This is a genomic window from Bradyrhizobium sp. Pa8, from assembly GCF_052588265.1.
Genome location: NZ_CP176767.1, coordinates 8379967 through 8603606 on the forward strand (window position 1 = coordinate 8379967; position 223640 = coordinate 8603606).

Consider the following 223640-nt stretch of genomic DNA (forward strand, 5'->3'; position numbering starts at 1 on the left):
CGATGTTCCTGGACATCCTCAAGGTCGGCGCGGTCGCCTGCCTGTCGCCGCTCCAGACCGTGCTCACGATTCTGATCTTCACAAAAATCCTCGCGACCTTCGGCACCGAGATGCTGGCCGGCTACGGCATCGGCTCGCGGCTCGAATCCTGCTGATCCCCATCACCTTCGCCTTCGGCATCGCCTCGGTGCCGATGGTCGGCATGGCGATGGGCGCCGGACATTTGAAACGCGCCCGACGTGTCGCCTGGACCGCGGCCGCGGCTTCGGGATTGACCGTCGGCCTGATCGGCCTCGTCATCGCGCTTGATCCGGCGTTGTGGGTATCGCTCTTCACCGGGGATCCCGGCGTCAGCGCGGCAGCGCACAGCTATTTCCACTGGGCGGGGCCGGCCTTCGCGTTCTTCGGCATGGGCGTGTCGCTGTACTTCTCCTCGCAGGGCGCGGCGCGCGTCGGCGGTCCGGTGCTGGCCTCCACGGCGCGACTGCTGATCGTCGCGATCGGCGGCGTCGGCCTGATGACGGCGCAGGCGCCGGCCTGGACGTTGTTCGCACTGGTCGGCGGCGCCATGGTCGTGTTCGGGCTTTCGACCGCAGCCTCGGTCGCCTTCGCCCGCTGGGGCAAATGAGCGCAGACAAATGAACGCGGGCGGATAAACGCAGGAATGTGATTCCATCCAGCGTTGCACTATCCTGCCGGACTGCTATGGAGGCGCCTCCATTTTCGGGGGCACTTTCCATGTTCGGCAGATTCGCCATCCTTTCCGTCATCCTGACCGCAGTGTTTGGTGCGACTGCCGCCCACGCGCAGAGCGCCGATGGGACCTGGCTGACGCAGGCCGGCGATGCGCGCGTCAAGATCAGCAAATGCGGCGGCGGCATCTGCGGCCATATCGTCTGGCTGCGCGAGCCCTATGACACCGCGACCGGCCAGCCTGCGACCGACAGCAAGAATCCCAATCCCGCGCTCGCCAAACGCGCGATGATCGGCCTGCCGCTGTTCAGCGGCATGGAGCCCTCAGGGCCGAACAAATGGTCGGGCCAGATCTACAATGCCGATGACGGCAGCACCTATGCGAGCAACGTCTCCGTGACTGGTGCGGATTCGCTGCGGGTCGAAGGTTGCGTCGGCGCGCTCTGCGGCGGCGAGACCTGGATGCGCGCGGGACGGTAACCCTCTCTCGTGTCCCGGACGCGCTGCAGCGCAAAGCGCTGCTTCGCAGAGCCAGGACCCACACTTTCCTGGGTCCCGGCTCTGCAGCGCATCACACCGGACGATGCTTCGCATCGCCGGGAGTGCTGCGCTGCGTCCGGGGCACGAGAGCGGCGTTAGGCCATCATCGCCTTCAATGCCGTTGCCGCCGACGCGTAGCCGCCGCGCGCGCCGTCGATGAAATGGACGTGGTCGCTGCGCAGGGCCGACGGCGTGAAACAGGTCATCATCGCGGCGTCCTGCTGGTAGAGGCCGTAGCGCACGATGCCGTCGCGCGCCGCAGCCGCGAGACGGTCGCTCAGCGCGCGCTCGAGCTGCGGGGTGCAGTCGAGGATCATACGCAGGCCGTCGTCATATTTGCGGAAGTCTGAATTCTCAACCACCTGGCGCTTATAGATGTTTGGCACGAAGCCGCCGACGTTGAGGTCGAAACGCATGATCAGATAGACGAACAGCGTGTAGGCCAGCACGCGGGCGCGGCGCGCGACCAGCGGACCGCCGCGTTTGGTGCGGGCTTCGAATTCCAGCCCCTGCGGCGGCCATTTCAGCGGCGGCCCCTGCGGCGGCACCGGGCGGCCGCCATCAGGGCTGCGCTCCACGAGATGGATGATGTCCTCGATCACCTTGCGGAAGGCATGCGGATCGGCACCGCGCGCCGGCATCACCAGCACCGACAGGATCAGGCCGCGCGCGGTCGGCATCACCTCGAAGCGGCAGGACAGGCCGGAAAGATCGGGCTGCGTGCCCGCCGGCGCCTCGGCGACCGCGAACTCGCCGCGCTTCATGGCGGCGTCGGCCCAGGCGAGCCCGCCGCCGGAAAACATCGCATAGGACAAATTGGCCGACGGACCGAAGCGCGCGACGCGTACGTCGAGCCCTTGCGCGCGGATCGCACTCGCCGGCACCAGCGCGACACGCATCTTCAGATCGAGATCTTCCCGCACCCAGGTCGCCGTCGCAGCCAGCGCCTCGCGGGCGGCCTCCAGATCGGACGGCGCGACCGCAAAGCTCGCGCCGTCGCCGCCGAACACGAAGGGGAATTCGCGCCCCTCCAATGCGTTCGTCACCGCCGCGATCACGGCGGCGCCGGCCATGTTGACCGCCTTGTAGCGCTGTGCCGCGATCGCCTTGGTGGAATCGACGATATCGGCGACGCCGATGCTCCAATCATCCGGCAGCGGCGCATAGAGCGCGGGCTCCATCAGGCTGGTGAAGCCGCGGAAGACGGGAATGCCGCCGTAGAAGGATTCGCCTGATGTCATCGGGTGATGCCGGATGGTTGGGAAGCGCGTCCGAGGAAGATACGAAGCGGGATCGATCCGGGTTCGCCGGCCGGCGCCCCTCTTTCGATTCCCGATCATTGGCCGAAATGCACCCGGACAACAAGATCGCGCCGCACTGCAAATGCCGCAGTCCGTCATTGATCGACGTCAAACAGCCGGCCGGAAGAGCGGCTATGGTCGGGCATCTCCAGAGATTACATGGGATGATCGAAGTGCCCGACTTCGGCAACAAGGACTCGACCGTTCCGGTGCACCGGCGCATGGGGGTCGATCCGCTCAGCGCGGAGAGGATGCCGGAAGCACTGACCGCGGCCGTCGACGCCTGGGCTGAAGCTCATCACCTGTCGCGTTCGGCTGCGATCTGCAGGCTGTGCGAACTGGGCCTGAAGGTCGCGCCCCGGCATTCACGTCGGCCCAGCTGGTCGCATCCGACGCCACCAGGATCGAGGCGCTGGCCGTGCACGAGATCGAGCGGCTGCTCGACCCCACATTGCCCACGGACGAGCGCGAACGCCGCATCCGCCGCCTGACCGAAGGGCCGCCGGAATTTTCACACGAACGGATTGACCTGCCGAAGCAACGGACGTGAACGCCTAATGCAGCTTTTCGTCCTCGCGCTTGCGCAGGGCATCGAGAGACACATCGTGGCAGCCGACCAGGCGCACGAATTGCTGCGGATGCATTTCATGGCCGTGTCCGCCGGAATTCTGATGCGTCATCGGGGGGCAATGGACATCGTCCGGCGTCGCGTGAGGCTCCTCGGTCCGGGCGTGATTTGAAGCGGTCGCGCTTGACGTGGCCATGGGCTGCTCCCTGTCGATTGGGGCAGATCGATTGACGTAACCCAATCGATTGCGGGGCATCTTACGACCAAATCCGGCTCGATGTCATTGCGCCGGATCAACTCAATTGTGGCGGCGGAGTTCCGCTTACGCCGTATTCCCCGCATCGATCGTGAACACGGTGCCGGTGACGTTGCGGCCGCCCTCGTCCAGCAGGTACTCCACCATTCGCGCGACATCGTCGGTCTCCGGCAGGCGACGCAGCGCGCTGCGGCCGGCGATGCGCTTGCGTCCTTCGTCGGAGAGATTGTGGGTCAGCTCGGTGTCGATGAAACCCGGCGCGATCGCGTTCACGGTGATGCCGAGCTTGCCGACTTCGCGCGCGAGCGAGCGGGTGAAGCCGGTTGCGGCGGCCTTGGTCGCGCCGTAGACGGAGAGGCCGTTATAGCCCGTGGTCGCGATGATCGAGGAGATGTTGATGATGCGGCCGGCGCCGTCCGCCATCATCTGGCGCGCGACATATTTGGTGAGGATGATTGGCGACAGCACGTTGAGCTGCACCAGCGCCTCGATCTCGGAATTGTGCATGGTGGCGAGCAGGCCTTCGGTGCCGAGGCCGGCATTGTTGACGAGGCCGTAGATCGGGCCGAACTCGTCGCGGATAAGCTTCGCGAACGCCGGGATCGCGTCGATCACGGCGAGGTCGCAGGCGCGGAAATGCAGGCGCCCTTCGGAGAGGCCGATCGCCGCCCTGAGCTCGTCGCTCTCGCGCCGTGCCGCCGCAATCACGTTATAGCCGGCATCAGCCAGCCGCTTGCCGATCGCAAGGCCGATGCCGCGGCTGCCGCCGGTGACGAGGACGTTATGCATCGGTGCGCGCCAGTTTGCCGGCCGGGGTGACGTCGAGTGCCTCGACGAAACGGATCACCGCCGGCACCTTGTGAGAAGCGAGCTGCGCGCGGCACTGATCCAGGATCTGGTCGCGGATCTCCTTCACCCGCGCCTGGTCGGTGCCGTCGGCGAGGATCACGTCGGCGACGACGATGCCGCCGGTGATCGGGCTGCGGCGCGATTTCGCCCGCGACATCCGCACGTCGGCATGGCGATTGATGACCGCCTCGATCTCCTCGGGATGAACCTTCAGCCCGCCGATATTGATGATGCCGCCGCGGCGGCCGACGAAATAATAGCGGTCGCCGCGCAACTCGACGATGTCGCCGCTGTCGACGAACCCGTCGTCATCGGTCAGCGCCGCCGCATTGCGGCCGATGTAGGCATGCGCCGTGCGCGTCGAGCGGATGCGCAGCGAGCCATCCACGACCTTCATCTCGACGCCGTTGCGGTTGCCGAGATAATCGGCCGGGAAGCCCTCCAGCCCGTCATTGACGGCGAAGCCGACACCTGCCTCGGTCGAGGCATAGGCGTGACCGACGGAGGAATTGGGGAACGCGGCCTTCAGGCCGTCGAGCACCGCCTGGTCGGCGATCTCGCCGGACAGACGGACGTATCCCGGCGCGAACTGTGCAGCCGAGCCGCTCATCAAGAGCTTGCGCCAGTGCGATGGCGTGCCGGAGATATGGGAGACGCCCCGCGCGTTCAGCCGCGCGACGTGGTCGCCGAGTGCTTCATGCGGATCGGACAGCACCATCGAGCCGCCGGAGAGAACCGCGCGCAGGAAGATCTGCAGGCCGCCATAGCGGCGAATGTCGTAGAATGTCGCCCAGACCGGCGCAGGCCCGCGCGCAGGGCCGTCGGCGACGATGGCGCCCGTCAGTGCTTCCAGCGTATGGCCGGCGATTTTTGGTACGCCCGACGTGCCGGACGTGAGCATCAGCCATTCCGTGGCGCGTTCGGTCTTGGCGGGCGCCGTTGCGGCGAGTGGAAACTGTGCTGTGACAACCAGCGCGATGGCCTTGTCCGCCCACAGCGCAGGCTCGTCAGTGACAACAGCATCGATCTGGGCATCCGCGATCAGCGCGTCGAGATGGTCAGGGTTGAGATCAGGCGGGCACAGCAGCATGCGCCGGGCGACACCGTCGAGCTCGATCATGGCGAGGCCCGATCTGAGTTGGTCCGATAGCTTCAGCAGGACAGAGCGGCCCGCCAGCTCACGCAGGCGGCCGCCCAGAACCGTATGCCCCAGCACGTCCGTCAGCGACACCACATGACGAGCATCGGAGATCGTGCGGCCCTTGAGCTCCGGGCTCAGATAGTCGCGAAGCGCGAAGATCTCACGCGGGGACATTTTCGTAGGCCCGCACGAAATCGCCCACGGTGGCGGGGAACGCTGCGTCCTCGGAAATGGTGAAGGGATCGACGCCGGTCTCGTCCTCGAGGCGCGCCACCAGAATCGCGAAGGCGAGGGAATCGAAACCCGTCTCGTGCAGGGACAGATCGTCCGAGAGTGCGGGAAGCGTGACGTGCTGCTCCTTGGCGATCTGCTGGATCGCTTCGATGACCTTAGACCTTACCGACATGGCTGGCTCGCTCTTGTTATTGATGGTTCGTGTTGCGGCGGCTCTTGATGACCGCCTCCCCAAGGCCCGTGTTGTTTACCCGACAGAAGTAAATGGCTTCTTGGACAATTCAGATAAAACTGGACCTATCTGGCGGATTTTCGTGCGGCTAGAGCCTGATCGCGCCATCGATGATCCCTGCGTACACGTCCGCGTCCAAGGCGATGTAGCCGCCGGATTTCGGGTCGAGCATGAACAGCGGATCGTTGATCGCGGCCGGGTCAAATCCCTCCCGGGCCAGTTCGCCCTTCTTCTGCTTGAACGTCTCGGTCGCATCGAGCTCGCGCGAGATACGGATGAAGACTGGGCGGGCGTAAACCGGCAAGCGCTGCGCCAGATGGACGGGCAGCGCTTCGATATCAAACCCCTCGTTGACGACGATGGCGCTCATGCCGGCGCGGCCATCGGTGCCGGGGATGCTGACGCCATAGGTGGTGGCATCGATCACGCCGGTGAAATCGCGCACGGCGTCGTTGACCTCCGATGTCGCGACGTTCTCACCCTTCCAGCGAAAGGTGTCGCCGATGCGGTCGACGAAATGGAAGAAGCCCTTGTCGTCGAGCCGCATCAGATCGCCGGTGCGGAACCAGGCATCGCCCTTGGCGAAGACGTCGCGCAGGATTTTCTTCTCGGTCTCGCCGGCCTCGGTATAGCCCTCGAAGCGGCCGCCGCCTTCGTCTGCGGTGCCGATGCGGCCGATGGCTTCGCCGGCCTCGCCCCTGGCGCAGGCAATGCAAAAGCCCTCTTCGTTGCGAAAGGGTGCACCGCTGTCAGGATCGAGCTTGACGAGCCCCGCCGGAAAGCGATGCGCGAGCAGCGGCGGAACGCGGCCAATCGCCCCCGGCTGCCCCTCGACGTTGAACAGTGAGAAATTGCCTTCCGTCGCCGCATAGAATTCGAGGATGCGCGGAATGGCGAAGCGGTTCTGGAAATCCTCCCAGATGTCGCCGCGCAGGCCGTTGCCGCAGACGAGCCGCAGGCGGTGACGGTTCTCGTATTCGGACGGTGGTGCCTTGAGCAGATAGCGGCAGAGCTCGCCGATGTACTGGAACAGCGTGCAATCGTGTCGCACGATGTCGGGCCAGAAGTTCGAGGCCGAGAATTTGTCCGCGATCACCACCGAACCACCGGCGGCGAGCATGCTGCACGGGGCGACAATGCCGCCGACCGAGTGGAACAGCGGCAGGCAATCATAGAGCCGGTCCTGCGGGGTGGCGCCGGTGAGGCCGGCGAACCAGAAGCCCCAGTTGAGGATGCGGCGGTGGCTGATGCTCGCCGCCTTCGGCAGGCCGGTGGTCCCGGAAGTGTAGATCAGCAGGGCGCGGTCGTTGATCGTGACGTCGCCATGCTCGTCCGGGGAAAGCGGCCCGTCCTCGTGCGCGGCAAGTGCGACGTCGATCGCGCGCTCGCTGCGAGCATCGCCATGGGTCCAGACTTTTGCTTCTGTCTTCAGGTGCGGCGACGCGCCGTCCAACGCTTCCATGACCTCGTGCGCGACGATGACATGCGACGGCCTGGCGACATCGACGCAATGCGCGAGCGACTGGCCGACGAGCCTGGTGTTGATCAGCGCGACCACGCCGCCGACCCGGCTGATGCCGAGCCACGCGGCAACATAGTCGATGCCGTTCGGCATGATCAGCGCAACGGTGTCCCCCCTGGCCACGCCGACCGAGCGCGCCCAGCGCGCATAGCGGTTGATGCGCGTCGAGAGGCCTGCGTAGTCGATGGTTGTCTCATCCGCGACCAGCGCGGTGCGAGCGGGCTGACGCTGCGCCCAATCGTCGACGACGTCGGCGAACAGCCGGCCCGGCAGCGTCTCGATGCGCGCGGTGAGCTCGATCGCCTTCAGCCAGATCTTTGAAGCCGAAGGTGCGCGCGCGACTTTTGGTTGCTCGATGACGCCGGTGGTCATGCCGTTCATTCTTTCCGAACGTATCTGCTGTTTCCCCAAGCTTAGCTCGCACGCCCTGCCCAGGTGTTAAGAGACAAGGTAAAGCCAGGTTAGTACGTGATTAACTCTGGCCATCCGACGCGGGCGAGTTCGGCAGCATGTTGACGGCGGAGACCGACCGCTGGCGCAAGGTGATCGAGTTGTCGGGGACCAGGAAAGGGTAGCGATCCGGCGAGGCTAGGCGCTCCCTGGTAAACGGGCTATGCTTTTCTACCCTGCGTTGTCAGGGCTACGAAAGGGAGGCGTCCCGTGGCTCTAGATCCGTCAGAGTTTCCGGTCCAGGCCACGCCGTTCGAGCAGCGCCTGGAGAATTTCGCCAAACGCGTGAAGGGTGGGCAGGCCAGGGTGGTTGCGATCGGCTCGTCCACCACGGCGGGCGAAGGAGGCATCGCGCCATATCCGCAGCGGCTGCTGGCGGATCTTCGGATCAAATTTCCAAATGTCGGAATCGAGGTGATCAACCGGGGCGTCGGCGGCGAAGACGCTCCTTTGGAGCTGAAGCGGTTCGAGCACGACGTCTTCGATCTCAATCCCGATCTCGTCATCTGGCAGGTCGGCACCAATTCGGTGTGGCAAGCCGACGGTCCCTCGTTCGCGGACACCACGAAGGCCATCCGTGAGGGTGTCGACCAACTGCTCGGCGCGAAGCGGATCGACGTGATCCTGATGGACCTTCAATATGTGCCTGCGGTGCTGACACCGGCCAAGCGCAACAAAGCGGACGCCATGGTCGAGGCGATCAGCCAGATCGCGCACGAGAAACAGGTCAACGTCTTCCGCCGCTTCGCGCTGATGAAGGGCTGGCACGAGGTCGCAAGGATCTCGTTCGACCGTCTGGTCGACCCGGGCGATGACACGAGGCTGCACGCCAGCGACTGGACCACGGACAAGATGACCTGGCAATTGACCGACGCGATCTTCGCCGCGGCGGCGCCCCACGGCACCTAGTCCTGCATGCTCCGTCGGACCGGACTCCGAACGAGCGATAGGCGCTAGCCGCCTCGCCTGTAACGTGGGCGCGGCGGCGCAACGTTGACAGGATAATACGGATTGACGTCACAGCTCGCCGAGCGGCCTGACGCCGTGGCGCGGCACTGCGGCAGCGACGTGAAGGAGCAATCGTACCACTCCCCGCCGCCACCGTTCGCGCCTGAGTAGACGTGCATGCAGACGGGAAAGCTGGGATCGAAGGTCTGCGCATGCGAGGGCGCGGCCGTGAGCAATGCACCGGCGAATGCGATCAGAGCGAATGAGCGGTGCATCAAAAAACGTTCCATCCACATCGCGAACAACTACTGCACCTTCTTGTGACGCTTGCGCGGGGGCGGCGGCGGTTCGTCAAAGGCGTAATAGGGGTTGACGTCGCAGCTTGCGGCGCGGCCCGACGCCGTGGCCCGGCACTGCGGGATCGAGGTGAACGAGCAATCGTAATAGTCGCCACCGCCCCGGCCGCCGGGCGTGTAGACGTGCATGCACACCGGATAGCGCGGATCATAGGTCTGGGCGTCGGCATCTGCCGCCACGAACAGCGTGGCAATCGCGGTGAGGGTCAGGAGAGGCAGGCGCATCGGACATTTCCTCGAATCGGTGGCAACGGCACGCGTTATGCCATTTCGATATGGCACAACGGCGCGGAAGAAGCGATTGTTCCTGTTCATACCTCTCCCGCTTGTGAAACACGGCGAAACGGATGAGACACAGCGCCGCAACGATGCGAACGCGGGAAAGCACTCCGTATTCAGCCTGCGCAGAACGCATAACTCGCTGCAGCTCTCCTTCGACAAAGGTCGCAAGCATCCGGCGCAGGAATCCGTTCGCAGGCCGGAGCGAACGGACTAGTCTTTCGATCACAACGCCGGCCCCGGACCGACGACGTTCCAGGGCAATCAACAAGCAAATGGGCTGAAGGAAACGCACATTCGCGCTCGGGCTCTCGGGCGCGGCTCCGCCGTGAGCGGGGAGAAGATGCGCTGGCCAGTCTGTGGTCTCAGGGCATGCAAGAGAGCTTCTCGTCTCCGTTCATCCGCTATCCGATCGGCACCTCCCTGCTGATGGCGGGCATCCTGTTCGTAGGCCTCGTGGCCTATCCGCTGCTGCCGGTTGCACCGCTGCCCCAGGTCGACTTTCCGACCATCCAGGTCTCCGCATCGCTTCCGGGCGGCAGTCCCGAGACCATGGCCTCTTCCGTGGCGCAGCCGCTCGAGCGCCAGCTCGCGCAGATCCCCGGCATCACGCAGATGACCTCGACGAGTTCACTGGGCTCGGCGTCGATCACCATCCAGTTCGATCTCAACCGCCTGATCGATGCCGCCGCCAACGACGTGCAGGCCGCGATCAACGCGGCGAGCGGACAGTTGCCGAAGAACCTGCCCTCGCCGCCGACTTATCGCAAGGTCAACCCGGCGGACTCGCCGATCATGATCCTGTCGGCGACCTCCGATACGCTGCCGTTGACCACCGTCAGCGACCGCACGGATGCCCAGCTCGCCCAGCAGATCAGCCAGATCCCAGGCGTTGCGCAGGTGTTCGTCGGCGGGCAGCAGAAACCTTCGGTGCGCATTCAGATCGATCCGGCCAAGCTCGTCGCCAAGGGATTGTCGCTGGAGGACGTGCGCAGCCAGATCGCGATCGCGACCGCGGACAGCCCGAAGGGCAACATCGACGGCCCGCGCCGCTCCTACACCATCTACGCCAACGACCAGCTGCTCGAGGCCCCGTACTGGAGGGACGTCATCGTCGCCTATCGCAACGGCGCCCCTTTACGTATCCGCGACATCGGCGAGGCCGTGTCCGGACCGGAGGACATGAAGACCGCGGCCTGGGCCGACGGCAAGCGCGGCGTGTTCCTGGTCATCTTCAAGCAACCCGGCGCCAACGTCATCGAGACAGTCGACCGCATCAAGGCGAAGCTGCCCCGGCTGATCGCGGCAATCCCGCCCGCGATCAAGATCAAGATCATCAGCGACCGCACCATCACCATCCGCGCCGCGGTCGACGACGTGCAGATCACGCTCATGATCACCATCGCGCTCGTGGTGATGGTGATCTTCATCTTCCTGCGCAGCTTCTGGGCCACGATCATCCCGAGCATCACGGTTCCGCTGGCGCTGTTGGGGGCCTGCTCGCTGATGTGGGTGTTTGGCTATTCGCTGGACAATCTCTCGCTGATGGCTCTGACCATCGCGGTTGGCTTCGTGGTCGACGACGCCATCGTGATGCTGGAGAACATCACGCGCTATGTCGAGCAGGGCGAAGACCCGGTCACCGCCGCGTACAAGGGGGCGGCCGAGATCGGCTTCACCATCGTCTCGATCAGCATCTCGCTGGTCGCCGTGCTGATCCCGCTGCTGCTGATGGGCGGCATCATCGGCCGACTGTTCCGCGAGTTCGCGGTGACGCTGTCGATGGCGATCTTCGTCTCGCTCGTGGTGTCGCTGACCCTGACGCCGATGATGGCCTCGCGCTTCCTGCGCGCCGACCACGAGGCGCGGCACGGCCGCTTCTACCAGTGGAGCGAGCGGATGTTCGAGCGCCTGCTCGGCGCCTACGAGCGCGGGCTGGACCTCGCGCTGAAACACAGCTTCGTCACGCTGTGCGTCTTCTTCGGCACCGTCGCGCTGTCGGCGTTGCTGTTCATCCTGATCCCGAAGGGCTTCTTCCCGCAGCAGGACAACGGCTTCCTCAGCGCGGTGTCCGAGATGCCCCAGGACATCTCCTTCACCGAGATGAAGCGCCGGCAGGAGGAACTCAACGCCATCGTGCAGGCCGATCCCGCCGTCGATTCCATCGCGATGTTCATCGGCGGCGGCGGCACCGCGCTGAATTCGGGACGCATGTATATCACGCTGAAGCCGATCGGAGAGCGCGACGCCAGCGCGCAAGCGATCATCGCGCGGCTACGGCCAAAACTCGCCGAGGTCGAGGGCGCACGCCTCTATATGCAGGCCTCGCAGGACGTGCGCCTCGGCGGGCGCGCCACCCGCACACAGTTCGAGTTCACGCTGCAGGACGCCAATCTCACCGAGCTGAACGAGTGGGCCCCGAAGATCCTGGCGGGCATGAAAGCCCTGCCGCAACTGCGCGACGTCGCCACCGACCAGCAGACCGAGGGCACGACGCTGCAGCTCACGATCAACCGCGACACTGCCGCACGCTACGGCATCCAGCCTCAGTTGATCGACGACACGCTCTACGACGCCTTCGGCCAGCGTCAGGTCGCGCAGTATTTCACCCAGACCAACAGCTACCACGTGGTGCTCGAGATCACGCCGGCGCTGCAGGGCCAACTCGAGACGCTCGAGAAGCTCCATATCAAATCGCCGCTGACCGGAGACCAGGTGCCGCTCTCGGTGATCTGCAACTGGACCAACGTGCCGGTTCGGCCACTCGCGATCGCACATCAGGGTCAGTTTCCGGCGGTGACGATCAGCTTCAACCTTGCCGAGGGTGTGGCGCTGGGACAGGCCACCGATGCCGTGCTGCGCGCGGTCGGCACAATGGGCGCGCCGCCGACGCTATCGACGAGCTTCCAGGGCACCGCGCAGGCGTTCCAGCAATCGCTCGGCACCGTGCCGATGCTGATCCTTGCCGCGCTCGTCGTCGTGTACCTCGTGCTGGGTGTGCTCTACGAGAGCTATATCCACCCGCTGACCATCCTGTCCACGCTGCCGTCGGCAGGCGTCGGCGCGATCGCGATCCTGATGATCTTCGGCTTCGACTTCAGCCTCATCGCCCTGATCGGGGTCATTCTGCTGATCGGCATCGTCAAGAAGAACGGCATCATGATGGTGGACTTCGCCATCGCCGCCGAGCGCGAGCAGCATCTGACGCCGGAGCAGTCGATCCGCCAGGCTGCGCTGCTGCGCTTCCGTCCGATCATGATGACGACGATGGCGGCGCTGCTGGGCGGCGTTCCGCTGATGCTCGGAACCGGCACCGGCGCCGAGATCCGCCAGCCGCTCGGCTATGCCATGGTCGGCGGCCTCCTGGTGAGCCAGGCGCTGACGCTGTTCACGACCCCCATCGTCTATCTCTACCTCGACCGCTTCTCCAACCGGCTTTCGCACTGGATGGAGGAGAAGCCGGAGCCGGAGGCGGCCAGCGACAAGCAGAAGGATGCGGCGGAGTGAGCCGGGACGATTCTGCGGCCTCCGTCATTGCGAGCGACTTGTCCGCCATAGCTCGAAGAGCGACGGCGGAAGCGAAGCAATCCAGGACTGCCGCCGCGGGAACAGTCTGGATTGCTTCGTCGTTTGGCTCCTCGCAATGACGAGCAAGCGTTCCGCCTACCCGCCCAGCCCCTGCAGGACCAGTCGGTTCAGCCTTGCCGCAAACGCGGCGGGGTCTTCGGGCAATTCGCCGTCCAGGATCTGCGCCTGTTCGAGCAGCAGCAGGCTGAGATCGTCCACCGCCTCGGAGCCGGCCTGCGCCGTGGTGATCGCCGTCACCAGCGGATGGCGCAGATTGATCTCGAGGATCGGCTTGGTGCGCATGCCGCGGTTCTGCTGCGACAGGATGCGCTCGAGCTCGCGGCTCGGGCCCTGGCTGTCGGCGACGAGGCAGGAGGCGGAGCTGGTGAGGCGCGTCGAGACCTTGACGTCGCTGACGCGCTCGCCGAGCGCGGCCTTGATCACCGCGATGGTAGCGGCCTCGTCGGCTTGCGGCTCCTCCTTCTTCGCCTCGTCGGCCTCGTCGGTGCGCGGGATCAGGTCGAGATCGAGATCGCCCTGGCTCAGCGATTTCAGCGGCTTGCCGTCGAACTCCGATGGCATCGAGGTCCAGAAGGCGTCGACCGGATCTGACAGCAGGAGCACCTCGATGCCGCGCGCGGTCGCAGCTTCCAGCCTCGGATTGGACTTCAGCCGCTCGATGCTGTCGCCGACGAGATAGTAGATCTCGGTCTGGTTCGGCTTGAAATCGGCGATGACGTCCTTCAGCGAACGCTTCTCGCCCGAGGTGGTGGTGAAGCGGGACAGGGACAGCAGCTTTTCGCGCCGCTCGAAATCCTCGTAGATGCCTTCCTTCAGCACGGCGCCGAAGGCGTCCCAGATCCTGGTAAAATTCTCCGGGTCCTTGTCGGCAAGGCTTTCGAGCTCGGACACGACCCGGGTCGCCACGGCTTTCCGGATCTGCGCGAGCTGCGGATTGTTCTGGAGCATCTCGCGCGAGATGTTGAGCGGGAGATCTTCGCTGTCGACCACGCCGCGGATGAAGCGGAGATAGCCCGGCAACAGATCGGCATCGTCGGTAATGAAGACGCGGCGGACGTAAAGCTTCACGCGGCCCTTGCGGTTCGGCTCGAACAGGTCGAACGGCTTCGTCGACGGCGCGAACAGCAGCACGGCGTAGGAATAGCGGCCCTCGGCGCGGTAGTGCAGCGTCATCGCGGGATCGTCGAAGGCCGATGCAATCTGCTGATAGGCCTTCTTGTAGTCCTCGGCCGTCAGCTCGGACTTGGAGCGCTGCCACAGCGCGCTCGCCGAGTTGATCTGGCGCGGCTCGCCCTCTTCCGGCACCAGCTCGATGGGGAACAGGATGTTGTCGGAATAGGCACTGACGACGCGCTCGATCTCGTAGGTCTCGAGATATTTCTTCGCGTCATCCTTCAGGTGCAGGACGATCTCGGTGCCGCGTGCCACGCGCGCCGCTTCCTCATCGCTTGCGCGCGCAATCTCGAAGCCGGAGCCGCCGGAGGACGCCCAGGTCCACACGTCGCTCTCGCCGGCACGGCGGCTGACGACGACGATCTTCTCGGCGACCATGAAGGCGGAATAGAAGCCGACGCCGAACTGGCCGATCAGGCCGAGGCCGTCCTTGGCCTCCTTCAGCTTCGAGACGAATGCCTTGGTGCCGGAACGGGCAATGGTGCCGAGATGGTCGATCAGCTCCTGGCGCTCCATGCCGATGCCGTTGTCGGCGATCGTGAGCGTTCCGGCCGTCTTGTTCGGGATGATCCGGATCTTGAGCGCGTCGCCCTCGCCCAGCAGCGCCGGGCTCGCGATGGCTTCATAGCGCAGCTTGTCGCAGGCGTCCGATGCGTTGGAGACGAGCTCGCGCAGGAAGATGTCGGTCTCGGAATAGACGGAGTGCACCATCAGGTGCAGAAGCTCGGAAACCTCGGCCTGGAAAGGCTGCGTGTGCGCGGCCGTATCTGACGTCGTCATGCGTTTACCTGGTCAATCAAAAGGGGAAGAAACCCGGCATATAACGCGAGGGGATAGGGGATCAAGTGGACGTGAAATATCGCCCTCCCGGCGGGAAGGCGATCTGTCCATGGTGGCCAGGGGCGCGGCGAAGAAGGATCAGGTCACACAGCGGCCGGGCTGGAGCAGTTTTGCGACCTCGGTCAGGGAGCTGACCATCGGCTCGCAGGCAATCGTCGGCCGCTTGGGGCCCTGCTTCCGGTTCTGGAGCAGCACCGGCGGCTTGGCGGTGCCGGTCTCGATGACCGCGGGGACCCGCAGCAGCACCGAGGTCTCGGCCAGATCGTTCAGCCGCATTGACACGGTGCGGGTGGGAACCGGGGCCTGCCTGATGTCGGCGAACCGGTCGGCCTTGCCGGAACGGTTGACGTTGTGACCCACATCTTGCGTGGGCCTGTCGGCGACCGTCTGCCAGCGGGCGGCCAGATCGTGGCCGGAAGCCAGCTGGACGGCACCGACCTGTACGGCACCAAGCGTCGCGGCAATCGCGACGGCACCCAAAAATACCTTTTGAATCTGTAACATGGCTGACAATCCCTCGCCCCATGGCGATCACGGGAACAACGCGATGGGAGGACTGGCAGTTCTCAGCCGTTAAGATCACTTAACCGTGTGCGAAATTCACCGCAGGGCGCATAAAAAGGCCGCACAAAAAAATTTTCGACCGCCTGGAACGACTCTCAAGCCCGAGAGTCGTCTCAACAGCCGGCTATTCCCCCCTGCCCCATAAGCCGGCGACGTAGGGCGCGACTGTGGTGATGCCAGTCGCGCCTTACTTTTTTTCGCGGGAGTTCTTCCATATTCCTCCTCCGCCCCACCATCCGCCCCACCTTTATGCGTCCTGGCGGCTGCTCGTGTTAGGTTTGGAACTGTAGCAAGCCCGCCGCTCGGGCTGGAATGGCCTCACAAAGCTGTTCCGAATCACAGGTCAAAACGGAAGAAAGCACAGCCAACAACGTCGCGCGATGCACCACATTTGTCGCAGTCAACGTGAGCCACGGGGAACGGGCAGACCGCCAAGTCGGCAACAGCCCCGATGGACCGAAAGGCTACTACCGAAGCTTCTCGATGTCGCTAGCCATTGAACAACTCACATCGAGCAGTGTTCGGATTGAAGATACAAGCACCAACCGCCTTCGTCCGACAGTCCTTGTGTCCAGTTGTCCCGCGCCTATCAGCTCGTAGAGCTTGGTACGACCTAAACCGGTGGCTTCGCACGCTTCGTCAATCGTACAGGTCAACCGCTCGGCGAATGGTATTTTTCTTTGGTCTGAAGACTTCGAAGCGGGACGATCTTGCTCGACTTGCTCTCCCGAATTTCGATGCATAGGCTCCGCCTCTGGAACTCGACTGACGAGAGTTGCTTGAGCAGCCAGAAAACGTCAATGCGAACATATGAGCGTCGCCGCGAACTATGGCGAAAAGCAGCGATGGTTAGAATAGATTCGGCTTTCGGTTTCGGCACAAACTTTTTTCGATCTTCGACGGCAAGTCCCTGCCTCGGCACTCCCAAGTATCCAACGAGGGACGCGGCCTAGGATTCTGAGGACCAATTCAGCCGCCGATCCCGATCAACGGACATGGGAACAACGTGAAGGACCGCATCGCCTTCAGGCGCTATTTCGGTGGAGGTGGGGCGCAGCTGCCCCAATGCGTCACCGATGACGTAGAACAGAAGTGGGAAATGCCAGTTATGTCGCGCGGCCCTGACTTAGAAACATCGAGGAAGCGGCTGTGTCGGGCCGCCTTCGAATCGCATTGGCATCGCCGAGACGAGTAGAATAGATCACAATGCCGAGAGAGGGTGCGTGGTTTCGCGGGCCGGCCGCCAAAACGCCGTTTGAAAAACCGTTTAAGTTCGGCGCTCTCGAACGGTTCGCTCGCTAAGATCTTGATTTATAGGTTGGGCACACCACGGCTCGGACCTGGGATCCTCCAAAGTTAGCAGGTCTAACGCTGCACCGGAGACGATCTGTGTGGAGGTCCCCGCAAGCGACGGAGCAATATCTTCTTGGCCCGATCACCGGCGAAGAATTTTTCGCTCCGTGAGTCACCCTCTGAGTCTCTTTCCTTTGCTTCTCCCATCGTATCCAATTTTACGATCGGCGTGTAGACGGCCTGCCATTTCTCAGCATCACGCAGCATCCTGACAGGATGAACCGCGCGAGGACAGGAGAAATGCCCAATCGCGGACCTCCGTCCGCAGTCTCAGCGCAAATCGATCCTGCTCTAATTAAGTTTGTTGAAGCACTTGCAATTGCCGACGCTAGACGCGATCATCTTTTTGATAGCGAGCGTCTGATGAAGAATCATCTTGATGCCGCTGGCGACAAACGCATCAGCAGTGGCATTCGAGATGAAACCCGCAGCGATCTATGCTCGGTTCTCGACCGAGCTTCAAAACGAAAAATCGACTGAAGATCAGATTGCCCTATGCCGCGCTCATGCGGCTCGTCATCAACTCGATGTCGTTGCTACCTTTGCAGACAAGGCGCGTTCTGGAGCCTCGGTATTCGGCCGCGATGGTTTGATGCAGCTTATGGATGCTGCGCGTCAGCACCGTTTTACGGTTGTGATCGTAGAGGCATTGGACCGGCTCTCACGCGACATGGAGGATCTGGCCGGCATCCACAAAAGGTTGTCTTTCCAAGGGATCGAGATCCAGGCCGTTCACGATGGCACTGCGGACTCAATCTTGATTGGGATCCGCGGCCTCGTCGGACAGATGCAGCGTGAGGACGGCGCGAAGAAGGTCCGCCGCGGCATGGCCGGCGTAATACGCGATGGCCGACATGCGGGAGGGCGTGCTTACGGATATAGAGCGATACTCGGTAAACCCGGCGAACTCGAAATCGTCGAAGATGAAGCCACGGTCGTCCGACGGATTTTTGCTGCGTACACAGCGGGACGGGCACCCCGAGAGATCGCACAGGAACTCAATCGGGAAAATATCAGTCCGCCGCGAGGTCGGCGGTGGAATGCGTCGACGATCAACGGCAACGCCAAGCGCGGGACGGGGCTCATCTTTAACGAGCTCTATGCTGGCCATATTGTCTGGAACAAGGTCCGGATGGTGAAGGATCCCGATACAGGCAAACGATTGTCTCGCCCAAACCCTCGTGAGGAGTGGCAGAGCATTGATGTGCCCCAACTGCGGATCGTCGAACAGTCCGTTTGGGAGCAGGCGCACGCTTTGAAGACTGAGAAGGGTCATTTGGCCAGCCATATGAAGCGACGGGCGCCGCATCTCCTGTCTGGTCTCCTTCGGTGCGGTTGTTGCGGATCTGGCATGTCAGTTCACGACCGCGACAAGACTGGAAAGACCAGGATTCGTTGCTCAGCTGTGCGCGAGAGTGGCAGTTGTTCGAATCGCAGGATCATCTACCTGCGTGACGTCGAAAGACTTGTGCTCAGCGGGATGGTCGAGGAGTTGAAGGATACAGGACTGATCGAGACTTACGTCCGCAACTACAACAGTGAGCGAGAGCGGCTTGCGGGGAACGCTTCCGCGGAGCGCCTGCGGCTAGAGGCCAAACGTGACCGGATCGAAGGCGAGCGTCAGCGCAATATTGATCTCGTGATCAAGTACGTGATTTCCGAGGAGGATGCCAAGCAAAGGATCGCCGAGTTGAAGCAGGAGCGGTTGCTCGTGGAGGCGGAACTGGCTGCACTTGAGGAGTCCCCTACCCCTATCTCACTGCATCCGGCAACGCTGGACCGCTACGTCGAGACCGTCAATGCGCTTGCCGACACGATAGCAAACCACGCAAGCGCGGAGGACGACCGCGGTCCGTTGGTCGCTGACTTCAGGTCACTTGTGCATAGCGTCATTGTCCACCCGAAAGGCCCTTGGGAAGGCTTCGAGGTCGAGGTGAAGGGAAAGCTGGCCGCACTGGTAGGCGGAGGGGTCTTTCCGGAGGCCCACCATAATAGTGGGTCATACGTGGTAGCGGGAGAGGGACTCGAACCCCCGACCCCAGGATTATGATTCCCGTGCTCTAACCAGCTGAGCTACCCCGCCACAGGGATCGCGAAGGCCGAAACAGCCGATCTCGCGAACGCGCGGCATATAAGGAAGGGGGCGGCGGGAAGTCAAGCAAAGTGGTTCGCCTTTTCCGCCTTCGCTGAAGCCCGTGCGGGACAACCCGCCGCGTGAATAGAGCCTGTTTTGTAGCTGAATCCGTCATGGCCGGGCTCGTCCCGGCCATCCACGCCTTCATTCGCCTGCCCAAGAACGTGGATGCCCGGGGACGAGCCTGGGCATGACGACGAGATTGGGGATGCGGATCGGGCCTATTTCGGCCGCATGGTCGGGTCGCCGCCGGGGCTGCCGGGGGGTGGGATGACCGGCATGGCGCCGTCCGTAGAGGGCGCGGGGGCGTGCATGTCGGGGTCGACGCCGGAGGGCGGGCAGAGCACGCCGTCGGACTTGGCCAGCTTGTCGCCGAGCGGTTCCCGGGACTGGCCGGTGGTAGTGCCGTCGGGCGCGGTGGCGCGGTTCGGGCGGTCCTGCGGCATGCAGTTGGCGGCGTGTTGCGAGGATGGCGGCGCGGTCGCTTGCGGCGGCGTCGCCGGGGCGGGCGGGGCCTGCGCGACCGCGGCGCCTGAGGCGGCGATCAGGAGGCTGGCCAAAATGATGTTTGATGTCGTGCGCATGGGAGGGAAACGTCTGCGGCCATGCGGAGGTTCCGGCCGACGCACGGCGAATTGAAGCGCTGGAATGTCGCGGGTTTCGTCGCGGCGCATCCTTCGAGACGCCCGCTGACGCGGGCTCCTCAGGAAGAGGTCTCGATTCGCGGCGACAGGCGCCGACTTGCGGCGCACCGCCCGTGCTGCTCGCAACTACGCTTTGACGTAGCGGATCAGCGAAAAGTGACCCATCGGCGGCATCGGACGACGCTCGGCGAGCGTGACGCCGCCGTGCCTGGCGGCCCAGTTGACGAGGCGGTCCCACGGGAATTCCGGGCGCCAGCCGAGGCGGCGGGCAATGGGGGCGAAGGCGAGCTCGAACAGCTTTCGCGGGCCGCTTTCCGCGCCAATGTGGTTGACGAGGATCAGTTCGCCGCCGGGCTTGAGCACGCGCACGAACTCGTCGAGCGTGCCTTCGGGATCGGGCACGGCGGTGATGACATATTGCGCGACCACCGCGTCGAAGAAGTTTTCGGGGAAGGCGAGATTCTTCGCATCCATCACCGAGAGCACCTCGACATTGGACAGCCGCAGTGCGCGCACGCGCGCCTGCGCCTTGCGCAGCATCGGCTCGGAGATGTCGACGCCGCAGATCCTTGTCGTGCGCGAATAGTCCGAGAGCGACAGCCCGGTGCCGACGCCGACGTCGAGGATGCGGCCGCCGATGCGGTCGGCCTCCGCGATGGTCGACTGCCGTCCGGCGTCGAAGACCTTGCCGAACACGAGATCATAGACTGGCGCCCAGCGGCCATAGGCCTTCTCGACCCCGGCCCGCGAGATGTCTGCTGCCATGCCCCCTGCCCCAGCTTAGCTTTTTATCTTGCGCATGATCTGGTCGGAAAACCGCTTCACACTTTTCCGGATCATGCGCTAGCCGCGCACCGCTTCCACCAGCGGCCTCGCAGTGCTCGTTGCGACCTTCGCCGCGGCGCTCTGGATGAAGCCGCCGCCGAGCACGCGCGCCTGGCCCGAAGGCGCGTCGTAGAACACGCAGGCCTGGCCGGGCGAGACGCCCTCCTCGCCGGCGACGAGCTCGACTTCGTAATGGCCGTTGCCGCCGCGCAGCCAGGCCGGCTGAGGACTGCGGGTCGAGCGGACGCGCACGAACATCTCGAGGCCGGCGCCGATGGCGCGGTCGATGTCGCCGTCGCCGATCCAGTTGACGTCGCGCAGCACGATGCGGTGCATCTTCAGCGCATCGCGCGGGCCGACGACGACGCGGCGGCCCGGGGCATCCAGCCTCACCACGAACAGCGGCGCGTGAGCGGCGATGCCGAGGCCGCGGCGCTGGCCGACGGTGAAATTGGCGATGCCGTTGTGCCGGCCGAGCACGCGGCCGTCGAGATCGACGATGTCGCCGGGGTCCATCGCGTTCGGACGCAGACGGGTGATGATGTCGGTGTAGCGGCCGGTCGGCACGAAGCAGATGTCCTGGCTGTCGTGCTTGTCGGCGACCGCGAGACCAAAACGGCGCGCGAGCTCGCGCGTCTCGGGCTTGGTCATGTCGCCGAGCGGAAAGCGCAGGAAGTCGAGCTGCTCCTGCGTGGTCGCGAACAGGAAGTAGCTCTGGTCGCGATCGCTGTCGGCGGCACAGACCAGCGCGCGCGAGCCGTCGTCGCGGCGGCGCGAGGCGACGTAATGACCGGTGGCGAGCGCCTGGGCGCCGAGCTCGCGCGCGGTCTTCAGGAGGTCGCGGAACTTGACGGAGCGATTGCACTCGATGCACGGCACCGGCGTCTCGCCGAGCGCGTAAGAGTCGGCGAAATTGTCGATGACGGACGCGCGAAAGCGATCCTCGTAATCGAGCACGTAATGGGGAATGCCGAGCTTGGCGGCGACGTCGCGGGCGTCGTGGATGTCCTGGCCGGCGCAGCAGGCGCCCTTGCGGTGGGTCGCCGCGCCATGGTCGTAAAGCTGCAGCGTGATGCCGACGACGTCATAGCCCTCGGCCTTGAGCAGCGCAGCCGTCGTCGAGGAATCGACGCCGCCCGACATGGCAACGACGACCCTGGTTTCCTCAGGACGGCCTTCGAGATCCAGACTGTTCAGCATGGGCCTTAAAGCGTTGTGACGGCGGCGTTCGCGATCCGCGATGACTTGGACATGTCGGCTTCCGGCGGGACATCGACGCTCCCCGGGAACTTTGGTTCCCCCGGAGGCACGACTGCCCGGTCGAAAGCGGCTGAGAGCAGCTCTTTAATATAGGCGCCATTCCGGTGAAGCAATCACGCGGGCGGCCGCTTAGGGCAATTCTTGCCGGGGAGGCAGAAATGGCGGGGCTTTCGCGCCCTTCGCGGCGAGGACACAAATCAATCAACTAATTGATTTTACTTGGTAAAAAAGATCGGAAAGGAGCTGGCCCGCTCCTTGCTACCCCCTATGCCGAAGATGTTGCCAAGAGGTTTTCCGTGGTCGGTCGGACGTCAGACGTAGCAGCCAGCGTGCAAGTCCAGAGCACGCCGCAAAAGCCTGCCCGGTCGCAGAGCGCCAAAGACACGTCCACCAACGACTCCTTTGGCTCGCTGGTCGACAGCAACACCCAGGCGATCAGCAACAACGCGCCGTCGCAGGACACCGCGCCGCGCCGGACCGAGCCGTCATCCGCCCCGGACAAGGGCCCGCGCGATACCGCCGCGACCGACCAGCCCTCGCAGAGCAAGGCGAACGACGACACCGACACATCGGCCCCCACCGCGAGCGACGCGACGGCCGATCCGGCCAAGCCGACCAAGGACAAGTCCGAGACCTCCGACGCCAAATCGGCGGATAAAGCCGACGACACCAAGGGCGACAAGACCGACGGCACCGCTGCCGCCACCGTCGATGCCGCCGTGCAGCCCGACGCGGCGCAGGTCGCCGTGCCGGATCCGAACGCGATCGTGGTGGCCCCGCCCGTGGTGCCGGTCGATCCGAACGCAGCCGCGAGCCAGGTCAGCGATGCCGCCGCCTCGCCGCTGACGATTGCGGCCGCCGGCATCGCCGCCAGCGCTTCCACCGCGGCGCAGATCGCAGGCGGCAAGACCGACACCGCCACGGCGAGCGACAAGAGCGCCAAGACCGCGGGTGCCAAGGTCGATACCGACACGACGACAACGCTGGGCGATGCCGCCACCGGCACGACGACCGACGGCACCGCGACCGATGCCAAGACCAATGGCGGCTTGGTCGCCGCAGTGGACCAGGGCACGCCGAAGCCTTCGTTCAAGGCCGTCGCGACAGTGCAAGGCGAGAGCGACGTCTCCAATATCGGCCAGGACGCGGGCAAGGCGAACGCCACGCAAACCCCGGCGACCGCGCATGCGCAAGCCGCCAAGCCGCAGGCCGAGACGAACCCGACCGACGCGAAGACCGGCGCCTCCGACCGCTCCGACGCGACGCCGGCAACGGCAACCACGCACGCGCATGGGGCCACACAGGCCGCAGTGCCCACGACCGACACCAGCGCGCAGGCCGCCTCCACCATCCAGGCGCCGCTGACCAATACGACGTCGGCCGCCACCGCATCGACCGCGACGCTCACCGCGACCGCTGCAAATTCCACGCCCGTGCCTATCAGCAGCGTGCCGGTCGAGATCGCCGCGGCTGCGCGCGCCGGCAAGACGCGGTTCGACATCAGCCTCGATCCGATCGACCTCGGCCGCATCGACGTCCGCATCAATGTCGATCGCAACGGCCAGGTCACCTCGCATCTCACCGTCGAGAAGCCGGAGACGCTGCAGATGCTGCGGCAGGACGCGCCGCAATTGCAGCGCGCGCTCGACGATGCCGGCCTCAAGACCGGCAGCAACGGGCTGTCCTTCAGCCTGCGCGACCAAAATTCATCGGGCCAGAATTCCGGCCAGAACAACGACAATGGCGGCAATGCCCGCCGGCTGATCATCAGCGAAGACGACACCGTTGCTGCCGCGCCCGTCGGGCGCGGTTACGGCCGCATGCTCGGATCGAGCAGCGGCGTCGACATCAGAGTGTGAGGAGTATTCGAACATGACCACCACGAATGCCGCCACCGCGCCCGCCGTCGTCTCCGGGACGACGCAGACCTCATCGTCATCGTCCTCGTCGAACTCGCTGAGCTCGAGCACGGGATCGACGCTGGCCGGCAACTTCCAGACCTTCCTGACGCTGCTGACGACGCAGCTGCAGAACCAGAACCCGCTCGATCCGCTCGACACCAACCAGTTCACCCAGCAGCTGGTGCAGTTCGCCGGCGTCGAGCAGCAGCTCAAGACCAACGATTCACTGTCCCAGCTCGTTACCCTGCAACAGACCACGCAGGCGACCCAAGCGCTGGGCTTCGTCGGCAAGACCGCTCTGGTCGACGGCTCGACCGCGACCATGACGAACTCGTCGGCGACCTGGCATCTCAACGTGCCCAGCGACTCGACCGTCGACATCACGGTTGCCAATTCCACCGGCCAGACCGTGTTCACCGGCAAATATACCGCCTCGGCCGGCACCGACATTCCCTTCACCTGGAGCGGAATGGGCAATGACGGCACGCAATGGCCCGACGGCAAGTACACGATCTCGGCCACCGGCAAGGATGTCGCGAACAACACTGTCGGCATCGCCGCGCAGGTGCAGGGCGTGGTGTCGTCCGTCGACCTGACCCAGTCGCCGCCGCTGCTCACCATCGACGGTGCCAGCTACACCCTGAGCCAGGTGAAGAGCATCATCGCCACCAGCAGCAACTAAAGGCGCGCGCCTCGCCACACACGAGATGTGATCCCCGCGAACGCGGGGATCCATAACCACAGGACGTCGTTTTCGCGTGAGACCGTAACCCCGAGTCGTCGTCAAACTACTCCATGGGGTTAGGGGTCCCGGGCTCGCGCTACGCGCGCCCCGGGACGACAGTTGGGGCTTCGCCGGCTCCATTCGTTAGTAAAGTATTAACGAAGACCCCGCTCGGACGGCTCGGATCATGGTGTCCAGCCCTCCGGGCCGGCTGTGTTCCAGCCATTTTCAACGAGAATTGTATTGAAGCCTTAGGCTTAGCGGATTTTTAAGCCCGCACGCGTAGGGTTACGGCGTGAGTTCAGTGGTTGAGAGTTTGTGAGTACGCCATGACAGAACCCCATCGCCCGAGGGTAAAATACGTCATCGGGCCGGACGGCAGTCCGCTGACGATCGCAGATCTGCCCGCCCCCGGCACCAAACGCTGGGTCATCCGCCGCAAGGCCGAAGTCGTCGCCGCTGTGCGTGGCGGACTTCTCTCCCTCGAGGAGGCCTGCAGCCGTTATACCCTGACGGTCGACGAATTCCTCTCCTGGCAGTTTTCCATCGACCAGCACGGTCTGGCGGGTCTTCGCACCACCCGCATCCAGCAATATCGCCAGTAAGCGATCCGGAAATCTGCAGCTTTTGACGAAAATCGGCCTCGCTCCGCGAGGCCGATTTTTTTCATGTTTCCTTTTGGCGCGACTTTTGTCCCAGCTCTTAACCTTCGTTAACCATATCGAAACCATCACCTAGGCAATAATTGCCCAGTCGGCCTTTCCAGTGAAAGCAGCCGAAGCTGTCGGGGCGGTTGCTTGCAAGGTCTTGCGGACTTTTTGAAGGGTATCGGCGCCGCCCGGTTCGGGGCGATGATCGCGGTCACCGCCGCGCTCATCGGCTTTTTCGCGTTCGTCATCATGCGCGTGACCACGCCGCAGATGACGACGCTGTTCACCGACCTCTCGGTCGAGGATTCTTCCGGCATTATCAAGGATTTGGAACGACAGGGCATCCAGTTCGAGCTGCGCAATGAAGGCAGCATCATCATGGTGCCCAAGGACAAGGTCACGCGCCTGCGGATGAAGCTCGCCGAGGGCGGCCTGCCCAAGGGCGGCGGCGTCGGCTACGAAGTGTTCGACAAGTCGGATGCGCTCGGCACCACCTCTTTCGTCCAGAACATCAATCATCTCCGCGCGCTCGAAGGCGAGCTCGCCCGCACCATCCGCGCCATCGACCGCATCCAGGCCGCCCGCGTCCATCTCGTGCTGCCCGAGCGCCCGCTGTTCTCGCGCGAGGCGCCGGAGCCGTCGGCCTCGATCGTGGTTCGGGTCCGCGGCTCGCTCGAGGCCCAGCAGATCCGCGCCATCCGCCACCTCGTCGCCTCCGCCGTCAACGGGCTGAAGCCGCAGCGGGTCTCGATCGTCGACGAGGCCGGCCAGTTGCTCGCCGACGGCGCCGCGACCGATCCGGAGCAGGCGGTCGGCGACGAGCGCCGCACCGCCTTCGAGAAGCGGATGCGCAAGCAGGTCGAGGACATCGTCTCCTCCGTGGTCGGCTCCGGCCGCGCCCGCGTCCAGCTCTCCGCCGATTTCGACTTCAACAAGGTCACCCAGACCTCGGACAAGTTCGATCCCGAGGGCCGCGTGCTGCGCTCGAGCCAGACCCGGGAAGAGAGCAGCCTCACCGCCGACAACAATGGCCAGGTCACCGTCAACAACGAGCTGCCCGGCAACCAGCAGAACAGCGGTCCGACGGCGAAGGACCAGAGCAAGAAGACCGAAGAGACCAACAATTACGAGATCTCCCGCACCACCAAGACCGAGGTGACCGAGGCCGGCCGGGTCAACCGCATCTCGGTTGCGGTGCTGGTCGACGGCATCTATTCCAAGAACGACAAGGGCGAGCTCGCCTACACGGACCGCACCAAGGAACAGCTCGACCGCATCGCCACCCTGGTGCGCTCGGCGATCGGCTTCGACCAGAAGCGCGGCGACCAGGTCGAGGTCGTCAACCTGCGCTTTGCCGACGCCCCCTCCACCGCCCCGATCGCCGAGCCCTCCGGTTTCCTTGGCATGCTCCAGTTCACCAAGGACGACGTCATGTACTTCGTCGAGCTCGGCGTGATGATGCTGCTCGGCCTGGTCGTGCTGTTCCTGGTGATCCGCCCGCTGGTCAAGCGCATCCTCGCCTCCGAGGAGGTCGCCGCCGCCATCTCGGGCGCCCTCGCCGGCCCCGCCGCTTCGGAGGAGGCCGCGCCTGCCGGGCAGGCGCTGCTGCCGGGCGGCGCCGCGAGCGCGATCGACGTCGCCACCATTCAGGGCCAGGTCCATGCCCAGTCCGTTCATCGCGTCGGCGAGCTCGCCGAGCGCAACCCCAACGAAACCGTCGCCATCATCCGCCAATGGCTGACCGAACCCGCGAAATAATCGAGAAGTGAACTGACATGGCCGGCAACCTGCAAAACGCCAACTCCAACGACATCACCAGCGTGATCTCGACGCTCGGTGCCCGCCAGGGCAGCCGCGCGGGCAGCAAGATCGAGGCGGTGACGGGACCCAAGCGCGCCGCGATCCTGATGCTGGCGTTGGGCGAGCAATATGGCGGCAAGATCTGGTCGATGCTCGACGACGACGAGGTGCGCCAGCTCTCGCTGGAAATGTCGACGCTCGGCACCGTCGAGGTCGACACGGTCGAGGACATGCTGCTCGAATTCGTCTCCCGCATGTCGGCTTCCGGCGCACTGATGGGCAATTTCGACGCCACCGAGCGGTTGCTGCAGCAGTACCTGCCGCCGGAGCGTGTCAACGGCATCATGGACGAGATCCGCGGCCCCGCCGGCCGCAACATGTGGGAAAAGCTTTCCAACGTGCAGGAAGAGGTCCTCGCAAACTACCTCAAGAACGAATATCCGCAGACCATCGCGGTCGTGCTGTCGAAGCTGAAGCCGGAACACGCCGCGCGCGTGCTCGGCATCTTCCCGGAAGAACTCGCGCTCGACGTCGTCAACCGCATGCTGAAGATGGAAGCGGTGCAGAAGGAGGTGATCGAGAGCGTGGAGAAGACGCTGCGCACCGAATTCATGTCCAATTTGTCGCAGACCCGCCGCCGCGACGCCCACGAGGTGATGGCGGAAATCTTCAACAATTTCGACCGCCAGACCGAAACCCGCTTCATCACCTCGCTGGAAGAGGACAACCGCGAATCGGCAGAGCGCATCAAGGCGCTGATGTTCACCTTCGACGACCTCGTGAAGCTGGATTCCGGCTCGGCCCAGACCCTGATGCGCAATGTCGACAAGGACAAGCTCGGCGTCGCGCTCAAGAGCGCCAACGAGGACGTCCGCAACTTCTTCTTCGGCAACATGTCCTCGCGCGCGGCCAAGATGCTCCAGGACGACATGGCGGCAATGGGCCCGGTCCGCCTGCGCGACGTCGACGAGGCCCAGGCGCTGCTGGTCAACCTCGCCAAGGACCTCGCCGCCAAGGGTGAGATCATGCTGACCAAGAACCGCGCCGACGACGAACTGGTGTACTGATGGGTGCCCCCGCAAAATTCCTGTTCGACACCGACTTCGCAGCGCCCGAGCGGTCGCCGCGCGAGAAGGCTGCGACCGCCGCCGAGATCGCCCAGAAGGTCGCGGAAGCCGAGGCGCGCGCCTATCAGGACGGCTTTACAGCCGGCCAGCGCGAAGCCAAGGCCGAGAGCGACCGCCGCGTCGCGCTCGCCATGGAGGAGATCAACATCGGTATCCGCGGCGTCGCCGCCGGCATCGGCAACATCGAGACCAAGATGGAGACCGAGGCGGTCGACGTCGCGGTGGCGGTGGCGCGCAAGCTGTGCGCCGATCTGGTCGCCGCCGAACCGCTCGGCGAGATCATGGCGCTGGTCAAGGACTGCTTCTCGCACCTGGTCGCGACGCCGCATCTCGTCGTCCGTATCAACGACGCGCTCTACGACAGCGCGCGCGAGAAGATCGAGCGGCTCGCCAAGCAGAGCGGCTTCGAGGGCCGGCTGGTGATCCTGGCAGAGCCCGATATCGTCACCGGCGACTGCCGGATCGAATGGGCGGACGGCGGCGTCGTGCTGGAACGCGGCGCCATCGCGGCCAAGATCGACGAAATGGTCGGACGCTATATCGCGTCCCGCAGGGGGAGCTAAGCCATGAGCGACACCGACGGACAGGTCCCGCTGCCCGATCTCAACGGCCCGATGCCGCCTGCCGGCACCGACATCGGCTACAACGAGGACGAATATGCGGCGCGCGCCGCCGCCGACCTCGAGGCCGTGTTCGACGTGCCGGTGCAGGTCTCGGCCGTGCTCGGCCGCTCCAAGATGGACGTCAGCGAGCTGTTGAAGCTCGGGCCCGGCACCGTGCTCGAGCTCGACCGCCGCGTCGGCGAGGCCATCGACATCTACGTCAACAACAAGCTGGTCGCCCGCGGCGAAGTCGTCCTGGTCGAGGACAAGCTCGGCGTGACCATGACCGAAATCATCAAGACCGAACGCAGCTAGTAGCGCAAGGAATGACGCGCGACAGCGCGACCAGACGGACAGGAGACTGACATGCGGCTTCTCATCGTTGGCACATTGAAGGGCCAGCTCACCACCGCCACCAAGATCGCGATGGAGAACGGCGCCACCGTGACCCACGCCGAGGATCACGAGCAGGCGATGCGCGTGCTGCGCGGCGGCAAGGGCGCCGACCTCCTGCTGGTCGACGTCGCCCTCGACATCCGCGACCTCGTGATGCGGCTCGAGGCCGAGCACATCCACGCTCCGATCGTCGCCTGTGGCATCACCAACGACGCCCGCGCCGCGGTCGCGGCGATTCACGCCGGCGCCAAGGAATACATCCCGCTGCCGCCGGATCCGGAGCTGATCGCCGCGGTGCTGGCCGCCGTCGCCAACGATTCCCGCGAGCTGGTCTATCGCGACGAGGCCATGGCCAAGGTGATCAAGCTCGCCCAGCAGATCGCGGGCTCCGACGCCTCGGTGATGGTCACCGGCGAATCCGGCACCGGCAAGGAAGTGCTGGCCCGCTACGTCCACACCCGCTCGGCCCGCGCCAAGAGGCCGTTCATCTCGATCAACTGCGCCGCGATCCCCGAGCATCTGCTGGAATCCGAACTGTTCGGCCACGAGAAGGGCGCCTTCACCGGCGCGATCGCCCGCCGCATCGGCAAGTTCGAGGAAGCGACCGGCGGCACGCTGCTGCTCGACGAAATCTCGGAGATGGACGTCCGCCTGCAATCAAAACTGCTGCGCGCGATCCAGGAGCGCGTGATCGACCGCGTCGGCGGCACCAAGCCGGTGCCGGTGGACATCCGCATCATCGCGACCTCGAACCGCAACCTGGCGGAAGCCGTGCGCGAAGGCACGTTCCGCGAGGACCTGCTGTTCCGCCTCAACGTCGTGAACCTGAAGATCCCGCCGCTGCGCGAGCGTCCCCTCGACATCCTCGAGCTCGCCCAGCATTTCGTGAAGAAATATGCCGAAGCCAACGGCGTACCCGTGCGCCCAATCTCGGCGGAAGCACGCCGCGTGCTCTCCACCAACCGCTGGCAGGGCAACGTCCGCGAGCTCGAGAACACCATGCACCGCTCGGTGCTGATGGCCCAGGGCGACGAGATCGGCCCCGACGCGATCCTCACACCCGACGGCGACCGCCTCGACCTCGCCAAGACCGCCCCGGCCGTGGCGCATGCGACCATGGCCGCCGAGCAGGTAACGCGGGCGCTGGTGGGCCGAACCGTCGCCGACGTCGAACGCGACCTGATCCTGGAGACGCTGAAGCACTGCCTCGGCAACCGGACCCATGCCGCGAATATCCTGGGCATCTCGATCCGCACGCTGCGCAACAAGCTCAACGAATATTCCGACGGCGGCATCCCGATTACACCGGCGGGAACGCCGGGCGAATATCCGCGGATGCCGGCCATGGGGTGAGCAAATAGCTCTTCGATCTCATCATGCCCACCCGGGACATTCACACGAAGCGTGCGAATGGCCGGGAAGAGGCCGGCTACGGCGACTGAGTGTCTTGCCTCATGGCGGCGCCAAGCTCACACCAGGCTACTTGCCAGGCGGAACGTAGACGCTTGCAAGCTTCGCGGCCTTTTCCGCGATGCTCTTGAAGTCACCCATCTTCCAAGCGCGCACGGTTTCGATCTTGGCGATGGCGCCGCTCGCCGCGGCCGCCATTCCGATGGCGACAGCATCGGCTCCGTCGGGGTACTCCGCAACGATGAGCGCATCATGTGCGCCTGTTGTCATGAACGCTCCCTGGAGCTTCCCGCCGGCCTTCTCGATCATCGCTCCGATGACCGCGGTGCGATCGGACGGCTTGTCGACCAATCCCTTGATGCCGGAATTTGAGTACGAGACGTACGAGATGAACAGCGGCATGTTTTCTCTCCGTCGAAGTTAGAGCGGCAACAATTGAGTTTTGGAAAGGGCTCTCTGAGCGAGAGCAAGGCACGGCCTGCCGACGGCACGCGAGCTGCCTTGAAAATTGAGTTAGGGACTTCGGCACGTCCAACTGGCAGCTTGTCCCGACTATAACGGACTCCGCAATGCTGCGCGAACGGTAAGCCAAGCCTACCCATTTGTAGCGCTACCATTGTGCAGGAAGGATAAGTTCGATTTTCGGGATCAAGGCGCGCTACGAGTGAAGCAGTTCACCATCGATACGCACCGGGATCGGTAGAATTTTCGAGTGAGGTGACATCGGAGATAGTCCGCATCCCCTTCGCACACGTCCTTCAACTCGAAAGGGCAAGCCATGAAATACTCCTCGTGGACGATCTCCCGCTTATCGATGATCGTTCTGCTTCTCGCAGCCTCGGCGACGCTTGCACGCGCTGACGTGATCATGGATTGGAACGCAAAGGCCGACGCGATCGCTGCCGAGAAGCAAATTCTTCCAGCAGCCCACAGCCGCACTCTATCCATGATGCACGTGGCAATGTTCGAGGCGGTCAACGCGATTGATCGCCGGTACGCGCCGTACAAATTCTCCCTGCCCGCAGACCGTTCGACGTCGCGGGAAGCTGCGGCGGCAGTTGCGGCTCACGACGTGCTGCTGGCGATCTATCCAGACCTCAAGGCGGACCTGGATTCGACGCTGACGAACTCTCTGGCGCCGATTGCCGACGGTGTGTCCAAGGTTGCCGGTATCAACCTTGGGAAAGAGGCCGCGACAAAGATCATCGAGTTTCGTGCGAATGACGGCAGCACTGCCGCGGAAAGTTACCGGCCCCTGACGACAGCGGGCGCCTACGTTCCGACAACCGTCCCGCTTTTCTCGACCACAGGCGCGACAACGCCCTGGGTCATGGCCTCCGGATCGCAGTTTCGCCCCGGGCCGCCGCCGGCGCTCAATTCAGAAGTCTGGACCCGGGACGTCAACGAGATCCGCGAGGTCGGCAGCCGAAGCAGCCCGACCCGGACGCCCGAGCAAACGACGATCGGTCGATTCTGGTTCTTTGTCGGCGCCCGCACCTACAATCCTATTGTGAAGCAGGCTGCAACGGCGAAGGGAATGGATCTCGTCGACTGTGCCCGGCTGTTCGCCTTGACGTCAATTGCCGGCAACGACGCCATCGTCGCCGTGTTTGACGCGAAGTACCATTACAATTTCTGGCGACCTATCACGGCCATACGCAACGCCGATCTGGCGTCGAATGCCGCGACGCCTCGCGATCCGTCCTGGCTGCCGCTCGGGGAAACGCCGATGCATCCGGAGTACCCTTGCGCGCACTGCATCACGTCGGCAGCGATTTCTACCGTGCTCCAAACTGTCGTTGGAGATTTCGGCGAGTTCTCGCTGACCAGCCCTACTGCACCTGGTGTCACACGCAAATGGTCGCGGCTCCAGGACTATAGCGACGAAGTCTCCAACGCCCGCATCTGGGCCGGCTTTCACTACCGGTTCTCGACCGAAGTCGGCAAGGACATGGGTCGAAAGATCGGCGCATTGACGGTCGCGACGCAGCTTCGCGGTGTGGAGGCGACGGCGGAACCAAGCCGTTAACCCACACAACTTCACCTCTGTATCACCCGACGTGCGATTCTGCGCACGGTACCCGCGTTCGCGCGCCTACCTCATCGTCGACACCGGCTCTATAAGCGTGCTGGGATCAACACGAGGATACACATGTCTGAAGCTCAAATCACGGACTGGCTGGCGTCGCAGCGGCAGGCGATGATCGATCTGCTGCGCGATGTCGTGAACATCGATTCCGGATCCTATGACAAGGAAGGCGTCGATGCGGTCGGTGCGCGGTTCGAGCGGCATTTTGCCGAGCACGGCATTCCATTCCGGCGCGAAAGCAACGCCACCTTCGGCGATGCGATCCATGCCGAGGTCGCCAAACCCGGCAGCAACGAGAAGCCGGTGCTGTTGATGGGCCATCGCGACACCGTGTTCGGCAAGGGCGAGGCCGGACGGCGTCCGTTCACGATCGAGGGCAAGCGCGCCTATGGACCCGGTGTTGCCGACATGAAGTCCGGCGTCGTGATGAACATCTTCGTGGCGACCGCCTTCCACAAGTTCGGCGGCAGCCCGCATCCGATCAAGGTGCTGATCACCTCGGACGAGGAGATCGGCTCGCCCTCCTCCCGCCCGGTGATCGAGCGCGAGGGACGCGCCGCACGCGCCGTGTTCAATTCCGAGCCGGGTCGGCCGACCGGCAACATCGTCACCGGCCGCAAGGGCGGCATCTTCATGCACTTTGCCATCACCGGCAAAGCCGCGCATTCCGGCGCCAATTTCGCCGCGGGCGTCAGCGCGATCGGCGAGCTCGCGCACAAGATCGTCCAGATCCACGCGCTGACCGATCTCGACAAGGGCATCACGCTGAATGTCGGTCTCGTCTCGGGCGGGCAGTCCGTGAACACCACGGCGCCCTCAGCCGAGGGCCAGATCGACCTGCGTTACGTCGATCCGGCGGATCGCGCGAGGATCATGGCGGCGATCGAGACCATCATCGCGACGTCTTACGTGCCGGGCACGAGTGCGACGCTGACGGTCAAGGGCGAGTTCGTGCCGGTGGTGCAGAGCGCGGAGTCGAAGGCGCTGTTCGAAGGCTATCAGGCCGCCGCAAAGCAGGTCGGCCTCACTACGCTCCAGGGCGAGTTTTCCGGCGGCTGCGCCGATTCCGGCTTCACCGCCGCGGTCGGCACGCCGACCATCTGCGGCCTCGGGCCGGTCGGCGGGCTCGCGCACACGCCGGAGGAATATCTCGAGCTCGACAGCATCGTGCCGCGCGCCCAGGCGTTGGCGCTGGCGATTTTGAAGGGATGAACACAGGCGCTGTAGGGTGGGCAATGCGAAGCGTGCCCACCAATTCGGTCGTCGCGGATAGATGGTGGGCACGGCGCAAGAGCGCCTTTGCCCACCCTACGAGACTCGTCAATCGCGGCTAGACGTGGATGGCCGGGTCAAGCCCGGCCATGACGATTTGATAGAGCCGTTACGAATAACTCGGTGCATCCGGCTTGCGGAAAATATGGATGGGGTCGCCCGGCACGATCGGTTGGCCTGAGAACATCGCATAGGCGTAGAGCGCGAGATAGACCATCGCCAACGCGCCGATGGCGTAGAAGGCCCAGGTCGCGACGCGCTTCATCGTTCCGCTCCATTGCCGTCCCGGACGGGGCGGCCCAAAGCGCTTCTAGAGCGATGATGGAGAAAAGGCCAGCCTGCGGGCCGCCCAAGGGCGGCGATCAAACGCCGCGGAGGCCGCGGGCGGGAACGCTGACGTCTGCGAGCCTCGCCGCGTCTTCGTCCTGATCGACCGCCACATACTGGCCGTGCCAATAGGCCAATGCGGCATTGCGGATCGAATTCCTGACGCTCCTGACGCGCCCGATGACGATGCCGTGCGAATGCCGCTCGACGATCTCCTCGACCTCGCAATCGACCGCGGACAATGCACCGACGAGCAGCGGAACGCCTGAGACCGCCGTCACCCACTGGCTGCCTGCGAAGCGATCGGCGCCCTTCAGGCCGCCCTTGCCGGCAAAGCGCTCGGCGACATCGAGCTGATCGGCCGCGAGCATATTCACCCCGAAGGCACCGTAACGCTTGACCAGCGGGAAGGACGAGGCATCGCGGTTGATGCTGACCAGCAGCGTCGGCGGTTCGACCGACAGCGAGGTCACCGAGGTCACCGTCATGCCAGTGATGTCCTTGCCCCGCCCGGCGGTGATGACGCTGACGCCCCCCGTGAGATGGCGCATGGCGCCGCGGAAATCGGCAGACGAGACGGCAGTTTCAGTCATGAGATCGCGAGGCACTACATTCATGGCATGGTCCCCGAAGCGGGGTTCCCCTGTATTTAGGTACGATCGTCCGCCGACAAAAGATGGCTCAGGATCGAGCCTTCGAGGCCCGCGAGCTCGGCGGAGCTGCGTTCGCGCGGCCGGGCGGCGTTAACCGTAACGTCGTGGGCAATCCGGCCCTCGTCGATCACCAGCACCCGGTCGGCCAAGGCAACGGCCTCGGAGACGTCGTGGGTCACCAGGATCGCGGTAAAGCCCTGGTCGCGCCAGACCCGCTCCAGCAGCCGCTGCATCGAGATGCGGGTCAGGGCGTCCAGCGCACCGAGCGGCTCGTCGAAAGCGAGCACGCGGGGACGGGAGACCAGCGCGCGGCCGAGCGCGACGCGCTGCTTCTGGCCGCCCGACAGCACCGAGGGCCACTGGTCGCGCTTGTCGGTCAGTCCAACCTCGGCAAGCGCCTTCTCGGCGCGCACATGCGCATCTTTTGAAGCACGATCGCGGCCGAGGCCGACCTCGACATTGGAGAGCACCCGCGCCCAGGGCAGCAGCCGCGGCTCCTGGAACATCACGCGGATATCCTCGGGCTGGACCGCCGCATCGCCGAAGCTGATGCTGCCGGCGTCGATCTTTTCCAGACCCGCGATCAGACGCAAGAGCGTGCTCTTGCCGCAGCCGCTCTTGCCGACGATGGCGACGAACTGGCCGGCGGGGATGTGCAGGTCGATGCCGCGCAGCACCTCGTTGTCGCCGAAGGACTTGCGCAAGCCGCGAATGCTGAGTGGCAGGCCTGTGGCCTGCGTCGGACGCTCCTCGCGCACGACGCGTGCCTGCGGTACGAAGTTGGCGCGGCTGGCGAGCTCGGTTTCGGGAAGGGTCGTACGAAGAGCTGTCTGCATGTGATTCCCAGTATTTCTGCTCAGCGTTTCTGGAAGGCGGGGTGCCAGGAGAGCGTCAGGCGCTCCAGCACGCGGGAGGCGCTGTCGGCGAGCTTGCCGAGCAGGGCGTAGATCAGGATCGAGAGCACGACGACGTCGATCAGCATGAACTCGCGCGCCTGCATCGCCATGTAACCGAGACCCGAGGAGGCCGCGATGGTCTCGGCGACGATCAGGGTGAGCCACATGATGCCGAGCGCGAAGCGGATGCCGACGAAGATCGAAGGCAGCGCGCCGGGGAAGATCACCCGGCGGAACAGCTCGCTGTCGGTCATGCCGTAGATGCGGCCCATCTCGATCAGCTGCGGATCGACGGTGCGGATGCCGTGCAGCGTGTTGAGGTAGATCGGGAAGAACACGCCGAGCGCCACCAGGAACAGCTTTGCGCTCTCGTCGATGCCGAACCACAGAATGACCAGCGGGATCAGCGCCAGATGCGGCACGTTGCGCACCATCTGCAGCGTGGTGTCGGTGAGCTTGGCCGAGAGCTGCGACAGGCCGTTGGCGAGACCGAACGCGAAGCCGATGCCGCCGCCGATCAGGAAGCCGATCGAGGCACGCCAGAACGACACCCAGATGTTGCGGACGAGCTCGCCGGAGAGCAGCAGCTTCCAGCCCGCGAGCACGACGTCACTCGGCGCCGGCAGCACCCGCGTCGGCACGAAGCCGGTGACGCTCGCGACCTGCCAGATTGCGATGATCGCGAGCGGCACGATCCACTGGATCAGGCCGTCAACCCGCGGCAGGCGGAAGCTGCGCGGAAGTGAAACGCTGTCAATCAGGCTCATGACTCGGACACCCGCTGCTGCGGACGGAAATCGCTGCCGACCGTTTCACCAAAAGGACCGCCGTTGAAGTGCAACTTGGTCACGTTGCTCGGCTGCTCCAGCGAGAGAAGCGGGAAGACCAGCTCAGCAAAGCGATACGCCTCCTCCAGATGCGGGTAGCCCGACATGATGAAGGTATCGATGCCGATGTCCTGATACTCCCTGATGCGGGCCGCTACCGTCTGGGCGTCGCCGACCAGCGCCGTGCCGGCGCCGCCGCGCACGAGGCCGACACCGGCCCACAGGTTCGGGGCGATCTCGAGCTTGTCGCGCTTGCCGCCATGGAGCTGCGCCATGCGCTGCTGGCCGACGGAGTCCATGCGGGCAAAGTTCTTCTGCGCCAGCGCAATGGTGTCGTCGCTGACATGCTTGATCAACTCGTTCGCGGCGCCCCAGGCCTCTTCATTGGTCTCGCGGACGATCACATGAAGACGAATGCCGAAGGAAAGCCTGCGGCCGCGCGCAGCTGCGACCTCCCTCACCTTCGCGATCTTCTCGGCAACCAGAGCCGGCGGCTCACCCCAGGTGAGATATTTGTCGACGGCGTCGACGGCGACGTCGATGCCGGCATCGGACGAACCGCCGAAGTAGAGCGGCGGCCGTGGCGACTGCACCGGCGGAAACAGCAGCTTGCCACCCTCGACATGGATGTGCTTGCCCTCGACATTGACGGTCCTGCCGGCGAGCAGGTCGCTATAGACGCTGAGGAACTCTCGGGTGACCTCGTAGCGCTCGTCATGGCCGAGGAAAATGCCGTCGCCCTTGTTCTCGACGGGATCGCCGCCGGTCACGACATTGACGAGGAGCCGGCCGTTGGTGACGCGGTCGAGGGTCGCGGTCATCCGCGCAGCCACGCTAGGCGATTGCAGGCCGGGGCGGACAGCCACGAGATAGCGCAGCCGCTCGGTGAACGGCGCGACCGAGGAGGCAACGATCCAGGAATCCTCGCAAGATCGCCCGGTCGGCAACAGCACGCCGTAATAACCGAGCTGGTCGGCGGCCTGCGCGATCTGGCGCAGATAGTTGAAGTTGACCTCACGGCCGCCGATGCCGGTGCCGAGATAGCGGCCGTCGCCGTGGGTCGGCAGGAACCAGAGGATATTGGCGTTGGACTGCTTACTCATGTGCTTGCTCATGATCTTGGCTTGCGCGCCACGTCGGAAATCTTGATGGATTTGGGGATCAGGTTGAGCGCGAAGAACGCGTCGGCAACCTGCTGCTGGTCGGCGATGACGGCATCCGTGATCGGCTTGATGCCGTAGGACTGCCGCTTCAGCGCCACCTCGACAACGGGGACAGACAGGCCGATCGCCGGCGCAAGCTGCTCGGCAACGGCATGGATGTCGCCCTTGGCCCAATCGTCGACCGAGCTCAGCTCAGTCAGCACGGCGTCGACGATCTCTGGGTTGGCTTCGAGGAATTTCTTCGAGGAGAAATAGAACTGGTAGTTGGCGACGATGCCGGTGCCGTCGGTGAGCGTGCGCGCGCCGGTGGCCGCTTCCGCCGCGGCCTGAAACGGATCCCAGATCACCCAGGCATCGACCGCGCCGCGCTCGAAGGCGGCGCGCGCATCGGCGGGCGCGAGGAACACCGGCTCGATCTCGGAATATTTGACGCCGGCCTTCTCCAGCGCCTTGAGCAGGAGGTAGTGGACGTTGGAGCCCTTGTTGAGCGCGACCTTCTTGCCCTTGAGATCGGCGACCGATTTCAGCGGGCTATCCTTCGGCACCAGGATCGCCTCGCCCTTCGGCGCCGGCGGCTCGTAAGCGACATATTGAATGGGCGCGCCGGCGGCCTGCGCGAAGATCGGCGGGGCTTCACCGGTGTTGCCGAAATCGATCGCGCCGACATTGAGCGCCTCGAGCAGCGGCGGGCCGGAGGGGAATTCGGTCCACACCACCTTGTAGCCGTCGGCGGCGAGCTTCGGCTCCAGCGTGCCCTTGCTCTTGAGCAGCACCAGCTTGCCGTATTTCTGGTAGCCGATGCGGACAACCTTGTCCTGGCCGTAGGACGTGCCGACCGCGGCGGCGACGATGCCGATCGACAGCACGATGGCCGCGATCAGACGCTGAATGATACGCCTCATGTTCAAACCCTTGTGCGTGGGAAGAGTGGTCGGCACGATCAGGCTGCCGGGTTGCGCCAGACGATGTCGCGAACGACGATCGGCTTCGGGATCAGGCCGAGCTTGTAGAAGCGGTCGGCGACGCCCTGCTGGGTCACGACGATGTCGTCGGTGACGGGTCCGACCACGAAGTTCGCGCGCTCGGCCGCGACGGCCTGGATGTCGAGCGGCACGCCGGTGACAGCGGCGAGCCATTTGGCGACCTCGCCGCGGTTCTGTTCGGCCCATTTGCCGGTCGCGGTCGTCACGTCGACGATCTGCTGCAGGATGGAGCCGTGGGTCTTCGCGAAGTCGCGGTTGGCGATATAGAAGGAATTGGTCTTGGTGACTTCGCGCGAATTGATCAGGATGCGGCCGCCCTGCTTGGTCTCGCCGATCGCGAAATACGGATCCCAGATCGCCCAGGCCTCGATGCTGCCATTGGCGAAGGCGGGACCGGCATCGGGCGGCGTCAGATAGACCGGGGTGATGTCGGCATATGTGAGCCCGGCCTTTTCCAGCGTCTGCACCACGACATTGTGGGCGCTGGACCCCTTGGTGAAACCGATACGCTTGCCCTTCAGATCGGCGATGGAACGGATCGGCGAATCCTTCGGCACCAGGATGCCCTGGCCGTTGGTGATGGGCTGGCCGGCGGCATAGACGATCGCCGCTCCGGCCGCCTGGGCGAACACCGGCGGGGAATCGCCGACCGAACCGAAGTCGACGCTGCCGACGTTCATCGCCTCCATCATCGGCGGGCCCGAGGAGAACTCGACCCATTTCACGTCGATGCCTTGCAGATTGAAATGCTTTTCCAAGGAAGCCTGCTGGCGCGTGATAACCAGCACGCCTGTCTTCTGGTAACCGATACGAATTTCCTTCACCGCGCCCTGCGCGTTCGCGCGCGAGGGGAATGCAGCGGCGGCTGCGGTTCCAACGGACAATTTCAGGAAGTCACGACGCTGCATTCCAAGCTCCCGGCCGCGCACGGCCGTCATTCATGTCCGGGAATGATGGTGCGGAGCGGGAAGAGTGTCGAGACGCCAAGGAAAATAGCGATGCGAGCACTGCGGGTGTGGCGAAGCGCATGATTAATCTTTCAAGCGGCCGCGCTCATGCAGAGGGATTTTTTTCCGCACGCGAATGTGAGAACCGCCCGGATCTGGTCGACGCTCCCAGCGCCGGAACTTAAATTGTCGAAAACAACCCCATGCACAGTAGCCGACAATAGTTCGATCAATGACTTACGTATTATCCGAAGTTCGTTTGACACGTCGGGCAAAACAGGAGCATGATGGCATCATGGCGAACGGGATCTGTGGTGAATGTGAGCGCCATCCACCACCTCGCTGTCATTCCCCGCGACCCGGCTACGCCAAGGCTTCGCCGGGGCTTCAGTCCAGGGGCGCCGAAGCTTCAGCGTAGGCGCCAAGCTGGGAATCCAGCATCCCGGAGACGTCAATGCTTCACACGACTGCCGCGGCGTACTGGATCGCCCGCTCCAGTGCGCAATTGCGCACAAGGCGGGCGATGACAAGGCCTTTGTGGCGACGGCGCGCCCTGTAAGCTAATGCAACCATCTCACCGGCAGGTTCTGAAGGCCGCGGAACGCCCAACCGCCGATCCGCACCGGCTCGTCATCGGCGATCTCGAGCTGTTTGGCACGGGCGAACACCGTCGGCAGCGCGACGTCCGCGATCATCGCGCGCGAGGCCCAGGCGCCGGCGCAGAAATGCGGGCCGGCGCCGAAGGCGACGCTCTTGGTGGTATCACGCCGCACGTCGAACTGGTCGGCGCGCTCAAAATGCTTCTCGTCGCGATTGGCGGAGCCGAACATCAGGAACACGCGCTCATCTAGCTCGAACGAGACGTCGCGGATGCTCCACGGTTTTGCGATGCGCCGTGGCGACATGCCGATCGGCGAGATCCAGCGGGCGTATTCCTCGAACGCCTCGAGCCAGGTCACCTCGCCCTTGCGCACGAGATCGAGCTGATCGGGATGGGAGAGCAACGCCCACACCGTGCCCGCGATCGCCTTGCGCGGCTCGTTCTGGCCGCCTGATATCGCGAGTTTTACATTTGCGCGCACGCTCTCCATCGGCATGCCCGCAGCGAGGAGCACGCCGAGGATACTTTGATCGGGATGCTTGCGCATCACCGGCAGGATGTCGTCGATCGCGGCATCGATGCCTGATGTCGCGGCATGACAGCGCGCCTCGACAGCGGGATCGCCGGTGTAGTTCGCGATGCCCTCGATCATGCCTTGCGACCACGCATCCATGTCCTGGTAGCCGATGTTGGTGAGGCCCGTAATCGATTTCAGGCATTCGCCGGAAAACGGCAGCGCGAAGTCGCGCATGAAATCGATCCGCCCCGGCTCGATTGCGTCAATGATGCGGTCGGCATGGGCTTGGAACAGCGCGGTCCAATGCGCCTTCACCGTCTTCGGCGACACCGTCGGAAACATCGCGCGCCGCTCGATCTGATGCGCCTCGCCGTCCTTGCGCATCATGTTGTGGCCCATCAGCCGGTTCATCAGTCCTGAGGGCTGATGCGAGGAGAACACGTCGATCTGCTTCTCCGAGATCGAGATGTCGTCGCGGCTCGTCAGCAGCGTCGAGCCGAGCTGCGGCACGAAGGCGATCGGCGCTTCCTCGCGCATCTTCGCGAGCATCGGATAGGGATCGGCCCAGAACGAAGCAGGGTCGATGTCGATGCGCGGCGCGGTGCTCAAGGCGGTCTCCCCTGGATTCTCGTGTTTTCCAGGCCAGACTAGCGAAATCCGGGGCCGGCGTCTGTCCCTAGCGATAGGGACGGACGGTATTGAGGCGCGCATTTGCAGGTTTGATGCGAGCGAACTAAGCGTCCGCGAGCGAGCGACCATGCGTCAGCCAATAGTCGATCTGCCAGCTCTCGTAACCAAACAGTTCGCCAAAGCGCCGTTCGCGATCATCGGACCAAGCTCCGGGTTCGTTCAGCAGCGCAAGCATGGCGTCAACCCGCCACTCGCTGCCGGGCAATGTGTAAAACAGCATCCGATATTCTAGCTGCGGCGCGCCAGGACAGGCTTCGATCAACTCGCGTCTTATGAAGCGGCCTTCAGAAACATGCCTGTCGAACATGCGCCAATACCGAATGCAGATGTCCGGCTCGCGGCCAATGATATCCATGAAATATGCGAGGGGCTTGGTCCCCCTCAGCATTAAGCCAAGTTCTCTATTGGTATGAACCAAATAGGGTAGTTGACGGAGCCGTTCGGAATGCATGTTGAGCATGTTGGTCGCACAACGTTAATTTCTGCTAAGGGGTCACGCGCGAACGTTCCAGAGCGAAGTCAGGTCGGCTTCGACGCAAATCCAGACAATTGCAGCGAGCTATACGGCGCTGTCACTTTCATCATGACGGCGAGCTCTTTCATGGTGGCTGAGGCATCTCGCAAGGAACAGCTAACCACGTTGCGACGGCTGCAGAGGGGCGGGCATGGAAAGGTCAAACAACCAATGATAGCATGTTCTTCCTGAGACCAACCAAGGGGACTATCGTGCCTGGAATGACCAAGCTTCGCTCTTGGTTTCTGCCCGTTGCTGTGTGGATCGCTCTTGTCGGAGCTCTCGTCGCTTTGTTTGCGTTCACGTCAGGCAGTAGTTTGCCGTACTGGTTGGTAAGTCTTGTCGTCTCCTGGCTGCCGTTCATTGTGCTGATGAGCGTCTGGCTGTGGTATTCGCGCAAGCATGGACGCGCAACATCCGGGACGAGTTGGGTTGATCTCTACGAGCAGCAGGTCGCCGAATCCCAACGCACGAATGCATTGTTGGAGAGGATCGCGGCGGCTCTTGAAAAGCCGTCTGCCGGTTAGCTCGAACACTGGTGCACCGCGGGGAGGAAGGATATGCGCTCAGGGATTTTCGCGCATGTCTGGCTGGTGGCTTTGGCATTCACGGCGGCCACAGCCGTCAGCCAGCCGGCGGCAGCCGACGATCGACAGGACTGTTTGAATGGGTCGAAGCAAACCGCTGCCGCGACCATCGCCGCCTGTACACGCGCGATCGAAAGCGGAGACTACGATGACGGCGTTCTGTCCAACCTGTATCACCATCGCGGGTACGCCTGGTCATGGACAAGCTTCGCCGATCGCCTCGACCGCGCCCTCAAGGACTACAACGAGGCGATCCGGCTTGAGCCGAAAGCTGTTGGCTCACTGCTGAACAGGTCGCGTCTCTACAACCAACGGCGTGACTACGACCGGGCGATAGCGGACGCGAGCCGGGCGCTCGAAGGCGATCTGTCGGACTATGGAAAGAAGGTCGGATACGGCGAGCGCGGCTACGCCTATCAAGCCAAGGGCAACAACGACCGTGCCATCGCGGACTATACCGACAGCATCCAGCTCGGTGCGGACGACAATGTCACCCTCACCGCCCGGGGCAACGCCTACTTCGCCAAAGGCGATCTTGATCGCGCCATTGCCGATTACGACCACGTGATCGCACTTTATCCGAAATATGCGCTCGCCTACTACAACCGCTGCCTCGCATACAGGGAAAAGGGCGACCTCGATCGCGTCATCGCCGACTGCAGTCAGGCGATCGCGCTCTATCCGCAATACAGGGACGCCTACTATTACCGCGGGTACGCCTATCGAGCCAAGGGCGATCTTGATCGTGCTATCGCCGACTACAATCAGATGATCGCGCTCGATCCGAACGATAGCGACGCCCGTAGCAGTCGCGCCAATGCGTACCTCTCCAAGGGCGATTTCCGCCGCTCCATTTCGGGCTTCGGTCAGGGGCAGGCGCTATCATGGCTCGCCGCCATTGTCTTTGGCGTGGCGGCCTGGCTTTGTTGCCGAGCAGGCATGCATGCGCGCGGGCGATGGTCCGGGCAGAAGATGATCGAGATGTGCGAACAAGAGCTCGTCGACATTCAGCAAAAGAACGCTGCCCTGGAGAAGATCGCGCTGGCTCTGGAGAAGCATTCGTCGGGTTAGCTCGGGTTCGCCAGACGTTGGCTGCGTGAAGTGGATTAGCTTCCAGAGTGGCCATTGATGGCGAGCTTGCCGTAACGGTCCGCAAAAGCCTCGGTGTCGATCTATTCCAGCGGGTCCGCATGGCCCACGACAGTGGATATCGACAAACGCATGAGCGAACGTTCGCTAGGGCCGGAAGCTGACTTAGAAGCGACGACTTGAATTGCCTCCTTGTCCTCGGTTGCAGACCGAGGACCGAGGACTGAGTTACCGAGCTTCGGCGATCTTCGGTCCGGATGACAACATCTGCGCGTTGGCCGCCAGGGGCCGCTTCGACGGCGATGCCGAATCCGGCAACCGGAAAGCGGCGTCGGCCGGCGCTCCCTGGGACGGTCGACGCGCGGCGTTTGCCGGAAGCACGATCACTTTCGCTCCGACTTTCACCCGCTCATAGAGGTCCGTGACGTCGTCATTGGTCAGCCGGATACAGCCGGACGAAACCTTCTTCCCGATCGTATCGGGGTTGTTGGTGCCGTGAATTCGATATTCGGTCTCGCCGAGATACATCGCCCGGGCGCCGAGCGGGTTGCCGGGACCGCCCGCCATGAACCGCGGCAGATAGGGCTGACGAGAGACCATCTCCACAGGCGGATGCCAATCCGGCCATTCCGCCTTACGGGCCACAGTCTGTTCACCGGACCATGTGAAACCTTCGCGGCCGACACCGATGCCGTAGCGCATCGCCTGCCTGTCGTTCAGAACGAAATACAGGAATGTGTTTCCGGTATCGATGATCACGGTGCCCGGCGTCTGGCGGCTGGCGTAGTCGACCACCTGCCGGACAAGCGCTCCGGGAACGCCAGCGTCGGCTTTTGGTGGTTCGATCAGAGCCGCCGGGGCCGGGATCGGAGCCGAGACCGGAATCGCAGCCGGAGCTGACGCTGATACACGAGCTGGAGTTGCCACGTAAACCGGAGTTGACGATGCCTGGGCTTCGTGTGCGGACGGCTTCCGTGTCGGTTGCACGCTCGCCGGGCGAGACAGCAAACCGTACCCCACGACGGCGACTGCCACGGCGCCAATCGCAACTCTCGCGGCCATGGGTATTGCGAGCGTCTCTGCCTTTCCACGTTTTGCCCGCTTACCCATACTCTTCCCCCAGGTCACCATGCCCGGAAGACGTACCCGGCAAAATTTAAGAAACTTCGAAGCGACGTCACACGGACTGGAACCGTTAGTCGTGGTTAACGCCGAACTCTTGTTCGGCAACATAAAAATTGGGCGTACCGCTCGACATTCAGGTCGCGACGATGACGACGCGCTTCTCATCGCGAAACGGGTCGAGGTCTGAATCGCCCGGCGGAGCGGACACGCTCCGCTCCTTCATTGACGGCGGCTTCGGGCCACGAGCGGAAGTCGTTCAGACTGACTTCCCGCATCTATCCGCCGCCATTCGGCCGTCGTCGCAGACCTATAGGCTGTGCGACTCCGCGCGGTCAGTTTTCCGCTTTCTTGGCCTCGTTCAACGCACTAATGATTGCCTTGATGGTGCCTTCCGCAGCCGCGGCATTGTATCCGACATGGTAGCCATGGAAAACGTGGATTGGCTCGCGGTCTTCGAAGCTGTGGTTCGCCTCCTTCCACAGCACCGTCTTCACGGGAATCGACCGCTTGCTCTCGGCCATCTGGCCGCAGAGGATGGGGCTGGTCGCCTCGTCCTTCTCTGCTAGGAAGAGATGGACCGGGGCGTAGAACTCGACGTTCTTCATCAAATAACAGGACGGCTGCATCGCGAAGCCGCCCGCGAACATGTGCTCGTGCAGGTCGCCGATCGCCCGGTTCATGATGATCAAGGTCGTGGTCGCACCGTTGCTGCGGCCAAGGACGTAGACCCGCTTGGGATCGGCGATCTTCTGTCCGATGAGCCAGTCCAGCGCCGCATACGCATCGTCAGCCCGGCGCCGCGCCCAAGTCAACTGGCTGGGATCCGAGCAGACGCCGTCGGGTCCCAATCCCCGGCTGCCGAAGCTGTCGAGCAGGAGAACACCATAGCCTGCTGCGACCAATCTGCCGCCGTAGTCACGCCCCCATTTCCTCTCGACCCGGCCGAACCCGTCGCAGCCGTGCAGCATGATCACGAAGGGGATTGGTCCCTTGGCGCCCTGCGGCCGCATAATGTCCGCCGACAGTTCGCCCTCGGCCTTTACCTTGCCCTTTTCCTCGACGGTGCCGTCCATGAAGTTTTTCGACCTGCCGTCGATGTATTCGTTGCCGGGAATCCAAGGCAAGGACTGCGCTGAAGTATGCCAAGGTATCTTGACCATCTCAGCACGCGCAGATGAGAACGACAAAACAGCGACTATTGAGAGTATGATTTGCCTCATTGGAAATTGCACCTTTGCCCCCTTGATTCTGGTCAACACCATATCCGACTTGGGAAAGCGTAAGTATCCTTGAAGAGGATTCGCGCCGCGGATGTCGGCCTTGGGTCAAAAGGCGACGATCCCGGAGGGCCGGCTGCGTGTCGGCTTTGCTCTCGGAAGCAGATATCGCGGATCTAGAGTCCCCTTTAGTTCAGGTGGCCCGGCCCCGAGAGCAGGCCCAGCACGATCGAAAACAATTCGTTCTGCGAGGAGATGCCGAGCCGCTCATAGGCGCGCTTGCGGTAGGTCAGGGTCGAATGCAGGCTGATGCCGAGCATCTGCGAGATTGCTTCGGAGCTGAAGCCGAGCAGGATGCGGCGGCAGACCTCCTGCTCACGCGGCGTCAGCGCGGAGAGTGGCGCGCGCGTTGCGAACAGCGCGGCAAGGTTCTGGTCGGGCGTTGCGGTCGCGGCCTGCTGGAAATGACGTGCGACGCTGGCGCCGATCGCGGGCGCAATGGCCTGAAGCCGCGCACGCTCGGCGTCGCCAAAGCGGCCCTGGGCCGTGATGCGGTAGAAATTGACATAGAAGCAGGTGTCGCCGACCCAGATCGCTGTCGCATATTTGTCGACGATATCAGAGTCGTTGAAGAAGATTTTCCGGTAGCGCGCGCCATACATGCGCGGCGCGAACGACGGCAGCATGATCGGCGTGCTGGTCTCGGCCTCGAACAGCGCATCGCGATTGGGATCGGATTCGTGGAACTGGCCAGCATAGGCGGCGCCAAGATCGCTGCCGATCGGGATGTTGCCGGCATCGAGCAGGCAGCTCGCCGCGCCCGCACGCGTCAACGCAAATACCATGCAATGGCCGACGCCGGCTTGCCGGCGCAGCGTGTCGATGAGGATGTTCGGGAAGTCAGGTCGGCCGATGGCCAGCACAGCGGATGTCACATCGCCGGCCGCCCGCTTAGGAGCCATCTCGTGGAACCGCATCGTTTTCTCCCGATCCCTTTTGCTGAAAGTTATCAGCAATGGCGGCGGGGCGGAAGACGGAGGCCGTCGGCATGGGCCGCGCAACGCCGCCGAGCCGAGTGGGCAGAGGGCTTCGCTCAGGAATCCGTTTTTCGCAAGATCTTGTCCATTGTCCTTCCCTTGGCCAACTCATCGATGAGCTTGTCCAGATAGCGGATTTCTCGCATCGTTGGTTCTTCGATTTCCTCGACCCGCACGCCGCAAACGACGCCTTTGATCATGGCCCGCAGGGGATTGATTCGAGGGGCGTTCGCAAAGAAGGTTTCAAAGTCCGTCTGCCTTTTCAGTTGAGCTTCCAGCTCCCTCTGACCATAGCCTGTCAGCCAGGAGATGATCTGATCGACTTCTGCTTTCGTCCGTCCCTTCTTCTCCGCCTTCGCAAGGTAAAGCGGGTACACGCTTGCGAAGCTCATCGTATAGATCCGGTGTTTTGCCACGAGCGCTCCCCTACTCCGCCGCGGCCCTGGCCGGCGCGACGTTGATCGCGAGCTTGCCGTAGCGATCCGTAAACGCCTCGGTGTCGATCTCCTCCAGCTTGATCTCGCCGCTCATGACGCCCTGCTTCCACGCCGCCTGGGCGGGATCGTTCTGGAACTCCGGCATCACCTCGCGGCCGAACAGCTCCAGCGATTCGCAGATGTGCTCGTGGCTGTTCTTGCCGGCCTGGTTGAGCAGGATGACCTGGTCGATATGCGACGACTGGAAGCGCTTCAGCTTCTTGCGGATCGTCTCGGGCGAGCCGATCAGGCCACCGCGCAGCGCCGCTTCCTGCGCCTCGGGATTGTCGCGCTTCCACTTGTTGTACTCGTCCCACATATTGACGGTGTAGGGCGCGGGACGCTGGCGGTTCTGCGAGGCGCCGTAGAAGCGCAGCGCGAACTGGAAGAAGGTGGCGCCGTCGGCGCGCGCACGCGCCTCCTCGTCGGTCTTGGCGCACATGAAGAACGAGACCAGCGCCATGTTCGGGTTGATCTCGTAGTCGGCGAGCTTGTGCAATCGCTTGGTCATCGTATTGTAATAGGCGTGCACCCAGGCATGCGCGGCATCCGCGCTGACGAACTGGAAGCCCAGCGCGCCAAAGCCGTGACGGCCGGCGCGTTCGATGGTCGGCAGCTGCGAGCACGCCATCCACAGCGGCGGATGCGGCTTCTGCAACGGCTTCGGCACGACATTGCGCAAGGGAATGTCGAAATACTTGCCGTGGTGCTCGCTCCCTGCATCCCTAAACATCGGGAAGATCGCGGCTACGGCCTCCTCAAAGACCTCCTTCTTGGTCTCCATGTCGCGGCCGAACGGCGTGAGCTCGGTGATGGAAGCGCTCTCCCCCATGCCGAATTCGCAGCGGCCGTTGGAGAGCAGATCGAGCACCGCGACGCGCTCGGCGACGCGGGCCGGATGATTGGTGGTGAGCTGGAGGATGCCGTGGCCGAGCCGGATGTTTTTCGTGCGCTGGCTCGCGGCGGCGAGGAACGATTCCGGCGAGGGCGAGTGCGAGTACTCTTCGAGGAAGTGATGCTCGACGACCCAGGCGTGGTCGTAACCGAGCCTATCGGCAAGTTCCATCTGCGAGAGCGCGTTCTGGTAGAGCTTCAGCTCGTCGCCGGCCACCCAGGGCCGTGGCAGCTGCAGCTCATAGAAGATGCCGAACTTCATGATGCCTCTCCCGCTCATTTTTGTTGCGCTCATCTTAGTGAGCGGGGAGGCGCTGTCTATGGAGCCGCAATTCCGCCGTGCGGGAGAATGACCCGACACTTCGCGTTATGGCACGGCGGGGCCTGTGACCGCGGCGCCAGGCGCCGCTTCGCGCCGTGCGCGTCGGCCATTCAGGACCGCGCCGATAAAAGTGAAGCGTACCAACAGATGATAGCTCGCCAGCATCGGCGGAATCGCAATGACGAGAATGATCGCGAACTTGACCGGCCCGGGCCAGTCGAGTTGCGACAGCGCGACCTGTAGCGCCATCACGATCGGCATGTGGATCAGATAGAGCCAGTAGGACGCATCGGCGAGGTAACGCCGGGTCGGGCTGAAGCCCGACATGAAGCGGAGCGCAAGGCCGATGGCCGCGAAGGTCGCAATCCATATCGCGGGTGCGTAGAGGATGGCGGAGACAAGCCTGAGCGTCGCGAAACTGACCGGCAATTTCGGCGCGCCCGGCGCAGACAACATCACACCCGCGAGCACGAAGCTGATCAGGATCAGGACGACCGCGAGCAGGAGGTGCGGCAACCAGCGTCGCTCGATGAGGCGCAGCAGATCGAGCTGCCGATGCAGCAGCCAGCCGACGGCGAATGCGGAGCCAAAGCCGATCCAGGCCTGCGCGTTGGTGATGAGCGACTGATCCGGCGTCCTCACACCCATCACGTTGATCCAGCGTTGGTCGAGACAGAATGCGATGCCGATCGGGATCGCCAGAACAAGGGGAGCCAGCGGACTTCTCATGATCCCTGCGAAGACGCGGTCAATCACCGCTCGCCACGTGCCTGATGCATCGAGCCAAACAAATGCGCCGCGCAGCAGCAGCGTGGCGACATAGAGTTCCAGCAGCACATAGAGAAACCAGAGATGGGTCAGGGGGAAATTCGGCAGCACCGGCGGCCAGCTGCGGGACCAGCCGCCATTTGGGAAATGCGACGCCCAGATCGCGATGAGGCTCATCGGCGTGAACAGGATCGGCCAACCGATCACGAGCGGCAGCCCAATCCTCTGAAGCCTGTCCCGGACGAAGCCCTGGGTGCCCCGGCGGTGAAAGCTCATGCGAGCGAAGAAGCCCGCCATCAGGAAGAAGGTCGTCATCCGGAAGACGTGGATAGTGAAGGTCAGCAGGCCCAGGAGCAGGCTTGGATGGGTGTCCTGGATGAACCAGAACCGGGGCGTGGCAGGCACGAACGACATTGCGGCGTGCAGGACGATGCCAAGCAACAGGGCGCCGCCCCTGAGCGCATCGAGAGCGTGGAGCCGTTCCGATGCGGGGGCGGTGGTCGAAGGAGACATGGATGCGCTCATTCCGGTTGGCGAATGGTTTGCGCCGGACAATCTGCCCAATCGGGGCGCGGCCCTCTCGCCCGATCCAAAAATCGGCTAGCCGATTTCTCGACGCGGTTCGCTGATGTCAGCCCTATCCGGCCGGCTCAGCGCCTCGCGCCGGAATTCGGTCGGGGTTACGCCGGTCTCGGCCTTGAAGGCGCGGTTGAAAGGTCCGATCGACTGGAAACCCGCATCCATGGCGATGGTCAGCACCGGGACCTCCCGCTGCGTCGCGTCTGAGAGCGCCAGCCTGGCATCCTCGATGCGATGGTGGTTCAGGAACGCATTGAAGTTCCGATAGCCCAGCCCTTCGTTGATGGCCTGGCGCAGCCGGTGCTCGGGAACGTCAAGCCGCGCGGCGAGCGCCCCGATCGCAAGGCCTTCCTGCCGGTAGCTTCGTTCCACGGTCATCAGATGGTCGAGACGCCGCAGCAGGATCGGGTCAACGACGACCCGGCCCGTCGAAGCACGATCGGCCCCGCGCCCGCCGCCGGATGCAATCGCCGCGGTGGCGTCGTTGACAGGCACGACCGGCTGCGTGGCGAAAGTCCCCAGTCCGGCGATCATGGCCACCACGAACAGAGCGAGCGCGGTCGGCAGACTGCCGGGCGCGCCAGGGACCGCGACGGGAATTGCGGCGAAGCCGGCACCGGCCACGACCGCGATGAGCCCGACATTGATTGCCAGCATCGCCAGCCGCAGCCGACGGCGGCGCGCGACCAGATCGGCACGCCAGGTCTTGACCGTCTGGACCGCGGCCGCGAGAGCCAGCGCCAGATTGACCAACGCCAGACCTCGCCCGCCGGCCCCGGCCAAAGCGGGCGAGTAGGCCCAGCCCAGCGTGAGCGCAAAGCCGAAGGCCACGATGCCAAGCCAGAGGCTGCCGTGCCATCGCCGGAGCACGAAATCGTCGTCGAACGCCGCGCGCGCCCACAGCCAGAACACGACGGGTTGCGCGGACAGGATCGGCAACACCCACCACCATGACGATTTGGGAAAGAACGGGGCGGTCGCGATGGCGTAAAACACGCCACCGGCGCACATGGCCATGCCCAGCAAAGCCTGCTGACTGCCAGTTCGACGCAGCAGCGCCACGAGAATGATCAACAGGAACACGCCGCCCGTTGCGCCGCGAAGACCGAGATCGATGGCCGTGAGCCCCATCACACCCTGCCGTCTCCATTGGGGAGCTCAACTCTCGCATCGCCTTCGCGCGTGCACAATCTAAACTTGCGCGTTTGGCCGCGGCGGCAGCCAGCATCTCAACTTGAGCAGTTGATCCAGATCAACGCGTTAGCGGCCCTGCTGCATTTAAATTGCAGCAAGGCAACGGCCCGGATGCCGTCCCGATTCCTAGACCATTCAGAGAGACCGAATATGTCGGCCCCTGACGACACGACTTCGCGCGTGCGCCGTAAGCGCATGGAGATTTTCGCTTTCCTGTTCCTGACCGCGGTCGTGATGCCCGTCCTCGCGGTCGGAACGGTCGGTTCATACGGGCTCGGCGTCTGGATCTACCAGATGTTCGCCGGCCCTCCCGGCCCGCCACCCTCCCCGCATTGATCCCCGAACAGCGAAAGACAGGCATCATGGCCCGAGCCTCACTGAACAAAGGCTTACTCAACAAAGCCACACTGAACCGCCGCGCATTGATCACCGGCCGGGTGCTCACCGCCGACCGCGTCGTCGCGCCGCCAGGTTGCGAGATCGCCAGCATCATCGTGCAGGCGCGCCCCGAGCGCCTGGATCAGCTGGAAGCGGAGATCGCAGCACTTCCCGGCTGCGAAATTCACGGACGAGACCCGCGCGGCAAGCTCGTCGTGGTGACCGAAGCGCCGGATGCCGGCAGCCTCGGCACCCTGCTCAACACCATCCAGTCGCTGCCCAACGTCTATTCCGCGGCGCTGGTCTTCCACGCCATCGAAACCGCCTAACGGCCGGGAGAGCCATCATGACATCGCCAAAGCTCGACCGCCGCCAGATGCTGAAGCTCGAGGCCGCCGCGATTGCGGCTGCCGCAGCGGGCATGCCGGCACCGGCGCTCGCCGCCAATCTCGTCGCCGAGCGCGACAACAGCGAATTGAAATGGGACAAGGCCGCCTGCCGCTTCTGCGGCACCGGCTGCTCCGTGATGGTCGCGACCAAGGACAACCGCGTCGTCGCCACCCACGGCGACATCAAGGCCGAGGTCAATCGCGGCCTCAATTGCGTCAAGGGCTACTTCCTTTCCAAGATCATGTACGGCCACGACCGCCTGACGCAGCCGATGCTGCGCAAGACAGGCGGCAAATACGACAAGAACGGCGAGTTCACGCCGGTGTCCTGGACCGAAGCCTTCGACATCATGGAGCTGAAGTGGAAGGAAGCCTTCAAGAAGCGTGGGCCGAACGGCGTTGCCATGTTCGGCTCCGGCCAGTGGACGATCTGGGAAGGCTATGCGGCTTCGAAACTGTTCAAGGCCGGCTTCCGCACCAACAACATCGACCCCAATGCGCGGCACTGCATGGCCTCCGCCGTCGCCGGCATGATGCGCACCTTCGGCATCGACGAGCCGGCCGGCTGCTATGACGACATCGAGGCCACCGACGCCTTCGTGCTGTGGGGTTCCAACATGGCGGAGATGCATCCGATTTTGTGGACGCGCCTCGCCGACCGCCGGCTGTCCGCGCCGCATGTCCGCGTCGCCGTGCTCTCCACCTTCGAGCACCGCTCGTTCGACCTCGCCGACATCGGCATGGTGTTCGTGCCGCAGACCGACCTCTACATCCTCAACGCCATCGCCAACCACATCATCACGACCGGGCGGGTCAACAAGGACTTCGTCGCCGCGCATACCATCTTCAGGCGCGGGGAGACCGACATCGGCTATGGGCTGCGGCCAGAGCATCCACTCCAGAAGAAGGCGACGGGCGCGGCGAAAGCCAACGACTCCACCGATATGAGCTACGACGAATACGTAAAATTCGTCTCGGACTACACGCTGGAGAAGGCGGCAAAAATGTCCGGCGTGCCGCTGAACCGGCTGGAAGCGCTTGCCGAACTCTATGCGGATCCGAAGACAAAAGTGGTCTCGTTCTGGACCATGGGCTTCAACCAGCACACCCGCGGTGTCTGGTGCAACAACCTCGTCTACAACATCCATCTGCTGACCGGAAAGATCTCCTCGCCCGGCAATAGCCCGTTCTCGCTGACCGGCCAGCCCTCGGCCTGCGGCACCGCGCGCGAGGTCGGCACCTTCTCGCACCGCCTGCCGGCCGACATGGTCGTGACCAACAAGGCGCACCGCGATCACGCCGAGCATCTCTGGCTGCTGCCCGAAGGCACCATTCCCGACAAGAACGGCGCCCACGCCGTGCTGCAAAGCCGGATGCTGAAGGACGGCCTGATCAACGCCTATTGGGTGCAGGTCAACAACAACCTTCAGGCCGGTCCCAACGTCAACGAGGAGACCTATCCCGGCTTCCGCAATCCCGACAATTTCATCGTAGTCTCGGACGCCTATCCGTCGGTGACGGCGCTGGCCGCCGACCTGATCCTGCCGACCGCGATGTGGGTGGAGAAGGAAGGCGCCTACGGCAATGCCGAGCGACGCACGCAGTTCTGGCACCAGCTCGTCAACGCGCCCGGCGAGGCCAAGTCCGATCTCTGGCAGCTCATGGAGTTCTCGAAGCGCTTCAAGATCGAGGAAGTCTGGCCGGAGGAGCTGATCGCCAAGAAGCCGGAGGTTCGCGGCAAGACGCTGTTCGACGTGCTCTACAAGAACGGCCAGGTCGACAAGTTTCCGACCTCGGAGATCGAGGAAGGTTACGCCAACGCGGAATCCAGGGCGTTCGGCTTCTACGTGCAGAAGGGACTTTTTGAAGAGTACGCCTCGTTCGGCCGCGGCCACGGTCACGACCTCGCGCCGTTCGAGGCCTATCACCGCGAGCGCGGGCTGCGCTGGCCCGTCGTCAACGGCCAGGAAACCAAATGGCGTTTCCGCGAGGGCAGCGACCCCTATGTCAAGCAGGGCACCGACGTGCAGTTCTACGGCTATCCCGACGGCAGAGCGCGCATCTTCGCCCTGCCCTACGAGCCGCCGGCGGAATCACCCGACAGCGACTATCCGCTCTGGCTCTCGACCGGCCGCGTGCTGGAGCACTGGCATTCCGGCACCATGACGCGCCGCGTGCCCGAGCTCTACAAGGCGTTTCCCGAAGCCGTCTGCTTCATGCATCCAGACGATGCGTCGGAAGCCAAGCTCCGGCGCGGCGACGAGGTGAAAGTGGTCTCGCGTCGCGGTTTCATTCGCGCCCGCGTCGAGACGCGCGGCCGCGACCGGCCACCGCGTGGCCTCGTGTTCGTGCCGTGGTTCGACGAATCCAAGCTGATCAACAAGGTGACGCTGGACGCCACCGATCCGATCTCGCTGCAGACCGATTACAAGAAATGCGCCGTGCGCGTCGAGCGGGTGAACCTGTCATGATGAAACGATTTGGCATAGCCCTGCTCGCGGTCGCGATCGCCGCGGGCGCGAGCTCGCTGACCGCGCAGACGGTGACGTCAGGCCTGCGCGGCCCGGCCCCGCTCAATGACGAGGGCCCGGCGCCACCGATGCTGCCGAACCGCAACACGTCCGAGAGAGAGGTGCGCAACTACCCGGAGCAGCCGCCGGTGATCCCGCACATGATCGACGGTTATCAGATCGACCTCAACGGCAACAAATGCCTGTCCTGTCATGCGCGGGCACGCATCGCGGAATCGCAGGCGCCGATGGTCTCGATCACGCATTTCATGGACCGCGACGGCCAGTTCCTGGCCTCGATCTCGCCGCGGCGCTTCTTCTGCACGGAATGCCACGTGCCGCAGAACACCGCCACGCCGCCGGTGAGCAACGATTTCATCGACATCGACACGCTGCTGTCGCGCGCCAGCCCCGGTGGCCGGCGATGACGACGGCTGCTGACGAGCCCAAGGGAAAGGTGGAAGCCAAGCGCAGCTTTATGCTGCGCTGCTGGGACTTCGCGCGCGAGCTCTGGCAGGTGTTGATCCGGCCGAGCTCGGTGTTCGGGCTCGGCGTGCTGGTGCTCGCGGGCTTTGCGGCCGGCGTGATCTTCTGGGGCGGCTTCAACACCGCGCTGGAACTGACCAACACCGAAAAATTCTGCACCAGCTGCCACGAGATGAAGGACAACGTCTACGCCGAGCTGAAGTCGACCATCCACTTCACCAATCGCTCCGGCGTGCGCGCGACCTGCCCGGACTGCCACGTCCCGCACAACTGGACCGACAAGATCGCGCGCAAGATGCAGGCGTCCAAGGAGGTCTGGGGCAAGATCTTCGGCACCATCGACACCCGCGAGAAATTCCTCGACCACCGGCTCGAGCTCGCCGCACATGAATGGGCGCGGTTCAAAGCCAACGATTCCCTGGAATGCCGCAACTGCCACAGCGCCGATTCCATGGACATCACCAAACAGTCGCCGCGGGCCTCGGTGGCGCACCAGCGCTTCCTGTTCACCAAGGAAAAGACCTGCATCGACTGCCACAAGGGCATCGCCCACCACCTGCCCGACATGCGCGGCGTTCCGGGGTGGCAGTAGCCAACGCTCCCACGGCGTCATGGCCGGGCTTGACCCGGCCATCCACGCCTAGCCATACGGCAGAAGAACGTGGATGCCCGGGACAAGCCCGGGCATGACGACCTCTTGCGAGGCTCACACGCGTGCCCCGCCGGCAATAGCGGGCGAGCGCGCTTGAACCGGCGGGGCGAATGGTTAGTTTTGGGGAATCGCGAATCGGTCGATTTCGCACCTCTCAAGACAGACATGGCCACTTTCACCCCGCATCAGGACGCCGCGCTAAAAGCCGTTGGCGACTGGCTCAAGGCAAAACCCGGCCGCAACGGCACGCCGCCGGTGTTCCGCCTGTTCGGCTTTGCCGGCACCGGCAAGACCACGCTGGCGCGGCACATTGCCGAAGGCGTCGACGGCGAGGTGAAGTTCGCCGCCTTCACCGGCAAGGCCGCGCTGGTCATGCGCAACAAGGGTTGCGACGAGGCCTCCACCATCCACTCGCTGATCTACCGCGCCCGCGAATCCGGCGAGGAGCAGCCGAGCTTTGAGCTGTGGGACGACGCGCCGGCCTCCAAGGCCAAGCTGATCGTGATCGACGAGTGCTCGATGGTCGATGCCGAATTGGGCCGCGATCTGATGTCGTTCGATTGCCCGCTGCTGGTGCTCGGCGACCCCGCGCAGCTGCCGCCGATCCAGGGCGGCGGCTTCTTCACCAACACCGAGCCCGACGCGATGCTGACCGAAGTGCATCGCCAGGCCCAGGACGATCCGATCGTGCGGATGTCGATGGACGTCCGCGAGGGCCGCGAGCTCGACATCGGCCGTTACGGCGAGAGCGAAGTCGTATCCCGCAAGGAGCTCGACCCGGACCGCGTCATGGGCGCCGACCAGGTGCTGGTCGGCCGTAACAACACGCGACGCGCGTACAATATGCGGGTGCGCCAGCGCCAGAACATCGAGGATGTCTTCCCGGTCGCCGGCGACAAGCTGGTGTGCCTGCGCAACAACCGCAAGAAGGGCCTGTTCAACGGCGGCCTGTGGCGCGTGAAGTCGCGCAACACCTCGCGCTCGAAATCGCGTATCCTCAGCATGCGGCTGTCGCCGGATGAAGACTTCGGTCACAAGGTGACAAAAGTCTCGGTGCGCGCCGATTGCTTCGAGGGCGGCGTCGAGCAGATCGCCTGGGAGCAGCGCAAGCCGTATGACGAGTTCGACTACGGCTATGTGCTGACCGTGCACAAATCGCAGGGCTCGCAATGGGACGACGTCGTGCTGTTCGACGAGAGCTTTGCGTTCCAGGATAGCCGGGCGCGGTGGCTGTACACGGGGATTACGCGGGCGGCGAAGCGGTTGAGTATCGTTGTGTGACGACGCCGTAGGGTGGGCAAAGGCGCAACGCGCCGTGCCCACCATCTCTCCACACATTCAATAAAAATGGTGGGCACGCTTCGCTTTGCCCACCCTACGGCACCGCGAGCGAGGCGCGGATATCGCGCCCCATACGCAACCCTCACTTCCCCGCCACGAAATAAAAATCCTCGCGTCCCGGCGGCGAGCCGTATGAAAACGGCTGCTGCTCGTGCTTGGTGGCGGACCAGACGTCGTCGCGGACTATGTCGAACAGTTTCCGGATCTCGACCTTCGGCACCTTGATCTCGCGGGCGAGCGCGGTGGCGAAGGGGCTGTCGGCGCCGCCATCGCCGTCCAGCGCGGTCTCGCCGTGCTTGGCGGCGTAGACCACCATGAAGCCGGCGCCGGGCTCGATGTTGGAAAAGCCCTTGTCCACCAGCTTGAGCGACAGCGTGCGCTGCATGGCCGGCGCAAAGGGATTGTCGCGGCAGGCATCCAGCATCACCAGACGCACTTTTCTCGCAGCGCCCACCGCGGCGATCACCTGCTCCAGCGCGACCGCCTGGGTCTCGGCGTCCCTGTCGGCGGCGAGCTTGGCGTCGACAGGGACGAGATAGTTGACGCCGCCGATCTCGAAACCGTGGCCGGCGTAATAGACCACCGCCCAATCCGCATTCTCCGCTTCGGCGGCAAACGTCTGCAGCGCCTCGAAGAACTTGTCGCGGGAGAGGTCGCTGACGGAGATCACGGTCTGGAAGCCGACATCGCGCAACACGTTTGCAATCATTTTCGCGTCGCGCGGCGGATTGGGCAAAGCGTGGACGTTCTTGTAGGCGCCGTTGCCGATCACGAGCGCCACGCGGCGCCCGGTGGACCCGGCCGGCGCCTGCGGCGTCAGTGCGGCCAAGCGCTCCTGCGCGATGGCGCGGGCGCGCGCAACGTCGGGCTCGTCGAACCTCGTCAGCGAATAGGCCGCCGCGCGGTAGTCGGCGCGGGCCTGGGCGAGATCTTTCCTGCGCTCGTAGATCTGGCCGCGGCCGGAATGGGCGCGCACACTGTTCGGATTGAGCTGGATGACCGTGTTGTAGTCCTTCAGCGCGGCGTCGAGGTCGCCCTTCATCACGTTGACCTCGGCGCGATTGTTGATCGCGAAGGTATTCCTGGGCTGCTTCTGGATCAGGCCGTCGCAGTCGGCGAAAGCCTGGTCGTACTTGCCCATCATGCCGTAGGTGATGCAGCGGTTGCCGGCGATCTGCGGCGCGGCCGGGTCGATCTTCTCGGCTGCCGCGAAGTCGGCAATCGCGCCGTCGAATTCCTTGTTCAGCGTGCGCATGCGGGCACGATTGGTCCAGCCGAGCAGGAACGTCGGCGTGTATTTGATCGACAGGTTGAAGTCGTCGAGCGCGCTTTGCAGCGCGCCCCGGCGCAGATGGATGGTGCCGCGATTGTTGTAGGCATAGCCGAAATTCGCGCGCTTCTGGATGGCGAGATTGTAGTCGGCCATGGCGAGATCGTCCTCGCCCTTGCGCTCATGGGAGAGCCCGCGCAGGTTGATGGCGCCGACATTGTCCGGATCGAGATCGATGGCGGACGACAGCGCCTCGATGGCGCGGTCATAGTCGCGCTTGTTGATCAGCGCATTGCCACGCACGACGAGCGCGAGCGACTTGTCCTTGCCGCCGAGCTTATCGGCCTTCAACAGATTGTCGCAGGCCGTCGCGCGGGCCTGGGCCTCCGCCTGGCGGTCGCGACAGGCGGCGAGGTCGTCGCCGGCTTGCGGCTCGGCCCCGGCGATCGCGGCATTTGAGATCAGGATGGCGAGGGCCAGGGGAATGACACGCAGCATGTTGTCAGGTCAGCTCCAGCCACCACATATTTGAATCGAGCGCCGATCGCGCGCGTTCATCTAGCCCGGAGTTCCCGGCCTCGCCAAGCCGCACTATCTGAGGCTATTTTTCACAGACTCGTGTCCGTTTCCCCGTAACAATCGCCGTCTGCGCCCGTATCTCAGATGTCCGAAAACGCGGCCAAACAGGCTGTTCGCCCGTCCCCGGCCGCCCTACACTGTCAGACCTTCCGAAGAGGATCGCCATGCGCCGCACCGCCCTCGCCTCGCTGCTCGCCGCCACCACCGCACTGACGCTGGCCTTCGCCGTGCCGTCCAGGGCCGCGGAGGATGCGGTCGTGATCCCCGCACCCACCGTGGATGCGGCGCCCGGAACCGGGATCCAGACCGCCGTCATCGCCGGCGGCTGCTTCTGGGGCGTCCAGGGCGTCTTCCAGCACACCGCCGGCGTCGTCAACGCAGTCTCCGGCTATGCCGGCGGCACCAAGGCGACGGCCGATTACCAGACGGTCTCGAGCGGCCGGACCGGCCATGCCGAGTCGGTCGAGATCAAGTTCGACCCGAAGAAGATCTCCTACGGCAAGATTCTCCAGATCTACTTCTCGGTGGCGCACGACCCGACCCAGCTCAACCGGCAGGGCCCCGACACCGGCACGCAATATCGCTCGGCGATCTTCACCACCTCCGACGAGCAGAAGAAGGTGGCGGATGCCTATATCGCCCAGCTCAACTCCGCCAAGGTGTTCAGCAAGCCGATCGTGACCAAGGTCGGCGCGCTGGAAGCCTTCTACCCGGCGGAGGCCTATCATCAGGACTATCTGACGCTGCACCCGAACCAGCCCTACATCGCCTACAACGACATTCCGAAGGTCGAGAACCTGAAAAAGCTGTTCGCGGATAACTACCTTGAAAAGCCGACGCTGGTGAGCGCCAGCAAGGCCACCAACTGATCGCGAGATCACCGAAAACAAGTTCACCAAACAAACGGGAGACCCATGCCCGACACCAAGACGAAAACCACCGACGACAAGGTCACCAAGAGCGAAGAGCAGTGGCGGCGCGAATTGTCGCCGATGCAGTACGCGGTGCTGCGCGAGAAGGCGACCGAGCGTCCCTTCTCCGGCGAATATGAGCACGACCACCGCGCCGGCACCTATGTCTGCGCCGGCTGCGGCAATGTGCTGTTCGAGTCCGATGCCAAGTTCGATTCCGGCTGCGGCTGGCCGAGCTTCACCCAGCCCGCGGTCGAGAGCCATATCGACGAGGAGCACGATGCCAGCCACGGCATGGTCCGCACCGAGGTGCTGTGCTCCAAGTGCAGCGGCCATCTCGGCCACGTCTTCCCCGACGGCCCCGGCCCGACCGGCCTGCGCTACTGCATCAACTCGGCCGCGCTGAAGCTCGAGCCCAAATAACATTGCGCGCCGCCCGGTTCCATCATGGAACCCGGCGGCGCGATGTGCTTTTCTCTTCTGGCGGTGCGGCCGATGCGCGCGATCCGGCAGCCGCCAGGGAGGATGCCATGACGCTTGGGACCATCCTGATCATCCTGGTGATCATCTATCTGCTGGGCGGCATGTCCGGCCGGTTCGGTGGTTACGGCTATGGCATGGGCCATTCCGGCATGGGGATCGGCGGCGTCGTGCTGGTGGTCCTGGTCGTGCTGCTGCTGCTTGGCAAACTGTAAACCATCTAACATATTGAAATTACTTGGTTTACGGCGCTCGCGGAGCTGCCATGCGCGGATTCATCATCTCCCATCGCGGGGGTCGCATTTCTGTCAAAACAGCCTATATTAGAGGGCGAAAATGACATGTGCGGCGGGCCCACTCGATGGTGGCCCCTGCCTTTCAAAACCCCACGCGCTTAAAGCCCCAGACAAGATCACGAGGTCTTTGACCATGCGTCCACTGCGTCCGTTCAACTTCAACACCTCCGCCGAGCTCTTCCCCGCCGCGATCCGCAAGAAGAAGCGTGCGGGCTTTACCTATCGCCGGTTCGGCACCGCGGCTGAAGCCGTGCAGTTCGCGATGGAGCAGTTGCCGACGGATTCACTGAACGGCGCCTATCTCCAGGTCGAGGAAGCGCGCTTCGACCAGAACGGCATCCGCTCGCTCTATGAGAGCGAAGCCTTCCCGCTGCCCCGCCGCCCCAGGCCGGCGCCGGCCGCCGAGACCGACGCCGACGCGGCGTAAGTTTTCGCTAAGCCCCGATTTGCGCTGAAAGCGCGATGGCCGAGAGGCCGTCGCGCTTTTTGCTTTTGGAAGCTCTGTCTTCTCCCTCTCCCCGCTTGCGGGGAAAGGCGAAGGAAGAAACGCCCCGCTAAATGCGCGGCTGCTTGTCGAGCCAGCGGCGGAGCAGGCGGACGTTGCGCATGTTGGCGCGGAACATGACGTCGAAGGCATCGCCCGCGAACGGCACCATGCCGACCACGCCGTCGACCGCGACATTGCCGAGCATGCGCGCGGTGAGATACCACGGCGCGCCCAGCGCGCGGGCCTCGCGCACCAGCCACAGCGAGATCGCGGTGGTGATGATGTCGCCGACGACCGGGATCAGCCCGATCAGCCCGTCGATGCCATAGCGGATCTTCGTGCCGGGCAGGATGAAGGCGACATCGAGCAGCTTTGCGATGGCCTCGATCCGCGCCACCCGCTGCTCCCGCGTCAGATTGCCGAACGGGTTTCCCTCGCCGAACTCGAAGCGGAACTCGCGAAACCCCTGCTCCAGTGTTTCGGGACGGATCTCGTGGCCGTCCTGGTCGATAATCGGCCCGCGCGCTTCGGTGTCCGAAAAACTCCCGCGCGAGCGGGTCCCGGAACGGGGTCGGCGCGGAGCAAGAATGTCGTCATCGGGCATGGCCATGGCCTTTGGAGAACGCGCCGGTGTGGCGGAAGTTGCCGCGCCGCGCCCGAACGTCGTGCGTTCAGGTCTGTGCCGAAGCCGGCTGCGGCTCCTCGACATATCTATGCACGAGCCAGGATGAAAGCACCGCCGGCACGAATCCGACGAGGCCGTACAGGATGAATTGCAACGCGCCCGAATCCGGCCCGCGCGAGCTGTAGGTCAGCGACGCCAGCACGAAGGCGAACAGGCCGACCAGGAGCATCCGCAGCGCCGGGCCGATCCGACGGACATGGATCAGGATGTCGTCGACCGCACCGATCATCAGCGAGGGCAGGAAGCCGAACAAATAGCTGTACTGCAGCGATTTGAAGAACACCGCGAACAGCTTGCCGACCTCGCCGAGACTGGTCTGGGCCCAATAACCGGACTGATAGGTCGTCGTCAGCAGCAGCAGGAACCCGCCGACGAACGGACCGACCAGCGCAAACACCAGATAGCGTTTCATCAAGCATCCTCATCCTTCGCCGCTGTTATAGCAGCGACGCGGGAACCTTGAATAGCGGGGCGCCGGCCCGTCCTGACGGGAACAAGCGGCAAGGCGACGAGTTCAGACAGGACTGAAATTCATACCTGCAGTCAGATTGGAGTTTGTCGATGTCCCGGAAATCCGTCCTTATGGCGACGCTCGCCCTGACAGCCCTGAGCGGCATGTCGCTCACGCCTGCTCTCGCGCAAGGCCACATGGGTACGCCGCAGGAGCAGAACGCCTGCTCGCGTGACGCCTCGCGGTTCTGCCGCAAGGACCTCGGCAATGACGGCGCTGTGCAGGCGTGCCTGCAGGCCAACCGGGCCAGGCTGTCGAAGTCCTGCAGCAAGGTGTTTCAGAGCCACGGCATGTAAGGCCGGGAACGATCCCCGGCGCACGGAGAATGAAGCCATGTTGCGCGACGAACAGCTCTCGATCCTGCGGGACATCAGCCAGTCGGTCGCCTTTGCCGACGACCGGCACGGCAAGATCGGCGAACTGATCGCCGACGGCTACGTGATGAAGGACGGCGATCTGTTCGAGCTCACTGCGAAAGGCGTCAGTGCCGTCGAGGAACACCCCGCAGCATCAGGCGCGAGCGATGCGGAAGAAGCGAGCGCGTCGTCCGATCGGTTGATCTGATCTCGCGCCGCGTGCTGCGTGACGGACACGCAACAACTGCGAATTCATTCGAGCGGACCATTGCAGCCGCGTGACAATCGCGCATACTCGAATCGGGCGGCGCAGCACTTTTCGATTCGAACACCACGAGAGATCGAGCGACCACATGCGGGACCAAAGTTCCCGGCGTGAAGGCTGTGACATGCGGCAGATCAAGCCGCGTGCGGCGCCCCAAAACCAAGTGGTTCAAACCACGGAACTCGGGGACGCATTCGTCATGACACGTTACACGACCATCGTTTCGCTGTTTAAGACCACCGCTTCGCTGCTGGCCTTCGCCGCCACCGCCATCGTACTCCAGACATCGCCCGGCCTCGCCTTCTCGTCCGAAGCACAGCAGATGTGCACGGGCGATGCGATGCGGCTGTGCTCCAGCGAGATTCCCGACATCTCCAGGATCAGGGCCTGCATGGTGCGGAACAAGGCGCAGGTCAGCCCCGCCTGCCGCGCCGTGATGGACCGCGAGCACGCGGCCGCGCGCAAGCGGGAGGCCGCGGCGCAGTAGCGCCGGCCACCCTTAGCGTCATGGCCGGGCTTGTCCCGGCCATGACGCCTTAGATCGCGGCACGAAGACCGTGGATGCCCGGGACAAGCCCGGGCATGATGATCTCTTTCGACAGGAAGAGAGGAGCCCTAGTCGCCCCACTGCGCGAACGCATCGTTGAAGGCGCGTTCGCCGGGGGCGCCCTTCTCGATGGCGATGATGGCGCGGCGCTGGTTGGCGTAGACCAGCGGCACGTCGAACCATGAGCGCTCCTTCAGGAGCTGGATGTTGCGGGCGCGGTCGGCGTCGACATTGGAGAGGCCGACCAGGAAGAAGCCGTCGGTGACCTTGACCGCGAGACCCGCGAGCGGCGTGCCGCGCGCCTGCTCGTTCGACTTCATCAGGATGCCCGGCACGTTGGCGACGCCGCCGCCCGGAAAATCCGGCGGCAGGATGAAGGTCAATTCCGCGGTGTGGCTCGCCGGCAGCGACGAGTCGGTGTTGCGGCGGAACGACATCGTCATCTTGAACTTGCGGTCGGGGATCTCGATGTCGGCGCGCACGGCGACGTCGGCCTTCTGGTTGCCCGAGGCCTTGATCGGCTCGAGCCGCCACACGACCGAGCCGACATATTGCTTGCCCTTCGGGTCGGACGGATCCTCGTCATAGAGCACGACCTTCTGCGCCACCGGCGCGACCGGCTGGTCGCTGGCCGAAGGCTGGCCGACGCGATCCGGAATCTTGGGCTTGCTCTGCGGCTGGGCCGGATCCTTCGGCGCCTCCACCACCTGGGTCGGCGAGGACTTGAACAGGCCGCTCACCGTCTGGATCAGCGGCTTGCCCCAGAGGATGCCGGCGCCGACCAGGATCAGCACGATGCCGACGGCGATCGCGCTCTTGAACGGGAAGGCGGAGCCGGTGCGGGCGCGCTTCTTGGCGTCGGGCGCGACGCGCGGACGCGACGACGATGGCGGCTGCGGCGTGTAGCGCTCGGCCTCCTCGATCGACTCATCGTAGGAATAGGGCGCGTCCTGCTCGCCGGCGCGATTTTCCAGGCTCGGCTCCAGCCGGTCGAACTCCGGCGAGGGCGAGGGCACATTGGCGTAGGTGCGACGCGCGGCGCGGTTGGCCTGCGCGGCAGCGCCGCCGAGATCGTTCACGTCGGCGGTGATGTCGCGAAAACCGCGTACGCCCGGAGCCGGCGGCTGAGGCGGTGGCGGCCCGATGTCGGGCGGACGGCGTCCGGGCGGGCGATCACGTCCGGCCGGCGGAGCCGCCGGCGGCTCCGGCATCGGCGGCGCTGCCGGGGGACCCGGCTGGCGCGGCGCGTCGAAACGCGGGGCCCGCGGCGCACGCGGGGCGTCGTCCTGGTCATCGACATTGAAGGACGGGCGGTCGGCACGCGGCGGCGGTGGAGCCGGACGGGTGCGCGGAGCGGTCGGCTGAGACGGCGGCGGGTTGCCCTCGGCGGCGCGGGTGCTGGCCCGGCGGAAGGCGTCACCGCTGCCGCTGCCGCCGCTGCGGGCGCCGCCACCGGGGCGCGAGGCCTCCCGGGCGCGCTGGGCGGCCTCCGACTCGACCTTGCGGACGGCCTCTTCGAGCGACAGCCGTTCGCGGGTGATCTCGGATTCGGAGAGGGGCGGTTGTACGCTGCGGAGCTGCGCGATCAGGGCCGTGCGCGCGCGCTCATAGAGCGCGCGACGGCTTTCGCCGGGAGCGTTGGGGTCCAGGGCGGCAATAGCGCGGGCGATCAGCGGATAGTAATCAGCCATTTCAACTCAACTATACGCACGTCCCGGTAAGAGATCGTTAAGCCTCAAACGGATTTTGTACCAGGATAGTATCCTCGCGTTCCGGGCTGGTGGAAAGCAGGGCGACCGGGCACCCCACCAATTCCTCGATCCGGCGGACATATTTGATGGCCTGGGCCGGCAGGTCCGCCCAGGAGCGGGCATTGGCGGTCGGCTCCTTCCAGCCCTCGATGGTCTCGTAGATCGGTTCGACCCGGGCCTGGGCGCCCTCGCCGGCCGGGAAGTGGTCGATCTCCTTGCCGTCCAGCCTGTAGCCGGTGCAGACCTCGATCGTGTCGAAGCCGTCGAGGATGTCGAGCTTGGTCAGTGCCAGGCCGTTGATGCCGCAGGTCCGCACGGTCTGGCGGACCAGCACGGCGTCGAACCAGCCACAGCGGCGCTTGCGTCCGGTATTGACCCCGAACTCGCGGCCCCGGCGGCCGATCTCCTCGCCGATCTCGTTCAGAAGCTCAGTCGGAAACGGGCCCTGGCCGACCCGGGTCGTATAGGCCTTGCAGATACCGAGCACATAGCCGACCCCACCCGGACCGATGCCCGTGCCGGTCGCGGCCTGCGCCGCCACCGTGTTCGACGAGGTGACGTAAGGGTAGGTGCCGTGGTCGACATCGAGCAGCGCACCCTGCGCGCCCTCGAACAGGATCCGCTTGCCCGCGCGCCGCTCGGTGTCGAGCAACCGCCACACGGTCTCGGCATAGGGCAGCAGCTGCGGCGCCAGCGCGCTCAGCTCCTTCAGGATGTCCTTGCCGTCGAACTCGGGCAGGTTCAGGCCGCGGCGCAATGCATTGTGGTGAGCAAGCAGCCGGTCGATCTTGTGCGGCAGGGTGTCGAGGTCGGCGAGGTCCATCAGGCGGATGGCACGACGGCCGACCTTGTCCTCATAAGCCGGCCCGATGCCGCGACGTGTGGTGCCGATCGCAGTCGCCGAGTCGGAGGACTCGCGCAGAGCGTCGAGCTCGCGGTGCAACGGCAGGATCAGCGTGACATTCTCTGCGACGCGCAGGTTCTCCGGGCCGACCGCCACGCCCTGTCCGCGCAGCTTGGCGACCTCGTCGAGGAAGGCCTGCGCATCGAACACGACGCCATTGCCGATCACCGCCAGTTTCGACGGGCGCAGCACGCCTGAGGGCAACAGCGCGAGCTTGTAGGTCTCGCCATTGATGACCAGCGTATGGCCGGCGTTGTGGCCGCCCTGGAAGCGCGCGACGATGTCGGCCTGCTCCGACAACCAGTCGACGATCTTGCCCTTTCCTTCGTCGCCCCACTGGGCTCCGACGACGACAACGTTGGCCATTCGCGGGTAATCCTCTGAAGATTTTAGATGCGCCAGCCCAGCTGACGGCCGGAGCCGTTCGCACGCGAGGCAGCCAACCGGATAAAGGAAGCAGCCTCTCTAGGCAAGCAAGAACGGGGCTTTTTCGGGGCTCAAGAGGCACTTTAAGCCTTTGATATCCCCGGAAAATCCAGAAACGTTCCGGGCGGCTCGGCAGCCTTCCACCAAAGACTGAGGCGCTTGCCTGTCGCTGCATGGTCGCGATGCGTCCGCCCCCCGTTGATGCAGGCTCGATTTCCGTGTCTTTGGGGAGCCACCGGGCTATCCGCCGGCCCGACCTCGCCGGGCCGCGACCCCGGCGCATGACGGGGCCATAACAATCACAATGTCCGCCACCGGCCAGACCACGGGCTCAGAATCATCCAGTCACAGTTGGATCGCCAACCAGCCTTATTTGCTCCTCAGCATCACCGCGCTGTGCTGGGCCGGCAACGCCATTGTCGGGCGGCTGGCCGCCGGCCACATCCCGCCGGTGACGCTGTCGTTCCTGCGCTGGACCTTCGCCTTCCTGCTGGTGCTGCCGTTCGCCTGGAAACATCTCGCCCAGGACTGGCCCGCGATCCGCAGCAGGCTCGGCCTGATGATCGTGCTGTCGATCACCGGCATCGGCGCCTTCAACACGCTGCAATATTGGGCGCTGGAACATACCCAGGCGCTCAACACGCTGCTGCTCCAGTCGGCCGCGCCGCTGGTCGTGGCGCTGTGGTCGCTGGCCATCCTCGGCGTCCGCCTCACCGCGGCGCAGGCGTTCGGCGTGCTCCTGTCGATGTGCGGCGTGCTGACGATCCTGCTGCATGGCGATTTCACAACGCTGTCGAACATCGCGTTCAACAAGGGCGACCTCATCTTCATCGTCGCGCTGATCATCTTCGCGCTGTATTCGGTGCTGACCCTGAAGCGGCCGCCGATGCACGGCCTGTCGTTCCTCGCCTTCACCTTCGGCGCCGGCGCCGCCTGCCTCATTCCGCTCGAGATCTGGGAGCTGTCCGCGCGTCCCGTGATGAAGCTCGACGGGCCGAACCTGCTGACGCTGTTCTATGTGGCGGTGTTCCCGTCGACGCTCGCCTATCTCTGCTTCAATCGCGGCGTGCGCCTGATCGGCGCCAACCGCGCCGCGCCGTTCTTTCATGTCGTGCCGGTGTTCGGCTCGATCATGGCGATGGCGTTCCTCGGCGAACACCCGCAGGCCTTCCACTTCATCGGATTTGCGCTGGTGCTGGCCGGCGTGTTCGTAGCGTCAAGGAAGCAGGCGACGTAGTCACCGCTTCGACCCCGGTACACCGCTGCCTGTTCACCCTCCCCTGGAGGGGGAGGGTCGATCGCACGAAGTGCGAGCGGAGCGGGGTGACGGTCTCTCCGCGATGAACAGTGCCCGTGTGGAGAGATCACCCCACCCCGCTACGCATTTCGCTTCGCTGCATGCGCAGCGACCCTCCCCCTCCAGGGGAGGGTAAGAGCCGTGCGCTCGACAGACGGCAACTACTTCGTCCTGAACTTGCTGTACGCTTCGTTGGTCGCGATGATCACGTGCTCGGCGCAGCCGTTGACGCGATGCGGGTCGGCCTGCGTCTCGTAGGCCTCCGACGTCATCATGTCGATGAAAGCCGCAACCCTTGGGTAATAAACCAGCGCGACGAAATCCCAGTCGTTGCCGTCGTGCGGGCCGAGCGCAACCGCCTTCGCTTCGCCGGTCCAGAGCAGCGTGCCGCCGCGCGCCTTGATCATGGGCACCGTGATCGCGCTGTAGCGCAAGTACGCGTCCCAGCCCGAACCGTCGCCGTCGCGCGAGCGCTGGTGAAAACGCATCAGGTTCAGCATCACCACCGGCGCATTTGCATCGAGCCGCTCCAGGCCCTCGATGTTCAACATATTAACCGCCAATGACACCTCCTCAAGCCATGCCTGCATTGTAGCCTTGCGGCCGCTAGACTTGTGTCACAACAAGAATCCGGCGCAAGGTCGCATCCAACGCCAATGACGATTGCTTCGCCCGCGCCAAAGGCCTCGAATCCGGCCAGTTGGCTCAACAACCAGCCTTACCTGCTGCTCAGCCTGAGCTCGCTGTTCTGGGCCGGCAACATCGTGCTCGCACGCCATGTCGGCGCGCATGTGCCGCCCTTGACGGTGACCACGATCCGCTGGTTCGGCGTGTTCCTGATCCTGTTGCCGTTCGCCTGGCCGCATCTGAAGCGCGACTGGCCGAATTTGCGCAAGAGCCTGCCGCTGATGCTGTTCCTGTCGCTGGTCGGCTTCGCCTTCAACAACGCGATCTCGTACTGGGCGATGCAATACACGGAGGCGCTGAACGCGCTGCTGATCCAGTCGGCCGGACCGCTGTTCGTGGCGCTGTGGTCGCTGGTGCTGTTCGGCGTGCGGCTGACGGGTGCGCAGCTCGCCGGCATCGCGATCTCGCTTCTCGGCGTGCTGATCATCATCCTGCGCGGCGATCTCGCCGCGCTCGCGAGTATCAGCTTCAACAGGGGCGACATCATGTTCGCCTCCTCGCTGGTCGCGTTCGGGCTCTACTCCGCCTTCATCCCGCGACGGCCGAAGATCCACCAGATCTCCTTTCTCTCCTTCACCACCTGCTGCGGCGCGACCATGCTGCTGCCCGCCGCGATCTGGGAAGCCTGGAGCGGCCGCGTCCTGCAACTCGACGGGGTGACGCTGGCGACGCTGGGTTACATCCTGATCTTTCCCTCGACGCTGGCCTATCTCTTCTTCAACCGCGGCGTGGCGCTGATCGGCCCGAACCGCGCCGCGCCGTTCTTCCATCTGGTCCCGGTATTCGGCTCCGCGATGGCGATCCTGCTGCTCGGCGAAAAGCTCCAGCCGTTTCATTTGATCGGCTATGCGCTCGTGCTCGCCGGCGTTGTGTTCGCGTCGCGCCAGGGTTCTGCGGTGAAATAATTCCGCAAGGTGGGCGGCAAACTCCCGTCTTCCGATTTTTGCGAAGAGAAGCTAGGTTCCCCGCCAACGAAAAAAGAGGGAACGTCCAGACATGCTGTCATCACTGATCCGCGCACTGCGCACCGCCGGCGCAGCCGCACTTTGTCTCGCCGCCGCATCCGCCGCGCAGGCCGACAATTATCCGAGCCGCAACATCACGCTGGTGCTGCCGTTCGCGGCCGGCAGCGGCACCGACACCACGACGCGGCTGATCTCGCAGCATTTGTCGCAGGCGCTCGGCGTCGGCATCGTGATCGAGAACAAGGCCGGCGCCAACGGGATGATCGCCGCAACCTATGTCGCGCGCGCCGCCCCCGACGGCTACACGCTGCTGGTGACGACCAACACCACGCATTCGGCCAATCCCTACCTGCTCAAGAGCCTGACCTACGACCCCGTCAAGGACTTCACCCCGATCGCGCGCACCGGCGACCTGCCCTTCATGCTGGTGATTCATCCGGAGGTGCCGGCCAAGACCGTCGGCGAGCTCGTCGCCTACGGCAAGGCCAATCCGGGCAAGCTGAGCTACGCGTCGGGCTCGTCCTCGGCGATCGTGTCGGGTGCGACCTTTGCGCACAATGCCGGGCTCGATCTCCTGCACGTGCCCTACAAGAGCTCGCCGCCGGCGCTCAACGACGTCATGGGCGGTCGCGTCTCGATGATGTTCGTGGACATCCTGACCGGCCTGCCCCACGTCAACGGCAACGCGCTGCGCGCGCTCGCCGTCACCACCAAGGACCGCTCGCCGCTGGTGCCGAACCTGCCCTCGATGCAGGAGGCCGGCGTACCGGATTTCGACATCTCGTCGTGGCAGGGCTATTTCGGCCCCGCCGGCATGCCCAGGGAGATCGTGACCAGACTTAACGCCGAGATCAGGAAGATCGTCGAGAAGCCGGAGATCAAGGCCCAGCTCGCCACGCTCGGCATGGACGCCTTCTCCGGCACGCCGGAACAGCTCGGCACGTTCGTGAACGAGCAGCTGGTGCTGTGGGAGAAGCTGATCACGAACGCGAAGATCGAGAAGCAGTAGGACGGTCTCGTAGGGTGGGCAAAGCGAAGCGTGCCCACCATCAGTCATCACATAATCAGAAAGAAAAAGGTGGGCACGACGCTTTCGCGCCTTTGCCCACCCTACGAATTCAGCGCGAAGCTTACGCCGCGCGGACCTTGGCGAGGAAGCCGTCGACCGCGCTGCGCAGCGCGCCGGACTGGCTGTCCAGCTCGCGGGCGTTGGTGAGCACGTCGGTGGCAGCAGTGCCGGTCGCTTCCGCGGCCGAGGTGACGCTGCCGATATTGGCGTTGATCTCGTTCGAGCCGGCCGCGACCGACTGGATGTTGCGGGCGATCTCGCGGGTCGCTTCGCCCTGCTGCTCGATCGAGGCGGAAATGCCGGCGGTGATCTCGCTCATCTCGGCGATGGTCTGGGTGATGCCGGAGATCGCCGTGACCGCGTCGCTGGTCGAGGTCTGCATCGCCGCCACTTGCGCGGAGATTTCCTCCGTCGCCTTCGCGGTCTGGTTCGCCAGCGCCTTGACCTCGGAGGCCACGACCGCGAAGCCGCGGCCGGACTCGCCGGCGCGCGCCGCTTCGATGGTGGCGTTGAGCGCGAGCAGGTTGGTCTGCGCCGCAATCGAGTGGATCAGCTTGACGACCTCGCCGATCTTCTCGGCGCCGGTCGAGAGCACCTGCACGGTGGCGTTGGTGCGCTCGGCATCGCTGACGGCCCGGCTCGCGACTTCGGTCGAACGCGTGACCTGGCGGGAGATTTCCGCAACCGAGCTCGACAATTCTTCGGCGGCTGCGGCAACCGTGCCGACATTGCCGGAGGCTTTTTGCGAGGCGGCGCCGACCGTCGCCGCACGCGACGAGGCGTCGCTGGCCGTCGCGGTCATCGACTGCGCCGTGCTCTGCATGCCGGCGGCGGCCGAGGAGACCGAGCGGACGATGCCGTTGACGCTGCGTTCGAAATCGCTGGCGATGCCCTCCATCGCGCTGCGACGTTCCGCCGCGGCACGCTCCTTGGCATCGGCCTCGGTCTTCTCGAGGTCGCGGATGCGGACCGCGTTGTCCTTGAAGATCTGGACGGTCGAGGCCATCGCGCCGACCTCGTCGCCGCGGCCGACGCCGGGGATGTCGCCCTCGAGCTTGCCGTCGGCGAGATCCTTCATGCGGGTGCCGAGCAGCGCCAGCGGGCGGCTGATGCTGCGGCCGAGCAGCCAAGCGACGCTGCCGGCGACAATGACGATGCCGAGCATGGCGAGGCCGAGCAGCCAGTAGACCGGGCCCATCTTGGCGTCGATGTCGTCGAGATAGGCGCCGGTGCCGAGATACATGTCGAAGCCGGGGACCGCGACCGCATAGCCGATCTTGCGGATCGGCGTTTCCTGGCCGGGCTTCACATATTCATAATAGAGCAGGATCGAGCCGTTGGCCTTGACACCGCTCATCAGCTCGATGGACAGCTTGCGGCCGTTGGTCACGACGTCCATGCGGTTGGTGCCGATCTGCTTCGGATCTGGCGCGAGCTGGGTGATGCCGTCATAGGACGTGCCGAACAGATAACCCGAGCCGTTGTCGTAGGTCATCGCGTTGCCGTAGCGGCGAAGGTCGGCCATCGCCGCATCCTTCGTCAGCTCGCCGGCATCGACGCGCTTCTTCAGCGCCGCGGCGTAGTTGCGACCGAGGTCGACGATCGATTTGGCCTGGTCGATGCGCGCATTCACCATCTCACGCTTCATCAGATAGCCGGCGAGAACACCGGAGACGCAAAGGCCGAACAGGGTGACGCCGACGAGGATACCGAGCTTCGGGGCGATCTTCAGATTGCTCAACTTCACGGGACAGCTCCGGCAATAATGGGATACGGGCACGCAAGGGAATCGATAAATTTGATTCAACTTTTAGTGCGTGACCTCTTATCAACCTGTTACGGGCGGCTCCGTAGAAGCCCGGACGGAAGGCCGAAACAGTCGAATAAATCGCCGCAACGGCAACCGACGATTGTACGCGACCGCTCCGATTTCGCGTAAAAGACGCAAAGGCCCACCACGAAGGCCGGGCCACAACAAGAACCGACAGACCAAATCGGGAGCAGGAAATGCCGAAATACAGGGTGGTGACGCCGAAGGGCGCGAGCTTCACGGTCGCAGGCAGCGACTATTCCTTCGAGCGCGAGGCGCTTGATCCGATCGATGCCGAGATCGTCGAAGCCCCCGCCAACGAGGCCGAGTTCATCGCCGCCGCGAAAAACGCCGATGCCATCTACGCCAAGGGCATCCCCATCACCAAGTCGATCATCGACGCGCTCGAGAGCTGCAAGGTGATCACGCTCGGCTCGGTCGGCGTCGACAGCGTCGACGTGAAGGCCGCGACCGCCCGCAGCATTCCCGTCACCAACATTCCCGACACCTTCATCGAAGAGGTCGCCGACCACGCCATGATGCTGCTCCTCGCCGGCTTCCGCCGCCTGGTCGAGCAGGACAGGATGGCGCGCGACGGGCGCTGGGCCGAAGGCCGGCCTGCGCTGTTGAAGATCCCGCGGCTGATGGGCCAGACGCTCGGCTTCATCTCGTTCGGCCGCGTCGCGCGTGCCGTTGCGAAGCGCGCCGCCCCGTTCGGGCTGCGCATGATGGCCTACGATCCCTTCATCCAGGAAACGCTGATGTACGACCATGGCGTGATCCCGGCGACGCTGAACGAGGTGCTGTCGCAATCCGACTTCGTCTCGATGCACGCCCCGGCCAGGCCCGAGGTGCATCACATGCTCACCGAGAAGCACTTCCGGCAGATGAAGAAAGGATCGGTCTTCATCAATACCGGCCGCGGCGCCACCGTGGACGAGGAAAGCCTGATCAAGGCGCTCCAGGAGGGCTGGATTGCGCACGCCGCCCTCGACGTGCTGGAGAAGGAGCCGCCCTCGCACAACAATCCCATCCTCAGCATGGAGAACGTGACGCTGACCGCCCATGTCGCCTCGGCCTCGGCACGGTTCGACGAGGCACGCAAGCGCCGCGTAGGCTACGAATTGTCACTGGTGCTTCAGGGCATGTGGCCGGTAAGCTGCGTCAATCCGTCGGTGCTGCAAGACACCGCGCTCCGCCGCTGGCAGCCCGTCAGCATGGATCGCGGCCCGAACAGCTAGGCGGCCGGCCGCAAGACGCGCCGGAAACCGGAACGGCCCTTCACCGGCGATCAACGCCGGGAAGGGAGACATCATAGGGAGGAACTGATGAGGAACGACATCACGCGTCGTGATGCCTTGGTGCTGGGCCTATCCGCTACGGCGCTCGCGGCAACCGGTATTGCAGCGCACGCTCAATCCGCAATCAAGGCCGCGGACGTCCCCGCACCGAAACTGCCGATCGAAAAAGGCGCAACCCTGCGCATGCTGCGGCCGGTGCGCTTCGTCCAGGCCGACGAAGACGTATTCCGCGCCAACGCAGCCAAATTCACCAAGGAGACCGGGGTCGAGGTCAAGGTCGACTTCGTCGGCTGGGAAGACATCAACCAGCAGACCGCGGTGACCTCGAATTCCGGCGCCGGCCCCGACATCATCATCGGCTTCTCCGACGCGCCTCACATCTATGTCGACAAGCTGGTCGAGTTGACCGACGTCGCCGACTACCTGGGCAAGAAGTATGGCGGCTGGCAGAACCTTGCGAAGGCCTACGGCAAGAAGGCCAAGAGCGATACCTGGATCGGCCTCCCGTTCGGGGCCACGGCCGGTCCCCTGATCTATCGCAAGTCCATTCTCAAATCTGTCGGGTTCGACAAGGCGCCGGAAGACCACGCCGGGCTCCTCGACCTCTGCAAGAAGCTGCAGAAAGCCGGCAAGCCCGCGGGCTTTGCGCTGGGCAATGCCGTCGGCGACGGCAATGGCTTTGCGGACTGGATGATGTGGTCGCACAACGCCTCGCTGCTGGATGAGGAAGGCAATGTCACCATCAACAGCAAGGAGACCATCGCGGCGCTGAACTACGTGAAGGAGATTTATCCGACCTTCATCGCCGGTACGCCGTCCTGGAACGACGTCAGCAACAATCGCGCCTATTCCTCGCAGGAAATCGGGCTGACGGCGAACGGCGTCTCACTCTACTTCTCGCTCAAGAACGATCCGGCAACCGCGGCCATCGCCGAAGACTCCGAACATCAGTTGCTGCCGAAGGGTCTTGCGCCGGCCTCGCCGATGTCTGGACTGACGCTGAACGCCATGCTGTTCAAGCACAGCCAGTATCCCAACGCCGCGAAGGCCTTCCTGCAATACATGCTGGAAAAGGACCAGTACGAGCCGTGGCTCAACGCCAACAGCGGCTACTGGTCGCAACCGCTTGCCGCCTATGCCGATGCGGCGGTGTGGAAGGGCGATCCCAAAGTGGCGATCTTCAAGGACACCATGAACAGCAAGTACTACGCCGGCTACAAGGGTCCGATTTCGACCGCCACCGGTGCTGTTCGTGCGGACTATGTGACGGTGCAGATGTTCGCCTCGGTCGCGACCGGTGCGGCGACGCCAGAAGCGGCGGCTGCGGAAGCGGAACAGCGCTGCAAGCGGTACTTCCGGCGTCAGAACCGGTAAGGACCGCCAGAAGAAATCGTCATTGCGAGCGAAGCGAAGCAATCCAGTCTGACTTTGCGGCTACAGCCTCGATTGCTTCGTCGCTTCGCTCCTCGCAATGACGGCGTCGTGACTTTCACAGACGGGACAACAAACTGATGTCCGTGACCACCCTCTCCTCCCCCGTACTGGCGCACCGGCAGCAATCCTGGTTGGTGCGGCTGTTCGACTACAAGCCGTTCCTGATCGTGATGTGCCTCGCGCCCGCGATCGGGCTGCTCGCCGTCTTCCTCACCTACCCGCTCGGTCTCGGCATCTGGCTCGCCTTCACCGACACCACGATCGGCCGACGTGGCGTCTTCGTGGGCCTTGAGAATTTCCAGTATCTGCTCACCGATCCCCTCTGGTGGGGCGCGGTGTTCTACAGCGTGTTCTATACGGCGGTCGCGACCTTCGGGAAGTTCGCGCTCGGCTTCTGGCTCGCGCTGCTGCTCAACAACCATTTTCCGTTCAAGAGCCTGCTCCGCGCCATCGTGCTGCTGCCCTGGATCGTGCCGACCGTGCTCTCGGCGCTCGCGTTCTGGTGGATCTACGATCCGCAATTCTCGATCATCTCCTATTTGCTGGTCGACGTGCTGCATTGGCGCACCACCAATATCGACTTCCTCGGCTCGCCCTGGCCGGCACGTTTTTCGCTGATCGCCGCCAACATCTGGCGCGGCATTCCCTTCGTCGCGATCTCGCTGCTGGCGGGTCTGCAGACCATCTCGCCCTCGCTCTACGAGGCCGCGATGCTCGACGGTGCCAGCGCCTGGCAGCGCTTCCGCTACATCACCTTCCCGATGATGATGCCGATCCTCGCCATCGTCATGACCTTCTCGATCATCTTCACCTTCACCGACTTCCAGCTCGTCTATGCCATCACCCGCGGCGGTCCGGTAAACTCGACCCACCTGCTGGCGACGCTCGCCTTCCAGCGCGGCATTGCCGGCGGCGAGCTCGGCGAAGGTGCCGCGATCGCGGTGTCGATGATTCCGTTCCTGGTGTTCGCGACGCTGTTCTCATATTTCGGCCTGGCGCGCCGCAAATGGCAGCAGGGAGAGAGCAATGACTGATACCGTCGCGCAACCTGCCGTGGCCGACGCGAAGGCGGCGCCCGATACCATGGCCTGGGATTCCGGGCTGCGGCGGCTGATGATGATCTATCTACCACTCGGCTGCTTCGTGCTGATCCTGCTGTTTCCGTTCTACTGGATGGCGATCACGTCGTTCAAGCCGAATGCGGAGCTGTTGAATTTCAAGGATCACAACCCGTTCTGGATCACCTCGCCGACGCTGGCGCATATCAAGCACCTCCTGTTCGACACCGCCTATCCGCGCTGGCTATGGACGACGATGCTGGTGGCGATCGGGTCGACCACGCTGTCGCTGATCGCAAGCACGCTCGCCGCCTACGCCATCGAGCGGCTGCGCTTCCGCGGCAGTCCTTATGTCGGCCTCGGCATCTATCTCGCCTATCTCGTGCCGCCGTCGATTCTGTTCATCCCGCTCGCCACCGTGGTGGTTCAGTTCGGCCTGTTCGACTCACCGATGGCGCTGATCCTGGTCTATCCGACCTTCCTGGTGCCGTTCTGCACCTGGCTCCTGATCGGCTATTTCAAGTCGATCCCCTATGAGCTCGAGGAATGCGCGCTGGTCGACGGCGCCACGCGCCTGCAGATCCTGCGGCGGATCACGCTGCCGCTGGCGGTGCCCGGGCTGATCTCGGCCGGTATCTTCTCCTTCACGCTGTCCTGGAACGAGTTCATCTACGCGCTCGCCTTCATCCAGAGCGGCGCCAACAAGACCGTGCCGGTTGCAATCCTGACCGAGCTCGTCACCGGCGACGTCTACCAGTGGGGCGCGCTGATGGCGGGATCGCTGCTCGGCTCGCTGCCGGTTGCGATCTTCTATTCGCTGTTCGTCGATTACTACGTGTCCTCGCTGACCGGCGCGGTGAAGGAGTAACGAGCTACGGCGCGCAATCGTCGCGGATCGTGCAATCCTGATAGACTGCTTTCGTCCTTGGTCGCATCCTGCCGCGCGAGCGGCGGGGCGACCGCGGGCGCAGTCGAGAGTCGCTCCAGAAAGCGAGCATCGCATGGGATCGCCAAAGCTCCATTCAATGTCTCGACGCGGCTTTTGCCTGTGCTGCGTCGGCGCTACGTTCGCCGCCACGGCGGGATGGCTCAGCCCTCGACAGGCCTACGCAGAAGCCCGCGGCCTCGTCAGTCTGATCAAGGACAGCGCGGCAACGTCTCCCATCACGACCTACAAGCTGCGCAACAATGTCAGCGTGCTCGAAGGATCCGGCGGCAACATCGCGGTCCTCACGGGACCTGACGGCAAGCTTCTGGTCGATGCCGGCATCGGCGTCTCACGCCCTCAGCTCAGCAAGGCGCTGACCGAACTCGGCAGCGAACCAATCGCGCATCTGATCAATACGCACTGGCACTTCGATCACGCCGACGGTAACGAATGGCTGCATTCGGCAGGCGCGAAGATTCTCGCGCACGAAAATACCCGCAAGCACCTTTCCGTCGTTCAGCGGGTCGAGGATTGGGATTACAATTTCCTCCCCCTTTCCGCCGGCGCCTTGCCTGCGGAAGTGTTCGCCAGGGACCACAACTTGAAGCTCAACGGCGCATCGATCACCCTGAAATATTACGGGCCCGCGCATACCGACAGCGATATTTCGGTGATGTTCGCCGAAGCCAACGTTCTGCATGTCGGAGATACGTTCTGGAACGGCATCTATCCATTCATCGACTATTCGACCGGCGGCAGCATCGACGGCATGATTGCGGCGTCCGACGCCAATCTCGCCGCGGCCAAAAGCGACACCATCATCATTCCCGGTCATGGCAAGCCCGTCAGCAACAAGGCGGAGCTCCAGGAATTCCGCGACATGCTGGTCGCAATCCGGGATAATGTCGGCAATCTCAAGAAGCAGGGAAAGACGCGCGACGAGGCCGTTGCCGCCAAGCCGACGGCCGCGTTCGATGCGAAATTTGGTCAGTTCGTCATCGACCCCGGCTTTTTCACCAGGCTGGTCTATGAAGGCGTGTGACACGCAGCGATGCGGCGACCGAGGTAAAGGAGTAACCGGCGGCTGCGGCCTTTCGCCCGGTTTCACAAAACTGCAACATGCGATCCGCATAAGGCGTCGTCCACTAACAGGAGACGCACATGCGCGCGACTTTTCTTGCCTCCGTCGCAACGATCATTCTCACCGCGAGCACCGCGCTTGCACAGAACGAGGGTGAATTCCCGGCCAAGCTCGCCGGCCACGTGGTGATGCCGGCCGCGACCTTCATCGACGCGCCGGCCGACGCGCCTGCCGATCTCAAGACCTCGGGCAAATACACCACCGGCAAGCGCGTCGACGCGCTCGGCACCGTGATGGGCAAGTCCTATGAGCGTGCGACCGGCGTGTCGCTGCCGTTCAAGGGCCAGCCGCTGCAGGGCCATTCCGGCATCAAGCACATGCCCGACGGCAGCTACTGGGTCATCACCGACAACGGCATGGGCGCGCGCGCCAACTCGCCGGACTCGATGCTGTATCTGAACCGCTACAAGATGGATTGGGCCAGCGGCAAGATCGAGCGCCAGGAAACCATCTTCCTGCACGATCCCGACAAGAAGGTGCCGTTCCGCATCGTGCATGAGGACACCCAGAAGCGTTATCTCACCGGCTCCGACTTCGACACCGAGGGCTTCCAGATCATCGGCGACACCTTCTGGATCGGCGACGAGTTCGGCCCCTATATCCTGAAGGCCGACAAGACCGGCAAGATCCTCGGCGTGTTCGAGACGGTTGCCGACGGCAAGCCGGTGCGCTCGCCGGACAACTGGGCCGTGGCGACGCCGGGCGCGCCGGGCGCGACCTACACCAACGTCAACCTCCGCCGCTCCAAGGGCTATGAGGGCTTTGCGTCGTCCAAGGACGGCAAGTTCCTCTACGGCCTGCTCGAGGGCCCGCTGTGGGACGCCGACAAGAAGGACTGGGAAAAGGTCGACGGCAAGGAAGCCTCCCGCATCCTCGAGTTCGACGTCGCCGCCGAAAAATTCACCGGCCGCTACTGGCAGTATGTGTTCGAGCAGAACGGCAACGCCATCGGCGACTTCAACATGATCGACCCGACCGGCGGCCTCATCATCGAGCGCGACAACGGCGAAGGCACCGCCGACAAGGCCTGCCCGCAAGGCACCCGCGGCGAGAACTGCTTCCCTGACATCGCCAAGTTCAAGCGCGTCTACAAGATCGAGCTGACCGACGCCAATGTCGGCAAGCCGGTGCGCAAGATCGGCTATATCGACCTGATGAAGATCCAGGACCCCGACAAGAAGGCCCGCAAAGCCCTCAATGACGGCGTCTATACCTTCCCGTTCTTCACCATCGAGAACGTCGATCGCGTCGACGAGACCCACATCATCGTCGGCAACGACAACAATCTGCCGTTCTCGTCCAGCCGCGATCCCAACAAGGCCGACGACGACGAGTTCATGCTGCTCGAAGTCGCCGACTTCCTGAAAGCAAAGTAACGTCACGCTTGCTCCTCCTCTCCCGTCTTGTGCGGGAGAGGAGTTCGTCGCCGCCTCACCGGTTCCCGAAGATCACCGGGACGTTGATGGGGACTGTTGCATAGCTGATTTCGGGTGGCACCGGTGGAAATGGCTGGGCCTGCCGTATCATCGCCATGGCCTGGGCGTCGAGGGCCGCCACGCCCGAAGATCCACCGATGCGGCTGGACAAGACCTGGCCGCCGCGGCCGAGCGTAAAGCTTAGCCGAACCACGCCCTTCTGGCCATTGGCGGCGGTCGGGTACTGGTGGAAGCGCATGAGATGCGCGCGGACACGCTGATAATAGGTCGCCATCGCCGAAGCCACCGAGCCCGCATTCACCGCGGATGCCAGCGGAGCTTCGCGCTCTGCACGCGGAGGCGCGCTGGTGCGTGGTGCGGGCAGCGCATCCGACGGCTTCCGGGCATCGGGGCGAACCACTTTGGGTTTGGCCGGGACGGGCTTTTCCACCGGAACGACTTTGGCAGGCTCCGGCTTCGGAGGGCTTGGCTCGAGCTTCTGCTCCGGCGGGGCGACGACATCCGGCTTTTCCTGCGGCGGTGTCGGCGGAAGCATCTCCTCGACGGCCTGCTGCTGTACGGGTTCAGGCGGCGACGCGTCCGCCTGCTGCATCACAGGTCCTGGCGCAATATCGAGCGGCGTCGCTTGCGGCGCCGATGTCTCGGGCGTCATGTCGACGAGGATGGCCGGCATGTTGACGCCCTCGTCCGGCACCTGTTTCAGCCAATTCATCGCAAACAGTGCGGCGGTGATATGCAGCGCCACGATCACCGCCGCCGATACCCCCCAGCGCGCGGCCTCGCGTTCGCCAAGCGGCTCATGCAGGGCAAAGGCGTTCGCGGTCATCAGCTGCGCCCGTCGAGGCCGACCAGAGCGACCTTGAGGTAGCCGGCATTGCGCAAGGTGTTCATGACCTCCATCAGGTCGCCGTAGCTCACGGCCTTGTCGGCGCGCAGATAAATGCGCTCGTCCTTGCGGCCATTGGTGGCCGCAGCGAGCGCAGCGGCGAGGCCGTCGCGTGCCATCGTGTCCTCGCCGACGGCGACGGTGAGATCCGGCTTCACCGTCACGAAGGTGGGCTTGTCCGGCCGCGGCGCCGGCTCGGCCGCGGTGGCCGGCAGCTCGACGCCGATGTCGACGGTAGCAAGCGGGGCTGCCACCATGAAGATGATCAGCAGCACCAGCATCACGTCGATGAACGGCGTGACGTTGATCTCATGGGTGACGTCGAGGTCGCCAGGGTCGCCGCGCGACCTGAGCGGCGATGACGAGCGGGCGCCGAGCTTCGCGGCCACGGCCTACTCCGCCGCCCGCGCCAGGCGGAAATCGCGATGGTCGCGCTGGCGGCTGACCAGAAGCATGAGCTGCGCCGAGGCGTCGCCGAGCAGTGCGCGGTAACCGGTGATACCGCGGACCAGATGATTGTAGATCACGACCGCCGGAATAGCAGCGACGAGACCAAGCGCGGTGGCGAGCAGCGCCTCCGCGATGCCCGGCGCGACCACCGCGAGGCTCGTGGTGTGGCTCTCGGAGATACCGATGAAGGAATTCATGATGCCCCAGACCGTGCCGAACAGGCCGACGAACGGCGCGGTGGCGCCGATGGTGGCGAGCACCCCGGTGCCGCGCGCGATCTGGCGCGACATCGCAGCCTCGACCCGCTCCAGCCGCAGCGCCACGCGTTCCTGGAGTCCGTCGTCGACGACGCCGCCAGAGAGCTCCGCCTCCCTGGCGCAGGACTGGATGAGCTGGGCCACCGCATCATGCGCATCGCCGGCCCGCTCCGCCGCCTCGGCCAGCTTCACGTTGCCCTCGAGCGCGCGCGTTCGCTGCACGGCGAGCGCGCTCTTGCGGCGCAGCTCGATGGTCTTGGCAAGCCAGACCGTCCACGTCACCAGCGAGGCGATGGCAAGCCCGATCATCACCACCTTCACGACGATGTCGGCGCTGACGAACATGCCCCAGGGCGACAAATTGCGCGGCAGCAACGCCTCGTCAATCGCGAAGGCCGGTGTTGGCGCGAGCGCCACCACCAGGATGGATCCGATCATGTGCCGAAGCCCAAAATTGCTCTGCATCCTGATCTCCCGACCGATGGAAAGAAGCTACGCCGCCGGCTGTGCCGCGATCCGGTCGGCAAGCTGCCGGAATCGCGCGAGCTGATCCGCACGCAACGCCCGGGTCTCGTCGCGACCGACGAAGACCTTGAACATGATGCCGCCGTCTGTGTTGACGAATGCGACGAAGGCCGAGGTCTTGCCCATGAAGGGCCGCTCGACGAAAGCCGTGGCCGCGCAGCGCTCGTGCCGGAGATGGCCGTGCAGGCCCTTCGGCTGCATCAGGTTGAAATAGCCGCGGCCGACCTCGCCCGCGGGAATCGTGCCCGTGAACTCGAAAATCGCATCATCGGTGTGCACGATCAGCGTGACCTCGCCCCACTCTGCGATATCCTGCATGGCGGCGGCGAAATGCTCGCCGGTGCCGATGCGCACCATGGACGGCGGCAGCGCCTCGATCACGGCGCGTGGCGAGACCTTGCGCTCGCGCGCAACGTCCTCGATCACCGCGCCGGGATTATCGGCCATATACGCCCTGAGATCGGCGAGATCGGTGCTCAGCATGTTCGACTCCTTTCGCGCTCCGGCGCGACCTTAAGCAGCCGCAGCCTTGCGCTCGCTCTGGATCACCTCAAAGCCCTCGAACTTGGGATGGCCGAGATAGAGGCTCTCGCCGGTCGGATTGTCGGCGCGGGCATGGGCGCGGCGAAATTGGTCCGAGCGCGTCCAGGCCTCGAACGCCGCCTTGTCGACCCAGGTGGTATGCGAGGAATAGAGCGTGTGGTCCTCGGCCTCCGGGCCCTTCAACAGATGAAACTCGACGAAGCCCGCCATGGAGCCGAGATAGGATTCGCGGGTGGCCCAGACGGTTTCGAACGCGGTCTCCGCGCCCTTCTTCACCTGGAAGCGATTCATAGCGATAAACATTCGACTTTTCTCCTGTCAGTCGTGTGGATCGGCGAATGCCAATCGGATGATTCAGAACGCACCGAAGCCACGCTGGGACATCAGCGTGGCTCTGGAGGTCAATTCGGCGTCACTGCGCGGGACCGCCGGTCTACTCCTTACGTGCCGCCAAAGTGGTACTTGAGGCCTCCCTTGATCACGAGCCCCGGGCCGGCGCTCGCCCACTTCACGTCATTTTGCGTATCGCCCGTGCTGCCGACCGGAATGGCGTAGGGCCGATAGTACTGGTTGAGAAGATTTTCGACCGAGAGGTTGAGCGTGAGATCCTTCGTCGGCTGATACTGAGCGTAGAGGTTCACGAGATCGAACGACGTCGCCGGCGTATAGGTCGGCGGGATGTCGTAGTTCGCAATCGCCGACGTCCACATCACCGAAAGGATCAGCGTCCTGTCGAGCAGGCGCACACCAGCCGTCGTGGTGATCTTCTGCGGCGGCACGCTGTACAGGCCAAATCCGGTCTGCAGGTTCTTGCCGTTCTGGTAGGTCCCGGACAGGCCGAAGAACCAGAGGTTCGCATCGTACATTGCCTCGGCCTCGACGCCCTGGATGCGAGCTGCCGCGACGTTCTGATATTGCAGGAACGGCAGCACCGTGATGCTGGGCGCCGGCGGCGGACCGGTGGGAACCACCAGCGGGTTTCCATAGGCGACCTGGTCGATGAAGTCGGTAATGTCGTTGCGGAATACGTTGATCTTGCCGCGCAGCGTATCGCCTGCCGTGAACAAATCGTTCTTCTTGATGTTGAAGCCGATTTCCTTGTTCTTGCCGACCTCGGGCCGCAAATTGGGATTAGGAACGAAGCAGAAGGTCGAATCCGCGCCCGGTCCAGGCGTGCCCGACGGGCAACGGAAAAACGAGTCGTTCACCGTAGCGCCGGAATGCGGCCCGCTGACCAGCGTCTCCGTTATCGACGGAGCCCGATAGCCTTCGGCGTAGCTGGCATAGGGGGTCACCACCGCCGTGGGAACGAGGCCAACCGTGATCTTGGGCGACAGACGATCGCCGCCCGTCGACGAAGAGACTGAGGAAAGCTGATAGTTGTCGTAGCGGAGCGCGCCGATCACCTCGAGCATCGACGTGTAGTTCGCCTTCCACTGCACGAAGCCACCAGACACCGTGCGCTGGCCGCCGGGCGTCGTCACTTCCGACGTGCCGGTCCTGTCCCCCGACGACACCTTGTCCTGGAAGGCGTCCAGTCCGTAAGTCACGGCGTGACGCCAGCTTCCGGTCTCGAACCGCGTCGTATTGTACACGTCGACACCGATCGTATCGAGCAGGTATCCGCGATTGCTGCCGATACAGCCGGATACGGCATTGCCGGGCACGCCGCCGCAATAGACCGACGGTGTCGTGCTGGTATGCGCAGTCTTGATCTGATCGTTCTCGGTGCGGTTCCAGTAGACCTTCGCGTCCCAATCGAACCACTGGTCATCCGGCTGCGAGTATTTCCAGCCGAGCGTCGTGGTGTAGTTCTTGACGTTGGACGCGTAGATCGATGTGCCGCCCAGATTGTTGGTGCCGTTCGCGTTGGTCGAGTTGGGGTCACCGGCGCGCCGCGGCGGCTGGCCGACGCTGTAGATGTCTTCCTGGAAGATGGTGCCGAGCTTGACCTCATGACCGTCCGCCGGCCGCACGGTCAACTTGGCGATGCCGCTGGTGAGCCGGTTGCCGGTATTGGCGACCTCGAAGCCGGTCCCGTCCTTGTAGTTTTCCTGCGTCGAGTAGGTGCCACCCGCGAACACATCCACATTCGGGTTGACGCGAACACCACCGAAGGCCGAGCCGAGCGCACGTCCATAGTTGCTGCCAAGGATGGTCTTGACGTCAACACCCCAGCGCTCGCCCGCGCGGACGACGTCCTCGATATCCTTGGTGCGGAACGACGCCACGCCGCCGATCGCACCGGAGCCATAGATATTCGCGGTCGGACCACGGACGATTTCGATACCGCTGATCAGTTCAGGATTGAGAAAGAACGAGCCATTGGCGAAGTGACCCGTGCGCTGATAGTTCTGCCGCGCTCCGTCGACAATGACGGCTACGCGGCCGAAATCCTGCAGACCGCGGATGTTGATCGAAGTTGAGGGCTCGTCGCCGCGGTTCTGAACCCACACGCCCGGTACATCATAGATGAGACCGCCGACTGTGCTCGCTTGGCGCGCCTGGATCTGCGCCGACGTCACGACACTGACCGGCGCAAGTGCATCGACGGCACGCTCCTCGGTCTTTGAGGCCGCAACCGTAATCGCGTCGAGCGTCTGAACGGGCGCTGCACCGCCAGCCTGTGCGCGGGCGTTCATCACTTCGGGCGTCGCCTGCTGGGCGACTTGCGGCTTCGCTTGCTTGCGCTTGGCCTGCTTCGGCCGCTCCGGCGACGTACGCTCGGCCTGCGGCTGAGAGGTCTGCGCGAGACCGCTCTCCGTCGCCAACGCCGCGATTGAAACCACAGACGCGCCCAAAATCAGGGCGCGCGAATACCTAGCCCCGTCAGCCATATCACCCCAGCCTGCACTTCATACTCGTTGGTTGGCTGGCGTGCGTTCGCAAAACGAACGACTGGCTGGCTAATTTTCTCAAAACGCGGGCAAGTTGCCCGCTGACACAATTGGTTACGTGGCAACACTTCGACGGTCAATGACAACAGGTTGCAGTTTATATCGATTGTAAATTGCTGCCGTTGGAATGCGCATCGCGCGGCTTATACAAGCAGGCGACATCTGAAATTTCGAAAGCGCATCACAGCAACAATGTCAGCAGAGTCCGGAGACAAATTCGGCGGCACGGCAGGGCCGGCAGAAAGCCCTTCTGCAACAACGAGAATTTTGACCATGCGCGGGAGCCGGATCGACAGCCGCGAGCTGTTTGCGGCGGAGCGCGAGATCATCATCGCGCATGGCGAGGACGCCTATCGCCTTCGCCTGACCTCGCAGAACAAGCTGATCCTGACGAAGTAACCTGCAATGACATTTTGTCGCACCCTCACAAACCTCCTGCTCACCGGCACGATTGCGCTCGCCTCGACCGCGCACGCGGCCGGTATCACGGTGCATGATGCGCGCAATCGCGATGTCGCCGTTGCCGACTTCGCCCGCACGGTCTCGATTGGCGGCGCCATCACCGAGATCCTCTATGCGCTTGGGCTGGAGAGCCGCCTGGTCGGCGTCGACACCACGAGCCTGTATCCGGCGGCGGCGCTGCACGACAAACCCAATGTCGGCTACATGCGCCAGATTTCGGCCGAGGGCGTGCTGGGCCTCAACCCGACCCTGATCCTGGCGATCCAGGGATCGGGCCCGCGCGAGGCCATGGACCTCCTGGAGACGGCGAAGGTGCCGCTGGTGCTGGTGCCCGAGACCTATTCCGAGGAGGGCCTGATCGAGAAGATCAAGCTGGTCGGCCATGCCATGGGCGTCGATGCCCGCGCCGAATGCCTGGCGACCGCGGTCAGCGCCGATCTCAAGCAGCTCCGTGCCCTGCGTGCCAGGGTGACAAAGCCCGTGCGCGTGATGTTCGTGATGTCCCTCCAGAACGGGCGCGCCATGGTCGCCGGCCACAAGACTGCGGCCGACGAGATCATCCAGCTCGCGGGCGCTGCCAACGCCGTCGAGGATTACGACGGCTACAAGATCATCGGCGACGAGGCGATCGTGGCGGCCAAGCCTGATGTCGTGCTCTCGATCGACCGCGACAAGGATTCGCTCCGGGCCGACGCGGTCTATTCCCATCCCGGCTTTGCCCTGACACCGGTCGCGACCAACAAGAGCTTCATCGCGATGGACGGGCTTTATCTGCTCGGCTTCGGGCCGCGTACGGCCGCGGCGGCGCGCGATCTGTCGGTCAGGCTCTATCCGGCACTGGCCGATGGCGGCGCATTCACGTCGGCGCTGTCGGCGACGAATTGCCGGCAATGAGCGTGGCGGTCGGGACGGAGGCACGGAGCCCGCGACGATATTCCGGCGCGGGACGCAGGTTCGCGCCGATTGCGATTCCCCTGCTGCTCGCGGCGCTCGTAGTCACGACGATTATCGCGCTGACCGTCGGCGCAGCCGGCATTCCCTTCTCTCGCCTGCCTGCGGCGCTGGGATTTGCCGGCAACACGCCCGCCGATGCCATGACGGCCCGCGACCAGCTCGTGCTGTGGTCGATCCGTATCCCGCGTATCGCAGCGGCCGCGATGGTGGGCGGCCTGCTCGCGGCCACCGGCGCCATCATGCAGGGGCTATTCCGTAATCCGCTCGCCGATCCCGCGCTGGTCGGCGTCTCCAGCGGCGGCGCGCTCGCCGCCGTGTCCGCCATCGTCTTTACCGATTCGGTTCTCGGCGATTCCTTGCGGTTTCTCCAGACCGAGCTGCTGCCGCTGGCGGCGTTCGCCGGCTCGCTGGCGACCACCATGATCCTCTACAGCATCTCCAGCCGTTCCGGCCGCACCTCGATCACGATCTTCCTGCTTGCCGGTATTGCCTTCACCGCAATCGCCAATGCCGGCATCGGCCTGCTCATCTTCATCGCCGACGACCGCCAGCTCCGCGACATCACCTTCTGGATGCTGGGATCGATGAGCGGGGCGAGCTGGGCCAAGGATGTCGTGCTCGCACCAGTCCTCCTCGCCGGTCTCGCGGCTTGCCCCTTCATCGCACGCGGCCTCGACCTGCTCGTGCTTGGCGAGGCCGACGCGTTCCACGGCGGGGTCGATGTCGAGCGGCTGAAACGGATATCGATCGTGCTGGTCGCCGCCATGACCGGCGTTGCCGTCTCGGTCTGTGGCGTGATCGGTTTCGTCGGCATCGTCGTGCCGCATCTGCTGCGGCTCGTGATCGGGCCCGCGCACCGGATGCTGTTGCCGGCCTCTGTCCTGCTCGGCGCGATCCTCATGGTCGGCGCCGACACCCTCGCCCGTACCATCGTGGCGCCGGCGGAAATGCCGATCGGCATTCTGACCGCAGCGATCGGCGCACCGTTCTTTCTTGGCATCCTGCTGCGGCAGCGCGGGCTCGCTTCGCTATGACCGCAGTGATCGAAGCGCGAGCCTTGAGCAAGCGCGCCGGCCGCGCGAGGCTGCTCGACGGCGTCGGCCTGACGGTCGACGCCGGCGAGATGGTCGCCATCATCGGCCCGAACGGCGCCGGCAAGTCGACGCTGCTGCGGATGCTCTCCGGCGATCTCCGCCCGAGCGAGGGCGAGGTGCGGCTGAAGCAGCGCGACATAAGCAGCTATGCGCCGCGCGAGCTTGCCGCGCGCCGCGCGATGCTGTCCCAGCACATCAACGTGACCTTCCCCTTCACGGTCGAGGAGATCGTGCTGATGGGCGCGGGCGAGCGCAGCCTGCGCGATGCCGTGCCACTCGTCGACGCCGCGCTCAACGAGGTCGGCCTCGCGCATTTCCGCGAACGGCAATTGCCGACGCTATCGGGCGGCGAGCAGCAGCGCGCCCATTTCGCCCGCGTGCTGGTGCAGCTTGCCTGTGGCGAGGCCGAGCATGGGCCAGGGCTCCTGCTGCTGGACGAGCCGACATCGAGCCTCGATCTGCGTCACCAGATCGACCTCGTCGAAGCCGCGCGCCGCCGCGCCGCCGGCGGCACGGCTGTCATCGCGATCCTGCACGATCTCAACCTCGCGATCCGCTTCGCCGACCGGCTGATCGTCCTGAACGGCGGCAGGCTCGCCGCCGACGGCCCGCGCAGCAAAATCGTCACGCGCGAGACCATCCGCGACATCTTCGAGATCGACGCCGTCGTCCATCAGGCCGACGACGGCGTGCCCTACGTGCTGCCGCAATCGATGCGGGCGGCGACGCCCGCGGCGATGCGAGCAGAGCAGCCGCCGCGGTGAAGATGTACTCCCTCGCCCCGTTCTTACGGGGCCGCAGCGAGCTTCGCTCGCGCTGGGTGGGTCGGGGTGAGGGGCCTCTCTCCACACACGAGATCGTCGAGAGACCTGTACCCATTCACCCGGATTGCATCTTCGATGCAATCCGACCTCTCCCCGCAGGCGGGGCGAGGTAAGAAAGACGGCGCCGCGCCTCGGTTCAAACCGCGCACATCAACCCGCCGGCACGATCACCATGCCCTTGTCCTTCGGCCAGCGGACGCGCCAGGCGAACTTGATCTCCTTGATCTCGCCGGGTTTTGCGTCGAACGCCCATTCCAGCACGCCGCGCTTGTCGCGCAGATTGGTGGTCGTGGGCGGCGTGGTCGAGGACAGCATCTCGACGCCAATATCCTCGTTCTCGCTGACCGGAAGTTGATCCTCGATCGCGATGCGGATCGGGAAGTCGTGCCCGTTGCGAACGACGGTGCGGAACGAACGCGTGTCGGTCTTGGAGGACGCGATCACGCCGGCCGTGCCTTCGTTCTGCCTGATGACGGTGCGCTCGATCTTGATCTTGTCGTCGGCGCCGAAGCCGAGCCGGATCGCGTCGTTCCGCGCGGCGGTCGAGAATTTGCTGCGACCGACGAACGTGCCGTCGCGGAAGATCGCGACCTTGCCGGGCAGCAGATTGGTATCCTCGGCAAGCTTGAATGACGCCTCGAGGTAAGCGGTGGGATCCACGACCGGGGCGGCGCGGATGGCGAGGTCGGGCGTCACCGTCATGGAGGAGATGAGCAGGCTCTTGGCGCCCTCATTGGCGCCGAGACTGACGCGGCCGCTGATCTGATACACGGCCTGGAAATCGCCGATCTCGGCGCTGGCCTGCTGCTCGTCCGCGCGCTCACGCAGCTCGGGCTCCGCCGCTTTCGCCATCGCCGGAGATTGCGCCTGCCGCGTCATCGGCTGCGCGGGCATCGCCATGTCCGACGCCGTGCCCATTGCCAGCGGCTTCGGCAGTTGCGGATACCTCACAACCAGCGAATTCAGCTCCGGCGCGCTGCCGCCGCGGCTGACGCGAACGGTGGAAACACCGAGGCTGACATTCGACCAGTCTTCGCCGGTCGACTGCGTCACCTCGGCGCGGCGAACCAGCTCGAGCTGCGGCTTGCGGTCCCTGGCACCGGTGTCGAGCCGGGCGTCATACAGCGGCAACCAGCGCGCATTGCGGACTGCATAAGTCACCCGCAACGTCGCCTTCGTCGCGGCGGCGGCGGCAACATCGATGCGAACCTCGAGCTTGCTCGGCGGCTTGGCCGAACGCTCCGCTTCAAGTTGCGCGAGCTGCCGATCGATCTCGCGCTGCTTTCGCGTCGCGTCGCGGATCGCGGTGTCGGCGGTCGCGATCTCCTCGGCGACCGCCGTAAAGGCCGCGCGCCATTCGGTGATCGGCCGAGCCTCGCCCTTCTCGCCAAGGCCGGCGGGAGAAGCCTCCGCAAAGTGCTGCGCGAATTTGCGCCGGGCGTTGGCCGCGTCGATATCGCCTTGCAGATCGGCCCGCTGATCCTTCAACGCTTCGATGCGCTTGTCGAGCTCGGGCAGATTCGCGGGTTGTGCCGCGCGCGGAGGCCGGGCGTCGATGGTCCCGATGGTGAGTTTTGCGCCGGCCTCGCCCTCGACCCGGAGGGAGGATGGATCGAGCGAGAGCGGAAAGTCCTTGGCAACCAGTGTGCTGTCGCCGGAGGCAAGGTCCAGCGCGATGACACGGGTGACGGTGGCGCCGTCGGGATAGACGGTGACGGTGTCGATGGCCGATGCGGCGTCCACATCGGCGGCCCATGACGGCGACGCGGCCGCCATGGTCACCAGAACCAGGCTCGTCGTTGCCAAACATCTTGCGGTGATGCGCATAAAGTCCCTCCTGCCGTTTCGCCGCGCCGCCAGCCGGACGCGTGCGATCAAATGCCTCGCCAACATGGTTGGACGCGGCGGCGAAGGAACTGGTTCGATTGGGGTTTCCGTGGGGCGCCGCCAAGGCGACGCCAAGGCCGCGGAACGTGTCGTGGTCCCGCGGCGCAGGCCGTTAAGCTTAAGTGGGCGACCCCTGGCCGAAGATGCGGCGGAGCAGATCGGTCACATTCCGCGCGCCGGCCTTCTTCAAAATGCCGGCACGATAGCCTTCGACCGTCCGCGCGCTCAGATGCATGCGACGGGCGATCTCCTTGTTGGTCAGGCCGGCTGCGAGATGCTCGAGCACGTCGCCTTCGCGTTCCGTCAAGGGCTCACAACCGGGCAACCAGCGTTGCCGGTTCGAACCGGGCTGCGCGAACTCGTCGATGGCGGCATCGATCCGGCCGACGACGTCGTGGGTGCGGAACGGCTTCTCGATGAAGTCGGCCGCGCCGCTCTTGATCGCGTCGACCGCCATGGCGATGCTGCCGTTCGCCGACGTCACCAGGACCGGCGCCATGCAGTTCTCCTCGCGCAGGCGCTTGAGCACATCGAGGGCGGAACGATCCGGCGGCATCTCCAGCAACACGCAGGCCGGCATCCGCGCCTTGGCTTCCGAGAGCAGCGACGCGCCGTCGGCAAAGCAGATCACGTCATAGGCGCTCTGTTGAAGCGCCATTGAAAGTTGTTCGCGGGAGGCCGCGTCAGTTTCAATGACGAATACCTCACCCTTGGAAAGCATGTTCCCCGGCATCATCCCGATCCAGCAATGTCTTGGTCAAATGGCCCGAGACGGCGGCGGGGCGTCGTCGCGCCGCGTCGTCATACGCACGGCATTTACGCCCGTGCTCCGGTTTCCCTTATGTATGTTCCATCCTGTTCCCGGATTTGACGGATCGGGACAGAAACTTTACATTTCGGGACATCTGCGGGAATGGCTGGCAGGAACGGGTCGCATGACCGACCTCATTCGCAGCGCAGGCTTGAGCTACTATCCGGATGTTGCCCGGTCGGTGGGACTCGACCCAAAGCAAATGATGCGCAAGGTCAGGCTGCCGCTGGCCGTACTCGACAAGCCCGATACGCCCATTGCCGTGACCAGCCTGCGCCGCCTGCTCGAATTGTCGGCAGAAGCGTCAGGTGCCGAAGATTTCGGCTTGCGGCTCGCCGAGCGCGGCGGTCTCACCAATTTCGGCGCGGTCGGCCTGATCGTACGTGAACAGGCAACCGTCGGCGAAGCGATCGAGGCGTTCTCGCGCTTCATCCATGTCCATCACGACGGCATGAAGCTGGACGTCACCCGCAACAAGCAGACCGTGACCGTCACGCTGCATCTGCGCGGCCGGCAGCCGACCGCGCCGCGCCAGTCGATCGACATGGCGCTCGGCAGCATCCACCGCATCATCCAGTCGCTGTTCAGCAGCGACTGGCGGCCGCTCGAGGTGCATCTGCACTATCCGCCGCCACCCGACCGCAAGCGCTACCGCGACTTCTTCGGTTGTCGCGTCACCTTCAATGCCGATGACGATGCGATCCTGTTGTCGGCGCATGACATGGAGCGGCGGATCCCGAGCGCGCATCCGCTGATCGCGAGCTATCTGCGCAAGCGGATCGAGGCGATCGAGACGCGGCCGGCAAGCTGGGAGGGGAAGGTCGACGAGGTGGTACGCATCCTGCTCGCAAGCGGCGACTGCACGGTCGAGCGCGTGGCCGAGCACCTCGCCTGCACCCGCCGCACCATCCATCGGCACCTTGCCGCATCAGGCACCAGCTTCTCGGCGATCCTCGACGCGCAGCGCGCCGATCTCGTGATCCAGCTGATCGACGACCCCGGCCGGCCGCTGGCCGATATCGCCACCCAGCTCGGCTTCTCCGCACAGAGCGCGATGGCGCGCTGGTTCCGCGGCCGCTTCGGCTGCACCATCACCGCATGGCGCAAGGGCGTCCGGCCGCTGGCCAAGCCCGTCGGCGTACCGTCGACCACCGCGGCCTAGCTCGCACTCAAATCAGGCGTGCTCGAAGGAGCCAACTTCGCGGATGACCTTGCAGATCTGCAAAAGGCCGCTGGCATAGAATTCGGCATGCCCGCGCTTCATGGCCTCGACATGTTCCGGATGAGTACGCCAAGCCTCGAGTGCCTCCTCCGAAGCAAAGCGAAACACGTTCAGCTCCTCGCCGTCGTCCGCCTTGAACGACTTGACCGACAGAAAACCTGGAAGGCCGCTGACAATGTTGTACATGCGCTCGCCCAGTCGATCATACTCCTCGAGTGCGACACCATCTCGTAGATTCAGGCCGCCAATTACAACGACTTCGCCGATCATTTTCGATCCAATTCTCAATCGCGTTTCCACGCCAAGCTAACAGCAGGCGCGCCTCGAATGATAGTTTCGGATCGATGACGGCGTTTGTTACGCCGAAAAAGATTTAGCGTGCCGGAGCGGGCACGCCCATGATGGCAAGCGCGCGCCGGGGGCTGCCGGCGAGCAGCGGGCCGAAGGCAATCGCAAAGCCGAGGAACGCGACGACCCAGCCGCAGGCGGCGATGTGCAGCAGGACATCGCCATGCGCAGGCAACACCACGGCAGCGACCCGCGCCAGCGCAGCGACGATGATCGCGACGTAGATGCCTTGCGTCGCGGGCGAGGCCGTCAACGCCTGTCCGGTATGGCCGAGGCTCGCACGCGTCATCACCGCGAGCGTCATGGTTCCGGCCGCACCAGCCATCCAGGCATGAATGCCCGCGCTCGGCGGCAGCGCGCCGAAGACAGCCAGGGCATGCAGCAGGAAGCCAAGCGGCACGAAGACGTACCCGACATGCAGGATCAGCAGCAGCTGCTCGCGCGTGGTGCGATCGCCGGCCCAGCGTGCAAGCCGAACCAGGTGCAGCATGCCGACCAGCGCCATCACCGCGCCGGTGACCGTGTTCAGAGGCGCCACGATCCATGCAACGAGCGCGAGCGCGCTCAATCCGATGATCGCGCCGTCGAAGCGTCCGAACGGCACCGGCAGGCGGCCGGGATTGAACTTGACCAGCCAGTTGCGGGTGAAGCTCGGGATGATGCGGCCGCCGATCAGCGAGATCAGCAGCACGACCACGCCGATGCCGACGCGGATGCTGACATCGGCCGCGCCCTCGAAGTGCGCTTCGAGATGGAAGGCGACGTTGCCGGCGAGCAGCACCAGCACGAGCACCACCACCGGCAGATTGCGCCAATTGCCGCCCGCGATGATTTCGCGCGTGGCCGCAGCAACGACCAATGCCAGGAAGGCGGCATCGACAACGAGTGCGAACGCCCAACCGATATCGGCGGACAGGGTCACGGCAAAACGTCCGGCCAGCCAGACGACCAGCAGCGCGCCCAGCGACGTCCCCTGGATCGGCAGCCGTCCGGTCCAGTTCGGGATCGCCGTGAACAGGAATCCCGTGATCACCGCCGGCAGGAAGCCATAGAGCATTTCGTGGACGTGCCAGTCGCGCGGCGCGAAGGCCGAACTGACCGACAATTCGCCGTAGAACATCGGCAGCCACGCCAGGATCGACAGCCCCGCCTGGATCGCGGCGAGCAGGAAAAACGGCCGGAAGCTGTTCGCAAACAGCGGCCAGCCCTCAAAGTTACGGGATCGGGCGCCAGCCATGGGGGCAACTCCTGTGAATTCGGACGGTCACTTGGATCGTCATTTGGAAAAATACTGCCGTCCGGCCGGCCCGTTTTGCGCTATCGCAAACTGCCTGACGAATACAGGTGCCATCACACTCCCTGATGCCAAGGAGGCAGAATGGCCAAGGTCGACACATCGCTGGTTGCGCATTTGCCGCTGTTTTCCGGCGTCAGGCCGGAGGACCTCGAGGAAATCCTGCGCGAGGCCCGCTCGGCGCGGTACCCCAGGAACACCGCCATTTTCGAACAGGGCGCCGACGCGCAATCGTTCTTCCTGCTGCTGCACGGCCACGTCCGCGCGGCCAAGACCACCCCGACCGGCGAGCAGATCGTGGTGCGCTACGTCGCCCCCGGCGAGACATTCGGGCTCGCGATGGCGATTGGAGCCGCGCACTATCCGGCGACTGCGATGGCGGTCGACGACAGCGTGGTGCTGATCTGGCCGAATTCGGCCTGGCCGCGGCTGATCGAGCGGTTTCCGGCGATTGCCGCCAACACGCTGCAAACCGTCGGCGCGCGGCTGCAGGAGAGCCACACCCGCATCCTGGAAATGTCGACCCAGCAGGTCGAGCAGCGCGTCGCGCATGCGCTGCTGCGGCTCGCAAAACAATCCGGCAAGAAGCTCGACCACGGCATCGAGATCGACTTCCCGATCAGCCGCCAGGACATCGCGCAGATGACCGGCACCACGCTGCATACCGTCAGCCGCATCCTCAGCGGCTGGGAGAGCCAGGGCCTCGTCGAGAGCGGCCGCCAGCGCATCATCCTGCGCGATCCGCACAAGATCGTCGTGCTGGCGGAACGTACGGCGGACGGCAATTCTGCGTAAGATAGGGGTAAGGGCGCTTCCGCTTACGGCGCAAGCCCGCCCTCACCCGGGAATCCGCACGCGACCCGCGCGAACCCCAACCCGCCTCACGCTGGCACGCATTCGCACAGCGCAGCGAGGAATTTGTCGCGATCGATGCCATGCTCGCGGCAGGCGTCTTCCACGGTATGGAAGGTCGCGATCGGACAGCCGACGCAAGCCATCCTGAAGGCGAGGAACACGCGGATCGTGTGCGGTGCCGCACGCATGATGTCATCGACCAGATCGTCGGATCGGAAGGGCATGGACAACTCCGTTCCGAAGTGACGATAGCGGGGTGGGTCCGAGCTTCTTTGTTGAAGCGCAAGCTGGGCTGTCATTCCGAGGCGCGCCTCTTGGCGCGAGCCCGGAATGACGGGCTACACCGCCCTGCTGTGCAACTGCTTCGCCGGATCCAGATGCGCGTCGAACGCCGCGGCGACGCTGCGGACCAGGAAGCGCGAGTCGCTTGCGACCGCGAGACGGTCGCCGTCGAGCCGGACGATGCCGTCCGAGATCAACGGCTTCAGGCGCGCGGCCGATTGCAGCATCGCTTCGGGTTCCGCGCCATGGCGCGCACAGATGTCGCCGAGATCGGCGCTGAACTCGCACATGATGCGCTCGATGATGTCGGCGCGGAGCCGGTCGTCGTCGGTGAGCCCGTAGCCCTTCGCGGTGGCGAGGCGGCCGGCGGCGATGCTCTGCGCGTAGGCGCCGATCTGCACCTGGTTCTGCACATAGCCCTGCGGCAGATGCCCGATCGCGCTCGCGCCGAAACCGAGCAGGACCTCGCCCTGGTCGGTGGTGTAGCCCTGAAAATTGCGCCGCAGCGTCCGTTCCTCGAAGGCCACGGCCATCGCATCGTCGGGGCGCGCGAAATGATCGAGCCCGATCTGCACGTAGCCGGCCTCCTTCAGCGCATTGGCGATCGCGCAGGCCTGGTCATGACGCGCAAGGCCGTCGGGCAGCACGGCCTCGTTGATCAAGCGCTGGTGCTTCTTGAAATCAGGCACGTGCGCATAGCCGAATACCGAGAAACGATCGGGCCCGAGCTCGAGGCTGCGCCGAACGGTGTCCAGGCAGGAGGCGACGGTCTGGTGCGGCAGCCCATAGATGAGGTCGAAGTTGATCCCGTTGATGCCGGCGCGATGCAGCCTATCGACGACGGAAGCCGTCTGCTCATAGCTCTGCACGCGATTGATCGCGCGCTGCACGACCGGATCGAAGCTCTGCACGCCCAGGCTGGCTCGGTTGACGCCCGAGAGCCGCATCGCCTCTACCATCTCTGATGTCAGCGTGCGCGGGTCGATCTCGACCGCGATCTCGGCCGAGGGCAGCACGAAGAACGAATGGCGCATCGCCGCCATCAACTCGGCAAAAGCCTCCGGCGCCATGATGGTCGGCGTGCCGCCGCCGAAATGGATGTGCTCGACCTTGATCCGGCGGCCGATGGTTTCAGACACCTGCGCGATCTCGCTGCGCAGGGTCCGCTGATAGGATGCGATGAGCCCGTCGCGGCGGACGATCTGGGTATGGCAGCCGCAATACCAGCACATCTCGCGACAGAACGGCACGTGCAGATAGAGTGACGCGCTGGCGCCTGCCGGGAGTCTGGCGAGCCATTCGGCATAAATATCCGGGCCGACCGCCGGCGAGAAATGCGGCGCGGTGGGATAGCTCGTGTAACGCGGCAATCTCTCTTCGCCGTAGCTCGCTGCGAGATCGGTCCTCATATCTTACCCATTCGTAAATCGATGCCGCGCGGTGGCGCGGCAAAATCCCGGATGGCATTGGATGACCCGTTTTCGGGCGGACCACCTTGCGCTCGCTCAAAGTCCGAGCGCCGGATCGAAGCCATGATGACGTTCAATCATGACTCACTGGAGATAGGCCATGGCGTCGCTCGCGCTCGATCTCGTTCTCTGGCTCACCGGCGTTCGCGGTCATATCCCGCGCTTCGACGATTTTCGTCCCGTTCCCGCGGTACCTTCTGCCGGCGCAGGTCATCTCGTGCGGGTGCTGGCGATCACCGCCGCCATCTTTGCCGCGCTGTCGCTCGCGATCTGGGGCACCGTCTGGATTGCAATCCAGCTTCTCTGATCGACCACCAAATATTTGCAATCGAGCGCATCTGAACATGCGAACGACTTGCCGCTGGCGCAACCGACGCGGCGCGACGTCGCGCCATTCGCATCGTCGATGCGAGCTTCGGCAAACCTCCTAAGGATTTTACCGGAGGCGAATTCGGCAAAAGCTTGTCGCAGCGCAAACACTCTTGCCGTAACAGGCGCAGACTGCATCCGCCATCAAAACCCTTTCAGATGAAGGATGCTTCCGATGTTCACCCGCAGAGCCGCATTGATCAGCGCCGCCGCGACCGCCCTGATGCTCGCGACACCCACGTTCGCCGCCGGCGATCTCAAGCTGCCGCGGCAGAAGGTCGACCTGGTCGCCCCGCCCTTCGTGCACGCGCACGAGCAGGCCACGACGCAGTCGCCCAAGATCGTCGAGTTCAAGCTCAACATCGAGGAGAAGAAAGTCGTCATCGACGACAAGGGCACCACGTTCCAGGCCATGACCTTCAACGGCTCGATGCCGGGCCCGCTGATGGTCGTGCATGAAGGCGACTATGTCGAGGTGACGCTGGTCAATCCCGCGACCAACACCATGCCGCACAACATCGACTTCCACTCCGCGACCGGCGCGCTCGGCGGCGCCGAACTCACGCTGGTCAATCCCGGCGAGCAGGTCGTGCTGCGCTGGAAGGCAACGCGGACCGGCGTGTTTGTTTATCACTGCGCCCCGGGCGGCCCGATGATCCCCTGGCATGTCGTCTCCGGCATGAACGGCGCGGTGATGGTGCTGCCGCGCGACGGACTGAACGACGGCAAGGGCCACGCGCTGAAATACGACAAGGTCTACTATGTCGGCGAACAGGACATGTATGTGCCGCGCGACGAGAAGGGCAACTTCAAGTCCTATGATTCGCCGGGCGAAGCCTTCACCGAGACCGAGGAGGTGATGAAGAAGCTGATCCCCACGCACGTAGTGTTCAACGGCAAGGTTGGTGCGCTCACCGGCAAGAACGCGCTGACGGCCAAGGTCGGCGAGAACGTGCTGATCGTGCATTCGCAGGCCAATCGCGACAGCCGTCCGCATCTGATCGGCGGCCATGGCGATTATGTCTGGGAGACCGGCAAATTCTCCAACGCGCCGGAGACGGGGCTCGAGACCTGGTTCATCCGCGGCGGCTCCGCGGGAGCTGCGCTCTACAAATTCCTGCAGCCCGGCATCTACGCCTATGTCACGCATAATCTGATCGAGGCTGCCGACCTCGGCGCCACCGCGCACTTCAAGGTCGAAGGCAAGTGGAACGACGATCTGATGACTCAAGTGAAGGCGCCCGCGGAGATACCGGCTCCCAACACCAACTAGACGCGACAGGGGGCCGGTCATCACCGGCCCCTTCTTCCTTTCGGGGGACGACCATGCTGATCGCATTCAAGCTGAAACTGCTGCTCGCCTGCGCCGCCGGGCTCGCAGGGCCGATCGCGGTGGCACCGCTGGTCTCGGACATGGCGGTCCATGGCACGGCGACGGAGCCTGCCATCGTCAGGGTCGCGCCGGGCGGTCTCTCCTATCGCGAGGCTGGCGATTTCACCCGCGCGGGGCTGCAGGCCGAAGTGCCGCTGCGCGCGATGCGCTTCAACCGGCCGCTGCACATCATGCGGCACCAGGTCTCGTCATCCGACTATCAGCTTTGCGTGCAGGATAGCGCGTGCCGCGCACTCGATCGCGGCGTCGCGATTGCGTCTGATCGTCCCGCGGTCCAGGTGAGCTGGCACGATGCGCAGGCCTATGCGGGCTGGCTGTCGCGCAAGACCGGCCGCACCTATCGCCTGCCGAGCGACGCGGAATGGGCTTTTGCGGCCGGCTCCCGGTTCAGGGACGACGGCGCGCCTGTAGACGCAGACGATCCTTCAAAGCGCTGGATCAGCCGTTACGAGCGTGAATCCGAGCGCGACCTCTCCGACACGATGGCCTATCCGTTCGGCAAGTTCGGCCGCAACGAGCATGGAATCGAAGATCTCGCCGGCAATGTCTGGGAATGGACCTCGACCTGCTTCGTGCGCTCGCGGATCGACACAGCCGGCAATGCCGGCCGCCCCACCGTGAATTGCGGCGTGCGCGTCGCCGAGGGTGCGCACCGCGCCTACGTCACCGACTTCATCCGCGACGCCCGCGCCGGTGGCTGCGCACAAGGCGTGCCGCCCGCCAATCTCGGCTTCCGCCTGGTGCGCGAGGAGCCGTCATGGGTCGCAAGCGTGTCGGCGCGGTGGGGCAAGGTGTGGGCGGCGAGGTCGTGATCGCGTGGCCCGCACGCACTTGCCACACCCTCAGTGTCATCGCCCGACTTGATCGGGCGATCCAGTATTCCGAGACGGCAGCGATAGAACCAAGAAGCCGCAGCTGGATGCCCCGCCATCGCGGGGCATGACAGTGTCAAATGCGGAGACCAAGTGTGCTCACATCGTTCGCGCAAACATGCGAAATCCGGGCGCGCCGATGATCGCCTCGAACGCGGGATCGCGCTTCTCTTCGGCGAAGACAAATCCTGCCTTGGCGTAGGCGCGTTCGGCCGGCTGATTGCCGATCAGGAACGATATCGTCGCGCGGGTAAATCCGGCCGCTCGTCCCTTATCCAGTGCGTGCGCAAGCAACGCCTGCACGAGGCCGCGACCGCCATAGGCGGGATCGGTCGCGACGTGCTCGATCATCCAGTCGCCCTCGCCGCCCTGAACCCAGCAGGCGCGCGTGTAGGTGCCGCGGCGCCGGATGGCTTCCAGCTCCGACGCGGCGAGCCCGGTCGCGGCACCGACCTCCTCGATGGCACGCCAGGCCGCAGGTCCCGTGCCGGCCGCCGGCAGTGCGCACAACGCGGCAGCAGGCTTGCCATCGATCTCGGCGATCAGGAATTGCGAGACGTGCCACATCGACACCGCGTGTGCGGTCGTGATGCGCGCGATGAAATCGCGGCATTGTGCCTGGGGCCAGCCGAGCGCGACGTCGAACCAGCCGCGCGGCCGGTAGCCGCGCTGCGACGACAGGATGGTTTGTGCGATGAAATCAGCGTCTTCGGGACGCGCAGACCGTATCGTCATGCGCGCCCCCTTTAGCGACGACCTTACGTGTTCGTCAGCGCGACGCGGAATTCGGCTTCGGTCTTGGCCTTGACCTCGTCGAGCGAGACGCCGTCGGCGAGCTCGATCAGGGCCATGCCGCCGTCGCCATGCTTGTCGATGGTGAAGACGGCGAGATCGGTGACGACCATGTCGACCACGCGCTCGCCGGTCAGCGGAAGATTGCACTTCTTCAGCAGCTTCGAGCCGTCCTTGGCCGAATGCTCCATCACGACGACGACGCGCTTGACGCCGGCGACGAGATCCATCGCGCCGCCCATGCCCTTGACCATCTTGCCGGGGATCATCCAGTTGGCGAGATCGCCGTTCTGGGCCACTTGCATGGCGCCGAGGATCGACAGGTCCATGTGGCCGCCGCGGATCATTCCGAAGGAATCCGCGCTCGAGAAATACGAGGTCGAGGGCAGCTCGCTCACGGTCTGCTTGCCGGCGTTGATGAGGTCGGCATCCACCTCGTCCTCATAGGGGAACGGGCCCATGCCGAGCATGCCGTTCTCGCTCTGGAGGCTGACATCGACGCCATCGGGGATGAAGTTCGAGACCAGCGTCGGGATGCCGATGCCGAGATTGACGTAGTAGCCGTCACGCAGTTCCTTCGCGGCGCGCGCAGCCATCTGTTCACGGGTCCAGGCCATCTTAGTCTCCTGATCTCAAGCTGCCGTGCGCGGGCGGGTGTTACGGAATTCGATGCGCTTCTTGGCCGTACCGACCTCGACGATGCGCTTCACGAAGATGCCGGGCGTGTGGATGTGGTCGGGATTGAGTTCACCGGCCGGAACCAGATGCTCGACCTCGGCGACCGTGATCTTGGCGGCGGTCGCCATCATCGGATTAAAGTTGCGCGCGGTCTTGCGGTAGATGAGGTTGCCGGCGGTGTCGCCCTTCCAGGCGTGGACGATGGCGAGGTCGGCGAACAGGCCGCGCTCCATCAGGTACTTCTCGCCGTCGAACTCCTTCACTTCCTTGCCTTCGGCGATCAGCGTGCCGACGCCGGTCTTGGTGTAGAAGGCCGGGATACCGGCGCCGCCGGCGCGGATACGCTCGGCCAGCGTGCCCTGCGGATTGAATTCGAGTTCCAGCTCGCCGGCCAGGAATTGCTGGGCGAACAGCTTGTTCTCGCCGACATAGGACGAGATCATCTTCTTGATCTGGCGGGTTTCGAGCAGGCGGCTGAGGCCGATGCCGTCGACGCCGGCATTGTTGGAGACGACCGTCAGGCCCTTGACGCCGGATTCGCGGATCGCGTCCGACAGCTCCTCGGCGATGCCGCAGAGGCCGAAGCCGCCCGACATGATCATCATGTTGTCTTTCAGAACGCCTTCGAGAGCCGACTTGGCGTCGGGATAGACCTTGTTCATGCAAATAACCTTCGGGTGAACCTTCGGCTGGCAGGCGTCGCGCCTCATTGGCGGCGATTATTAGGCGAAATCCTCCAAAGCCGTCAATGATACGGGGTTCTCCGTTCCGCCCTCCGGTGATAGAAGCTGCCCGCGCCGTGGGCAGAACCGTCCGCGGCCTTGAAAGCGACAAGAAAACCCATCAAGTTGCGGGGGTTGGGCGTGGGCACGGAGGTTTCCCGGTCCGCCCTTCTGGCTCCAGCGACCAACCCGATCAGGACACGCCATTGACCATGGCCCAAGGAATGAAGCGCCTCGGGACGCCGATCGCGGCGCTGCTCGGCCTCGCGCTGATCGCCCTGATCGCGACCTCCTGGCTCATCAACCGCGACGAGCTGCGCAAGGCGGTGGAAACGCAGATCCGCGACGTCACCGGGCTCGAGCTCAGCGTGGCAGGCAGCATCGACATTTCGGTGCTGCCGGCGAGCTACATTTCCTTCCATGACGTCGGCCTGAAGGGCGGCGGCACCAGCGATCCCGCGCTCCATGTCGACGTGCTCACCGCCAATCTCCGGCTGCTGCCGCTGCTGCTGCAGCGGTTCGAGATCGCCGACCTGACCCTGCTGCGGCCGCGCATCCATGTCAGCCTGAAGCAGGACGGCGAAAGCAACTGGACGCCCTTCATCCAGACCATTGCGCGCACCATGAAGCCGGGCGCCGAGAACCAGGTGTCGTTCTCCGAGATCAGGATCCAGGACGGTTTGCTCAATTACGAGGACGCCACCACCCACGCCGCCGAGAAGTTCGAGGACATCGACCTGTCGCTGGCCTGGCCCTCGATCTCGCGGTCCTTCGCCGCGACCGGACAATTCGACTGGCGCGGCGAGCGCGTCGACGGCTCGATCAGCTTCGCCGATTTCGTCGCCGCCCTCTCCGGCGACCGCTCCGGGCTGAAAGCGCGGATCGCCAGCGCCCCGCTCAAGCTCGCCTTCGACGGCAGCGTCGCCAACCGCACCAGCCCGATGATGGAAGGCACGCTCACCATCGACAGCCCGTCCTTGCGCAACGCGCTGCGCTGGACCGGTCAGCCGCAGCCCGGCAGCGGCGGCTTCGGCCGCTTCGCGCTGAAGGCGCGCGCCAATGTCGTCGGCGCCTCGATCGCGCTCACCAACGTCAATGTCGAGCTCGACGGCAACACCGCCGAGGGCGTGATGACCTACGCCAATAACGGCCGGCAGACGCTGCAAGCGACGCTTGCCGCCGACGCGCTGGACTTCACACCTTATATTTCGACGTTCCGCCTGCTCGCCAGCGGTGCCCGCGACTGGAACAGGCAGCTGTTCGATCTCAACGGGCTTTCGACCACCGACCTCGACATGCGCCTGTCGGCAGCCAGGCTGACAGTCGGGTCGTCGAAGCTCGGCCGCACCGCGATCGGCGCCAACTTGCGCAACGGCACGCTGGCGCTCTCGGTCGGCGAAGCTCAGGTCTATGGCGGCATCGCCAAGGGTTCGTTCGGGATCGCGCGCTCCGACACCGTCGCCGACGTCAAGGCGCAATTCCAGTTCACCGATGTCGATCTTCAGGCCTGCGCCTCCGAATTGTTCGGCCTCAACAAGCTGTCCGGCCGCGGCAACATCAACGTCTCGCTGCTGGCCTCCGGCTCCAGCCCGTTCGGCCTCGTGCAGTCGCTCGACGGCACTGCCACCGTGACCGGGCACGACGGTGCGATCTCGGGCTTCAACGCCGAGCAGCTCCTGAAGCGGCTGGAGCGGCGGCCGCTGTCGGGTGGCGGCAATTTCCGCAACGGCTCGACCCCTTATGACAATCTCACCATCGCGGTGAAATTCTCCGATGGGATCGCCACCGCCGAGGACATCCGCATCGAAGGGCCGGCTGCGAAGATCACGCTGACGGGCACCGCCTCGGTGCCGACGCGCGAATACGACATGAAGGGCGTGGCGAGCCTCAATACGACGTCCGGCTTTCAATTGCCCTTCATGGTGCAGGGTCCCTGGGACGATCCCCTGATCTTCCCCGACCCCGAAAGCCTGATCCGCCAGTCGCCTGCGGCGTCCCCCTTCCTGGACCTCCTGAAGCGGCGGATCACCGGCGAGAAGCACCCTGCGCCGGCAGATTCGCCGACGGCCGAGAACACCAAGGAAAACGCGAAGTCCAATTGAGGACGGCGATCGTCCGGCGCTGCCGGACCATCGCGAATTGATCCGGCCGAATTGATGCGGCGATTGGATCGATGCGCGGATTAAGCATCTCCGCTGGCCCGACACCCCACGACCTATGTCTGACAAGATGCCGCTAGATCGGCTGACGGCCATGCGCTAGTGTTTTATACGACCGGTTAAAAACACCGGCCGTTTGAGGGAGAAAAACGTGAGATCCAAGGTTATTGGCGCAGTTTCATTGGCGGTCGCTGCGGTTGGGCTTTTTGCGGCCACTGCACCCGCCTTTGCGCAACAGAAAACGATCACGGTCTGGTGGGGCAAGGGCTTCTATCGGTCCGAAGACGACGCGCTGATCGAGACGATCAAGAAGTTCGAAGCCAAGACCGGCATCAAGGTCGAATTGTCGCAGTACGCGATCCAGGACATGATTCCGAAGACGGTGGCCGCGCTCGATGCCGGCACCGTGCCCGATGTCGCCTATTCCGATTCCTACGACGTGCAGGCGCAGGGCAAGTGGGCCTATGAGGGCAAGCTCGAGGACCTCACGGACGTCATGGAGCCGATCAAGGGCCGGTTCGTGCAGAACACGCTGGACGCGTCGATCCTCTATAACGACGTCACCAAGAAGAAGGCCTATTACGGCTTCCCGCTGAAGCAGCAGAGCATGCATGTCGAGATCTGGAACGACATGCTGGAGAAGGCCGGCTTCAAGCTGAGCGACATCCCGACCGACTGGGCGGGCTACTGGACGTTCTGGTGCGACAAGGTTCAGCCGGGTATCCGTAAGGCCACCGGCCAGCGCATCTACGGCGTCGGCCAGCCGATGGGCGTGGAATCCACCGACGCCTTCCAGTCGTTCTACACCTTCATGGACGCCTACCACGTCAAGCTGGTCGACGACGATGGCAAGCTCCTGGTCGACGATCCCAAGGTGCGCGAGAACCTGATCAGCGCGCTGAAGGATTACACCGACACCTATATCAAGGGCTGCACGCCGCCCTCCTCCACAACCTGGAAGGACCCCGACAACAACGTCGCCTTCCACAACAAGACCATCGTGATGACCCACAACTTCACGATCTCGATCGCGGCGAAGTGGTTCGAGGACTCGCAGAACCAGGCTCTGACCCAGGAGCAGCGCGACGCCGGCAAGAAGGCCTATGAGCAGGACATCGTCACGGCGTCCTTCCCGAAGGCGCCCGACGGTTCGACCATCCGCTACCGCTCCGATGTCAAGACCGGGCTGGTGTTCACCGCGGCCAAGAACAAGGCCGAGGCCAAGCAGTTCATCAGCTTCCTGCTCCAGGAAGAGAACGTTCGTCCCTATATCGAGGGCGCTCTCGGCCGCTGGTTCCCGGTGACGAAGGAAAGCCAGGCCAGCCCGTTCTGGCAGGCCGACAAGCACCGCAAGGCGGTCTACGCCCAGTTCACCGGCGGCACCGCCGCGTTCGACTTCACCAAGAACTGGAAGTTCACGATCCTCAACAACGAGAACGTCTGGGCCAAGGCGATGAACCGGGTCGTCAGCGAAAAGGTCCCGGTCGACAAGGCCGTCGACGAGCTGATCGCCCGCATCAAGCAGGTTGCAGGCTAAGTTTTCTTTCTTCCTCTCCTCGCTGGCGCGGGGAGAGGCGAAACGCTAATACCGGCCGCCTCGTGCGGCCGGAAGTCCTTTCAAAGAGTCCTGAAGAATGGCGATTACGCTCTCTGGCGATCAGTCGATGCCCGCCCCACCCTTGTCGTCGCGGCTGACGCCGGCGCAGGTCTGGGGCATCGTGCTGCTCGCGCCCTATCTGCTCGTCTTCCTCGCCTTCGTCGTCTATCCCGTCTGCTACGGGCTGTGGCTGGCGCGGGCCCCGTCGAATTATGTCGCGCTGTATCACGATCCGATCTTCGCGCGCGCCGCGGTCAACACGTTGATCTTCCTGGTCATCGGCATCAACATCAAGATGCTGATCGCGCTGTTCCTGTCCGGCTTCTTCGCGCAACAACGCACCTGGATCAAATGGCTCTCGGTGATCTTCATCCTGCCCTGGGCGGTGCCGTCGATCCCGACCATCCTGTCGGTGCGCTTCATGCTCAATCCCGAATGGGGCGTGATCAACCACCTCATCTTCTCCTTCACCGGCGATGACGGCCCGAACTGGCTGAACGACCCGACGGTGGCGCTGAGCATGGCGATCGGCGTGCACATCTGGAAGTCACTGCCGTTCTGGACGCTGATCCTGATCACGGGACGCCTTGCGATCGCGCACGATCTGTTCGAGGCCGCCGAGGTCGATGGCGCGAGCTGGTGGCAGAAATTCCGCTACATCACCTGGCCGTCGATGCAGACGCTCTACGTCACTTGCACGCTGCTCTCGATGATCTGGACGCTCGGCGATTTCAACAGCGTCTATCTGCTCACCGGCGGTGGCCCGGCTGACCTCACGCACGTGCTGGCGACGCTGGGTATCCGCTATCTCCGGCTCGACCAGCTCTCGCTCGCGATGGCCTCCATCGTCTGCGCGATGCCGTTCGTCCTGCCGCTCGTGTACTTTATGATGAAACGGTTGTCGCGATGAAGCTTCCCGGCGTAAGCGAATTTTCCTGGCGCGACGTCGCGACCGAAGCGCGGCTGCTGCTGATCGGAATTCCCGTCTTCCTGTGGACGATGATTCCGATCTACCACATGTTCCTGTTCGCGATCTCCCCCAAGGAGGACGCGTTCTCGGGCAAGCTGTGGCCGGATCATCCGACGCTCCACAACTTCGAGATCGTGTTCAAGCAGCAGCACTACTTCCTGCGCGACTTCTATGTGCAGTTCTGGAATTCGCTGGTGATCGCGGCCGCCGTCGGCGCGCTGACGCTGTTCATCGCCACCGCCGCGGCATTCTCTATCTCGCGGCTGAAGGTGCCGGGCGGCCGCACCGTGTTGAACCTCGCGCTCTTCACCTATTTCATCCCCGCCGCGTTCCTGGCCGTGCCGATGTACCGCACCATGGGCAATTACGGCCTGCTCAACAATCACTGGTCGCTGATCCTGGCCATGGTGACGATCGCGAGCCCCTACGCGATCTGGGTGCTCAAGCAGGCCTCCGACAAGCTGCCGGTCGAGCTGGATGAAGCCGCGGTGATGGACGGCGCCACGACGCTCCAGATCTTCCGCCTGGTCTACCTGCCGCTGATGATGCCCTCGCTGGTCGCGATCGGCACCTATGCGGTGCTGCTCGCCTGGAACGAATATCTCTACGCGTTCCTGCTTCTGTCCAACGACCGCGAGATCACCCTCCCCGTCGCGCTCGGCAACTTCCTCGCTGCCGACGATTCGCCCTGGGAGCTGTTGATGACCACCGGCTTCATTTACGCGCTGCCGCCGGCCGCGGTCTATTACGCCTTCCGCCGCTACATGGTGGGCGGGCTCACGGCAGGCGCGGTGAAGTCCTAAGCGTCCTTCGCGCGCTTCCTGCGGTAGGCCAGCAACAGTGCGATCGTCGAGCCGATGAAGTAGCCGGCGATCGCCCCCGAGATGGCGCGGCCGACGACGATCGCCAGCGCGCGGTCGCCCGCATCGATCGCCGAGATCACGCCGACCGCATATTGCGAGGCGAAGACAATCAGGTTGCGGACAAGACCAAATGGACTGCCCGGGCGGATGATCTGCCCGGTCATGTGATCGACGTCGAACGGGCGAGGCGTCAGCACGCCAAGAGGCAGCAGCACCAGCGCGGCTGCGATCCATGCGACCAGCGGCCAGACGCTGTCTTGGTGGCCGAAGCCGATCCGCGACACCCCCCAGACGATGAATACGACCGGCACGATCAGCGCGCGCCAGATCGGCGTCCTGCGCGGACGCATCGCTTGAACGCCCTGCCACAACAGAAAGGCGAGCAGCATCCAGACCCAGACCGGCGTGTGGATCAGGATCTGGTAGGCGAATGTCATGATTGCTCCGAGCCTACAGCGGCGCCGCGCTCTCGCCCTGCGAGCTCGAGAGTTTCGAGGCAAGCGAGGCGATGATGATGACCACTGCAATCAGGGCGATCACCAGCGTGCAGATCGCGTTGATCTCGGGCTTCACGCCGAGCCGCACCTCCGAGTAGATCCGGATCGGCAGCGTCGCCGAGCCGGGGCCGGTGGTGAAACTCGCGATCACGAGATCGTCGAGCGACAGCGTGAAGGCCAGCATCCAGCCCGCCACGATCGCGGGCGCGATCAGCGGCAGCGTCACGGCGACGAACGCGCGAACCGGGTTGCAGCCGAGGTCCATCGCTGCCTCCTCCAGCGAACGGTCGAGCGAGCCGAGGCGGGACTGCACGACCACCGCGACGAAGCACATCGTCAGCGTGGTATGCGCGATCGTCACCGTCCAGAAGCCGCGCTCGGCGTTGAGCGCGACGAACAGCAGCAGCAGCGACAGACCGGTGATCACCTCGGGCATGACCAGCGGCGCATAGAGCATGCCGGAGAACAGCGTGCGGCCGCGGAACCGCTCACCACGCGACAGCGCCACGGCGGCAAGTGTGCCGAGCAGCGTAGCAATGGTCGCGGAGGAGACCGCGACCCGCAGGCTCATCCAGGCCGCCTCGATCATGGCGCGGTCGTTGAAGAACTCATGGTACCAGCGCAGCGACCAGCCGCCCCACACCGTCACCAGCCGCGATGCATTGAAGGAATAGATGACGAGAATGAGGATCGGCAGATAAAGGAATGCCAGCCCCAGCGCGAGCGAGGCGATGTTGAAGCGGGACAGGCGGGAGAGCTTGCGCATCGCCTCAGCGCCCCTGTTCCAGTTGCCGCTTCTGGAGCCGCTCGTAGAGCAGCAGCGGCACCAGCAGCACCGCCAGCAGCACGATGGCCGCGGCGGAGGCGACCGGCCAGTCCTTGTTGGTGAAGAATTCGAGCCACAGGGTCTGGCCGATCATCAGCGAATTGGAGCCGGCTAGGAGGTCAGGGATCACGAACTCGCCGACGATGGGGATGAAGCACAGCAGGACGCCGGCGGCGACACCGGGCAGCGACAGCGGGAAGGTGACGAGCCAGAACACCTGCCAGGGCGGTGCGCCGAGATCAGAAGCCGCCTCCTCCAGCACCGGCTCCATCTTGGCGAGCGTGGCGTAGAGCGGCAGGATCATGAACGGCAGATAGGAATAGACGATGCCGATATACATCGCAGTGTCGGTCGAGAGCCACACCACCGGCTGGCTGACCAGATGCAGCGCCAGCAGGATCTGGTTCAGCAGGCCGTCATGCTGGAGGATGTTGATCCAGGCATAGATGCGGATCAGGAACGAGGTCCAGAACGGCACGATCACCAACACCATCGCCACCGCCTGCCAGCGCTTCGGCAACCGCGCCATGCCATAGGCGATGGGATAGCCGATCACGAGCAACAGCGCAGTCGCGGTGACGGCGACGGTGAGGCTGCGCACATAGGCGAATACGTAGATGTCGTCGGAGGCGATCAGCTTGAAATTGTCGATCGACAGCGCCGCGAAGGCCGCCTTGAGCGCCTCCCGTCCCGCCATCAGGTCGAACAATGGCTCGTAAGGCGGCTGCGCGATCGCCGTCTGCGACAGGCTGATCTTGAGCACGAAGCCGAACGGCACCAGGAAGAACAGCAGCATCCAGACATAGGGCGCGATCGCGGCAAAGCGCGCGGGCCGCGCGAAGATGCGGCGCGAGCTCATGATTGCAGCACCATGCAGTCGTCGGGCGTGAACCAGGCGACGACATGCTGGTTGAGGCTGTAGGCGTCGACGTCGAGGCGCGCGCTGTTGGGGACCGACGCCTGCACGATTCCGCCGGCATCGAGCTTCACCTTGTAGGTGGTGGTGCCGCCGAGATAGCAGATGTCGGCGACCACGCCGTCCAGGCTGTTGATCGCCGTCTCACGACCGGCCTCGCTCACCGGGCCGCGACGCGACAGCTTGACCTTTTCGGGACGGATCGCGACCGACAGTTTTCCCGCGCCGACGCCTTCGCGCGGCTCGGCCACCAACAGCGCACCCGCATCACGCGTGCCGATGATCAGACGATGGCCGTCGCGCAATTTGGACTCGCCGTCGAACAGATTGATGTCGCCGACGAACTCCGCGATCCAGCGCGAGCGCGGCGCTTCATAGAGTTCGCGGGGGCTCGCGACCTGGGCGAGCTTGCCGGCCTTCATCACGCCGATCCGGCTCGCCATGGTCATGGCTTCCTCCTGGTCGTGGGTGACGATGATGAAGGTCATGCCGAGCCGGCGCTGCAGCTCCATCAGCTCGCCCTGCGTGCTCTCACGCAGCTTCTTGTCGAGCGCCGCGAGCGGCTCGTCGAGCAGGAGAAGCTGCGGCCGGCGCGCCAATGCACGCGCCAGCGCCACACGCTGACGCTGACCGCCGGAGAGCTGGTCGGGCTTACGCTTCTCCAGCCCCTGGAGCTTCACCAGCCCAACCATTTCCGCCACGCGCGTGGCGATGTCGCCGCGCGCCATGCCGGCCCGCTTCAGGCCGAACGCGATGTTGTCGCGCGCGGAGAGATGCGGAAACAGCGCATAGTTCTGGAACATCATGTTGATCGGGCGTTCATGCGGCAGCGCCTGCGCGATGTCCCGGCCGCCGAGCAGGATGCGCCCCTCGTCCGGCGCCTCGAACCCGGCGAGCATGCGCAGGAGCGTGGTCTTGCCGCAGCCGCTGGGCCCGAGCAGCGCGAAGAACTCGCCGGCCTTGATGTCGAGCGACACGCCGTCGACGGCCCGGAACGTCCCGAACGTCTTGGCGACGCCCTCGATGCGCAGCAACGGCTGCCCCGCCGCAGGAAGCGCACCTCCGCCGGCGTCTATCTTAGGCAATTCGTCCGTCATCGTCCCTGCCAACCCCGATTCCGTCGCACGCTAGCGGCCGATCGTCGCCAGCTCAACCTCTTCGGGGCGCGTCGTTCACATCGCATTCGCCATGAACGCGGCCAGCGCGTCACGGTCCGCCGCGGGCATCGCCAGACCCAGCTTCGAGCGCCGCCACAGAATATCCTCGGGAAAACGGGCCCATTCCCGGCTCATCAGATAGCGCACTTCGGCGCCGGTCAGTTCGGGGCCGAAGGCGGGGCCGAGCTCGTCGCGGGTCTTCGCCTCGCCGAGCACGGCCGGCAAGCGCGAGCCATAGGCCGCAACCAGGCGGTGGGCCTGCGGCTCCGACAGAAAGCGCCAGCGGTCGCGGGCGAGGTCGACTTCGGTGTCGAAACGATCCCAGGCAAAATCTCCGCCGGGCAACGCTGCGCCAGCCGTCCAGGGCGGCGACATCGGATAGAACGGCGTCAGCTTCGTCACGGCCCGCTCGGCGCGCAGGCGCGCGGTGGTGACGTCGCCGCCGAACATCGTGATCAGCGGCGCCTTGCGCCGGCGCGCGTGGAACAGCGTCGTCCCGTCGCGCCGCCGCACGGACGCCAGCGTCAGGTTGACGCCGGAGACCGCGCGCACCACGTCGGTGGGCGCGACGCGCTCGCGGAAATAGCGGCTGGCCGCCTCGCAGAGATAGCTGACGTCGGCCCCAGGCATCGCCACGATCGCGGGATCACCGGTGAAATCACGAGTGACCGTGCCGATCAGCGTGAAATCGCGCTCAAGGGGGGTCGCGAAGATCAGCCGCCCATCGCTGTTCTGGAAGACGTAGACGTTATCGGACTCGAACAGCTGCGGCACGATGATCTGGCTCATCTGCATGGCCGCCATGGTGGGCTGCGGTTGGCGCAGCACGGTCTCTGCGACGATCGACGTCCAGCCGCCGGTGGCATTGGCCAGTGCCCGGGCCGTGATCACGCGGCGATGGCCACGATCGACCACCGCGAGGCGCCATGTATCGGTTCGATCGGCGCGGACGCAGCGCGCCCCGGTCCGGATCGCAGCGCCGCGTTCGGCGGCATCCAGCGCCGTCAGCACCACCAGGCGGGAATCATCGACGACGCAGTCCGAATATTCGAAAGCCGTGCCGAACGGGCGCTTCAGCGCGTTGCCGACCGGATGATGCGTGATGTCGAGGGTCGTCGCGGCAGGCAGGTCGCTCCGACCGGTAAGGCTGTCATAGAGGTACAAGCCGGCGCGCAGCAGCCAGGGTGGACGCTCCTCGGAATGGGCCGGGATCACGAAACGCATCGGCCGGACCAAATGCGGCGCGATCGCAAGCCAGGTCCGGCGCTCGGCCAAAGCCCGGCGCACCCGCCAGAAACCGCGGCGTTCCAGCACCGACAGATCGCCATGGATCAGCCGCGGCGTCGCGGATGACGCCGCGCCGCCGAGATCGCCCTGCTCCAGCAGAATGACCCGCAGGCCGCGGCCGGCCGCATCGCGGGCGAGGCTGACACCGTTCAGGCCGCCGCCGATGATCGCAAGGTCGTAATCCGCCATGAAGCCGTCGAATGGGAGCTAGCGCCCGCCATCACTAGAGCCATTTCCATTCCGATGAAATCGGAACGGGGCCTTGGATTCTTGTTTTGACGGGTTTTCTTTGCGCGAACCGGTATCCACTTGGCTCGATAACGCTCTAGCCGGTCTTGAGCGCAAGCTCCATGGTCTCGGCGCGGCCGACGAGGCCGGCATATTTGCCGATCGGCAGCGGCTTGCCGAGCAGGTAGCCCTGCACGCCGTCGCAGCCCTCCTTGGCAAGGAAAGCGAGCTGATCGAGGGTCTCGACGCCCTCGGCAATGATCGACATTTCGAGGCCGTGGCCGAGATCGATCACGGCGCGCACGATGGCCGCCGATTGCGGATTGCGGCCGAGATTGATGATGAAGGCGCGGTCGATCTTGATCTTGTCGAACGGGAACGCCTGGAGATAGCTCAGCGAGGAATAGCCGCTGCCGAAATCGTCCATGGAGATGCGCACGCCGAGCGCCTTCAACCGGCGCAGCAGGGCAAGACCCCGATCAAAGTCCTCGATCAGCACGCCCTCGGTGATTTCCAGCTCGAGCCGGCCGGGTGCCAGGCCCGTCTCGATCAGGATCGAATGGACCAGCCCGACCACGTCGCCGTGCATGAATTGCGCCGGCGACAGGTTGACCGCGACCTGGAGCGGCTTCGGCCAGGACGCCGCCTCGCGGCAGGCCTCGCGCAGGATCCACTCGCCCATCTCGACGATCAGGCCGCTCTCTTCGGCGATCGGGATGAATTCGGCCGGGGAGACCTGGCCGCGCACCGGATGCTGCCAGCGCGCCAAGGCCTCGAAACCGATGATGTCGCTCTCGGCGACGCTGTGGCCCGCGACGCCCTGCGGCTGGAAGGCGAGCGCGAGCTCGCCGTTCTTGATCGCGTTCGACAGGTCCTGATGCAACACGCGGCGGTCGCGGATCTGCTGGTCCATCTCCGGCTGGTAAAGGCTGATCGTGCCGCGCGACTTCTGCTTGGCGCGGAACAGCGCCGCGCCGGCATTGGCCAGCAACGACGCGCCGTCGGCACCATTATGCGGGAAGATCGACATGCCGGTGGTGACGCCGGCGCGGACCGCCCGGCCGTCGATCTGAAATTCCCGGGCAACGGCCTCGCCAAGCTGCTGCGCCAGCGCAAGGCCCGCCTCCGGCTGCTTGCCGTCGATGATGAGGCCGAACTCGTCGCCGGACAGGCGCGCGACCACGCCGCCGCGCGCGGAATCCTGAAGCCGGTGGGCCACCTCGATCAAGAGCTTGTCGCCGAGCGCATGACCGAAGACGTCGTTGACCTCCTTGAGGCCGTCGAGGTCGAGGCAGAGCACGGCGAACTCCTCGCTGGTGCCTTCGCAGGCCTCGATCATCTGGGTCAGCGCCTGAAGGAAGGCGGCGCGGTTCGGCAGATCGGTGAGGCCGTCGTGATAGGCCATGTGCGCCATGCGCGACTCGGTCTGCCGGCGATCGGTGACGTCTTCGTGGGTCTTGATCAGATATTGCGGCTCGCCGGCATCGCTGAGCACGGTCGCCCGCCGGGTCAGGAACAGCCGCAGGCCGTCCTTGGTGGAGATCGGGTGCTCCTCGGTGATCATCCCGCGCTTCTTGATCGCGGCCTCGTCGCGCGCGATGATCAGCTTGGCTTCCTTGGGATTGAAGATGTCGGAGGCGGTCAGGCCCGTGGCCTCCTCACGCCGGCGGTTGAGGATCGTCTCCGCGCTGCGGTTGGCGAGCAGATAGCGGCCGTCCTTGACCTGCTCCACGATCAGCGCCACCGGAATGTTGTCGACCACGAGCTCCAGGAACTTCTTCGTGCTCTCCAGCTCCTGCGACAGCGAGCGGCGGTCGGTGATATCCTCGAACACGAGCATCAGGAATTCGGGCTTGTTGCTCTCGTTGCGGACCACGATCCGGATCGAGGCAACCATGCGCCGTTCACCAGCGCGGTCGACCTCGAATTCATTGCGGAACTGGCCGTCCGGCGAATTCAGTGCCGCCTTGTCGGCCGCCTCGATGCCGGCCGCCGAGATGGGCGCGAACAGCTCCCGCGCATTCTTGCCGACGGCGTGGTCGCGCGAGAACCCCCAGAACCGTTCATAGGCGCTGTTGGCGAAGATGTAACGACCGTCCTCGATGTTCTTCGCGGCGACGCAGGCCGGCACGTGGTCCAGCACGGTTTCCAGGAATTGCTTGGTGGAGGCGAGCTGCCGTGACAGCTTGCGCTGATCGCTGACGTCCAGATGCGTCGCGACCGAGCCGCCGTTCGGCAACACGAAATATTTCACCAGGATGGCGCGGCTATCGGGCAGTTCGGTGATCAGGCCGTTGGGGCTCGCCGCCTTCTCGTAGAACTCATCGTCGGAGACACCGCCGAGGACGTCGCGCTTGCGCCTGAGTTCGAGGATGTCGTAGCCGGTCATGCCGGTCCACAGATCCGAGCGCGCCAGGCCGTAGATCTCGAGATAGCGGTCGTTGCAGAACATGATGCGTCGTTGCGCATCAGTCATCACCACGCCCTGGTTGAGATTGTTCATGGCGGAGGAGACGAAGGCGTTGCGCCGCAGCTGCAAGCGCTTGGTGCGGCGCAGCGAGGAATGGATCCACAGCGCGATGGCGGCCAGGAACGCACAGACGACGATGCCGCCGATCAGCGCTTCCCAGACCAAATTAGGATCGAGCTTGCCGAGATAGCTCGGCGGCGCGAAGCTGTCCGAGAGCGCGAAGGCGCGCGCGGGCGCGACCGCGCTGCCCAGGCACACAACGGCCTGCACAGCAATCGGAAGCGTGCTGCCCACGTGCCAGTTCTTCTCAGCCATCAGCCACCCGCGATTTCAACGTCGGATTGTCTGGCTTCACGGGTTTGGATCGGGTAAACGCCTGTACGCGCAACAGAAAAATGTGACGCCAAATACGGCAATTGCCCTGACATGATAAATGCTTCCTTAATGGAAAACGGCCCGGCGCCGTGGTTCTCGGGCCTGATGCCACCGATGCTTTCAACGGACACACTGCACAACCATGGATAGGGTCGACTGCGTCGTCATCGGAGCCGGCGTGGTCGGGCTCGCGGTGGCTCGAAAGCTTGCCCAGGCCGGGCGCGAGGTGATCGTGCTCGAGGAAGCCGAGGCCATCGGCACCATCACCTCCTCGCGCAACAGCGAGGTGATCCATGCCGGCATCTATTACCGCGCCGGGAGCTGGATGGCGCGCATGTGCGTCAGCGGCAAGCATGCGCTGTATCGCTACTGCGACGAGCGCGGCATCCCGCACAAGAATTGCGGCAAGCTAATCGTCGCGACCAGCGCCAAGGAGACCGAGAAGCTTCAATCGATCAAGGCGCATGCCGAGGCCAATGGCGTGCTCGACATGCAGCTGCTCACGGGCGAGGCCGCGCGCGCGCTCGAGCCGGCGCTCGCCTGCGATGCCGCGCTGCTCTCGCCATCGACCGGCATCATCGACAGCCACGCCTACATGCTCTCGCTGCGCGGCGAGGCCGAGGCAGCCGGCGCGGCCTTTGCGTTTCACACCCCGCTGATCCGCGCCAAGGCAGCCGGCGATGTGATCGAGATCGAGGCCGGCGGCGAAGCGCCGATGACGCTGCAATGCGGCCTGCTCGTCAACGCCGCCGGGCTCTCGGCGACAACGGTCGCACGCCACATCGACGGCATGCCGATCGACCGGATTCCGCCGGCCTATCTCGCCAAGGGAAATTATTTCAGCTGCAACGCCAGGGCACCGTTCTCGCACCTGATCTATCCGGTGCCCGAGCCAGGCGGGCTCGGCGTGCATCTGACACTGGACATGGCCGGACAGGCGCGCTTCGGCCCCGACGTCGAGTGGATCGAGACCATCAATTACGAGGTCGATCCATCACGCGCCGAACGCTTCTATCCGGCGATCCGGAAATACTGGCCGACGCTGCCCGACGGCGCGCTGATGCCGAGCTATTCAGGCATTCGCCCGAAGATCGTGCCGCCGGCGGTGGCCACGCAGGATTTTCTGATGCAGGGCCCGCGCGATCACGGCGTCGAAGGCCTGATCAACCTGTTCGGCATCGAATCGCCGGGACTGACGTCATCGCTCGCGATCGCGGATCACGTCGCCGAGCTCGCAAGCATCTAGAGCGTTTTCGCGCGAAGTGGATACCGGTTCGCGCAAAGAAAACGCGTCCAAAGAATCCAGAGCCCCATTCCGATGCCGTCGGAACGGAAACGACTCCAGGCGCCGCGCAAATAGCTTTGCACAGAGCTAACCTTCACGCAGGGATGAGCAATAGCTCTCACCCCTGCGTGAAGGGTAGGTTCAATTCTACGCTGTTACGGGGGTTACTAGTGGAGCGTGTCGCCGGTGTGCTTCAAGCGCTCGATCTGGTCCTTGACCATCAACTTCCGTCGCTTCAACTCAACAATTTGCAGGTCGTCTGTTGAAAGGTGCACGAGAGCTTCGTGCAATTCGTTTTCGAGCGTTTTGTGCTTCCGTTCCAATTCAACCAGATGTGCCTGAATTGTCATTCGAAACCTCCTCGGTAGGGGGAAACCTTGGATTCGATCCGGACGAGCAAGTGTACATCACCGATTCGTTCTGTCGATGGATATCCGTCGTCGCAGCGTCATTTTTGAAAATTCATATGTAACGAAGCGTGAGTAAGGAACCACGCTGGAAAAATCCATGATATCAACGTGCTTGCGCAACGCTGAAACGAATCGTCTAAATATCTTGCAAGAGTTCGGTGAGCGGCGGCCCGAGATCGCTTGCGATCACGGCGCGCAAGGACGATAATTTCCACAGGGCATCCACAGCCTTGAATCTCACGCCCATCGGGTTTCGGCCACCGCGAACATGACCAATGAAGACGAGCGTGAGCTCGAAGCCGAGCTCACCCGGTTGCAGCAAGAACACCGAGATCTCGATGCCGCGATCGATGCGATGCATCAATCGCCTGCCCCCGACCTGTTGCGGTTACAACGGTTGAAGAAGCGCAAGCTGTTGTTGCGCGACCGTATCGCGTTCATCGAAGACCAGATCACGCCGGACATCATCGCCTGATCCGCGAAGACCTTTTTGTGGCAGCTCGCCGCATCCGAATCCGCTTGACTCGAAAAGAACAAAATAGGAACATTTGGGTATCCCACCGCCCCAGGAAACGCCCAGGAAACCCCCGAGGACAACGCAGATGTCGGCAACCGCCCTTCTCGACAACAGCCATTATGAACAGGCCTGCGACCAGGCGATCGCGATGTGCGACGGCAATCTGCGCAGCACCATCAAGGCGCTGATCATGGCCAACGAATATCTGGAAGCAGAGCTGGAAGAATTACAGGCGGCGATTACAGCCGGCTGCATTCCCGAGACCGCGCGCAGCAAAGTGCGGAGCAACAGCAGCGCCGCCTGAGTTCAACATCGGAGCAACGCCATGTCGGATGTGACCTACTACGTTGCAATGCCCTTCCTGATCGATGCCGACGGATCGCCTGTCGCGGGCGCCGCGGAGGAATGCCAGAGCTCGGCGGCCGCGTTGCGGCGCGCCGAGATCCTGGCGCACGGTGCCGGCCATATCGGCGCGGTTGCGTTCAGCCGCAGCGGCGATCCCATGACCGGCGAATTCGGCGACGCCACGCTGCTGCGCAAATTCGGCAACGTGCCGGAAGATCTGGCCACGCTGTAAGGGTTGTTGCTCTAGCATGACCTCCGCGCAACGCGGTCCGCGTTTGTCGCGAGGATCGTGCTCTAGTTGCTGACCAGCCTGATGCGCGGCTCGTGCCGCCGGTGCGCCTTGCGCACATACATGGCCGCATCAGCCTCCTCCAGCGCGCGACCTGCATCGGACTGCGCCCCCAGCAGCGCGACACCTGCGGAGGCGCCCGCGGTCACGAGCTGACCGCGAAAGGCAAACGACAATTCGTCGATCGCCTGCTCGAAGGTCGCGGCCTTCGCCTTGGCGTCGGTCTCGCTGAGATTCCAGAGCAGCAGCGCAAACTCGTCGCCGCCAAGCCGGCCGACCACGTCCGAGGCGCGGACCTGCCGCGTCAGGGTGGCCGCAATCGCCTTGAGCACCTCGTCTCCGGCGGCATGGCCGAAGGAATCGTTGATGGGCTTCAGGCGATCGACGTCGAGGACGATCAGCGCGCCGCTGGCGCGGTAACGCTTCATGTAGGCGATGGCGCGCGCGAGCTCGCGCTCGAAGCCGCGCCGGTTCGGAATCTCGAGCAGGAAATCGGTGTCGGCTGCAGCTTCCAGTTCCGCGACCCGCCGTTCCGCCTCCTTGAGCTTGCTCCGCAAGCCGCGGATGGTCGCCCTGGTGTCGTCGGCGGCCGGCGCTCCGCCCCGCGCCGGCTTGGCCGGGCGCTTCGCCAGCCGCCTGGGGGCGGCTTTGGAGCGGCTGGCGCTGGTCTTCCGGCCCTTTTTGGCCTTCGCAGCGCTTGCCCTTTTTGGTTTCTTCATGGGCATCCTGCTCAATGAAGGCTTGCGGGGATTCACCAAGACAGGATAGTGCATTCCCTTCTCCTTGCCACCGCCTTGCGAGCCACCGGCCGGAACCGTTAATCTGGCCTATCTTTCTGTTTTCCGAGCACAATTGACGTCATGACCGCGCCGATCGCCATCATCATGGGAAGCCAGTCGGACTGGGAGACGATGCGGCATGCCGCCGACACGCTCGCAGCGCTCGGCGTTGCCGCCGAGACCCGCATCGTTTCGGCACACCGCACCCCCGACCGGCTGTTTGCATTCGCCAAGGGCGCCAAGGCGGCAGGCTACAAGGTCATCATCGCCGGCGCGGGTGGCGCTGCGCATCTGCCCGGCATGGCGGCGGCGCTGACGGAACTGCCCGTGTTCGGCGTTCCCGTCGAATCCAGGACGCTCAAGGGCATCGATTCGCTCTATTCGATCGTGCAGATGCCCGCGGGCATCCCGGTCGGCACCCTCGCCATCGGCAAGGCCGGCGCGATCAACGCGGCGCTGCTTGCAGCCTCGGTGCTCGCATTGTCCGACCCGGCCCTGTCCGACCGCCTCGCCACCTGGCGCAAGGCACAGACCGAGGCGGTTGCGGAGCGCCCGGAGGACAAGGCGTGACTGACGCAAAGCAGGTGAAGCTGAAGCCCGGCGACACCATCGGAATCCTCGGCGGCGGACAATTGGGGCGGATGCTGGCCATGGCTGCGGCGCGGCTCGGCCTGCGCTGCCAGGTATTCTCGCCCGATCCGGACTCGCCCGCCTTCGACGTCGTGCTGAACGCGACCTGCGCCGAATATGCCGACGTCGAAGCGCTCGAGCTGTTCGCCAACGACGTCGACGTCATCACCTACGAATTCGAGAACGTGCCGTCTGCCGCCGCGATGGTGCTGGACGCGCGCCGCCCGGTGCTGCCCAACCGCAAGATCCTCGAGACCACCCAGGACCGGCTCGCCGAGAAGGATTTCGTGACGCGGCTCGGCATCGGCACCGCAGCCTATGCCGACGTCACTTCGGTCTCCTCGCTGCGCGAGGCGATCGCAAGGATCGGCCTTCCGGCCGTGCTGAAGACCCGCCGCTTCGGCTATGACGGCAAGGGCCAGGCCATCATCCGCGAGGCCGACGACATCGCCAAGGTCTGGACCAGCCTCGCCACCAAATCGGCGATCCTGGAAGCCTTCATCCCGTATGAGCGCGAGATTTCCGTGATTGCGGCCCGCTCGGCGACCGGCCAGGTCGAGTGCTTCGACGTCACCGAGAACGAGCACCGCGACCACATTCTGAAGATGTCCCGCGCCCCCGCACAGATTCCGGATGCGCTCGCGGAAGAAGCGCGCAGCATCGCAGGCAAGATCGCCGGCGCGCTCGATTATGTCGGCGTGCTCGCGGTCGAGATGTTCGTGCTCGCCAACGGCACCGGGCCGAAGGTGCTGGTCAACGAGATCGCCCCGCGCGTGCACAATTCCGGACACTGGACGCTCGACGGCGCCTCGGTCTCGCAGTTCGAGCAGCACATCCGCGCCATTGCCGGCTGGCCGCTCGGCAAGGCCGTGCGCCACGGCGAAATCGTCACGATGACCAATCTGATCGGCGACGAGATCAACGATTACGAGAAGTGGCTGAGCGTCCCGGGCGCGACCGTGCATGTCTACGGCAAGGGCGCGCCGCGCCCCGGCCGCAAGATGGGCCACGTCACCGAAGTCAGGCCGACGAAGGGCAAGTAGCGGGACCGCGGCGCATGCCGCGATCCCGCCTTTCGATCAGGCCGTCTTCACGCCCGCGACGACGCCAGAGGGCTCCTCGCTGAGCCAGCGATAGAGCACCCCGCCCAGCGCGCCGCCGATCAGCGGTGCGACCCAGAACAGCCAGAGCTGCGACAGCGCCCAGCCGCCGACGAACAGTGCGGGCCCCGTGCTGCGCGCCGGGTTCACCGACGTGTTGGTGACGGGGATGCTGACGAGATGGATCATCACCAGCGCGAGCCCGATCGCGAGCGGAGCGAAGCCCGCGGGCGCGCGGCCATGGGTGGCGCCCATGATGACGAACAGGAACATCATGGTCATCACCACCTCGGTGACGAAGCAGGCGATCAAGCTATACTGGCCGGGCGAATGCGCGTCATAGCCGTTCGACGCAAAACCCTTGCTGACGTCGAATCCGGGGGCGCCGCTGGCGATGATGTAGAGCAGCTGGGCGGCCACGATCGCACCGCAGACCTGCGCGATCACGTAAGGCAGGATCTGTCCCGCCGGGAAGCGTCCGCCGGCGGCAAGCCCGACGGTGACAGCCGGGTTGAGGTGGCAGCCCGAGATGTGCCCGATCGCATAGGCCATGGTGACGACGCTCAACCCGAAGGCCAGGGACACGCCGACGAGGCCGATCCCGACCTGCGGAAAGCCGGCGGCGATCACCGCGCTGCCGCAGCCTGCGAATGTGAGCCAGAATGTGCCGATCGCCTCGGCAGCGTATTTCTTCATATCCATGTGACGTCTCCCCTAATTCCAGGAATTTCCGGAGCAAAGCTCCGGGAACTGCCCCATCCTTGGCGCCGAATCACCCAAATCGGGGCCGTACGGAGGTATTTTCGCCTTATTTAATGGCTGAACTTGGCCCGAAAACCTGCTTGGCAGGTGGACATCGCGGGTTTTGTCTGATACATCCGCGCCCTCAAGGTTAAGGGCTTGTGCGTTTCGCCATCCCCTTTGACTTACCAGAATTCAAATCCGATCCACTGAAGAGGATGCCGCGTGCAGGTTCTCGTTCGCGATAACAATGTCGATCAAGCCCTCAAGGCGCTGAAGAAGAAGATGCAGCGCGAGGGAATTTTCCGCGAGATGAAGCTCCGCGGTCATTATGAGAAGCCCTCCGAGAAGAAGGCCCGCGAAAAGGCCGAGGCCGTGCGCCGCGCGCGCAAGCTGGCCCGCAAGAAGCTCCAGCGTGAAGGCCTGTTGCCGATGAAGCCGAAGCCGGTGTTCGGCGCCGGTCCCGGCGGTGATCGTGGCGGCCGCAGCGGCCCTGGTGCAGGTCCGCGCGGACCGCGCTGATTCTGCCTGACTTGCAGGACTTCAGTTTTCCAAGACTTCAGTTTTCGATGACGCGGGCCCTTGGCCCGCGTTATTGTTTTGTGAGCGGTGCCTTCTCTGGGACGGGGGCACTACCGATGCGGCACCAGCGCGAGCGAACCGTAGATGGCCTCCCCTTTCCCCGAACGCCGCTTGGCGCGGCTACGCCAGATCTGGCGACAGCCGTTCGCGCTCGGCTTGATGGGGATCGTGCTGTGCGGCTGCTCCTTCGACCTCGGCTCCATGATGCCCGAGAAGGAGAAACCGCAGGAGGTGCCCAAGGCGGCTGGGACTGCCGCCGACAGCGCGGTCAGCGCCGGCAATGTCAGCGAGGCCCAGGCTCACACCGCAAAAGGCCAGACCCTGGCAAAGGCGGGGGAGACGGCTGGCGCGCTGGACGAGTTCAACCGGGCTGTCGCGCTCGATCCCTACAACGCACAGGCGCTTTATGGTCGCGCCCTGATCTATCAGGGCAACAACGAGCATAATTTGGCCATCGCCGATTTCAGCGCCGCCAACGGGCTCAATCCGCAAAAGGTCGAGCCGTTGCTCGGCCGCGCCATCAGCTACCTCGCCATCGGCAAGGTCAAGGAAGCGGCGGCCGATCTTGATGAGGCCTCCGAGGTCGATCCGCACAACGCGCAGGTGTGGACCGCGCGCGGACAGGCCTATGAGCGGCTGGGTGACAAGGCCAAGGCGGCCACATCCTACAACAAGGCGGTCGCGCTACGTCCACGCGACGATACCGCCCGCAGCGGCCTCGCCCGCGTCGGCGGCTGACACTGACAGGGCAGCTAGGCCGCCGTCTAATCGGGGGTGGAGCTCTTCGGCAGGACCGAGTGGAACATCGACTTCATGCCGGACAGCATCTCGTCGGCCACATTGGTCTTCTTCGGCCGCGGCATGGCCCCGCCAGCATCGGCACGCAGATCAAGCGGGGGCGCGATCATCGGGACCGGGATATCGGCCGGCGGCGTCATCCGGTTCGGATCGTCATTGCCGACCGAGGAAGTGTAAGACGGCGACGAACCGCTATTGCCATAGGCCTCGGGCGAAGGCGTCGACACCGTGATCGGCGGCGGCAGCGGACGCACTGAGGACGGCTCCGTGGAGATGATACGCGGGGCCTCCGGGGTGCGGGCGGCTTCCCGCACCGCAGGCTCCGGAGTCCGCTCGACCGGCTTGGTCTCAACCGACTTGGTTTCGGGAGATCTGGCCTCAGCGGCCTTCTCAGCAGCCTTGCCCTCAGGCGACTTGCGCAGGCGCTCGATGGCCGCCCGCGCGAGATCGTTGGCGTCGGGGGTCGCGGCCGGCGCCGAATTGGCCTCCACCACCGGAGCGGCGGCGGGAGCCGTGACAGCCGGATTGGACTTGGCGGCCGCCTTCTCACGCGCGGAATTACGGCCGCGCGGGCCAGTCTCGGCGGGAGCGACGTCTGCGGCCTTGGTCTCGGCGGCTGGCTGATGATCGGCCGGCTTTTCGGCCGCCACCTTGTCCACGCCCTTTTCGGAAACGTTCTTCTCAGCAACGCCCTTGGCCTTCACGCCGGGCGCGGGAAGGTTGGCGGTGTCGGTCGGCTTGCCGTCACTGCCAGCCTGGGCAGGCGCTACCACGGCCGCGGGGGTGTCAGTCGCCGGCTTGGCGTTGATGTAGTGATTAACGATGTACGCCCCGATGATCGTCGCGAGCACCGAGGGTAAAATATCCATCGAGATTTTAGCGAGGTATTTCAACATTTCTCGGCCACTCCCCGCGCGATCAGATGCGGGAACTTTGGGGCATTGTAAGGGATCAACTGCGACGGATCGATGGCAAAGGTAACGGCAGACTTACGGCTTCAGCTCGATCTCAAGGAACACGATCTCGGTTGAGGTTTCGTTAAGTACGTCATGTTGGACCCCGGCCTTGCGAAAGTAGGATTTTCCGGCCGCGAGCTGCGCCTTGGAACGCTCGCCGCCGGGCGCCACGATGGTCATCTCGCCGGCGACGACGGGAACAATGACATAGTCCATGCCGTGGGTGTGATGCCCGGTCGCGCTGCCCGGGGCGAGCCGCCATTCGGTCACCCGGACCTGCTCATTGTCGACCTGAACCTCGGATTTGGCGGCAAGCATCGGGAATTTCCTTCTACGGCACGAAAACCATGAACACGTAGACGGCAAATACCACCATATGGACCAGCCCGAACAGGACATTGGTCCTGCCGGTGCCGAAAGTCAGCATGCTCAACAAGAATGTCAGGAACAGCAAGGCCGTGTTCTGGGGATTGAGGCCCAGCACGAGCGGCTGGTCGAGCAAATAGGTGGCGACCCCGACCGCCGGAATGGTCAGGCCAATGGTTGCGAGCGAGGACCCGAGCGCCAGGTTGATGCTCTTCTGGAGGTCGTTCTTGCGCGCCGCCGCAATCGCCGAGACGCCCTCCGGCATCAGGATCAGGAGGGCGACGAGGAGGCCCGCGAACGCCGGCGGGGCGCCGATCTGAACGGCGACAGCGTCCACCACCAGCGAGAACTTCTTGGCGAGGAGGACGACCGCCAGCAGCGAGATCAGCAGCAGCACGATGCTGAGGACCAGCATCCTGCTCGACAAATGAGCCTCTCGACCCTCGCCGTCCGCCCTCTCGTGGACGAAGTAGTCCTTGTGCAGGACGGTCTGGGTGTAGAGGAACACGCCATAGAGCACGATCGTTGCGAGATCGACGAAGCCGAGCTGGAGCGTCGAATAGATCGGGCCCGGCGCCGTCAGCGTGTAGTTGGGCATGATCAGGGTGATGGTTGCCATCGCAATCAGCACGCTGAGATAGACGTTGGCGCCCGAGACCTGAAAGCCCTGCTCGCGATAGCGCATGCCGCCGATGAAGACGCAGAGGCCGACGAGGCCATTGCAGACGATCATCACGACGGCGAACACGGTATCGCGGGCGAGCTCCGGGGCCGGCTTGTCGCCCAGCATGATCGTGGTGATCAGCGCTACCTCGATGATGGTCACCGCCAGCGTGAGCAGCAGCGTGCCGTAGGGCTCGCCGATGCGCTCCGCGATCACCTCGGAATGATGAACGGCCGCGAACACGGTGCCGAACAGGATCACCAGGAGCACGATCGCGAACATTGCTCCGCCCGCCGTTAGCGTAAAGCTGTAGCCGGTCGCGGTCACGATCAGGAACAGCAGCACTGCCAGAGCGGGGAAGATCCAGGACGACCGCGGCATCGGTCCGTGTGCGCTCATGCTGGCGATTCCTTCAAATGGGAGACCGATTATGCGCGAGAAGATCGCGTCCGTCAGCCCTCAGGACCCATTGATGAAGTTTCGTGCGATCTCGATGGCGCCAAAGCTGCCGAGATCGTCGTGCCCGCCGCCGGGAATGCGGACGAACTGCTTCGGCTCGCGGGCCAGCGCAAACAACCTCTCGCCGAATGCGATCGGGATGGTCTGGTCCTGCGCGCCATGCATGAACAGAAGCGGAGCCGTGACGCGTGCGATGCGCTCGTCCGAGTGGAAGGGGTCGCGGATCAGGAGCCGAACCGGAGCGAACCAGAAATGCGCGGCGGCGACGGCGGCGATCGACGTATAGGGCGCCTCGAGGATCAGCTTCCCGACCGGATGTTCGGAGGCGACGGCGACCGCAACGCCGGTCCCGAGCGAGAAGCCCCAGGCGACGAGGCGCCGGGCGTCATAGCGCGCCGTCGCGAACGCGTACGCCGCCGCGCCATCGCGCAGCAGGCCATCTTCGCCCGGTGCGCCGCTGGAGCCTGCGTAGCCGCGATAGGACAGCGCGACGAGACCGGTGCCGTCAGCCGTGATCGCCTTGAAGCGCCCGGCAAGGCCGGCGAGAGAATCGCCGTTGCCGTGGAAGAACAGCACCACGGCACGGCCAGGCCTTGGCGGCACGTGCCAGACGATGACCTTCTCGCCGTCAGACGTCGTCAGGACATGCTCTTCGGCGTCTGGAAGTCCTGCGGCAGCGGGCGCCGTGCGCTCGGCCGTCGGTATCGGAAACAGCATGGCGCGCTGTTTGGCAAACAACAGGACGAGACCGGCGAGGTAGCCGGCCGCGAGGATGGTGGCGGTCCATTTCAGGAATGTCATCGCAGCCCCCACCATTTCCGGAGTTCAGGGCTTGCGACGGCTCTTGAGCAATTTGAGGACGTCGGTGCGGATGCTCAAGGGAATCTCGCGGCAGCCGCACGCCGCCGCATGGGCGGCGTGCCACGCGAGACGCTGCTCGCGTGTCGCCTTCGGTGGCATGCGATGGGACCGGTGCCACTCCTTGTTCAGGGCCACGGTCCGCTCGCCTTCCCGCCCTACATCGCCTTGACGATGTTCTCGGTGACCTTCTTGGCGTCACCGAGCAGCATCATGGTGTTGTCGCGATAGAACAGCGGATTGTCGATACCGGCATAGCCCGAGGCGAGCGAGCGCTTGATGAACATCACGGTGCCGGCCTTCCAGACCTGCAGGACGGGCATGCCGTAGATCGGCGAGGTCTTGTCCTCCTCGGCCGCCGGATTGGTGACGTCGTTGGCGCCGATCACGAAGGCGATGTCGGCCTGCGCGAATTCGGAGTTGATGTCCTCGAGCTCGAACACCTCGTCGTAGGGGACGTTGGCTTCGGCGAGCAGCACGTTCATGTGGCCGGGCATGCGGCCCGCGACCGGATGAATGGCGTACTTCACCTCGACGCCTTCCTTCTTCAGGATGTCGCCCATTTCGCGCAGCGCGTGCTGGGCCTGCGCCACCGCCATGCCGTAGCCGGGCACGATGATGACCTTCTGCGCGTTCTTCATGATGAAGGCGGCGTCGTCGGCCGAGCCGAGCTTGGCGGGCTTCTGCTCACCGCCGCCACCACCGGCCGCGGCGGTCTCGCCGCCGAAGCCGCCGAGGATGACCGAGATGAAGGACCGGTTCATCGCGTGGCACATGATGTAGGACAGGATCGCACCCGACGAGCCGACCAGCGCGCCGGTGATGATCAGCGCGGAATTGCCGAGCGTGAAGCCGATGCCGGCCGCGGCCCAGCCGGAATAGGAGTTCAGCATCGAGATCACGACCGGCATGTCGGCGCCGCCGATCGGGATGATCATGAGCACGCCGAGCGCCAGCGCGATGATGACGATCAGCCAGAAGTCGAGCGCGCCGCCGGTGAGCACGAGGCGGACGATGAAGAACACCAGTGCGAGCGCCAGAGCGATGTTGATGCCGTGGCGGAACGGCAGGATGATTGGCGCGCCGCTCATGCGCGCGGACAGCTTCAGGAACGCGATCACCGAGCCGGTGAAGGTCAGCGCGCCGATGGCGACGCCGAGCGACATCTCGACCAGGCTCTGCGGATGGATGTTGCCGGGGGTGCCGATGTCGAAGGCTTCCGGCGCGTAGAACGCGCCGGCGGCGACCAGCACCGCGGCCATGCCGACCAGCGAGTGGAAAGCGGCGACCAGTTCCGGCATCGACGTCATCGGAACGCGCCGCGCGATCACCGCGCCGATGCCGCCACCGATGGCGATGCCGACGATGACGAGCACCCAGGCGAGACCGTCTGCCGGCGGGTGGTTGGCGAGCGTGGTGGCGACCGCGATCGCCATGCCGATCATGCCGAACAGATTGCCCTGGCGCGACGAAGCCGGGCTCGACAATCCGCGCAGCGACAGGATGAACAGCACTCCCGCCACGAGATACAAAAATGCAGAGAGGTTGGCGCTCATCTCAGGTCCCCATTATCCCATCAGCCCGAGGTGGCCGCTTACTTCGACTTCTTCTTGTACATCGCCAGCATGCGCTGGGTGACAAGGAAGCCGCCAAAGATGTTCACGCAGGCGAAGATCAGCGCGACGAAGCCGAAGGCGCGTGCCCAGCCAGAGCCGCTCGAGACATTCGCGACGCCGCCGGCAAGCAGCGCGCCGACCACGATCACCGAGGAGATCGCGTTGGTCACGCTCATCAGCGGCGTATGCAGCGCGGGCGTCACCGACCACACCACGAAATAGCCGACGAAGACGGCGAGGACGAAGATCGACAGCCGGAAGATGAAGGGGTCGACGACCTGTGCAGCATGCTCCATGGCGGCTCTCCTTAAACCTTCGGCTGGAAGTTCGGGTGGATCACGGCGCCGTCCTTGGTCAGGGCGGTGGCCTTGACGAGCTCGTCGTCCCAGTTCACGGCCAGCGATTTGTTGGCCTTGTCGACCATCGTTTCAATGAAGTTGAACAGGTTGCGCGCGTAGAGGCTGGAGGCCGAGGCCGCGACACGACCGGCGACGTTGGTGTAGCCGACGATCTTGATGCCATCGACGTCGGCGACCTCGCCCGGCCTTGCACCCTCGACATTGCCGCCGCGCTCGACCGCGAGATCGACCAGCACCGACCCCGGCTTCATCGACTTGACCATGTCGGCCGAGATGAGCTTCGGCGCCGGCCGGCCCGGAATCAGCGCGGTCGTGATCACGATGTCCTGCTTCTTGATGTGCTCGGCGGTGAGCGCGGCCTGCTTGGCCTGGTATTCCTTGGACATTTCCTTGGCGTAGCCGCCGGCGGTCTGCGCGTTCTTGAACTCCTCGTCTTCGACGGCGAGGAACTTCGCACCGAGCGATTCCACCTGCTCCTTCGTCGCGGGCCGCACGTCGGTAGCAGTCACGACGGCGCCGAGACGGCGCGCGGTCGCGATCGCCTGGAGGCCGGCAACGCCGACGCCCATCACGAACACCTTTGCGGCGGGCACGGTGCCGGCCGCGGTCATCATCATCGGGAAGGCGCGGCCGAAGGCCTCGGCGCCCTCGATCACCGCGCGGTAGCCGGCAAGGTTCGCCTGCGACGACAGCACGTCCATCACCTGCGCACGGGTGATGCGCGGCATCAGTTCCATCGCGAAGGCGGAGACGCCGGCGTCGGCGATCGTCTTCAGTGCGGCCTCGTTGCCGTAGGGGTCCATGATGGCGATAACGAGCGCACCGCGCTTGTACTGTGCGAGCTCGGAGGCTTCAGGGCGCTTCACCTTGATGATGATGTCGGCGTCCTTCAGCGCATCGGCGCTGACGGTGGCGCCCACGGCGGTGAATTCGGAATCCGGCAGGCCCGATTTGAGGCCGGCGCCCGGCTCGACGGCGATCTCGGCGCCCAACGCCTTGAACTTCTTCACCGTATCAGGCGAAGCGGCAACACGCGGCTCCGACGGATCGATTTCCTTGGCAACGGCGATCTTCATAGGCCCTCCGGCGACGCGGGACAGCGCGCGCGCAAACTTAAGCGTTACTCCCGCAGCGTTCGATACCGGTTTTGGGACCGGCTTGGATGCAAATTTTGTAGGCGGCAGCTGCTGCTGGCGTGTGCAGCTGCCGATAGGTCAGGTCAGGAAGATCGCCATCAGGATCACGATGAGCGCGACCGAGGCCGTGCCGTACTTCACCAGCTTGATGAAGCCCTCATAGGTCTGCTCGTGGGCAACGTAGTCGTTGCCGTCGGCGGTGGTGTACGCCACTTCGCTATGGTCAGCCATGTATTGTCCCCAGTCGAAAGTCGAATTCTTGGGCTGGGATACCGCAAACCTTCGGGCAGGGCAACGGCACCGATGGCCGGTTTTCGGGCAAATCAGGTGATTTGGAATTCCGATTGCCGGGAATCCGGCTGTCGCGCTGCTCAGCCTTGATCGATCATCGTGGCGGTGACGCTCGCGGTTTGCCGCCGGGGCACCGGAAGACCGAGCGCCTCGCGGACCGCGTCGATCGCCGGCTCGCCCGCTTCAGTGAATCGGGCCATGTGCGGATCGACGCCGCACCCGACCGCGACCGGATTGTCACCGGACAGGAAACCGTGCGCCATGTGGAAGCCCAGCGCGCGGTAGACCTCGAACTGCTCTTCCGAGAAGAACTGGTCACCCGTGGTCTCGTGAGGGAAGCGGTCATTTCGCCGCGCGTAGTCCCGGATATAGTCGTTCTCGTCGCCATTGAGCGACGATTTGACATAAACGAGATAGCCCCGCTCGTCGCCGCCATAGTCGATGGTGCCGATCGCCACGTGGACGTGGTCTCGCGCAATGTCGTCGCGCTCGTCGGCTGCGCCGGGATCACCGGCCTTGTCGGCATTGCGCGCCATCAGCGCACGCGTGCGCTCGCGAATCGGCGTCCATGGCAGGTCGATGCGGACGCCGAGATCGATGCGGGCGTAACGCTGCAACGTCATCAGGGAACCGAAATTCATCGGCGCATCGGCTTCCGCATCGACCGCGATGATCACCTTGCAGCGGCGGCGCAACAGCTCGTAGACGCCGAGATTCTCGATATGGCCGCCGTCGGTCAGATAGACGCTGTCGCTGTTCTCGTACAGGCGCCCCGAGATCTCCGACCAGAAATAGATCGGCGTGGAGCGGCGCTGCGGCCGGACCCGCTCATCGACATAACGCGGGTTCTTCAGCCAATAGCCGAGCCGGACGTTGAGCAGCGCAAGCGTGGGCGTCAGCGCCTTGATCGAGCTCGACCCCATGTTCGAGGAGGCCGCAGCTCCGGAAATCGCCATTGCGGTGGCGAGATCGAGACTTTGCTCGTCGTCCTGCACCAGAGCGGTGGGCGCATAGCCTGTCGCCTCGCTGCCGACGTTCAAGGCGGAGAACACGAAGAAGTCCGCGTTACGTCCGCGCCGGTTGGCAAAGTCGGAGCCTTGAATATTCAGCGCCGTATTGATGAGCTGATAGGGCGCGTGCAGCTTCGGCGCAGCCTGCTGCCCTGGAATCCGGGCCGTCGCGGCCGGCGCGGCGTAGAGATCCGTCAGCTTCATGCGATCGAGTGCCTTGAAATCGCGCCCCTGGTCGAGACTGGCTTCGGCGGGCGCGACGCGCCCGTCGGCCGAACGCGTCGGATCGAACAGGAAGGCCTTGCTCAGGCGATCGCGATAGAGCCGATGCAACGAGTTCGCATTCGGCGTCAGGCAAAACGAGATGGCGAACAGCAGGACGCCGGCGAACGTGTAGAGGATCACCATGTGCAGGCTGTAGGAGTAGGCGAGCTCCGAAGCGTTGCCCTGGAACAGGCTGGGAAAACGCACCTGAACCACCTGCCCCGCTTTCTGAGCCAGGAACAGGAGCCAGGCGGGCGTGTGCCAGGTCGGCGTCAACTGCTCGGCATCCGCCACGACCTGCGGCGCGGCTTTCGGCGTGATTTCCGCCGACAAGGTCCCCTTGCTGGCGTCGAACTGAATCCTGCCTGCGAGGCTGCCGGACGGCGCGTTCGACTTGGCATTGACCAGGCACTCTCGCTGGGAGGTTGCGCCCATGACGGAAGGGCACCTCTCGAACAGGTCGTTGGCGATGCCCCAATAGGACAGATAGAGGTATGCGACCCAGATGACGAGCGGAAGCGCAAGGCCCGCGATCCATAGCGCGACCTTGGCCACGACCGCGAGCACAAGCGAACCCCATTGCGAGGATGCGCTGTTGCCCTTCAGCAATTCCACGAATTGCTGCCTGAACGCGGTGACGAAGACGCCGATTGGCGCAGCCACCGCCGCGAGCGACTTGATCCAGGTGATCGCAACCGCGGCAGCCGGTCCACCGATTGCGCTGCTCTCGGCGACATCGAACATCTGCTCCAGCATGAAGGGTTGAAACTCGAAGAAGGCGATCACCGCCAGCAGCACCAGGAAGGTCGCGCCCATGCTCGGCCAGTGCGAACGGAACTCCTGCCGCTTGCCGGGGCTCGCGAGCGACTGCTTGAGCGCCCATCCGAAGAACAGGACGCCGCCGATGATTGCGATCGACAGGCTCAACGCAAAATGCTGGACCTTGAGAAACCGCGCGAAGTCGCACGCGACGCCCAGCAACAGCGCGATCCCGCCAATGTAGGCGAACACGACGCTGGGACCGCTGCCGCGGACGGAGCGGGAGGTGAAATAAGCGAGCCCGCTGCAAGCGAACATCACCAGCGCGACGACCAGGCCGAATGTGCTGAAACCGTAACGATCGATGTCGCTGAAATCGTGCAGCTCGCACAACGTCCTGTTGTTGAGACTGACGCCGAAGATGTTCGCATCCGTCAGGCAGCTTCGCAGCGGCGTCGACCAGATGGTGACGGCGGCGAGCAGCAGCACGATGGGCAACGTCAACCCGATATTGGCGACCAGTCCCCGCACGACGATCGCAACTCCGGTCAGGAGATCGCGGGCACCGGCAGGGATCAGATAGTTGGAATAGTTGCGCAGGTGTCCGACCGACGGCGTATCGCTGATCTCGGCGGACGTGACGGTTCCGCCGGCGGGTCTTTCGCCGAACACAAAGCGCCGCGCCGTCGTCATGGTGGCGCTGAGCGAGGTGCCGATATAGCCGCCGCCCGACACCGTGGAGAGATAGTCGATCCGGCCGATCAGATTGTGGTGGTTCAGTGCCTGGAGCACGCCGAGGCAAACGGCCGACGAGCGAATGCCACCGCCGGACAACGCAAGCCCGACGACGTCGAGCAACTGGCAGGGTTGCAGGCCGTCGGCATCGAGGCGCCGTTCCGGCTCGCGTCGGCTGTTGATCGCCTCGATCTCATCGCAGACGATCTGATGGTGCTTCTCGCACCAGGGCGTTTCCTGATCGACGGCGGCAGCATTTCTCGCCATCGGAACCGGCGTGGCGGGCCCTTGATGGAGCATGGGTGCCTCCCCAGGGAGAAACCGATCAATCCACAATCAATAGTAGAAAATCATCTTCCGAGTATCTGTTGAGTTAGTCTTGCGGGCCGCGCGAACGTTCAATCCCACGTAGCAAATTGCCGGCCTCCGCCGCGAAGGTCGCCCGCGCGCGGATGGAACTCGCGGCCGCAAAAAACTTGCGGCACCGCATTCCACACGCCGGGAAGGAACTCGCGCTTCGCCTCAGCCCATCGCCTCGAGCTCGTCGATCATCCCGGCGATGACCGAGAGACCGCCGTCCCAGAATTTGGGATCCTTGGCGTCGAGTCCGAACGGCCGCAGCAGCTCGGAATAATGCTTGGTGCCGCCGGCGGCGAGCATGTCGAGATAGCGCTCGGCAAAGCCCTCGGCCGCATTCTCGTAGACGGCGTAGAGCGAGTTCACGAGACAATCGCCGAAGGCATAGGCGTAGACGTAGAACGGCGAGTGGATGAAGTGCGGGATGTACATCCAGTAGTTCTCGTAGCCCGCCTTGATCTCGATGGCCGGCCCGAGGCTCTCGCCCTGCACCGACAGCCAGATCTCACCGAGCCGCGTCGCGGTGAGCTCGCCGTTCTTGCGCTCGGTGTGGACCGCGCGCTCGAACGAATAGAACGCGATCTGCCGCACCACGGTGTTGATCATGTCCTCGACCTTGCCGGCGAGCAGCGCCTGGCGCTGCCTGGCGCTCTTGGTCTGCGCCAGCAGCCGCCGGAAGGTCAGCATCTCGCCGAACACGCTCGCGGTCTCGGCCAGCGTCAGCGGCGTCGGCGCCATCAGCGCGCCGTTCTTCGCAGCCAGCACCTGGTGCACGCCATGGCCGAGCTCATGCGCGAGCGTCATCACGTCACGCGGCTTGCCCTGGTAGTTCATCAGCACGTAGGGATGCGCCGACGGCGTGGTCGGATGCGAGAACGCGCCAGGCGCCTTGCCCGGACGAACCGGCGCGTCGATCCAGCGATCCGTGAAGAAGCGCTCGGCGATCTCGGCCATTTTGGGCGAGAAGCCGCGATAGGCCGTCAGCACCATGCTGCGCGCATCGGGCCAGCCGATGACGTCGGTCGCGGCGAACGGCAGCGGCGCATTGCGGTCCCAATAAGCCAGCCGCTTCTTGCCGAACCACTTCGCCTTCAACGCGTAATAGCGATGCGACAGCTTTGGATAGGCCGCGCGCACCGAGGCGACCAGCGCATCCACCACCTCGCGCTCGACGCGGTTGTTCAGGTGGCGGGAATCCGCGACATCCTGAAAGCCGCGCCAGCGGTCGGAGATGTCCTTGTCCTTGGCGAGCGTGTTGGTGATCAGCGCAAAGGTGCGTTCATTGGCCTTGAAGGTTTTGGCCAGCGCTTCGGCCGCGGCCTTGCGCTTGGCGCCGTCGCGGTCCTGCAAAAAATTGAGCGTCGGCTCGATCGCGAGCTCTTTGGCGCCGACCTTGAAGCGCAGGCCCGAGATGGTCTGATCGAACAGCCGGTTGAAGGCGGAATAGCCGGTCTGCGACTTCTCCAGGAAGAGCTGCTCGAGCTTGTCGTCGAGCTGGTACGGCTTCTCCTTGCGCAGATCCTCGATCCAGGGACGGTAATGCGCGAGCTCGGCGGCCTGCATCGCGCGGTTCAAAATATCGTCATCGACGCGATTGAGCTCGAGCGCGAAGAACAAGAGATGCGTGGACGCCGCCGTCAGCCGCTCCGAGACATCGCCGTAAAACTTTGAAATCTTGGGATCAACGCTGTCGCCGGCATGGACGAGACCGGCATAGGAGCCGAGACGGCCGGCGAGATCGTCGATCGCCTCATAGCGTCGCACCGCCTCGGCGAGCCATTTTCCGCCATCTTCGTTTGCTGTCCCTGTGGCGAGCTTGCCCTTGTAGTCGGTCTCGAACGCGACGCAATCGGCGTCCATCCTTTCGAGATCGCGCGCCACTTCCGGCGCATCGATCCCGGAATAGAGGTCGGCGAGGTTCCACTCCGGAAGCCTGCCGGTCTTGCCCGCAGGCTTTGCGGGCGAAGATTTGGAGGACTTTGCCTTGGCGGCGGATTTCCTGGTGTTTGGCTTGCGGAGAGCGGGCTTGCTGGAGGCAGACTTCTTGAGAGCAGATTTGGAGCGCGAATTCATTGTGTGGGAAACCTGTGTTCAACAAGCGCGACGGCGGGCGGGGGCATCAAGGTTTAAGAGTGCGTTAATCGGCTTCGGCCAGAGTGACCCGATTCGAGACAGATAGTAGTAGCGTGCGGGGAACACCATGGCTGCCTGTATTTTGATCGCCGACGACGACGCAGTAGCCCGCCGGTTGGTCGAGAACATGGTGCAGAAATGCGGCTATGAGACGGTCGTCGTGGACTCCGGCGACGCCGCGATCGCCGCCCTCACCGCCCCCGATGCACCGGCGATCGACGCCGTCATCCTCGATCTCGTGATGCCCGGCCTCGACGGCATGGGCGTGCTGGCGAAAATCCGCGAGGCCGGCCTCGGCGTCCCCGTCATCGTGCAGACCGCCCATGGCGGCATCGACAACGTGATCTCGGCGATGCGCGCGGGCGCGGCCGATTTCGTCGTCAAGCCGGTTGGTTTGGAGCGGCTCCAGGTCTCTCTGCGCAACGCACTCAATGCGTCCGCGCTCAAGGGCGAGTTGCAGCGCATCCGTCACAGCCGCGAGGGCCGGCTGACTTTCTCCGACATCATCACCCGCGCCGAGGCGATGGCGGCCGTGATGCGCGCCGCGCAGAAGGCCGCGGGCTCGTCGATCCCCGTGCTGATCGAGGGCGAGTCCGGCGTCGGCAAGGAGATGTTCGCACGCGCCATCCATGGCAGCGGCGAGCGCAAGGCAAAGCCGTTCGTCGCGGTCAATTGCGGTGCGATCCCCGACAATTTGGTCGAGTCGATCCTGTTCGGCCACGAGAAGGGCGCCTTCACCGGCGCCACCGAACGGCACACCGGCAAGTTCGTCGAGGCTCATGGCGGCACGCTGTTCCTGGACGAGGTCAGCGAGCTGCCGCTCACCGCGCAGGTCAAGCTGCTGCGCGCACTTCAGGAAGGCGCGGTCGAAGCGGTCGGCGGGCGCAAGCCGTTGAAGGTCGACGTCCGGATCATCTCCGCGACCAACCGCAGGCTGCTGGAGCGGGTGAAGCAGGGCCATTTCCGCGAGGATCTGTTCTATCGCCTCCACGTGCTGCCGCTGACGATCCCCTCGCTGCGGGCGCGGCGTGAGGACATCCCGCATCTGCTCCGGCATTTCCTGGCGCGCTTTGCCGCCGAGGAGAACCGCCTCATCACCGGCATCAGCGGCGAGGCCGTCGCGCACCTCGCCCAGCTCGACTGGCCCGGCAACATCCGCCAGCTCGAAAACGCGGTCTACCGCGCGGTGGTGATGAGCGAGGGCGATCAGCTTGACCTTGCCGACTTCCCCCTGCCCACCTCGCAGCCGCATCTCGAGACCGACATCCCGACCGCGCCGCTGATGCTCGAGCCGATCGCGGCGCCCTCGGTGGTGTCGGGTGGTGAAATACCGATCGCGCCGCTGCCGCTTGCGGGGACACTTTCCATGCTGACCCCCACCGGCGACGTCCGCCCGCTGGACGACATGGAGAACGAGATCATCCGCTTCGCGATCTCGCATTATCGGGGGCAGATGTCCGAGGTCGCCCGCCGCCTCAAGATCGGCCGGTCCACCCTCTACCGGAAGCTCGACGAAGCCGGGGTTCCCGGACATGGCGGCAAAAGCGGTGAGGAGACGCGCTAAGCCTCATGCGAACGGAGGTTCGCGCGGCGTTGCGGTAAGGCCGCAAGCCCTTCGCATTACGGGAAAATTCGGCTGCGGTTTGAACCGTGACTTGGAAGTGACAGACACATGGAAAAGCGCCTGGCAAAGGCGCACAATCCGTTGCAAAGGGGCTTTCTTGAAGTCAGTTTGTCGTGAGTTGTCCCGGGTAGCGCTGGCCGCCAAAACGGGGCCTGTATATCGTCTGCGTAGGATTCGTTCGTCCGCGTATGAATCGTTGCGTGCAGGCGTGCAACTTTCGAGCGGCCGGCGCAGTTTAGCCGAAGCTCATTAGGCGATAATGAAGCTGTTCCACGAGGGACAGTTCACCCGAGGGGTGCGACACAATGCGTGACTGTTTGAACCACCGTGCGGGCTTTGACCGCGTCTTGATGACGGTCGCGGCGACCTTCCTCACGGTATCGGCCAGCTCGGCCCTGGCGCAGGATCAGGCGCGCAGCAGCGCCGCCGAACTCGCGATCGAAGCCGCGATCCCGCGCCCCGAGCCCGCAAACGTCCCGCCCCCGACCGCATCCGACATCAAGCTCGACACCACCGCGACGGTTCAGGACTCCACAAAGGAGCCGACCAAGGAAACTGCGAAGGAACCGGTGAAGGCCGAAGCCGTACCGGCCCCCGACAAGGTCGAGACCAAGCCTTCCGACGTCGCCACCACGCCTGCAGCTGAGGCGCCGAAGAGCGAAACCGCCAAGATCGAGCCTGCCAAGACCGAGCCCGCCAAGTCCGACGCCGCGAAGACCGAGCCTGCCAAATCCGAACCAGCAAAGGCCGACACCGCGACGGCAACGCCGGCCGCGCCTGCGGCCCCCGCTGCGGCTCCGGCCGCCGAGCCCGTGAAGGCCGCGAGCAACGTTCCCGCCGCCGACCAGCCGGTCGCCGACAAGCTCAAGGACATCATCGGCGCCAAGACCTCGCGCCATTTCGACCGCAAGAACGAGCGCGCCGCGATCGAGAAGTTTTACGGTGCACGCGACTTCGCGCCGGTCTGGACCCAGGCCGGCAGCCTGACCGCTGCGGCCAAGGGCGTGATCGCGCGGTTGAAGGATGCGGCCTCCGATGGCCTCAATCCCGCCGACTACCCGGTGCCGGATTTCGCCGCCGCCACGACGCCCGATGCGCTCGCCGATGCCGAGCTGAAGCTCACCGCCAGCATGTTCGACTATGCGCGCCAGGCCCAGAGCGGCCGCATGCACTGGTCGCAGGTCAGCGGCGACATCCTCTATCCCGAGCATCCGGTCGATCCGGGCGAGGTGCTCGCCAAGGTCACGACCGCAGCCGAGGCCTCCGCAGCGCTCGACAGCTACAACCCGCCGCAGAAGCTCTACAAGGAGCTGAAGGCCAAGCTCGCCGAGCTGCGCGGCCTGGGCAGCGGCCCTGTGATCGAGATCGCCGACGGTCCGGCGCTGAAATACACCCCGGCCGGCAAGAAGCAGGCTGAAATCGTCGTCGAAGATCCGCGCGTGCCGCAGCTCCGCGCCAAGCTCGGCCTCGCCGAGAACGCCAGCGGCACCCGCTACGACGCCACCGTCGCCGAAGCCGTGCGCAAATTCCAGAGCGGCGCCGAGATGAAGGTAACAGGCATCCTCGACGACAAGACCGTCAAGGCGATCAACACCCCGAAGCGCGACAAGCTGATCGACACGGTGCTGGTGAACATGGAGCGCTGGCGCTGGCTGCCGCGCGACCTCGGCGTCCCCTCGCTGGGCGATGCCTATGTCATCCTCAACATTCCCGACTACACGCTGAAGGTGATGCAGCGCGGCCAGCAGGTCTGGACCACCCGCGTCGTCACCGGCAAGCCGGGCACCCATGCGACTCCGCTGCTCACCGAGACGATGAAGTACATCACGGTCAATCCGACCTGGAACGTGCCGCCGTCGATCGTCTACAACGAATACCTGCCGGCGCTTCAGCAGGACCCGACCGTGCTCCAGCGCATGGGCCTCAAGCTCGAGCAGAACCGCGACGGCTCGGTGCACATCTCGCAGCCGCCCGGTGAAGCCAACGCGCTCGGCCGCATCCGCTTCAACTTCCCGAACAAGTTCCTGGTCTATCAGCACGACACGCCGGACAAGAACCTGTTCGCCAGGGAAGATCGCGCCTTCAGCCATGGCTGCATGCGCGTGCAGAATCCGGATCAATACGCTTCCGTGCTGCTCAACATCGCCATGCCGAACGAGAAGTACACGCCGGAGCGCGTGCGCAGCATGTACGGCAAGAGCGAGATCGACCTGAAATTCCCGACGCCGATCCCGGTCAACATCACCTACCAGACCGCGTTCGTGGACGATGGCGGCAAGCTGCAAATCCGCAAGGACGTCTATGGCCGTGACGCGACCATGATCAACATCCTGAAGAACGGCCGCGGCAAGGACCTCGAGAACGTCGTCGCACACTCCCAGCCGAGCTATTCGCGCCCGGCGACGACGCTGCCCTCGGGCGTGGCGATCGCCAACAACGGCGGCAGCAGCTTCGGCTCGTCGGGTCCGAACTTCTTCGAGCGGCTGTTCGGGGCCCCGACCCCGCCGCCGGCTCCGGTCGGCCGCCGGCCGCAGCAGCAGCGGGTGTTTACCCGCTGAGGCCTCCCCGACCGGTCTTTGTCGGAAATTCTCTAGTAAGATCAGCGACCTCATCCCCTGGATGGGGTCGCTTAATGTTAACCATTGTCCACCCGAACTCCGGCAGCGGGCGTTTTTTTGCCACACTGAGCCGCTTAGGTTCGTATTCTGACTTGGTTTGGGGTCGGGAAGGTCAACCTCGAATTAACCTTCTCGCTTTAAGAAAGCGTTCATCCTCTTTCGCGCGCTAACGGGGTTGCCGGGAGAGTCCATTTTGAACGCTCGTCGACTGGGTGGGCTCATTCGTGCTGACTGGTCTCGCACGCAAATTCGCAGTGCTGTCGTTGTCCCATGCGGGAGTGAAGGCCGGATCCCGGATCGGCCTCGCTTCCGCACTGCTGCTTGCTGCCGCGGGCTCGGTCCATGACGCCGCCGCGCTGAACGAGACCAAGACGCTCTCGTTCCACCACACCCATTCCGGCGAAGACCTCACCGTCACCTTCAAGCGCGATGGCCGCTTCGACGAGGCCGCGCTGAAGCAGCTCAACCACTTCCTGCGCGACTGGCGCACCCAGGACGAGACGGTCATGGACCGTCGCCTGTTCGACATCCTCTGGGAAGTCTACCGCGACGTCGACGGCAAGCAGCCGATCCAGATCATCTCCTCCTACCGCTCCCCCGCCACCAACGCGATGCTTCGCCGCCGCTCCTCGGGCGTGGCGCGCTTCAGCCAGCACATGCTGGGGCATGCGATGGACTTCTACATTCCGGGCGTGCCGCTGGAGCAGGTCCGCTTCGCCGGCCTGCGCCTGCAGCGCGGTGGCGTCGGCTTCTATCCGACCTCCGGCTCGCCCTTCGTGCATCTGGACACCGGCAGCATCCGGCACTGGCCGCGCATGACGCATGACCAGCTTGCCCGCGTCTTCCCCGATGGCCGCACGGTCCACGTCCCGACCGACGGCACGCCGCTGAAGGGCTATGAGCTGGCCAAGGCCGACATCGAGCGCCGCGGCACTGGCGACGATTCCGGCAGCAAGCCGAGTTTCTTTGCCGCCCTGTTCAAGAGCAAGTCGGCTCCGGCCGCCACGAGCAGCGACGAGGATGACGAGGGCGCGCCCGCCCCGGCCGCGAAGCCTGTTGCGCCGACCGTGGTTGCCGCCGCGGTCAAGCCCGCCGATCCGGTGCCGACACCGCGCGCCAAGCCGCAGATCGCCGCTGCGATCCAGCTCGCTTCGGCCGATGCGCAGCTCGTTGCACCGCCCAAGCCGAAGCCCGCACCCGTGGCTGACAAGCCGACAGCCGGCAAATCTGTTGAGGGCAAGCCCGAGACCCCGGCCGACATCATCAATGCCCGCGGCTTCTGGGATACCCCTGCGACCCCGCAGCAGGCGACGCCAGCTCAAGTGGCGGCGCTGAAGGCCCGCCAGGCGCTCGCCGCCGCCACCGAGCCGCAAGCGACCGCGAGCGTCTCCAGCGCGGCCTATCAGGCGCTGGCCTACGCGCCGGCGTCCGCCTCCCCGGTCGACCGCGCCAACGTCGTCGCCGCCTCCGCGCCGGTCCCGCGCACTACCCGCCCCGTTGCCGCGACGCGCGGCCTTGCGCCCGCGACCGAGATCAACACGGTGGTCGGCAAGAGCATCGACGGCAGGATCGCAACCGCGACCCGCCTCTCCGCCGCCAGGGGCGAGAGCATCTGGCTCAAGATCGTGCTGCTGTCGCCGAGCGCCAGCCGCGCGATGTCGGTGACGCTGATGGGCGAGCTCGATACCGTTGCCCTGCGCAGCTATTTCGTCAAGCCGCAGGCCGTGATCGCGATGGGCTTTGCCGACGATCCGATGCAGGGCCTGTCCTGCGACAGCTTTACGGGCAGCGCGACCGCGAAGCTTGAGACGACGTCGTTCGTCATGCGCACCGCGGCGCTGCGCTAAGATCTTTCCCCTCACGCCGTTCGGTAGTCCCGCAAGCCGGGATGAAGCGCAGCGCAATCCTGGGGCACGACAGCGCCACACGCTCAAGTGTCGTCCCGGCTTGGTGCGCATCTGCACTAAGGGAGATTCCCCCACTTCCAACGGGTAATCCACCCGGTATCGCTACGCATTCCAAACGCGCATCGTGGCAATGCGCCCAGAACGGACGCGATGACAAAGTCCGAGGACGCGACTGCGTTTGCCTTGGTGTTCCGCGTTTCCGCAGCGGCGCCGTATCTAAAGGGAAGTCGCCACAGCGAAGTAGGAGCATGCGATGTCAGTTCCATGCAAGTCTGAGCTCAGCCTTCTGAACCACGACGAGCGCGAAGTCATATTGAGTACGCACCATCCCGTGGTTGGAGAGATGGAGCGCGATGGACTTGAGAGCCTTCGCGCCCGGCTTCGGGATCTGCGCGACAGGGAGCGTACATTGTCGCGGCATCGACGCCGCGAAACAAAGGGAACAGCCGACCCGCGCGGCAAGAGTTTCTCCGGCACGGCAGAGCATGCAAACCGGCGCCAATCGGTTTTCGCTGCCGCCATCAAGCGCGTCAAGAACGAGCTGAGGCGCATCCGAAAGTTTGAAGCACGACGGGAGCTCGGGGAAGCGGCGCGACGGGCGTTAGCACTCCGTCGGGCGCGTCAGTTTTCTATCCCGCAGACGACTCCAACTTCGCATGACGGCATGCGGTCCATCCCAAGCCGTCGCCGGATCAAGAAACTCCCGCCGGAAAAAATCGGAAGAGTCTCGCAGGCCAACAAGCGGGCGCAGGCCCGACGAGACACCAAACGCGGACGCGGCAATTGAGACCGAGACCGACAGTCTTGCGGATCGAGGCTGCGTGCCGGACCGGCGCAATGGCGTGCTCGCCACTTCCAAGACTACAGTGTCGAAGCCTGCAGCTTCTATCTCGCTTTCCTGACCCGCCGATCCAGATGATACGTCAACGCCAGCGAGAGGCAGACGGTGAGCTCCTGCTTCGGCAGCGCGCCGGATAGGGGCAACAGCAAAGCCCTGGTCTGCCGATATTCGAACGCATCGGGAAAGCGCTCGCGGAACGTATCGACCAGCGTCGTCTTGCAGTTGAACAAAATGGCGGCGTGCTCGGAGTCCTTGAGGCGGCCGAGCCGGATCGTGCTGCCGCTGCCGGTCTCATCGGTCAGGTAAGCCGGCTCGCCCCATTTCAGGGTCTCGGTGAGCTTGCCAACCTCTTCATGTGCCGCAGCGGTCGCGAAGATCAGCGCACGCACCTGGAGTAGCCGCTTGCCGATCGGCGCCGGAAGGGCGCGGAAGGCACGGTCGACCTCGCGCGGCAGCGGCGGCGTCACGACGTCTCTCCCAATTCGAGACCCAGGCTCGACTCTTGCTCGTCCTGGCTTTCGCCAGGACGAGAGTAATCGCCTCAGAGCATTCCCAGCGCCTGCATATAGGTCTCGAGGATCGTCTCGGCCTCGGCGCGCTCGTTCGGGTCCTGCTTGCGCATGCGCACGATGGTGCGCAGCGCCTTGACGTCGTAGCCATTGCCCTTGCTTTCGGCATAGACGTCGCGGATGTCGTCGGAGATCGCCTTCTTCTCTTCCTCCAGCCGCTCGATGCGCTCGATGATGGATTTGAGCTGGTCCTTGGCAAATTTCGTCGCGGGCTCGTCGTCGCGGACGGCGGCGGAGGTGGCCATCTTGGTACTCCCAATGGAACTGGCAAAACGAGGTGACGCCGGCATCCTCACCGCGCGTGCTGGTTGACCCTTAGGGTTCGCCGCTCTCGCGTTCAAGGCAGCATCGCGCTCGTCCACAGCGCGCCCACACCTTCCTGCGGCGGAGCGAAGAAAGCTGTTGTGTGGTGCGACTCACCGCCGGACCACCGGCGAGGCCGTTCAGTGCCCGGGGTGAACCTTCTTCATCGCCTCGACCTGCTCGGGCGTGGCCGTGCCCTGGTATTTCGACTTCCAGGTCTCGTAGGGCATGCCGTAGACGGCCTCGCGGCTCTCGTCCTTGCTCAAGCTCACGCCCTGTGCGTCGGCGGCGTCCTTGAGCCAGTTCGACAGGCAGTTGCGGCAGAAGCCGGCCAGATTCATCAGATCGATGTTCTGGACGTCGGTCCGTGTCTTCAGATGATCGACCAGGCGCCGAAAAGCGGCCGCCTCGAGCTCCGTTCTGGTTTTGTCGTCGATTGCCATGGCTGGATCCCTTCGGCCTGAATTGGTTCTGCCCCCGATGGGGGTCACCCTTACGGGATCAGGTAGGGGCCTGTCACAGATTTTGCCATATCACGGCGCAAAGGGCGCCAGAGCCAAGCCGAAGGCCGCTTCCCCGGCCCTACGCCAAATCGTCAATCATCTGGTATACGTTCCGCGACAATGATCGCCGAATCTCCCCGCGCCCCCCTTCGCCTGCTCGCCCGGTTGGTCCCGGTGCTGGTGGTTGGCCTGCTGTGCCTCTGGGCCAGCCCGGCCTCCGCCGACTTCCGGCTTTGCAACAACACCTCGAGCCGGGTCGGCATTGCGCTCGGCTACAAGGACGCCGAGGGCTGGACCACCGAGGGCTGGTGGAACATCTCGTCCCGCTCCTGCGAGACCCTGCTGCGGGGAACGCTGGTCGCTCGCTACTATTACATCTACGCGATCGACTATGACCGCGGCGGCGAATGGTCGGGCCAGGCCTTCATGTGCTCGCGCGACAAGGAATTCACCATCCGCGGCACCGAGGATTGCCTCGCGCGCGGCTACGACCGGACCGGCTATTTCGAGGTCGATACCGGCGAGCAGCGGGCTTGGACGGTTCAGCTCACCGACGCCAACGAGCAGCCGTCACAGCAGCAGCGCGTGCCCGGCCTGCCGGGCCCGGTCGGCCCGGGTGGTGGCGTTCCGGGTTTGCCCAATAGTCCGCCCGGTGGTACGCCCCCCGCCGCGCCTGGCCTTCCGCCAGCTCCCTCGCCACCGTCTGGAAATAAGCCATGAGGCGTCTTCGCCGTATCAAGATTCTCGCGACCCTGGGACCTGCCTCTTCGGACCTCGCGATGATCCGCCGCCTGTTCGAGGCCGGCGCCGATCTGTTCCGCATCAACATGAGCCACACCCCGCATGACAAGATGCGGGAGCTGGTCGCGACGATCCGCAACGTCGAGAGCAGTTATGGCCGGCCGATCGGCATCCTGGTCGATCTCCAGGGGCCGAAGCTCAGGCTCGGCGCCTTCGCGGAAGGCGCGGTCCAGCTCCAGAACGGCCAGATCTTCACGCTCGATTCCGACAAGGCGCCGGGCGATGCCACGCGCGTCAATCTCCCGCATCCGGAGATCCTGGCTGCGCTCAGGCCCGGCCATTCGCTGCTGCTGGACGACGGCAAGGTGCGCCTGATCGCGGAGGAGACCTCAAAAGAGCACGCGGTGACGCGTGTCGTGGTCGGCGGCCGGATGTCCGACCGCAAGGGCGTCAGCCTGCCCGACACCGACCTGCCGGTCTCGGCGATGACGCCGAAGGACCGTGCCGACCTCGAGGCCGCGCTGGTGACCGGCGTCGACTGGATCGCGCTGTCCTTCGTGCAGCGCGCCGACGACGTGATCGAGGCCAAGAAGATGATCCGCGGCCGCGCCGCGGTGATGGCCAAGATCGAGAAGCCGCAGGCGATCGACCGCCTCGCCGACATCATCGACGCCTCCGACGCGCTGATGGTGGCGCGCGGCGACCTCGGCGTCGAGCTGCCGCTGGAACGCGTGCCGAGCCTGCAGAAGCAGATGACGCGCATGGCGCGCCGCGCCGGCAAGCCGGTGGTGATCGCAACCCAGATGCTGGAATCGATGATCCAGTCGCCGGTGCCGACCCGCGCCGAGGTCTCCGACGTCGCCACCGCCGTCTATGAGGGCGCCGACGCCATCATGCTGTCGGCGGAATCGGCGGCCGGCAAATTCCCGGTCGAGGCGGTCTCGACCATGAACCGCATCGGCGAGGAGGTCGAGCGCGACCCGACCTATCGCTCCGTGGTCGCCGCCCAGCGCCCCGCGCCGGAATCAACCGCCGGCGACGCCATCGCAGACGCCGCGCGGCAGATCGCCGAGACGCTCGACCTGCCGGCGCTGATCTGCTGGACCAGCTCGGGCTCGACCGCCGTGCGCGTGGCCCGCGAGCGGCCGAAGCCGCCGATCGTGGCGATCACCCCGAACATGGCCGCCGGGCGCCGGCTCGCCGTCGTCTGGGGCGTGCATTGCGTGGTGGCGGACGACGCCCGCGACCAGGACGACATGGTGAGCCGCGCCGGCCAGATCGCCTTCCGCGACGGTTTTGTCCGCGCCGGCCAGCGCGTGATCATCGTCGCCGGCGTGCCGCTCGGCATCCCCGGCACCACCAACATGGTCCGCATCGCCTCGGTCGGCCCCGAGGGCGACGCGAATTTGTAGGCCGCAGATGCGGGCCAAAACAAGAATGTCGAAAACAACCCCATGCACAGTAGCCGGCGTTGCCGGCGAAGGTGCTCGGGTTTCGTGAAAAGTCGCGCTCAGGCAAAGACCTGAGCGGAATCAGGTCTCCGCCCCGGTCGCGCCCGGCTTTTTAAGCCCCGACCAGCGCTTTCGCCGCCGGCAGCAACGTCTGCTGCACCACCAGACCGCGGGCACGGGCGTCCATCACGCCCACGGCGCGCAGGGCCAGCAGCGTCACGGTCTGCACCGCGTCGCGCATCCTGGCGGGATCGTCGAGATTGTCGGGCGCCAGCGGCCCGACCAGAGCCTCATGCAGCGCCCCTAACAGTGCGGTGGCGGCGAGCGCGGTATCCTGAGCCGGCAAATGGCCGGCACGCACGGCGGCGTCGATCCGCGCGGCGATCTCACCGGCGATCTCGCGGCGGCTGGCCAGGCGGGACGCGCTGACATCGACGTCGACCGGCTCGGCCAGGATGCCCCAGGCCAGCCTGCGCTGCGACAGCGTATGGACCGCCACGGTGGTGACGGCCGCCGCCAGCGCCGAGGATGGGCCGGGCGCGGCATCGGCCGCCCGGCGGATCGCCGCGAGCTCGTCGCGCGACACCTCGGCAATCAATTCGGAGATCAGCTCGGACTTGGACGGGAAGTAGCGGTAAACCGTTCCGGCCGCGACACTGGCCCGGACCGCAACCGGTGCGATCTGCACCGCCGCCATCCCGCCTTCCGCCGCAGCTTCCCGCGCCGCAGCAAGGATTGCACTGCGCCTGGCCGCAAGGCGCTTCACCACTTGATGCGTTCGCCGATAAACCATGGCGCGCTTCCTGTCCCACACGTCAGCCGCACGCCCCGCGCGGCCGAACGCGTCGTTCCCTGCAATAGATGCAAATCGTCCCGCAAGGACTGAACAACTATTCAAAGTGAATGACAAGATGCAAATGCGTACAGCGTCACGCCGGACGGACGGGAGCGCCATGCCCGGTGACTCCGGCTGGAGGGCTTTGAAGAAGAACGCGCCGGGAAGCTTGCCTGCGGGCCCATCCTTCGAGACGCCCGCCTACGGCGGGCCCCCAGGATGAGGTCGCGTTTCGCGGCAAGATATCAGACCCTCATGGTGAGGAGCCCGCCAAAGCGGGCATCTCCGGACGATGCTCTGCATCGCCGGGCGAACCATGCAGGCCGAGCAGCCTCCGGCTCGCTCCACCCCACAAAAGAAAAGAGCCCCGTCCGGGACGGGGCTCTCGAAACTCTCAGATCGTCCGGTCTTACTTGAGGCTGGACGAGATCGAGCCGAACTTGGTGTTCAGCGAGCTGCCAAGGTTGTTGACGACGGTGATGATCGCCAGCGCGATGCCGGCAGCGATCAGGCCGTATTCAATGGCGGTGGCGCCGGATTCGTCCTTCACGAAACGCGAAACGAGGTTCTTCATAGACTGCTCCCAAAGAGTACACGAGGCTTACAAATGGTTTGGTCTTCGGCTTCCCAGCGCCGCCCAACCATGGAACCGAACCTAGAGGCAAAGAATTGCGCCGCAGTTAATTCGACTGCGGAAACACGGAGCGGATTGCACGTATTCGACGTTGGTAAAGGAGAATTGAAAACAATCCGTTAATTCGTAGCGATCCGCGGCAATGCCGCGGGGCGCGATTTACCCGAAGTTATGACCGCGCATGGTCCAATACCGCCCGCTCGGCCTGAAGCACGACGAGATGAATCGTTCATCGCGCTTCAGGTTATTGTTTGAGCATGATCTTCTCGGAAAACCGCTACACACTTTCCGGATCATGCTGCGGCCGACAAGAACAAACAGGACGACGAGGCGGCATGTCCCTTTCCTTTGCCAACAGCATTGCGGTGCAGAGCCGCGCGCGCGCACTGCTGCCGCTCTCCGTCGGTGCCGGCACCTATCTGTTCTTCCTCTTCGTCGGCGACACGCTGCTTCAGGACTCCGACTCGTTCTGGCAGATCAAGATCGGGCAATGGATCCTCGATCACGGCGCCCTGCCCTACACCGACTTCTATTCCTTCACGCGCCCAGGGGAATCCTGGATCTCGACGTCGTGGCTGTCGCAGGTGCTGTTCGCCTTCTCCTACGCGCAATGGGGCTGGGCTGGACCCGTGATCCTCACCGCGACCGGGATGGCGCTCACCGCTGCGGTCTTCGTCTATCTGCTCGACGCGCAGATCGAGGCGCCGCGCGCGGTGCTGTTCGCTATGCTGGCGCTGCTGCTGGCACTGCATCACGTGCTGGCGCGTCCGCATATCCTGGCGCTGCCCGTCATGGTGGCGTGGGTCGGCCTGCTGATGGCGGCTGCCGACCGCAGAAGCGCGCCATCCTGGACCTGGCTGCCACTGATGGCGCTCTGGGCGAATTTGCATGGCGGCTTCGTGCTGGGCCTCGCGCTGATCGGCCCGATCTCGCTCGAAGCGGTCGAGCATGCCGAGAAGGGACAGCGGCTGAAGCTGTTCATGCGCTGGGTGCTGTTCGGCGTCGGCGCGCTGATCGCTGCCTGCTGCACGCCTTACGGCTGGCGGACGCTGATGGGCGCGACCAACATCCTCAGCCTCGGCGAATTGCTGTCACTGATCTTCGAATGGATGCCGGCGAACTTTGCCACCTTCACCGGATTCGAAGGCGCACTGCTCGGCCTGATCGCGCTCGGCTATTATCGCGGCCTCGTGCTGTCGGCGCCGCGGATCTTCCTGATCCTGTTCCTGACCTGGAGCGCGCTGACCCATGTCAGGAATATCGAGGCCTTCGCCTTCCTGGTGCCGCTGGTGCTGGCAAAGCCGCTCGGCGAGATGTTCCCGCGTCCGCCAGCGGACCCTGCCGGCGCCGACCGCTGGCCGGCCCGCTATGTCACCGCGCTCGGCGCGCTCATGATCGTGGCCGCGAGCTGGACCTCGACCTCGCTCTACATGGGACACCATCGCTTCACGTTCACGATGACGCAGACGCCCGTTGCGGCCGTCGACCTGCTCGAAAAACTCGGGGCGCAGCGCATCTTCAACGCCTATCAGTTCGGCGGCTATCTGATCTCGCGCGACATCCCTGTTTACGTCGACGGCCGCGCCGAGCTCTATGGCGAAAAATTCGTCATGGACTTCTTCAAGGCGACGGAAGGCAAGAAGCCCGAGCTGCTGCCGCGCCTGCTCGACCAGTACAAGATCGACGCGACGCTCCTGGTCGCCGATGCACCGGGCCCGCAAATCCTCGACCAGCTCAAGGGCTGGAAGCGAATCTATGCGGATGACATCGCGGTCATTCATGTGCGGGACAATGCGGACGGCGCGGCGCTGCCGTCGAAGTGAGGACGGAGCTTCAGGCGTCCGCTCAGATGCGACGTTCGCTTAGAGATGTGAAGCGGACTTGCGCGCGTACTCCGGCCATTTCGCTGTTTGACCCTTCTGCGACATCGGGAACGAGTTGAGTACGAAATTCGCCCCCGCAGCGAACGCCCGGGAATCCGCGCTGCTCATCCGCCAAAAGAGCAAATTGTTGATGTAGATCATTTTCGAGACCGCCAGGGAGCGCATTCTGCACGCGGAAACGACGGAGGTTCTAAATGGCGTCGGCCTCAATGCCACCTCACGAAAAATGCCCGCGGTGTGGTTCCGGGGCAGTCCACCTCGAGTGGCATGAACGCGTCAATGCGCTCGAAGTCCAGAATCTTTGGCGCTGCTGGAACTGCAAAAAAGAATTTGTCACCGTCGTCACGTCTGACGAGAAAGAGCCGTCAGTAACTGAGAGAATTACCGAACGATTCTTCGCGAGCCTGCTAGTCTGATCAATGACGCTGGATGCGGTGTGCTGATGGCGCGGCCCGTCAGTTATGGGAGGCCACCAGCTGCGCACATCGAGGACACACGCCGTCGGCCGCATCCGTGAGTTGGCGCACAATCTCCTCCATGAGATCTTCACGCTCCCAGCGCGTGCCATCACTCTTGATGATGCTTCTGGCGCGGCAATAAGCATGGGTTTCGGCGGCGTCGTCTCCGACGCGGATCATCACCTCTGGATGGAAAGGACAGATAACTGTAGCGCGCGTTGTCAGCAATGCATAGCGCATGGCCGATTCGAGATCGTCGGTGTCGACCGGCATCGGAGCCTCCTGCCTCGGGCCGCAAGCGTATGTGAGCGCGGGAGCAAAGGCGCAGCCCAATTCTAACTCTCCCTTGCGCGCCTGACCTCAGCGTCGCTCGGTACACATGCACTGCGCCACAACATGGCGATTACTTACGCTCCGTGTCAGCCTCCTGCTCAAGCAGCAGAATATGTGCGCGCAGCGCGTCAAACCGCTCCTCGGCAGTATCGCTGAACAGCGGGTCATTGTGACTCGTTGCGGCTGAAGCGATCTCAGTCCAATCTTGAGGCTTGAGAACCTTAAGTGCCGCGGGAAAGAAATCGCGATCTTCCATCATCATGTGACGGCGCTCGTGCGCGATAAAATCGCGAACGATGAGATCCACATCTTCGCGCAGAATCTCACGATCCGCGAGAACGCTGTCGACCGCCTGAGCGACGCGGCGTAAAAGTTGGGCCCCTTTCTGGTGTTCGCGAGTTAGATCGCCGACCTTCGCAGCAGCAGCTGGATCTCGCGCCTTCAACTTGGCAAAGACCAAGTCTTCCTGGGGATGATGATAAATTTCTGGGTAGACTTCGAAATAACTGATCACCGCGTGGATGACCTCGTAGTCAGCACGGTCTCCGCGGTCGAATACCTCGAGTTCCCGCTCGAGGATGGCCAGCAGCTTCTCAATGTTGCGATGCTCTTGGGATAAGCGCTCTATGATCATGGCAGCGCTCCATAAACCGGTCTCAATGTAGTCTTTGGTCCAGTGTCAGCATTTGCGGCAGATCAAATTCGAGACAATTTAGGTACGACGCGCCCGTGGCGTTGTGTCTCTCTTGCGGCCAAGGGCGTGCCGGCCGCGCTGCCGGCCTTGTGCTGGCCGCACCATGGCGAGGGCTACCGAGATGCCACGGCACTGAGGCACCGTGCTCGATCGTCCGCCAGCGCATCCCCGCTCGCATGTCATTTATCCCCGCGTGGTGACACCATGGGCTGGCCCGGTGGGGGGCTGCTCTCTTGGGCGACTTTGTGCTCCCTGCCGGAACAAGGTTGCTAAGGCCGCCTCATCCGACAGCCTTTTTTACCAAGCCAAGCCTTGCTATGTCGCCTATTGGCCCTGAGCCGAAGTCCTCGGCGGCCGCCGGCGCGTCTGTTGTTGGGTGTAGATAGGACGTCGCCAGGATTGCCCACCATCGGCTGCTCATGACCCAGACCGGACAGTTTGCGGTCAGGCTGGCGGAGGCTTCGTCGCTCCTTTCTCCCGTCCGGAACGTTTGGGCGAGCCTTCCTTTTTATCCTTGGCCTGCTTTGGGATTGCGGCGGACTGGATTCGAGAATTTTTCGTGACCTGGTTCTTCCTCAGTTCCGCAAACTCTTGCCTGAGCAGGTCCAGGACGGTTCTGACCTTGGGGAGATCCGCCATGCGCTTGTGGCAGATGATTGTGAGTTCTGCGCGGAGCGAAGTTGGAAGTTCGAGCTTGAGCTCCACGAGCTCGCCCGGTCGCTTGAGCCGATGGGAGGTCTTCAGAAGGATCATCGCGCCGACACCGGAATGGCAGGCCGCGACCTGCACACTGTAGTCGTCGGATGTGAAAGCGGGGCGAAAGTCGGGGATCCTGGCCGCGAGCTCCGGATTTGGGCTCAACATCTCGCGTTCTCCCGCCCACGCGATCCAGTCGAGGTCCCGGAAATCGTACTTCGCGGGTAGTCTCCGTGCGTAGTCCCTGCTCGCGTAGACGCCGATCGGAACGACAACTTCATCGACTGTGATCAGATCAGAATCGTCGGACGGATATCGCCTGAGCGCGATGTCCGCCTCGCCGCGCGAGAGATTCAAGCGTTCGGTGCTGGCCAAAACCTCGAGGGTGATCTGTGGATGCTTCTTCTTGAGCTTTTCCGAGATCGGGGCCAAAAAATCGAAGGCAAACGATGGTGCCGCCGTGATGCGCACGCGACCGCTCACGGGCGAGTCCTTCGCATCGAGTGAGCGATTGGCTTCCGACGCCCATTGCGCCATGCCTTGGGCGGCGGGAAGCAGTCTCTTTCCGGTCTTGGTCAGGGAGATGCCTTGGTTCTTCCGGACGAAGAGCGCCTCGCCCAGCCCGTACTCCATCTCTGCAATCCGCCGGCTCAAAGTGGGCTGGCTCACCTTGAGGCGTCGCGCGGCGCCGCTGAGGCTGCCGGCATCAGCAACGGCGAGAAAAATCCGGAGATCATCCCATTGGAGGTTCACGTTCGTTCCTCAGCTTTGTCCAAGTGCCATTCATTTATGTATGGAGATATAGGCATTTAGACGATTGCTATTCTCGCCGTCAAAGGCAAAAGCGGGATCAGAAAATGAGGAAAACCGATCATGCTCCGTCGATCACGACTTCTTGCTGTTGCTGCATTCATCATCATCGCGCTTTCTGTTGCTGCTTCCATCACCTTTTCCGGCTGGTCGCAGACAACCCATCAAACTGTGACAGCCAGCCTTGGCAAGCCGACCAGTTCGTCGGCCATGGAGGCCTTGATCGATAAACCGGGACCGATCGCGGTCAGGACGGTCGCGAGCTCGGATTGGAAAGCTGATCTATCGGGACTGATCAATCTGAACGATCCGAAAGCTGTTCAGGCGGGGCTCGTGGATCACGAGGAGCCTATCCAGATCTATACGCATCTCGTGCGGCACCCCACGCAGGGATTTTTCATGATCGATACGGGTGTTTCAAAGCAGTTTGCCGAGGATCCCGAGAGCGTCGGTGTCCCGTGGGTGCTGAGAAAATTTGCAAAAATGGACAAACTTCAGGTCAGAGAAGATGCTTTGTCGGCCATCAAATCGGAAGGCGTTCCGCTCAAAGGCGTATTCATGACCCATCTCCATTTCGATCATATCTCCGGAATGCCAGACGTTCCAAAAGATGTTCCGTTTTACACAGGTCCCGGCGAGGCTGGGGAGGAGAAGTTCGAGAACGTTGTCGTTCAGGGGATGGAGAATCGCTTCTTTGATGGCAGGCCCGCAATCCAGGAGCTTCAGTTCACGAAAGACCCGGATGGGAAACTGGAAGGAGTGATCGATGTCTTTGGCGATGCCTCATTGTTTGCCATCCTGACCCCGGGGCATACGGCCGGCCATCTCTCCTATCTCGCCCGCACACCGACAGGGCCGGTGCTCTTTACCGGCGACGCTTGCCACACGCGCTGGGGTTGGGAGCATGGTGTCGAGCCCGGAAGCTTCACGTTCGAACGGGAAAGCGAACGAAAGAGTTTGATCCAACTGAAGGCCTTGAGTGAACGTCACCCGAAGATGATTGTGAGGTTGGGGCATCAGCCTTGAGTCCGATCGCATATGGCGGTCAAAAGGGACGAGAAGGCGGACTCGCGCTGGGCCGTCGATTATTCGTTTTCCTCGCTTTCTCAACTACGAAGATCCACAAATGGCCCAAAGGCGCTTATAACAAAGGGGCAGAGCATGTGCGCTCTGCCCAGTCATTTCAGACGTCCACTTGTTCTGCTATTGCAAGTGCGTCATCGACTTCTATTCCGAGATAGCGGACCGTGCTCTCGATTTTTGTATGCCCTGGCAGGAGCTGGACTGCTCGCAAATTGCCGGTGCGACGATAGATGAGCGTGGCCTTTGTTCGACGAAGTGAATGCGTTCCGAACAGGTGAGGGTCCAATCCTATGCCTGCCAGCCAGTTCGATAGCAGGCGCGCATACTGCCGTGTCGTTAGGCTAGGGTCTGGCCCTCTGCGGCTGGTGAATAGGCGATCTCCTGGCTTCTTGCCAGCCGCCCGCGTTTAAGCGCTCTATGATAAAGCTCTCGACAGGCACGCCAAGGTTGGTCATTTCAAGCTGGTCATTCTGTTGGATCGAATGGAAGCATAAGCTGACTTCGTCGGCCTCTACAAGAAGGGCACACCAAAATGCGTACGGTCTTTCTGCTCTGGCACAGCTATCCGCGCGAAGACGGTCTAGATGAGAATGATACCGAAGATAAACTCGTCGGGGTCTACAGCAGCGCTGCCGAAGCGGAAGCAGCAAAAATGCGCAAGCTTCAATTTGAGGGCTTTCGCGACTATCCTGACTGTTCCCAAGTTAGCGAGATGGAAGTCGACAAGGATGCGTGGAGCGAAGGGTTCGTCACCGTGAAGACGTGAAGCGAACATCCGCCGATGTCTCCTAGTGGCCCATCAGCGAAGTGGCGACACCTTTCATTTAGGTCCGCTTGGTGGGGTGGAGCGGACTGACTTTGCTCACTCTGAGTTCTTCGCATTTTGGCCCATAGCGGACTTCGATTTTCCAGGACGAGACCAACCATCGTGCGGAAGCGCCGCGACGGATAATGGCCGCGCACTCAAACCTTCCATCATTGATCACTTCGTGGGGGCACTTGTCGATGGGGGCGCTGGCGTCGGGTTAGAGCCTTTCATTGCTTAATTGAATCGGAGGGGATTCCGGTTTTTGGCGGATTGTGATTCAAGATGCTGACTGGATTGGAGGCCAGCATCGCATGACCCGACCTCTTTCCCTGGATCTTCGCGAGCGTGTGGTGGCGTCGGTTTTGGCGGGCGAGAGCTGCCGGTCTGTGGCGGAACGGTTTGGTGTTGCGGTCTCGTCGGTTGTGAAGTGGTCACAGCGGCAGCGGGCGACCGGCTCGGTTGTGCCTGGCAAGATGGGCGGTCACCGCAAGCCTGTGCTTGATCCGCACCGCGCCTTCATCGTCGAGCGGATCACTCAGACGCCGCACCTGACGCTGCATGGTCTGAAGGCGGAACTGGCAACCCGTGGGGTCAAGGTCTCACACAACGCGGTCTGGCTGTTCCTGCGTCGGGAAGGGCTGCGGTTCAAAAAAAACACTGTTCGCCCTCGAACAGGCTCGCGCCGACGTCTCTCGTAGGCGCCAGCGTTGGCGATCCTGGCAGGCCGGACTTGATCCGGGCCGGCTCGTCTTCATCGATGAGACCTGGATCAAGACCAACATGGCCCCTTTGCGGGGCTGGGGCCCCAAAGGGGCACGCCTGCGCGGCTTCGCCCCACACGGTCACTGGCGTACCCTCACATTCCTCGGCGCGCTCCGTCATGACCAACTCACGGCACCCTGCGTCTTCGACGGCCCGATCAACGGCGAATGCTTCCGCGCTTATGTGAAGCACCTTCTCCTGCCAACCCTGCGCGAAGGCGACATCGTCATTCTCGACAATCTCGGAAGCCACAAGTCGAAAGCTGTCAGGCAGATGATCCAGGCTGCTGGCGCCAGGCTCTGGTACCTGCCGCCATACTCGCCCGACCTCAACCCGATCGAACAGGCCTTCTCCAAGATCAAACACTGGATGCGGCAAGCTCAGAAGCGCACCATCGAGGACACTTGGCGCCACATCGGTCACCTCGTCCACGACATCCAGCCTCGCGAATGCGCCAACTACTTCGCCAACGCCGGTTATGCTTCAGTCAAAATGTGAAACGCTCTAGCGACTCCATAGTGGTCGGCAACGAAGTTGCCAGTGTGGGTAAAAGGCGCCGGCCGCGACCGCTCTGGCAGCATCGTAGCGTCCCAGGCCTCCCAGTCACTTTTCAACCGTTCGAATACGTCTTTCTCCCGGTCCTTGAGATTGGCCCGCTCGCGCGGGTCTCTCACCACATCGAAGAGAAATTCGTTTCCCGCTATCCGTAGATATTTCCGATCGCCGTCGCGGATGGCACGCTGCGATCCCGCCTTATAGCGCCAGCACAACTTCCGTGGATGTGGCCCCGCGCTGCCCCTCAAAACTTGTCCGAGGTCCTCACCATCGGATGGATACGCCGCGTCCGGCGATGTGCCGGCGGCAGCCAGCAAGGTCGGCATCCAGTCCATCGTGATCATGACCTGGTCGGACACCGCCCCAGGCGCGATCCGTCCAGGCCAGCGCACAATCGCGGGAATGCGAATACCACCTTCGAGCAGCTCATGCTTCATGCCGGTAAACGGCCATACGTTAGAGAATCGTTCGCCGCCATTGTCGCTGGTGAGAATGACAACGGTGTTGCTGGCGAGACCGCTAGCATCGAGCGCTTGCAGCACGCGACCGATATTGGCGTCCAGGCTTTGCACCATCGCCGCATAAGTTTTCTGCGAGCCGCCGTCGCGGTCAAAAATGTTGCTGATCCTCTTCGACTCTGCCTCGTCATCCGGCCCTTCCCATGGCCAATGTGGCGCGGTGAAATGCAGACTCAGCAGAAACGGCTCTTTTGACTTGGCGTAGCCTTCAATAGTTTGCACCGCTCGATCGCCGAGCAAGTTTGTCATGTAACCGTGACGCTCAACCGGTACCTCCTGCTCGTAAAGTTGATGCGCAAGTCCGGGGAACGGTAAGACATACGTCCGGGAAGCCTCCGCTCCATGATTGAAATAGTCGGCGCAGCAGCCGAGTATCCCGAAAAACTGGTCATAGCCGCTCTTCAACGGACTGAAATCCGGCAGATCACCAAGATGCCACTTTCCGACTAGCGTCGTGCCATACCCCACAGTCTTCAGCAGCGACGGCAAGGTGGGGTGACTTGGCGCCAAGCCAATCCCTTTGGGACCTAAAGAAATAAGCGGCTCTTCGAGCCCAACCGGCAGCCGAGCCTGATAGCGCCCCGTGATCAACGCCGTGCGCGTCGCAGAGCAGTCAGGCGAATTGGAGTACGCCTGCGTGAATTTCAACCCCTCGGCAGCCAGCCGGTCTATGTTCGGTGTCGTATAGTCCCGCTGACCGTAGCAGCTCAAATCCGCGTAGCCGAGGTCATCCGCCAGGATGAAGATGATGTTTGGCTTTGTCGACTGAGCCCAAACCGGGCTACGATGGCCCATCCCCGCGAGTGCCAATGAACTCGCGGCAGTCGTTTGGACAAATCGACGACGAGAAATTGCGCTCTGCTGAACCATGAGTGCCCTCCCTCTTAAGTTGATCGGTGATTAAGATCAAACCTTAACATCCTACTCGCTTTCGCGGTAGCTGATAGATTGCCCGCGAGAGCTGAACCGAAGGCACCGCACCGACCAGGATGTCGGGTTCTGGCCCATCAGCGAAGTGGCGACAACTTTCATTGAGGTCCGCTTGGTGGGGTGGAGCGGACTGACTTTGCTCACTCTGAGTCCTTCGCATTTTGACCCATAGCCGAACATCGGTACATTGCCCCGTCGCATCTGATGTCGGTCGGCACCATTTCCTCCTCGCTGTCCGGCCGCAATTTTGCTGAGGTTCCTCATTTGCTTTGCTTAAGTATCGCTTCGAGTTCTTCTTCGAGCGATCGCGGCGAAATGCCGAGCATACGGAACCCCGGCAAATTGTCCGAGGCTGTGGTGTCGATCTGCATAAGCTCGACCTGATTGCGGGTGAGAGGCGGGTGCGGCAAGATTTCAGCGACGCTGGCCAGTGCATCCCACATGGCAAACGGCATCCGCATGAGCACTGGCCGCAAACCTGCGGTACGAGCAATGGTCCGCAACAACTCCTCGTATGAATAGACGCGTGGGCCGGCCAGTTCGTAGACCGGATACGGCTTTTTGCTCTGCCGCAGAACTTGTGTAATCGCCGCAGCAACATCATCCGCGTACGCCGGTTGAAGCCTCGTCCTGCCGTCGCCGAATATCGGATAAGCCGGCAGGACCCGAAGCAGCCTGAGAATTGTCGTGAGAAAGCCGTCGTCCGATGCAAACATCACCGCGGGGCGTATGATAACCGCACCAGGAAATGCGGCCTGCACGGCCGCCTCGCCTTCGCCGCGACTGCGAATATAGGGCGAAGGCGAGGCCGCGTCGGCGCCGATTCCTGATAGGTGAACTAGCCGTTTGGCCCCGACCCGCCGCGCTACGCTTGCGATCCTAGCGGCCGCTTCGACGTGCGCCGAATGGAACGTATCGCTTCCGTGCTCGACGTACAGGCTAATGGCGTTGACCACGCCATCGGCGCCCGCAACGGCGGCCTCTACGGAGCGCTCGTCGTGTGCGTCGGCGGCGATCTGTTTGACGTCGTCGCCCTCACCCCCCCTAGGATGCCGCGAGGCGACGCGCACCGTGGCGCCGGACTCGCACAAATAGCGCACGACGCGACGGCCGACAAAGCCAGTTCCCCCAAACACAGTTACGCAGCTCATTTGCTGATCGATCCAATGATCCTGGGCGACGCTCTTGATTGAGCCGTTAAGCGCAGTGCGGACTGCCTCAGCGGCCTCTGCCGGCGAACTACCCTTGTTGACATGATGCCCGATAACATCGATCAAAATTTGCGCCGCAGGGCCGACAGTCTGCCACTCTTTCATTGCCTCATCGATCAGCGGCTCAGCTTCTGTGTACAGCTTGTGCGCCTGTTCGATGATCGGCTGTGCCCTATTGAGAAGATCGATCAGCGCCTTGCTCGCCGGCAACGATCTCTCAATTTGCCTAAGCTGTGCATCGCTGAGACCGGAAACGTGACCAATGAGGTCAATGAGCCAGTGCTTCAACATAGTCCACCATGCTGTTGGCTCTACCGCTGGCCAATTACCCGTTCCAAACGGACAGACGACCTGCGCCCTTTGGGTATCCGTTTACACCAAATGGCCCGCGAAGGCTGCTGGCACATAGCGTCAGTTGGCGCAGCGCAACGGCATGTCCGGAGCCGGGGACAGACCGGAAGCCAACAACTGAGGGGCGAACCGACGCGATTGACCCATTGCCGCACTGAAAGTCACTCCTTGTCCGGCCCCGCCGCCCCGGGCGCGCGGCGTAGCGGTCCGAGACGGCCAAATCGCCGTCATCGGGCTCACCGCTTTTCACCTTCGATGCTTGGTTGTCATTCGCACAGCGCCGCTCACCGCTCAGTCAGGGTTGGCCACATCCTGCGCAAAACCCCGTCCTTGATCACATAGCGGTGGAAAAGCGCGGCCGCGGAATGAAGGAGTGCCACAGCGACGACGATATTTGCGATCAATCCGTGCCACGCATTGACGCTACGCATGAATTCGTCACTGCCGAATTTCGGAAAGTGCAGAATGTTGAACAGTGGGAAACCATGCGCAAAAACATCGGTGATGCCCAGTGCGACCATGATCACGAGCAGTAGATCGAGTAGTCGGTGCATTGTCACTGCCGCCACGTGGAGGACGCCGCGGTCAATCGGCGGCAATCTACGGCCGCGTGTGGTGCGCCAAACCAGTCCCAAGATCACTACGCACGTGAACGCAAAACCAAACAGGACATGCACGGACCAGATGTCGACCCGAAGCGGGCCACGCTGCAAAAGGTTGGTTGTCCTACCGATCAGAAACTGGATCCCAACGAGAATTGCGGTGGCCCAGTGCAGCGTGATCGTCGTGCGGTCATAGACTTCCGGCTGACTTCCAGATGTGTCGGTCAAGTCCCGCGGCTCAATCCGCTTCCAGCGAGGCGTATTTCTTCTCGAAAGCCCACACCTCCTGAAAACCAATCAACGAGCTAAACACGTTGAAGTCATAGAGCGGCTCCTGCACCGGCTTGTCTTCGGCCAGCGCACTATAGACTTTGTTCAGAGCATAAGCGGTAGCGAGCAGACCCGCCGTCGGATAAATAGCCATCCGGTAGCCGATTTCCCTAAGTTTATCCTGACTGAGAATGGGGGTCCGACCCCCGTGTAGTTGGTTCGAGACCAGCGGCACGTCCAAAGCCAATCCGATCTTTCGCATCTCCGCTTCCGATTCCGGGCTTTCGATGAAAATAATGTCGGCCCCGGCTTTAGCATAGGCTTCGCCACGGCGGATCGCTTCATCGAGACCAAGTTGCGTGCGAGCGTCCGTGCGCGCGATGATTAGGAAATCTTTCGACGAGCGCGCATCGTTCGCGACGGTCAACTTGTTGACCATCTCCTTGGCAGAGATCACGTGCCGGTTCGGCGTGTGCCCGCATTTCTTGGGGCTCTGCTGATCTTCAAGCTGGATCGCTGCGGCTCCGGCCTTCTCGTAGCCGCGGACCGTATGATGAACATTCAGCAGACCACCGTAACCGGTATCGCCATCGGCGATCAGCGGCTTCCGCACGGTTTGGGCGATAATTTGCACGCGATTTAGCATCTGTGAATAGGTTGCTAGACCGGCATCAGGCAGTCCGAGGTAAGACGCCGCGACCCCATAGCCTGTCATGTAAAGCGCGTCGGCCTTGGTGCGATCGGCGAGCTTAGCGGAGACCAGGTCGAAGACACCGGGACAGGTTACAAACGGCTTTTCCTCGATCAACTTTCTCAAGGTTTTGGACGTCATCGTGATCTCCTCAACTGATTTTGGATGATGAGGTGGCTGCGATCGTCACGATTGCCCGGAGGTGGCCAGCGCAGCAGTCCTTCTGCACGGAAGCATTCAACAGATTGCTCATGGCCTCTATTGCTATCCGTCAATAGCTATTTGATAGTAGCAATATGAGAATTCAACGCCGGAACCGCGACATCACGCAATTGCGAAAGCAGCTGATGGACGCTTCCCGCCGGCTGCGCCATGAAGCCACCGCGGACGATCGATCCTGGGCGCGGTTGCTGGTGCTGGGTGCGATCGACCGCCACGGCGAATCGGCCACACCCTCGGTGCTCGCGGCCGACGAAGGCATGCGCTCTTCAAATCTTGCTGCAGCGCTGCGCTCCCTCGAAGCGCGCAAGCTGATCGTGCGGACGCCGGACACCAAGGACCGGCGCAAGGTTAGGCTCCGGCTTAGTTCAGCCGGCCAGCGATTTCTCGATGACAGCCGCGCCCGTGGCGAGCGCTGGCTCACCGAAGCCATGGATGCATGCCTCACAGCCAGCGAGCGCTCGGATCTGATAAAAGCCGGGGCCTTGCTCGACCGCATCACGATCTATTCCAAAGCGGCAGTGCCGCGCAGCCGAAAATCGTGAGAATTCCGTAGGACTGATTTCAGTTTGAATGTCAGCAATTGGCCCGTAGGTGAAGTCCAGACCGGCCCACGCGTGGTCCGATTTGTGGGGCAGAGCGGAAGCGGCTCGTCCAGCGCGCCCCCGACGCGATTGACCCATATGCGCCATCGGCCAATATCCCAAACATCGCGCGATTAGCCGGGCTCAAAGGTGGATTGCGGTTAGACTTTTCTACGCTCGACTTTGCCGTCGCGACGGCGTTGAATCCGCTACGCGGGCTCTTTTGTTCCAAGGAGGGAGGACCGAAAGGTGAAGACAACGATCATCGCACTTTCTGCCGCCGCTCTCATCGCCGCCGCACCAGCCGCGCTTGCGCAGGATGTGCCAGAGAAAGTACTTGGTCTGCAGTATAAGATCTCTAAGAAACACCACCGGGGCGTCTCCGGCTACGCTCCGCTGCGTGAGATCCAAACAATGGGATCGAAGAAGGGCTATTCGGGAGCTTTCGGTTACGCGGCTAATCAACCTAGCCGTTTAGACAGAAATCTCGAAGCGTCCAGACAAGCTGGCGGCGGCGGCGGTAGCGGAGGGAGTGGCATGTGAACCCACGCACTGCACGAACAGGCGGCATCCGTCCTGCTTGATCGGGACGCTCCGGGGGCGTTACCGGCTCGCCTCGCGTCTTCCTACTGTTCGCACTATGTCTGTTGTTGGCCCTTAGCGGACCAATCGCGGCATGGTGTGCGACGGCAGCTATTGACCCAAAGCAAACGCCAACAAGTCAGCGTTTCATGCCATCCAGATCGGGATGATCTTTATAGATATTGTCCAGAAGCATAGTGTCTACCCGAGCGATGATATCGCCCACCGAGGCCCTCAATTTCAGAAACTCATCTGTTGGAGAGGCTTCTTTGGCGAGCGTGAGCGCCAAGGACAACTCCTCAATGATCCGCTCTGCGTGCTGTTTAAATCTTGCGGCTGATTTCGCGTCCATGAGGCCATCTCATTTCTTTCGGGAGCAATGAAGCCCAATCTTCGCTGCAAGTATTGCTGCTCGTGACCCTAAGCGGGCTAGCCTTAAAACTGCATCAAGTCATGCTGCCAGGCATGAAGCACCTGACGCGCGGATGGCCGTCGATGTAATGCCTCCAGACCATTGTACGGCCGAAACGGTTTGGTTGCTTGACAACGGCGTCGTCAGGCACGTCGACCCACTCGTTGTCGATGCGGACGCGGTAACGCCCGCTATTGGACTCCCAATCCGCATCAGAAACGATGTACCCGTCAACATCGGTGCAGCACTTTCCAAATTCGCTCTGCAAGCTTTCAAACCATGACTTCAGCGGAGAGTTGTCGTATCGGCCATCGTCGTGTGCGAGTGCTTGCGTCACTAGCACCGCCAAGCCCAGCAACAGTGTCGCAGATTTTGCTGGAAACATCTCTTTGCCTCCGCGATCTTCACCGGCCGATCCGCTGGCTTGATGCGGACAAGGCTGGCAACCCGGAAAACAAGATGGCGCTTACAGCTGCGTCTCGGTGATGAGCGCAACAGCCACAATCGTTCGAGGCTTCGTCATGGGAAACCTTCGTCCCTGGCGTTTATGGACGTGAGTCCTTCAACTCGGGCGAAGGTTCAACAACGACAGCTTAGTCGGGGGAGTCCGCTTGTGGCCCATCAGCGAAGTGGCGACACCTTTTATTGAGGTTCGCGTGGTGGGCCAGAGCGGACTGGCTTTGCTCACTCCGAGTTCTTCGCATTTTGACCCAAGGCCGTCCTGCGCCACACGCCGTACTTGCGACGCAGCATCGCAGTCCGCGCGACCATCGAACGTGATACTTTGTCTCCCATCGTCCTCAAGCTGCGATGAGGATCCGATGAAGCGGCGGGAGTTCATAGCGGCTACTGCGGCACTGCTCGTTTCGCGAAGGCGCTCGTATGCGCAGGGAGCTCGCCGTCGACTTGGCTTTCTTGCCATAGGTGATGGGAGCGGGCGGGCCCTAAACCAAGCCGAGCGTGTGTTCGTTGATACGCTGCGAAGTCTCGGCTGGGTGGAGGGGAAAAATCTGGTGATCGAGTATCGCTTTTCCCAACCCCCGGATCGACTGCCAGCTTCCGTCGCCGACCTGGTTGCACTCAGTCCGGATGTCCTCGTTGCTCCGGGACCACAAGCAGCCATGGCCCTGAAATCGGCGACTGCCACCATTCCGATTGTATTCGTGGGGGTAGCCGATCCCGTGCAGCTCGGCCTCGTCCAGGGCCTGTCACGCCCCGGTGGCAACATAACGGGTCTTTCGACCATGGTACCAGATGACTTCCTCGCTAAACGTCTCGAAATCCTTCGGGAACTCGTACCCGGCGCCTCTAAGATCGCGCTCTTGGTCAATCCCGACAACCCAATGCAAAGGCATTACTTGGCGGAAGAGATACCCGGCCTGGCTCGTAGGCTCGGTATAGTTCTGCTGATAGTTGAGGCGACCAGGGCCGAAGAACTCGACGCCGCCTTTGCCTCGACCGCCGCTCAGCACGCCGATGCGATAATCGATTTTGGTGATCCTCTCACCTATGTCGAGGCTCCGCGAATCATCGCGCTGGCGGCGAAATATCATCTGCCGGCAATCTACTTGTTCCGACATTACGCCAATGGCGGATTGTCGGTATACGGAGCCGACGCGGGCGATCTGATGCGCCGTGCGGGCGGCTACGTGGACAAGATACTCAAAGGCACCAAGCCTTCCGAGTTGCCGGTAGAGAGGCCAACCAAATTCGAGTTGGTCATCAACATGAAGACCGCCAAAGCACTCGGTCTCACTGTGTCCCCCTCGTTGCTCGTCCGCGCCGACGAAGTGATCGAATAGCGCCACAGTTGCGGCGGTGTATGAGTCCGCAGATGGCCCATCAGCGAAGTGGCGACACCATTCATTGAGGTCCGCTTGGGGGGGTAGAGCGGACTGACTTTGCTCACTCTGCGTTCTTCGCATTTTGACCCGTAGCGGACATTCCCATCGGGACGATGGGAGACCGAAATCACGCCGTTGCTGCCAGATCGCTAGCAACGACCGCCAATATTTCGGCGGCGTGTGAACTCGCGATAAAGTGCCCGCCATCAGCGACTTCGTGCCATACCGCTCCAGGCATCCGCTCACCCAGCGGTTTGTTTACTGCGTAAGGCACAAACGTATCGGCGCTGCCTTGCCACAGATGAACCGGCCGATGGATCGCTGTGACGTCGAATGGCCACTGTTGGTAGAGCATCTGCGCATCGGGTCGGAGTTCTACTACGCGATGGCCCTCAGCAACGATTGCTATCTACATCACATGCGCGGCGGTGGAGGAGAATATTGCTACTCTGGTGGATGTTGCAGCGAAGAGAGGGATCGTCGTCCTCCACGCGACCGCTCGTCTTTTCGAAGGCTGGACGCGGGCCAGTCGCGGCGCGCCGGAAGATGGCATCGACTTGATGCGTGATGCACTGGCAAAGCTCGTCGCAACGGCGCAGAAGGTCGAGCATCCTTACAAGAGATCAATCCTGGCCGAAACCTGTCTGCGGGCGGGTCGGAGGCGGAGGCGGAGGAACAGCTCGACGAGGCACTACGTCTTGAGGGCAATGCAATTCTCGATGAACTGACATGAAGCACAGTGGCTTTCGCCCCGAAGCGGGCACTTGCGATTTAAAGACCGATCGGTCTATATATGGGTCATGAGCCGCCAAACCCCAGTGCAGTCGCCCCGTGGCCGCCCCCGAAGCTTCGATTTGGATGCCGCCGTCGAACGCGCGATGGGGGTGTTCTGGTCGCGCGGCTATCACGGCACGGCGCTACCGGACCTGCTTTGGGCCACAAAACTCTCGCGTGGCAGCCTTTACGCCGCGTTCGGCGACAAGCACTCGCTCTTCCTGCGCGCGCTCGACCGCTACATTGCCGATGCCGTGACACGGATGGATGTCGAGCTCGCCCCCCGCAGGGAGCCGGTCGACGCCTTGCGGGCCTATCTTGCCGGCTATGTCGACCGCACCAGCGGCGCCGCTGGCCGGCGCGGCTGCCTGCTGGTGGCCACGGCCATGGAGCTGGCCGGCCAGGATGCCGAGATTGGTCGTCGCATCGCGAGCTTCTTCAGGGACATGGAGGCCCGCCTAGCCGATGCCCTGTCCCGTGCGAAGGTGGCGGGCAAGCTGGCCGACGGTGTCGATCCCGCGAGTGCTGCCAAAATTCTCGTCTGTTTCGTCGAGGGCCTGCGCGTGGTCGGCAAGACGGCGCCGGCGCGGGCCACATCGCAGGCCACCGCTGACGCTCTGCTCGATCGGTTCGTCAGGTAGCAAGCCAATCAGCAAACCCGGGACGCCTCCGCACTTGGCGCGTCAATATATGGACCGATCGGTCTTGAAAGGAAAGATGCCATGTCTGCCATCCAGATCGTCTGCGCGGTAGCCGTTCCCCTGCTCTGGGGTTATCAGTTCGTGGCCATCAAGGTGGGCGTTGCGGAGTTTCCGCCGCTCTTCTTCCTCGCGCTGCGCTTCCTGGCCATCGCGCTGCTGCTCGTTCCGTTCGTGAAAAGGCCCACGCGCGCGCAGCTCGGCCCCGTCGCAGCCATTTCGATTTTCCTGGGCGGTCTGAACTTCGGGCTGTTCTATGTCGGTCTTGGGCTCGGCTCCGGAAGCATGTCGGCCGTCGCGTATCAACTCGCCACGCCCTTCACCGTCCTGTTGGCCTGGCCGTTGCTTGCCGAGCGGCCATCTCTCATCACGTCCGCCGGCGTGCTGCTTGCATTCGCCGGCGTCGTCGTGCTGGCAGCGGAGCCCGGCCTGTCGGCCAACGGGTTTCCGCTGCTGCTGGTGGTCGGGGCAGCCTTCGCATTCGCGGTATCCAACGTCCTGACGAAACGCTACGGCCCTTTCGATCCCCTGATGCTGATGGGATGGTCGTCGCTGTTCACGGTGCCGCAGGTCATGTTGATGTCGCTGCTGCTCGAATACGGACAATTGGCGAGCCTCGTCACGGCGGATGGACGCGGCTGGCTGGCGCTCGCCTACACGATTTTCATCGGCGGAATTGTCGGGTTCGGCCTCTGGTTCTGGCTGATCGGGCGCTGCTCCATGGGCCGCGTCGCGCCGTTCGGCCTGCTGCTTCCGGTGTTTGCCTTGACGTCGAGCGTGCTGTTCCTTGGCGAGCGCATGACCCCGAAGTTGATCGCCGGCGGGCTGCTCGCGATATCAGGCGTGGCGATGACACAAGTCAGACCGAGCGCGCGACCCATTTGAGCCCGGACGTTGCGTTGTGGCATCGATGTCGTCTGCCCGGCAATGGAGATCACGAGGCTTCACGTCTCGGTGGTGGACCGTGTTGCGACGTGACGCCCCCAACTTGCCGTGCGCTAATATCCGACGGTCGAACAGGAGAGCGTATCATGATGTTTCGCAATCTTCTCGCCGCGCTTCTCGTCACGGTCGCGATCAGCGCGGCACATGCGGCGCCGCAATGGCTGAACCTGCCGCCGACGCCGCCACTGCCCAAGGCGACGCAGAGCGGCTTCGCGCCCGTGAACGGCATCAAGGTCTGGTACGCAACGTTCGGCCGCGGCGAGCCCGTCCTGTTGCTGCATGGCGGCCTCGCCAACGCCGATTATTGGGGCCGCCAGGTCCGCGCGCTGCAACGGCACTATCAGGTCATCGTCATGGACAGCCGCGGGCATGGACGCAGCAGCCGCAATCAGGAGCCCTATGGCTACGATCTGATGGCCTCGGACGTGGTCGCCCTGCTCGATCACCTCAAGATCAAGAAGGCCGCGATCGTCGGCTGGAGCGACGGCGCGATCATCGGCCTCGACATTGCGATGAAGCACCCCGAGCGCGTGAGCAGGCTATTTGCGTTCGCGGCGAACTCGGATCCGTCAGGCGTTGCGGATATTGCGTCGAGCGACGTCTTCAACGCCTACATCGCGAGAGCCGGCGAGGAGTACAAGCGCCTCTCGCCGACCCCGACCGAGTACAAGAGCTTCGTCGCGGAGATTACCAAAATGTGGGAGAGCCAGCCGAAATGGACGGCGTCGGATCTCGCTTCCATCAAGGTCCCGACCTGGATCGTGGACGGCGACCACGACGAGGCGATCAAGCGCGAGAATACCGAGTTCATGGCGGCGAACATTCCGGGCGCCGGCTTGCTGATCCAGCCGGAGGTCAGCCACTTCTCGTTCCTGCAGGATCCTGAGCAGTTCAGCGACGACCTGCTGCATTTTCTGGAGCGTGGCGGTGAGAGGCCGGGAGCAGCGGCGAAGTGAGAAGATCGTAGGGTGGGCAAAGCGACAGCGTGCCCACCACTTCAGTGGCGACGGCCGAGTGACGGTGGGCACGGCGCAAGAGCGCCTTCGCCCATCCTACGGGAGCGGCGCCAAGTCATTGCGAACGCAGCTGCATCAACATCGTCATTGCGAGCGTAGCGAAGCAATCCAGAGTCTTTCCGCGGTGAGATTCTGGATTGCTTCGCTGCGCTCGCAATGACGAGGCAACACTTGCCTCCACCCGCAAAATCACATCGACCAACAAAAAACGCGGCGTTTCCGCCGCGTTTTTCAATTCGATTGGCCGCCTCTCGATTACGCCTGCGGCTGGGGCTCCAAGCCGGGATCCGGATCGGGGCGCGGACGCGACTTGCCGGCCGGGGGCACGGCGGAGGCACGCGGCGTGGTCGGCTCGAGCACCGACTCGCGGTTCGGCTTCTTGCCCTTGAGCAGGTCGACGATCTCGTCACCGGACAGCGTCTCGAACTCGAGCAGGCCCTTGGCGAGGGCTTCGAGGTCGGCACGCTTCTCGGTGAGAATGCGGGTCGCTTCGTTGTAACCTTCTTCCACGAAACGCCGGATCTCGGTGTCGATCTTCTGGACCGTGGCTTCCGACGCATTCTGGGTGCGCGACACCGACATACCCAAGAACACCTCGTCCTGGTTCTCGCCGTAGGAGACAGTGCCAAGCGCCTCCGAGAGGCCCCAGCGCGTCACCATCATGCGGGCCAGACGCGTTGCCTGCTCGATGTCGGAGGATGCACCCGAGGTCACCTTCTCACGGCCGAAGATCAGCTCCTCGGCGACGCGGCCACCCATCATGATGGCGAGGCGCGAGGTCATCTGCTCCAGCGACATCGACAGCTTGTCGCGCTCGGGCAACTGCATGACCATGCCGAGCGCGCGGCCACGCGGAATGATGGTCGCCTTGTGGATCGGATCAGTCGCGACGACGTTGAGGCCGACGATGGCGTGGCCGCCCTCGTGATAGGCCGTCAGCAGCTTCTCTTCCTCGGTCATGACGAGCGACTTGCGCTCGGCGCCCATCATCACCTTGTCCTTGGCCTCTTCGAACTCGGCCTGCGTCACCATCCGCTTGTTGCGGCGGGCGGCGGTCAGGGCGGCTTCGTTGACGAGGTTCATCAGGTCGGCACCCGAAAAACCGGGAGTGCCGCGCGCGATGGTCTTGAGGTTGATATCCGGCGCCAGCGGCACCTTGCGGACGTGAACCTTGAGGATCTGCTCGCGGCCGACGACGTCCGGATTGGGCACCACGACCTGACGGTCGAAGCGGCCCGGACGCAGCAGCGCGGGATCGAGCACGTCGGGACGGTTGGTCGCGGCGATCAGGATCACGCCCTCGTTGGCTTCGAAGCCGTCCATCTCGACCAGCAACTGGTTCAGCGTCTGCTCGCGCTCGTCATTGCCGCCGCCGAGACCGGCGCCACGGTGACGGCCGACCGCGTCGATTTCGTCGATGAAGATGATGCAGGGCGCGTTCTTCTTGGCCTGCTCGAACATGTCACGGACGCGGGAAGCACCGACGCCGACGAACATTTCGACGAAGTCAGAACCCGAGATGGTGAAGAACGGCACGTTGGCTTCGCCCGCGACCGCACGCGCGATCAGGGTCTTACCGGTACCGGGAGGGCCGACCAGCAGCACGCCGCGCGGGATCCGGCCGCCGAGGCGCTGGAACTTGCCGGGGTCGCGGAGGAATTCGACGATCTCCTGCAGGTCCTGCTTGGCTTCGTCGACGCCGGCGACATCCTCGAAGGTGACGCGGCCATGGGCCTCGGTCAGCATCTTGGCGCGCGACTTGCCGAAGCCCATCGCCTTGCCGGCGCCGCCCTGCATCTGCCGCGACAGGAAGATCCAGACGCCGATCAGCGCGATGAAGGGCAGCCAGGAGACCAGCAGCGAGACGAACCACGGCACGTTGTCGCCGGGCGGCTTCGCGGTGATCTGGACCTTGCTGTCATAGAGGCGCTTCACCAGCGTCGGATCGTTCGGCGCATAGGTCTGGAAGCTCGAGCCGTTGGTGAAGGTGCCGTGGATGTCCGGCCCCTGGATCACGACGTCGCGCACATTGCCGCGGTCAACTTCGCTCAAGAGCTGGGAGAAGGCGATGTCCTGCGAGGAGGCGCGCTGACCCGGATTCTGGAAGAGCGTGAACAACGCCAACAGCAGCAAGACAATGATGACCCAGAGGGCGAAATTGCGCAGATTGGCGTTCATCGATCTTCCTTCGTGGTCGCGCGGATCGCGGCCTGATCCTTGGGCGGTAGCAGTTATTTTGTCAGTGCGAGGAAATCCCCAAGGAATCCTCTTGGTTAGACGGATACAATTTAGGTGCCGCCCTGGTCGCTGCCAAGGGAACGAGATGGGACTATTTATCCCATCTTAGAGCGATTCCCGCTGAAATAATGGCGATCCGCCCGGGGTTTTTCCTGCCTGGTTAAGGTGTCCTGACGGCGCGCGGCGGAAACGGCCGGTGTCATGATCCGCCCTCATCCGCCCTCACCGCCCCTTGGACCGCCGGGCCGGCGCCGGTGCGATGTGGATACGCCCCCCGGCAAGGCTGATCAAGGCTCCCGCAAGGGTCTGCTTCAGGACCGGCCGGCCATTTGCGGCTGCGCGGGGGCTTGCGGCTACGGCCTGATCGAGCACCGCCAGGAGGGTCTCGACCTTGCCGAGTTCCGCCGGCCCCTCATGGCCAAGGGCATTGACGGCCCGCAGCAGGAGCCGCAGCCGGACCTCCTCCGGCAGATTGGCGAATGCCGCGGCCTCGAAGCTGCGACCGCCCGCCTGCGGCGCATCGCCGCGCGCCCGAAGCTGAAGGAAGCGTTCGGCGCCATCGACCAGCACGTCGACCGCCGCATTGGCGCGCGCCAGCCTGCCCGCGAGCCGCGCCAGGCTCCTGCTGTCGCCCCCCTCGGCCGCGAGTTGCGGCAGCAGCGCGCGCAGCCGCGGCCGGGTGAAGGCGGTGTCGCGATTAGTGGGATCATCGGCAAAGCCGATCTTCGCCCGCCTCAAGGTCGCGATCAGCTGCGACTTCGGGACATCGAGCAGCGGGCGCACCAGCACCACGCCGTCGCGCTCCGTGAGGCGCGCCATCGCCGCCAGCCCGGCAAGCCCGCTGCCGCGGACAAGGCGCATCAACAGGGTCTCAGCCTGGTCGTCGCGGGTGTGGGCGGTCAGCACATGGCTCGCGCCGGCGTTGCGCGCGGCTTGCGCAAGCAGGCGGTAGCGGGCTTCGCGTGCAGCGGCAGGCAGTCCCGTGTTCGGCTTCGCGCCGCGCCAGCGCAGGGTCCGGTGTGCCAGCCCGAGTTCAGCCGCCAGCCGCTTGACCTCGCGCGCCTCGCGCGCCGCCTCCGGGCGCAGTCCGTGATCGACGGTGACGACGGTCAGCTGCGGACCGCGTGCCAGGCCGCGCTTCCAGCGCGCGGCGAGCCACATCAGCGCGACCGAGTCAGGTCCGCCGGAGACCGCGAGCACCAGCGCCGGCGCGCTTCTGAACTCGGCGAAGAGCTGCTTCGCCGCGCGCGCCGAGATCGGTGAGTTGTCGTCGTCTGACATGACGCTGCCCAGGCAATCACCAGACTATTTAGCGCGGCGCCATCCGCATTGTCAGGGCGCAAATGCCGCGCGTCAGCACTTCACCCGCTTCTGCTCGCGATCGACGGCGGATTTGACGCCGGCGGAGGCGCGCGGATATTTGCGGCCGACCTCGCCAAAGGCGGCGCAGGCGGCCTCTTTCTCCTTCAGCGCAGCCAGCGACTGGCCGAGCCGCAGCAGGGCATCCGGCGCCTTGGCGGATTTGTCGTATTTGGTGGTGACGGCGAGGAAGGCTTCCGCGGAGTCGCGATATTGCTGGCGCTGGAAATAGCTTTCGCCGAGCCAGTATTGCGCATCGCCAAGCAGCGGATCGCTCGGATATTTTTGCGCAAAATTCTTCATGGTCTGCTCGGCAAGCGCATAGTCCTTGCGCTGCATGTAGCCGATGCCGAGGTCGAACTCGTCGCGCGGCGTTGCCGAAGGCGGCAGGGTCGTCAGGCCGGCGCCCCCGGCCGGCCCCTGCTGGGCCGGCGGATAGCCAGGCTGGGCTGCCGGCGGCACGCCTTGCTGGTAGCGCGGGCTGGTGTTGGCGAGATCGAGCGGCTCGCCGGCAGCGCGCCCGCCGGGCGCGCCTGCCGCCATCGGCTGCTGCCCGCCACCGAGCGCGCGCGGCGCGCCGGGCGCATTCGGGTTCTGGTTCGGATCGAAGGAATCACCGCGGCGGCGCACGCCGGGCGCCCCGGGCGCCGGCTGCTCCTGAACGATCGGCGCGGGAGCAGCGATCTGCGGCTGCTCGTAATTCGGCTGAGCCTGTTGCTGCTGGCGATAGGCCGGCGCGGACTGCGCAGGCGGGACGGCTGCGACAGAGGGCTGGACCGGCACCTGTCCGGGCGCGGCTTGCGCGCCACCTTCAAGCGCCCGCAGCCGCTCCTCGAGCTGGCGGTTGCGATATTGCAGCTCCTCGTTCTGGCCGGTGAGCTGGCGCAGCTGGTTCTCCAGCCGCTCGATCCGCATCTCGGGGTCGTCGTCCGACTGCGCCAGTGCGGGCGAGCACAAAGAGAACAGCGCGGCGATCGCCACGGTGCCGGTAAAGACCTTGGATCTGGATGACATCTTGCCCTGACGACGAAAACGAAATCTGCGACGGAACATGCGACGCGCCACACATTGAAAGGCAGTACGCCAAAAATGTGACTGGCACCACGGGGTTTCGGTCACAGATGGCTGAAACAAAACCGGCGCCCGAGAGGGCGCCGGCATATTCGGTTCCTGAAGATGAACGGCGCCTGACTGATCGTCAGGAGCTCGCGTTCAGCACGGTGACGGCGCGACGGTTCTGCGACCAGCAGGAGATATCGTTACAGACGGCGACCGGCCGCTCCTTGCCGTAGGAGATCGTGCGCATGCGGTTCGGATCGATGCCGCGCGAGGCGAGGAACGAACGCACCGACTGGGCGCGGCGGGCGCCGAGTGCGATGTTGTACTCGCGGGTGCCGCGCTCGTCGGCATGCCCCTCGATGGTGAAGCTGTACTGCCGATAGTTCTGGAGCCACTGCGCCTGCTTCTCCAGGGTCACGATCGCCTGCGGCGTCAGATCGGTCTGGTCGCTCTCGAAGAACACGCGGTCGCCCACGTTAACGACGAAATCCTGCTGGCTGCCAGGCGTCGCAGCATTGGCCATCGCATCCGTCGCTGCGTTCTTGTTCGCGCACGCGCCCATCGACAGCGCGATTGCAACCACCGCAGCCAGCTTCAATCCCTGGAGGATACGCATAGGGTATTTCATTCCGGAGCCTCCACGCTCACGTTCGTCCACTGCTGTCCGGTCTACAGGGGGTTGGTTAAGCGAACGTTCCGTCAACCTTGATGGAACCTTGCTTCAGCCGGTCAAATGCCCCCAAACCGCGAAAAGCAACCGTCATGGTTAATGGGTTCTAAATGTGGCGCGAGGGTGAAGGCAAGCTGCGGCGACGGCAAAAACGCCGGTCTTTGCTGGAATTTTGGGCTCGAACGATGATGAGGGTGAACGGAGCCTAGGCCGAAAGCGCGGCGGCTCGAGGCGGTGACGGCCGGCAATCAGACGTGAACGGCTTCCGGCACCAGTGACGACCGCTGCGGGATCTCGCGCTGCCCGCCGCGCCCGAACAGCATTCGCCGCTCGAAGGCGGTGGAGCGCATGATCGGATAGCGCTCGAACACCTTCTTGCGGAAGGTCGGGAAATCCGCCGCCATCAGCCCGAACGGCTTGGTGAGACCCGGAACCAGGCGGGGCTCGGCGATCGTCTCGTGCAGGAACACCCGCCGGTAGAAGGCCTGATGCTCGGGACGCACGATGGCGAGGCCGAGATCGGCATTGAAGTGCTCGCACGCCATGTAGGCGAGCCGGGTCGTCAGATAGGGCAATTCCGGGACCCGCTTCACCTGATCGGGATCGGCGACAAAGCGGGTCGGGTCGATCATGACCTCGCCGCGATCGAGCCGCGGCAGCAGGATGTCGGGGAAGACGTCGGCCGAGGTGGACTCGCGCCATTCCGAGGTCAGCACGCTGATGCGCACGGAGCTGCAGAGCTGGCCGCGAAGATAGACGCCGAAGGTCCACGCGTTCGGCAGCTCGTCGTAGCGGTCGGTGACCCGGGCTTCCGCGGATTCCCTGACGGCACCCTCGCGCAAATAGGCGCGGTAGCGGAGGTTGTAGATTTGCTCCTTCTCCGCGTCCGTCTCCGCGAGATGATAGTCGACGTCGGTCAGAAGCTCCGCTCCCCGTCCAACAGCCGAAATGACAGATCTGGCTGAGGACTGCATTCGAACTCCTTACCCACCAACTACAACACGCGAGCCCGGGGCATTTGCCGCTGAACAACTTACGCGCGCGTGACGATTTATTAACACCTCCTTAACGACGATGCAAAGCAATCGACGCGATAGGGTTAACCTCCGTAGCACTACGGTAGGTTCAGCAACGGCCTGAAACGACTTGCAATTTCTGGATGTGGACTCAGGCGAAGGAGCGTGAGCCGACGACCTGGAGCAGGCTCTCGCCGCGCCGCCCATGCGAGGCGTTGAGGAGCTGGCGCATCCGCACGGCGGGCACCGGACGGCTGAACAGATAGCCTTGCGCCTCGGAGACGGTGCCGTCGGCGCTGATCAGCTCGAGCTGCTCGTTGGTCTCGATGCCCTCGACCACGACCGCCATGCCGAGGTCGGCCGACAGCCGCGCCACGCCGCGCAGCAACGTCAGCGGCCGGTCGGTGTCGATGCCCTCGAGGAAGGAGCGGTCGATCTTCACCTTCTGCATCGGGAAATTGTGCAGATAGCTGAGGCTGGAATAGCCGGTGCCGAAATCGTCGAGCGAGATGCGCACGCCGAGCGCATGCAGTTGCGACAGCGTGTCGTGGGTGAGCTGGGTGTTACGAAGCAGCGAGGATTCCGTGATCTCGATCTCCAGCCGGTGGGCCGGCAGCCCCGAGACCTCGAGGGCGTAGCGGATTTCGCTGAGCACGTCGCGCTGGTGGAATTGCTGCGGCGAGAAGTTGACGGCGACGCTGACGCCGTCGGGCCACTTCATGCATTCCATGCAGGCGCGGCGCAGGATCCAGCGGCCGAGATCGACGATCAGCCCCATGTCTTCGGCGACCGGGATGATGTCGACCGGCGAGACCGTGCCGCGCACCGGATGATTCCAGCGCAGCAGCGCCTCGCAGGTGGTGATCTTGCCGGACTTCAGATTGACCAGCGGCTGGTAGAACAGCTCGAACTCCTCGTTGGCCAGCGCCTTGCGCAGGTCGAGCTCGAGGATGCGGCGGGCCTCGACGGTGGCCGCCATCTCGTCGCGGAAGAAGCAGAAGGTGCCGCGGCCGTCGGCCTTGGCGCGGTAAAGCGCCATGTCGGCGTTCTTGAGCAGCGTGTCGGCCCTGACGTCGCCGTCCGGCGAGGTCAGCGCGATGCCGACGCTGGCGCCGATCTCGACCAGATGATTGTCGATGCGGTAGCGCTCGCTCAGGCGTTCGACGATGCGGCGGGCGAGGCTCGCGGCATCCTCGGGCGAGCTGATGTTCTGCTGGAACACCACGAACTCGTCGCCGCCGAAGCGGGCGACGAAATCCTCAGGCCGCAGCATCTCGCGCAGGCGGTTGGCGACCGCGCACAGGAGCTGGTCACCGCAGGGATGGCCGAGCGTGTCGTTGACCTGCTTGAACTGGTCGAGATCGACGAACAGCAGCGCCGAGAGGCGCTCGGCGTCGTGCGAGATCGCCAGCAACCGTTCGATCTCGTCGCGGAACGAGACCCGGTTGGGCAGCGCCGTGAGCTCGTCATAGCGGGCGAGATGGGTGATCCGGGCTTCCGCGTTGGTACGCTCGGTGATGTCTTCCAGCAGCAGCACCGTGCCGCCGCCGGTCATCGGCTGGAACGTCCAGGCGAGCGCGCGGCCGCGCGAGGAATCCGGATCGGCGGTGGCGATCTCGCAGATCCGCGCATGCTCGATCTCGGCCAGGATCTGCTTGCCGCTCTCGACCGAGATGGAGCCGGCGGCGACGCAGGCCGACACGATGTCGGCAGCGGTGGCGCCACGCTTGACCAGATCTTCGGGCAACGCCATCAGCTCGCCGAAGCGATGGTTCATCACCGCAAGGCGGCCGTCGGCGCGAAACATGCACAGGCCATGCGGCATGTTGTTGAGCGCGGTGTCGAACTGGCTTGCCAGCGCGGACTCACGAAAGCTCGAGGTCAGTGCCTTGACGAAGATCGCATGCAGGCTGAGATTGATGTTCTTCAGCCCGACGAAGAAGAACACGAGCAGGACGGCGAGCCCGATGTGGTAGAAGCCGCCATGCAGCAGCAGCGCGAGCGACATCGGTGCGCAGGCGAGCGCGACGTGCCACTGGATCACCCGGGGCTGGCCGTAATTGCGGGCGGCGCCGCCCGCGGTGTAGCCGATGCCGATGGCGACACAGAGCATGTCGGCAATCGGATCGTCGTTGTTATAGATGACGACAAAGGACCACAGGCCGAGCACCGCCGCATAGCTGAGCGCGCCGAGCCAGTAGCGCGGCTCCAGGTGCTTGGCTTCCTCGAATGACAGCGGGTGCGTACGGTTTTCGTATCCGCGCATCTGGAACGCGCGCGCGGTGCCGATGGCGATCAGCAGAAATGCGAGCGGCCACAGCCAGACATCGCCGGTCTTCAGCGCAGTCATGACCGCGGCCACGGCCGCGGAGGCCGAGCCCAGGAATATCGCCCAGAAATTCTGCACCATAGAGTTGATGAGAGCGGCGTAGAGTATCGGCTCCAGCTCGTCTCGATCGCTCTGCTTCTGGTCGGCCAGTTGCATAGGCTTGTTACGCGTCCTGTTTGGCGCGTACTTTTACCCAGACCTGATGAAGCCTTTCTGAGGGAACATCGTTAAAGTCGAGTTGTTTTTCGGCAATAGCGAACATGTTTCCGCTGAAATATCAAGCAACTAGGCAAGCGTTGCCGGGCACAAGGTGAAGGAAAGCTTGCGTCCTGCACCAAACCCCGAAAAAATCGGCATGCTTTTTCGGAAACATCGCGCGTCTGAACGCGCAATGTCTTAGCCCCGATGTTTCATCGCGAACCTGTATCCACTTCGCTCGCAAGCGCTCTAGCCGGGTGTCGAGGACAGCAGCGGCGACCATGCCGGGTCGGAGGCGAAGCCCGGCGTCGGCACCTTGAGCTCGTTGCGGCCGGAGATGTCGACGGAGAACAGCGACGGGCCGCCGCTGCCGCCGGGATCGCGGAAGAACATCAGCACGCGGCCGTTCGGCGAGAAGGTCGGGCCTTCGTTGTGATAGCCCGAGGTGAGCAGCCGCTCGCCGGAGCCGTCCGGCTTCATGACGCCGATCGAGAACTGCCCGCCGCCTTGCCTGGTGAAGGCGATGTAATCGCCGCGCGGCGACCACACCGGGGTCGAATAGGTGGCGTTGGTGTCGTCCTTGGAGAAGGAGATGCGCTGCGCCTGTCCGCCGCCCGCGGCCATCACATAGATCTGCGACCTGCCGCCGCGATCGGATTCGAAGCAGATGCGGGTGCCGTCCGGTGAGTAAGACGGAGAGGTGTCGATCGCCGGCGTATCGGTGAGGCGCGTGGTCGAGCGCGAGCGCAGATCCATCACGAACAAGTTCGAATTGCCGCCCTGCTGCAGGCTCATGATGACGCGCTGGCCGTCGGGCGAGAAGCGCGGCGCGAAGGTCATGCCGGGGAAATTGCCGACGATCTCGCGCTGGCCGGTCTCGATGTTGAAGAGATAGACCTTCGGATCGCCCTGGCCGAACTCCATATAGGTGATCTCTTGCGAGTTCGGCGAGAAGCGCGGCGTCAGCACGAGATCGGAGCCGCGGGTCAGATAGCGCACATTGGCGCCGTCCTGGTCCATCATCGCGAGCCGCTTGACGCGGCGCTCCTTCGCGCCGGTCTCGTCCACGAACACGACGCGGCTGTCGAAATAGCCTTTTTCGCCGGTCATCCGCTCGTAGATCTGGTCGGAGATGATGTGGGCGATGCGGCGCCAATATTCCGGCGAGGTGAAATATTGCTGTCCCGCAAGCTGCTGGCCGGAGACCACGTCCCACAGGCGGAATTCCGCCTTGAGCCTTCCGTCCTGCTGTCGCGTCATGCGGCCGGTGACGAGGGCCTGCGCGTTGATGGTCTTCCAGTTCTGGAATTGCGGCGCGACGTCGATGTTGCTGATGCGCTCGATGAAGGCGGCCTGGTCGATCGGCGCGAACAGGCCCGAGCGCTTCAGATTGTTGGTGATGACCTGCGTGACGCCGTTGCCGACGTCGCTGTCGGACGGCGAGCCCGGCACGAAGTTCGTGATCGCGATCGGGACCGGCTGGAATGCGTTAGGGTCGATGCGGAGCCGATCCTGGGCGAAGGCGCGTCCGCCCCCGAGCATCGCGAGCCCCGATCCGGTCAGGGTCATAAAACGGCGGCGGTTCATCGAGCTCACGTCATTCATCGCAAAAATCTTTTGTTCTGATGTCACAACATATCTTTCAGGCCGAAAGTCATCGGGATGAGCTTCCAGCTCTCGTACTGCTGCTTCGGCATGAACGAGTAGACCTGACACTGCACGATGGCGCGCTTGGCGCTCTCCGCCACCGCCTGGGCAATCGACCGCGACGGTCCGCGCACCGCGACGACGATGGGCTCGGACGCGAGCGATCCGTCGATCTTCATGGGAATGTCGATGTCGGCCTCGTACTGGTCGGCATCCTGCCCGTTATAGGTCGGCGTGAAGCAGCGCTTGACCGCGCCCTGGAAAGCGCCGCGCCAGGTCGCGACATTGGCAACGGCCGTGCCGGTCGTCGATCCCAGCGAAGCCGACGCATTCAGCGCCGTTCCAGTGAGCTCGTGCCGGGTCGCGGCGCGCTTGTCGAGGTCGCGCTGGATCTGCGCGGGATCGAAGCTGCGCTCCTTGGGCTTCGGTTGCTGCTGCGGCTGCACCGCCGCGACCTTCTGCTCGACTGGCTTCGGCGGAGGCTTCTTGGTCTCCAGCTTCTTCTGGAGCTCGGCGATCGGATCTTCTTTGGCCGGATCAGGCTTCTTTTCCTGCGGCTTCGGCTCTTCTTTGGGCTTGGCCTCGGCAACGGGCTTGGGCGGCTCGGGCTTCTTCTCGACCGGCTTCTCGACGGGTTTCGGCGGCGGCTCGGGCGTCGAGTTGGTCTTGATCAGCTCTTTCTTCTCGGTGACCTTGCCGACCGCATCTTCCTCGGGCTTGGCCTCGGCGATCTTCTCGACCTTGGGCTTCGGCTCTTCCTTCTTGCCGGTCTTCTGCCCCGACATCATCTGCGCAAGCTGATCGGTGGAGATGATGTCGATCGGAAGCGACTCTTCCGCGACAAAGGCCTTGCTGCTAAAGGTGACCAGTCCCCATCCAAGCACGAGGACGTGGAGGGCAATCGACGCAACGAGTGTCTTGTCGACGTTCACCTTCACCGGTTTACCCCTGATCCGCCTCGGTCACGAGCGCCAGCTTCTTGAAGCCCGCGCCGGACAACAGGCCCATGACCTTGGCCACCGTTCCGTAATCCGCCTTCTTGTCGGCGCGCAGATAGATGCGCTCCTCGAGCCCGCCGCGCGCATCCGTGATCGCCTTCAGCTTCGGGATCAACTCGTTGATCGCGATCTCGGCGTCGTTGATGAACACCTTGCCCTTGATGTCGACCGACATCTGGATCGGCTTCTGATCGTTGTTTTCGAGGCTCTTGGCCTGGGTCTGCGGCAGGTCGAGCGGCACACCGACCGTCAACATCGGCGCCGACACCATGAAGATGATGAGCAGCACCAGCATCACGTCGACCATCGGCGTAACGTTGATCTCCGCCACGACCGGCTTGCGCCGGCCGCGGCGTCCGCCGCCTCCGGACGAGCTCGCTACGTTCATCGCCATGATCGAGTGCCCAAATTGCCCCTCACACTATACATGCCGTCCGTCAGCCCCGCTCGTCGATCTGACGCGACAGGATGGCTGAAAATTCATCGGCGAAACCTTCGAGCCGCTGGGCCTGCCGGTTCACCTCGGAAGTGAACTTATTGTAGAAAATAGTGGCAGGAATGGCGGCGATAAGGCCGACGGCGGTCGCAAACAACGCTTCGGCGATGCCGGGCGCCACCACCGCCAGGGAGGTATTTTTCGACGCCGCGATCGACTGGAAGCTCGACATGATGCCCCAGACCGTGCCGAACAGGCCGACGAAGGGGCCGGCGGAGCCGACGGTGGCGAGCACCAGCAGCCGGCGTTCCAGCCGCTCGACCTCACGCGCGATCGAGACGTTCATCACCTTGTCGATGCGCATCTGAAGGCCCGCGACCGAGCGGGCGTGGCTCTCGAACGAGCGCTTCCACTCGCGCATGGCGGCGACGAAGCAGGCCGCCATGGAATGCGTCGGCTTGGCCGAGAGCTGGCGATAGAGCTCCTCGATCGACTCGCCGGACCAGAAGGCCTGCTCGAACCGGTCCATCGAGCGCCGCGTGCGCGCGTAAAGAAAGATCTTGTCGATCGCGATGGCCCAGACCCAGACCGAGCAGGCGAGAAGCCCCAGCATCACCGCTTTCACGATCCAGTGAGCCTGCCAGAACAGCGCAATCAGCGACACGTCCGCGGAAGCGGCAACCGGAAGGGCTGACTGAGCCACGTCGGCCGGATTCATAAGCAGTATCCTCTCAAGGCGATCATGACCTGACCTCTCCGGCCAGCAAATGGCTGCCGGTTCCCCAACAGCCGCGCTAGCACCGGCGCGGCCGGCAAGCCCGCTCAAAGCCTTGTCTTTCTGGGGTGCAGGGGCTCGTCCAAAGCCGGCCGTCTGCATTCCCTGCCAAGATGTCAAAACTATGGGCCTTGAGCACGGCTCCGGGCACGACTGTCCGCAATTACCAGAGCCCGCCGATGGTTAACGTGCGGTTACCACGGCCGAATTTGGCTGCCGGAAAGGTAGGCAGCGCAGGCGGTTGCCCGCTTTGCCGCGGGACATGGCGGCGACGGATCGGAGCCGGGTGCCACCGGCGAGGTCGGTTCCCTCCCCCTTGCGGGGGAGGGCTAGGGAGAGGGGTCCACACGAGGATTCCCTCCTCGACCAAGAAATCGGACGCCCTCAACGAAGACCGTTTCCTGGGCACCCCTCTCCCCCGCCCTCCCCCGCAGGGGGGGAGGGAGCGCAGAGTGCATCTTGGCGGGCATCCGACGTCTTACATCGTTCATTCGATCACTGGTCGATTTGCCCGCCAGATTCCGCCTGATAGGCTGCTCGCATCAACCAACAAGGGCCGGGACAGCCGGCCTCGACAAGGGAGCAAGCCGTGCAAAATGCGGGAACACACCTGCGATGGATCGCCGCCGCGATCGTATCGGTCAGCCTCGTCACGTTCGGCGCCGCGCGCGCGGCGTCGGTCGCGCCGGTCGCCGCGCAAAACGGCATGGTGGTGTCCGCGCAGCATCTGGCGACCCAGGTGGGTGTCGATGTGCTGAAGCGCGGCGGCAATGCCGTCGATGCCGCCGTGGCCGTCGGTTATGCCTTGGCCGTCGTCTATCCGGCCGCCGGCAATCTCGGTGGTGGCGGCTTCATGACGATCCAGCTCGCCGACGGCCGCAAGACCTTCCTCGATTTCCGCGAGACCGCGCCCAAGGCAGCGACGGCCAATATGTATCTCGACAAGGATGGCAACGTCATCAAGGGCATCTCGACCAAGGGGCATCTGGCTGTAGGTGTGCCAGGCTCCGTCTCGGGCATGGAATATGCGCGCGAAAAATACGGCACCATGAAGCGCGCCGACCTGCTCGCTCCCGCGATCCAGCTCGCCGAACAGGGATTTGTGCTCGACCAGGGCGACATCGACCTGCTGCGAACGGCAACCGACGATTTCAAGGACGATCCGGCATCGAGCGCCATCTTCCTCAACAACGGCCAGCCGTTCGGCGTCGGCGATCGACTGCAGCAATCCGAACTGGCGAAAACCCTGCGCGAGATCAGCAGCAAGGGCACCGACGGCTTCTATAAAGGCTGGGTCGGCAGCGCCATCGTGGCATCGAGCCAGGCCGGCAAGGGCCTGCTGACGCAGGACGACCTCGACGGCTACAAGACGCGCGAGCTCGCACCTGTCGAATGCGACTATCGCGGCTATCACGTGATTTCCGCGCCGCCACCGAGTTCGGGCGGCGTCGTCATCTGCGAGATCCTGAATATCCTGGAGGGCTATCCTCTGAAGGAGCTGGGCTACCACTCCGCGCAGGCCGTGCACGTGCAGATCGAGGCCATGCGGCATGCTTACGTGGACCGCAACAGCTATCTCGGCGATCCGGATTTCGTGAAGAATCCGCTCGACCGCCTCCTCGACAAGAATTACGCGACCAAGATCCGCGCCGTGATCGATCCGAACAAGGCCGGGATCTCCAAGGACATCAAGCCGGGCGTCGCGCCGCACGAGGGCAGCAACACCACGCACTATTCAATCGCGGACAAGGACGGCAACGCGGTATCGGTGACGTACACGCTGAACGATTGGTTCGGCGCCAAGGTAACGGCGGCCAAGACCGGCGTGCTGCTGAACGACGAAATGGACGACTTCACGGCCAAGGTCGGGGTGCCGAACCTGTATGGCCTGGTGCAGGGTGAGGCCAACGCTATTGCTCCCGGCAAGCGTCCACTGTCCTCGATGAGCCCGACCATCGTCACCAAGGACGGCAAGACGGTCATGGTGGTGGGCACGCCCGGCGGCAGCCGCATCATCACGGCGGTCCTGCAGACCATGATCAATGCGATCGACTACGGCATGAACGCGCAGGAGGCCGTCGACATGCCGCGCATCCACCAGCAATGGCTGCCCGACCTGACCAACGTCGAGAACTATGCGCTGTCACCGGACACGCAGAAGATTCTCGAAGGGATGGGGCACAAATTCGGGCCGCCGCAACCGGCGAACCATCTCGCGGTCATCATCGTCGGCGCGCCGTCACTGAACGGCGAGCAAGTCGGCAATAACCGCTACTACGGTGCGAACGATCCACGCCGCAACAGTGGGCTGGCGGCGGGGTATTGAGAGAACGCGTAGGGTGGGCAAAGGCGCGAAGCGCCGTGCCCACCGCTTCTGTAGAACTGGTCGAGGTGGGCACGCTTCGCTTTGCCCACCCTACGGCAGCTCTGCTCGGCAGTCGCGCCCCTCACCACTTCTCCTTCGAGGTCCGCACATCGAGCTCGAACGACCAGGCGCGTTCGGGCTGGCGATAGAGGAAGGCGAAGGCATCGACGATGCCATCGATGTCGATCAGGCTGTCCTCGCGGCCGGCCGCATCCGGGAACCTCGAAAATATCTTGTCGCCGGCGATCGCACCGTCGACCACGACATGGCCGACATGGATGCCATCGCTCGCGTATTCCTTGGCCATCGCCTGCGCCAGCGTGCGCAGCCCGGCCTTGGATGAGTTGAAGGCGCCGTAGCCGGAGCGTCCGCGCAGCGAGGCACTGGCGCCGGTGAACAGCAGCGTGCCGGTTTTCTTCGGCACCATGCGCCGCACCGCCTCGCGGCCGAACAGGAAGCCGCCGAAGCAGACCACGCGCCAGGCATTCTCGAAATAGTCGGCCTCCATCTCGATGATCTTGCCGGGCGTGTTGTTGCCGGCGTTGTAGATGGCGAGGTCGAGGTTTTCGCCGGCGGCATCGAACAGCGCGACGATGTCCTCCTCCTTGGTCGCATCAGCAACGAAGGGCACGGCTGCGCCGCCCGCCTTCGTGATGTCGTCGACAACGGCCTGCAAGGCAGACAGTGTCCGGCCCGCGACGATCACCCTGAGCCCATCGGCCGCAAAACGCTTGCAAAGCCGGGCCCCGAGCCCGCGCTCCGGTCCAACGCCGATCACGATTGCCGTCTTCATTGCAACTCTCCGAAGGTTGATAGGGTCAGGCCGCCGAGGCGGGCTCGGGGCAATTGGTCAATCGCGCGGGATTGCCGATCGCGGTGCAGCCAGCGGGCACGTCACCGGTCACAACAGCGCCGGCGCCGATCTTTGCGAAATCGCCGATATTGATGTCACCGAGAATGGTCGCGCCGCCGCCGATGTAGACGCCGCGGCCGATGCGCGGCGAGCGCGTCGGCAATTCACCGCGACGGCCGATGCTGACGTTCTGGAGGATGGTGACCTCGTCGCCGATCACCACATTCGCACCAATCACGATGCCGGTGGCGTGGTCGAGATAGACGTACGATCCAATGGATGCGGCCGGATGAATGCTGATCTGCAGCAGGTTGGACGCCTCGTTCTGAAACAGCAGCGCCGCGTCGCGATGGTCATGACGCCAGAGCCAGTTCGAGACGCGCCAGGCTTGCAGCGCGACATAGCCCTTGTAGTGCAGCAGCGGCGGCAGCAGGTCGGCGATGGCGGGATCGCGCCGTGCGATGGCCTGCAAATCTCGGCTGGCGGTTTCGATCAGGTCTGGCTCGCCTTGAAAAGCGTCGCGGGAATAGGACGTGAAGCGCGCGCGCCCGGTGGGGCCGCTGCCGAGCCGCTGCCCGATCAAATCGGCCAAGGCGGCGGCAAAATCATCATGAGCGAGAATGGCACGCGCAAGGGCCATGCCGAACACGGGGTCGGCGTCAGCCGCGCGCTGCGCCTCGCTGCGGACCTGTTGCCAGAGGCCGTCGCTCGCCGTGATCGCAGCTTCCGCCATTGTCGCCTCCGGTCCGCCCACTCTTGTGAAGGCGAATATAGGCGGTCCGGGTCGGGGCGCCAGTCACGCCGCCGGGACGCGCTTGCTTTCGCCCTCAAGACCGGGCGGGGCCCGCTTGCGCAGGCTGAGCGCATAGAGCCAGCCGCCTGCCGCGATCAGGATGGGCAGGACGAAGAGCGCGAAATCGCGGAGCAGGATCATGGGGCGATACTCCCCTTTGCAAAAGAGACCGCGCGGCCGAGTGCGAACGAGGCGAACCAATAGAGATAAAGGCTGAGAAAGAACCGCCAGGATTCGCCGAGCTGCCACTGCGGATAGAGCTGGACTTCCGTCGGCCATCCATTGAGGAACGCGATCGCCACCGGCACGGTGTTTCCGAACCGGTCGAACAGCGCCGAGGCGCCCTCGAGAAGCGCGATACTATGGCTGGTCTCTTTGCGTTCGGCGTTGATCATGGTCGTACCCGTCAGCGCGCGGGAGATGCGCCGTCAGGGCTTGGTCGAGCCCGGCGCGGATCGGGTTCTACCGGTCCTGCACATGTACGTGATCAAAGCCGCAGAACGCACGCCCGCCGGCGCAGAGGCGAAAATGGCAATCGGGATCGGACGCGCAGCTGCCATAGACCAAGCCGATGTAGCCCAGCACCGCCAAGGCGGTCACGCCAAGCAGCAGGCGGGTGTAGAGGTCCATGATGTGCGTCGTCCAGCAGCGCGTTGGATCGAGGTGGCACGCGCAAGTCTTGGTGTCGGATCGTCGGCAGTTGGTTCTGGTCCCCCAAAAAACCAAACCGCCCGCCTGCGGGTTGCGCAGGCGGGCGGCTCGGGGCCATCAGGACTTTGGGGGCATGCGCCTGAAGGCTTTGAGAGGCAGACCCTGGATCGGCCGTTTTAGATCAGCCTTGCGGCTGGTCGGTCGGCGGCGGGGTCGGGCGCGTCTTGTGCTGCGCCATGAACTGGTCGAACTCTTCCTTGTCCTTGGCGTGACGCAGACGGTCGAGGAAGTTCCTGAACTCGACCTGCTCTTCCTCAAGCCGCTGCAGCGTCTCGGTGCGGTATTCGTCGAAGGCACGGTTGCCGCTCGAGGGCGGACCGAAGCCGAAGCCGAAACCACGGCGCTCCATGCGGCCGCGCATGCGGTCCATCTTGTACTGCATCCGCTCCATCTTGTTCTGCCAGCGATCCTGGTGGCTCCAGCAACCCATTTTTCTGCTCCCGAGTGTGAAAAAGAGAAGGGCAAGTCCGATCGGCCACCAGATGATGAAGCCGAGGATGGTCACGGCGATCCAGCCGGGATGCCAGGGCGTATCGAGCATGTGGGGGCGCTCATAGCGTTCGTCAGAGGAACCGCGCCATCGATTGACATCAGCGGTGTAGGCCATTTCCATCTCCATCACGGCACCAGCGCCGTTGTGAATGTAAATAACATTTACATAGCTAGACCATCCCGCGATTTTGTCAAGCCGGCCGCCTGACACGGTCGCCGAATTATTTGCGCAATTTTATTTCGGCTTGCCCCAAGGTCCGCCGGGCGGCAGGCCAGAACCGGAGGATGCCTCCGGTGGCACCGGCGGCGGCTCGGCGCTTCTTGCCGGCGGACGGCGGTCGGTCGGGAAGCCCAGGCCGCGCAGATAGATCAGCACCTCGGCTTCGAGCAGGTCATCCGGCGACATCGGCAGTTTTCGCCGTGCGGCGTCGCCGCGTGAGAACAGCGAGGCCACGCCGTGCGCCATCGACCAGATGTGCAGCGCCATCATCATGGCCGGTGGCCGCGGCGTGCCGGGCGGCGCCAGCGCCGCAAGCCGTTCTGCCGCGGCGCGAATGATGTTGAAGGCGCGTTCACTGGCGGCCTGCAGGGCCGGATTTGAATCGACCGGCACGCCTGATTCGAACATCGCGTTGTAGAAGGCGGGCTCCTCGCGGGCAAAGGCGAGATAGGCCTTGCCGACGCGCTCGAACGCGGTGACCGTATCCGGGCGCCCGTCGTCCCAGGCCGCGGTCAGGCGCTGCTCGAACTGCTCGAAGCCGCGCTGCGCGATCGAGGACAGCAGTTCCTCGCGGTCGCGGAAATGCCGGTAAGGCGCCGCCGCGCTGACGCCGGCCATGCGCGCGGCATCGGCAAAGGTGAAGCCGGCCGCGCCCTTCTCGGCGATCAGCCCGAGGGCAGCCTGCAACAGGGCTTCTTTCAGATTGCCGTGGTGATAGCCGCGCTCGGTGCGGCCCTGGTCCTTACGCCAGCTCATGTGAACAGCTTTTACATGAGCCGGGCGTGAAGTCACTAGCGCAGGCCGGATTTGATTAACCGGCCACCTCGTTATTCCGGGACGGCGCGACGAGCCGAACCCGGAATCTCGAGATTTCGGGCTCGCGCATGCGCGCCCCGGACTGACACGGCCTAGCCACCGGGAATCGGCAGCACCGGCATGATCTCGACGCGTTCGCCGGGGAAGATCGCGAAGTGCGGGTGGTTCTCGAACATCTTGGCTGCGGCCTCATGGGACGCGGCGCGGACCACGGTGAAGGCGCCCATCTCGTTGGCGATGTCGGCGACGCCCTTGCCGTCGACCTTCTTGGTCTTGCCGAGAGGGCCGCCCATGGCCTGGATCGCGCCTTGATGCTTCTCGACCCAGCCTTTCCAGGCCGCCATGCCCTCCTGCTCCTTCGCCTTCCGCTCGGTCTCGGACATCGCGTTCCATGCGGCCCATTGCGGGCTGGTCTTGCTGCCGAGGAAAACGGCGAGATAGGTATCGGTGCTCATCGGTTCTCTCCTTTGTTGATGGATGATGGATTGACGAAGCCGCGAATTGATCCGCGGCCGTCTCGGCTACGTCTTCAGATCGTCGAAGCCGGCGGCGGCCGCCTGCACCTCCGGCGGAAAGTCGGCCATCTCCTGCACCTGCCGGATCTCGATGACTTCATTGGCGGCGGCCGGGCACTTCTTCGCCCAGGCGATCGCCTCCTCGCGCGAGGCAACCTCGATCATCCAGTAGCCGCCCAGAACTTCCTTGGCTTCGGCGAAGGGGCCGTCGGTCACGATGGGCTCCCCGGTCGCGAACGAGACGCGCGCGCCCATCGACGGCGGGTGCAGACCGTCGAGCGTGATCAGCACGCCGGCATCCTTCAGAGCCTCGTTGTAGCGCATCATCGCGGCGACGCGTTCGGGATCGAGTTGCACATCCGGCGGCGCGGTCTCGTAACCGAGCGGGATCATCAGCATCATGAATCGCATGAGCAGTCCTTGCTTGCGTTGTCGTTCCGGGTTTGCGCGGCGCGGCGCCACCCCCGGAAGGACGGGAGCGGCGGCCCGGGCCGCCCACCCTTACCTCTAAGACGAACCAACCTTTACGGAACCGACAGGATGATGAAAATTATTCCGGAGGTTATTGCGCCGGCCGCTAGCGCGGCTGCGGCAGGAAACGCCCATCCTTCCGGGCAGCGCCGAAATAGACGTCGATGCGGTGGACCTTGCCACCGGCAAAGGTGAAGAACTCCGTGTTGCGAAAGCTCCTGCCATCTGTCCCCAGACAGAGATAGGTGACGAAGGCCTCGTCGCCCCGGACGAAAATCCGCTCGATGTCGTGTCGCGCGATCCAGCCGGTGTCCCTCCAGCAGCGCTCGAAATAGGCCGCCTTGTCGAGGTCGTCGTCGAAGGGGCTGGTGAAGCGGAAATCGTCCGCCAATGCGTCGGCGACCCGTTGCCGGTCGTTGCCGAGATAGGCGGCGAAGAGGTCTCGAATCAGGTGCTCGCGGTCGTCAGGCATCGATGGTCTCCGCAGAGAAGATCCTCTTGAAGACGATGCACGAACGCGTGCCCCGACATTGCTTGCCGAATTTCAACAGAGACGATGCGAAAATATCGCGAGGCGCCTCCGTACGATTACGGTCCGACTATGTCCACCGCCGTGCATATAGGACGAGAATCTTCGCGCGCAGAACAACATGGCCAGCGCCGGAGACCGCGCAGCTTGCTGCAAGGGTTTACAGTTGATCAACGCGTGCATGCAACTTTTTCGGGAAGGCCAATTGCAGCTCGGCCGACGCATAGTTGAACCATTCCGGGGAACTTCAAGTGTTCAATTTCAACAGCAAGGCCAGGATCCAGCACGCGCTCGCGGAAGTCGACGCCCTCGATCGCTCGCAGGCCGTCATTGAATTCGATCTCGATGGCACCATCCTCGATGCCAACGAGAACCTTCTGAAAATGAGCGGCTATTCGCTCGCCGAGATCAAGGGCAAGCATCACAGCATCTTCGTCACCCCGACTGAGCGCGAGAGCGCCCGTTACCGCGACTTCTGGGCCAGCCTGAACCGCGGCGAATTCCAGACCACGCAATACAAGCGCTTCGGCAAGAACGGCAAGGAAGTCTGGGTTCATGCCTCCTACGCCCCGCTGCTGGACAAGAACGGCAAGGTGGTCAGCTTCATCAAGTTCGCCACCGACATCACGGCGTACAAGATCAAGACCATGGAAGACTCCGGCAAGATCGCCGCGATCAACCGCGCACAGGCCGTGATCGAATTCAACATGGACGGCACCATCGTCACCGCCAACGAGAACTTCCTGGGCGCGATGGGCTATTCGCTCGACGAGATCAAGGGCAAGCATCACAGCATGTTCGTGACGCCCGAGGACCGCGCGAGCTCGGCCTATGCCGCGTTCTGGGCCAGGCTGAACCGCGGCAAGTTCGAGGCTGCCGAGTACAAGCGGCTCGGCAAGGGCGGCAAGGAGATCTGGATTCTCGCGACCTACAACCCGATCCTCGACGAGACCGGCAAGCCGTTCAAGGTGGTGAAGTTCGCAACCGACATCACCGCGCGGAAGATGAAGGCCGCCGACAATGACGGCCAGCTTGCCGCGATCCAGAAGTCGCAGGCCGTGATCGAGTTCAACATGGACGGCACGATCCGCACCGCCAACGAGAATTTTCTCAAGGCGGTGGGCTATTCGCTGGCCGAGATCAAGGGCCAGCACCATTCCATGTTCGTCGAGCCGAACGAGAAGAATTCGGCGGCCTACCGCCAGTTCTGGGAGACGCTCAATCGCGGCGAATACCAGGCAGCCGAATACAAGCGGATCGCCAAGGGCGGCCGCGAGATCTGGATCCAAGCGTCCTACAATCCGATTCTGGACCTCAACGGCAAACCCTACAAGGTGGTGAAATACGCCGCCGACATCACCGCGCAGGCGATCGGCCGCAAGAAGGCCGACAATGCGCGCGGGCTGATCGAGGCGGTCGCGGCCGGCAGCGAGCAGATGAGCGCCTCGATCCGCGAGATCTCCGCGACCATGGCGAAATCGCGCGAGACCTCCAAGGTCGCGACCACCAGGGTCGAGTCCGCAGACGGCCAGGCTCAGAAGTTGACTGCGGCGGCCCAGGCCATGAGCGGCATCGTCGAGATGATTTCGGGCATCACCAGTCAGATCAACCTGCTTGCGCTCAACGCCACGATCGAATCGGCGCGGGCGGGCGAAGCGGGCCGCGGCTTTGCAGTGGTCGCCTCCGAGGTGAAGAACCTCGCCAGCCAGGCCAAGCAGGCCACCGATACGATTACCTCCGAAATCGACGCGTTGAACACCATCTCGGGCGACGTTGCGAGCTCGCTCACCGCGATCAAGGCCGCGATCGCCGGCGTCAACGAGTTCATCGCCTCCACCGCAGCCGCGGTCGAGGAGCAGAGCATCGTGACCTCCGATATGTCGTCGAACATGCAGCGCGCATCGGCAGAGCTGGCGTAAGCTCTCGCTTTATCACTATCCCCGTCACCCTTCGAGGGCCGCTGAAGAAGCGACCGCCCTGGGGTGACGGTGGGAGAGACCGATGCAATTATCCTACCGCTCCCAGCGTCGCGTCGCTTCACTCGCCCCTTCCGGCAGCATCTCGAAGACCGGCGAGGCCAACACCGCATGGACATGCAGCATGGTCGCTCCCGAATTGCGAAACCCGTGCTTGCGGCCGGCGGGAACCAGCAGCGCCTGTCCGGCCGTCACCGTGATACGCTCGGCTTCGACCCACATCTCCGCCTCGCCCGCCCGCACGGTGAGCACCTCCTCGACTGTGTGGCTGTGTGTCGGCGCGCCGGCGCCGGGATCGACCCATTGCTCGAAGATGCAGAGCGCGGTCGCGCCGTTGCGCGCGGATGTGACCATGCGGGTCTTCACACCTGGCCGCCATTCCTCGAGCGGGATCGTGCTGGAATCGATGAGCATGGGCTGGAGCCCTTCTTGCCGGGACGAAAGCGAAGTAAAAGGAGCCGGCGCTCGTGCGCGCCCCTTTCGAACACAGGACAGATTAGCAAATGCCGCAGGCCCCACAAAACGTCGCCCTTGTCACCGGAGCCGCGCGAGGCATCGGGCTCGCGACGGCCAAGAAATTCCTGGCCGAAGGGTGGCGCGTCGCGCTGCTCGATATCGAGGGAGAGCTGCAGGCGGGCGCGGCGGCGGCCCTGAAGAATCCCGATAACACGCTGGCAATCACCTGCGACGTGTCCGACGCAGCCGCCGTGGGAGCTGCAATGGCGGCGGTCATGAGCCGCTTCGGTCGGCTCGATGCTCTCGTCAACAACGCCGGCGTCGCCGTGTTCGCGCCAGTGCTGGAGACCAGCGACGCCGACTGGAACAGGATCATGGCGGTCAATCTCACCGGTCCGTTCCTGTGCACCAAGGCGGCCGCGCCGCTGATGCGCGAGCAAGGCGGCGGCGCCATCGTCAACGTCACCTCGATCTCGGCGGTGCGCGCCTCGACGCTGCGTTCGGCCTATGGCACCAGCAAGGCTGGCCTTGCGCACCTGACCAAGCAGCTCGCGGTCGAGCTCGCCTCGCTCAACATCCGTGTCAACGCGGTCGCGCCGGGGCCGGTCGACACCGCGATGGCGAAGCAGGTGCACAGCAGGGAGATCCGCGCCGACTATCACGACGCGATTCCGCTCAACCGCTACGGCCTGGAGGAGGAACTCGCCGAAGCGATCTATTTCCTGTGCTCGGAACGATCGAGCTACATCACCGGCCAAATTTTGGCCGTCGATGGCGGCTTCGATGCGGCTGGCATCGGCCTGCCGACGCTGCGCGGCAAACGGCGGAACGGGTAGGCACAGGATTTGTAGGGTGGGCAAAGGCGCGTAAGCGCCGTGCGCACACCTTCCCTCCAGATTTGCGATGCCATTGGTGGGCTACGCTTTGCCCACCCTGCGGGATCGAGCTTGTGGAGTGCTCCATGCGACGCATGTTCTTTGTTGGTGCCCTGATGCTCGCATCCGCGCTGCTCGCCGCCACCCCCGCGATGGCCGAAATCCGCATCATCCAGTCGCCGGGCGGACAGGTCGGGCCGTTCCTCGACCTGTTCGAGAAAGTGCGCGAGAGCGGCGAGCGCGTGGTGATCGATGGTCCGTGCCTGTCCGCCTGCACGCTGGTGCTGAGCATCGTGCCGGGCGAGCGCATCTGCGTCACCAAACGCGCGATACTCGGCTTCCACGCGGCGCGTTCGGTCGACCGGCGCGGGCGTTTTTTTGCCGAGCCCGAAGCCTCCGACGCGGTGCTGCAGGCCTATCCCGGCCCGGTGCGCGACTGGATCAGCCGACACGGCGGGCTCTCGTCCAGATTGCTTTTGCTGAAGGGCCGCGACCTTGCGGCGATCTATCCACGCTGCCGCTGAGCAACAGGCGGCCGCCAGCGATGTGACCGGGTTGCATCCGCCGCTGTCCGGCGATTAGGCAGTTTTGCAAAATTTCGACGATCCGGACACGAAATCCGCTCAACCGCTTGGCAATGCCTGCCCAATTTACGCAGTTTGCGGCTTTTCCCGACCGTCTATGATGGTCCCGTCCAGATTGAGGCCGCTCGGGTCACGATGGCTGCAGGGCCGTCATAATCTCAGCAGTGGTCACAGACTAGGATGGTTCCGCTTTTTCAAGATTACTCATTTTCAATCCGATCGCAGCCCGTGCAGCCCATCGATTTTCACTACCGCCTGTCGGACCAGGGACGCATTGTCCTTGGCCAGTTGAGCTCCCAGGAAACCGTCGAATTCGAATTGCTGTCACGGCGCCACCGCGAGGGCCTGATGGACCTGCCGTCCGAGCTGCGGCTGCTCGAGCTCTATGTGAAATATATCGGCTCGGGCGCAGAGGCTGCGTTCGCGCCGTCTGAGCCCGTATGGCAGGCGAGCGAGCCACTGCAGCGGCGGAGACCGCCGCGCGCGCGAACGGCGCGGCCGCGCAACTACATCCTCTCGATGATCGTGATCGCGAGCGTCAGCTTCACGCTCATCGCGTTGCTGGTGGGCTAGCAGGCAAGCGCGACGGCGAAATTGCGCAGGTCACGCATTTCGTCAGGCCTAGTAGAGCCTCTGGATGGTCTGCGCCAATTCCAAGGTCGCGCAGATGAGCATGCCCCAAAGTGCAAAATTGATTTGTAGCGCCGCTGCCATCGGTCGCTCCCCTTCCAAGTTACGCCCACCCCAGTTTGTAGAATTTATGAAGAAATTATTAGCGATTCTGTCGTGGAGTTTACAGCCTAATATTTCGCCAGTTGTTGTGCGATGCGATCCGCATGATTTCACGAAGCGGCCTCACTGCTCTCGCAATGTGATGCGAGAGCACGATTCCATATTGGGCCTTGGCGGCCACGTCGTTTCCCTTAGGTTCCATTTAACCGGCGCGATGCAAGGCTCCGCATGCGGAGTTTGCGTGTCGCGTACCGCACCAAGGGTCCGGCATGCTGCGTCACGGCTTCGTCTTGATTACTTTTTGCGCAGCGCTCCTCGGATGCGCGGCGGCGCCAGCGCAGGAGCGCCGACCGATCGCATGGGACGGCCTCGGCCGGGATCCGAACCAGGCCGCTCACCGTCCCTCTGTCACGAAGCGGCGCGCAGCGAACCCGGCGCCCGCACAGGACAACCCCAATCAGGAGCGGGAAAGAGTGCTCAGCACCTTGCGCCCGTTCTCCGAGGCGTGGTGGGTGGTCCATGACGAAATCGAGGCGGAGAACGACAGGCAGCTTGGCTCGAAACTCGTGATCTGCCCTCGCTGCGTCGAACCGCCCCCGCCGAGCGATGACGTGACCGAATCGATCCGGTGAGCGAGCATCCAGCCGACCGGCCGTGTGACATGACGACATCATAAGTGCCCCTCCCCCGCAACTACCGGAGAGGGATCACGGCCTGGCGCATCAGGCGGTCACGCCTGTCACATTCCCTCGGCCGGGCAGTTCACCATCCAGGGAATGCCGAACTTGTCGACGCACATGCCAAAGCCCTTGGCCCAGAACGTCTTGCTGAAGGGCATGGTGACGGCGCCGCCGTCGGCGAGCGCGTTGAACTTGCGCTCGCCATCCGCGGGGTCCGTGACCGTGAGCGAGACCGAAAAGCCCTGGGCTTTCTGAAAATGCTCGGGTGGCGCGTCGGAGGCCATCAGCACGCTGCCGTCGGGCAGCGACATCCGCGCATGCATGATCATCTTCTCGCGGCCGGGCGCGGCGGGCATGTCCGGCGGCGCTTCCGATGAGCGCATCATGGCGTCGATCTTGCCGCCCAGAACCTTGGCGTAGAAGTTGAACGCCGCTTCGCAGGTGTCCTGATAGAACAGATAGGCATTGATCATCGTTTCTCTCCTCTTCGTTTTCTTGCCAATTTCTTGGCAGTTCCTTGCAGTTTCTTGGCGGTTTCCTGGCTGCTCCTTGGCTGCTCCTTGGGGCAGCAAGCCTTGCTACTTCTCGGTGAGCTTCTTCAGGCTGGCGAGGCCGACCTCGAAGTCCTTGCCGATCATGTTGTCCATGTTGATGAACACCTGCATCACCTTGGACATGAACGGCGCCGGACCGTACATCGCCCATGTGACCAGTGTGGCATCGCCTTGCGGCACAAAGGTGAACTCGGCCGTGTTGTGGCCTTCGAACGGGCGCTCGAAATCGAGCTTGATGCGAAGCTTCGACGGCGTGCTCGCCTCGAGGATCTCCATATGCCCGGCGCCGACATTGTTGTTGCCGTCCCAGGCATAGGTCGCGCCCTTGCCTGACGTGGTTCCGCCGAAGGTCCGCTTCATGGCGGGGTCGCGATCCTCATAGGGCGACCAGCTCATCCAGAAATGGAAATCGGCAACGTGCGGATAAATCGCATCGGCCGGCGCCTTCACGGCAAGCGAGCGCTCGACACGGAACGTATCGGGTTTTGTCAATGCGAAGACGAGGACCGCGGCTACGCCGACGGCGAGCACGACGGCGATGATGGCAATGGCTTTCAGCATGAGTGGGCTCCCTGGATATGGAATTAAGACGAAGGAGAACGGCGGGAGCCGACAATTGGCGGAACGAAATTTTTGGCCGTCACGTCGCCTTCGCGCCCTGCCGGGCGCCATTGGCCCCCTTCGGCTGGCTGTCCCGGATCAGGCGATCAATGTGCATCCGGATATGGGCGGCTTCCGCCGAAGTATTGGCGAGTGCGATGGCGCGGTCGAAGGCGATGCGGGCTTCGTCGTTGCGGCCGAGCTGCATCAGGAAGGCACCACGCACGCCGTGGAAATGGAAGTAGTTGGCGAGTTTCGGCGCCAGCGGCTCGATCAGCTCGAGCGCCGCTTGCGGCCCGCGCACCTTGGAGACCGCAACCGCGCGGTTGAGCGTCACCACCGGCGAAGGCTGCATCACTTCGAGCGCTCCGTAAAGCAGGTCGATCTGCGTCCAGTCGGTTTCCTCGGGCGTCGACGCGCGCGCATGCAGCGCGGCGATCGCGGCCTGGACCTGATAGGGGCCGCTGCGGCGATGGCGCATCGCCTTGTCGATCAGCGCCAGGCCTTCCGCGATCATGGTGCCGTTCCACAGCGTACGATCCTGGTCGTCGAGCAGGATCACCGCGCCGTCCGCGGCAAAGCGCGCGGCGCTGCGCGCGTGCTGCAACAGCAGCAGCGCCGCGAGCCCCATGATCTCCGGCTCGCTCTGGAACAGCCGCAGCAGCAATCGCGCCAGCCGGATCGCTTCCTCGCACAGCGGCTTTCGGATCTCCGCAGTGTCGCCGCTGGCCGAATAGCCTTCGTTGAAGATCAGGTAGATCATTGCGGCAACGCCGGCGAGCCGCTCGGAGCGCTCGACCGCGCCGGGCGTTTCGAACGGCGCCCCGGCCTCAGCGACCTTCGCCTTGGCACGGGTGATGCGCTGCTCCATCGCCGCTTCCGAGACCAGGAAGGCGCGCGCGATCTGCTTCACGGTAAGGCCGGAGACGATGCGCAGCGCCAGCGCGATCTGCTGGGTCGCCGGCAGCTGCGGATGGCAGCAGATGAACATCAGCCGCAGGATGTCGTCGCGGTAGTGCGAGCCGTCGAGCCGCTCGGCGAGCACGCCCTCGGCGTCGTCGAGATCGGAGATGGCCTGGTCGTCCTCGGGCAGCGGCTGCTGCTTGCGGGCGCGGCGGACCTCGTCGATGGCGACGTTGCGGCCGACCATGATCAGCCAGGCTGCTGGATCGCGCGGCGGCCCGTTCTGCGGCCAGGTCTTGAGCGCGCGCAGGCAGGCGTTCTGGAAGGCCTCTTCGGCGGTGTCGAGATCGCGGAAATAGCGCAGTAGCGCGCCGACCGCCTGGGGGCGCGCCGAGGTCAGCGCGGTCTCGATCCAGGCGGTGTCGGCCTCGCTCACGTCGAAATTCCTCCGGGCCGGAATACGCCGACGGGGCGCACCTCATAGGCGCCGCCGGGATTGGCCGCGCCGAGGTCGCGCGCAACGTCGAGGGCTTCGTCGAGGTTCCTGCAATCGACGATATAGAAGCCGAGCAATTGCTCCTTGGTCTCGGCGTAGGGTCCGTCGAGCACCAGCGGCGGGTCTTCCTTGCGTAGCGTCGCCGCCGCCGTGGTCGGAAGCAGCCGCGCCACCGGACCGAGCCGGCCTTGCTGTGTGAGCTTGTCCTGCACCACTGCGAGCTTCTTCATCACGGCCTCGTCCTGGTCCTTGCTCCAGGAGCCGACGAAGTCCTCGTCGTGATAGCAGAGGATCGCATAAAGCATGGGCAGCACCTTCCTGAACGCTTGTTTCAAAGACGATCCAATATGCCCCGCCCCGACAGGGCTGCGGAAAAAATTTGCGAGAAAAATCCGTCGGATCGTGCCAAGGAGGGTTTTCAAAGCGGAACCGACGAGGCACTTCGAATGAGCATGGGCACACTGGCCGTCCTGATCAACAGCACGCAGCAGAACTGGCTGCCGGAGCGCTGGAAGGCCCGGCTCGACGCGGTCTGCGGCGGCCGCCGCGTGGTTCTGCTGCCCGACGCCGGGCTCGATCCGGCCGAGGTGCACTATGCCGCGGTGTGGAAGCCGGTGCCGGGCGATCTCGGCTCTTTTCAGAACCTGCGTGCGATCTTCAATCTGGGCGCTGGCGTCGACGCGCTGATGGCCGACAGGAGCCTGCCCGACGTGCCGCTGGTGCGCGTCGCCGTGCCTGATCTCACCAATCGCATGACCGAGTATGTCGTGCTGCACGTGCTGATGCACCACCGCCAGGAGCTGTACTTGCGGGACTCGCAGCGCGCAAAGCGCTGGGAGCCGCAATATCAGTGGCCGGCGAGCGCCGTCACCGTCGGCGTGATGGGGCTTGGCACGCTGGGTTCCGATGCCGCCGAGGTGCTGCGCCGGCTCGGCTTCCGCGTTGCCGGCTGGAGCCGCAGCCCTCGCACGATCGAGGGCGTCGAATGCTTCCATGGCGCCGCGCAGATCGATGCATTCCTGCGCAAGACCGACATCCTGGTCTCACTGTTGCCGCTGACGCCTGACACGCACGGCATCCTCAACCGCGACGTCTTCACTAAGCTCAACCGCAGCAGCCCGCTCGGCGCGCCCGTTCTGATCAATGCGGGTCGCGGCGGCTTGCAGAACGAAGCCGATATCCTGGCCTGCCTCGACGACGGCACGCTTGGCGCGGCCTCGCTCGACGTTTTCGTGCAGGAGCCGCAGCCTGCGGACAGCCGGTTCTGGACCCACCCCAAGGTGCTGCTGACCCCGCACAACGCGGCCGACACCGACGCCGATGCAATCTCGGCCTATGTCGCCGAGCAAATCGCAAAGTTCGAGGCCGGCGGCGCGCTGGAGAACGTGGTGGACCGGGCACGGGGATATTAGACGCTTCGGCAGGCTGAGAGAGGCACGCACGCGCCCCACCCTCGCTGTCGTCCCCGCGTACGCGGAGGACCCATACCGCGTGATTTATCGTTGCGGATGGTTGCAGTACCGAACGACCAGTCTTCGCCAAACCACTCCCTGTGGTTATGGGTCCCGGGCTCGCGCTGCGCGCGCCCCGGGACGACGGCCTAACTTTTGGCCCCCACCATCACATCGATCGCGCCTTTCACGATCGCTTCCAACTCCTTGCGCGACACGCGGGCGCGGGAGCGGATAGCGATCGAATGCACGGTTGCGGAGGCGAGTTGCGCCAGCGCGGCCGGGTCGGCGCTCGCGGGCAACTCGCCCTTCTCCTTGGCGCGGCGGAAGCAACTGGCAAAGGCCTTGTCGAGCTCGGTCAGTCCATCCAGCACCATGGCACGGATCTCGGGATCGCCGACGGCTTCGGACGCCGCGGTCACCACCGTGAAGCAGCCGCGCGGACCGGTTTCGCCGGAGAGATAGATGTTCAGCGCGGACGCGAAGATGCGCTCGAGCCGCTGGCGCACCGGCATCTCCTGGCGAAAGATCTCCACCATCGAGGCGCGCGCGTCCTCGCGGTAGCGCTGGTAGCTCTTGATGTAGAGCTCGCGCTTGTCGCCGAAGGCGCCGTAGAGGCTCGGCCGGTTCATGCCGGTCGCTTCGCTGAGATCGTCCAGCGACGTCGCCGCAAAACCCTGTCGGCGGAACAGGTCGAGCGCCTTGCCGAGGGCGACGTCGGGCTCGTAGGCGCGCGGACGGCCACGCCGCTTCGGTTCGTTGGCAGCAGCTGGCGGCTTCGATTTTTGTACCATTTCGCAAATTAATCCTTGACCGCGGCCATATTATACAAGATGGTACAAAAATCAATCTGGCCAGGTTGAGCGACACCCAAAGAGGAATTGCCCAAGGAGGCCCAAGATGGATCTTTATTTCTCGCCGCTCGCCTGTTCGATGGCGACTCGCGTCGCGCTGTATGAAGCCGGCGCCGAAGCGAATTATCTCGAAGTCGATCCGCCGACCAAGAAAGTGCTGAACGACGGCACCGACTTCCGCACAATCAACCCGATCGGCCTCGTGCCGACGCTGCGCACCGACGAGGGCGTTGTGCTGACCGAGAACGCCGCGATCCTGCAATATGTCGCGGATCGGTTCCCGCAATCCGGCCTCGGTGCGGCCCAGGGCATCGATCGCACCCGGCTGCATCAATGGCTTTGCTTCATCGGCACCGAGCTGCACAAGGGCCTCTTCATTCCCCTGCTCGACCGCAAGGCGCCGCAGGAAACCAAGGCCTATGCGCTGGAGAAGAACCTGTCGCGGCTCGACTATGTCGACAACTACCTGAAGGGACGCGACTTCCTGCTCGACCATTTCAGCGTGGCCGACGCCTATCTCGTCACGGTCATCAACTGGACCATGGCGACCCCGCCGATCGAGCTCGCCAAATGGCCGAACGTGAAGGCGTACCACGACCGCCAGCGCCAGCGGCCGTCGGTCGCGAAGGCGATCGCCGAAGAGTTCGAACTGTACAAGGCCGAGCAGGCGCGCAAGAAAGCCGCGGCGTAAGGCCAAAGCGAGATCTTCATAGCGACGTCGTCCCGGCCAAACCGGGACGGCGTCGTTCTTTCGGCAATTCAGCTACCTCGGCGCTTGCAGCACGATCCCATAGCGACCGTATATCCGATCGATCGTACCGTCCTTGCGCAGCCGTTCCAGCGCTCCGTCGATCGCCTCGCGCAACGCATCATCCGGGCGGACCATGCCGACGGCGACATTCCAGTTGAGGTCGGCCACGCCCTCGTCGCGATCCAGGATCCGAAGTGCCTTGTCCGGATGCGTCAGATTGAAATAGCTCGCCGCGGTGGGCGTGACCGCAGCCGCATCGATCTCATGGTTTGACACGGCGTCGAGGCTGTCGGTCTCGAAGCCGAAGGTCGATGTGGGCACGTGCCGTTGACCGATAATCATGGCGGCGACAGAGCCGACCTGCACGCCCACCTTGGTATGCTCGCTGAGGCTCTTGAACGACGTGAGCGCGCTGGATGACGGCACGGCGAGCGCGACGCCCGTGCGATAGTACGGTTTCGAGATCCTCAAGCGGGTTTCGCCTTGCGCTTCCCGGTCGGCGATGACGTCCAACAGAATGTCACAACCGGCGCTGCGCATTTGGTACTGCGTGATGATCCAGTCGAGCCGCAGCGAGACACCGAGTTCGCGTGCCAGCACCTGTCCCAACTCGACCTGAAAGCCGGGCGGATCGCCGCCCTTGCGCGCAAAAGGAAGCGAGTTGGGATGCGCGCATAGCCCGAGCGCGCCACTCGCGCGGATCGCGTCCAGGGTTCGCGCCTGCGCCGGTCCCGACAGCCCGATGGCGGCACCGACGATAACCAGGACAATTGCCTTCATTCCGCGTCCTCATCTGGATGGATCGGGTCCCGGCGGATCAGCCCTCGCGCGGCTTCAAGGCGCGGATATATTTGACGATCTGGTCGATCTGCGCGTCACTGAAGCTCTCGCCGAATGCCGGCATCGCACCTTGCTTGCCGGTCTTGATACGGTTGTGCAGAAATTCGTCGTCTCGTTGCGAATTCATCAGTTGCGGTCCCCTGCCAGCAGCCCGGCCGCCGTCGGAGTGGCAAAAGCCGCAGGTCCCCGCGAACAACTGCTCGACGTCCAACGACCCGTTGTCCGGCGCCGGCGTAGCAGATTGAGCTTGAGCCACCACAACGCACAGCAACGAAGCGCCCAGCACCGCCGGAAGCGACTTCAAATGCAGTTTCAACACGTCCGCTCCATTCCTGAATCACGCACAGCCGCTGCAATCGACCGAGGAGCGGGTTTGCACCCGCTCCTCGGCAGATCGTTTGAGACAGACTATTTCAAGCTGAAGACGACGAGGGCGCCGTCGTCACGCGGCATGCTCTTGTAGACGCCGCCGAAGTTTGGCGCATATTCGTCCGCCAGCATCCCGCCGAAGCCGGCTGTCACGGCGATATATTGCTTGCCGCCGACGGAGTAGCTGACGATACCGCCCTGGTGGCCAGTGCCGTTGTTGTGCTTCCACAACTCGGCCCCGGTTTCGGCATCGTAGGCGTGAAGGATGCCGCGGGAGTCGGGTACGAACACGAGATTACCCGCGGTCGACAAGACGCTCCCAAGCGGCGGCTCGGGAAAGCGAACCTCCCATTTCTTCGCGCCCGTGATCGGATCGCGCGCGTCGAGATGTCCGTAGATCTCGCCACCCGGAGGCGGCACCATCTTGAAGTCGGCGCCGATGTTGAGCTGGACCTGGGGCGTGGTGACCGGCGTCGTCTTCTGAATATCCAGCGTCATGCACCATTCCTGGCCGATCTTGTAGTAAAGACCGGTCTTCGGGTTGTACGAGCCGGCGTTCCAGCTGATGCCGCCGCCAATAAACGGACACAGCGGTAGCTCAGTGACCTTCCCGACGGGGAAATCGCGACGACCGATCAGCGCGCCTGTCTTGGGATCGATATCCTTGACGAAGTTGATGTTCTCAACCAGCCGCCAGACGTTCTTCACGCCAAGATTACGGTCGTAGACGAAGACGAAGCCGCCCTTGTTCGGATGAACCACGTATTTCTGGCCATCGCGCTCAAGCATCACGAACTCGCCGACGGCGCTGTCGAAGTCCCAGGCGTCGTGAGGCAGTTCCTGATGGTAGGATTTCAGCTTTCCAGTATCGATATCGAGCGCGATGACCGAACTCGTATAGAGATTGTCGCCGGGACGCGCACCTTGCGTCTTGTAGTCGGCGCCCGACCAATCGTAGAGCGGCGCCGGGTTCGCGGTGCCCCACAAGATGGAGTTGGTCTCGGAGTCGTAGGTGCCCGGCATCCAGCCGCCGCCACCGCCCGTGCGCCATGAATCGTTGCCCCAGGTCTTCATGGCCTCGTCGGTGCCCGCGACCGTCAGGAACTCCCACTTCTTCTTGCCGGTGGTGGCGTCGACAGCGAAGATCGGGCCGCGCCCCGGCCATTCACCCCCCTGCGAGCCGATGATGACGCTCCCCTTCGCGTAAAGCGGCGCGCCGGTGAAGCCGACCGTGAGCTTCTGCGAGTCGATCAGCCTGGTTTCCCAGAGCACCTTTCCCGACTTCGCATCGAGCCCGAACAGACGACCATCCATCGTACCGACGAAGACCTTGCCTTCACCAAGGGCTACGCCGCGATTGTACGGCGAGTGGGTCTGTCGGCTGATGAGCGCCTCGTCGAGTTCCGGAAAGAACGACCAGATGACCTCGCCGGTCGCGCCGTTCAGCGCAAAGACCCGGCTGTACGAACCCGAATAATAAAGCACGCCATCGGCCACGAGCGGCATTGACTGCAGGCCGCGCGTCGATCGTCCGGGAATATGCGTCCAGGCTACGCCCAGATTGCCGATGGTGCTGGCATTGATCTGCGCGAGCGGGCTGTAGTGATGGGATTTGTACGAACCGTGATAGGTGAGCCAATCGTTCTGACCGGCGTTCTCGATCCGGGCCGTATCCACGGTTTGGGCCAACGCCGACGACACGATCAGCGTTGCGCCGGCAACAAGAGGTAGACCAGAATTACACCAACGCTTCTTCATCCGTTCCTCCCGCTTTTGTGTTTGTTGAACTTGCGTCTCGCAGACGCGGCGAGGGATGTTTGCAGCTCGCTATGTGTCGGTTCTTCTCCATCGCATATGAGCTGCCAACAGCTCTCGATCTCTCTCGGCGGACATCGCCAAAAGGAGCTACGTTCCCTGGACTGGTTGCTGTTGCACTCCCGCTCGCTCTCACAGAGTACGCCGGATGAGGCAGGGCGCAAAGATGGAATGCGCGAGCGGCGCGAATTTGACGCGCAGCACGAATTCGAAACGTCAGCTGCGCTGACCGTTTCGTCCCCATCGACAAAACGTCGAACTGAAACAGGTTATTTGTACGGCTCGCGCTGCATCATCGTGACGATATCGGGCCGGAGCGTCAGCAGCAGTACGAGGCCGGTCATGATCACCAGGTAGGGCACCGTGACGCGCGCGATGCAGCCGAACCCGTCACCTCACCTCGCGCGTCCATAGATCGCTAGCCGCCGTCGCCCCGCGCGGCGGATGATCGATGCGGTCGAACGCAGCCAGGATATCGACGGCGCTTCGACGCCTCTGCCGACCTCGCCAAATTGCCGAAAGTGAAGGCTTATCACAAGCGCCTGCGCCAACGGCCATCGGTCGCGAAGGCGATCGCCGGCGAGTTTGAGCTGCACAAGGTCGGGCAGGCGCGGAAGAAGGCCGCGGTGTAGGCCGATCTGAACGACCAACTTCTTTCGTCAACGAGGACGTCGTCCCTGCCGAGAGAGCCGAGACGACGACGTTTCCATGTCGGAGCGCGGCCGGCGGGCGGCACCGCACGCAATAGTTGCGTCTGGCGCCAGTCGCGCGATAGAATGTTCCGGCCCGGGGGGCCGGCGACATTACTGCGGCGGACTTTTTGAGGCTTCGCTGCACAATTCATATCGTTGCCAGACTGGAGATTTTCGCCATGACACAAGGCATCCTTCGTATCTGGTCTTGCGCGGCTGTTGGTGCTGCGCTGTGTTGTTCGTTCGCCCATGAGGCGCGCGCGCTCTGCGATCCTCCGAGGGACGTCAGAGACTGCGCCCGCGTGCCGAAGGAAATATTCGCGCAGGAAAGTCCTGCGCTGCCGGAGCCGCCGTTCGTCGTGACCTATCCGGGCACCGCGAGCAAACTTGCGCTGACTCAGTTCGACCTGCTGCGAGCGCCTTCTGCCGCGCCGACAAGCAACGGATGCCACCCGCTGAACCAGAGCGCATGCACCTCGGTGTCATCGGGAGATCTGACGAAAGCCTGGGTTGCCAAGAAGTCCGGCCCGTTCCTGGTCCGGTTTCAGGACGGCCGGTCGCTGCTCGCATCGCCCGTGGCCTCTCGCTAGCCTCTCGTCCGCGAGCGGAGATGCACGGTGCCGACTCCCACCCAGTCAGCAAGCACGCTGAGAACTATCGTCTGTGCCTTGGCTCCGCTGCGGTACATCCCCTATGGCCTGCGGGATGCGTTCGTCTGTCTCAGAGTCCTACTGATCCCGGCCTGCCTCAGCGCCTTCGCATCTCTCGTTCTGTTCTTGCCCGATCAGACGCGCGACTACTACCGCTTGATTGTCGAGAACCTTGCCGACCCGATCAACCTCACGCGTTGCTCCGCAATCGTCGCCGCGGTCCTGCCGATCCTGTTTCTGCTCGGCATGGCCGCGTGCCTGTCGTTCAGCACCATAGTGCTCCTCGTCGATCGGAACCGGCCAAGCCTGTACCGCACGGCCTGCGCTCGCCAGGCAGTGCCATTTCTACCGGTCGTGTTCGGGACGCTTCCGCTCCTCGCCGCCATCGCAGGCTTCGCCGCAAGCCTGATCGCTATCAATGTCCAAACTGAGCAGGACTCGATCGCCGGCATCCGGAAATTCGGAGATCCCACGTTCGCTCTGCAATTGCAGACACTCTTCGACTGGGCCAAGCGGGGCGACTGGTATTTCAAACTCGGACTGTGGGTTCTCGGCGTAATCACCGCCGTATTTTTCCTGAAAAGCCTGCACATCGTGCACCTCAGCCGCCGGCTTGCCGTACCTCAAAAAAGCAGGCTCCGGCGGATCGCACGCTGGGTCTTCGTCGCCTCAATCGTCCTGTCTCTGGCCGCGATCGTCCTGATCGCCGCGTATCCCGTGCCAATCGGTCAGGGCCTGGGGTCGATCTCCGTATTCGCCATCTTCATCGGCTGCCTTACGATGAATGCCACCGCGCTGAGCATCTGGTCCCGCCGGCTCGACTTTCCCATCATTCCGACGCTGCTAGCGCTAGCCGCCTTTCTGGCTTGGACCGACATCAACGACGATCACGAGCTGCGCCGCATCGACAAGAGCGGCAGCGAGGTCACCTCGTCGGCGACGCCCACGGCACGTCCTTCGGGCGACGTCGAAGGCGAGTTCGAGAAATGGTACGGTGCGAGGCCCGACAAAGACAATGCTGAATTCAACGGAGATCAAGGCTATCCGGTCTACATCGTCGCCGCGCAGGGCGGCGGCATCTACGCGGCGGCGCAAGCCGTACAGTTCCTGACTAAGCTGCACACGACCTGTGAACGGTTCGCCCAGCATTTGTTCGCCATCAGCGGCGTGTCCGGGGGCAGCGTCGGGGCAGCGCTCTATGCCGCCATGACCGACGAGTTCAAGCCAACGACGGAACAGTGCCGCAGCGTTGCGGAGGTCGGGAGCAGCGGCCCACGGACTCAGGACATGCGCGATGCGCAGCAATCCGCATTCGAGCTCGTGCGCAATGACTACGACTTCCTCTCGCCGCTGGTCGCTTCAGCCTTGTTTCCCGATTTCGCGCAACGCTTCTTCTGGCCCGCGAACCCCGCATTGTCGAGAGCCCGCGCGCTCGAGCAATCAATCGAGGCAGCGTGGGCGGACGTCGCAACCAGGAACTTCAGCGGCGTCGGCCGCGATGCTCTCAAGACCGGTGTCCTGGCATCCTGGAAACCCGCGGGCCTCAAGCCGGCGCTGTTCTTCAATACGACCGAGGTCGCATCCGGGCGACGCCGCGTCATCGCACCGTTCAGCTTCGGTAACGACTTTCCCACCGACGCGCAGTTCCTGCCGCTGACCGAAAACTATGACATCCCGCTAAGCGTTGCGGCAGTTGCCAGCGCGCGCTTTCCCTGGCTGACGCCAGCGGCCTGGTTCTGGGACACCGGCTCGAAGGCAATCCCGCCAGCCAAGAGTGCTATCACCAGATTCCACGTCGTCGACGGCGGATATTTCGAGAACTCCGGCGTCACCACCGCCGTGGAAATCATCAATCGTCTGCAGCGCCGGGCAGACACGTGCTGCAACAAGGCCCGTTTCTATCTCATCGTGCTGACATCGGGCGAATACAGCAAAGGCAGCTCCGACGCGTTCAGCGAGGCTGTATCGCCTGTGATCGCGCTGTTCAACAGCCGAACGGCGCGAACCTATTCGACGGTCGATCTGGCAACTCGCGATCTCGGCGTCATAGAGCGTGGCGCCAAGAACGTGCGCGGACGGATCAGCCGGGTGCAAAAGGCCGATTTCGGCGAGTACGTGATACCCCTGCCACTCGGCTGGCGCTTGTCAAAGATGTCGGCAACCGAGATATTTTTCCTGACCGGACGTGTCGGACATTGCGCGCCGAACGACAATTTCGCGCAGACGTCCGACGTCAAGGGCTTCGGTCCGGTCGATTGCGTGCAGCTTTTGATCCTGCACCAGCTCCGGGGCGATGATCTTGACACCGCTCTCAAGCAGGCACAAGCGCTCCATCCTCCAGTCAAGCCTTAGCATTGACAGATCGATATTGCTGAGAACGACGCTTTGCCAGCGCGTCAGCGCGCGTAGCCATAAATCTCGACGGCATTGTCGGCAGACACGAGGCCGCTCGCGACATCGTCGTTGACGGCCACGCGATCGCGCTCGCGGGGATCGCCGATGCCGGCACCGCCCGGCGTCATCACGACCAGCCGGTCATCCGGCGGCACGGTCTGAAAACCCTTGCCGCGCATCTTCTGGCCGGACTTCAGCCCGACATAGCCGGCCTCGCCATTCTGGCCCCCATCGCGGCCGCGCGGCGGATGCTCGATGCGATCGAACGCGGCCAGGATGTCGAAGGGTGCGTCGATGCCGCTGCCGACCTCGATGATCTGGCCGAGACCGCCGCGGGTGCGCCCTGCCCCGCCAGAATCCGGACGCAGCTCCTTGCGCCAGAAGATCAGCGGCGTCTGCGTCTCCGCGATCTCGACCGGCGTACCGCGCACGCCGCTGGGATAGGCGGTCGCCGACAGCCCGTCCTTTGCAAAGCGCGCACCGGTACCGCCGTTGGAGGTCACCGCCATCGAGAAGCCGTAATTGCCGCCGGCGCCGGAACGGGTCTGTCCGCGCACGTTGAGATTCCACAGGCACGAGGTGCCTTCCGCAGGCACGCGCTCGGGGATGATCTGGCGCAGGCAGCCGAACACGACGTCGGGCAGCATCTGGCCGACGATGTGGCGCGAGGCGACCGGCGCGGGCTTCGGCGCATTGAGGATCGCGCCAGGGGGAGCCGACACCGTCAGCGGCGAGAGCGAGCCGGCATTGTTCGGGATCTGCGAGGCGACGACGCAGCCGAGGCCGAACACGGTGTAGGCCGTGGTGTAGGACAAGGGCACGTTGATGCCGAATTTCGAAGCGGCCGAGGTGCCGTCGAAATCGACGTGGATGCCCTCGTCCGAGATCGTCAGCGTCGCGGCGAGCGTGACCGGCGCATCATAGCCATCGACGACCATGGTGTTGTGCCAGCTGCCCTTCGGCAGCTTTGCGATCTCGGCCAGCACCGCCTCGCGCGAGCGGTCGCAGATGTAGTCGCCGAGCTCGTCGAGCGTGTCGATGCCGAACTCGGTCATCATCTCGACCAGGCGTTCGCAGCCGACATCGTTGCAGCCGGCGAGCGAATAGGTGTCGCCCTCGGTGTCGATCGGCAGTCGCGTGTTGGTGCGGATCATCGCCATCAGCGTCTCGTTGACGACGCCCTGGTCGATCAGCTTGAGCATGGGGATGTAGAGCCCCTCCATGAACACGTCGGTGGCGTCAGGGCCGAAGCCGATGCCGCCGATGTCCATGAGATGGCTGGTGCAGGAGAACAGCGCGACCGGCTTGCCGTCCTTGAAGCAGGGCGTGGTGACGACGAAGTCGTTGAGATGGCCGGTGCCCATCCAGGGATCGTTGGTGATGTAGGCGTCGCCTTCCTTCATCGTCTCGATCGGGAAATGCGCGATGAAGTGCTTGACCGATTCCGCCATCGAGTTGACGTGGCCGGGCGTGCCGGTCACCGCCTGCGCCAGCATCCGCCCCCTGAGGTCGAACACGCCGGCCGAGAGATCGCCGCATTCGCGCACGATCGGGCTGAAGGCGGTGCGGAGCAGCACCTGCGCCTGCTCCTCGACCACCGCGATCAGCCGATGCCACATGATCTGAAGGTCGATCAGGCTCGCGCCATTTGCCTTGCTCATGATCAGGCTGCCTTTCGTTCCATGACGATGCTGCCGGCACCGTCGATATGGGCGTCAAAACTGTTGGAGACGAAGGTGGACGTCTCGTCCTCGGCGATCACGGCGGGACCCGCGATGGTCGCGCCCGGTGCCATGTCCTCGCGGCGATAGAGCGGGATCTCGATCACTTCCCCCGCGCGGCCGTCGAAGAATTTGCGGCTGCCCGAAGCCTTACCAGCGGGCTTGCGCGCAACGGAAGCGACGACGGAAGGATTGTGCGCATCGGTGGTCGCGAGCACCGACCAGCTCAGAACCTCGATCGCGGCGCCCGGGATCGGCCGCTCGAACATCGCCGAATAGTCGGCCTCGAACTTCTGGCGCAGGCCGGCGAGATCGGCCGATGTCAGCCGCCGGTTCGGCAGCTCGACTGAGATCTCGTGGCCCTGGCCGACATAGCGCATGAAGGCTGCACGGCGTTCGCGCACTGGCGCACCGGCCGCGCCCGGCTCCACCAGCGCGCGCGCTTCGGTCACCATCTCCTGGAGCAGCTCCGAGACTCCCTCCGTGTCGAAATCATCGAGGCGGACATGGCGGCTGCGCACCAGCTCATAGGCAATGGGAGCAGCCAGGAAGCCGACGGCCGAGCCGACGCCGGCATTCGAGGGCACGATCACCCGCGAGACGCCGATCTTCTCGGCGACACGCGCGGCATGCAGCGGCGCGGCACCACCGAAGGCGATCAGCGTGTGCTGGCCGACGATCTCGCCGCGCTCGACCGCATGCACGCGCGCCGCGCTCGCCATGTTCTCGCAGACGACCTCGTGCACGGCATAGGCCGCGGTTTCCGCCGACAGGCCCAGCGGCTCGCCGACGGCACGCAACAGCGCCTCCTTTGAAAGCTCCGGGTTGAGCTTGATCGTGCCGCCCGCAAAGGCATCAGGATCGATCATACCGAGCGCAACGTCCGCATCCGTCACGGCCGGACGCTGGCCGCCGCGGCCGTAGCAGGCAGGTCCCGGCTCCGACGAGGCGCTCTCGGGGCCGACAGTGACACGCTTCATCGCATCGATATGCGCGATCGAGCCGCCGCCGGCGCCGATCTCGACCATCTCGATCACGGGGATGCGCACCGGCAGGCCGGAACCCTTCAGGAAGCGCGCCGCGCGATCGACCTCGAACACGCGCGAGGTCTCGGGCTGGTATTTTTCGATCAGGCAGATTTTTGCGGTCGTGCCGCCCATGTCGAAGGACAGCACCTTGCTCTCGCCGAGCCGCGCTGCGATCTGCGCCGCGAAGATCGCGCCGCCGGCGGGACCGGATTCGACGAGGCGCACCGGAAAGCGCCGCGCCGTCTCGATCGAGGTGACGCCGCCGCCGGAGGTGACGAGATAGATCGCGCCGCGGAACTGCTCGACCTGCAAGGCATCCGCCATGCGGGCGAGATAGCCGTCGATCAGGGGTTGCACATAGGCGTTGGCGACCGCAGTGGACGTGCGCTCGTATTCGCGGATTTCCGGACACACCGCAGAGGACACGGTCACGGAGATGCCGGGCATCTCCTCGCTGAGGATCGCGGCCGTGCGGCGCTCGTGCTCGGGATTGGCGTAGGAGTGCAGGAAGGCGATTGCGACGCTCTCGACGTTCAGCGCGCGCAATTTTGGCGCGAGTGCACGCACTGCCGCCTCGTCCAGCGGGAGGCGAACGGCGCCGTGTGCGTCGATGCGCTCCGGCACGGTGAAGCGGAGCGACCGCGGCGCCAGCGGCCTCGGCTTGTCGATGCTGAGATCGTACTGGTCATAGCGGCTCTCGGTGCCGATATCGAGCACGTCGCGAAAGCCGTCGGTCGCAATCAGCGCGGTCTTGGCGCCGCGGCGCTCGATGATCGCATTGGTCGCGAGCGTCGTGCCATGAATGAAGACGTCGATGTCGCTCATATGCGCGCGCGCGTCGGTGAGAATGAGACGCATGCCGTCCAGCACCGCCTGCTCGGGCCGCTGCGGCGTCGTCAGCACCTTGCGCGTCTTGCGCACCTCGCCCACGTCCAGCACGATGTCGGTAAACGTGCCACCGATATCAACGGCAAGCCGCACCTCGGCTCCCTCAAGCATTCCAAATTCTCCGTGCTGACCCTCAAAACTCAGGGCGAAGCTGATCGTCAAAACCCAGGATGAAAGCGCAGCAATTTCCATGCCATGGAGCACGCCGAAAGCGCTGCGCTCGGCTATTCTGCTTGGCACATATGCAATAGGCAAGACGTGTTCGTCTCGCGCCTGATCAGAGCAGGAATGCAAGCGCCGCCTCGCAGCGCTCCTCGACCTTGAGCGTGAGGAGATCGTCGGCGCGGGTGCGTCCGAGATTGACCGCGGCGATCGGGATCTGCCGGTTCGCGGCCGCCTGCACGAAGCGGAATCCGGAATAGACCATCAGCGAGGAGCCGACGATCAGCATGGCGTCGGCCTGCGCCAGATGATCCTGCGCGGTGGCGACCACGTCGCGCGGAACGTTCTCGCCGAAGAACACCACGTCGGGCTTGAGGATGCCGCCGCAGGCTTCGCAGGCGGGCACCTTGAACGACGAGAAATCCGCATGCTCGAGATCGGCGTCACCATCAGGCGCATCCGCGGCGTCGAGCGTCAGCCATTCCGCATTGGCACGGCCGAGCCTGTCCTGGAATTCGTTGCGCGGGGTCTTCGCCCCGCAGCCCATGCAGCGGACCAGATCGAGCCGGCCATGCAAATCGATCACCTGCCGGTGGCCCGCGGACTGATGCAGCCGGTCGACGTTCTGGGTCAGCAGCATCTCGCAGCGTCCGCCCGCCTCGAGCCGGGCGAGCGCATGATGAGCATCGTTCGGCCTCGCCTGGCCGAACCGCCGCCAGCCGATCAGGCTGCGCGCCCAATAGCGCTGGCGCGTATGCTCTTCCGACATGAAGGCCTGGAAATTGACCGGCTGGGTCCGCTTCCAATTGCCATGGCTGTCGCGGTAATCGGGAATGCCCGAATTGGTGCTGCAGCCGGCGCCGGTCAGCACGAACAGACGTTCGTGCCGGCCGACGAAATGTTCGAGCGAACGGTTTGCCTGTGGAGGGTTTGCCATGGCGCAGATGTAGTCTGCGCCGCGTCGTTTTGCCAGATGTCCGCCGCCGCAACGTGACCAGCCGCTCGCAGTCGAAGCTGATCAACTAGCTCGCCCAGTTCTCGCGAAACTCGGGGAACAGCGTCAGGCCCCCGCAGGCATAGATGGTCTGGCCCGTGATGTAGCTGGCGTCATCCGAGGCGAGGAAGGCGAACACGGCGGCGATCTCTTCCGGCGTGCCGACGCGGCCGAGCGGAATGTGGCTGGTGACGACGCCGCGCTTGGCTGGATCACCAGTCCACGCCGCGTTGATCGGCGTGTCGATTGCGCCGGGGCCGACCGCATTGACGCGAATGCCGCGGCTGGCGAATTCAAGCGCCAGCGTGCGCGTCAGATTGGCGATGCCACCCTTGCTGATCGAATAAGCGAGATAGCCGGGCTTCGGAATGATCTGGTGGACGCTGGAGCAGTTGATGATGCTGCCGCCTCCGCCGCGCGCGACGAAATGGGCGAGCGCCTTCTGCGCGCAGAGCACGGCGCCGTTGAGATTGACGTCGATGATGCGGCGGTAGGTGTCGATGTCGAGCGCCTCGCTCGGCGACTCCCGCTGGAAACCGGCATTGTTGACAAGGCAGTCGAGCCGCTTCCAGCGCGAAAGCACCGTCTCGAACATCGCGGCGACCTCCTGCTCATTGCTGACGTCGGTCTTGACGACGACATGATCGACCTTGCCGTGGCCGCGGTCAGCCGAACCCGTCCTTGCAAGCGCCAGCGTCTCCTCGGCCCTCTCGGGGTGATCGACATAATTGATGGCGACGGTCGCGCCCTCCTGCGCGAGCCGGATGGCGACCGCGCGGCCGATGCCTTGCGAGGCACCGGTCACCAGCGCGTATTGGCCGACGAGGCGGGAGGAAAACGGGGTCGAGCGATCGGTCTGCGGCATGAGCTTTCTCCGGGGATGCCTCATCATGGACGGAACCGGCGTTTTGTTCCATCCCGCTGGCGCATCGCAGCGATTCACTCGGCGCGGCGCGCGAGCGGCGAGGTCAGGATCTGGTAGAGAATGATGGCGCCGAAGGTCGCCGTGCCGATCCCGCCGATCGTGAACGCGCCGAATTTGAGCGTGAGATCACCCGCGCCCGCGGTCAGCGCCACGGCGACGGTGATCAGGTTGGCAGGATTGGCGAAATCGACCTTGTTCTCGACCCAGATCCGTCCGGCCATCGCGGCGATCAATCCGAACAGCACGATCGAGAGGCCGCCGATGACGGGACCGGGAATCGACAGGATCAGTGCGCCGAATTTCGGCGAGAAGCCGAGCAGGATCGAGACCGTGGCCGCGAATGCAAACAGCAGTGTCGAATAGACCTTCGTCGCCGCCATGACGCCGATATTCTCGGCATAGGTGGTGACGCCGGTGCCGCCGCCGCAGGCCGCCACGATGGTCGCGAGGCTGTCGGCGAACAGCGCGCGGCCGAGATAGGCATCAAGGCTCCGGCCCGTCATGGCGCCGACGGCCTTGATGTGGCCGAGGTTCTCGGCGACGAGAATGACCGCAACCGGCGCAATCAGAAAGATTGCGTCGGCGTGGAAGGTCGGCGTGGTGAAGCTCGGCATGCCGAGCCACGGCGCGGCCGCGAGCTGCGCGAAGTCGATCGGCTTGCCGAAGCCAAGGCCGTTGGCGAACAGCAAGTACAGAAGATATCCACCCACCGCGCCGAGGATGATCGGCAGGCGGCGCCACAGGCCTGGAGCGGCAACGGCCACCACGCCGATGATCAGAACCGTCGCGAGCCCGATCCAGGTGTCGAACGCGTTGGCGCTCACCGCCTTGACGGCCACGGGCGCGAGATTGAGGCCGATCGCAGCGACCACGGCGCCGGTGACGGCCGGCGGCATCAGGCGCTCGACCCAGCCAACGCCCGACCACATCACGATCAGCGCGATCACGCCGTAGAGCACGCCGGCGCCAACGATGCCGCCGAGCGCGACGGAGAGATTTGGATTCGGCCCCTGCCCGGCATAGCCGGTGGCGGCGATGACGACGGCGATGAACGCGAAGCTCGAGCCGAGATAGCTCGGCACGCGCCCGGCGACGATGACGAAGAAGATCAGCGTGCCGATGCCGGAGAACAGGACCGCAACGTTGGGATCGAACCCCATCAGCAGCGGCGCGATGATCGTCGAGCCCGACATCGCGACGCAATGCTGGAGACCGGAGACGACGGTCTGGCCCCATGACAGCCGTTCCTCGGGCATGATCACGCCCGAGGCCTTGAATTTCCAGCGCGGAAAATAGCTCTGCGGCTGCTCGTCCGAGCCCACCGTGGTTGTCATATTCCCCCCGTTGCGGTGCAGCGACCGATCTTCGTGCGATCCGACAAAAATGTGATTGTCGCTTCTGCGGCGACCATCACATGATGCGAGTCATGCAAGATTCAAAGCTTGCAAAAATCCAGATCTTGCAGAATCAAAAATCAATGCGTTCCGGGGCACACACTATGACACAAGTCGCGATCCAGCCAGCCATCCATCGCCGGCATCAACCCTGGTACAAGATCCTCTACATCCAGGTGCTGATCGCGATCGGGCTCGGGGTGCTCATCGGCTATTTCTATCCCGATCTCGGCAAGGAGCTGAAGCCGCTCGGCGACGGCTTCATCGCGCTGATCAAGATGATGATCGCGCCGGTGATCTTCTGCACCGTGGTGCACGGCATCTCCTCGATGGGCGACCTCAAGCGCGTCGGCCGCGTCGGGCTGAAGTCGCTGATCTATTTCGAGACGGTCTCCACCGTCGCCCTCGCGATGGGCCTGCTCGTCGGCGAGGTGCTCCAGCCCGGGCACGGCTTCAACATCGATCCCGCGACGATCGATCCGAAGTCGGTGGCGACCTACGTCACCCAGGCCAAGGAGCAAGGCATCGTCGCCCATCTGATGGCGATCATTCCCGACAGCTATGTGGGTGCGATCGCGCGTGGCGACCTGCTTCAGGTGCTGCTGATCTCGATCCTCTCGGGCTTCGCCATCGCCTTCCTCGGCAAGGCCGGCGAGCCGATCGCGGAGGCGATCGACAAGGCCGCAAAAATGTTCTTCGGCATCATCCGCATCATCGTGCGCGTGGCGCCGATCGGCGCGTTCGGCGCGATGGCGTTCACCGTCGGCGCTTACGGCCTCGGCTCGCTGCTCAACCTCGCAGCCCTGATCGGCACTTTCTACCTCACCAGCATCCTGTTCGTGCTGATCGTGCTGGGCTCGATCGCCCGGCTCGCCGGCTTCTCGATCCTGCGTTTCATCGCCTACATCAAGGACGAGCTTCTGATCGTGCTCGGCACCTCGTCATCGGAGACGGTGCTGCCGCAGATGATCCAGAAGATGGAGCATCTCGGAGCCTCGCGCTCGGTGGTCGGCCTCGTCATTCCGACCGGCTACAGCTTCAACCTCGACGGCACCAACATCTACATGACGCTGGCGACGCTGTTCCTGGCGCAGGCGACCAACACCCATCTGACAATCTGGCAGGAGCTCGGCATTCTCGGCATCGCCATGATCACCTCGAAGGGCGCCTCGGGCGTGACCGGCGCCGGCTTCATCACGCTCGCCGCGACGCTCTCGATCGTTCCCGACATCCCGATCCAGTCGATCGCGATCCTGGTCGGGATCGACAAGTTCATGAGCGAATGCCGCGCGCTCACCAACCTGATCGGCAACGGCGTCGCCTGCGTGGTCATCAGCATCTCAGAAGGCGAGCTCGATCGCGAGGCGCTGCACGAGACCATGGCTCATCCGCTGGAGATGGGCGAGGCGCTGGAACCGGGCGGCAGCGCGACCTCGTAGGTCGCGCGCAAGTCTGGCGCGACCCGGTTCCGACGCGGTAGTTTTCCGGAGTGGTAAATTGATGAAGCACGCGTCACAACAGCTGCGTTGGGATCACGGATTGATACTCATTTTTTCTACCCGACGCGCTGGGGGCAGGGCGTCGGGTTTTTGAAAATCTGCCATATCGAACCGCAGGGCGGGATCAGACGATCCCGCCGTTGGCGTGCAGCGCACCGGCGGCGAGATCCAGCCGTCGCGTGACGCCGATCGCCTGCAAGAACGCTTCATCATGGCTGACGACGAGCAGCGCGCCGTCATAGGCCCGCAGGCCCGCCTCGACGGCTTCGATCGCGTCGATGTCGAGATGATTGGTCGGCTCGTCCAGAATCAGCAATGAAGGCGGTGTCCTCCCGCCAAACACGCAGGCAAGGCCGGCACGAAGCCGCTGCCCGCCACTCAGGCTCCCGACGATCTGCAACGCAGCATCGGCGCGAAACATGAAGCGCGCCAGCGCGGCATGGCACTCATTCGTGCCCGCATGTGGATGGAGACGCCTGAAATTATCCAGGATGGAGACCGCGGGATCGAGCAGGCTGACTTTCTGGTCGAACAATGCGAAGTCCGGCCTGACCCGCACGGTGCCCGCAAGAGGGCGCATCTCGCCGGCAATGAGCTTCAGCAAGGTCGTCTTGCCCGAGCCGTTCGGCCCGACGATTGCAACGCGCTCCGGCCCGACGATTGTGAAAGATAGATCGCGCATGATGGCGCGCTCCGGACGATAGCCGGCACTGACCCCGTCGAGCCAGACCACCTCCCGCCCCGCCGGCAGGTTTGTCGATGGCAATGCCGCGGACAGCGGCTGAAGGATCTCGATCCGACGGCGCGCAATGTCGACAGCCTCCAGTGCTTCCGCGCGCCGCCGCTCGGCGATCTGCGCGGCCTTTCCGCCGGTGTCCTCGCTGCGATCCCTGCGCGCGCCGGCGAGGATGCGCGGCATGTCGCCCTTGGCGCGCTTCTTCCTGCCGCCGCTGTCCTTGCGCGCCTTTCGCTCCGCGGCCTCCTGCGCCTTGCCGTCGATCTCGGCGAGATGCTTCTCGGCATGCGCGAGGTCGTGCCTGACGGCAGCGAGCTCGACAGCTTTCTGCTCGCGATACCGGCTCCAATTGCCGCCATAGCGTCTTGCCCCGAGCGATGTCAGCTCGACGATCGCATCCATGGTCTCGAGCAGGTTACGGTCGTGGCTGACGACGATCGCGCCGCCCCGCCAGTTCGCCAACAGGTCGACCACGGCCTTTCGTCCATCCCGATCGAGATTGTTGGTGGGCTCGTCGAGCAGCAGAAAATCCGGCTCGGCGAAAACCAGAGCGGCCAGACGGATCCGCGTGACCTGCCCGCCCGACAAACGATCCAGCTCCGTGTCGGGCCCGGGATCGAACCCGACACGCGCAAGCGCGGACGCGAGCCGCGCTTCAAGCGTCCAGTCGATTTCGGCGACCTCGTCGGCGGACGCATCGCCGCGCTCGGCACGGCGAAGCAGCTCCAGCGCAGCACGCGCGCCCAACAGGTCGATCACGGTGGCGTTCGCAGGGAGCCGAACATCCTGGCGGAGCATCCCCACGGTTCCGCCGACGAGCACGCGTCCCGCTTGAGGGACATGCTCGCCCGCGATCGCAGCAAGCAGCGTTGTCTTGCCAACGCCGTTGCGGCCGACGAGGGCGGCTCGCTCAGTGCCGAATGTCAGGTTGAGGTCGGAAAGGAGAGGACGAGCGTCAGGCGTGGACAGCGAGAGGTTCGACAGGATGATTGAGGCAGGCATGGATTTCCCCGTGAGCAAGGCGGATCGGCGTTGCGGTCGGGATGAAATCCATGGATGCGAAACTCCTGATTGAGACCTAGCTCATAGTCCCGCCGGGCGACGAGATCAACGTGCATTGCGTGCGACGCCACCGGGCCGATCACCGACGCATCACGAAGCTGTTGATGGACGCTGCACAGGCCGTGCGGTAGGGGAAAAAAAACGAACGTGTCTCAACCAAGAGGCCATCTCGTGAGCGGCAAGCCGAACAGCGCCCTCGCCCAACTGCTTCAGCAAGCCTTTCTGGCGCTACGGGCAAGGCAGTTTGACATCGCAAGGCAGCTTGCGACCGAAGCCCTGAAATCAAATCGCACCGACCGGAATGCCGTGCTGATCCTGGCCCATGCCCTGCTTGGCCAGGAGCGTGCGGAGGAGGCGATCGCGCCGCTGGAGAAAGCCGCGAAGCGCAATGACGATCCGGAGATCGAGACGCTGCTCGGCCATGCGCTGTGCGCCGCGCGGCGCAAAAGCAATGGAATAGCGCAACTGCGGCAGACCGCAGCACGCCGTCCGCCCTATCTGCCCGCGTTCCAGGAGCTGGCGGGCCAGCTCGCGAACGCCGGAGAGGTCGGCGAGGCGATCGGGATCATCGAGCAGGCCCTCGCGCTCGCCCCCGCCAGCGTCGACCTGCAACTCGACCTTGGCCGCATGCATGTCCGGAATAACAATCGCGCCAAAGCGCGTACCATCCTGACATTCGCGCGCGCGGCCGCGCCGGGACGCACCGACATCCTGACCGAACTTGCCTGGGCAGAGCTTCTCGACGGCGCCTATGCAAAAGCCGCCGACACCTACCGTCACGCGCTCGGGCTTCGCCCGCACGACGCGCTCTCCCGCGCCAATCTTGCGATCTGCCTCATGGAGATGGGCGAGCGCGATGGCGGCGAGGCCGCGCTGCGGTCCGTGTATGGCGGACGGCCGCAGATGCTCAGCCGCGCCGCCCTCACACTCGCCGCCTCGTCGCACGGCCGCTTCTTCTTCCGCCCGAGCGCGGCGGCGAAGTTTCTGGGGGGCGAGCCCGAGCGGGCGGCTACGCCCTGAATTTCCGCCGATACAGGCCCGGCTCGCGCTTCAGCGCGGCGCGCAAGGCGTGGACCTTCTGCGCTTCGTCCTCGGTGAAGGCCGAGGTCTGCCGCGTCCAATCCTCGCGCTTGACCGGAATGCATTGCGCGATCGGCGTGCCCCTGGGCAGCACGCCGCGAAAGCCCGTATTGTGCCAATGCGCCGGAAAGTGGATCCAGCTGTCGCGATAGCGATCGCAATCGACGAGGCCGCTCAGCGTGGTGAACGGCAGATCAAAGCGATTGATCGGATGGGTGAAGAACAGCGAATAGCCTTCCGGGGCTTCGATGGTCCAGAGATTGTGAAACTTGATGACGAAACGGTCGGCCTCGAACAGCGGCGAGCCGGTGAGCTGGCCCTGATCGTGGAAGCTGATCGGCGAGCGCGGAAAATCGATCTCGCCACCGGGCGGAATATCGTTGTCCCAGCTGATCTCGCCATCTTCTATCCGGAGATCACAGATCAGCGGGATCAGGAATCCGCATGTCATCGCGTCGATGAAGGGCGGGCAGCGCTTGACCGTTTCATCATCCTGCTGATTGAGGGCGCTGAAGGCCGTGGTCGGCATCGCCCTGAGCCAGTCGGGAACGCCGAGATTCGCCGGCACCGGCTGCGGCAGCAAGCCTTCGAGTTCTCCGGGACAGCGAAATTTGATCGCGAGCTTATTGTTATTATTCTGCGAGGACATTGGGCATTCCAGCCGAGTCCTCTACTGATAAACGGAAACTGCGGCGCGTCAAAGCGCCGCAGCTAGTCCAGATCATTACATCTTCGTCATGTTCGGATCGACGGCTCTCTTCACGGGCCCGTGAGAAGAGCGCAATCAGCCCTTGAGCGCAGTGACGACCACCTCGATCAGCGCGCCGCCGCCGAGATCGGCGACGCCGACGGTGGCACGGGTCGGCAAATTGTCGCCGAAGAACTCGGTCCAGGCCGCGTCCATCTCCTTCTTCTTGGAGAGGTCCGTGACGAAGATCGAGGTGCTGACGACGCGCGACTTGTCGGTGCCGGCTTCCTTCAGATAGCCGGCGATCTTGCCGAGGATGTTCCGGGTCTGATCGCCCATCGAGACCGAGGTGTCGTCGGCGATGGTGCCGCCGATGAAGACGAAGCCGTTGGCCTCGACGGCGCGGTGCATGATGGGCGTGCGGATGCTGCGGGAGATGCTCATGATGTCCTCTTCTTAGAGCGTGGAAGGATGGAAACGGTCGATGCCGAGATCGCCGATTCGGGTCTGGGTGCCACCGTTGACGATCAGCTCGGCCATCACGGCGCCGGCGCCGGGGCCGAGCTGGAAGCCGTGCAGCGAGAAGCCGAACTGGTGATAGAGGCCCTTGTGGCGGCTGCTCGGTCCGAACACGGGGATGTCGTCCTTCATCTTCGCCTCGATGCCGGCCCAGGCGCGGACGATCGTGGCGCTGCGCATCACCGGGAACAGCTCGAACACGGTGCGGGCGCTGATCGCAAGGCTCTTCCAGTCCAGCACCGTCTCGTTGCGATCCTGATAGGGCGTTGCCAGATGGCCGCCGCCGATCAGCACGGTGCCGTTCTTGAATTGCTTGAACGACAGCTTGCGACCGCGCAGGATCACGACGGGGTCGATGAAATGCGGCACGCGTGAGGTGATCATCAACATCGGCGCCACGGTCTCGACCGGAACGGGCTCGCCGAGCGCGGCGGCAATCTTCCCGGCCCAGGCGCCGGCGGCGTTGACGAGCACCGGCGCGGCAAAGGTTTCGGTGCCGACATCGACATGCCAGAGGCCGTCGCTCTGCCGGATGTTGCTGGCCGCCACGCCCTCGCGCACGGTTGCGCCGAGCTGCGCGGCCTTGCGCCGGAACGCCGTCGTTGTCTGCGCCGGATTGGCGGCGCCGTCACGGCGCGAGACGACCCCGCCGGGGCAGGTTTCAGCCACCGCCGGCACCAGGCGCCGCAGCTCGGTCGCATCGATCAGCTCTTCATGGGTGAAGCCGAGCGCGTTCAGTTCGGACACACGCGCGCGGCAGACCGCGAGCTCCTCCTCGTTCTCCGCGACGAGCACCTGGCCGTAACTCTCAAAGCTGCAATCGTCGTCGAGGAGATCGGTGATCTTCTCCCAGATCCCCATCGAGCGGATCGAGAGCGGGATTTCGGGCACGTGCCGCGCGAGCTGGCGGACGCCGCCGGCATTGACGCCGGAAGCATGGCGACCGGCGTAGTCTTTCTCGATCAGCACCGGCTTCATGCCGGCGAGGCACAGATGCAGCGCGGTCGAGCATCCGTGGATGCCGCCGCCGACGACGATCGCATCCACGTTTTGGGTCATCCGCGCACCACCGCCTTGACGTCGGCCTCGCTCTTCGGAACGGCGGCGAGCTCGGCGAGCGTGATCGGCTTGACCGGCGCGCGCAGCCGGTAATAGCCGATCTCCTGTGCCGTCTTGCCCCGCGCCTGCGCCATCAGCTCGGTCACGGTGAGGCCGCAGAGCCGGCCCTGGCACGGGCCCATGCCGGTGCGGCGATAGGCCTTGAGCTGGTTCGGGCCGGTCGCGCCGATGGCGACGGCATCGAGAACGTCCTTCGCGGTGACTTCCTCGCAGCGGCAGACGATGGTGTCGCCCGTGGGAATGCGGAACTGCGGCGCGGGGCGGAACAGCGTGTCGAGGAAGACGCGGCCGCGCTCGGCCTTGGCGAGATCGGCGCGGAGCGCCGCCATCGGCACAAGTTTTGTCGCAACCGCAGGCGCCAATGCCTCCACCGCCGCGCGCGCCGCGATGCGGCCACGGAACACGGCCGCGTTGGCACCACCGATGCCGGCCCCGTCACCAGCGATCGCGATGCCAGCGACCGACGAATTGCCGCTCGCGTCGAGCACCGGCGACCAGCACAATTGCAGATCATCCCAGCGATGTTCGATTCCCGCCGCCATCGCCAGATTGACGTTGGGCACGACGCCCTGATGCAGCAGCAACAGATCCGCAGGGATAGTCTCGCGCTTGCCGCCGGCGACATAGCTCACATTCGCGAGCTGGCCCTCACCGGATGCTGAGAGCTCGGTGACGCCGGAGGCGACCTGCACCTTCGCCTTCACCTCGCGCACCATCGACAGGCCCTTGGTGAAATAGGGCGAGGTCAGGAAGGCGAAGGCATGCGGCAGGGCCGCGAAGTAGTTGCCGCGCTCGGTGGTGTCGAGGATGCGGTCGATGCGGCCGCCGAGCCGCAAGATCTGCGCGGCGAGCAGCCAGAGCAGAGGCCCCTGCCCCGCGATCACCGTGCGTCCGTCAGGCACCAGGGCCGATGATTTCAGCATCGTCTGCGCCGCGCCCGCGGTCATCACGCCCGGCAAGGTCCAGCCGGGAATCGGGAACGGCCGCTCCAGCGCGCCGGTCGCAAGAATCACGCGCTGCGCCTTGAGGAAAGCGGACGCACCGCCGATCGAGACGGCGATCTCGAGATTGCGGTCGAGGCTCCAGACGGTGGCGCGATGGATAATCTCGGCGCGGCTCGCGCGGAGCGACTGAACGAGATCGGCACCGACCCAATAGTCGGCGCCAAGCTGGTTGCGGTCGGTCACGGGCGTGGACGAGATGGCGCGAAACACCTGGCCGCCGGGGCCGATGTTCTCGTCGAGCAGCAGCGTCGACAGGCCGGCTTCGGCGGATGTCGCGGCGGCCGCGAGGCCGGCGGGCCCGGCCCCGATCACCACGACGTCATAGGCTTCGCGCTTGGGAGCCACAGTCATTTTCCGATCTCCCGCTTGCCCTTCTGGATCTCGATCTGCATGCCCTCGGCGACGGGCACGAGGCAGCCCTGGCGGTTGCCGACGCCGTCGATGGTGACGAGGCAGTCGAAGCACACGCCCATCATGCAATAGGGCAGACGCGGCGCGCCGCTCACGGCGGTGGAACGGCGCGCATCACAGCCGGAGGCCAGCAGCGCGGCGGAGACGGTGTCGCCCTGGCGCGCCGCGATGGCCGTGCCATCCACGAAGATCTGGACCGGCGGTCGCTTGTCCTGTTCGGATCGTCTAAACATGGGATGCCTCTTGGCTCCTTTAGATATCTCTAATAGCCGCTGTTGTTCGCAGCACCGGCGGCGCCGAAACGGCTGGCCGAGAACGCGCCGACCAGCTCCGGCTCGAGCGCGCCAGCTGCGACCATGCGCGCGATCTCGAAAGCGTGGTTGGAGGCGAGCGTCACGCCGGAATGGCAGCAGGCGACGAAGGCACCGGGATGCGTCTCCGACCGGTCGTAGATCGGAAAGCCGTCCTGCGGCATGACGCGGATGCCGGCCCAGCTCCTGACCACGTTGAGCCGCGACAGATGCGGGAACATCCGCTGGGCGCGATCGGCCATCACGGCGCTGACGGAATGCTTCAGCGCGCGATCGTCGAGCTCGTCCTCCTTGCTGTCGCCGATCATCACCGTGCCCTCGTCGGTCTGGCGGATCGTGGTCAGCGGATGCGGCAGGAACGGCATGGTGCGCTCGGTCACCACGATCTGGCCGCGGGTCGGGCCCATCGGCGCGTGGAGACCGACCATCGGCGCCAGCGTCTGGTTGGCATTGCCGGCGGCGAGCACGATCTTGGCGGCGCGCAGTTCGCCCTTCGGCGTGGCCAGGCGGAATTCGCCACCGCTCTTGCTGATCGCCGAGACCGGACGCTCCGGAAAATAATCGATGCCGAACGCCCTGAAGCCGGTGTGGAAGGCGCGGAACGTCCGCAGCGAATTGACGTGGCCGTCGAGCGGGCAATAGCTGCCGCCGGAGACTTCGGGGCCAATCAGCGGCAGCGACTTCTTCACCTCGGACGCCGAGAGCATCTCCATCTTGTAGTCGGCAGCACCAGTCTGATTGTGCATGCGCTTGACGAGATCGGTGCGCTGGCCGAATTCGTCCTCGCCGAGCGTCAGATGGAAGCCGCCGTTCTGCTGAAGCGAGACGTCGAGGCCGGTCTGTTGCTTCAGCTCTGAAGCAAGCCGGCCCCACGCTTGCGACGCCTGCACGGTCCAGACCGTGTAAGCGGGCATGCCGAGCCCTTTGCTCTGAACCCAGACCAGGGCAAAGTTCGCGCGCGAGGCGCGCTTGGTGATGTCACCTTCGTCGAGAACGGCCACGCTCTTGCCGAGCCGGCCTAGACCCCAAGCAATCGCGGAGCCGAGCAATCCGCCGCCGACGACGGCGACGTCGTAATCCCTGGACATGGGTTCTCCTATCGTCCCGTATCGCCCTTGCCGGCGAGCACACGGTCGAGCCCGTAGAAGCGGTCGAGCAGAATGAGGGCGGTCATGGTGATCGCGATCACGCAGGCCGAGACCGACGTCACCAGCGGATCGATGTTGTCCTGGATATAAAGGAACATGCGCACCGGCAACGTCTCGGTGCCGGGTGCCGCGAGGAAGACGGTCATGGTGAGATCGTCGAACGACTGGATGAAGGCGAGCGCCCAGCCGCTGATGACGCCGGGCAGGATCAGCGGCAGCGTCACGCGGCGAAACAGTGTCCAGCCGTTGGCGCCGAGCGAGACTGCCGCCATCTCCACCGAGAGGTCCATGCCGGTCGCCGCCGCCAGCGTCAGCCGCAGCGCGAACGGAAACACGATGATGACATGGGCGATGATCAGCGCGGCAAAGCTGCCGCCGAGGCCGGCCGAGGTGAAGAAGCGCAGGAACGCGATGCCGAGCACGACATGCGGGATCATCAGCGGCGACAGGAACAGCGCCGCCAGCGCATCGCGGCCGCGGAAGCGATAGCGCGCGATTGCCAGCGCCGCCGGCACCGCGAACAGCAGCGCCACGAGGGACGACAGCGCACCGAGCCCCAGGCTGACCCAGAAGGCATGGATGAACTCGGGATAGTTGGCGATCGCCCTGAACCAGCGCAGCGAGAATCCGTTGGTCGGCAGCGACAGAAAGCCCTCGGGCGTGAAGGCAACGAGGCAGACCACCAGGATCGGCGCGACCATGACGACGACGAAGATGGTGTGGAAGATCAGCGCCAGCGTGCCGTTCCGGCTCATCGGAACACCTCCGCGTAGCGGCGCTCGATCAGCGCGTTGCTGCCGACGACGATCAGCACCAGCGCGACCAGCAGCAGCGTTGCGACCGCTGCACCGAGCGGCCAGTTCAGCGTGTTGAGGAACTCGTCATAGGCCAGCGTCGCCGCGACCTTGAGCCGACGGCCGCCGATGATCGCGGGCGTCGCGAAGGCACTGGCGGAGAGCGAGAACACGATGATCGCCCCCGACAGCACGCCCGGCATGATCTGCGGCATGATGATGCGGCGGATGATGGTCACGGGCCCCGCGCCGAGCGACATCGCGGCGTTCTCGATCTGCGGGTTGAGCCGCTGGAGCGCGGCCCACACCGACAGCACCATGAACGGCATCATCACATGGGCGAGCGCAACCACCATCCCTGTCTCGGTGAACATGAAGGGAATGGGCGAGCGGATCACCCCGAGCGACATCAGGAGCTTGTTGACGAGGCCGTTGTTGCCGCCGAACAGCAGCGCCCAGCCAAGCGTCCGCGCCACCACGGAGATCAAGAGCGGCCCGAGGATGATCAGCAGGAAAAAGCTCTTCCAGCGGCCGCTCATGCGGTTGAGGATATAGGCTTCCGGCGCACCAAGCACGGCGGTGAGCACCGTGGTCAGGATCGCAATGCGAAACGTCCGCCAGAACATTTCTGCGTAATAGGGATCGGTCGCGATCTCGTGCCAGTTTTTGAGGATGAAGACCGGCTCGATGCCCTTGTACTGGCCCCAGTCGTGGAACGACAGCATCACCGTCATCGCCAGCGGAATCAGCAGCACGCCCACGAACAGCATCAAGGCGGGCGCGGTCAGCGCCCACGGCGCACGCGCGCTGCGCTCCTCGGCGGCCGTGCTCATGCGCCTGCCCTCGCGCGCACGCTCATGTCCTCGGGCCGCCAGACGAGGCGAACCGCCTCGCCCTCTGCCGGCGGCGCCGTCCCGTCATTCTGGCGGATCACGATCGCCGGCCCGCATTCGCTGTCGCACTGGAACAGCCAGTGATTGCCCTGGAAGATACGCGTGACGATCTTTGCGCTGAGCCCCGTATCGCCAAAGCCGATCCGTTCAGGGCGAATGCTGACAGTGACGGGGCCACTGAGCCCGGCCGGCGCCGGCGCGTTCCAGGAGCCGGCAACCAGCCGCACCGGCGTCGCGGTCCGATCAATCGTCGCCGCAAAATCGTTGGTCTTGCCGAGGAACTGCGAGACGAAGGCCGAGGCCGGCTTCTCATAGGTCTCCTGCGGCGAGCCGATCTGCTCGATGCGGCCCTGGCTCATCACCACGATGCGGTCGGACAGCGACATCGCCTCGTTCTGGTCGTGGGTGACCAGGATCGTCGTGGTGCCGATGGTGCGCTGGATCTGGCGCAGCTCGATCTGCATCTCCTCGCGCAGTTTGGCGTCGAGGTTCGACAGCGGCTCGTCGAGCAAGAGCACGCTCGGCTTGATCACCAGCGCGCGCGCCAGGGCCACGCGCTGCTGCTGACCGCCGGACATGCGGCGCGGATGGCGGTCCTCGTAGCCGGCGAGCCCGACCATCGCGAGCGCGGTGCGGACGCGCTCGGTTCTTTCGGCGCGCGGCACGTTGCGCATCTCGAGGCCGAACGCGACGTTCTCCGCCGCCGTCATGTGCGGAAACAGCGCGTAGCTCTGGAACACGATGCCGAGCCCACGCTTCGCGGGATGGATCGCGGTCAGGTCCTTGCCCTCCAGGCGGATCGCGCCGCGTGTGGGATCGAGGAAGCCCGCGATCATCTGCAGGGTCGTGGTTTTGCCGCAGCCGGACGGGCCGAGGAAGGAGATGAACTCCCCCTTGCCCACCGACAGACTGAAGTCATCGACCACAGTCTGCACGCCGAACTGCTTTGCGACCCGATCGAGCTCGAGATAGGCCATGCGCTGTCTCCGCAACGATCAGATCAACGCTCGACCTCGCGATTCCAGCGCTTGGTCCACTCCTCGCGCTTCTCGTTGATCACAGTCCAGTCCGGATTATAGAGCTTTGCCGCGCGCTCACCGATCGGCGCCATCTTGCCGAGCTCCGGCGGGACCACCAGCGATTTCAGCACCGGGCCGTAGCCGTAGTCCTTCAGCATCACGAGCTGGATTTTTGGATCGA

General features: G+C 64.1%; 222 protein-coding genes, 1 tRNA gene and 3 pseudogenes (2 of these 226 only partly in view). 90 read left to right on the forward strand and 136 right to left on the reverse strand.

The annotated features are described in order from the left end of the window. Nucleotides 1-628: pseudogene (locus tag ACKWRH_RS39700) on the forward strand (MATE family efflux transporter); it begins 757 nt to the left of the window's first position. 110 nt (nt 629-738) lie between these two features. Beyond that, nucleotides 739-1173 carry a DUF2147 domain-containing protein gene (locus ACKWRH_RS39705; protein WP_445217977.1) on the forward strand — a complete coding sequence of 145 codons (435 nt, stop codon included), beginning with the start codon at nt 739-741 and terminating at the stop codon, nt 1171-1173. A gap of 155 nt (nt 1174-1328) precedes the next feature. Here the strand turns inward: ACKWRH_RS39705 and ACKWRH_RS39710 are convergent, their stop codons facing one another. After that, nucleotides 1329-2474, reverse strand: a complete 1146-nt coding sequence (locus ACKWRH_RS39710; RefSeq protein ID WP_445217978.1) for a DUF3095 domain-containing protein — start codon at nt 2472-2474, stop codon at nt 1329-1331. 224 nt (nt 2475-2698) lie between these two features. Between ACKWRH_RS39710 and ACKWRH_RS39715 the strand changes: the two are divergent. After that, a pseudogene (locus tag ACKWRH_RS39715) lies at nt 2699-3084 on the forward strand (hypothetical protein). A gap of 4 nt (nt 3085-3088) precedes the next feature. On the opposite strand, the gene ACKWRH_RS39720 reads toward ACKWRH_RS39715, so the two are convergent. The 5 genes from ACKWRH_RS39720 to ACKWRH_RS39740 all read right to left on the reverse strand — a co-directional run bounded on the left by ACKWRH_RS39720 (nt 3089) and on the right by ACKWRH_RS39740 (nt 7717). Beyond that, on the reverse strand, nt 3089-3298 hold the full coding sequence (locus tag ACKWRH_RS39720) for a hypothetical protein (RefSeq protein WP_445217979.1): 210 nt from the start codon (nt 3296-3298) through the stop codon (nt 3089-3091). A gap of 126 nt (nt 3299-3424) precedes the next feature. Then, nucleotides 3425-4147, reverse strand: coding sequence for an SDR family NAD(P)-dependent oxidoreductase (locus ACKWRH_RS39725; RefSeq protein ID WP_445217980.1), 723 nt, complete (start codon nt 4145-4147; stop codon nt 3425-3427). Then, nucleotides 4140-5522, reverse strand: a complete 1383-nt coding sequence (locus ACKWRH_RS39730) for a class I adenylate-forming enzyme family protein (protein ID WP_445217981.1) — start codon at nt 5520-5522, stop codon at nt 4140-4142. Before ACKWRH_RS39730 ends, ACKWRH_RS39725 begins: the two co-directional genes overlap by 8 nt. Beyond that, the gene (locus ACKWRH_RS39735) at nt 5509-5754 is read right to left on the reverse strand and encodes an acyl carrier protein (RefSeq protein ID WP_015688794.1); all 246 of its coding nucleotides are present in this window, start codon (nt 5752-5754) and stop codon (nt 5509-5511) included. The genes ACKWRH_RS39730 and ACKWRH_RS39735 overlap by 14 nt, the downstream gene beginning before the upstream one ends. 148 nt (nt 5755-5902) lie before the next feature. Next, the gene (locus ACKWRH_RS39740) at nt 5903-7717 is read right to left on the reverse strand and encodes a long-chain-acyl-CoA synthetase (protein ID WP_445217982.1); all 1815 of its coding nucleotides are present in this window, start codon (nt 7715-7717) and stop codon (nt 5903-5905) included. Between the two features lie 279 nt (nt 7718-7996). Here ACKWRH_RS39740 and ACKWRH_RS39745 point away from each other — a divergent pair, with 279 nt between their 5' ends. Then, complete coding sequence (locus tag ACKWRH_RS39745; RefSeq protein WP_445217983.1) at nt 7997-8695, forward strand: SGNH/GDSL hydrolase family protein; 699 nt, start codon at nt 7997-7999, stop codon at nt 8693-8695. 44 nt (nt 8696-8739) lie between these two features. On the opposite strand, the gene ACKWRH_RS39750 is transcribed toward ACKWRH_RS39745, so the two are convergent. Then, nucleotides 8740-9009: a DUF3551 domain-containing protein gene (locus ACKWRH_RS39750; protein ID WP_445217984.1), complete on the reverse strand. Its 270-nt coding sequence runs from the start codon at nt 9007-9009 to the stop codon at nt 8740-8742. Nucleotides 9010-9039: 30 nt separating this feature from the next. Further along, the gene (locus tag ACKWRH_RS39755; RefSeq protein ID WP_445217985.1) at nt 9040-9315 is read right to left on the reverse strand and encodes a DUF3551 domain-containing protein; all 276 of its coding nucleotides are present in this window, start codon (nt 9313-9315) and stop codon (nt 9040-9042) included. 426 nt (nt 9316-9741) lie between these two features. Between ACKWRH_RS39755 and ACKWRH_RS39760 the strand changes: the two genes are divergently transcribed. Beyond that, nucleotides 9742-12876: an efflux RND transporter permease subunit gene (locus ACKWRH_RS39760; protein WP_445217986.1), complete on the forward strand. Its 3135-nt coding sequence runs from the start codon at nt 9742-9744 to the stop codon at nt 12874-12876. A 156-nt stretch (nt 12877-13032) separates the two neighbouring features. Here the strand turns inward: ACKWRH_RS39760 and htpG are convergent, their stop codons facing one another. From htpG to ACKWRH_RS39775, 3 genes are all read right to left on the reverse strand, one after another. Next, nucleotides 13033-14910, reverse strand: coding sequence for a molecular chaperone HtpG (htpG, locus tag ACKWRH_RS39765; protein ID WP_445217987.1), 1878 nt, complete (start codon nt 14908-14910; stop codon nt 13033-13035). Between the two features lie 138 nt (nt 14911-15048). Then, nucleotides 15049-15474: a hypothetical protein gene (locus ACKWRH_RS39770; protein WP_445217988.1), complete on the reverse strand. Its 426-nt coding sequence runs from the start codon at nt 15472-15474 to the stop codon at nt 15049-15051. Nucleotides 15475-16001: 527 nt separating this feature from the next. After that, on the reverse strand, nt 16002-16277 hold the full coding sequence (locus ACKWRH_RS39775) for a helix-turn-helix domain-containing protein (RefSeq protein WP_445217989.1): 276 nt from the start codon (nt 16275-16277) through the stop codon (nt 16002-16004). A gap of 850 nt (nt 16278-17127) precedes the next feature. Between ACKWRH_RS39775 and ACKWRH_RS39780 the strand changes: the two genes are divergently transcribed. Further along, complete coding sequence (locus tag ACKWRH_RS39780; RefSeq protein ID WP_445217990.1) at nt 17128-17367, forward strand: hypothetical protein; 240 nt, start codon at nt 17128-17130, stop codon at nt 17365-17367. Then, on the forward strand, nt 17306-18937 hold the full coding sequence (locus ACKWRH_RS39785; protein ID WP_445222558.1) for a recombinase family protein: 1632 nt from the start codon (nt 17306-17308) through the stop codon (nt 18935-18937). The genes ACKWRH_RS39780 and ACKWRH_RS39785 overlap by 62 nt, the downstream gene beginning before the upstream one ends. Here the strand turns inward: ACKWRH_RS39785 and ACKWRH_RS39790 are convergent. The 4 genes from ACKWRH_RS39790 to mnmA form a co-directional block, all read right to left on the reverse strand. After that, nucleotides 18894-18970, reverse strand: a tRNA-Met gene (locus ACKWRH_RS39790). The genes ACKWRH_RS39785 and ACKWRH_RS39790 overlap by 44 nt on opposite strands. A 272-nt stretch (nt 18971-19242) precedes the next feature. Then, on the reverse strand, nt 19243-19605 hold the full coding sequence (locus ACKWRH_RS39795) for a hypothetical protein (RefSeq protein ID WP_445217991.1): 363 nt from the start codon (nt 19603-19605) through the stop codon (nt 19243-19245). Between the two features lie 186 nt (nt 19606-19791). Further along, nucleotides 19792-20430: a class I SAM-dependent methyltransferase gene (locus ACKWRH_RS39800; protein ID WP_445217992.1), complete on the reverse strand. Its 639-nt coding sequence runs from the start codon at nt 20428-20430 to the stop codon at nt 19792-19794. 78 nt (nt 20431-20508) lie between these two features. Then, nucleotides 20509-21690 (reverse strand): tRNA 2-thiouridine(34) synthase MnmA, encoded by a 1182-nt coding sequence (gene mnmA, locus ACKWRH_RS39805; protein WP_445217993.1) that lies wholly within the window; start codon nt 21688-21690, stop codon nt 20509-20511. A gap of 356 nt (nt 21691-22046) precedes the next feature. Here mnmA and ACKWRH_RS39810 point away from each other — a divergent pair, with 356 nt between their 5' ends. The 8 genes from ACKWRH_RS39810 (at nt 22047) to flbD (ending at nt 30303) form a co-directional block, all read left to right on the forward strand. Next, a complete protein-coding gene (locus tag ACKWRH_RS39810) occupies nt 22047-23609 on the forward strand; it encodes a flagellar hook-length control protein FliK (protein WP_445217994.1) in 1563 nt (520 codons plus the stop codon). 13 nt (nt 23610-23622) lie between these two features. After that, a complete protein-coding gene (locus ACKWRH_RS39815) occupies nt 23623-24333 on the forward strand; it encodes a flagellar hook assembly protein FlgD (RefSeq protein WP_445217995.1) in 711 nt (236 codons plus the stop codon). A 371-nt stretch (nt 24334-24704) separates the two neighbouring features. After that, nucleotides 24705-24980: a CtrA inhibitor SciP gene (sciP, locus tag ACKWRH_RS39820; RefSeq protein WP_002714638.1), complete on the forward strand. Its 276-nt coding sequence runs from the start codon at nt 24705-24707 to the stop codon at nt 24978-24980. A 192-nt stretch (nt 24981-25172) separates the two neighbouring features. Beyond that, a complete protein-coding gene (fliF, locus tag ACKWRH_RS39825; RefSeq protein WP_445217996.1) occupies nt 25173-26783 on the forward strand; it encodes a flagellar basal-body MS-ring/collar protein FliF in 1611 nt (536 codons plus the stop codon). Nucleotides 26784-26800: 17 nt separating this feature from the next. Further along, nucleotides 26801-27892 carry a flagellar motor switch protein FliG gene (gene fliG, locus ACKWRH_RS39830; protein WP_445217997.1) on the forward strand — a complete coding sequence of 364 codons (1092 nt, stop codon included), beginning with the start codon at nt 26801-26803 and terminating at the stop codon, nt 27890-27892. Then, a complete protein-coding gene (locus ACKWRH_RS39835; RefSeq protein ID WP_445217998.1) occupies nt 27892-28515 on the forward strand; it encodes a FliH/SctL family protein in 624 nt (207 codons plus the stop codon). The genes fliG and ACKWRH_RS39835 overlap by 1 nt, the downstream gene beginning before the upstream one ends. A 3-nt stretch (nt 28516-28518) precedes the next feature. Next, nucleotides 28519-28869, forward strand: a complete 351-nt coding sequence (gene fliN, locus ACKWRH_RS39840; RefSeq protein ID WP_028160971.1) for a flagellar motor switch protein FliN — start codon at nt 28519-28521, stop codon at nt 28867-28869. Nucleotides 28870-28920: 51 nt separating this feature from the next. Next, complete coding sequence (gene flbD / locus ACKWRH_RS39845) at nt 28921-30303, forward strand: sigma-54-dependent transcriptional regulator FlbD (RefSeq protein ID WP_445217999.1); 1383 nt, start codon at nt 28921-28923, stop codon at nt 30301-30303. Nucleotides 30304-30429: 126 nt separating this feature from the next. Here the strand turns inward: flbD and ACKWRH_RS39850 are convergent, their stop codons facing one another. Beyond that, nucleotides 30430-30762: a GYD domain-containing protein gene (locus ACKWRH_RS39850; RefSeq protein WP_445218000.1), complete on the reverse strand. Its 333-nt coding sequence runs from the start codon at nt 30760-30762 to the stop codon at nt 30430-30432. 376 nt (nt 30763-31138) lie between these two features. Here ACKWRH_RS39850 and ACKWRH_RS39855 point away from each other — a divergent pair, with 376 nt between their 5' ends. Both ACKWRH_RS39855 and ACKWRH_RS39860 read left to right on the forward strand, forming a co-directional pair. Continuing rightward, nucleotides 31139-32389 carry a vanadium-dependent haloperoxidase gene (locus tag ACKWRH_RS39855; protein ID WP_445218001.1) on the forward strand — a complete coding sequence of 417 codons (1251 nt, stop codon included), beginning with the start codon at nt 31139-31141 and terminating at the stop codon, nt 32387-32389. A 123-nt stretch (nt 32390-32512) separates the two neighbouring features. Next, nucleotides 32513-33661, forward strand: a complete 1149-nt coding sequence (locus ACKWRH_RS39860) for a M20 family metallopeptidase (protein ID WP_445218002.1) — start codon at nt 32513-32515, stop codon at nt 33659-33661. A 169-nt stretch (nt 33662-33830) separates the two neighbouring features. On the opposite strand, the gene ACKWRH_RS39865 is transcribed toward ACKWRH_RS39860, so the two are convergent. The 9 genes from ACKWRH_RS39865 to ACKWRH_RS39905 all read right to left on the reverse strand — a co-directional run bounded on the left by ACKWRH_RS39865 (nt 33831) and on the right by ACKWRH_RS39905 (nt 41680). Continuing rightward, nucleotides 33831-33986, reverse strand: coding sequence for a hypothetical protein (locus ACKWRH_RS39865; RefSeq protein WP_445218003.1), 156 nt, complete (start codon nt 33984-33986; stop codon nt 33831-33833). 97 nt (nt 33987-34083) lie between these two features. Further along, the gene (locus ACKWRH_RS39870) at nt 34084-34665 is read right to left on the reverse strand and encodes a flavin reductase family protein (protein WP_445218004.1); all 582 of its coding nucleotides are present in this window, start codon (nt 34663-34665) and stop codon (nt 34084-34086) included. Between the two features lie 32 nt (nt 34666-34697). Then, nucleotides 34698-35537, reverse strand: a complete 840-nt coding sequence (locus tag ACKWRH_RS39875; RefSeq protein ID WP_445218005.1) for an ATP-binding cassette domain-containing protein — start codon at nt 35535-35537, stop codon at nt 34698-34700. A 20-nt stretch (nt 35538-35557) separates the two neighbouring features. Continuing rightward, on the reverse strand, nt 35558-36364 hold the full coding sequence (gene ssuC / locus ACKWRH_RS39880) for an aliphatic sulfonate ABC transporter permease SsuC (protein ID WP_282525189.1): 807 nt from the start codon (nt 36362-36364) through the stop codon (nt 35558-35560). Then, a complete protein-coding gene (ssuD, locus tag ACKWRH_RS39885; protein ID WP_445218006.1) occupies nt 36361-37539 on the reverse strand; it encodes an FMNH2-dependent alkanesulfonate monooxygenase in 1179 nt (392 codons plus the stop codon). The genes ssuC and ssuD overlap by 4 nt, the downstream gene beginning before the upstream one ends. Beyond that, complete coding sequence (locus ACKWRH_RS39890; RefSeq protein ID WP_445218007.1) at nt 37536-38489, reverse strand: sulfonate ABC transporter substrate-binding protein; 954 nt, start codon at nt 38487-38489, stop codon at nt 37536-37538. Before ACKWRH_RS39890 ends, ssuD begins: the two co-directional genes overlap by 4 nt. A gap of 38 nt (nt 38490-38527) precedes the next feature. Continuing rightward, entirely contained in the window at nt 38528-39478 is a 951-nt protein-coding gene (locus tag ACKWRH_RS39895; protein ID WP_445218008.1) for a sulfonate ABC transporter substrate-binding protein, read from the reverse strand. A gap of 599 nt (nt 39479-40077) precedes the next feature. Continuing rightward, nucleotides 40078-41244, reverse strand: a complete 1167-nt coding sequence (locus ACKWRH_RS39900) for a cytochrome P450 (protein ID WP_445218009.1) — start codon at nt 41242-41244, stop codon at nt 40078-40080. Between the two features lie 124 nt (nt 41245-41368). Next, nucleotides 41369-41680 carry a hypothetical protein gene (locus tag ACKWRH_RS39905; protein WP_445218010.1) on the reverse strand — a complete coding sequence of 104 codons (312 nt, stop codon included), beginning with the start codon at nt 41678-41680 and terminating at the stop codon, nt 41369-41371. Nucleotides 41681-42060: 380 nt separating this feature from the next. Between ACKWRH_RS39905 and ACKWRH_RS39910 the strand changes: the two genes are divergently transcribed. Both ACKWRH_RS39910 and ACKWRH_RS39915 read left to right on the forward strand, forming a co-directional pair. After that, on the forward strand, nt 42061-42366 hold the full coding sequence (locus ACKWRH_RS39910; RefSeq protein WP_445218011.1) for a hypothetical protein: 306 nt from the start codon (nt 42061-42063) through the stop codon (nt 42364-42366). Nucleotides 42367-42399: 33 nt separating this feature from the next. Then, nucleotides 42400-43497: a tetratricopeptide repeat protein gene (locus ACKWRH_RS39915; protein ID WP_445218012.1), complete on the forward strand. Its 1098-nt coding sequence runs from the start codon at nt 42400-42402 to the stop codon at nt 43495-43497. Nucleotides 43498-43743: 246 nt separating this feature from the next. Here ACKWRH_RS39915 and ACKWRH_RS39920 read toward each other — a convergent pair whose 3' ends face one another. The 7 genes from ACKWRH_RS39920 to ACKWRH_RS39950 form a co-directional block, all read right to left on the reverse strand. Next, on the reverse strand, nt 43744-44625 hold the full coding sequence (locus tag ACKWRH_RS39920; RefSeq protein WP_445218013.1) for a L,D-transpeptidase family protein: 882 nt from the start codon (nt 44623-44625) through the stop codon (nt 43744-43746). A 347-nt stretch (nt 44626-44972) separates the two neighbouring features. Next, a complete protein-coding gene (locus tag ACKWRH_RS39925) occupies nt 44973-45896 on the reverse strand; it encodes a dienelactone hydrolase family protein (RefSeq protein WP_445218014.1) in 924 nt (307 codons plus the stop codon). 149 nt (nt 45897-46045) lie between these two features. Beyond that, nucleotides 46046-46834 (reverse strand): helix-turn-helix transcriptional regulator, encoded by a 789-nt coding sequence (locus tag ACKWRH_RS39930; protein WP_445218015.1) that lies wholly within the window; start codon nt 46832-46834, stop codon nt 46046-46048. A 116-nt stretch (nt 46835-46950) separates the two neighbouring features. Beyond that, nucleotides 46951-47310 (reverse strand): DUF2200 domain-containing protein, encoded by a 360-nt coding sequence (locus tag ACKWRH_RS39935; RefSeq protein WP_445218016.1) that lies wholly within the window; start codon nt 47308-47310, stop codon nt 46951-46953. Between the two features lie 10 nt (nt 47311-47320). After that, complete coding sequence (locus ACKWRH_RS39940; protein WP_445218017.1) at nt 47321-48526, reverse strand: LLM class flavin-dependent oxidoreductase; 1206 nt, start codon at nt 48524-48526, stop codon at nt 47321-47323. 105 nt (nt 48527-48631) lie between these two features. Further along, nucleotides 48632-49867, reverse strand: a complete 1236-nt coding sequence (locus tag ACKWRH_RS39945) for an acyltransferase family protein (RefSeq protein WP_445218018.1) — start codon at nt 49865-49867, stop codon at nt 48632-48634. Between the two features lie 87 nt (nt 49868-49954). Beyond that, on the reverse strand, nt 49955-51064 hold the full coding sequence (locus tag ACKWRH_RS39950) for a helix-turn-helix domain-containing protein (RefSeq protein WP_445218019.1): 1110 nt from the start codon (nt 51062-51064) through the stop codon (nt 49955-49957). A gap of 213 nt (nt 51065-51277) precedes the next feature. On the opposite strand from ACKWRH_RS39950, the gene napE reads away from it, so the two are divergent. From napE to ACKWRH_RS39980, 6 genes are all read left to right on the forward strand, one after another. Further along, complete coding sequence (napE, locus tag ACKWRH_RS39955) at nt 51278-51463, forward strand: periplasmic nitrate reductase, NapE protein (protein ID WP_027532529.1); 186 nt, start codon at nt 51278-51280, stop codon at nt 51461-51463. Nucleotides 51464-51489: 26 nt separating this feature from the next. After that, the gene (locus ACKWRH_RS39960) at nt 51490-51834 is read left to right on the forward strand and encodes a chaperone NapD (RefSeq protein WP_445218020.1); all 345 of its coding nucleotides are present in this window, start codon (nt 51490-51492) and stop codon (nt 51832-51834) included. Nucleotides 51835-51851: 17 nt separating this feature from the next. Further along, nucleotides 51852-54365: a nitrate reductase catalytic subunit NapA gene (gene napA / locus ACKWRH_RS39965; protein WP_445218021.1), complete on the forward strand. Its 2514-nt coding sequence runs from the start codon at nt 51852-51854 to the stop codon at nt 54363-54365. After that, on the forward strand, nt 54362-54832 hold the full coding sequence (locus tag ACKWRH_RS39970) for a nitrate reductase cytochrome c-type subunit (protein WP_445218022.1): 471 nt from the start codon (nt 54362-54364) through the stop codon (nt 54830-54832). The genes napA and ACKWRH_RS39970 overlap by 4 nt, the downstream gene beginning before the upstream one ends. After that, nucleotides 54829-55482 carry a NapC/NirT family cytochrome c gene (locus tag ACKWRH_RS39975; protein WP_445218023.1) on the forward strand — a complete coding sequence of 218 codons (654 nt, stop codon included), beginning with the start codon at nt 54829-54831 and terminating at the stop codon, nt 55480-55482. Before ACKWRH_RS39970 ends, ACKWRH_RS39975 begins: the two co-directional genes overlap by 4 nt. 225 nt (nt 55483-55707) lie before the next feature. Then, complete coding sequence (locus ACKWRH_RS39980; protein ID WP_014492507.1) at nt 55708-56823, forward strand: ATP-dependent DNA helicase; 1116 nt, start codon at nt 55708-55710, stop codon at nt 56821-56823. Nucleotides 56824-56965: 142 nt separating this feature from the next. On the opposite strand, the gene ACKWRH_RS39985 is transcribed toward ACKWRH_RS39980, so the two are convergent. Continuing rightward, complete coding sequence (locus tag ACKWRH_RS39985; protein ID WP_445218024.1) at nt 56966-58651, reverse strand: caspase family protein; 1686 nt, start codon at nt 58649-58651, stop codon at nt 56966-56968. A 245-nt stretch (nt 58652-58896) separates the two neighbouring features. On the opposite strand from ACKWRH_RS39985, the gene msrA reads away from it, so the two are divergent. The 4 genes from msrA (at nt 58897) to ACKWRH_RS40005 (ending at nt 60846) form a co-directional block, all read left to right on the forward strand. After that, nucleotides 58897-59601, forward strand: coding sequence for a peptide-methionine (S)-S-oxide reductase MsrA (msrA, locus tag ACKWRH_RS39990; protein WP_445218025.1), 705 nt, complete (start codon nt 58897-58899; stop codon nt 59599-59601). Nucleotides 59602-59646: 45 nt separating this feature from the next. After that, the gene (gene msrB / locus ACKWRH_RS39995) at nt 59647-60066 is read left to right on the forward strand and encodes a peptide-methionine (R)-S-oxide reductase MsrB (RefSeq protein ID WP_445218026.1); all 420 of its coding nucleotides are present in this window, start codon (nt 59647-59649) and stop codon (nt 60064-60066) included. Between the two features lie 107 nt (nt 60067-60173). Further along, a complete protein-coding gene (locus tag ACKWRH_RS40000) occupies nt 60174-60338 on the forward strand; it encodes a DUF3309 family protein (protein ID WP_014492503.1) in 165 nt (54 codons plus the stop codon). 214 nt (nt 60339-60552) lie between these two features. Continuing rightward, on the forward strand, nt 60553-60846 hold the full coding sequence (locus ACKWRH_RS40005; RefSeq protein WP_014492502.1) for a hypothetical protein: 294 nt from the start codon (nt 60553-60555) through the stop codon (nt 60844-60846). A gap of 127 nt (nt 60847-60973) precedes the next feature. Here the strand turns inward: ACKWRH_RS40005 and ACKWRH_RS40010 are convergent, their stop codons facing one another. Both ACKWRH_RS40010 and ACKWRH_RS40015 read right to left on the reverse strand, forming a co-directional pair. After that, complete coding sequence (locus ACKWRH_RS40010) at nt 60974-61516, reverse strand: DUF4112 domain-containing protein (RefSeq protein ID WP_445218027.1); 543 nt, start codon at nt 61514-61516, stop codon at nt 60974-60976. A gap of 61 nt (nt 61517-61577) precedes the next feature. After that, entirely contained in the window at nt 61578-62003 is a 426-nt protein-coding gene (locus ACKWRH_RS40015) for a DUF5413 family protein (RefSeq protein WP_445218028.1), read from the reverse strand. 149 nt (nt 62004-62152) lie between these two features. On the opposite strand from ACKWRH_RS40015, the gene ACKWRH_RS40020 reads away from it, so the two are divergent. The 3 genes from ACKWRH_RS40020 (at nt 62153) to ACKWRH_RS40030 (ending at nt 63210) form a co-directional block, all read left to right on the forward strand. Next, nucleotides 62153-62398, forward strand: coding sequence for a hypothetical protein (locus tag ACKWRH_RS40020; RefSeq protein ID WP_445218029.1), 246 nt, complete (start codon nt 62153-62155; stop codon nt 62396-62398). Between the two features lie 37 nt (nt 62399-62435). Beyond that, nucleotides 62436-62666: a hypothetical protein gene (locus tag ACKWRH_RS40025; RefSeq protein ID WP_445218030.1), complete on the forward strand. Its 231-nt coding sequence runs from the start codon at nt 62436-62438 to the stop codon at nt 62664-62666. 256 nt (nt 62667-62922) lie between these two features. Beyond that, on the forward strand, nt 62923-63210 hold the full coding sequence (locus tag ACKWRH_RS40030; RefSeq protein WP_445218031.1) for a hypothetical protein: 288 nt from the start codon (nt 62923-62925) through the stop codon (nt 63208-63210). Nucleotides 63211-63338: 128 nt separating this feature from the next. Here ACKWRH_RS40030 and ACKWRH_RS40035 read toward each other — a convergent pair whose 3' ends face one another. Together ACKWRH_RS40035 and ACKWRH_RS40040 are read right to left on the reverse strand one after the other, a co-directional pair. After that, the gene (locus tag ACKWRH_RS40035; protein WP_445218032.1) at nt 63339-64961 is read right to left on the reverse strand and encodes a hypothetical protein; all 1623 of its coding nucleotides are present in this window, start codon (nt 64959-64961) and stop codon (nt 63339-63341) included. Nucleotides 64962-64998: 37 nt separating this feature from the next. Further along, the gene (locus tag ACKWRH_RS40040) at nt 64999-66291 is read right to left on the reverse strand and encodes an adenylosuccinate synthase (protein WP_445218033.1); all 1293 of its coding nucleotides are present in this window, start codon (nt 66289-66291) and stop codon (nt 64999-65001) included. Nucleotides 66292-66655: 364 nt separating this feature from the next. On the opposite strand from ACKWRH_RS40040, the gene ACKWRH_RS40045 reads away from it, so the two are divergent. Then, the gene (locus tag ACKWRH_RS40045; RefSeq protein ID WP_445218034.1) at nt 66656-67588 is read left to right on the forward strand and encodes a DMT family transporter; all 933 of its coding nucleotides are present in this window, start codon (nt 66656-66658) and stop codon (nt 67586-67588) included. A gap of 221 nt (nt 67589-67809) precedes the next feature. Here the strand turns inward: ACKWRH_RS40045 and ACKWRH_RS40050 are convergent, their stop codons facing one another. Further along, nucleotides 67810-68199, reverse strand: a complete 390-nt coding sequence (locus ACKWRH_RS40050) for a DUF1330 domain-containing protein (RefSeq protein ID WP_445222559.1) — start codon at nt 68197-68199, stop codon at nt 67810-67812. A gap of 105 nt (nt 68200-68304) precedes the next feature. Here ACKWRH_RS40050 and ACKWRH_RS40055 point away from each other — a divergent pair, with 105 nt between their 5' ends. Further along, entirely contained in the window at nt 68305-69240 is a 936-nt protein-coding gene (locus ACKWRH_RS40055; RefSeq protein WP_445218035.1) for a DMT family transporter, read from the forward strand. A 91-nt stretch (nt 69241-69331) separates the two neighbouring features. Beyond that, nucleotides 69332-70309 carry a Bug family tripartite tricarboxylate transporter substrate binding protein gene (locus ACKWRH_RS40060; RefSeq protein WP_445218036.1) on the forward strand — a complete coding sequence of 326 codons (978 nt, stop codon included), beginning with the start codon at nt 69332-69334 and terminating at the stop codon, nt 70307-70309. Between the two features lie 121 nt (nt 70310-70430). Here ACKWRH_RS40060 and ACKWRH_RS40065 read toward each other — a convergent pair whose 3' ends face one another. Then, the gene (locus ACKWRH_RS40065) at nt 70431-72116 is read right to left on the reverse strand and encodes a methyl-accepting chemotaxis protein (RefSeq protein WP_445218037.1); all 1686 of its coding nucleotides are present in this window, start codon (nt 72114-72116) and stop codon (nt 70431-70433) included. 260 nt (nt 72117-72376) lie between these two features. On the opposite strand from ACKWRH_RS40065, the gene ACKWRH_RS40070 reads away from it, so the two are divergent. The 6 genes from ACKWRH_RS40070 (at nt 72377) to ACKWRH_RS40095 (ending at nt 79417) form a co-directional block, all read left to right on the forward strand. After that, nucleotides 72377-73420 carry a C-terminal binding protein gene (locus ACKWRH_RS40070; protein WP_445218038.1) on the forward strand — a complete coding sequence of 348 codons (1044 nt, stop codon included), beginning with the start codon at nt 72377-72379 and terminating at the stop codon, nt 73418-73420. 87 nt (nt 73421-73507) lie between these two features. After that, nucleotides 73508-74854 (forward strand): ABC transporter substrate-binding protein, encoded by a 1347-nt coding sequence (locus tag ACKWRH_RS40075; RefSeq protein ID WP_445218039.1) that lies wholly within the window; start codon nt 73508-73510, stop codon nt 74852-74854. Nucleotides 74855-74991: 137 nt separating this feature from the next. After that, a complete protein-coding gene (locus tag ACKWRH_RS40080; RefSeq protein ID WP_445218040.1) occupies nt 74992-75948 on the forward strand; it encodes a carbohydrate ABC transporter permease in 957 nt (318 codons plus the stop codon). Further along, nucleotides 75941-76840: a carbohydrate ABC transporter permease gene (locus ACKWRH_RS40085; protein WP_014492486.1), complete on the forward strand. Its 900-nt coding sequence runs from the start codon at nt 75941-75943 to the stop codon at nt 76838-76840. The genes ACKWRH_RS40080 and ACKWRH_RS40085 overlap by 8 nt, the downstream gene beginning before the upstream one ends. Before the next feature lie 133 nt (nt 76841-76973). Continuing rightward, complete coding sequence (locus tag ACKWRH_RS40090; RefSeq protein WP_445218041.1) at nt 76974-77942, forward strand: MBL fold metallo-hydrolase; 969 nt, start codon at nt 76974-76976, stop codon at nt 77940-77942. Between the two features lie 119 nt (nt 77943-78061). Then, entirely contained in the window at nt 78062-79417 is a 1356-nt protein-coding gene (locus ACKWRH_RS40095) for an esterase-like activity of phytase family protein (protein ID WP_445218042.1), read from the forward strand. Nucleotides 79418-79472: 55 nt separating this feature from the next. Here the strand turns inward: ACKWRH_RS40095 and ACKWRH_RS40100 are convergent, their stop codons facing one another. The 6 genes from ACKWRH_RS40100 to ACKWRH_RS40125 all read right to left on the reverse strand — a co-directional run bounded on the left by ACKWRH_RS40100 (nt 79473) and on the right by ACKWRH_RS40125 (nt 84975). Further along, nucleotides 79473-80303 (reverse strand): TonB family protein, encoded by an 831-nt coding sequence (locus ACKWRH_RS40100; RefSeq protein WP_445218043.1) that lies wholly within the window; start codon nt 80301-80303, stop codon nt 79473-79475. Next, nucleotides 80303-80752, reverse strand: coding sequence for a TonB system transport protein ExbD (exbD, locus tag ACKWRH_RS40105; protein WP_445218044.1), 450 nt, complete (start codon nt 80750-80752; stop codon nt 80303-80305). The genes ACKWRH_RS40100 and exbD overlap by 1 nt, the downstream gene beginning before the upstream one ends. A gap of 3 nt (nt 80753-80755) precedes the next feature. After that, nucleotides 80756-81535 (reverse strand): tonB-system energizer ExbB, encoded by a 780-nt coding sequence (exbB, locus tag ACKWRH_RS40110; protein WP_445218045.1) that lies wholly within the window; start codon nt 81533-81535, stop codon nt 80756-80758. A 27-nt stretch (nt 81536-81562) separates the two neighbouring features. Then, nucleotides 81563-82078: a heme utilization cystosolic carrier protein HutX gene (hutX, locus tag ACKWRH_RS40115; protein WP_445218046.1), complete on the reverse strand. Its 516-nt coding sequence runs from the start codon at nt 82076-82078 to the stop codon at nt 81563-81565. A 30-nt stretch (nt 82079-82108) separates the two neighbouring features. Further along, nucleotides 82109-82441 (reverse strand): antibiotic biosynthesis monooxygenase family protein, encoded by a 333-nt coding sequence (locus tag ACKWRH_RS40120; RefSeq protein WP_445218047.1) that lies wholly within the window; start codon nt 82439-82441, stop codon nt 82109-82111. Between the two features lie 137 nt (nt 82442-82578). Further along, nucleotides 82579-84975, reverse strand: coding sequence for a TonB-dependent hemoglobin/transferrin/lactoferrin family receptor (locus tag ACKWRH_RS40125; RefSeq protein ID WP_445218048.1), 2397 nt, complete (start codon nt 84973-84975; stop codon nt 82579-82581). 252 nt (nt 84976-85227) lie between these two features. Here ACKWRH_RS40125 and ACKWRH_RS40130 point away from each other — a divergent pair, with 252 nt between their 5' ends. Genes ACKWRH_RS40130 through ACKWRH_RS40145 form a run of 4 tightly spaced genes read left to right on the forward strand, consistent with a single transcriptional unit; the run spans nt 85228 to nt 88309 of the window. After that, entirely contained in the window at nt 85228-85434 is a 207-nt protein-coding gene (locus tag ACKWRH_RS40130; RefSeq protein ID WP_445218049.1) for a hemin uptake protein HemP, read from the forward strand. A gap of 6 nt (nt 85435-85440) precedes the next feature. Beyond that, on the forward strand, nt 85441-86391 hold the full coding sequence (locus tag ACKWRH_RS40135) for a heme/hemin ABC transporter substrate-binding protein (RefSeq protein WP_445218050.1): 951 nt from the start codon (nt 85441-85443) through the stop codon (nt 86389-86391). Continuing rightward, complete coding sequence (locus ACKWRH_RS40140) at nt 86388-87485, forward strand: FecCD family ABC transporter permease (protein WP_445218051.1); 1098 nt, start codon at nt 86388-86390, stop codon at nt 87483-87485. Before ACKWRH_RS40135 ends, ACKWRH_RS40140 begins: the two co-directional genes overlap by 4 nt. After that, nucleotides 87482-88309, forward strand: a complete 828-nt coding sequence (locus tag ACKWRH_RS40145; protein ID WP_445218052.1) for a heme ABC transporter ATP-binding protein — start codon at nt 87482-87484, stop codon at nt 88307-88309. Before ACKWRH_RS40140 ends, ACKWRH_RS40145 begins: the two co-directional genes overlap by 4 nt. A gap of 210 nt (nt 88310-88519) precedes the next feature. On the opposite strand, the gene ACKWRH_RS40150 is transcribed toward ACKWRH_RS40145, so the two are convergent. Further along, a complete protein-coding gene (locus ACKWRH_RS40150) occupies nt 88520-90196 on the reverse strand; it encodes a mucoidy inhibitor MuiA family protein (RefSeq protein WP_445218053.1) in 1677 nt (558 codons plus the stop codon). Between the two features lie 178 nt (nt 90197-90374). Next, nucleotides 90375-90989 carry a response regulator transcription factor gene (locus ACKWRH_RS40155; RefSeq protein ID WP_445218054.1) on the reverse strand — a complete coding sequence of 205 codons (615 nt, stop codon included), beginning with the start codon at nt 90987-90989 and terminating at the stop codon, nt 90375-90377. A gap of 202 nt (nt 90990-91191) precedes the next feature. Between ACKWRH_RS40155 and ACKWRH_RS40160 the strand changes: the two genes are divergently transcribed. Continuing rightward, on the forward strand, nt 91192-92229 hold the full coding sequence (locus tag ACKWRH_RS40160; RefSeq protein ID WP_445218055.1) for an AraC family transcriptional regulator: 1038 nt from the start codon (nt 91192-91194) through the stop codon (nt 92227-92229). 12 nt (nt 92230-92241) lie between these two features. On the opposite strand, the gene ACKWRH_RS40165 is transcribed toward ACKWRH_RS40160, so the two are convergent. Both ACKWRH_RS40165 and ACKWRH_RS40170 read right to left on the reverse strand, forming a co-directional pair. Continuing rightward, nucleotides 92242-92559 (reverse strand): antibiotic biosynthesis monooxygenase family protein, encoded by a 318-nt coding sequence (locus ACKWRH_RS40165; protein ID WP_445218056.1) that lies wholly within the window; start codon nt 92557-92559, stop codon nt 92242-92244. A gap of 103 nt (nt 92560-92662) precedes the next feature. Next, nucleotides 92663-93874 carry an NnrS family protein gene (locus ACKWRH_RS40170; protein ID WP_445218057.1) on the reverse strand — a complete coding sequence of 404 codons (1212 nt, stop codon included), beginning with the start codon at nt 93872-93874 and terminating at the stop codon, nt 92663-92665. A 141-nt stretch (nt 93875-94015) separates the two neighbouring features. On the opposite strand from ACKWRH_RS40170, the gene ACKWRH_RS40175 reads away from it, so the two are divergent. Beyond that, a complete protein-coding gene (locus ACKWRH_RS40175) occupies nt 94016-94726 on the forward strand; it encodes a Crp/Fnr family transcriptional regulator (RefSeq protein ID WP_445218058.1) in 711 nt (236 codons plus the stop codon). 86 nt (nt 94727-94812) lie between these two features. On the opposite strand, the gene ACKWRH_RS40180 is transcribed toward ACKWRH_RS40175, so the two are convergent. Then, nucleotides 94813-95010 (reverse strand): DUF1858 domain-containing protein, encoded by a 198-nt coding sequence (locus tag ACKWRH_RS40180; protein ID WP_014492467.1) that lies wholly within the window; start codon nt 95008-95010, stop codon nt 94813-94815. 114 nt (nt 95011-95124) lie between these two features. Continuing rightward, nucleotides 95125-96477: an oxygen-independent coproporphyrinogen III oxidase gene (gene hemN, locus ACKWRH_RS40185; RefSeq protein WP_445218059.1), complete on the reverse strand. Its 1353-nt coding sequence runs from the start codon at nt 96475-96477 to the stop codon at nt 95125-95127. Between the two features lie 160 nt (nt 96478-96637). On the opposite strand from hemN, the gene ACKWRH_RS40190 reads away from it, so the two are divergent. The 3 genes from ACKWRH_RS40190 (at nt 96638) to ACKWRH_RS40200 (ending at nt 99111) form a co-directional block, all read left to right on the forward strand. Further along, a complete protein-coding gene (locus ACKWRH_RS40190) occupies nt 96638-96844 on the forward strand; it encodes a hypothetical protein (protein WP_445218060.1) in 207 nt (68 codons plus the stop codon). 237 nt (nt 96845-97081) lie between these two features. After that, complete coding sequence (nirK, locus tag ACKWRH_RS40195; protein WP_445218061.1) at nt 97082-98179, forward strand: copper-containing nitrite reductase; 1098 nt, start codon at nt 97082-97084, stop codon at nt 98177-98179. 53 nt (nt 98180-98232) lie between these two features. After that, nucleotides 98233-99111, forward strand: a complete 879-nt coding sequence (locus tag ACKWRH_RS40200) for an SUMF1/EgtB/PvdO family nonheme iron enzyme (RefSeq protein ID WP_445218062.1) — start codon at nt 98233-98235, stop codon at nt 99109-99111. 159 nt (nt 99112-99270) lie between these two features. Here the strand turns inward: ACKWRH_RS40200 and ACKWRH_RS40205 are convergent, their stop codons facing one another. From ACKWRH_RS40205 to ACKWRH_RS40215, 3 genes are read right to left on the reverse strand one after another with little or no spacing between them, the layout of a single operon-like run. Further along, nucleotides 99271-99906: a GNAT family N-acetyltransferase gene (locus tag ACKWRH_RS40205; protein WP_445218063.1), complete on the reverse strand. Its 636-nt coding sequence runs from the start codon at nt 99904-99906 to the stop codon at nt 99271-99273. A gap of 23 nt (nt 99907-99929) precedes the next feature. Then, a complete protein-coding gene (locus tag ACKWRH_RS40210) occupies nt 99930-100580 on the reverse strand; it encodes a 3-oxoacid CoA-transferase subunit B (protein ID WP_445218064.1) in 651 nt (216 codons plus the stop codon). 15 nt (nt 100581-100595) lie between these two features. Beyond that, nucleotides 100596-101303, reverse strand: a complete 708-nt coding sequence (locus tag ACKWRH_RS40215; RefSeq protein ID WP_028151658.1) for a CoA transferase subunit A — start codon at nt 101301-101303, stop codon at nt 100596-100598. A gap of 272 nt (nt 101304-101575) precedes the next feature. Here ACKWRH_RS40215 and ACKWRH_RS40220 point away from each other — a divergent pair, with 272 nt between their 5' ends. The 4 genes from ACKWRH_RS40220 (at nt 101576) to ACKWRH_RS40235 (ending at nt 106892) form a co-directional block, all read left to right on the forward strand. Continuing rightward, nucleotides 101576-103465, forward strand: a complete 1890-nt coding sequence (locus ACKWRH_RS40220) for an AsmA family protein (RefSeq protein ID WP_445222560.1) — start codon at nt 101576-101578, stop codon at nt 103463-103465. 208 nt (nt 103466-103673) lie between these two features. Beyond that, entirely contained in the window at nt 103674-105059 is a 1386-nt protein-coding gene (locus ACKWRH_RS40225) for an ABC transporter substrate-binding protein (RefSeq protein ID WP_445218065.1), read from the forward strand. 97 nt (nt 105060-105156) lie between these two features. After that, the gene (locus tag ACKWRH_RS40230; protein ID WP_445218066.1) at nt 105157-106029 is read left to right on the forward strand and encodes a carbohydrate ABC transporter permease; all 873 of its coding nucleotides are present in this window, start codon (nt 105157-105159) and stop codon (nt 106027-106029) included. After that, complete coding sequence (locus ACKWRH_RS40235) at nt 106026-106892, forward strand: carbohydrate ABC transporter permease (RefSeq protein ID WP_445218067.1); 867 nt, start codon at nt 106026-106028, stop codon at nt 106890-106892. Before ACKWRH_RS40230 ends, ACKWRH_RS40235 begins: the two co-directional genes overlap by 4 nt. Here ACKWRH_RS40235 and ACKWRH_RS40240 read toward each other — a convergent pair. The 6 genes from ACKWRH_RS40240 to ACKWRH_RS40265 form a co-directional block, all read right to left on the reverse strand. Next, a complete protein-coding gene (locus ACKWRH_RS40240) occupies nt 106889-107389 on the reverse strand; it encodes a DUF6622 family protein (RefSeq protein ID WP_445218068.1) in 501 nt (166 codons plus the stop codon). The genes ACKWRH_RS40235 and ACKWRH_RS40240 overlap by 4 nt on opposite strands. A 13-nt stretch (nt 107390-107402) precedes the next feature. Then, entirely contained in the window at nt 107403-108215 is an 813-nt protein-coding gene (locus ACKWRH_RS40245) for an ABC transporter permease (protein ID WP_445218069.1), read from the reverse strand. Between the two features lie 4 nt (nt 108216-108219). Beyond that, nucleotides 108220-109134, reverse strand: a complete 915-nt coding sequence (locus ACKWRH_RS40250; RefSeq protein ID WP_445218070.1) for an ABC transporter permease — start codon at nt 109132-109134, stop codon at nt 108220-108222. Then, nucleotides 109131-110288: an ABC transporter ATP-binding protein gene (locus ACKWRH_RS40255; protein ID WP_445218071.1), complete on the reverse strand. Its 1158-nt coding sequence runs from the start codon at nt 110286-110288 to the stop codon at nt 109131-109133. Before ACKWRH_RS40255 ends, ACKWRH_RS40250 begins: the two co-directional genes overlap by 4 nt. A 75-nt stretch (nt 110289-110363) precedes the next feature. Continuing rightward, a complete protein-coding gene (locus tag ACKWRH_RS40260) occupies nt 110364-111824 on the reverse strand; it encodes a glycerol-3-phosphate dehydrogenase (RefSeq protein WP_445218072.1) in 1461 nt (486 codons plus the stop codon). 136 nt (nt 111825-111960) lie between these two features. Then, nucleotides 111961-114648, reverse strand: a complete 2688-nt coding sequence (locus ACKWRH_RS40265) for a sensor domain-containing protein (RefSeq protein ID WP_445218073.1) — start codon at nt 114646-114648, stop codon at nt 111961-111963. Nucleotides 114649-114850: 202 nt separating this feature from the next. On the opposite strand from ACKWRH_RS40265, the gene ACKWRH_RS40270 reads away from it, so the two are divergent. Next, nucleotides 114851-115954 (forward strand): NAD(P)/FAD-dependent oxidoreductase, encoded by a 1104-nt coding sequence (locus ACKWRH_RS40270; protein ID WP_445218074.1) that lies wholly within the window; start codon nt 114851-114853, stop codon nt 115952-115954. A 206-nt stretch (nt 115955-116160) separates the two neighbouring features. Here the strand turns inward: ACKWRH_RS40270 and ACKWRH_RS40275 are convergent, their stop codons facing one another. Further along, entirely contained in the window at nt 116161-116343 is a 183-nt protein-coding gene (locus ACKWRH_RS40275) for a YdcH family protein (RefSeq protein WP_008131172.1), read from the reverse strand. A 196-nt stretch (nt 116344-116539) separates the two neighbouring features. After that, entirely contained in the window at nt 116540-116764 is a 225-nt protein-coding gene (locus ACKWRH_RS40280) for a hypothetical protein (RefSeq protein WP_445218075.1), read from the reverse strand. Between ACKWRH_RS40280 and ACKWRH_RS40285 the strand changes: the two genes are divergently transcribed. From ACKWRH_RS40285 to ACKWRH_RS40295, 3 genes are all read left to right on the forward strand, one after another. Then, on the forward strand, nt 116672-116878 hold the full coding sequence (locus ACKWRH_RS40285; protein ID WP_063986093.1) for a YdcH family protein: 207 nt from the start codon (nt 116672-116674) through the stop codon (nt 116876-116878). The two genes, ACKWRH_RS40280 and ACKWRH_RS40285, sit on opposite strands and share 93 nt — an antisense overlap. A gap of 127 nt (nt 116879-117005) precedes the next feature. After that, nucleotides 117006-117224 (forward strand): hypothetical protein, encoded by a 219-nt coding sequence (locus tag ACKWRH_RS40290; RefSeq protein ID WP_445218076.1) that lies wholly within the window; start codon nt 117006-117008, stop codon nt 117222-117224. 21 nt (nt 117225-117245) lie between these two features. After that, a complete protein-coding gene (locus ACKWRH_RS40295) occupies nt 117246-117497 on the forward strand; it encodes a hypothetical protein (protein WP_063981128.1) in 252 nt (83 codons plus the stop codon). Nucleotides 117498-117559: 62 nt separating this feature from the next. Here ACKWRH_RS40295 and ACKWRH_RS40300 read toward each other — a convergent pair whose 3' ends face one another. After that, nucleotides 117560-118273, reverse strand: coding sequence for a GGDEF domain-containing protein (locus ACKWRH_RS40300; RefSeq protein WP_445218077.1), 714 nt, complete (start codon nt 118271-118273; stop codon nt 117560-117562). A 141-nt stretch (nt 118274-118414) separates the two neighbouring features. Here ACKWRH_RS40300 and purE point away from each other — a divergent pair, with 141 nt between their 5' ends. Together purE and ACKWRH_RS40310 are read left to right on the forward strand one after the other, a co-directional pair. Continuing rightward, complete coding sequence (purE, locus tag ACKWRH_RS40305; RefSeq protein ID WP_445218078.1) at nt 118415-118903, forward strand: 5-(carboxyamino)imidazole ribonucleotide mutase; 489 nt, start codon at nt 118415-118417, stop codon at nt 118901-118903. Continuing rightward, nucleotides 118900-120006 (forward strand): 5-(carboxyamino)imidazole ribonucleotide synthase, encoded by a 1107-nt coding sequence (locus tag ACKWRH_RS40310; protein WP_445218079.1) that lies wholly within the window; start codon nt 118900-118902, stop codon nt 120004-120006. Before purE ends, ACKWRH_RS40310 begins: the two co-directional genes overlap by 4 nt. Before the next feature lie 36 nt (nt 120007-120042). Here the strand turns inward: ACKWRH_RS40310 and aqpZ are convergent, their stop codons facing one another. Continuing rightward, a complete protein-coding gene (gene aqpZ / locus ACKWRH_RS40315; protein ID WP_063981124.1) occupies nt 120043-120765 on the reverse strand; it encodes an aquaporin Z in 723 nt (240 codons plus the stop codon). Nucleotides 120766-121029: 264 nt separating this feature from the next. On the opposite strand from aqpZ, the gene rpsU reads away from it, so the two are divergent. Together rpsU and ACKWRH_RS40325 are read left to right on the forward strand one after the other, a co-directional pair. After that, complete coding sequence (gene rpsU, locus ACKWRH_RS40320) at nt 121030-121326, forward strand: 30S ribosomal protein S21 (RefSeq protein WP_014492442.1); 297 nt, start codon at nt 121030-121032, stop codon at nt 121324-121326. Between the two features lie 144 nt (nt 121327-121470). Beyond that, nucleotides 121471-122124, forward strand: coding sequence for a tetratricopeptide repeat protein (locus ACKWRH_RS40325; protein ID WP_445218080.1), 654 nt, complete (start codon nt 121471-121473; stop codon nt 122122-122124). Between the two features lie 26 nt (nt 122125-122150). Here ACKWRH_RS40325 and ACKWRH_RS40330 read toward each other — a convergent pair whose 3' ends face one another. The 11 genes from ACKWRH_RS40330 to ACKWRH_RS40380 form a co-directional block, all read right to left on the reverse strand. Further along, the gene (locus ACKWRH_RS40330; protein ID WP_445218081.1) at nt 122151-123080 is read right to left on the reverse strand and encodes a hypothetical protein; all 930 of its coding nucleotides are present in this window, start codon (nt 123078-123080) and stop codon (nt 122151-122153) included. A gap of 93 nt (nt 123081-123173) precedes the next feature. Then, a complete protein-coding gene (locus ACKWRH_RS40335) occupies nt 123174-123458 on the reverse strand; it encodes a cupin domain-containing protein (RefSeq protein ID WP_014492439.1) in 285 nt (94 codons plus the stop codon). A 13-nt stretch (nt 123459-123471) separates the two neighbouring features. Continuing rightward, the gene (locus ACKWRH_RS40340) at nt 123472-124569 is read right to left on the reverse strand and encodes a calcium:proton antiporter (protein ID WP_445218082.1); all 1098 of its coding nucleotides are present in this window, start codon (nt 124567-124569) and stop codon (nt 123472-123474) included. Between the two features lie 60 nt (nt 124570-124629). Then, nucleotides 124630-125430, reverse strand: coding sequence for an alpha/beta hydrolase (locus tag ACKWRH_RS40345; RefSeq protein ID WP_445218083.1), 801 nt, complete (start codon nt 125428-125430; stop codon nt 124630-124632). Nucleotides 125431-125454: 24 nt separating this feature from the next. After that, complete coding sequence (locus ACKWRH_RS40350) at nt 125455-125625, reverse strand: hypothetical protein (RefSeq protein ID WP_445218084.1); 171 nt, start codon at nt 125623-125625, stop codon at nt 125455-125457. A gap of 20 nt (nt 125626-125645) precedes the next feature. Beyond that, nucleotides 125646-127043 carry an NAD(P)(+) transhydrogenase (Re/Si-specific) subunit beta gene (locus ACKWRH_RS40355; protein ID WP_445218085.1) on the reverse strand — a complete coding sequence of 466 codons (1398 nt, stop codon included), beginning with the start codon at nt 127041-127043 and terminating at the stop codon, nt 125646-125648. A gap of 38 nt (nt 127044-127081) precedes the next feature. Continuing rightward, a complete protein-coding gene (locus ACKWRH_RS40360) occupies nt 127082-127399 on the reverse strand; it encodes a proton-translocating transhydrogenase family protein (RefSeq protein ID WP_018317801.1) in 318 nt (105 codons plus the stop codon). Between the two features lie 11 nt (nt 127400-127410). Beyond that, complete coding sequence (locus tag ACKWRH_RS40365; RefSeq protein ID WP_445218086.1) at nt 127411-128538, reverse strand: Re/Si-specific NAD(P)(+) transhydrogenase subunit alpha; 1128 nt, start codon at nt 128536-128538, stop codon at nt 127411-127413. Nucleotides 128539-128676: 138 nt separating this feature from the next. Beyond that, the gene (locus ACKWRH_RS40370; protein WP_008136857.1) at nt 128677-128829 is read right to left on the reverse strand and encodes an aa3-type cytochrome c oxidase subunit IV; all 153 of its coding nucleotides are present in this window, start codon (nt 128827-128829) and stop codon (nt 128677-128679) included. Between the two features lie 140 nt (nt 128830-128969). Next, nucleotides 128970-131957: a cell division protein gene (locus tag ACKWRH_RS40375; protein WP_445218087.1), complete on the reverse strand. Its 2988-nt coding sequence runs from the start codon at nt 131955-131957 to the stop codon at nt 128970-128972. A gap of 222 nt (nt 131958-132179) precedes the next feature. Further along, nucleotides 132180-134087 carry a M3 family oligoendopeptidase gene (locus ACKWRH_RS40380; RefSeq protein ID WP_445218088.1) on the reverse strand — a complete coding sequence of 636 codons (1908 nt, stop codon included), beginning with the start codon at nt 134085-134087 and terminating at the stop codon, nt 132180-132182. Between the two features lie 127 nt (nt 134088-134214). Here ACKWRH_RS40380 and ACKWRH_RS40385 point away from each other — a divergent pair, with 127 nt between their 5' ends. From ACKWRH_RS40385 to ACKWRH_RS40400, 4 genes are all read left to right on the forward strand, one after another. Beyond that, the gene (locus tag ACKWRH_RS40385) at nt 134215-135711 is read left to right on the forward strand and encodes a sigma-54-dependent transcriptional regulator (protein ID WP_445218089.1); all 1497 of its coding nucleotides are present in this window, start codon (nt 134215-134217) and stop codon (nt 135709-135711) included. A 365-nt stretch (nt 135712-136076) separates the two neighbouring features. Then, a complete protein-coding gene (locus tag ACKWRH_RS40390; RefSeq protein ID WP_445218090.1) occupies nt 136077-138329 on the forward strand; it encodes a L,D-transpeptidase family protein in 2253 nt (750 codons plus the stop codon). Nucleotides 138330-138613: 284 nt separating this feature from the next. Further along, nucleotides 138614-140236, forward strand: a complete 1623-nt coding sequence (locus ACKWRH_RS40395; RefSeq protein WP_445218091.1) for a DUF882 domain-containing protein — start codon at nt 138614-138616, stop codon at nt 140234-140236. Between the two features lie 313 nt (nt 140237-140549). Continuing rightward, entirely contained in the window at nt 140550-141083 is a 534-nt protein-coding gene (locus tag ACKWRH_RS40400; protein ID WP_445218092.1) for a hypothetical protein, read from the forward strand. A 98-nt stretch (nt 141084-141181) separates the two neighbouring features. On the opposite strand, the gene ACKWRH_RS40405 is transcribed toward ACKWRH_RS40400, so the two are convergent. The 3 genes from ACKWRH_RS40405 to ACKWRH_RS40415 all read right to left on the reverse strand — a co-directional run bounded on the left by ACKWRH_RS40405 (nt 141182) and on the right by ACKWRH_RS40415 (nt 142452). Next, the gene (locus ACKWRH_RS40405) at nt 141182-141604 is read right to left on the reverse strand and encodes a DUF1801 domain-containing protein (protein ID WP_445218093.1); all 423 of its coding nucleotides are present in this window, start codon (nt 141602-141604) and stop codon (nt 141182-141184) included. A 74-nt stretch (nt 141605-141678) separates the two neighbouring features. Then, nucleotides 141679-141951: a DUF2312 domain-containing protein gene (locus tag ACKWRH_RS40410; protein ID WP_014492426.1), complete on the reverse strand. Its 273-nt coding sequence runs from the start codon at nt 141949-141951 to the stop codon at nt 141679-141681. A gap of 198 nt (nt 141952-142149) precedes the next feature. Further along, a complete protein-coding gene (locus ACKWRH_RS40415; protein WP_028154102.1) occupies nt 142150-142452 on the reverse strand; it encodes a DUF1244 domain-containing protein in 303 nt (100 codons plus the stop codon). A gap of 180 nt (nt 142453-142632) precedes the next feature. On the opposite strand from ACKWRH_RS40415, the gene ACKWRH_RS40420 reads away from it, so the two are divergent. Both ACKWRH_RS40420 and pyk read left to right on the forward strand, forming a co-directional pair. Further along, entirely contained in the window at nt 142633-143232 is a 600-nt protein-coding gene (locus ACKWRH_RS40420; protein ID WP_014492424.1) for a DUF1036 domain-containing protein, read from the forward strand. Beyond that, on the forward strand, nt 143229-144665 hold the full coding sequence (gene pyk / locus ACKWRH_RS40425) for a pyruvate kinase (RefSeq protein WP_445218094.1): 1437 nt from the start codon (nt 143229-143231) through the stop codon (nt 144663-144665). Before ACKWRH_RS40420 ends, pyk begins: the two co-directional genes overlap by 4 nt. Nucleotides 144666-144816: 151 nt before the next feature. On the opposite strand, the gene ACKWRH_RS40430 is transcribed toward pyk, so the two are convergent. After that, a complete protein-coding gene (locus ACKWRH_RS40430; RefSeq protein ID WP_028161058.1) occupies nt 144817-145497 on the reverse strand; it encodes a TetR/AcrR family transcriptional regulator in 681 nt (226 codons plus the stop codon). Nucleotides 145498-145948: 451 nt separating this feature from the next. Next, nucleotides 145949-146113, reverse strand: a complete 165-nt coding sequence (locus ACKWRH_RS40435) for a Flp family type IVb pilin (protein WP_014492421.1) — start codon at nt 146111-146113, stop codon at nt 145949-145951. Nucleotides 146114-146508: 395 nt separating this feature from the next. Here ACKWRH_RS40435 and ACKWRH_RS40440 point away from each other — a divergent pair, with 395 nt between their 5' ends. Next, a complete protein-coding gene (locus ACKWRH_RS40440) occupies nt 146509-147996 on the forward strand; it encodes a hypothetical protein (RefSeq protein WP_445218095.1) in 1488 nt (495 codons plus the stop codon). A gap of 515 nt (nt 147997-148511) precedes the next feature. Here the strand turns inward: ACKWRH_RS40440 and ACKWRH_RS40445 are convergent. The 3 genes from ACKWRH_RS40445 to ACKWRH_RS40455 all read right to left on the reverse strand — a co-directional run bounded on the left by ACKWRH_RS40445 (nt 148512) and on the right by ACKWRH_RS40455 (nt 150990). Then, nucleotides 148512-148787, reverse strand: coding sequence for a hypothetical protein (locus ACKWRH_RS40445; RefSeq protein WP_445218096.1), 276 nt, complete (start codon nt 148785-148787; stop codon nt 148512-148514). A 130-nt stretch (nt 148788-148917) separates the two neighbouring features. Then, nucleotides 148918-149481, reverse strand: coding sequence for a hemerythrin domain-containing protein (locus ACKWRH_RS40450; RefSeq protein WP_445218097.1), 564 nt, complete (start codon nt 149479-149481; stop codon nt 148918-148920). 504 nt (nt 149482-149985) lie between these two features. After that, a complete protein-coding gene (locus ACKWRH_RS40455; RefSeq protein ID WP_445218098.1) occupies nt 149986-150990 on the reverse strand; it encodes a LysR family transcriptional regulator in 1005 nt (334 codons plus the stop codon). A 120-nt stretch (nt 150991-151110) separates the two neighbouring features. Between ACKWRH_RS40455 and ACKWRH_RS40460 the strand changes: the two genes are divergently transcribed. Continuing rightward, nucleotides 151111-152073 (forward strand): MBL fold metallo-hydrolase, encoded by a 963-nt coding sequence (locus ACKWRH_RS40460; protein ID WP_445218099.1) that lies wholly within the window; start codon nt 151111-151113, stop codon nt 152071-152073. A gap of 157 nt (nt 152074-152230) precedes the next feature. On the opposite strand, the pseudogene ACKWRH_RS40465 reads toward ACKWRH_RS40460, so the two are convergent. Next, nucleotides 152231-152533, reverse strand: a pseudogene (locus ACKWRH_RS40465) (tyrosine-type recombinase/integrase); the annotation flags it as partial. Between the two features lie 129 nt (nt 152534-152662). On the opposite strand from ACKWRH_RS40465, the gene ACKWRH_RS40470 reads away from it, so the two are divergent. Further along, a complete protein-coding gene (locus tag ACKWRH_RS40470) occupies nt 152663-152896 on the forward strand; it encodes a DUF7336 domain-containing protein (protein ID WP_445218100.1) in 234 nt (77 codons plus the stop codon). Nucleotides 152897-153249: 353 nt separating this feature from the next. Further along, nucleotides 153250-154198, forward strand: a protein-coding gene (locus ACKWRH_RS40475; protein ID WP_445215585.1) for an IS630 family transposase whose coding sequence is annotated in 2 segments (ribosomal slippage) — nt 153250-153585 and nt 153587-154198 — 948 coding nt in all. Because the reading frame shifts where the segments join, the coding sequence is not laid out codon by codon here. On the opposite strand, the gene ACKWRH_RS40480 is transcribed toward ACKWRH_RS40475, so the two are convergent. The 4 genes from ACKWRH_RS40480 to ACKWRH_RS40495 all read right to left on the reverse strand — a co-directional run bounded on the left by ACKWRH_RS40480 (nt 154177) and on the right by ACKWRH_RS40495 (nt 158969). Further along, nucleotides 154177-155643, reverse strand: a complete 1467-nt coding sequence (locus ACKWRH_RS40480) for a sulfatase family protein (RefSeq protein WP_445218101.1) — start codon at nt 155641-155643, stop codon at nt 154177-154179. The two genes, ACKWRH_RS40475 and ACKWRH_RS40480, sit on opposite strands and share 22 nt — an antisense overlap. 320 nt (nt 155644-155963) lie before the next feature. Then, nucleotides 155964-157205 carry a complex I NDUFA9 subunit family protein gene (locus tag ACKWRH_RS40485; RefSeq protein WP_445218102.1) on the reverse strand — a complete coding sequence of 414 codons (1242 nt, stop codon included), beginning with the start codon at nt 157203-157205 and terminating at the stop codon, nt 155964-155966. A 344-nt stretch (nt 157206-157549) separates the two neighbouring features. Then, nucleotides 157550-158095: a cytochrome b gene (locus ACKWRH_RS40490; protein ID WP_445218103.1), complete on the reverse strand. Its 546-nt coding sequence runs from the start codon at nt 158093-158095 to the stop codon at nt 157550-157552. 10 nt (nt 158096-158105) lie between these two features. Further along, nucleotides 158106-158969 carry an isocitrate lyase/PEP mutase family protein gene (locus ACKWRH_RS40495; RefSeq protein WP_445218104.1) on the reverse strand — a complete coding sequence of 288 codons (864 nt, stop codon included), beginning with the start codon at nt 158967-158969 and terminating at the stop codon, nt 158106-158108. 206 nt (nt 158970-159175) lie between these two features. On the opposite strand from ACKWRH_RS40495, the gene ACKWRH_RS40500 reads away from it, so the two are divergent. Then, on the forward strand, nt 159176-159592 hold the full coding sequence (locus tag ACKWRH_RS40500; protein WP_445218105.1) for a MarR family winged helix-turn-helix transcriptional regulator: 417 nt from the start codon (nt 159176-159178) through the stop codon (nt 159590-159592). 288 nt (nt 159593-159880) lie between these two features. Further along, nucleotides 159881-160174: a hypothetical protein gene (locus tag ACKWRH_RS40505; protein ID WP_445218106.1), complete on the forward strand. Its 294-nt coding sequence runs from the start codon at nt 159881-159883 to the stop codon at nt 160172-160174. A gap of 178 nt (nt 160175-160352) precedes the next feature. Here ACKWRH_RS40505 and ACKWRH_RS40510 read toward each other — a convergent pair whose 3' ends face one another. Beyond that, nucleotides 160353-160565 carry a hypothetical protein gene (locus ACKWRH_RS40510; RefSeq protein WP_304490586.1) on the reverse strand — a complete coding sequence of 71 codons (213 nt, stop codon included), beginning with the start codon at nt 160563-160565 and terminating at the stop codon, nt 160353-160355. A gap of 94 nt (nt 160566-160659) precedes the next feature. Next, nucleotides 160660-161010, reverse strand: a complete 351-nt coding sequence (locus ACKWRH_RS40515; RefSeq protein WP_445218107.1) for a hypothetical protein — start codon at nt 161008-161010, stop codon at nt 160660-160662. 436 nt (nt 161011-161446) lie between these two features. Between ACKWRH_RS40515 and ACKWRH_RS40520 the strand changes: the two genes are divergently transcribed. Continuing rightward, entirely contained in the window at nt 161447-162427 is a 981-nt protein-coding gene (locus ACKWRH_RS40520; protein WP_445218108.1) for an ABC transporter substrate-binding protein, read from the forward strand. Nucleotides 162428-162596: 169 nt separating this feature from the next. On the opposite strand, the gene ACKWRH_RS40525 is transcribed toward ACKWRH_RS40520, so the two are convergent. Then, nucleotides 162597-162824: an alpha/beta fold hydrolase gene (locus tag ACKWRH_RS40525; RefSeq protein WP_445218109.1), complete on the reverse strand. Its 228-nt coding sequence runs from the start codon at nt 162822-162824 to the stop codon at nt 162597-162599. 445 nt (nt 162825-163269) lie between these two features. Here ACKWRH_RS40525 and ACKWRH_RS40530 point away from each other — a divergent pair, with 445 nt between their 5' ends. The 3 genes from ACKWRH_RS40530 (at nt 163270) to ACKWRH_RS40540 (ending at nt 165842) form a co-directional block, all read left to right on the forward strand. Beyond that, nucleotides 163270-163884: a TetR/AcrR family transcriptional regulator gene (locus ACKWRH_RS40530; protein WP_445222561.1), complete on the forward strand. Its 615-nt coding sequence runs from the start codon at nt 163270-163272 to the stop codon at nt 163882-163884. 81 nt (nt 163885-163965) lie between these two features. Continuing rightward, on the forward strand, nt 163966-164826 hold the full coding sequence (locus tag ACKWRH_RS40535) for a DMT family transporter (RefSeq protein WP_445218110.1): 861 nt from the start codon (nt 163966-163968) through the stop codon (nt 164824-164826). A gap of 146 nt (nt 164827-164972) precedes the next feature. Next, entirely contained in the window at nt 164973-165842 is an 870-nt protein-coding gene (locus ACKWRH_RS40540) for an alpha/beta fold hydrolase (RefSeq protein ID WP_445218111.1), read from the forward strand. A gap of 315 nt (nt 165843-166157) precedes the next feature. Here the strand turns inward: ACKWRH_RS40540 and ftsH are convergent, their stop codons facing one another. From ftsH to tolQ, 10 genes are all read right to left on the reverse strand, one after another. After that, nucleotides 166158-168080, reverse strand: coding sequence for an ATP-dependent zinc metalloprotease FtsH (gene ftsH, locus ACKWRH_RS40545; RefSeq protein WP_008136887.1), 1923 nt, complete (start codon nt 168078-168080; stop codon nt 166158-166160). Between the two features lie 282 nt (nt 168081-168362). After that, nucleotides 168363-169421, reverse strand: coding sequence for a tRNA lysidine(34) synthetase TilS (gene tilS, locus ACKWRH_RS40550; RefSeq protein WP_445218112.1), 1059 nt, complete (start codon nt 169419-169421; stop codon nt 168363-168365). 72 nt (nt 169422-169493) lie between these two features. After that, entirely contained in the window at nt 169494-170513 is a 1020-nt protein-coding gene (gene ybgF, locus ACKWRH_RS40555; protein ID WP_445218113.1) for a tol-pal system protein YbgF, read from the reverse strand. A gap of 184 nt (nt 170514-170697) precedes the next feature. Then, nucleotides 170698-171186, reverse strand: coding sequence for a peptidoglycan-associated lipoprotein Pal (pal, locus tag ACKWRH_RS40560; RefSeq protein ID WP_028152222.1), 489 nt, complete (start codon nt 171184-171186; stop codon nt 170698-170700). A 290-nt stretch (nt 171187-171476) separates the two neighbouring features. Further along, nucleotides 171477-172202, reverse strand: a complete 726-nt coding sequence (locus ACKWRH_RS40565) for an N-acyl amino acid synthase FeeM domain-containing protein (protein ID WP_014492409.1) — start codon at nt 172200-172202, stop codon at nt 171477-171479. A gap of 193 nt (nt 172203-172395) precedes the next feature. Further along, on the reverse strand, nt 172396-174729 hold the full coding sequence (locus tag ACKWRH_RS40570; protein WP_445218114.1) for a putative bifunctional diguanylate cyclase/phosphodiesterase: 2334 nt from the start codon (nt 174727-174729) through the stop codon (nt 172396-172398). 291 nt (nt 174730-175020) lie between these two features. Then, the gene (gene tolB / locus ACKWRH_RS40575) at nt 175021-176358 is read right to left on the reverse strand and encodes a Tol-Pal system beta propeller repeat protein TolB (protein ID WP_445222562.1); all 1338 of its coding nucleotides are present in this window, start codon (nt 176356-176358) and stop codon (nt 175021-175023) included. A gap of 41 nt (nt 176359-176399) precedes the next feature. After that, on the reverse strand, nt 176400-177356 hold the full coding sequence (locus tag ACKWRH_RS40580; protein WP_445218115.1) for a protein TolA: 957 nt from the start codon (nt 177354-177356) through the stop codon (nt 176400-176402). Nucleotides 177357-177360: 4 nt separating this feature from the next. Continuing rightward, nucleotides 177361-177810: a protein TolR gene (gene tolR / locus ACKWRH_RS40585; protein ID WP_028152217.1), complete on the reverse strand. Its 450-nt coding sequence runs from the start codon at nt 177808-177810 to the stop codon at nt 177361-177363. 43 nt (nt 177811-177853) lie between these two features. Continuing rightward, a complete protein-coding gene (tolQ, locus tag ACKWRH_RS40590; RefSeq protein WP_445218116.1) occupies nt 177854-178570 on the reverse strand; it encodes a protein TolQ in 717 nt (238 codons plus the stop codon). A gap of 646 nt (nt 178571-179216) precedes the next feature. Between tolQ and ggt the strand changes: the two genes are divergently transcribed. Next, a complete protein-coding gene (gene ggt, locus ACKWRH_RS40595; protein ID WP_445218117.1) occupies nt 179217-180953 on the forward strand; it encodes a gamma-glutamyltransferase in 1737 nt (578 codons plus the stop codon). Between the two features lie 121 nt (nt 180954-181074). Here ggt and ACKWRH_RS40600 read toward each other — a convergent pair whose 3' ends face one another. From ACKWRH_RS40600 to ACKWRH_RS40645, 10 genes are all read right to left on the reverse strand, one after another. After that, nucleotides 181075-181785, reverse strand: coding sequence for an SDR family NAD(P)-dependent oxidoreductase (locus ACKWRH_RS40600; RefSeq protein WP_445218118.1), 711 nt, complete (start codon nt 181783-181785; stop codon nt 181075-181077). A 25-nt stretch (nt 181786-181810) separates the two neighbouring features. Next, complete coding sequence (locus tag ACKWRH_RS40605) at nt 181811-182578, reverse strand: serine O-acetyltransferase (RefSeq protein WP_445218119.1); 768 nt, start codon at nt 182576-182578, stop codon at nt 181811-181813. A 63-nt stretch (nt 182579-182641) separates the two neighbouring features. Continuing rightward, nucleotides 182642-182779 carry a hypothetical protein gene (locus tag ACKWRH_RS40610; protein ID WP_445218120.1) on the reverse strand — a complete coding sequence of 46 codons (138 nt, stop codon included), beginning with the start codon at nt 182777-182779 and terminating at the stop codon, nt 182642-182644. Further along, a complete protein-coding gene (locus tag ACKWRH_RS40615; RefSeq protein WP_445218121.1) occupies nt 182776-183033 on the reverse strand; it encodes a hypothetical protein in 258 nt (85 codons plus the stop codon). Before ACKWRH_RS40615 ends, ACKWRH_RS40610 begins: the two co-directional genes overlap by 4 nt. A 67-nt stretch (nt 183034-183100) precedes the next feature. Further along, complete coding sequence (locus tag ACKWRH_RS40620) at nt 183101-183268, reverse strand: hypothetical protein (protein ID WP_445218122.1); 168 nt, start codon at nt 183266-183268, stop codon at nt 183101-183103. 202 nt (nt 183269-183470) lie between these two features. Then, the gene (locus ACKWRH_RS40625) at nt 183471-183956 is read right to left on the reverse strand and encodes a DUF2852 domain-containing protein (RefSeq protein ID WP_028152211.1); all 486 of its coding nucleotides are present in this window, start codon (nt 183954-183956) and stop codon (nt 183471-183473) included. A gap of 120 nt (nt 183957-184076) precedes the next feature. Continuing rightward, nucleotides 184077-184817 carry a TetR/AcrR family transcriptional regulator gene (locus tag ACKWRH_RS40630; RefSeq protein WP_063981090.1) on the reverse strand — a complete coding sequence of 247 codons (741 nt, stop codon included), beginning with the start codon at nt 184815-184817 and terminating at the stop codon, nt 184077-184079. A 152-nt stretch (nt 184818-184969) separates the two neighbouring features. Beyond that, on the reverse strand, nt 184970-185332 hold the full coding sequence (locus tag ACKWRH_RS40635; protein WP_028152209.1) for a YciI family protein: 363 nt from the start codon (nt 185330-185332) through the stop codon (nt 184970-184972). 66 nt (nt 185333-185398) lie between these two features. Further along, complete coding sequence (locus tag ACKWRH_RS40640) at nt 185399-185803, reverse strand: YciI family protein (RefSeq protein WP_445218123.1); 405 nt, start codon at nt 185801-185803, stop codon at nt 185399-185401. 166 nt (nt 185804-185969) lie between these two features. After that, nucleotides 185970-186335 carry a nuclear transport factor 2 family protein gene (locus ACKWRH_RS40645; protein WP_445218124.1) on the reverse strand — a complete coding sequence of 122 codons (366 nt, stop codon included), beginning with the start codon at nt 186333-186335 and terminating at the stop codon, nt 185970-185972. Between the two features lie 308 nt (nt 186336-186643). Here ACKWRH_RS40645 and ACKWRH_RS40650 point away from each other — a divergent pair, with 308 nt between their 5' ends. Continuing rightward, nucleotides 186644-188311, forward strand: coding sequence for a methyl-accepting chemotaxis protein (locus ACKWRH_RS40650; protein ID WP_445218125.1), 1668 nt, complete (start codon nt 186644-186646; stop codon nt 188309-188311). A 93-nt stretch (nt 188312-188404) separates the two neighbouring features. On the opposite strand, the gene ACKWRH_RS40655 is transcribed toward ACKWRH_RS40650, so the two are convergent. Next, nucleotides 188405-188782 (reverse strand): cupin domain-containing protein, encoded by a 378-nt coding sequence (locus ACKWRH_RS40655; protein WP_445218126.1) that lies wholly within the window; start codon nt 188780-188782, stop codon nt 188405-188407. An 89-nt stretch (nt 188783-188871) separates the two neighbouring features. On the opposite strand from ACKWRH_RS40655, the gene ACKWRH_RS40660 reads away from it, so the two are divergent. The 4 genes from ACKWRH_RS40660 (at nt 188872) to ACKWRH_RS40675 (ending at nt 191647) form a co-directional block, all read left to right on the forward strand. Then, nucleotides 188872-189660 carry an SDR family NAD(P)-dependent oxidoreductase gene (locus tag ACKWRH_RS40660; protein WP_445218127.1) on the forward strand — a complete coding sequence of 263 codons (789 nt, stop codon included), beginning with the start codon at nt 188872-188874 and terminating at the stop codon, nt 189658-189660. A gap of 125 nt (nt 189661-189785) precedes the next feature. Then, nucleotides 189786-190223, forward strand: a complete 438-nt coding sequence (locus ACKWRH_RS40665; RefSeq protein WP_445218128.1) for a hypothetical protein — start codon at nt 189786-189788, stop codon at nt 190221-190223. Nucleotides 190224-190511: 288 nt separating this feature from the next. Next, complete coding sequence (locus ACKWRH_RS40670; RefSeq protein WP_445218129.1) at nt 190512-190856, forward strand: hypothetical protein; 345 nt, start codon at nt 190512-190514, stop codon at nt 190854-190856. Between the two features lie 428 nt (nt 190857-191284). Beyond that, on the forward strand, nt 191285-191647 hold the full coding sequence (locus ACKWRH_RS40675; protein ID WP_445218130.1) for a hypothetical protein: 363 nt from the start codon (nt 191285-191287) through the stop codon (nt 191645-191647). Nucleotides 191648-191754: 107 nt separating this feature from the next. On the opposite strand, the gene ACKWRH_RS40680 is transcribed toward ACKWRH_RS40675, so the two are convergent. The 4 genes from ACKWRH_RS40680 to ACKWRH_RS40695 form a co-directional block, all read right to left on the reverse strand. Further along, nucleotides 191755-192168: a VOC family protein gene (locus ACKWRH_RS40680; RefSeq protein WP_445218131.1), complete on the reverse strand. Its 414-nt coding sequence runs from the start codon at nt 192166-192168 to the stop codon at nt 191755-191757. Nucleotides 192169-192273: 105 nt separating this feature from the next. Next, a complete protein-coding gene (locus ACKWRH_RS40685; RefSeq protein ID WP_445218132.1) occupies nt 192274-192810 on the reverse strand; it encodes an SRPBCC family protein in 537 nt (178 codons plus the stop codon). A 79-nt stretch (nt 192811-192889) separates the two neighbouring features. Beyond that, entirely contained in the window at nt 192890-194188 is a 1299-nt protein-coding gene (locus tag ACKWRH_RS40690) for an RNA polymerase sigma factor (protein WP_445218133.1), read from the reverse strand. After that, nucleotides 194185-194553 carry a YciI family protein gene (locus ACKWRH_RS40695; protein ID WP_445218134.1) on the reverse strand — a complete coding sequence of 123 codons (369 nt, stop codon included), beginning with the start codon at nt 194551-194553 and terminating at the stop codon, nt 194185-194187. Before ACKWRH_RS40695 ends, ACKWRH_RS40690 begins: the two co-directional genes overlap by 4 nt. Before the next feature lie 141 nt (nt 194554-194694). Between ACKWRH_RS40695 and ACKWRH_RS40700 the strand changes: the two genes are divergently transcribed. Then, complete coding sequence (locus ACKWRH_RS40700; protein WP_445218135.1) at nt 194695-195660, forward strand: 2-hydroxyacid dehydrogenase; 966 nt, start codon at nt 194695-194697, stop codon at nt 195658-195660. A 188-nt stretch (nt 195661-195848) separates the two neighbouring features. Here the strand turns inward: ACKWRH_RS40700 and ACKWRH_RS40705 are convergent, their stop codons facing one another. Further along, nucleotides 195849-196493, reverse strand: a complete 645-nt coding sequence (locus ACKWRH_RS40705; protein ID WP_445218136.1) for a TetR/AcrR family transcriptional regulator — start codon at nt 196491-196493, stop codon at nt 195849-195851. A 106-nt stretch (nt 196494-196599) separates the two neighbouring features. On the opposite strand from ACKWRH_RS40705, the gene ACKWRH_RS40710 reads away from it, so the two are divergent. Beyond that, nucleotides 196600-197244, forward strand: a complete 645-nt coding sequence (locus ACKWRH_RS40710) for a glutathione binding-like protein (protein ID WP_445218137.1) — start codon at nt 196600-196602, stop codon at nt 197242-197244. A 72-nt stretch (nt 197245-197316) separates the two neighbouring features. Here ACKWRH_RS40710 and ACKWRH_RS40715 read toward each other — a convergent pair whose 3' ends face one another. From ACKWRH_RS40715 to ACKWRH_RS40725, 3 genes are all read right to left on the reverse strand, one after another. Beyond that, complete coding sequence (locus ACKWRH_RS40715; protein ID WP_445218138.1) at nt 197317-198084, reverse strand: substrate-binding periplasmic protein; 768 nt, start codon at nt 198082-198084, stop codon at nt 197317-197319. Nucleotides 198085-198121: 37 nt separating this feature from the next. Next, nucleotides 198122-198448 carry a c-type cytochrome gene (locus tag ACKWRH_RS40720; RefSeq protein WP_445218139.1) on the reverse strand — a complete coding sequence of 109 codons (327 nt, stop codon included), beginning with the start codon at nt 198446-198448 and terminating at the stop codon, nt 198122-198124. Between the two features lie 104 nt (nt 198449-198552). Then, the gene (locus tag ACKWRH_RS40725) at nt 198553-200271 is read right to left on the reverse strand and encodes a pyrroloquinoline quinone-dependent dehydrogenase (RefSeq protein ID WP_445218140.1); all 1719 of its coding nucleotides are present in this window, start codon (nt 200269-200271) and stop codon (nt 198553-198555) included. Nucleotides 200272-201199: 928 nt separating this feature from the next. Between ACKWRH_RS40725 and ACKWRH_RS40730 the strand changes: the two genes are divergently transcribed. Both ACKWRH_RS40730 and ACKWRH_RS40735 read left to right on the forward strand, forming a co-directional pair. Continuing rightward, nucleotides 201200-201610: a hypothetical protein gene (locus ACKWRH_RS40730; protein WP_445218141.1), complete on the forward strand. Its 411-nt coding sequence runs from the start codon at nt 201200-201202 to the stop codon at nt 201608-201610. Nucleotides 201611-201916: 306 nt separating this feature from the next. Continuing rightward, complete coding sequence (locus tag ACKWRH_RS40735; protein ID WP_445218142.1) at nt 201917-204022, forward strand: patatin-like phospholipase family protein; 2106 nt, start codon at nt 201917-201919, stop codon at nt 204020-204022. A gap of 44 nt (nt 204023-204066) precedes the next feature. On the opposite strand, the gene ACKWRH_RS40740 is transcribed toward ACKWRH_RS40735, so the two are convergent. From ACKWRH_RS40740 to ACKWRH_RS40760, 5 genes are all read right to left on the reverse strand, one after another. Then, nucleotides 204067-205725, reverse strand: a complete 1659-nt coding sequence (locus tag ACKWRH_RS40740) for a hydantoinase B/oxoprolinase family protein (RefSeq protein WP_445218143.1) — start codon at nt 205723-205725, stop codon at nt 204067-204069. A 2-nt stretch (nt 205726-205727) separates the two neighbouring features. After that, complete coding sequence (locus ACKWRH_RS40745; protein WP_445218144.1) at nt 205728-207812, reverse strand: hydantoinase/oxoprolinase family protein; 2085 nt, start codon at nt 207810-207812, stop codon at nt 205728-205730. Nucleotides 207813-207978: 166 nt separating this feature from the next. Beyond that, nucleotides 207979-208800 (reverse strand): NAD-dependent protein deacetylase, encoded by an 822-nt coding sequence (locus tag ACKWRH_RS40750; RefSeq protein WP_445218145.1) that lies wholly within the window; start codon nt 208798-208800, stop codon nt 207979-207981. 85 nt (nt 208801-208885) lie between these two features. Then, nucleotides 208886-209722 (reverse strand): SDR family oxidoreductase, encoded by an 837-nt coding sequence (locus tag ACKWRH_RS40755; RefSeq protein WP_445218146.1) that lies wholly within the window; start codon nt 209720-209722, stop codon nt 208886-208888. A gap of 74 nt (nt 209723-209796) precedes the next feature. After that, entirely contained in the window at nt 209797-211116 is a 1320-nt protein-coding gene (locus ACKWRH_RS40760) for a solute carrier family 23 protein (RefSeq protein ID WP_445218147.1), read from the reverse strand. Between the two features lie 164 nt (nt 211117-211280). On the opposite strand from ACKWRH_RS40760, the gene ACKWRH_RS40765 reads away from it, so the two are divergent. Then, on the forward strand, nt 211281-212615 hold the full coding sequence (locus ACKWRH_RS40765) for a dicarboxylate/amino acid:cation symporter (RefSeq protein WP_445218148.1): 1335 nt from the start codon (nt 211281-211283) through the stop codon (nt 212613-212615). 184 nt (nt 212616-212799) lie between these two features. Here the strand turns inward: ACKWRH_RS40765 and ACKWRH_RS40770 are convergent, their stop codons facing one another. Then, nucleotides 212800-214413 carry an ABC-F family ATP-binding cassette domain-containing protein gene (locus tag ACKWRH_RS40770; RefSeq protein WP_445218149.1) on the reverse strand — a complete coding sequence of 538 codons (1614 nt, stop codon included), beginning with the start codon at nt 214411-214413 and terminating at the stop codon, nt 212800-212802. A gap of 231 nt (nt 214414-214644) precedes the next feature. Between ACKWRH_RS40770 and ACKWRH_RS40775 the strand changes: the two genes are divergently transcribed. After that, nucleotides 214645-215493: a tetratricopeptide repeat protein gene (locus ACKWRH_RS40775; protein WP_445222563.1), complete on the forward strand. Its 849-nt coding sequence runs from the start codon at nt 214645-214647 to the stop codon at nt 215491-215493. Here ACKWRH_RS40775 and ACKWRH_RS40780 read toward each other — a convergent pair. From ACKWRH_RS40780 to ACKWRH_RS40825, 10 genes are all read right to left on the reverse strand, one after another. Further along, on the reverse strand, nt 215483-216202 hold the full coding sequence (locus tag ACKWRH_RS40780; protein WP_445218150.1) for a hypothetical protein: 720 nt from the start codon (nt 216200-216202) through the stop codon (nt 215483-215485). The genes ACKWRH_RS40775 and ACKWRH_RS40780 overlap by 11 nt on opposite strands. Before the next feature lie 135 nt (nt 216203-216337). Next, on the reverse strand, nt 216338-216685 hold the full coding sequence (locus ACKWRH_RS40785) for a RidA family protein (protein WP_445218151.1): 348 nt from the start codon (nt 216683-216685) through the stop codon (nt 216338-216340). Between the two features lie 12 nt (nt 216686-216697). Then, on the reverse strand, nt 216698-217819 hold the full coding sequence (locus ACKWRH_RS40790) for an NAD(P)/FAD-dependent oxidoreductase (RefSeq protein WP_445218152.1): 1122 nt from the start codon (nt 217817-217819) through the stop codon (nt 216698-216700). Beyond that, nucleotides 217816-219234 carry an FAD/NAD(P)-dependent oxidoreductase gene (locus ACKWRH_RS40795; RefSeq protein WP_445218153.1) on the reverse strand — a complete coding sequence of 473 codons (1419 nt, stop codon included), beginning with the start codon at nt 219232-219234 and terminating at the stop codon, nt 217816-217818. Before ACKWRH_RS40795 ends, ACKWRH_RS40790 begins: the two co-directional genes overlap by 4 nt. Continuing rightward, entirely contained in the window at nt 219231-219527 is a 297-nt protein-coding gene (locus tag ACKWRH_RS40800) for a (2Fe-2S)-binding protein (protein ID WP_445218154.1), read from the reverse strand. Before ACKWRH_RS40800 ends, ACKWRH_RS40795 begins: the two co-directional genes overlap by 4 nt. 29 nt (nt 219528-219556) lie before the next feature. After that, nucleotides 219557-220693 (reverse strand): NAD(P)/FAD-dependent oxidoreductase, encoded by a 1137-nt coding sequence (locus ACKWRH_RS40805; protein WP_445218155.1) that lies wholly within the window; start codon nt 220691-220693, stop codon nt 219557-219559. An 8-nt stretch (nt 220694-220701) separates the two neighbouring features. Beyond that, complete coding sequence (locus ACKWRH_RS40810; protein WP_445218156.1) at nt 220702-221508, reverse strand: ABC transporter permease; 807 nt, start codon at nt 221506-221508, stop codon at nt 220702-220704. Then, complete coding sequence (locus tag ACKWRH_RS40815; protein WP_445218157.1) at nt 221505-222380, reverse strand: ABC transporter permease; 876 nt, start codon at nt 222378-222380, stop codon at nt 221505-221507. Before ACKWRH_RS40815 ends, ACKWRH_RS40810 begins: the two co-directional genes overlap by 4 nt. Then, the gene (locus ACKWRH_RS40820; protein WP_445218158.1) at nt 222377-223417 is read right to left on the reverse strand and encodes an ABC transporter ATP-binding protein; all 1041 of its coding nucleotides are present in this window, start codon (nt 223415-223417) and stop codon (nt 222377-222379) included. The genes ACKWRH_RS40815 and ACKWRH_RS40820 overlap by 4 nt, the downstream gene beginning before the upstream one ends. Nucleotides 223418-223440: 23 nt before the next feature. Beyond that, nucleotides 223441-223640: the end of an ABC transporter substrate-binding protein gene (locus ACKWRH_RS40825; protein WP_445218159.1), read on the reverse strand. Its footprint extends 838 nt past the window's final position; the window shows 200 of its 1038 coding nt (coding positions 839-1038); its start codon lies beyond the right edge, outside the window — the gene reads right to left on this strand; the stop codon is at nt 223441-223443.

Coding starts and splice junctions, on each gene's coding strand:
- sciP (WP_002714638.1), top strand. CDS start 24,705: ATGACAGAACCCCATCGCCCGAGGGTAAAATACGTCATCGGGCCGGAC.
- ACKWRH_RS40030 (WP_445218031.1), top strand. CDS start 62,923: ATGACACGTTACACGACCATCGTTTCGCTGTTTAAGACCACCGCTTCG.
- ACKWRH_RS40190 (WP_445218060.1), top strand. CDS start 96,638: ATGGCGTCGCTCGCGCTCGATCTCGTTCTCTGGCTCACCGGCGTTCGC.
- ACKWRH_RS40495 (WP_445218104.1), bottom strand. CDS start 158,969: ATGACGTCCAAAACCTTGAGAAAGTTGATCGAGGAAAAGCCGTTTGTA.
- ACKWRH_RS40800 (WP_445218154.1), bottom strand. CDS start 219,527: ATGTTTAGACGATCCGAACAGGACAAGCGACCGCCGGTCCAGATCTTC.
- ACKWRH_RS39915 (WP_445218012.1), top strand. CDS start 42,400: ATGCGCTCAGGGATTTTCGCGCATGTCTGGCTGGTGGCTTTGGCATTC.
- ACKWRH_RS39755 (WP_445217985.1), bottom strand. CDS start 9,315: ATGCGCCTGCCTCTCCTGACCCTCACCGCGATTGCCACGCTGTTCGTG.
- ACKWRH_RS40515 (WP_445218107.1), bottom strand. CDS start 161,010: ATGTTTCCAGCAAAATCTGCGACACTGTTGCTGGGCTTGGCGGTGCTA.
- ACKWRH_RS40245 (WP_445218069.1), bottom strand. CDS start 108,215: ATGCGCAAGCTCTCCCGCCTGTCCCGCTTCAACATCGCCTCGCTCGCG.
- ACKWRH_RS40125 (WP_445218048.1), bottom strand. CDS start 84,975: ATGGCTGACGGGGCTAGGTATTCGCGCGCCCTGATTTTGGGCGCGTCT.
- ACKWRH_RS40805 (WP_445218155.1), bottom strand. CDS start 220,693: ATGTCCAGGGATTACGACGTCGCCGTCGTCGGCGGCGGATTGCTCGGC.
- ACKWRH_RS40020 (WP_445218029.1), top strand. CDS start 62,153: ATGTCCCGGAAATCCGTCCTTATGGCGACGCTCGCCCTGACAGCCCTG.
- ACKWRH_RS39705 (WP_445217977.1), top strand. CDS start 739: ATGTTCGGCAGATTCGCCATCCTTTCCGTCATCCTGACCGCAGTGTTT.
- ACKWRH_RS40205 (WP_445218063.1), bottom strand. CDS start 99,906: ATGACGATACGGTCTGCGCGTCCCGAAGACGCTGATTTCATCGCACAA.
- ACKWRH_RS40165 (WP_445218056.1), bottom strand. CDS start 92,559: ATGATCGGCGAAGTCGTTGTAATTGGCGGCCTGAATCTACGAGATGGT.
- ACKWRH_RS40215 (WP_028151658.1), bottom strand. CDS start 101,303: ATGAACAAGGTCTATCCCGACGCCAAGTCGGCTCTCGAAGGCGTTCTG.
- ACKWRH_RS40150 (WP_445218053.1), bottom strand. CDS start 90,196: ATGCGCATCACCGCAAGATGTTTGGCAACGACGAGCCTGGTTCTGGTG.
- ACKWRH_RS40510 (WP_304490586.1), bottom strand. CDS start 160,565: ATGGACGCGAAATCAGCCGCAAGATTTAAACAGCACGCAGAGCGGATC.
- ACKWRH_RS40260 (WP_445218072.1), bottom strand. CDS start 111,824: ATGGCGGATTACGACCTTGCGATCATCGGCGGCGGCCTGAACGGTGTC.
- ACKWRH_RS40290 (WP_445218076.1), top strand. CDS start 117,006: ATGTCGGCAACCGCCCTTCTCGACAACAGCCATTATGAACAGGCCTGC.
- ACKWRH_RS39780 (WP_445217990.1), top strand. CDS start 17,128: ATGCCCAATCGCGGACCTCCGTCCGCAGTCTCAGCGCAAATCGATCCT.
- ACKWRH_RS40630 (WP_063981090.1), bottom strand. CDS start 184,817: ATGAGCTGGCGTAAGGACCAGGGCCGCACCGAGCGCGGCTATCACCAC.
- ACKWRH_RS40815 (WP_445218157.1), bottom strand. CDS start 222,380: ATGAGCACGGCCGCCGAGGAGCGCAGCGCGCGTGCGCCGTGGGCGCTG.
- ACKWRH_RS40160 (WP_445218055.1), top strand. CDS start 91,192: ATGACCGACCTCATTCGCAGCGCAGGCTTGAGCTACTATCCGGATGTT.
- ACKWRH_RS40695 (WP_445218134.1), bottom strand. CDS start 194,553: ATGCTTTATGCGATCCTCTGCTATCACGACGAGGACTTCGTCGGCTCC.
- ACKWRH_RS40275 (WP_008131172.1), bottom strand. CDS start 116,343: ATGACAATTCAGGCACATCTGGTTGAATTGGAACGGAAGCACAAAACG.
- ACKWRH_RS40000 (WP_014492503.1), top strand. CDS start 60,174: ATGACGCTTGGGACCATCCTGATCATCCTGGTGATCATCTATCTGCTG.
- ACKWRH_RS39895 (WP_445218008.1), bottom strand. CDS start 39,478: ATGCAGCGTCGTGACTTCCTGAAATTGTCCGTTGGAACCGCAGCCGCC.
- ACKWRH_RS40250 (WP_445218070.1), bottom strand. CDS start 109,134: ATGAGCTCGCGCCGCATCTTCGCGCGGCCCGCGCGCTTTGCCGCGATC.
- htpG (WP_445217987.1), bottom strand. CDS start 14,910: ATGACGACGTCAGATACGGCCGCGCACACGCAGCCTTTCCAGGCCGAG.
- ACKWRH_RS39785 (WP_445222558.1), top strand. CDS start 17,306: ATGAAACCCGCAGCGATCTATGCTCGGTTCTCGACCGAGCTTCAAAAC.
- ACKWRH_RS40390 (WP_445218090.1), top strand. CDS start 136,077: ATGCGTGACTGTTTGAACCACCGTGCGGGCTTTGACCGCGTCTTGATG.
- ACKWRH_RS40450 (WP_445218097.1), bottom strand. CDS start 149,481: ATGATCATAGAGCGCTTATCCCAAGAGCATCGCAACATTGAGAAGCTG.
- ACKWRH_RS40420 (WP_014492424.1), top strand. CDS start 142,633: ATGATCGCCGAATCTCCCCGCGCCCCCCTTCGCCTGCTCGCCCGGTTG.
- ACKWRH_RS40075 (WP_445218039.1), top strand. CDS start 73,508: ATGAGGAACGACATCACGCGTCGTGATGCCTTGGTGCTGGGCCTATCC.
- ACKWRH_RS39970 (WP_445218022.1), top strand. CDS start 54,362: ATGATGAAACGATTTGGCATAGCCCTGCTCGCGGTCGCGATCGCCGCG.
- ACKWRH_RS39910 (WP_445218011.1), top strand. CDS start 42,061: ATGACCAAGCTTCGCTCTTGGTTTCTGCCCGTTGCTGTGTGGATCGCT.
- ACKWRH_RS40180 (WP_014492467.1), bottom strand. CDS start 95,010: ATGCCCTTCCGATCCGACGATCTGGTCGATGACATCATGCGTGCGGCA.
- ACKWRH_RS40725 (WP_445218140.1), bottom strand. CDS start 200,271: ATGAAGAAGCGTTGGTGTAATTCTGGTCTACCTCTTGTTGCCGGCGCA.
- ACKWRH_RS40445 (WP_445218096.1), bottom strand. CDS start 148,787: ATGCCGGTCGACACCGACGATCTCGAATCGGCCATGCGCTATGCATTG.
- ACKWRH_RS40140 (WP_445218051.1), top strand. CDS start 86,388: ATGAGCGTGGCGGTCGGGACGGAGGCACGGAGCCCGCGACGATATTCC.
- ACKWRH_RS40175 (WP_445218058.1), top strand. CDS start 94,016: ATGGCCAAGGTCGACACATCGCTGGTTGCGCATTTGCCGCTGTTTTCC.
- ACKWRH_RS40715 (WP_445218138.1), bottom strand. CDS start 198,084: ATGAAGGCAATTGTCCTGGTTATCGTCGGTGCCGCCATCGGGCTGTCG.
- ACKWRH_RS40135 (WP_445218050.1), top strand. CDS start 85,441: ATGACATTTTGTCGCACCCTCACAAACCTCCTGCTCACCGGCACGATT.
- ACKWRH_RS39985 (WP_445218024.1), bottom strand. CDS start 58,651: ATGCTGCGTGTCATTCCCCTGGCCCTCGCCATCCTGATCTCAAATGCC.
- ACKWRH_RS39740 (WP_445217982.1), bottom strand. CDS start 7,717: ATGAACGGCATGACCACCGGCGTCATCGAGCAACCAAAAGTCGCGCGC.
- ACKWRH_RS40540 (WP_445218111.1), top strand. CDS start 164,973: ATGATGTTTCGCAATCTTCTCGCCGCGCTTCTCGTCACGGTCGCGATC.
- ACKWRH_RS40675 (WP_445218130.1), top strand. CDS start 191,285: ATGCTGCGTCACGGCTTCGTCTTGATTACTTTTTGCGCAGCGCTCCTC.
- ACKWRH_RS40400 (WP_445218092.1), top strand. CDS start 140,550: ATGTCAGTTCCATGCAAGTCTGAGCTCAGCCTTCTGAACCACGACGAG.
- ACKWRH_RS39710 (WP_445217978.1), bottom strand. CDS start 2,474: ATGACATCAGGCGAATCCTTCTACGGCGGCATTCCCGTCTTCCGCGGC.
- ACKWRH_RS40100 (WP_445218043.1), bottom strand. CDS start 80,303: ATGACCGCGAACGCCTTTGCCCTGCATGAGCCGCTTGGCGAACGCGAG.
- ACKWRH_RS40710 (WP_445218137.1), top strand. CDS start 196,600: ATGGATCTTTATTTCTCGCCGCTCGCCTGTTCGATGGCGACTCGCGTC.
- ACKWRH_RS40705 (WP_445218136.1), bottom strand. CDS start 196,493: ATGGTACAAAAATCGAAGCCGCCAGCTGCTGCCAACGAACCGAAGCGG.
- ACKWRH_RS40625 (WP_028152211.1), bottom strand. CDS start 183,956: ATGGCCTACACCGCTGATGTCAATCGATGGCGCGGTTCCTCTGACGAA.
- ACKWRH_RS40300 (WP_445218077.1), bottom strand. CDS start 118,273: ATGAAGAAACCAAAAAGGGCAAGCGCTGCGAAGGCCAAAAAGGGCCGG.
- ACKWRH_RS40380 (WP_445218088.1), bottom strand. CDS start 134,087: ATGAATTCGCGCTCCAAATCTGCTCTCAAGAAGTCTGCCTCCAGCAAG.
- ACKWRH_RS40470 (WP_445218100.1), top strand. CDS start 152,663: ATGCGTACGGTCTTTCTGCTCTGGCACAGCTATCCGCGCGAAGACGGT.
- ACKWRH_RS40070 (WP_445218038.1), top strand. CDS start 72,377: ATGCCGAAATACAGGGTGGTGACGCCGAAGGGCGCGAGCTTCACGGTC.
- ACKWRH_RS40230 (WP_445218066.1), top strand. CDS start 105,157: ATGGCGATTACGCTCTCTGGCGATCAGTCGATGCCCGCCCCACCCTTG.
- ACKWRH_RS40335 (WP_014492439.1), bottom strand. CDS start 123,458: ATGCTTGCCGCCAAATCCGAGGTTCAGGTCGACAATGAGCAGGTCCGG.
- ACKWRH_RS40210 (WP_445218064.1), bottom strand. CDS start 100,580: ATGGCCTGGACCCGTGAACAGATGGCTGCGCGCGCCGCGAAGGAACTG.
- ACKWRH_RS40345 (WP_445218083.1), bottom strand. CDS start 125,430: ATGACATTCCTGAAATGGACCGCCACCATCCTCGCGGCCGGCTACCTC.
- ACKWRH_RS40360 (WP_018317801.1), bottom strand. CDS start 127,399: ATGGAGCATGCTGCACAGGTCGTCGACCCCTTCATCTTCCGGCTGTCG.
- ACKWRH_RS39860 (WP_445218002.1), top strand. CDS start 32,513: ATGTCTGAAGCTCAAATCACGGACTGGCTGGCGTCGCAGCGGCAGGCG.
- ybgF (WP_445218113.1), bottom strand. CDS start 170,513: ATGTCATCCAGATCCAAGGTCTTTACCGGCACCGTGGCGATCGCCGCG.
- ACKWRH_RS40035 (WP_445218032.1), bottom strand. CDS start 64,961: ATGGCTGATTACTATCCGCTGATCGCCCGCGCTATTGCCGCCCTGGAC.
- ACKWRH_RS40130 (WP_445218049.1), top strand. CDS start 85,228: ATGTCAGCAGAGTCCGGAGACAAATTCGGCGGCACGGCAGGGCCGGCA.
- ACKWRH_RS40270 (WP_445218074.1), top strand. CDS start 114,851: ATGGATAGGGTCGACTGCGTCGTCATCGGAGCCGGCGTGGTCGGGCTC.
- ACKWRH_RS40785 (WP_445218151.1), bottom strand. CDS start 216,685: ATGAGCATCTCCCGCAGCATCCGCACGCCCATCATGCACCGCGCCGTC.
- msrA (WP_445218025.1), top strand. CDS start 58,897: ATGCGCCGCACCGCCCTCGCCTCGCTGCTCGCCGCCACCACCGCACTG.
- ACKWRH_RS40685 (WP_445218132.1), bottom strand. CDS start 192,810: ATGCTGAAAGCCATTGCCATCATCGCCGTCGTGCTCGCCGTCGGCGTA.
- ACKWRH_RS40085 (WP_014492486.1), top strand. CDS start 75,941: ATGACTGATACCGTCGCGCAACCTGCCGTGGCCGACGCGAAGGCGGCG.
- ACKWRH_RS40770 (WP_445218149.1), bottom strand. CDS start 214,413: ATGCCTGCCTCAATCATCCTGTCGAACCTCTCGCTGTCCACGCCTGAC.
- ACKWRH_RS40055 (WP_445218035.1), top strand. CDS start 68,305: ATGACGATTGCTTCGCCCGCGCCAAAGGCCTCGAATCCGGCCAGTTGG.
- ACKWRH_RS40010 (WP_445218027.1), bottom strand. CDS start 61,516: ATGGCCATGCCCGATGACGACATTCTTGCTCCGCGCCGACCCCGTTCC.
- ACKWRH_RS40460 (WP_445218099.1), top strand. CDS start 151,111: ATGCTCCGTCGATCACGACTTCTTGCTGTTGCTGCATTCATCATCATC.
- ACKWRH_RS40415 (WP_028154102.1), bottom strand. CDS start 142,452: ATGGCAATCGACGACAAAACCAGAACGGAGCTCGAGGCGGCCGCTTTT.
- ACKWRH_RS39850 (WP_445218000.1), bottom strand. CDS start 30,762: ATGCCGCTGTTCATCTCGTACGTCTCGTACTCAAATTCCGGCATCAAG.
- tolQ (WP_445218116.1), bottom strand. CDS start 178,570: ATGAATCCGGCCGACGTGGCTCAGTCAGCCCTTCCGGTTGCCGCTTCC.
- ACKWRH_RS39865 (WP_445218003.1), bottom strand. CDS start 33,986: ATGAAGCGCGTCGCGACCTGGGCCTTCTACGCCATCGGCGCGTTGGCG.
- ACKWRH_RS40050 (WP_445222559.1), bottom strand. CDS start 68,199: ATGTTGAACATCGAGGGCCTGGAGCGGCTCGATGCAAATGCGCCGGTG.
- ssuC (WP_282525189.1), bottom strand. CDS start 36,364: ATGAGCCTGATTGACAGCGTTTCACTTCCGCGCAGCTTCCGCCTGCCG.
- ACKWRH_RS39940 (WP_445218017.1), bottom strand. CDS start 48,526: ATGAAGTTCGGCATCTTCTATGAGCTGCAGCTGCCACGGCCCTGGGTG.
- ACKWRH_RS39730 (WP_445217981.1), bottom strand. CDS start 5,522: ATGTCCCCGCGTGAGATCTTCGCGCTTCGCGACTATCTGAGCCCGGAG.
- ACKWRH_RS40095 (WP_445218042.1), top strand. CDS start 78,062: ATGCGCGCGACTTTTCTTGCCTCCGTCGCAACGATCATTCTCACCGCG.
- tolB (WP_445222562.1), bottom strand. CDS start 176,358: ATGAACCGCCGCCGTTTTATGACCCTGACCGGATCGGGGCTCGCGATG.
- ACKWRH_RS40280 (WP_445218075.1), bottom strand. CDS start 116,764: ATGCATCGCATCGATCGCGGCATCGAGATCTCGGTGTTCTTGCTGCAA.
- ACKWRH_RS40340 (WP_445218082.1), bottom strand. CDS start 124,569: ATGAGCGCACACGGACCGATGCCGCGGTCGTCCTGGATCTTCCCCGCT.
- ACKWRH_RS40780 (WP_445218150.1), bottom strand. CDS start 216,202: ATGTCCTCGCAGAATAATAACAATAAGCTCGCGATCAAATTTCGCTGT.
- ACKWRH_RS40735 (WP_445218142.1), top strand. CDS start 201,917: ATGGCCGCGTGCCTGTCGTTCAGCACCATAGTGCTCCTCGTCGATCGG.
- ACKWRH_RS40660 (WP_445218127.1), top strand. CDS start 188,872: ATGCCGCAGGCCCCACAAAACGTCGCCCTTGTCACCGGAGCCGCGCGA.
- ACKWRH_RS39800 (WP_445217992.1), bottom strand. CDS start 20,430: ATGGCAGCAGACATCTCGCGGGCCGGGGTCGAGAAGGCCTATGGCCGC.
- ACKWRH_RS40220 (WP_445222560.1), top strand. CDS start 101,576: ATGGCCCAAGGAATGAAGCGCCTCGGGACGCCGATCGCGGCGCTGCTC.
- hutX (WP_445218046.1), bottom strand. CDS start 82,078: ATGCTGAGCACCGATCTCGCCGATCTCAGGGCGTATATGGCCGATAAT.
- ACKWRH_RS40680 (WP_445218131.1), bottom strand. CDS start 192,168: ATGATCAATGCCTATCTGTTCTATCAGGACACCTGCGAAGCGGCGTTC.
- ACKWRH_RS40005 (WP_014492502.1), top strand. CDS start 60,553: ATGCGTCCACTGCGTCCGTTCAACTTCAACACCTCCGCCGAGCTCTTC.
- ACKWRH_RS39835 (WP_445217998.1), top strand. CDS start 27,892: ATGGGTGCCCCCGCAAAATTCCTGTTCGACACCGACTTCGCAGCGCCC.
- ACKWRH_RS39975 (WP_445218023.1), top strand. CDS start 54,829: ATGACGACGGCTGCTGACGAGCCCAAGGGAAAGGTGGAAGCCAAGCGC.
- ACKWRH_RS39980 (WP_014492507.1), top strand. CDS start 55,708: ATGGCCACTTTCACCCCGCATCAGGACGCCGCGCTAAAAGCCGTTGGC.
- ACKWRH_RS40645 (WP_445218124.1), bottom strand. CDS start 186,335: ATGCCTGACGACCGCGAGCACCTGATTCGAGACCTCTTCGCCGCCTAT.
- ACKWRH_RS40240 (WP_445218068.1), bottom strand. CDS start 107,389: ATGACATTCGCCTACCAGATCCTGATCCACACGCCGGTCTGGGTCTGG.
- ACKWRH_RS40145 (WP_445218052.1), top strand. CDS start 87,482: ATGACCGCAGTGATCGAAGCGCGAGCCTTGAGCAAGCGCGCCGGCCGC.
- ACKWRH_RS40330 (WP_445218081.1), bottom strand. CDS start 123,080: ATGTTGAAATACCTCGCTAAAATCTCGATGGATATTTTACCCTCGGTG.
- ACKWRH_RS40060 (WP_445218036.1), top strand. CDS start 69,332: ATGCTGTCATCACTGATCCGCGCACTGCGCACCGCCGGCGCAGCCGCA.
- ACKWRH_RS40355 (WP_445218085.1), bottom strand. CDS start 127,043: ATGAGCGCCAACCTCTCTGCATTTTTGTATCTCGTGGCGGGAGTGCTG.
- ACKWRH_RS39770 (WP_445217988.1), bottom strand. CDS start 15,474: ATGTTACAGATTCAAAAGGTATTTTTGGGTGCCGTCGCGATTGCCGCG.
- ACKWRH_RS39725 (WP_445217980.1), bottom strand. CDS start 4,147: ATGCATAACGTCCTCGTCACCGGCGGCAGCCGCGGCATCGGCCTTGCG.
- napE (WP_027532529.1), top strand. CDS start 51,278: ATGTCGGCCCCTGACGACACGACTTCGCGCGTGCGCCGTAAGCGCATG.
- ACKWRH_RS40485 (WP_445218102.1), bottom strand. CDS start 157,205: ATGTTGAAGCACTGGCTCATTGACCTCATTGGTCACGTTTCCGGTCTC.
- ACKWRH_RS40015 (WP_445218028.1), bottom strand. CDS start 62,003: ATGAAACGCTATCTGGTGTTTGCGCTGGTCGGTCCGTTCGTCGGCGGG.
- ACKWRH_RS40500 (WP_445218105.1), top strand. CDS start 159,176: ATGGACGCTTCCCGCCGGCTGCGCCATGAAGCCACCGCGGACGATCGA.
- ACKWRH_RS40665 (WP_445218128.1), top strand. CDS start 189,786: ATGCGACGCATGTTCTTTGTTGGTGCCCTGATGCTCGCATCCGCGCTG.
- ACKWRH_RS40370 (WP_008136857.1), bottom strand. CDS start 128,829: ATGGCTGACCATAGCGAAGTGGCGTACACCACCGCCGACGGCAACGAC.
- ACKWRH_RS40080 (WP_445218040.1), top strand. CDS start 74,992: ATGTCCGTGACCACCCTCTCCTCCCCCGTACTGGCGCACCGGCAGCAA.
- ACKWRH_RS39875 (WP_445218005.1), bottom strand. CDS start 35,537: ATGCAGACAGCTCTTCGTACGACCCTTCCCGAAACCGAGCTCGCCAGC.
- ACKWRH_RS39960 (WP_445218020.1), top strand. CDS start 51,490: ATGGCCCGAGCCTCACTGAACAAAGGCTTACTCAACAAAGCCACACTG.
- msrB (WP_445218026.1), top strand. CDS start 59,647: ATGCCCGACACCAAGACGAAAACCACCGACGACAAGGTCACCAAGAGC.
- ACKWRH_RS40520 (WP_445218108.1), top strand. CDS start 161,447: ATGAAGCGGCGGGAGTTCATAGCGGCTACTGCGGCACTGCTCGTTTCG.
- ACKWRH_RS40480 (WP_445218101.1), bottom strand. CDS start 155,643: ATGGTTCAGCAGAGCGCAATTTCTCGTCGTCGATTTGTCCAAACGACT.
- ACKWRH_RS40750 (WP_445218145.1), bottom strand. CDS start 208,800: ATGGCAAACCCTCCACAGGCAAACCGTTCGCTCGAACATTTCGTCGGC.
- ACKWRH_RS40375 (WP_445218087.1), bottom strand. CDS start 131,957: ATGCTCCATCAAGGGCCCGCCACGCCGGTTCCGATGGCGAGAAATGCT.
- ACKWRH_RS40640 (WP_445218123.1), bottom strand. CDS start 185,803: ATGCGATTCATGATGCTGATGATCCCGCTCGGTTACGAGACCGCGCCG.
- ACKWRH_RS39775 (WP_445217989.1), bottom strand. CDS start 16,277: ATGCATCGAAATTCGGGAGAGCAAGTCGAGCAAGATCGTCCCGCTTCG.
- ACKWRH_RS39945 (WP_445218018.1), bottom strand. CDS start 49,867: ATGTCTCCTTCGACCACCGCCCCCGCATCGGAACGGCTCCACGCTCTC.
- ACKWRH_RS40535 (WP_445218110.1), top strand. CDS start 163,966: ATGTCTGCCATCCAGATCGTCTGCGCGGTAGCCGTTCCCCTGCTCTGG.
- ACKWRH_RS40410 (WP_014492426.1), bottom strand. CDS start 141,951: ATGGCCACCTCCGCCGCCGTCCGCGACGACGAGCCCGCGACGAAATTT.
- ACKWRH_RS40045 (WP_445218034.1), top strand. CDS start 66,656: ATGTCCGCCACCGGCCAGACCACGGGCTCAGAATCATCCAGTCACAGT.
- ACKWRH_RS40255 (WP_445218071.1), bottom strand. CDS start 110,288: ATGACGGACGAATTGCCTAAGATAGACGCCGGCGGAGGTGCGCTTCCT.
- ACKWRH_RS40610 (WP_445218120.1), bottom strand. CDS start 182,779: ATGATCCTGCTCCGCGATTTCGCGCTCTTCGTCCTGCCCATCCTGATC.
- ACKWRH_RS40620 (WP_445218122.1), bottom strand. CDS start 183,268: ATGGACCTCTACACCCGCCTGCTGCTTGGCGTGACCGCCTTGGCGGTG.
- ACKWRH_RS39760 (WP_445217986.1), top strand. CDS start 9,742: ATGCAAGAGAGCTTCTCGTCTCCGTTCATCCGCTATCCGATCGGCACC.
- ACKWRH_RS40155 (WP_445218054.1), bottom strand. CDS start 90,989: ATGCCGGGGAACATGCTTTCCAAGGGTGAGGTATTCGTCATTGAAACT.
- ACKWRH_RS40810 (WP_445218156.1), bottom strand. CDS start 221,508: ATGAGCCGGAACGGCACGCTGGCGCTGATCTTCCACACCATCTTCGTC.
- ACKWRH_RS40530 (WP_445222561.1), top strand. CDS start 163,270: ATGAGCCGCCAAACCCCAGTGCAGTCGCCCCGTGGCCGCCCCCGAAGC.
- ACKWRH_RS40605 (WP_445218119.1), bottom strand. CDS start 182,578: ATGGCGGAAGCTGCGATCACGGCGAGCGACGGCCTCTGGCAACAGGTC.
- ACKWRH_RS40365 (WP_445218086.1), bottom strand. CDS start 128,538: ATGAAGATCGCCGTTGCCAAGGAAATCGATCCGTCGGAGCCGCGTGTT.
- purE (WP_445218078.1), top strand. CDS start 118,415: ATGACCGCGCCGATCGCCATCATCATGGGAAGCCAGTCGGACTGGGAG.
- ACKWRH_RS40615 (WP_445218121.1), bottom strand. CDS start 183,033: ATGATCAACGCCGAACGCAAAGAGACCAGCCATAGTATCGCGCTTCTC.
- ACKWRH_RS40170 (WP_445218057.1), bottom strand. CDS start 93,874: ATGGCTGGCGCCCGATCCCGTAACTTTGAGGGCTGGCCGCTGTTTGCG.
- ACKWRH_RS39905 (WP_445218010.1), bottom strand. CDS start 41,680: ATGGATATCATTGGCCGCGAGCCGGACATCTGCATTCGGTATTGGCGC.
- ACKWRH_RS40700 (WP_445218135.1), top strand. CDS start 194,695: ATGAGCATGGGCACACTGGCCGTCCTGATCAACAGCACGCAGCAGAAC.
- pyk (WP_445218094.1), top strand. CDS start 143,229: ATGAGGCGTCTTCGCCGTATCAAGATTCTCGCGACCCTGGGACCTGCC.
- ACKWRH_RS40235 (WP_445218067.1), top strand. CDS start 106,026: ATGAAGCTTCCCGGCGTAAGCGAATTTTCCTGGCGCGACGTCGCGACC.
- tolR (WP_028152217.1), bottom strand. CDS start 177,810: ATGGCGATGAACGTAGCGAGCTCGTCCGGAGGCGGCGGACGCCGCGGC.
- ACKWRH_RS40440 (WP_445218095.1), top strand. CDS start 146,509: ATGTCCCTTTCCTTTGCCAACAGCATTGCGGTGCAGAGCCGCGCGCGC.
- ACKWRH_RS39920 (WP_445218013.1), bottom strand. CDS start 44,625: ATGGGTAAGCGGGCAAAACGTGGAAAGGCAGAGACGCTCGCAATACCC.
- aqpZ (WP_063981124.1), bottom strand. CDS start 120,765: ATGGATATGAAGAAATACGCTGCCGAGGCGATCGGCACATTCTGGCTC.
- ACKWRH_RS40570 (WP_445218114.1), bottom strand. CDS start 174,729: ATGCAACTGGCCGACCAGAAGCAGAGCGATCGAGACGAGCTGGAGCCG.
- ACKWRH_RS40120 (WP_445218047.1), bottom strand. CDS start 82,441: ATGTTTATCGCTATGAATCGCTTCCAGGTGAAGAAGGGCGCGGAGACC.
- ACKWRH_RS40025 (WP_445218030.1), top strand. CDS start 62,436: ATGTTGCGCGACGAACAGCTCTCGATCCTGCGGGACATCAGCCAGTCG.
- ACKWRH_RS39750 (WP_445217984.1), bottom strand. CDS start 9,009: ATGCACCGCTCATTCGCTCTGATCGCATTCGCCGGTGCATTGCTCACG.
- pal (WP_028152222.1), bottom strand. CDS start 171,186: ATGAAATACCCTATGCGTATCCTCCAGGGATTGAAGCTGGCTGCGGTG.
- ACKWRH_RS40285 (WP_063986093.1), top strand. CDS start 116,672: ATGACCAATGAAGACGAGCGTGAGCTCGAAGCCGAGCTCACCCGGTTG.
- ACKWRH_RS40385 (WP_445218089.1), top strand. CDS start 134,215: ATGGCTGCCTGTATTTTGATCGCCGACGACGACGCAGTAGCCCGCCGG.
- ACKWRH_RS40430 (WP_028161058.1), bottom strand. CDS start 145,497: ATGGTTTATCGGCGAACGCATCAAGTGGTGAAGCGCCTTGCGGCCAGG.
- ACKWRH_RS39720 (WP_445217979.1), bottom strand. CDS start 3,298: ATGGCCACGTCAAGCGCGACCGCTTCAAATCACGCCCGGACCGAGGAG.
- ACKWRH_RS40745 (WP_445218144.1), bottom strand. CDS start 207,812: ATGCTTGAGGGAGCCGAGGTGCGGCTTGCCGTTGATATCGGTGGCACG.
- ACKWRH_RS40090 (WP_445218041.1), top strand. CDS start 76,974: ATGGGATCGCCAAAGCTCCATTCAATGTCTCGACGCGGCTTTTGCCTG.
- ACKWRH_RS40655 (WP_445218126.1), bottom strand. CDS start 188,782: ATGCTCATCGATTCCAGCACGATCCCGCTCGAGGAATGGCGGCCAGGT.
- ACKWRH_RS40635 (WP_028152209.1), bottom strand. CDS start 185,332: ATGAGCACCGATACCTATCTCGCCGTTTTCCTCGGCAGCAAGACCAGC.
- flbD (WP_445217999.1), top strand. CDS start 28,921: ATGCGGCTTCTCATCGTTGGCACATTGAAGGGCCAGCTCACCACCGCC.
- ACKWRH_RS40325 (WP_445218080.1), top strand. CDS start 121,471: ATGGCCTCCCCTTTCCCCGAACGCCGCTTGGCGCGGCTACGCCAGATC.
- ACKWRH_RS40790 (WP_445218152.1), bottom strand. CDS start 217,819: ATGACCCAAAACGTGGATGCGATCGTCGTCGGCGGCGGCATCCACGGA.
- ACKWRH_RS40565 (WP_014492409.1), bottom strand. CDS start 172,202: ATGCAGTCCTCAGCCAGATCTGTCATTTCGGCTGTTGGACGGGGAGCG.
- ACKWRH_RS40795 (WP_445218153.1), bottom strand. CDS start 219,234: ATGACTGTGGCTCCCAAGCGCGAAGCCTATGACGTCGTGGTGATCGGG.
- ACKWRH_RS39815 (WP_445217995.1), top strand. CDS start 23,623: ATGACCACCACGAATGCCGCCACCGCGCCCGCCGTCGTCTCCGGGACG.
- mnmA (WP_445217993.1), bottom strand. CDS start 21,690: ATGCTGAACAGTCTGGATCTCGAAGGCCGTCCTGAGGAAACCAGGGTC.
- ACKWRH_RS39930 (WP_445218015.1), bottom strand. CDS start 46,834: ATGCGGTTCCACGAGATGGCTCCTAAGCGGGCGGCCGGCGATGTGACA.
- fliN (WP_028160971.1), top strand. CDS start 28,519: ATGAGCGACACCGACGGACAGGTCCCGCTGCCCGATCTCAACGGCCCG.
- ssuD (WP_445218006.1), bottom strand. CDS start 37,539: ATGAGCAAGCACATGAGTAAGCAGTCCAACGCCAATATCCTCTGGTTC.
- ACKWRH_RS40760 (WP_445218147.1), bottom strand. CDS start 211,116: ATGACAACCACGGTGGGCTCGGACGAGCAGCCGCAGAGCTATTTTCCG.
- ACKWRH_RS39735 (WP_015688794.1), bottom strand. CDS start 5,754: ATGTCGGTAAGGTCTAAGGTCATCGAAGCGATCCAGCAGATCGCCAAG.
- ACKWRH_RS39890 (WP_445218007.1), bottom strand. CDS start 38,489: ATGAGGCGTATCATTCAGCGTCTGATCGCGGCCATCGTGCTGTCGATC.
- fliG (WP_445217997.1), top strand. CDS start 26,801: ATGGCCGGCAACCTGCAAAACGCCAACTCCAACGACATCACCAGCGTG.
- ACKWRH_RS40435 (WP_014492421.1), bottom strand. CDS start 146,113: ATGAAGAACCTCGTTTCGCGTTTCGTGAAGGACGAATCCGGCGCCACC.
- ACKWRH_RS39950 (WP_445218019.1), bottom strand. CDS start 51,064: ATGGGGCTCACGGCCATCGATCTCGGTCTTCGCGGCGCAACGGGCGGC.
- ACKWRH_RS40740 (WP_445218143.1), bottom strand. CDS start 205,725: ATGAGCAAGGCAAATGGCGCGAGCCTGATCGACCTTCAGATCATGTGG.
- ACKWRH_RS40295 (WP_063981128.1), top strand. CDS start 117,246: ATGTCGGATGTGACCTACTACGTTGCAATGCCCTTCCTGATCGATGCC.
- ACKWRH_RS39795 (WP_445217991.1), bottom strand. CDS start 19,605: ATGCGCACGACATCAAACATCATTTTGGCCAGCCTCCTGATCGCCGCC.
- hemN (WP_445218059.1), bottom strand. CDS start 96,477: ATGAGGACCGATCTCGCAGCGAGCTACGGCGAAGAGAGATTGCCGCGT.
- ACKWRH_RS40265 (WP_445218073.1), bottom strand. CDS start 114,648: ATGGCTGAGAAGAACTGGCACGTGGGCAGCACGCTTCCGATTGCTGTG.
- exbB (WP_445218045.1), bottom strand. CDS start 81,535: ATGCAGAGCAATTTTGGGCTTCGGCACATGATCGGATCCATCCTGGTG.
- ACKWRH_RS40765 (WP_445218148.1), top strand. CDS start 211,281: ATGACACAAGTCGCGATCCAGCCAGCCATCCATCGCCGGCATCAACCC.
- ACKWRH_RS40730 (WP_445218141.1), top strand. CDS start 201,200: ATGACACAAGGCATCCTTCGTATCTGGTCTTGCGCGGCTGTTGGTGCT.
- ACKWRH_RS39870 (WP_445218004.1), bottom strand. CDS start 34,665: ATGAATGTAGTGCCTCGCGATCTCATGACTGAAACTGCCGTCTCGTCT.
- ftsH (WP_008136887.1), bottom strand. CDS start 168,080: ATGAACGCCAATCTGCGCAATTTCGCCCTCTGGGTCATCATTGTCTTG.
- ACKWRH_RS40525 (WP_445218109.1), bottom strand. CDS start 162,824: ATGCTCTACCAACAGTGGCCATTCGACGTCACAGCGATCCATCGGCCG.
- tilS (WP_445218112.1), bottom strand. CDS start 169,421: ATGTCAGACGACGACAACTCACCGATCTCGGCGCGCGCGGCGAAGCAG.
- ACKWRH_RS40820 (WP_445218158.1), bottom strand. CDS start 223,417: ATGGCCTATCTCGAGCTCGATCGGGTCGCAAAGCAGTTCGGCGTGCAG.
- napA (WP_445218021.1), top strand. CDS start 51,852: ATGACATCGCCAAAGCTCGACCGCCGCCAGATGCTGAAGCTCGAGGCC.
- ACKWRH_RS40600 (WP_445218118.1), bottom strand. CDS start 181,785: ATGAAGACGGCAATCGTGATCGGCGTTGGACCGGAGCGCGGGCTCGGG.
- ACKWRH_RS40200 (WP_445218062.1), top strand. CDS start 98,233: ATGCTGATCGCATTCAAGCTGAAACTGCTGCTCGCCTGCGCCGCCGGG.
- nirK (WP_445218061.1), top strand. CDS start 97,082: ATGTTCACCCGCAGAGCCGCATTGATCAGCGCCGCCGCGACCGCCCTG.
- ACKWRH_RS39855 (WP_445218001.1), top strand. CDS start 31,139: ATGAAATACTCCTCGTGGACGATCTCCCGCTTATCGATGATCGTTCTG.
- ACKWRH_RS40040 (WP_445218033.1), bottom strand. CDS start 66,291: ATGGCCAACGTTGTCGTCGTCGGAGCCCAGTGGGGCGACGAAGGAAAG.
- ACKWRH_RS40755 (WP_445218146.1), bottom strand. CDS start 209,722: ATGCCGCAGACCGATCGCTCGACCCCGTTTTCCTCCCGCCTCGTCGGC.